The sequence below is a fragment of the Acidovorax sp. GW821-FHT10A04 genome, from assembly GCF_059415825.1.
Genome location: NZ_JBWKNZ010000005.1, coordinates 56,255 through 258,393 on the forward strand (window position 1 = coordinate 56,255; position 202,139 = coordinate 258,393).

General features: G+C 68.3%; 185 protein-coding genes, 1 tRNA gene and 3 pseudogenes (1 of these 189 cut by a window edge). 94 read left to right on the forward strand and 95 right to left on the reverse strand.

The genetic code is table 11. The features are described from left to right. Window positions 1–800 carry the 5' portion of a DMT family transporter gene (locus AC07PF_RS12465; RefSeq protein ID WP_494612069.1) on the reverse strand. Its footprint begins 175 nt before the window's first position, so the window shows 800 of its 975 coding nt (coding positions 1–800); the start codon lies at window positions 798–800; the stop codon falls past the left edge of the window. Between the two features lie 84 nt (window positions 801–884). Here AC07PF_RS12465 and AC07PF_RS12470 point away from each other — a divergent pair, with 84 nt between their 5' ends. Then, entirely contained in the window at window positions 885–1,751 is an 867-nt protein-coding gene (locus AC07PF_RS12470) for a LysR family transcriptional regulator (protein WP_494612070.1), read from the forward strand. 67 nt (window positions 1,752–1,818) lie between these two features. After that, a complete protein-coding gene (locus AC07PF_RS12475) occupies window positions 1,819–2,955 on the forward strand; it encodes a zinc-binding dehydrogenase (RefSeq protein WP_494612071.1) in 1,137 nt (378 codons plus the stop codon). A 19-nt stretch (window positions 2,956–2,974) separates the two neighbouring features. Here AC07PF_RS12475 and AC07PF_RS12480 read toward each other — a convergent pair whose 3' ends face one another. The 3 genes from AC07PF_RS12480 to AC07PF_RS12490 all read right to left on the reverse strand — a co-directional run bounded on the left by AC07PF_RS12480 (window position 2,975) and on the right by AC07PF_RS12490 (window position 4,854). Continuing rightward, complete coding sequence (locus AC07PF_RS12480; RefSeq protein ID WP_494612072.1) at window positions 2,975–3,625, reverse strand: DsbA family protein; 651 nt, start codon at window positions 3,623–3,625, stop codon at window positions 2,975–2,977. A gap of 3 nt (window positions 3,626–3,628) precedes the next feature. Then, entirely contained in the window at window positions 3,629–3,892 is a 264-nt protein-coding gene (locus AC07PF_RS12485) for a hypothetical protein (RefSeq protein WP_494612073.1), read from the reverse strand. Between the two features lie 95 nt (window positions 3,893–3,987). After that, window positions 3,988–4,854 carry an MBL fold metallo-hydrolase gene (locus AC07PF_RS12490; RefSeq protein WP_494612074.1) on the reverse strand — a complete coding sequence of 289 codons (867 nt, stop codon included), beginning with the start codon at window positions 4,852–4,854 and terminating at the stop codon, window positions 3,988–3,990. A gap of 106 nt (window positions 4,855–4,960) precedes the next feature. Here AC07PF_RS12490 and AC07PF_RS12495 point away from each other — a divergent pair, with 106 nt between their 5' ends. Next, window positions 4,961–5,881: a LysR family transcriptional regulator gene (locus tag AC07PF_RS12495; protein ID WP_494612075.1), complete on the forward strand. Its 921-nt coding sequence runs from the start codon at window positions 4,961–4,963 to the stop codon at window positions 5,879–5,881. A gap of 123 nt (window positions 5,882–6,004) precedes the next feature. Here the strand turns inward: AC07PF_RS12495 and AC07PF_RS12500 are convergent, their stop codons facing one another. The 4 genes from AC07PF_RS12500 to AC07PF_RS12515 form a co-directional block, all read right to left on the reverse strand. Further along, a complete protein-coding gene (locus tag AC07PF_RS12500; RefSeq protein WP_494612076.1) occupies window positions 6,005–8,146 on the reverse strand; it encodes an alpha/beta hydrolase domain-containing protein in 2,142 nt (713 codons plus the stop codon). Between the two features lie 189 nt (window positions 8,147–8,335). Beyond that, complete coding sequence (locus AC07PF_RS12505; RefSeq protein ID WP_494612077.1) at window positions 8,336–9,325, reverse strand: Bug family tripartite tricarboxylate transporter substrate binding protein; 990 nt, start codon at window positions 9,323–9,325, stop codon at window positions 8,336–8,338. A gap of 49 nt (window positions 9,326–9,374) precedes the next feature. Further along, window positions 9,375–9,737: an AtuA-related protein gene (locus tag AC07PF_RS12510; protein ID WP_007849325.1), complete on the reverse strand. Its 363-nt coding sequence runs from the start codon at window positions 9,735–9,737 to the stop codon at window positions 9,375–9,377. Further along, the gene (locus tag AC07PF_RS12515) at window positions 9,734–11,113 is read right to left on the reverse strand and encodes an acyclic terpene utilization AtuA family protein (RefSeq protein WP_494612078.1); all 1,380 of its coding nucleotides are present in this window, start codon (window positions 11,111–11,113) and stop codon (window positions 9,734–9,736) included. The genes AC07PF_RS12510 and AC07PF_RS12515 overlap by 4 nt, the downstream gene beginning before the upstream one ends. 91 nt (window positions 11,114–11,204) lie before the next feature. Here AC07PF_RS12515 and AC07PF_RS12520 point away from each other — a divergent pair, with 91 nt between their 5' ends. Both AC07PF_RS12520 and AC07PF_RS12525 read left to right on the forward strand, forming a co-directional pair. Continuing rightward, on the forward strand, window positions 11,205–12,110 hold the full coding sequence (locus AC07PF_RS12520) for a LysR family transcriptional regulator (protein WP_494612079.1): 906 nt from the start codon (window positions 11,205–11,207) through the stop codon (window positions 12,108–12,110). Between the two features lie 155 nt (window positions 12,111–12,265). Continuing rightward, the gene (locus tag AC07PF_RS12525; RefSeq protein WP_494612080.1) at window positions 12,266–14,887 is read left to right on the forward strand and encodes an ATP-binding protein; all 2,622 of its coding nucleotides are present in this window, start codon (window positions 12,266–12,268) and stop codon (window positions 14,885–14,887) included. A gap of 371 nt (window positions 14,888–15,258) precedes the next feature. On the opposite strand, the gene AC07PF_RS12530 is transcribed toward AC07PF_RS12525, so the two are convergent. The 11 genes from AC07PF_RS12530 to AC07PF_RS12580 form a co-directional block, all read right to left on the reverse strand. Continuing rightward, window positions 15,259–19,947 (reverse strand): RHS repeat-associated core domain-containing protein, encoded by a 4,689-nt coding sequence (locus tag AC07PF_RS12530; protein WP_494612081.1) that lies wholly within the window; start codon window positions 19,945–19,947, stop codon window positions 15,259–15,261. Window positions 19,948–20,339: 392 nt separating this feature from the next. Further along, the gene (locus AC07PF_RS12535; protein ID WP_494612082.1) at window positions 20,340–21,509 is read right to left on the reverse strand and encodes an esterase-like activity of phytase family protein; all 1,170 of its coding nucleotides are present in this window, start codon (window positions 21,507–21,509) and stop codon (window positions 20,340–20,342) included. Window positions 21,510–21,631: 122 nt separating this feature from the next. Then, window positions 21,632–22,234: a putative glycolipid-binding domain-containing protein gene (locus AC07PF_RS12540; protein WP_494612083.1), complete on the reverse strand. Its 603-nt coding sequence runs from the start codon at window positions 22,232–22,234 to the stop codon at window positions 21,632–21,634. A gap of 15 nt (window positions 22,235–22,249) precedes the next feature. Continuing rightward, on the reverse strand, window positions 22,250–22,786 hold the full coding sequence (locus tag AC07PF_RS12545; RefSeq protein ID WP_494612084.1) for a GNAT family N-acetyltransferase: 537 nt from the start codon (window positions 22,784–22,786) through the stop codon (window positions 22,250–22,252). Beyond that, entirely contained in the window at window positions 22,783–23,244 is a 462-nt protein-coding gene (locus AC07PF_RS12550; protein WP_494612280.1) for a GNAT family N-acetyltransferase, read from the reverse strand. The genes AC07PF_RS12545 and AC07PF_RS12550 overlap by 4 nt, the downstream gene beginning before the upstream one ends. 20 nt (window positions 23,245–23,264) lie before the next feature. Continuing rightward, window positions 23,265–23,717: a hypothetical protein gene (locus AC07PF_RS12555; RefSeq protein WP_494612085.1), complete on the reverse strand. Its 453-nt coding sequence runs from the start codon at window positions 23,715–23,717 to the stop codon at window positions 23,265–23,267. A 79-nt stretch (window positions 23,718–23,796) separates the two neighbouring features. Then, window positions 23,797–25,245 carry an ankyrin repeat domain-containing protein gene (locus AC07PF_RS12560; protein WP_494612086.1) on the reverse strand — a complete coding sequence of 483 codons (1,449 nt, stop codon included), beginning with the start codon at window positions 25,243–25,245 and terminating at the stop codon, window positions 23,797–23,799. 35 nt (window positions 25,246–25,280) lie between these two features. After that, on the reverse strand, window positions 25,281–27,509 hold the full coding sequence (locus AC07PF_RS12565) for an ATP-binding protein (RefSeq protein WP_494612087.1): 2,229 nt from the start codon (window positions 27,507–27,509) through the stop codon (window positions 25,281–25,283). Continuing rightward, window positions 27,506–28,765, reverse strand: a complete 1,260-nt coding sequence (locus AC07PF_RS12570; RefSeq protein WP_494612088.1) for a hypothetical protein — start codon at window positions 28,763–28,765, stop codon at window positions 27,506–27,508. The genes AC07PF_RS12565 and AC07PF_RS12570 overlap by 4 nt, the downstream gene beginning before the upstream one ends. A 290-nt stretch (window positions 28,766–29,055) precedes the next feature. Continuing rightward, window positions 29,056–29,541 (reverse strand): hypothetical protein, encoded by a 486-nt coding sequence (locus AC07PF_RS12575; protein WP_494612089.1) that lies wholly within the window; start codon window positions 29,539–29,541, stop codon window positions 29,056–29,058. 16 nt (window positions 29,542–29,557) lie between these two features. Beyond that, complete coding sequence (locus AC07PF_RS12580) at window positions 29,558–30,412, reverse strand: hypothetical protein (protein ID WP_494612090.1); 855 nt, start codon at window positions 30,410–30,412, stop codon at window positions 29,558–29,560. A gap of 393 nt (window positions 30,413–30,805) precedes the next feature. Here AC07PF_RS12580 and AC07PF_RS12585 point away from each other — a divergent pair, with 393 nt between their 5' ends. Then, entirely contained in the window at window positions 30,806–31,810 is a 1,005-nt protein-coding gene (locus AC07PF_RS12585) for a PhnD/SsuA/transferrin family substrate-binding protein (protein WP_494612091.1), read from the forward strand. 25 nt (window positions 31,811–31,835) lie between these two features. Here AC07PF_RS12585 and AC07PF_RS12590 read toward each other — a convergent pair whose 3' ends face one another. The 5 genes from AC07PF_RS12590 to AC07PF_RS12610 all read right to left on the reverse strand — a co-directional run bounded on the left by AC07PF_RS12590 (window position 31,836) and on the right by AC07PF_RS12610 (window position 36,531). Further along, window positions 31,836–32,396, reverse strand: coding sequence for a YcxB family protein (locus AC07PF_RS12590; protein ID WP_494612092.1), 561 nt, complete (start codon window positions 32,394–32,396; stop codon window positions 31,836–31,838). Window positions 32,397–32,484: 88 nt separating this feature from the next. Continuing rightward, on the reverse strand, window positions 32,485–33,150 hold the full coding sequence (gene leuD / locus AC07PF_RS12595; RefSeq protein WP_494612093.1) for a 3-isopropylmalate dehydratase small subunit: 666 nt from the start codon (window positions 33,148–33,150) through the stop codon (window positions 32,485–32,487). Further along, window positions 33,147–34,565, reverse strand: coding sequence for a 3-isopropylmalate dehydratase large subunit (gene leuC, locus AC07PF_RS12600; protein ID WP_494612094.1), 1,419 nt, complete (start codon window positions 34,563–34,565; stop codon window positions 33,147–33,149). Before leuC ends, leuD begins: the two co-directional genes overlap by 4 nt. 36 nt (window positions 34,566–34,601) lie before the next feature. Beyond that, window positions 34,602–35,507: an alpha/beta fold hydrolase gene (locus tag AC07PF_RS12605; protein ID WP_494612095.1), complete on the reverse strand. Its 906-nt coding sequence runs from the start codon at window positions 35,505–35,507 to the stop codon at window positions 34,602–34,604. Window positions 35,508–35,532: 25 nt separating this feature from the next. After that, entirely contained in the window at window positions 35,533–36,531 is a 999-nt protein-coding gene (locus AC07PF_RS12610) for a tripartite tricarboxylate transporter substrate binding protein (RefSeq protein ID WP_494612096.1), read from the reverse strand. Between the two features lie 113 nt (window positions 36,532–36,644). On the opposite strand from AC07PF_RS12610, the gene AC07PF_RS12615 reads away from it, so the two are divergent. Next, window positions 36,645–37,544 carry a LysR family transcriptional regulator gene (locus AC07PF_RS12615; protein ID WP_494612097.1) on the forward strand — a complete coding sequence of 300 codons (900 nt, stop codon included), beginning with the start codon at window positions 36,645–36,647 and terminating at the stop codon, window positions 37,542–37,544. 22 nt (window positions 37,545–37,566) lie between these two features. After that, window positions 37,567–38,007 (forward strand): GNAT family N-acetyltransferase, encoded by a 441-nt coding sequence (locus AC07PF_RS12620; protein ID WP_035202609.1) that lies wholly within the window; start codon window positions 37,567–37,569, stop codon window positions 38,005–38,007. An 18-nt stretch (window positions 38,008–38,025) separates the two neighbouring features. Here the strand turns inward: AC07PF_RS12620 and AC07PF_RS12625 are convergent, their stop codons facing one another. Next, window positions 38,026–38,496: a VOC family protein gene (locus AC07PF_RS12625; RefSeq protein WP_494612098.1), complete on the reverse strand. Its 471-nt coding sequence runs from the start codon at window positions 38,494–38,496 to the stop codon at window positions 38,026–38,028. 126 nt (window positions 38,497–38,622) lie between these two features. On the opposite strand from AC07PF_RS12625, the gene AC07PF_RS12630 reads away from it, so the two are divergent. Next, window positions 38,623–40,338, forward strand: coding sequence for a hypothetical protein (locus AC07PF_RS12630; protein ID WP_494612099.1), 1,716 nt, complete (start codon window positions 38,623–38,625; stop codon window positions 40,336–40,338). A gap of 20 nt (window positions 40,339–40,358) precedes the next feature. Here AC07PF_RS12630 and AC07PF_RS12635 read toward each other — a convergent pair whose 3' ends face one another. Continuing rightward, a complete protein-coding gene (locus AC07PF_RS12635; RefSeq protein WP_494612100.1) occupies window positions 40,359–40,859 on the reverse strand; it encodes a GNAT family N-acetyltransferase in 501 nt (166 codons plus the stop codon). A gap of 201 nt (window positions 40,860–41,060) precedes the next feature. On the opposite strand from AC07PF_RS12635, the gene AC07PF_RS12640 reads away from it, so the two are divergent. Next, window positions 41,061–41,954 (forward strand): chromate resistance protein ChrB domain-containing protein, encoded by an 894-nt coding sequence (locus tag AC07PF_RS12640; RefSeq protein ID WP_494612101.1) that lies wholly within the window; start codon window positions 41,061–41,063, stop codon window positions 41,952–41,954. Window positions 41,955–41,977: 23 nt separating this feature from the next. Then, complete coding sequence (gene chrA, locus AC07PF_RS12645; RefSeq protein ID WP_494612102.1) at window positions 41,978–43,360, forward strand: chromate efflux transporter; 1,383 nt, start codon at window positions 41,978–41,980, stop codon at window positions 43,358–43,360. Here chrA and AC07PF_RS12650 read toward each other — a convergent pair. After that, complete coding sequence (locus AC07PF_RS12650) at window positions 43,346–44,230, reverse strand: LysR family transcriptional regulator (protein WP_007851339.1); 885 nt, start codon at window positions 44,228–44,230, stop codon at window positions 43,346–43,348. The genes chrA and AC07PF_RS12650 overlap by 15 nt on opposite strands. A gap of 219 nt (window positions 44,231–44,449) precedes the next feature. Between AC07PF_RS12650 and AC07PF_RS12655 the strand changes: the two genes are divergently transcribed. From AC07PF_RS12655 to AC07PF_RS12665, 3 genes are all read left to right on the forward strand, one after another. Further along, window positions 44,450–45,463: a tripartite tricarboxylate transporter substrate binding protein gene (locus AC07PF_RS12655; protein WP_494612103.1), complete on the forward strand. Its 1,014-nt coding sequence runs from the start codon at window positions 44,450–44,452 to the stop codon at window positions 45,461–45,463. A 5-nt stretch (window positions 45,464–45,468) separates the two neighbouring features. Continuing rightward, window positions 45,469–46,644 (forward strand): M20 aminoacylase family protein, encoded by a 1,176-nt coding sequence (locus tag AC07PF_RS12660; protein ID WP_494612281.1) that lies wholly within the window; start codon window positions 45,469–45,471, stop codon window positions 46,642–46,644. A 63-nt stretch (window positions 46,645–46,707) separates the two neighbouring features. Then, window positions 46,708–47,574, forward strand: coding sequence for an alpha/beta fold hydrolase (locus tag AC07PF_RS12665; protein ID WP_494612104.1), 867 nt, complete (start codon window positions 46,708–46,710; stop codon window positions 47,572–47,574). 7 nt (window positions 47,575–47,581) lie between these two features. Here AC07PF_RS12665 and AC07PF_RS12670 read toward each other — a convergent pair whose 3' ends face one another. Beyond that, on the reverse strand, window positions 47,582–48,472 hold the full coding sequence (locus tag AC07PF_RS12670) for an amino acid ABC transporter substrate-binding protein (RefSeq protein ID WP_494612105.1): 891 nt from the start codon (window positions 48,470–48,472) through the stop codon (window positions 47,582–47,584). A 28-nt stretch (window positions 48,473–48,500) separates the two neighbouring features. Continuing rightward, a complete protein-coding gene (locus AC07PF_RS12675; protein ID WP_494612106.1) occupies window positions 48,501–49,856 on the reverse strand; it encodes an aspartate aminotransferase family protein in 1,356 nt (451 codons plus the stop codon). A 177-nt stretch (window positions 49,857–50,033) separates the two neighbouring features. On the opposite strand from AC07PF_RS12675, the gene AC07PF_RS12680 reads away from it, so the two are divergent. Then, entirely contained in the window at window positions 50,034–50,933 is a 900-nt protein-coding gene (locus AC07PF_RS12680) for a LysR family transcriptional regulator (protein WP_494612107.1), read from the forward strand. Between the two features lie 15 nt (window positions 50,934–50,948). Here AC07PF_RS12680 and AC07PF_RS12685 read toward each other — a convergent pair whose 3' ends face one another. Beyond that, window positions 50,949–51,986, reverse strand: coding sequence for a phenylacetaldoxime dehydratase family protein (locus tag AC07PF_RS12685; protein WP_494612108.1), 1,038 nt, complete (start codon window positions 51,984–51,986; stop codon window positions 50,949–50,951). Between the two features lie 23 nt (window positions 51,987–52,009). Beyond that, window positions 52,010–53,044, reverse strand: coding sequence for a carbon-nitrogen hydrolase family protein (locus AC07PF_RS12690; protein ID WP_494612109.1), 1,035 nt, complete (start codon window positions 53,042–53,044; stop codon window positions 52,010–52,012). 242 nt (window positions 53,045–53,286) lie between these two features. Between AC07PF_RS12690 and AC07PF_RS12695 the strand changes: the two genes are divergently transcribed. Together AC07PF_RS12695 and AC07PF_RS12700 are read left to right on the forward strand one after the other, a co-directional pair. Continuing rightward, window positions 53,287–54,282, forward strand: a complete 996-nt coding sequence (locus AC07PF_RS12695; RefSeq protein WP_494612110.1) for an AraC-like ligand-binding domain-containing protein — start codon at window positions 53,287–53,289, stop codon at window positions 54,280–54,282. After that, complete coding sequence (locus AC07PF_RS12700) at window positions 54,270–55,064, forward strand: GNAT family N-acetyltransferase (RefSeq protein WP_494612111.1); 795 nt, start codon at window positions 54,270–54,272, stop codon at window positions 55,062–55,064. The genes AC07PF_RS12695 and AC07PF_RS12700 overlap by 13 nt, the downstream gene beginning before the upstream one ends. Here AC07PF_RS12700 and AC07PF_RS12705 read toward each other — a convergent pair. Together AC07PF_RS12705 and AC07PF_RS12710 are read right to left on the reverse strand one after the other, a co-directional pair. Next, window positions 55,053–55,655 carry a hypothetical protein gene (locus AC07PF_RS12705; RefSeq protein WP_494612112.1) on the reverse strand — a complete coding sequence of 201 codons (603 nt, stop codon included), beginning with the start codon at window positions 55,653–55,655 and terminating at the stop codon, window positions 55,053–55,055. The genes AC07PF_RS12700 and AC07PF_RS12705 overlap by 12 nt on opposite strands. Window positions 55,656–55,658: 3 nt before the next feature. Next, entirely contained in the window at window positions 55,659–56,276 is a 618-nt protein-coding gene (locus tag AC07PF_RS12710; RefSeq protein WP_494612113.1) for a DUF1003 domain-containing protein, read from the reverse strand. Between the two features lie 391 nt (window positions 56,277–56,667). On the opposite strand from AC07PF_RS12710, the gene AC07PF_RS12715 reads away from it, so the two are divergent. Both AC07PF_RS12715 and AC07PF_RS12720 read left to right on the forward strand, forming a co-directional pair. Then, window positions 56,668–57,360, forward strand: a complete 693-nt coding sequence (locus AC07PF_RS12715) for a lipocalin family protein (RefSeq protein WP_494612114.1) — start codon at window positions 56,668–56,670, stop codon at window positions 57,358–57,360. Window positions 57,361–57,366: 6 nt separating this feature from the next. After that, complete coding sequence (locus AC07PF_RS12720) at window positions 57,367–57,723, forward strand: FlxA-like family protein (protein ID WP_494612115.1); 357 nt, start codon at window positions 57,367–57,369, stop codon at window positions 57,721–57,723. Between the two features lie 65 nt (window positions 57,724–57,788). Here AC07PF_RS12720 and AC07PF_RS12725 read toward each other — a convergent pair whose 3' ends face one another. Genes AC07PF_RS12725 through AC07PF_RS12740 form a run of 4 tightly spaced genes read right to left on the reverse strand, consistent with a single transcriptional unit; the run spans window position 57,789 to window position 63,427 of the window. After that, on the reverse strand, window positions 57,789–59,429 hold the full coding sequence (locus AC07PF_RS12725) for an ABC transporter ATP-binding protein (protein ID WP_494612116.1): 1,641 nt from the start codon (window positions 59,427–59,429) through the stop codon (window positions 57,789–57,791). Next, on the reverse strand, window positions 59,426–60,529 hold the full coding sequence (locus AC07PF_RS12730) for an ABC transporter permease (protein ID WP_007862136.1): 1,104 nt from the start codon (window positions 60,527–60,529) through the stop codon (window positions 59,426–59,428). The genes AC07PF_RS12725 and AC07PF_RS12730 overlap by 4 nt, the downstream gene beginning before the upstream one ends. Window positions 60,530–60,533: 4 nt before the next feature. Continuing rightward, window positions 60,534–61,565: a microcin C ABC transporter permease YejB gene (locus AC07PF_RS12735; RefSeq protein ID WP_007862140.1), complete on the reverse strand. Its 1,032-nt coding sequence runs from the start codon at window positions 61,563–61,565 to the stop codon at window positions 60,534–60,536. 44 nt (window positions 61,566–61,609) lie between these two features. Next, window positions 61,610–63,427, reverse strand: a complete 1,818-nt coding sequence (locus tag AC07PF_RS12740) for an extracellular solute-binding protein (protein WP_494612117.1) — start codon at window positions 63,425–63,427, stop codon at window positions 61,610–61,612. Between the two features lie 150 nt (window positions 63,428–63,577). Here AC07PF_RS12740 and fabI point away from each other — a divergent pair, with 150 nt between their 5' ends. Further along, window positions 63,578–64,369, forward strand: a complete 792-nt coding sequence (gene fabI, locus AC07PF_RS12745; protein WP_494612118.1) for an enoyl-ACP reductase FabI — start codon at window positions 63,578–63,580, stop codon at window positions 64,367–64,369. 750 nt (window positions 64,370–65,119) lie between these two features. Here fabI and AC07PF_RS12750 read toward each other — a convergent pair. From AC07PF_RS12750 to AC07PF_RS12785, 8 genes are all read right to left on the reverse strand, one after another. Beyond that, complete coding sequence (locus AC07PF_RS12750; protein ID WP_007857964.1) at window positions 65,120–65,785, reverse strand: methionine ABC transporter permease; 666 nt, start codon at window positions 65,783–65,785, stop codon at window positions 65,120–65,122. Between the two features lie 14 nt (window positions 65,786–65,799). Next, on the reverse strand, window positions 65,800–66,855 hold the full coding sequence (locus tag AC07PF_RS12755) for a methionine ABC transporter ATP-binding protein (protein ID WP_494612119.1): 1,056 nt from the start codon (window positions 66,853–66,855) through the stop codon (window positions 65,800–65,802). Between the two features lie 215 nt (window positions 66,856–67,070). After that, entirely contained in the window at window positions 67,071–68,534 is a 1,464-nt protein-coding gene (locus tag AC07PF_RS12760) for a GGDEF domain-containing protein (protein WP_494612120.1), read from the reverse strand. A gap of 159 nt (window positions 68,535–68,693) precedes the next feature. Next, on the reverse strand, window positions 68,694–69,899 hold the full coding sequence (locus AC07PF_RS12765) for an MFS transporter (RefSeq protein WP_494612121.1): 1,206 nt from the start codon (window positions 69,897–69,899) through the stop codon (window positions 68,694–68,696). Between the two features lie 75 nt (window positions 69,900–69,974). Beyond that, the gene (locus tag AC07PF_RS12770; RefSeq protein WP_007857968.1) at window positions 69,975–70,928 is read right to left on the reverse strand and encodes an ABC transporter substrate-binding protein; all 954 of its coding nucleotides are present in this window, start codon (window positions 70,926–70,928) and stop codon (window positions 69,975–69,977) included. Window positions 70,929–71,037: 109 nt separating this feature from the next. Beyond that, window positions 71,038–72,018: an NAD(P)-dependent oxidoreductase gene (locus tag AC07PF_RS12775; RefSeq protein ID WP_494612122.1), complete on the reverse strand. Its 981-nt coding sequence runs from the start codon at window positions 72,016–72,018 to the stop codon at window positions 71,038–71,040. Then, on the reverse strand, window positions 72,015–73,172 hold the full coding sequence (locus AC07PF_RS12780) for an acyl-CoA dehydrogenase family protein (protein WP_494612123.1): 1,158 nt from the start codon (window positions 73,170–73,172) through the stop codon (window positions 72,015–72,017). Before AC07PF_RS12780 ends, AC07PF_RS12775 begins: the two co-directional genes overlap by 4 nt. Then, window positions 73,169–73,990: a class II aldolase/adducin family protein gene (locus AC07PF_RS12785; protein WP_494612124.1), complete on the reverse strand. Its 822-nt coding sequence runs from the start codon at window positions 73,988–73,990 to the stop codon at window positions 73,169–73,171. The genes AC07PF_RS12780 and AC07PF_RS12785 overlap by 4 nt, the downstream gene beginning before the upstream one ends. A 223-nt stretch (window positions 73,991–74,213) precedes the next feature. On the opposite strand from AC07PF_RS12785, the gene AC07PF_RS12790 reads away from it, so the two are divergent. After that, window positions 74,214–75,236: an ABC transporter substrate-binding protein gene (locus tag AC07PF_RS12790; RefSeq protein ID WP_494612125.1), complete on the forward strand. Its 1,023-nt coding sequence runs from the start codon at window positions 74,214–74,216 to the stop codon at window positions 75,234–75,236. Between the two features lie 67 nt (window positions 75,237–75,303). Here AC07PF_RS12790 and AC07PF_RS12795 read toward each other — a convergent pair whose 3' ends face one another. Then, window positions 75,304–76,410, reverse strand: coding sequence for an LLM class flavin-dependent oxidoreductase (locus AC07PF_RS12795; RefSeq protein WP_494612126.1), 1,107 nt, complete (start codon window positions 76,408–76,410; stop codon window positions 75,304–75,306). Between the two features lie 141 nt (window positions 76,411–76,551). Between AC07PF_RS12795 and AC07PF_RS12800 the strand changes: the two genes are divergently transcribed. The 4 genes from AC07PF_RS12800 (at window position 76,552) to AC07PF_RS12815 (ending at window position 81,679) form a co-directional block, all read left to right on the forward strand. Further along, window positions 76,552–77,526 (forward strand): LysR family transcriptional regulator, encoded by a 975-nt coding sequence (locus AC07PF_RS12800; RefSeq protein WP_494612127.1) that lies wholly within the window; start codon window positions 76,552–76,554, stop codon window positions 77,524–77,526. Between the two features lie 149 nt (window positions 77,527–77,675). Next, window positions 77,676–79,253, forward strand: a complete 1,578-nt coding sequence (locus AC07PF_RS12805; protein WP_494612128.1) for an AMP-binding protein — start codon at window positions 77,676–77,678, stop codon at window positions 79,251–79,253. Window positions 79,254–79,411: 158 nt separating this feature from the next. Then, the gene (locus AC07PF_RS12810) at window positions 79,412–80,626 is read left to right on the forward strand and encodes an acyl-CoA dehydrogenase family protein (protein ID WP_494612129.1); all 1,215 of its coding nucleotides are present in this window, start codon (window positions 79,412–79,414) and stop codon (window positions 80,624–80,626) included. Window positions 80,627–80,674: 48 nt separating this feature from the next. Continuing rightward, complete coding sequence (locus AC07PF_RS12815) at window positions 80,675–81,679, forward strand: tripartite tricarboxylate transporter substrate binding protein (protein ID WP_494612130.1); 1,005 nt, start codon at window positions 80,675–80,677, stop codon at window positions 81,677–81,679. Window positions 81,680–81,702: 23 nt separating this feature from the next. On the opposite strand, the gene AC07PF_RS12820 is transcribed toward AC07PF_RS12815, so the two are convergent. After that, window positions 81,703–82,668, reverse strand: a complete 966-nt coding sequence (locus AC07PF_RS12820; protein ID WP_494612131.1) for a LysR family transcriptional regulator — start codon at window positions 82,666–82,668, stop codon at window positions 81,703–81,705. Window positions 82,669–82,761: 93 nt separating this feature from the next. Between AC07PF_RS12820 and AC07PF_RS12825 the strand changes: the two genes are divergently transcribed. From AC07PF_RS12825 to AC07PF_RS12840, 4 genes are all read left to right on the forward strand, one after another. Beyond that, the gene (locus tag AC07PF_RS12825) at window positions 82,762–83,751 is read left to right on the forward strand and encodes a Bug family tripartite tricarboxylate transporter substrate binding protein (protein WP_494612132.1); all 990 of its coding nucleotides are present in this window, start codon (window positions 82,762–82,764) and stop codon (window positions 83,749–83,751) included. 8 nt (window positions 83,752–83,759) lie between these two features. Next, on the forward strand, window positions 83,760–84,956 hold the full coding sequence (locus AC07PF_RS12830; protein WP_494608101.1) for an amidohydrolase: 1,197 nt from the start codon (window positions 83,760–83,762) through the stop codon (window positions 84,954–84,956). A gap of 112 nt (window positions 84,957–85,068) precedes the next feature. Next, entirely contained in the window at window positions 85,069–85,233 is a 165-nt protein-coding gene (locus AC07PF_RS12835; protein ID WP_007857987.1) for a hypothetical protein, read from the forward strand. A 6-nt stretch (window positions 85,234–85,239) separates the two neighbouring features. Then, complete coding sequence (locus AC07PF_RS12840) at window positions 85,240–85,584, forward strand: hypothetical protein (protein WP_007857989.1); 345 nt, start codon at window positions 85,240–85,242, stop codon at window positions 85,582–85,584. Window positions 85,585–85,611: 27 nt separating this feature from the next. On the opposite strand, the gene AC07PF_RS12845 is transcribed toward AC07PF_RS12840, so the two are convergent. The 4 genes from AC07PF_RS12845 to AC07PF_RS12860 are packed head-to-tail and all read right to left on the reverse strand — an operon-like array spanning window position 85,612 to window position 89,713. Further along, on the reverse strand, window positions 85,612–86,787 hold the full coding sequence (locus AC07PF_RS12845) for a c-type cytochrome (protein ID WP_494612133.1): 1,176 nt from the start codon (window positions 86,785–86,787) through the stop codon (window positions 85,612–85,614). A 10-nt stretch (window positions 86,788–86,797) separates the two neighbouring features. Then, the gene (locus AC07PF_RS12850; RefSeq protein WP_494612134.1) at window positions 86,798–87,598 is read right to left on the reverse strand and encodes an ABC transporter ATP-binding protein; all 801 of its coding nucleotides are present in this window, start codon (window positions 87,596–87,598) and stop codon (window positions 86,798–86,800) included. Then, complete coding sequence (locus AC07PF_RS12855) at window positions 87,592–88,677, reverse strand: ABC transporter permease (RefSeq protein WP_494612135.1); 1,086 nt, start codon at window positions 88,675–88,677, stop codon at window positions 87,592–87,594. Before AC07PF_RS12855 ends, AC07PF_RS12850 begins: the two co-directional genes overlap by 7 nt. Window positions 88,678–88,684: 7 nt before the next feature. Further along, window positions 88,685–89,713 (reverse strand): ABC transporter substrate-binding protein, encoded by a 1,029-nt coding sequence (locus AC07PF_RS12860; RefSeq protein WP_494612136.1) that lies wholly within the window; start codon window positions 89,711–89,713, stop codon window positions 88,685–88,687. A gap of 155 nt (window positions 89,714–89,868) precedes the next feature. Here AC07PF_RS12860 and AC07PF_RS12865 point away from each other — a divergent pair, with 155 nt between their 5' ends. The 7 genes from AC07PF_RS12865 (at window position 89,869) to AC07PF_RS12895 (ending at window position 96,489) form a co-directional block, all read left to right on the forward strand. Further along, complete coding sequence (locus AC07PF_RS12865; protein WP_494612137.1) at window positions 89,869–90,516, forward strand: cysteine dioxygenase family protein; 648 nt, start codon at window positions 89,869–89,871, stop codon at window positions 90,514–90,516. Window positions 90,517–90,549: 33 nt separating this feature from the next. Further along, window positions 90,550–92,151: a rhodanese homology domain-containing protein gene (locus AC07PF_RS12870; protein ID WP_494612138.1), complete on the forward strand. Its 1,602-nt coding sequence runs from the start codon at window positions 90,550–90,552 to the stop codon at window positions 92,149–92,151. A gap of 266 nt (window positions 92,152–92,417) precedes the next feature. Beyond that, window positions 92,418–92,951 (forward strand): putative pterin-binding protein, encoded by a 534-nt coding sequence (locus tag AC07PF_RS12875; RefSeq protein ID WP_007858004.1) that lies wholly within the window; start codon window positions 92,418–92,420, stop codon window positions 92,949–92,951. Beyond that, window positions 92,932–94,551 (forward strand): sensor domain-containing diguanylate cyclase, encoded by a 1,620-nt coding sequence (locus AC07PF_RS12880; protein WP_494612139.1) that lies wholly within the window; start codon window positions 92,932–92,934, stop codon window positions 94,549–94,551. Before AC07PF_RS12875 ends, AC07PF_RS12880 begins: the two co-directional genes overlap by 20 nt. Before the next feature lie 19 nt (window positions 94,552–94,570). Beyond that, complete coding sequence (locus AC07PF_RS12885; RefSeq protein ID WP_494608118.1) at window positions 94,571–94,939, forward strand: response regulator; 369 nt, start codon at window positions 94,571–94,573, stop codon at window positions 94,937–94,939. Window positions 94,940–95,101: 162 nt separating this feature from the next. Then, a complete protein-coding gene (locus AC07PF_RS12890; protein WP_007858083.1) occupies window positions 95,102–95,716 on the forward strand; it encodes a hypothetical protein in 615 nt (204 codons plus the stop codon). A 107-nt stretch (window positions 95,717–95,823) separates the two neighbouring features. Next, window positions 95,824–96,489 (forward strand): glutathione S-transferase family protein, encoded by a 666-nt coding sequence (locus tag AC07PF_RS12895; RefSeq protein ID WP_035205433.1) that lies wholly within the window; start codon window positions 95,824–95,826, stop codon window positions 96,487–96,489. Between the two features lie 18 nt (window positions 96,490–96,507). On the opposite strand, the gene AC07PF_RS12900 is transcribed toward AC07PF_RS12895, so the two are convergent. Both AC07PF_RS12900 and AC07PF_RS12905 read right to left on the reverse strand, forming a co-directional pair. Continuing rightward, a complete protein-coding gene (locus AC07PF_RS12900; protein WP_035205436.1) occupies window positions 96,508–97,452 on the reverse strand; it encodes an aldose 1-epimerase in 945 nt (314 codons plus the stop codon). A 22-nt stretch (window positions 97,453–97,474) separates the two neighbouring features. Further along, window positions 97,475–98,404, reverse strand: coding sequence for an SMP-30/gluconolactonase/LRE family protein (locus AC07PF_RS12905; protein WP_494612282.1), 930 nt, complete (start codon window positions 98,402–98,404; stop codon window positions 97,475–97,477). Between the two features lie 131 nt (window positions 98,405–98,535). On the opposite strand from AC07PF_RS12905, the gene AC07PF_RS12910 reads away from it, so the two are divergent. After that, window positions 98,536–99,333 (forward strand): SDR family NAD(P)-dependent oxidoreductase, encoded by a 798-nt coding sequence (locus tag AC07PF_RS12910; RefSeq protein ID WP_494612140.1) that lies wholly within the window; start codon window positions 98,536–98,538, stop codon window positions 99,331–99,333. A gap of 12 nt (window positions 99,334–99,345) precedes the next feature. On the opposite strand, the gene AC07PF_RS12915 is transcribed toward AC07PF_RS12910, so the two are convergent. Then, the gene (locus AC07PF_RS12915; RefSeq protein ID WP_007858090.1) at window positions 99,346–100,308 is read right to left on the reverse strand and encodes a LysR family transcriptional regulator; all 963 of its coding nucleotides are present in this window, start codon (window positions 100,306–100,308) and stop codon (window positions 99,346–99,348) included. Window positions 100,309–100,426: 118 nt separating this feature from the next. Here AC07PF_RS12915 and AC07PF_RS12920 point away from each other — a divergent pair, with 118 nt between their 5' ends. The 15 genes from AC07PF_RS12920 to AC07PF_RS12990 all read left to right on the forward strand — a co-directional run bounded on the left by AC07PF_RS12920 (window position 100,427) and on the right by AC07PF_RS12990 (window position 119,404). Then, the gene (locus tag AC07PF_RS12920; RefSeq protein WP_494608123.1) at window positions 100,427–101,881 is read left to right on the forward strand and encodes an aldehyde dehydrogenase family protein; all 1,455 of its coding nucleotides are present in this window, start codon (window positions 100,427–100,429) and stop codon (window positions 101,879–101,881) included. A 78-nt stretch (window positions 101,882–101,959) separates the two neighbouring features. After that, entirely contained in the window at window positions 101,960–102,925 is a 966-nt protein-coding gene (locus AC07PF_RS12925) for an ABC transporter substrate-binding protein (RefSeq protein ID WP_494612141.1), read from the forward strand. A gap of 110 nt (window positions 102,926–103,035) precedes the next feature. After that, on the forward strand, window positions 103,036–104,106 hold the full coding sequence (chvE, locus tag AC07PF_RS12930) for a multiple monosaccharide ABC transporter substrate-binding protein (protein WP_494612142.1): 1,071 nt from the start codon (window positions 103,036–103,038) through the stop codon (window positions 104,104–104,106). Between the two features lie 102 nt (window positions 104,107–104,208). Beyond that, window positions 104,209–105,726 carry a multiple monosaccharide ABC transporter ATP-binding protein gene (gene mmsA, locus AC07PF_RS12935; RefSeq protein WP_494612144.1) on the forward strand — a complete coding sequence of 506 codons (1,518 nt, stop codon included), beginning with the start codon at window positions 104,209–104,211 and terminating at the stop codon, window positions 105,724–105,726. A 1-nt stretch (window position 105,727) separates the two neighbouring features. Next, window positions 105,728–106,957, forward strand: a complete 1,230-nt coding sequence (gene mmsB, locus AC07PF_RS12940) for a multiple monosaccharide ABC transporter permease (protein WP_494612145.1) — start codon at window positions 105,728–105,730, stop codon at window positions 106,955–106,957. Window positions 106,958–106,963: 6 nt separating this feature from the next. Next, window positions 106,964–108,499 carry a sugar ABC transporter ATP-binding protein gene (locus tag AC07PF_RS12945; RefSeq protein WP_494612146.1) on the forward strand — a complete coding sequence of 512 codons (1,536 nt, stop codon included), beginning with the start codon at window positions 106,964–106,966 and terminating at the stop codon, window positions 108,497–108,499. Further along, window positions 108,492–109,544, forward strand: coding sequence for an ABC transporter permease (locus AC07PF_RS12950; protein WP_494612147.1), 1,053 nt, complete (start codon window positions 108,492–108,494; stop codon window positions 109,542–109,544). The genes AC07PF_RS12945 and AC07PF_RS12950 overlap by 8 nt, the downstream gene beginning before the upstream one ends. Then, on the forward strand, window positions 109,541–110,596 hold the full coding sequence (yjfF, locus tag AC07PF_RS12955) for a galactofuranose ABC transporter, permease protein YjfF (protein WP_494612148.1): 1,056 nt from the start codon (window positions 109,541–109,543) through the stop codon (window positions 110,594–110,596). Before AC07PF_RS12950 ends, yjfF begins: the two co-directional genes overlap by 4 nt. Before the next feature lie 35 nt (window positions 110,597–110,631). Further along, a complete protein-coding gene (locus tag AC07PF_RS12960; protein ID WP_494612149.1) occupies window positions 110,632–112,365 on the forward strand; it encodes an IlvD/Edd family dehydratase in 1,734 nt (577 codons plus the stop codon). Window positions 112,366–112,382: 17 nt separating this feature from the next. Beyond that, the gene (locus tag AC07PF_RS12965; protein WP_494612150.1) at window positions 112,383–113,321 is read left to right on the forward strand and encodes a dihydrodipicolinate synthase family protein; all 939 of its coding nucleotides are present in this window, start codon (window positions 112,383–112,385) and stop codon (window positions 113,319–113,321) included. 3 nt (window positions 113,322–113,324) lie between these two features. Then, the gene (locus AC07PF_RS12970) at window positions 113,325–114,353 is read left to right on the forward strand and encodes a 2-dehydro-3-deoxygalactonokinase (protein ID WP_494612151.1); all 1,029 of its coding nucleotides are present in this window, start codon (window positions 113,325–113,327) and stop codon (window positions 114,351–114,353) included. Next, window positions 114,350–115,003 carry a 2-dehydro-3-deoxy-6-phosphogalactonate aldolase gene (locus tag AC07PF_RS12975; RefSeq protein WP_494612152.1) on the forward strand — a complete coding sequence of 218 codons (654 nt, stop codon included), beginning with the start codon at window positions 114,350–114,352 and terminating at the stop codon, window positions 115,001–115,003. Before AC07PF_RS12970 ends, AC07PF_RS12975 begins: the two co-directional genes overlap by 4 nt. 41 nt (window positions 115,004–115,044) lie before the next feature. Next, window positions 115,045–116,193, forward strand: a complete 1,149-nt coding sequence (dgoD, locus tag AC07PF_RS12980; protein WP_494612153.1) for a galactonate dehydratase — start codon at window positions 115,045–115,047, stop codon at window positions 116,191–116,193. 80 nt (window positions 116,194–116,273) lie between these two features. Then, entirely contained in the window at window positions 116,274–117,098 is an 825-nt protein-coding gene (locus tag AC07PF_RS12985) for a hypothetical protein (protein ID WP_494612154.1), read from the forward strand. After that, window positions 117,095–119,404: an ATP-dependent DNA helicase gene (locus AC07PF_RS12990; protein ID WP_494612155.1), complete on the forward strand. Its 2,310-nt coding sequence runs from the start codon at window positions 117,095–117,097 to the stop codon at window positions 119,402–119,404. Before AC07PF_RS12985 ends, AC07PF_RS12990 begins: the two co-directional genes overlap by 4 nt. Here AC07PF_RS12990 and AC07PF_RS12995 read toward each other — a convergent pair. Next, complete coding sequence (locus AC07PF_RS12995; protein ID WP_494612156.1) at window positions 119,393–120,169, reverse strand: alpha/beta fold hydrolase; 777 nt, start codon at window positions 120,167–120,169, stop codon at window positions 119,393–119,395. The two genes, AC07PF_RS12990 and AC07PF_RS12995, sit on opposite strands and share 12 nt — an antisense overlap. Before the next feature lie 4 nt (window positions 120,170–120,173). After that, window positions 120,174–121,187, reverse strand: a complete 1,014-nt coding sequence (locus tag AC07PF_RS13000; RefSeq protein WP_494612157.1) for a M14 family zinc carboxypeptidase — start codon at window positions 121,185–121,187, stop codon at window positions 120,174–120,176. A gap of 188 nt (window positions 121,188–121,375) precedes the next feature. On the opposite strand from AC07PF_RS13000, the gene AC07PF_RS13005 reads away from it, so the two are divergent. The 3 genes from AC07PF_RS13005 to trhA are packed head-to-tail and all read left to right on the forward strand — an operon-like array spanning window position 121,376 to window position 122,302. Beyond that, complete coding sequence (locus tag AC07PF_RS13005) at window positions 121,376–121,507, forward strand: hypothetical protein (RefSeq protein ID WP_007857124.1); 132 nt, start codon at window positions 121,376–121,378, stop codon at window positions 121,505–121,507. Further along, window positions 121,473–121,643 (forward strand): hypothetical protein, encoded by a 171-nt coding sequence (locus AC07PF_RS13010; protein WP_007857123.1) that lies wholly within the window; start codon window positions 121,473–121,475, stop codon window positions 121,641–121,643. The genes AC07PF_RS13005 and AC07PF_RS13010 overlap by 35 nt, the downstream gene beginning before the upstream one ends. Before the next feature lie 23 nt (window positions 121,644–121,666). Beyond that, window positions 121,667–122,302: a PAQR family membrane homeostasis protein TrhA gene (trhA, locus tag AC07PF_RS13015; RefSeq protein WP_494612158.1), complete on the forward strand. Its 636-nt coding sequence runs from the start codon at window positions 121,667–121,669 to the stop codon at window positions 122,300–122,302. A gap of 12 nt (window positions 122,303–122,314) precedes the next feature. On the opposite strand, the gene AC07PF_RS13020 is transcribed toward trhA, so the two are convergent. Together AC07PF_RS13020 and AC07PF_RS13025 are read right to left on the reverse strand one after the other, a co-directional pair. Continuing rightward, on the reverse strand, window positions 122,315–123,694 hold the full coding sequence (locus AC07PF_RS13020; RefSeq protein ID WP_494612159.1) for an LLM class flavin-dependent oxidoreductase: 1,380 nt from the start codon (window positions 123,692–123,694) through the stop codon (window positions 122,315–122,317). Window positions 123,695–123,849: 155 nt separating this feature from the next. Next, the gene (locus AC07PF_RS13025; protein WP_007857120.1) at window positions 123,850–124,065 is read right to left on the reverse strand and encodes a TOBE domain-containing protein; all 216 of its coding nucleotides are present in this window, start codon (window positions 124,063–124,065) and stop codon (window positions 123,850–123,852) included. A 199-nt stretch (window positions 124,066–124,264) separates the two neighbouring features. Here AC07PF_RS13025 and AC07PF_RS13030 point away from each other — a divergent pair. Then, window positions 124,265–124,477, forward strand: a pseudogene (locus AC07PF_RS13030) (hypothetical protein); the annotation flags it as partial. On the opposite strand, the pseudogene AC07PF_RS13035 reads toward AC07PF_RS13030, so the two are convergent. From AC07PF_RS13035 to AC07PF_RS13075, 9 genes and pseudogenes are all read right to left on the reverse strand, one after another. Then, a pseudogene (locus tag AC07PF_RS13035) lies at window positions 124,472–124,957 on the reverse strand (ABC transporter ATP-binding protein); the annotation flags it as partial. The pseudogenes AC07PF_RS13030 and AC07PF_RS13035 sit on opposite strands and share 6 nt — an antisense overlap. 4 nt (window positions 124,958–124,961) lie before the next feature. After that, window positions 124,962–125,939: an aliphatic sulfonate ABC transporter substrate-binding protein gene (locus tag AC07PF_RS13040; RefSeq protein WP_494612160.1), complete on the reverse strand. Its 978-nt coding sequence runs from the start codon at window positions 125,937–125,939 to the stop codon at window positions 124,962–124,964. Between the two features lie 48 nt (window positions 125,940–125,987). Continuing rightward, window positions 125,988–126,854: an aliphatic sulfonate ABC transporter permease SsuC gene (ssuC, locus tag AC07PF_RS13045; RefSeq protein ID WP_007857117.1), complete on the reverse strand. Its 867-nt coding sequence runs from the start codon at window positions 126,852–126,854 to the stop codon at window positions 125,988–125,990. After that, entirely contained in the window at window positions 126,851–127,225 is a 375-nt protein-coding gene (locus AC07PF_RS13050) for a VOC family protein (RefSeq protein ID WP_007857116.1), read from the reverse strand. Before AC07PF_RS13050 ends, ssuC begins: the two co-directional genes overlap by 4 nt. Window positions 127,226–127,254: 29 nt before the next feature. Then, entirely contained in the window at window positions 127,255–128,418 is a 1,164-nt protein-coding gene (ssuD, locus tag AC07PF_RS13055) for an FMNH2-dependent alkanesulfonate monooxygenase (protein WP_145698610.1), read from the reverse strand. 22 nt (window positions 128,419–128,440) lie between these two features. Continuing rightward, on the reverse strand, window positions 128,441–128,581 hold the full coding sequence (locus AC07PF_RS13060) for a hypothetical protein (RefSeq protein WP_007857114.1): 141 nt from the start codon (window positions 128,579–128,581) through the stop codon (window positions 128,441–128,443). Window positions 128,582–128,601: 20 nt separating this feature from the next. Then, window positions 128,602–129,576 (reverse strand): sulfonate ABC transporter substrate-binding protein, encoded by a 975-nt coding sequence (locus tag AC07PF_RS13065; protein WP_494612161.1) that lies wholly within the window; start codon window positions 129,574–129,576, stop codon window positions 128,602–128,604. A 192-nt stretch (window positions 129,577–129,768) separates the two neighbouring features. Next, window positions 129,769–130,359: an NADPH-dependent FMN reductase gene (gene ssuE / locus AC07PF_RS13070; protein ID WP_007857112.1), complete on the reverse strand. Its 591-nt coding sequence runs from the start codon at window positions 130,357–130,359 to the stop codon at window positions 129,769–129,771. Between the two features lie 119 nt (window positions 130,360–130,478). Continuing rightward, on the reverse strand, window positions 130,479–131,501 hold the full coding sequence (locus tag AC07PF_RS13075; RefSeq protein WP_007857111.1) for a sulfate ABC transporter substrate-binding protein: 1,023 nt from the start codon (window positions 131,499–131,501) through the stop codon (window positions 130,479–130,481). Between the two features lie 158 nt (window positions 131,502–131,659). On the opposite strand from AC07PF_RS13075, the gene AC07PF_RS13080 reads away from it, so the two are divergent. The 16 genes from AC07PF_RS13080 (at window position 131,660) to AC07PF_RS13155 (ending at window position 146,738) form a co-directional block, all read left to right on the forward strand. Further along, window positions 131,660–131,932, forward strand: a complete 273-nt coding sequence (locus tag AC07PF_RS13080) for an oxidative damage protection protein (protein WP_007857110.1) — start codon at window positions 131,660–131,662, stop codon at window positions 131,930–131,932. A 20-nt stretch (window positions 131,933–131,952) separates the two neighbouring features. Beyond that, complete coding sequence (mnmC, locus tag AC07PF_RS13085) at window positions 131,953–133,860, forward strand: bifunctional tRNA (5-methylaminomethyl-2-thiouridine)(34)-methyltransferase MnmC2/FAD-dependent 5-carboxymethylaminomethyl-2-thiouridine(34) oxidoreductase MnmC1 (protein WP_494612162.1); 1,908 nt, start codon at window positions 131,953–131,955, stop codon at window positions 133,858–133,860. 136 nt (window positions 133,861–133,996) lie between these two features. Next, window positions 133,997–134,800: a sulfite exporter TauE/SafE family protein gene (locus tag AC07PF_RS13090; RefSeq protein ID WP_007857108.1), complete on the forward strand. Its 804-nt coding sequence runs from the start codon at window positions 133,997–133,999 to the stop codon at window positions 134,798–134,800. Between the two features lie 10 nt (window positions 134,801–134,810). Next, the gene (locus AC07PF_RS13095; protein WP_007857107.1) at window positions 134,811–136,595 is read left to right on the forward strand and encodes a nitrite/sulfite reductase; all 1,785 of its coding nucleotides are present in this window, start codon (window positions 134,811–134,813) and stop codon (window positions 136,593–136,595) included. A 29-nt stretch (window positions 136,596–136,624) separates the two neighbouring features. After that, window positions 136,625–137,017, forward strand: coding sequence for a DUF934 domain-containing protein (locus tag AC07PF_RS13100; RefSeq protein ID WP_494612163.1), 393 nt, complete (start codon window positions 136,625–136,627; stop codon window positions 137,015–137,017). A 4-nt stretch (window positions 137,018–137,021) separates the two neighbouring features. Next, entirely contained in the window at window positions 137,022–137,645 is a 624-nt protein-coding gene (locus AC07PF_RS13105; RefSeq protein WP_145698602.1) for a phosphoadenosine phosphosulfate reductase domain-containing protein, read from the forward strand. Between the two features lie 20 nt (window positions 137,646–137,665). Next, complete coding sequence (gene cysD / locus AC07PF_RS13110) at window positions 137,666–138,616, forward strand: sulfate adenylyltransferase subunit CysD (protein ID WP_145698600.1); 951 nt, start codon at window positions 137,666–137,668, stop codon at window positions 138,614–138,616. Then, the gene (locus tag AC07PF_RS13115) at window positions 138,616–139,974 is read left to right on the forward strand and encodes a GTP-binding protein (RefSeq protein ID WP_145698598.1); all 1,359 of its coding nucleotides are present in this window, start codon (window positions 138,616–138,618) and stop codon (window positions 139,972–139,974) included. Before cysD ends, AC07PF_RS13115 begins: the two co-directional genes overlap by 1 nt. A gap of 135 nt (window positions 139,975–140,109) precedes the next feature. After that, window positions 140,110–140,439, forward strand: a complete 330-nt coding sequence (gene fdxA / locus AC07PF_RS13120; RefSeq protein ID WP_007857102.1) for a ferredoxin FdxA — start codon at window positions 140,110–140,112, stop codon at window positions 140,437–140,439. Between the two features lie 23 nt (window positions 140,440–140,462). Beyond that, a complete protein-coding gene (locus tag AC07PF_RS13125; protein ID WP_494612164.1) occupies window positions 140,463–141,539 on the forward strand; it encodes an NAD(P)/FAD-dependent oxidoreductase in 1,077 nt (358 codons plus the stop codon). Window positions 141,540–141,595: 56 nt separating this feature from the next. Continuing rightward, window positions 141,596–142,297, forward strand: coding sequence for a response regulator (locus AC07PF_RS13130; RefSeq protein WP_007857100.1), 702 nt, complete (start codon window positions 141,596–141,598; stop codon window positions 142,295–142,297). Continuing rightward, window positions 142,294–143,274: a HAMP domain-containing protein gene (locus tag AC07PF_RS13135; RefSeq protein ID WP_494612165.1), complete on the forward strand. Its 981-nt coding sequence runs from the start codon at window positions 142,294–142,296 to the stop codon at window positions 143,272–143,274. Before AC07PF_RS13130 ends, AC07PF_RS13135 begins: the two co-directional genes overlap by 4 nt. Then, window positions 143,172–143,612: a sensor histidine kinase gene (locus tag AC07PF_RS13140; protein WP_494612166.1), complete on the forward strand. Its 441-nt coding sequence runs from the start codon at window positions 143,172–143,174 to the stop codon at window positions 143,610–143,612. The genes AC07PF_RS13135 and AC07PF_RS13140 overlap by 103 nt, the downstream gene beginning before the upstream one ends. A gap of 944 nt (window positions 143,613–144,556) precedes the next feature. Next, on the forward strand, window positions 144,557–145,627 hold the full coding sequence (locus AC07PF_RS13145; protein WP_494612167.1) for a peptidase associated/transthyretin-like domain-containing protein: 1,071 nt from the start codon (window positions 144,557–144,559) through the stop codon (window positions 145,625–145,627). A 181-nt stretch (window positions 145,628–145,808) separates the two neighbouring features. After that, window positions 145,809–145,985: a hypothetical protein gene (locus AC07PF_RS13150; RefSeq protein WP_007855676.1), complete on the forward strand. Its 177-nt coding sequence runs from the start codon at window positions 145,809–145,811 to the stop codon at window positions 145,983–145,985. A gap of 285 nt (window positions 145,986–146,270) precedes the next feature. Next, a complete protein-coding gene (locus AC07PF_RS13155) occupies window positions 146,271–146,738 on the forward strand; it encodes an ABC transporter substrate-binding protein (RefSeq protein WP_494612168.1) in 468 nt (155 codons plus the stop codon). A gap of 35 nt (window positions 146,739–146,773) precedes the next feature. Here the strand turns inward: AC07PF_RS13155 and AC07PF_RS13160 are convergent, their stop codons facing one another. From AC07PF_RS13160 to AC07PF_RS13175, 4 genes are all read right to left on the reverse strand, one after another. Further along, a complete protein-coding gene (locus tag AC07PF_RS13160) occupies window positions 146,774–147,307 on the reverse strand; it encodes an Rrf2 family transcriptional regulator (protein WP_494612169.1) in 534 nt (177 codons plus the stop codon). Window positions 147,308–147,382: 75 nt separating this feature from the next. Next, entirely contained in the window at window positions 147,383–147,853 is a 471-nt protein-coding gene (locus AC07PF_RS13165; RefSeq protein ID WP_238541845.1) for a hypothetical protein, read from the reverse strand. Between the two features lie 250 nt (window positions 147,854–148,103). After that, on the reverse strand, window positions 148,104–148,451 hold the full coding sequence (locus AC07PF_RS13170; RefSeq protein ID WP_494608168.1) for a hypothetical protein: 348 nt from the start codon (window positions 148,449–148,451) through the stop codon (window positions 148,104–148,106). A gap of 76 nt (window positions 148,452–148,527) precedes the next feature. Then, the gene (locus AC07PF_RS13175) at window positions 148,528–149,715 is read right to left on the reverse strand and encodes an esterase-like activity of phytase family protein (RefSeq protein ID WP_494612170.1); all 1,188 of its coding nucleotides are present in this window, start codon (window positions 149,713–149,715) and stop codon (window positions 148,528–148,530) included. A gap of 149 nt (window positions 149,716–149,864) precedes the next feature. Between AC07PF_RS13175 and AC07PF_RS13180 the strand changes: the two genes are divergently transcribed. Beyond that, window positions 149,865–150,428, forward strand: a complete 564-nt coding sequence (locus AC07PF_RS13180) for a TFIIB-type zinc ribbon-containing protein (RefSeq protein ID WP_494612171.1) — start codon at window positions 149,865–149,867, stop codon at window positions 150,426–150,428. Window positions 150,429–150,585: 157 nt separating this feature from the next. Next, window positions 150,586–150,999, forward strand: a pseudogene (locus tag AC07PF_RS13185) (allantoin permease); the annotation flags it as partial. A gap of 12 nt (window positions 151,000–151,011) precedes the next feature. Here AC07PF_RS13185 and thiD read toward each other — a convergent pair. Next, entirely contained in the window at window positions 151,012–151,875 is an 864-nt protein-coding gene (thiD, locus tag AC07PF_RS13190) for a bifunctional hydroxymethylpyrimidine kinase/phosphomethylpyrimidine kinase (protein WP_494612172.1), read from the reverse strand. A gap of 235 nt (window positions 151,876–152,110) precedes the next feature. Between thiD and AC07PF_RS13195 the strand changes: the two genes are divergently transcribed. The 4 genes from AC07PF_RS13195 to AC07PF_RS13210 are packed head-to-tail and all read left to right on the forward strand — an operon-like array spanning window position 152,111 to window position 155,155. Further along, complete coding sequence (locus tag AC07PF_RS13195; protein ID WP_494612173.1) at window positions 152,111–153,238, forward strand: FAD-dependent oxidoreductase; 1,128 nt, start codon at window positions 152,111–152,113, stop codon at window positions 153,236–153,238. Beyond that, window positions 153,235–153,432 (forward strand): sulfur carrier protein ThiS, encoded by a 198-nt coding sequence (gene thiS / locus AC07PF_RS13200; protein ID WP_007857516.1) that lies wholly within the window; start codon window positions 153,235–153,237, stop codon window positions 153,430–153,432. Before AC07PF_RS13195 ends, thiS begins: the two co-directional genes overlap by 4 nt. A gap of 15 nt (window positions 153,433–153,447) precedes the next feature. Continuing rightward, a complete protein-coding gene (locus AC07PF_RS13205; protein ID WP_494608176.1) occupies window positions 153,448–154,254 on the forward strand; it encodes a thiazole synthase in 807 nt (268 codons plus the stop codon). Then, window positions 154,247–155,155: a thiamine phosphate synthase gene (locus tag AC07PF_RS13210; protein WP_494612174.1), complete on the forward strand. Its 909-nt coding sequence runs from the start codon at window positions 154,247–154,249 to the stop codon at window positions 155,153–155,155. The genes AC07PF_RS13205 and AC07PF_RS13210 overlap by 8 nt, the downstream gene beginning before the upstream one ends. An 87-nt stretch (window positions 155,156–155,242) precedes the next feature. Here the strand turns inward: AC07PF_RS13210 and AC07PF_RS13215 are convergent, their stop codons facing one another. After that, complete coding sequence (locus tag AC07PF_RS13215) at window positions 155,243–157,504, reverse strand: type IV pilus assembly protein FimV (RefSeq protein ID WP_494612175.1); 2,262 nt, start codon at window positions 157,502–157,504, stop codon at window positions 155,243–155,245. 94 nt (window positions 157,505–157,598) lie between these two features. On the opposite strand from AC07PF_RS13215, the gene AC07PF_RS13220 reads away from it, so the two are divergent. From AC07PF_RS13220 to AC07PF_RS13240, 5 genes are all read left to right on the forward strand, one after another. Beyond that, window positions 157,599–159,122: a 3-hydroxyacyl-CoA dehydrogenase gene (locus tag AC07PF_RS13220; RefSeq protein ID WP_494612176.1), complete on the forward strand. Its 1,524-nt coding sequence runs from the start codon at window positions 157,599–157,601 to the stop codon at window positions 159,120–159,122. Window positions 159,123–159,159: 37 nt separating this feature from the next. Continuing rightward, window positions 159,160–159,939, forward strand: coding sequence for an oxepin-CoA hydrolase, alternative type (locus tag AC07PF_RS13225; protein WP_007857511.1), 780 nt, complete (start codon window positions 159,160–159,162; stop codon window positions 159,937–159,939). Window positions 159,940–160,093: 154 nt separating this feature from the next. Further along, complete coding sequence (locus AC07PF_RS13230) at window positions 160,094–160,813, forward strand: Crp/Fnr family transcriptional regulator (protein WP_007857510.1); 720 nt, start codon at window positions 160,094–160,096, stop codon at window positions 160,811–160,813. Window positions 160,814–160,927: 114 nt separating this feature from the next. Continuing rightward, window positions 160,928–162,013: a phosphotransferase gene (locus AC07PF_RS13235; protein WP_494612177.1), complete on the forward strand. Its 1,086-nt coding sequence runs from the start codon at window positions 160,928–160,930 to the stop codon at window positions 162,011–162,013. A gap of 30 nt (window positions 162,014–162,043) precedes the next feature. Continuing rightward, window positions 162,044–163,318: an acyl-CoA dehydrogenase family protein gene (locus AC07PF_RS13240; protein ID WP_007857508.1), complete on the forward strand. Its 1,275-nt coding sequence runs from the start codon at window positions 162,044–162,046 to the stop codon at window positions 163,316–163,318. Between the two features lie 55 nt (window positions 163,319–163,373). Here the strand turns inward: AC07PF_RS13240 and AC07PF_RS13245 are convergent, their stop codons facing one another. The 3 genes from AC07PF_RS13245 to AC07PF_RS13255 all read right to left on the reverse strand — a co-directional run bounded on the left by AC07PF_RS13245 (window position 163,374) and on the right by AC07PF_RS13255 (window position 164,991). Continuing rightward, a complete protein-coding gene (locus tag AC07PF_RS13245; protein WP_494612178.1) occupies window positions 163,374–163,775 on the reverse strand; it encodes an OsmC family protein in 402 nt (133 codons plus the stop codon). Further along, window positions 163,772–164,197: an OsmC family protein gene (locus AC07PF_RS13250; protein WP_494608188.1), complete on the reverse strand. Its 426-nt coding sequence runs from the start codon at window positions 164,195–164,197 to the stop codon at window positions 163,772–163,774. Before AC07PF_RS13250 ends, AC07PF_RS13245 begins: the two co-directional genes overlap by 4 nt. A gap of 77 nt (window positions 164,198–164,274) precedes the next feature. Beyond that, a complete protein-coding gene (locus AC07PF_RS13255; protein ID WP_494612179.1) occupies window positions 164,275–164,991 on the reverse strand; it encodes a hypothetical protein in 717 nt (238 codons plus the stop codon). An 80-nt stretch (window positions 164,992–165,071) separates the two neighbouring features. Here AC07PF_RS13255 and AC07PF_RS13260 point away from each other — a divergent pair, with 80 nt between their 5' ends. Beyond that, window positions 165,072–165,812, forward strand: coding sequence for a hypothetical protein (locus AC07PF_RS13260; protein WP_494612180.1), 741 nt, complete (start codon window positions 165,072–165,074; stop codon window positions 165,810–165,812). Here the strand turns inward: AC07PF_RS13260 and AC07PF_RS13265 are convergent. The 3 genes from AC07PF_RS13265 to AC07PF_RS13275 form a co-directional block, all read right to left on the reverse strand. Then, complete coding sequence (locus AC07PF_RS13265; protein ID WP_494612181.1) at window positions 165,801–166,811, reverse strand: asparaginase; 1,011 nt, start codon at window positions 166,809–166,811, stop codon at window positions 165,801–165,803. The genes AC07PF_RS13260 and AC07PF_RS13265 overlap by 12 nt on opposite strands. 17 nt (window positions 166,812–166,828) lie before the next feature. Then, a complete protein-coding gene (locus AC07PF_RS13270; RefSeq protein WP_494612182.1) occupies window positions 166,829–169,387 on the reverse strand; it encodes a penicillin acylase family protein in 2,559 nt (852 codons plus the stop codon). A 204-nt stretch (window positions 169,388–169,591) separates the two neighbouring features. Then, window positions 169,592–170,521 carry an adenylate/guanylate cyclase domain-containing protein gene (locus AC07PF_RS13275; protein ID WP_007857501.1) on the reverse strand — a complete coding sequence of 310 codons (930 nt, stop codon included), beginning with the start codon at window positions 170,519–170,521 and terminating at the stop codon, window positions 169,592–169,594. Between the two features lie 429 nt (window positions 170,522–170,950). Here AC07PF_RS13275 and AC07PF_RS13280 point away from each other — a divergent pair, with 429 nt between their 5' ends. After that, the gene (locus AC07PF_RS13280; RefSeq protein WP_494612183.1) at window positions 170,951–171,301 is read left to right on the forward strand and encodes a hypothetical protein; all 351 of its coding nucleotides are present in this window, start codon (window positions 170,951–170,953) and stop codon (window positions 171,299–171,301) included. Between the two features lie 151 nt (window positions 171,302–171,452). Here the strand turns inward: AC07PF_RS13280 and AC07PF_RS13285 are convergent, their stop codons facing one another. The 4 genes from AC07PF_RS13285 to AC07PF_RS13300 are packed head-to-tail and all read right to left on the reverse strand — an operon-like array spanning window position 171,453 to window position 174,923. After that, complete coding sequence (locus AC07PF_RS13285) at window positions 171,453–172,586, reverse strand: LD-carboxypeptidase (protein WP_494612184.1); 1,134 nt, start codon at window positions 172,584–172,586, stop codon at window positions 171,453–171,455. Continuing rightward, window positions 172,540–173,937, reverse strand: a complete 1,398-nt coding sequence (gene tadA, locus AC07PF_RS13290; RefSeq protein WP_494612185.1) for a tRNA adenosine(34) deaminase TadA — start codon at window positions 173,935–173,937, stop codon at window positions 172,540–172,542. The genes AC07PF_RS13285 and tadA overlap by 47 nt, the downstream gene beginning before the upstream one ends. Window positions 173,938–173,976: 39 nt before the next feature. Beyond that, window positions 173,977–174,243 (reverse strand): hypothetical protein, encoded by a 267-nt coding sequence (locus AC07PF_RS13295; RefSeq protein WP_494612186.1) that lies wholly within the window; start codon window positions 174,241–174,243, stop codon window positions 173,977–173,979. A gap of 59 nt (window positions 174,244–174,302) precedes the next feature. Further along, window positions 174,303–174,923: a LysE family translocator gene (locus tag AC07PF_RS13300; RefSeq protein ID WP_494612187.1), complete on the reverse strand. Its 621-nt coding sequence runs from the start codon at window positions 174,921–174,923 to the stop codon at window positions 174,303–174,305. Window positions 174,924–175,023: 100 nt separating this feature from the next. Here AC07PF_RS13300 and AC07PF_RS13305 point away from each other — a divergent pair, with 100 nt between their 5' ends. Next, a complete protein-coding gene (locus AC07PF_RS13305; protein ID WP_494612188.1) occupies window positions 175,024–176,022 on the forward strand; it encodes a GlxA family transcriptional regulator in 999 nt (332 codons plus the stop codon). Between the two features lie 4 nt (window positions 176,023–176,026). Here AC07PF_RS13305 and AC07PF_RS13310 read toward each other — a convergent pair whose 3' ends face one another. Continuing rightward, a complete protein-coding gene (locus AC07PF_RS13310) occupies window positions 176,027–177,100 on the reverse strand; it encodes a branched-chain amino acid ABC transporter substrate-binding protein (RefSeq protein WP_052024458.1) in 1,074 nt (357 codons plus the stop codon). Between the two features lie 261 nt (window positions 177,101–177,361). Here AC07PF_RS13310 and AC07PF_RS13315 point away from each other — a divergent pair, with 261 nt between their 5' ends. After that, window positions 177,362–179,368, forward strand: a complete 2,007-nt coding sequence (locus tag AC07PF_RS13315; protein ID WP_494612189.1) for a peptidase U32 family protein — start codon at window positions 177,362–177,364, stop codon at window positions 179,366–179,368. Window positions 179,369–179,528: 160 nt separating this feature from the next. Continuing rightward, window positions 179,529–180,812 carry an O-acetylhomoserine aminocarboxypropyltransferase/cysteine synthase family protein gene (locus tag AC07PF_RS13320; protein WP_494612190.1) on the forward strand — a complete coding sequence of 428 codons (1,284 nt, stop codon included), beginning with the start codon at window positions 179,529–179,531 and terminating at the stop codon, window positions 180,810–180,812. Window positions 180,813–180,831: 19 nt separating this feature from the next. Here AC07PF_RS13320 and egtB read toward each other — a convergent pair whose 3' ends face one another. After that, complete coding sequence (gene egtB, locus AC07PF_RS13325) at window positions 180,832–182,115, reverse strand: ergothioneine biosynthesis protein EgtB (RefSeq protein ID WP_494612191.1); 1,284 nt, start codon at window positions 182,113–182,115, stop codon at window positions 180,832–180,834. Window positions 182,116–182,200: 85 nt separating this feature from the next. Beyond that, window positions 182,201–183,322 (reverse strand): L-histidine N(alpha)-methyltransferase, encoded by a 1,122-nt coding sequence (gene egtD, locus AC07PF_RS13330; RefSeq protein WP_494612192.1) that lies wholly within the window; start codon window positions 183,320–183,322, stop codon window positions 182,201–182,203. 267 nt (window positions 183,323–183,589) lie between these two features. Here egtD and AC07PF_RS13335 point away from each other — a divergent pair, with 267 nt between their 5' ends. The 3 genes from AC07PF_RS13335 to AC07PF_RS13345 all read left to right on the forward strand — a co-directional run bounded on the left by AC07PF_RS13335 (window position 183,590) and on the right by AC07PF_RS13345 (window position 185,639). After that, window positions 183,590–184,648 carry a metal-dependent hydrolase gene (locus AC07PF_RS13335; protein WP_494612193.1) on the forward strand — a complete coding sequence of 353 codons (1,059 nt, stop codon included), beginning with the start codon at window positions 183,590–183,592 and terminating at the stop codon, window positions 184,646–184,648. 116 nt (window positions 184,649–184,764) lie between these two features. Then, a complete protein-coding gene (locus tag AC07PF_RS13340) occupies window positions 184,765–185,016 on the forward strand; it encodes a DUF1272 domain-containing protein (protein WP_494612194.1) in 252 nt (83 codons plus the stop codon). Beyond that, on the forward strand, window positions 185,013–185,639 hold the full coding sequence (locus tag AC07PF_RS13345; RefSeq protein ID WP_494608216.1) for a LysE family translocator: 627 nt from the start codon (window positions 185,013–185,015) through the stop codon (window positions 185,637–185,639). The genes AC07PF_RS13340 and AC07PF_RS13345 overlap by 4 nt, the downstream gene beginning before the upstream one ends. Here the strand turns inward: AC07PF_RS13345 and AC07PF_RS13350 are convergent. Together AC07PF_RS13350 and AC07PF_RS13355 are read right to left on the reverse strand one after the other, a co-directional pair. Then, the gene (locus tag AC07PF_RS13350) at window positions 185,636–186,241 is read right to left on the reverse strand and encodes an OmpW/AlkL family protein (RefSeq protein WP_494612195.1); all 606 of its coding nucleotides are present in this window, start codon (window positions 186,239–186,241) and stop codon (window positions 185,636–185,638) included. The two genes, AC07PF_RS13345 and AC07PF_RS13350, sit on opposite strands and share 4 nt — an antisense overlap. A 176-nt stretch (window positions 186,242–186,417) precedes the next feature. Further along, window positions 186,418–187,410 carry a DUF808 domain-containing protein gene (locus AC07PF_RS13355; protein ID WP_494612196.1) on the reverse strand — a complete coding sequence of 331 codons (993 nt, stop codon included), beginning with the start codon at window positions 187,408–187,410 and terminating at the stop codon, window positions 186,418–186,420. A 200-nt stretch (window positions 187,411–187,610) separates the two neighbouring features. Here AC07PF_RS13355 and AC07PF_RS13360 point away from each other — a divergent pair, with 200 nt between their 5' ends. Continuing rightward, window positions 187,611–188,315, forward strand: a complete 705-nt coding sequence (locus AC07PF_RS13360; protein ID WP_494612197.1) for a class I SAM-dependent methyltransferase — start codon at window positions 187,611–187,613, stop codon at window positions 188,313–188,315. Between the two features lie 226 nt (window positions 188,316–188,541). Here the strand turns inward: AC07PF_RS13360 and purL are convergent, their stop codons facing one another. Then, on the reverse strand, window positions 188,542–192,537 hold the full coding sequence (gene purL, locus AC07PF_RS13365) for a phosphoribosylformylglycinamidine synthase (protein ID WP_145698921.1): 3,996 nt from the start codon (window positions 192,535–192,537) through the stop codon (window positions 188,542–188,544). 143 nt (window positions 192,538–192,680) lie between these two features. On the opposite strand from purL, the gene map reads away from it, so the two are divergent. Then, window positions 192,681–193,496, forward strand: coding sequence for a type I methionyl aminopeptidase (map, locus tag AC07PF_RS13370; protein ID WP_007859993.1), 816 nt, complete (start codon window positions 192,681–192,683; stop codon window positions 193,494–193,496). 81 nt (window positions 193,497–193,577) lie between these two features. After that, window positions 193,578–196,169 carry a [protein-PII] uridylyltransferase gene (locus AC07PF_RS13375; protein ID WP_494612198.1) on the forward strand — a complete coding sequence of 864 codons (2,592 nt, stop codon included), beginning with the start codon at window positions 193,578–193,580 and terminating at the stop codon, window positions 196,167–196,169. A 3-nt stretch (window positions 196,170–196,172) separates the two neighbouring features. Here the strand turns inward: AC07PF_RS13375 and paoC are convergent, their stop codons facing one another. The 6 genes from paoC to AC07PF_RS13405 form a co-directional block, all read right to left on the reverse strand. Continuing rightward, the gene (paoC, locus tag AC07PF_RS13380) at window positions 196,173–198,380 is read right to left on the reverse strand and encodes an aldehyde oxidoreductase molybdenum-binding subunit PaoC (protein WP_494612199.1); all 2,208 of its coding nucleotides are present in this window, start codon (window positions 198,378–198,380) and stop codon (window positions 196,173–196,175) included. 3 nt (window positions 198,381–198,383) lie between these two features. Beyond that, on the reverse strand, window positions 198,384–199,334 hold the full coding sequence (locus AC07PF_RS13385) for an FAD binding domain-containing protein (protein ID WP_007851715.1): 951 nt from the start codon (window positions 199,332–199,334) through the stop codon (window positions 198,384–198,386). Further along, complete coding sequence (paoA, locus tag AC07PF_RS13390; RefSeq protein WP_007851713.1) at window positions 199,331–199,993, reverse strand: aldehyde dehydrogenase iron-sulfur subunit PaoA; 663 nt, start codon at window positions 199,991–199,993, stop codon at window positions 199,331–199,333. The genes AC07PF_RS13385 and paoA overlap by 4 nt, the downstream gene beginning before the upstream one ends. A gap of 141 nt (window positions 199,994–200,134) precedes the next feature. After that, window positions 200,135–200,989 (reverse strand): helix-turn-helix transcriptional regulator, encoded by an 855-nt coding sequence (locus AC07PF_RS13395; RefSeq protein ID WP_494612200.1) that lies wholly within the window; start codon window positions 200,987–200,989, stop codon window positions 200,135–200,137. Window positions 200,990–201,018: 29 nt separating this feature from the next. Further along, on the reverse strand, window positions 201,019–201,654 hold the full coding sequence (locus AC07PF_RS13400) for a YbhB/YbcL family Raf kinase inhibitor-like protein (protein WP_494612201.1): 636 nt from the start codon (window positions 201,652–201,654) through the stop codon (window positions 201,019–201,021). 404 nt (window positions 201,655–202,058) lie between these two features. Continuing rightward, window positions 202,059–202,135 (reverse strand) — tRNA-Asp (locus AC07PF_RS13405). Between the last annotated feature and the right edge of the window lie 4 nt (window positions 202,136–202,139).

Here is a 202,139-nt window from a genome sequence, read left to right on the forward strand (position 1 = left end):
AGCGCCAGCCGGGCCATGCCGGCGAACAGGATCACATAGGCCAGACCCGTGTGCAGCACGCCCAAACCCGTGAGCCAGGCCCAGGCGGCCGCCGTGTGCGGCCAGCCAAAGGCCAGCGGCGCCCAGGCCAGCAGCACGGCCCCCACCAGGCATTGCCACAGCGACAGGGCGAACGGGCTGATGGGCGTAGGCGCACGGCTGGCCAGCAGCGTGACGGCGGCATAGCAGAACGAGCCGCCCAGGCACATCAGCACCCCGGCCACATAGGCCCCGCCATCGGCTGTGCCGGCGGGGATGCCGTCGAGCAGGCCCGTGGTGAGCACCAGCCCGGCCAGGGCCGCCAGCGTGGCCGCCCACTGGGCAGGCGAAATGCGCTCGCGCAGGAACAGTGCGCCGAAGACGATGACCCAGATGGGCTGCACGTGGAAGATCACCGTGGCGACCGCAATGGAGGTGCGCGGGATGGCCGCGAAGAACAGCGCCCAGTTGAGCACCATGAACACGCCCGTGGCGCAGGCCACCCAGCGGCTCCTGGCCTGGTCGCGCAGCAGCAGCTCGCGCCCCCGCCCCGTGGCCAGGCACCAGGCCACCAAAGCCAGCGCACCGAACACACAGCGGAACCACACCGTCACCAGCGGGTGCTGGCCGGCCTCTTCGACAAAGACACCGATGGTGCCCAGCAGAATGCCGCCGGCGATCATGAGCCACTGGCCGGTGCGTTCGCGGGCCAGGGTGGCCGGGTCGGCACTACCGGTGAGGAGAGAGGAAGAGGCGGTCAGTACGGAGGCCTTGTGGTTCATGGCGCCAATGGTCGGATCTTTAACGGCGCAGGTAAAGCGCATAGTTCGCCTCACAGCCATTCGATAATCGAATACATTGCACGCATGAACTACCCCGACCTGCAGATCGACTGGCTGCGCGCATTCGTCGCTGTGGTGGATGCCGGCTCGCTCTCCGGCGCGGCGCCGCTGGTGCACCGCTCGCAGTCGGCCGTGAGCATGCAGATCAAGAAGCTCGAAGCGGCGCTGGGCCGCCCGGTGCTGCTGCGCGGCCCGCGCCATCTGGAGCTGACGCCCTTGGGACAAGAGCTGCTCGCCTACGCGCGCCGCATGCTGGAGCTGCAGGCCGAGACGCAGACCGCCCTGTTCGGCCCGCGGCTGGCGGGCCGGGTGCGCCTGGGCGTGCCGGACGACTATGCATCGACCTACCTCACGCCGGTGCTGCGCAGCTTTTCGCACCGCTACCAGGGGGTGGAGATCGAGCTGACCTGCGAGCAGTCGACCTCGCTGATCCCGCGTGTGGTGCGCGGCGAACTCGACCTGGCCCTGGTCTCGCGCGACAAGCCGCAGCGCGGGCGCTTTCTGTTCCAGGAGCCGCTGGTCTGGGTGGGCGCCGCACAGTTCGAGGCCTGGCGGCGCGACCCGCTGCCGATCGCGGTGTACGAGTCGGCCAGCCTGGCGCGCATCGCCACCATGAAGGCCCTGGCCGCACGGCGCCGCGCCTACCGCATCGTGTACCACAGCTCCAGCCTGGCCGGCCAGTTGGCCGCCGTGGAAAGCGGCCTGGCCGTGGCCGTGCTCACGCGCTGCAGCGTGCCGCCCAACCTGCAGATCCTGCAGAACCTGCCTGTCGAGTTCGACCTGCCCACGCTCGATTCGATGGATGTGTCGGTGCTGCGCAGCAAGGCGTCGCAGCGCTCACCGGCCGTGGATGCGATGTACGAGCAGATGGTGCGCACGCTGGCCCAGTGAGCCAAGTGGGTGACAGCGGAGATCGCTCGCAGGGGAGAGAATGCAGCACATTTCCCCGGAGACACCCATGACCATCCCCTCCACCGCCCTGCAACTGCGCTCGCTCGTGCAGCCCGACGGCACGCTGCAGATCAGCCTCGAACCGACGCCCGTGCCCACACCGGGGCCCGATGAGGTGCTGGTGCAGATCCAGGCCACGCCCATCAACCCGTCGGACATCGGCCTGCTGTTCGGGCCGGCCGATCTGTCTACCGTGCAGGTGGCCGGCAGCGCCGAGCGGCCCGTGGTGACCGCCCGCATTCCCGAGCGCGCCATGCCCGGCATGGCCGCGCGCCTGGGGCAGAGCATGCCCGTGGGCAACGAAGGCGCGGGCCTGGTGGTCGCAGCCGGCTCGTCTCCAGCAGCCCAGGCGCTGCTCGGGCGCACGGTGGCGCTGATCGGCGGGGCCATGTACGCGCAGTACCGCGCCATGCCTGCCGCGCAGTGCCTGCCGCTGCCGGCCGGCACCACGGCGGCCGAGGGGGCGTCGTGCTTCGTCAACCCCCTGACCGCGCTGGGCATGGTGGAGACCATGAAGCGCGAGGGCCACACCGCCCTGGTGCACACGGCAGCGGCCAGCAACCTGGGCCAGATGCTCAACAAGGTCTGCCAGAAGGACGGAATCGGCCTGGTCAACATCGTGCGCAAGCCCGAGCAGGCGGTGCTGCTGCGCGAGATCGGCGCCCAGTACGTCTGCGACAGCAGTTCGCCGGGCTTCATGGCCGAGCTGACCGATGCGCTGGCCGCCACGGGCGCCACAATCGCCTTCGACGCCACAGGCGGCGGCACCCTGGCCGGGCAGATTTTGCAGTGCATGGAAGCCGCCATCAACCGCAAGGCCACCGAGTACAGCCGCTACGGCTCCGCCGTGCACAAGCAGGTCTACCTGTACGGCCACCTGGACACCCGCCCCACCGAGATCCAGCGCAGCTTCGGCATGGCCTGGGGCGTGGGCGGCTGGCTGCTGTTCCCGTTCCTGCAGAAGATCGGCAACGACGCCGCGCAGGCCCTGCGCCAGCGCGTGGCGGCCGAGCTCAAGACCACCTTTGCCAGCCACTATGCGCGCACGGTGTCGCTGGCCGGGGCGCTGGGCGCCGAAGCCATTGCCTTCTATGGGCCGCGCAACACCGGCGCCAAGGTGCTGATCGATCCGTCGATGGAGTGATCTGCTGCCGGGTGGTGGATCAGGCTGCGGCGGCCCTCACCAACTCCACCAGCCGCTCATGCGGCCCCAGCAGCGCATCGCCGCCAATCAACCGCAGCGCCCCGCCCTGCCCCGTGACCACCAACTGCGGCACGCCACGCGCACCCACCGCGCGCAGCAGCGCCTGGGCGTGGGCCACGCGCTCGGCCGTGGCGCGGTGCAGCGCGGTGTCGGGCTCCCGGGCCAGTGCGGACGCATCCGCCAGGCCCAAGGTCGCCAGCACATCGGCCAGCACCGCGGCATCGGCCGTGTCGCGGCCATCGACATAGCGCGCGCGCTGCAGGGCGTGCAGGGCTTCGAGTTCGCGGCCCGGTGCGGTCTGGGCCACGGCGGTCAGCGCCAAGGTGGCCGGGCCGGAGTCGAAGCGGCCGGCCACGGCACCCAGGATGTTGTCGCGGTAGGCCTGGGTGAAGGGCTGGCCCGTGAGCTTTTCAATGCGCTGGTCGTTGGACCAGGCATAGGCGGCGAACTGCGCATCCATGGGCCGGGCGCCCTGCCCGGCAAACAGGCCTGATGGGGTCAATGAAACATCCAGGCCATCCACACCCTGCAGGTGCTTCAGTGCGGGCGCGGCGGCGTAGCACCAGCCGCACAGGGGGTCGAACAGATAGGTCACCGAGATGAGGGCCATGGGTCAAGGTCTTTCAGATTCGGAATCAAAAGGCGGCAAGGATTGGGCGAGCGCGGCTTCGAACAGCGCCAGCTCTTCCGACAGCGTGCCACGGCTGCGAAAGCGCCGGTTGGCCCGGTCGTACCAGTTCTCGGCGTCCTCCAGATCGCCCTCCTGCACATGCAGGATGCCGTGCAGCCAGGCTGCCAGCTGGGAGCCATCGTGTTGGACCAGGTCGTGCGCGGCCTCCCAGCGCCCGGCGCGCAGGTGCTGCAGCACTTGCTGCATGGGATGTGTTGGCACGATCTGGGTCCTTTCGATGGTCGGATGGTTGGTTGACAAGGCGCCAGGTCACACAGGAGCCTGCCCGCCCCGCCCTCCAATTACCACTTCATGTCGCCTTTGTTGACCTTGGCACCGATGTCCAGAGACAGGCCCATAGGGGCGGCCGGGTAGGCCTTCTTCATCGCTTCGATCAGCTCGGCGCTGGTCTTGGTGGCGGCAGCATTCCTCTCGAAGGCCTGCAGGTAGCCCTTGGTGTACGTCACATTGGCAGGGGTCAGCGCGGTGCCGGCCCCCATGTGGCCGGGCACGACGACGGTGGGCTGCAGCGCGGCCATCTCGTCGAGCTGGGCCACCCAGGCGCTGCGCTCGGCCACGGTCTGGGTGTCGGCGGTCCACACGTGGGTGTTGGTGCCGAACACACCGATGTTGCCGACCACGGCCTTGGCCGAGGGGATCCAGGCATACGGGCGGTGCGCCAGCAGGCCCGTGGTGCCGCGGATCTCCACCACCTGGCCGTCCAGCGTGAGGGTGTTGCCGGCGATGGCCTTGGGCAGCACGGGGGTGCGCGGTGCGTTGGCGCCCATCTTGGGGCCCCAGAAGGCCAGCTTGCCCTGCAGCTTGGCGTTGATCTTCTCCAGCACGGCGGGGGTGGTCACCACCTCGGCCTGGGGGAAGATCTCCTTGAGCGTTTCCACGCCGAAGTAGTAGTCGGGGTCGGCCTGGCTCACGTAGATGGTCTTCAAGGCCTTGCCGCTGTCGAGCACGTTGGCGGCGATGCGCAGCGCGTCGGCGCGGGTGAAGCCGGCGTCGATGACCATGGCTTCCTTCTCGCCATAGACCAGGGTGGAGTTGACGTTGAAGCTGTTGCCATCGGCGTTGTAGACCTTGAGCTGCAGAGGCTCGGCGGCGTGGGCGCCGGCAAAGGCGACGGACAGGGTGGCAGCGAGGACAGCGGTGCGGAACATGCGGATTCTCCGGGTGGTTTCAGTTGGAATGGCTGCAGTTTATTTGCACCAATCGATCCAATAAACCCCATAAAATGCGCATATTTGTTGCGCAAATAGATCAAATATGGACCGCCTGACCGCCATGCGCGTGTTTGTGGAAGTGGCCACCGGCGGCAGCTTCAGCGCCACGGCCGACAAACTGGAGATGTCGCGCGCCATGGTCACGCGCTATGTGGGCGAGATGGAGCAGTGGCTGCAGGCCCGCCTGCTGCAGCGCACCACCCGCAGCGTGACGCTGACCGATGCCGGCGAGCAGGCACTGCGCCGCTGCCAGCAGATGCTGGCGCTGGCAGAAGACATCGAGGAAGAGACCAGCGCCACGGCCGAGGGCGCCGAGGGTGGCCTTCGCGGCCAGCTGCGGCTGACCTGCAGCGTCTCGTTCGCCTACGCCCAGCTGGGCGCGGCGATCACCGACTTCCTGGCGCTGCACCCCCTGCTCAAGATCGACCTCGATGCCAGCGAAGGCGCGCTCAACCTGGTGGAGCGGCGCATCGACCTGGCCATCCGCATCAGCAGCGGGCCCGACCCGATGCTGATCGCCCGGCCGCTGGCGCGCTGCGACTCGGTGCTGGTGGCCTCGCCCGCCTACCTGGCGCGCCATGGCGTGCCGCTGCAGCCGGTCGACCTGGAACACCACCGCTGCCTGAGCTACGCCAACTTCGGCAAGAGCGTGTGGGAGCTCTCGCGGGACGGCCGCACCGAGCGCGTGGCCGTGTCCAGCCACTTCAGCGCCAACGAGGCCACCACCCTGCTGCGCGCCGCGCTGGCCGGCGGCGGGGTTGCGCTGCAGCCCACCTACCTGGCCAACCCGCACATTGCCAGTGGTGAGTTGCAGGCGCTGCTGCCCGGCTGGGAACTGCCGGTGATGGCGATCAACGCGCTGTACACCTCGCGCCGGCACCAGTCGCCAGCGGTGCGGGCCTTGCTCGATTTTCTCGTTGAGCGGTTCGAGGGAGCCCCCTGGTCATTGGCAGACACCCCCTGAGTCGCTTCGCGCCTTCCCCCTCTCTCGACTCGCTGCGCGAGTCGGGATGGGGACGCTCCCAGCGCGGCGGGGCGGCCCTTGCGCGGGAGCACTGGCCTCAGCGGCGCCAGTTTCAACGCATGTTCAAGGCAAGATGATCGTGGCCTTGGCCCGGTCGATCTGGGCCTGCGCATCGCGCGGCAGCAGCAGGCGCTGGGCCACCAAGGCGTTGGCCGCCTCGGTCACCGCGGCCACATAGCCGGCCTGGTTGCCGTACAGCTCTTCCAGCGACACCCGGCCATCACCAGCGGCCAGGCGCGCGGCCCGCGTGGTGTGGAAGGGGATGTAACCGCCCGTGAGGTTGGCCAGGTCGGTGATGCCGGGCGTGGCCACGTAGTTGAACTCGAAGCTGGTGCCCAGCGGTACACGGGCCTCCACACTCTGGATGCCGGCGCGGGTCAGGCCGGTGCGCGCATCCACCTGGGGCACCAGGATGGCGTAGTCGCGGTTCAGGTTGCGCGGGGGCAGGATGGTGGCGATGCCGGCCTCGTCCTGCGGCAGGTACTGCGGGCCAAAGTCGAACAGCGGGAAGTTGTTGTGCCAGCCCAGGTAGTTGAAGTCGGGGATGGCGGTCTGCACACCGTTCACCGCCCAGGTCAGCCCCTTCATGGCCGGGAAGGCCACCTGCGCGGGGCGCACCAGCGTGCCGTCGGCCACCTTGGGCACCTGGCTGGCGGGCGGCGTGGTGCCGCGCACCACCCAGTCCTCCAGCCCCAGGAACAGCGCGCGGAAGGTGTCGTTGAAGTGCACCACCGTGCCCGTGGGGTATGGCGCGCGGCTGGGTGCATAGCCGATGCTGGCCGTGCCGCCGGCACCGCCGTGCTGGGTGCTGGCGTAGTAGTAGATGCGCGCGTTGTCGGGCTGGGTCAGGTCCCTCAGGCCATTGGCGTCGGTCAGCACGGGCGAGCCCTGCAACTGCCAGAACTCGGTGCCCGACAGGCCCAGGAAGAACCGGGGGCAGGTATTGGTGGCAGCGCAGCGCTTCATCACCCCGCCCTGGCGGCCGCTCACGTCGTCCATGTAGTCCTTGTCGAGCCCGCGCGGTGCCGTCTGGCCGAAGGCCGTGTGGTCGGTGCGCAGGCCCCCGCCGCCGCCGGGCACGGCAAAGCGGGTGTTGATGTGGGTCTGGCGCGCGGCCACGTGGGCGTACATGCCGTCGAACACCTTGCTGCCGTCGAGCGCCTGGTTGAAGCCCAGGTGCAGGAAGGTCTTCATGGCATTGCCCGACTGCGAAGTGCCCTGCCCCAGCGTGTGCGTGATGCGCCCGGCCACCGGGTTGGCGGTGCCGCTGGCGTCGGCCGCCTTGCTGCGGAAGAAGTGCACCGTGTCGCGCAGCGCGGCCAGGCCCACGCCCATGACTTTGGGGTCCTTGGCCACGTAGACCAGCTCGTACAGGTAGGCCGGGTCGAACCCGCCCTTGAGGCAGACGCTGGCACCATTGGGCGTGCCGGGGAAGGCATTGGCGCCCGTGGCGTCGCAGGTGGCGAACTTCCAGTCCGCAGTGGGCACGGGGATGCGCGCGTCGGTCTCGTTGGCGCGGCGCGTGAGCGAATAGCCGGGCTGGGTGTTGTCCAGGCTGGCGGGCTCGTAAGGAATCATGCTGCCGTTGAACACGCCGCCCGGCAGGGTCATCGCGGGGCTGGCGGCCGTGGGCACCAGTTCGGCGCGGTACGGGCCGGTGATGCTGGTGCCGTCCTTGTTCTTCGCCACGGGCACCGTGGCCGTGAGGCGGGCAGCCGTGCTCTTGGGCACGTCGCCCTGCCAGGCAGAGTACAGCACCACGTAGCCGCGCTCCAGGTACACGGCATCGCTGGGCGTGGCCGTGGGGTTGAGCATGGTGAGGATGTTGCCGCGGTTGGGCGCGTCGTAGCGCAGCACCCCGCTGGCCTTGGCCATGTCCTTGGGCTTGAGCATCACGAACTCGGTCCTGTACTCGGCCATGCCACGCGCATTGACCGGCGCCAGCGCCAGGTCCTGGATGATGGCGTTCTTGGGATCGGCCGGGTCCACCTCGCCCGACAGCGTGCCCGTGAGGCGCTCGTAAGCGCCCACCGTGCCGTAGCTGCCCGGGAAGTCCTCGCGCGCAGTGATCTCGAGCTTCATGGCCGGGGCCTTGCCGGTCAGGCCGTCGTCGCTGCTGCTGCCGCCGCAGGCCGTGAGGGCCCCCGCAGCGGCTGCCGTGAGGGCCAGGGCACCGGCAGTTCTGTACAGATGGTGTTTTCTCATGTCGCTTGTCTCCTTGGGTAATGGCTCTGGTGGCCGGGTTCGCGTGCTCTGCGGAAAAATCGGGCGTGGGCCAGCCTGCACGGGGGCAAGTGCTCAGGCAGGCATGGCTGCGCCCACACCGGCTGCCCAGGGGCGCAGCCGGCGGTTTGCGGGTTCAGGACCCGGGTGCGCGGGTCGTGCGGCGGCGGCTTACTCGGCTTCGATGCCGGCGGCCTTGATGACCTTGCCCCACTTCACCGTTTCCGCGGCCTGGAACCTGGCCAGCTCGTCGGGGGTGGTGGTCCAGGCTTCGGAGCCTGCGGTGTCGTAGAACGACTTGGCGGCGGCGCTCCTGGTGGCGGCGGCCACCAGTTCATTGAGGCGCGCGACCACGGCCGGCGGCGTGTTGGCAGGGGCGTAGGCGGCGAACCAGTAGCCCATGTCGTAGCCCTTGACGCCGGCCTCGTCGATGGTGGGCCCCTCGGGCAGCTGCGAGCTGCGCTTTTGCGTCGAATAGCCCAGGGCGCGCAGCTTGCCGGCCTTGACCTGGGGCACGCCGGTGGAGGTGTCGGTGATCATCAGGTCGATCTGCCCACCCAGCAGGTCGGTGATGGCCAGGGGGTTGCTCTTGTAGGGCACGTGCAGGATGTCCACGCCCGCCAGCTGCTTGAGCATTTCGCCGGCCATGCGGCTCGACGAGCTGCCGCTGCCGAAGCTCAGCTTGCCCGGCGTCTTTTTGGCCGCGGCCACGACGTCGCCCACGCTCTTGTAGGGCGATGCGGCATTGACCACCATCACCTGCCCGCCCTTGCCCAGGCCGCTGATGGGCGCGAAGTCCTTCACCGGGTCGTACGAGAGCTTCTTGTACAGGTGCTCGTTGGCCGCGTGCGTGGTGTTGGTGGTGATGAGAATGGTGTAGCCGTCGGCAGGCGCCTTGGCCACCGCCTGCGCGGCGATCATGCCGCTGGCACCGGCCTTGTTGTCGATGACCACGGGCTGCTTGGTGTCGGTGGTGATGGACTGGCCGATGGCACGCGCCAGCTGGTCGGTGGCGCTGCCGGCCGCAAACGGCACCACGAAGGTGATGGCCTTGGCCGGGTAGGCCTGGGCCATGGCCGTGCCGGCAAAGCCCAGCGATGCAGCCAGGGCCACGGCGGTGGACAAGGCCCGTCGGCGGGAAGGAAGGTGGAATGCGGTCATGGCGTATGTCTCCTGGTGTTGTTGATGGTGGATGGAATCGAAAAATGGATCAGCCGGGCCCGGCCAGGTGCTCTGCCAGCGCCGCAGGCACCTGCACCGGCAGGTCCAGCAGCAGGTAGCTCAGCGCCTTGCCGTGGCTGTCGAGGTTGAGGGCGTCGTTGACCCCGCCGTCGAGCACGTCGTCGAGCACGAAGTTCATGGCCTGCAGCTGCGGCAGCACGTAGCGCACCACGTTGCCCGGCTGGCGGTGCGCAAAATGTCGCGCCACGGCGGCTTCGGTGACCTCGCTCATGAGCACGTCCCACAGCGCGGGGTGCCAGGCGATGACGCTGATGTTGGAGCGGTTGCCCTTGTCGCCCGTGCGGCTGTGCGCCAGGCGGTAGAGCGGAACGGTGATGGTGGTGTCGGTCATGCGGCCGCCCTTTCCTCTTGTCCTGTGGAATCGAACATGCGGTAGCCCGTGGGCACGGCCTCGCGCGGCACCAGGCACGACACGGTGCCTAGGCGTGGCCGCATCGCCGTGCGCACCCCGCCCCCGCCTGCGGGGCCGCAGGTGTACAGGGCGGTCACCTCGCGCAGCAGGCGCTGGGCGCTGGCATGGTCGCGGTGCTGCAGGGCCACGCGCAGGCGCACGTCGCGGCCATCCCCACTGCTGCCATCGAGCCAGCGGCCGGCGTCGTCGCCCAGCACGCTGGTCACGCCGATCAGGTCGATGCGCAGCGGGCCCAGGCCAGCCAGGCGCTCGCGCAGCACCTCGCCGGCCAGGCGGGCGCGGGCCTCGGCCCGGGCGCCGGCGTACGAGATCTCGCCCTCGGCGAACCAGCCCGACTCGAAGCACACATTGACCTTGAGCGTGGCCGGGCGCGCATGGCCGCGCACACCGTCCAGGCGCACGGCGTCGGGCCCCACGGCGGTCACGCGGGCCTCGGTGATGTCGGCCACCACATCGGGCGTCAGGTAGGCGGCAGGGTCGTGCAGCTCGTACAGCAACTGCTCCTTGACCGTGCGCTCGTCGATGCGCCCGCCCGTGCCCGGGGGCTTGGTGATGGTGCAGTGGCCGTCGGCGTCGATCTCGGCGATGGGGTAGCCCAGGCGGGCCATGCCGGGCACGTCCTTGTAGCCGGGGTCGGCGAAGTAGCCGCCCGTGACCTGGGCGCCGCATTCGAGCAAGTGGCCGCACATGGTGGCGCGGGCCAGGCGGTCCCAGTCGTCGTGCGCCCAGCCGTAGTGCGCCAGGGCCGGGCCCAGCACCAGCGAGGGATCGGCCACGCGGCCGCAGACCACCACGTCCGCGCCCTCGCGCAATGCACCGGCAATGGCCTGGGCCCCGATGTAGGCGTTGGCACTGGCGATGGGCTCAATGGGCATGGCATCGCCCAGGGAGCCCTGCAGCAGCGCGCGGTGCGCGGGGCCGCTCAGGTCGTCGCCATGGACCACGGCCACGCGCGGGCGGCGCAGGCCCAGTTCGGCCGCAAGTTGCACGATGCGCCGGGCCGCGCCCTCGGGGTTGGCGGCGCCAAAGTTGCTCACGATGCGCACGCCGTGCGCCAGGCAGTCACCCAGCACGGGGCGCAGCATGTCGACCAGCAGGGGTTCGTAGCCCGCGTCGGGGTCGGTGCGGCGGGCCAGTTGGGCCAGGGCCAGGGTGCGCTCGGCCAGGGTCTCGAAGATCAGCACGGCCGGCTTGCCGCTGGCGATCAGGGCCTGCGCCACGGGCGCGGCGGCGTCCGTGCGGTCGCCCGAGAAGCCGGCGGCGCAGCCGACCAGCAATGTTGCGTTGTTCGCCATAAGGTGTCTTTGTCTCCTGGGCCGAATGTAGGCACCCGGTGTTATTCTGTAAAATAGATTGTTGGTATCAATCCATCTGCTTTTCAAATCAATGAGCGCGCAGCACCATTTGTCCACCCGCCAGCTCGACGCCTTCCTGGCGCTGGCCGAGCAGCGCAACTTCACGCGCGCCGCGGCCCAGTGCCATCTGTCGCAACCGGCGTTCAGCGCATTGATCCGCGCGCTGGAGGACGACCTGGGCCTGCGCCTGTTCGACCGCAGCACGCGGCATGTGGATCTCACGGGCGAGGGCCAGAACTTCCTGGAGTCGGCGCGGCGCATCCGCGGCGAGATCACGGCCGCACTGGCCGCCGTGCGCGACGCCGCCACGCTGCAGCGCGGGCGCGTGGCGGTGGCGCTGCTGCCGTCGCTGGCCGCGGGCTGGCTGCCGGGCGTGCTGGCGGCCTACCGCATCAGCTACCCGGGCATCGAGATCGACATCGCCGACGTGCTCTCGGAGCCCTGCATCGAGCGTGTGGCCAGCGGCAAGGCCGACTTCGCGCTGGCCGCCATCCGCGCCGACACGCCCGAGCTGCAGGCGGAGCCCTTTTGCAGCGACGACTTCCACCTGGTGTGCCCGGCCGACCACCCGCTGGCCCGGCGCAAGAAGGCCATTGCCCCGGCGGACCTGGCCGCGTACCCCTTCATCCACCTGGCGCGCACCAGCAGCGTGCGCCAGTACCTGGAGGCCGCCTTCCACCCGCAGGCCATGCACACGCTGATGGAGGTGGAACAACTGGCCACGGTGATGGGCATGGTGCGCGCGGGCCTGGGCGTCAGCGTGGTGCCGGCGCTCACGCTGTTCCATTTCGACCAGCCCGGCCTGGTCACCCGGCCGCTGGCCCTGCCCGGGCTGCTGCGCCAGATCTACCTGGTGCGCCGGCGCGACCGCAGCCTGTCGGTGGCGGCGCAGGCGCTGTACACGCTGGTGATGGCGCGCAGACCGGGCCAGGGGTAGCGGTTATCGGCGGTCACCACCCAGTCATGCAGGTTTTGGTGACGGCATCGGCGAATGCCTACAAAATCTCTGGACAGCTGTCTTTATCATCGTGCGAAAAATGCGGTGCCGCACCGCCATCCCCGGGCACGGCCCGATCACAGAACCTGGCCCCCATGTCCTCCGGCATACCCACCAACCAAGCTTCCCTCCTGTCCGCCGGCGGCGAAATGGCCGGACTGATCGCCGGCTTCGACTGGTCCCGCACCGAACTGGGTCCGCTCGACCAGTGGCCTGCCCACCTCACGCTGGCGCTGGCCAACATGCTGCGCTGCCCCATGCCCATCGCCACGCTGTGGGGCAAGGTGGGCGTGCTGATCTACAACGACCCCTATGCCAAATTTGCCGGCGGGCGCCACCCGGGCCTGCTGGGCATGGAAATCCGCGAGGCGTGGCCCGAGGCGGCCGACCTGAACGACCGGGTGCTCAAGGTGTGCCTTGCCGGAGGCACCCTCAACTACGAGGACCAGGAACTGAGCCTGAACCGCGACGGAGTGCACAAGCCGCTGTGGGTGGACCTGAATTATTCGCCCCTGGTGGACGAGGCGGGCACCCCGGTGGGGGCCATGGCCCTGGTGGTGGAGACCACCGACAAGGTGCTGGCCGACCGGCGCCTGCTGCTGGAGCGCGAGCGCTTTGCCACCCTGTTCGAGCAGTCGCCCAGCTTCATGGTGCTGCTGCAGGGGCCCACGCATCGCATCGAACTGTCCAACCCCAGGTACCACGAACTCGTGGGTGACCGCCCCCTGCTGGGCCGCAATGTGGCCGATGCGCTGCCCGAGGCCGCCGAGCAGGGCTACGTGGCCATGCTCGATGGTGTGTACTCCAGCGGCAAGGCGGCCACCGCCTTCGGCGCCCGTTTCGACATCCGGCAGCACGCGGGTGAGCCGGTGAGCGAGCGCTACCTGGATTTCGTGTACCAGCCGATCCGCGACACCTCCGGCGCGGTGACCGGCATCTTCGTGGATGGCCTGGACGTGACCGAGCGGGTGGCAGCTGAGGCCAAGCGCGACGCCTTGACCGAGTTCACCAGCCAGTTGCGCGGGCTGGACAACGTGGACGACATCAGCCTGGCCGCAGCCCGCATCCTGGGACAGACACTCAAAGTGAGCCGCGCGGGCTATGGCCGCGTGGACCACGATACCGACATCCTGCAGGTGCAGTGCGACTGGACGGCTCCGGGGGTGCTCACGCTGCAGGGAGAGCTTTGCCTGCGGGACTTCGGCACCTTCATCGACGCGCTCAAGAACGATGAGTTCGTCAGGGTGACCGATGCACGCAACGACCCCCGCACCGCGATGGCCGCCGGTGCACTGGAGTCGCGCAGCGCCCGTGCCTTCATGAACATCCCCGTGGTGGAGCACGAACGCCTGGTGGCCGTGCTCTTCGTGAACCAGGACGAAGTGCGCCAGTGGACCCAGGAAGAGTGCGAGTTCATGCGCGAGATTGCCGGCCGCACCCGCACCGCCACCGAACGCGTGCGCTCCGAAAGAGCGCTGCGCGGCAACGAAGCCCAACTGCGGGAGATGAACGAGTCGCTGGAGCGCAAGGTGACCGAGCGCACGAACGAGCTGATGGAGGTGGAAGCGAAATTTCGCCAGTCGCAGAAGATGGAGGCCATCGGCCAGCTCACGGGCGGCATCGCGCACGACTTCAACAACCTGCTGGCCGGCATGAGCGCCAGCCTGCAGGTGCTGGAAAAGCGCCTGAATGCCAGGAACTTCGACAACACCGAGCGCTACATCGGCATGGCGCAAAGCTCGGTGCGGCGCGCGGCTTCGCTGACCCAGCGCCTGCTGGCGTTTTCGCGCCGCCAGACGCTGGACCCGCGCCCCACCGACGTGAACCGCCTGGTGGGCGGCATCGAGGAGATGGTGCGGCGCACCGTGGGGCCATCCGTCGAGGTGGAGGTGGTCGGTGCGGGCGGCCTGTGGCTCACGCAGGTGGACCCTTCGCAGCTCGAAAACGCCGTGCTCAACCTGTGCATCAACGCGCGCGACGCCATGGCCCCCAACGGCGGGCGCCTGACCATCGAAACCGCCAACAAATGGCTGGACGACCGCGCCGCGGCCGAGCGCGAACTGCCGCCGGGGCAGTACATCTCGCTGTGCGTGACCGACACCGGCGTGGGCATGGCACCCGAGGTGATCGCACGCGCGTTCGACCCTTTCTTCACCACCAAGCCCATGGGCCAGGGCACGGGGCTGGGTTTGTCGATGGTGTACGGCTTCGTGCGCCAGTCGGGCGGGCAAGTGCGCATCTACTCGGTACCCGGCGAAGGCACGACCATGTGCCTGTACCTGCCGCGCTACGTGGGCGATGCGGAACAGGCCGGTCAGGACACCCTGCCCAGCTTCGACCACCGGGGCGACGGCGAAGTGGTGCTGTTGATCGAAGACGAGGCCACCATCCGCGGCCTGATCGCCGAAGAGCTGGAAGACCTGGGCTACAACGTGATCTCGGTGGGCGACGGCCCGGCCGGCCTGCACGTGCTGCAGTCCGACCGCCGCATCGACCTGCTGCTGACCGACGTGGGCCTGCCCGGCGGCCTGAACGGCCGCCAGGTGGCCGACGCAGGGCGCGTGACGCGGCCGGACCTGAAGGTGCTTTTCATCACCGGCTACGCCGAGAACGCGGCCGTGGGCAATGGGTTGCTAGCGTTTGGGATGGAGGTGATTACCAAGCCGTTTGATGTGGCTGCGTTGGCGGCGAAGGTGCAGGAGATGATTGAGAGGTGAGGTAGCGCCGGGCTGTCAAGCTATAGCGGAGGAGATATCAAGTCGTCCCTTATCCACACTCGTCCTGACCATTGGTTTCCACCGAGCGCTACCGTGTAAAACCCGCTATTTATTTTTTCGAATCTGATGGTAAATGATAGCGTGACCGATACCGGGCAAACTACCCCAATCACACACAAATGCCAACCAAGCCAACTCACTGAAGGGATTTCCCGGGAGGAAAAAGAACCCAAGGAACACGAGAATCCCACCCATCAGCGGTATCCAAGACGGAGACGGCTGCTTTTTTACGAATGCCACATAAAAACAGCGCCAATTCAGAAATATCAGCCAAAACCCTACCAAAAGCAAAAAAACACAAAAAATATTCATCATGGCAAATAAATCCGCTGACCAAATAATCCTTTCCAAGCGCCATCAATGCCAACACCCGTTGGCCACCTAATTGCGCTTGCTGGGATTTGATAGCTTGCGCCTGTCCCATACGGGGCAAACTGATTGCCCATACCCGGCTGCCATTTGAAGGATCGAGTGTAGTTCCACCAGTTTTGGCCGCCTTTCATAACCCAATCCCCAGCCTCAAGCCCTTCGCGGCCCCAACGAGAAACAGTGATGGTTTCAGGCGCTGCACAAAACAAAGGCGCTGATGCTGATCCAATCAATCCAATGGCAGACGGTGTAAGACCAACAGTAATGGCAGGCATCGTCACAGCCCGTGTCCAGGCACCTGCCCTCACCGCATCATCAAGCGTTGTATTACGCCTTACCCCAGCAATAGTTGTCAGATCAAGGAACTGCAGTCCTTCTGGATCAACGAATGAAAGCGGATTGCCATCTACATACCCAAACCGATTGAACCCACCATCCAACCCAATCGGATCCGCCTGCGTATACCGCCCCCGCTCCGCACTGTAGCTGCGGAAGTAGTTGTAGTGCAGGTTGCTCTCTTTGTCGTAGTACTGCCCCGGATAGCGCAGGTTGAAAGTCACTTCGGGGATGGTGGTGCTGCCCGTCGTGGGGTTGGTCGTCGCGTCGGTAAAGCGCTTGGCGCCCAGAGTGGGCTGTTCATCCCCAAACGCGCTGTACGCCCATTGCCAAGCCACCTGGCCGTCGGGCTGGGTGAGCTTGCGCGGGGTGTTCAGGTGGTCGCTGTGCACGGCATATGCCACTCCATTGACGATGGCGGCAATGGGCATGGGGCCGTTGGCCGTGGGCAGGTAGATGTACTGGGTGGTGCCAGTGCTGTTGCTGCCGCCCATGCCGTATTCGCCCAGCAGGGAGTCGTCCTGGCCGTAGACATAGGCATAACCCAGTTTCTGCGCGTCGCTGCTGCCGGGGCTCCACAGGCGGGTGAAGAATTCATACGCGGTCTGGATCAGGCCCTTGTCCTGCTCCTTCTCCGCTTCTTCCTGGTCTTCGGGGTCGGCCAGGAGGTTGTTGAGGTTCTTGCTGCTGGTGGTCGATCCTGATCCGCCGCTGGCGAACAGTGGTTCGGTCTTGAACACGCGCTGGCCCAGGGCGTTGTGGGCGTACTGGGTGCTGGGGGCGTCTGCTCCCGTGCCGGTGGTGACTTTTTCCAGGCGTTCCTGGCTGTCGTATTGGAAGCTGCGCAGCCCATCGTTCAGCAGGTCGCCTGCGGCGTTGTACTCATAAGTGACGCTGGTGCTCGCGGTGCTGGCACCTGTTTGTGTCTGGCTGAAGCCGGTCTGGCGGTTGGCCGTGAGCGTGTAGGTGCGGTTGGTGGTGGTGCCTGCGCGCTGTTGGCTGCTGCTGGTGCGGTTGCCGTTGGGGTCGTAGGTGTAGGTGACGGTGTCGGTTGGTGTACCGCTGGCGGCGGACTTGGTGAAGCTGGTGATGCGGCCTGTGGGGATGTAGGTCACCGTCCAGGTGGCGGGGGCCTGGGTCACCGTGTTGGCTTGCACGTCCGTGCTGGCGGGTTGCATCAGGCTCTGGGTGAGGCTGGTGATGCGGCCTGCTCCGTCATACACATAGCTGCTGAACTCGGTGTTGGTCAGCTGACCTGCGGTGTTGTAGCTGCGGGTGGCCGGGATGGCGGCAGTGCTGCCGGGGAGGTTCCAGTTCCAGGCGGTGGGCTGGCCCAAGGGGCTCCATGCGATCCCGCTGACGATGGGCTGGCCGGCCCAGGTGAGGCCGGTGAGTTGGCCGGTGGCGTCATACACGTTCTGCAGGACCTGGCCGCCGGGGTAAGTGGTGCTGGCGAGCAAACCCGTGGTGGCGTTGTAGCTGTAGGCCAGGGTGCGGGTGTCGTTGTTGATGAGCTTCTGGGTCTGGCTCACAACACGGCCGTGCAGGTCGCGCTGGTAGGTGGTCAGGCCGCTGGAATCTTCAATCTCGCTGAGGTAGCCCTTGCTGACAGGGGTCTGGTCGTAGCGCAGGGTGGTGGTGCCGCCGGCGTGCACGATGGATGTGGGGCGGCCCAGCGAGTCACGCGTGATGGTCGTTGCCTGACCCAGGGCGTTGGTGATGCTGGTGGGCAGGCCCAGGGCGTCGTATTGGACGCTTTCGCTGCCGCTGTCGGGGCTGGCTTCGCTGGTGGCGTTGCCCAGGGCGTCGCGGGTGTAGGTGGTGGTGACGCTCTTGGGGTCCGTCAGGGACGTGACGCCATCCAGGGCGTTGTATGTCAGCGAAGTCGCAGCGTTGTATGCGTCGTAAGCGGTCTTGACGCGGCGCAGGCCGTCCAGCGTAATCTGGCTGTTCTCGCTGTTGCCATTGCGGGTTTGGACCAACTCACCGTTGTTGTCGTAGCTGTTGGTCGTGGGCGACTGCGGGCCCAAGGTGGTGCTGGCAACCAAATTCATTATGTTGATGGTGCGTGCCAGTTTCCAGGCCAGTTGACCCTGGCTGTCGCGCACCTCCTCATTGGTCCGGTTGCCCATGGCGTCCAGCACATAGGTGCCGGTGTTGCCACGGTTGTCGCTCCAGCCTGTCATGCGCTGAGCTGCGTCATAGGAATACGTGATGCTGTGGCCATGCGCGAACGTGGCCGTTGCAATGTGCCCGCTAGGGCGATAGGTCAAGGTGGTGACTTGCCCGCCGCGGTTGCTGGTAAGCATGCGGCCACGCGCATCGTAGGTATAGCTGCTCACCAAGCCGTTGGGTGCGGTGTGGCTGAGCACGCGGCCTGTGCTGTCATGGGTGTAGGTGTCCACATGGCCAAGGGCATTCGTGCTCTGGGTGAGGTTGCCCAGGCTGTCGTAGGTGTAGCTGGTGGCTGCCCCGTTTGGGGCGGTCTCAGTGGCAACCAAGCCGGCCGAGTTGTAGGTCCAGGTGGTGGTGCGCGCCACGCCCCCCGGACCCGTGTCCGTAAGAGTGCTTGTCAGCACGTTGCCTTGGCCGTCGTAGGTGTAGCCAGTCGTGCGGCCAGGCTCTGTGACTGCCACAGGCAAGCGCCATTGGCTGTGCCAGGATGTTGAGGTCGTCCGGCTTTCCGGCTGGTTGACAGCTTCGGTCTTAGTCAGGCGAAGGCGACGAGCGGTATCCCAGGTAAAGGAAGTCGAGAAACCCTGGAAATCTTTTTCGGAATCAATGAGGCCGGAAGAATTTTGCACGCGGCTCGCAGCAATATTGGAATACCCGCCCGAGGCGTAATCGCTCGATACGATAGCCAAGCTTCCGCTATTTCTTTTATAGGAGTAGTTGCGAGTAACCCCCAGCGGATCCTTAACGGTTGTAGAGCCATGGGGAGTCCCTGGATAACTCACTTCATAGACAGACACATTTCCGGCGCGCTCCGTTTTGACCGCATCACCATTGGCATTGTAAGCAAAGGTTGCCAGGCGCACACCATTCTCATCCACAATGCCGGTGATCGCTTGAGGGAATGCCGCATCCTCGTAAAGATAGGACTTGGATGCGCCGCCTGCAAACGTTACTGTTTGCAGCCGCCCAGAACCGTCATAACCATACGTAGCCTTTACTGCCGTACCCAAACTGACACTGGATAGCCGATTCGAGCCGCTGTACGCGAAATGCAGCGTGCGACCGAACTGGTTGGTGACAGTCTGCAGTTCGCCGGCCGCATTGTAGCTGTATTGGTAGGTCCAGCCATTTCGTTGCTGGTGGCTAATCAATTTCCCATAAGCATCGAATTTTCGAACGACATCATCAGATGCAGACTTGTGAATCCAACCCGGAGGGGTGGATTCCAAAGTGTCGGCGCTGCCCAGTGGAATCCAGCTACTACCGGAAGGCAAGAACCACCTCTCTGACCCGTCGCCCAGGAAAATAGTGAGTTTTTCAGGAGATGGCTTTACTCGCGCTGAGGCTGCCACCGCAGGCTCGTGTTGAAGACGCTCTGCGTAGCTGTGAGACCAACCTGCACCTACAGTGCTTTGACTCAAGCTTCTCCGATGGAGATAGTTGCGGGAGAACCCCAGTGGATGGGCTGACAAGTCGAAGAAGTCATCCTCGTCGAGATGCTTCTCCCCAGTGCTTAAGAGAATGGGGTGCTTAGTACTACCAGTTGGTTCGCGGTAGTCTGAGAGCGGGCATGAAGATCCGCTCGGGCCGTCAGGAACATTATTATTCCGTTCGCACTTACCGCCTCTTTCGGTATATCCAAAATCGCAGCCACAGTCATTGGCTACATAATTTTTCGAATTGGCTGGACACGGGTGACTGGCAGTAACTGGAACGTACGTGTAAGCCTTATAAGCTCCTTCTTTTCCCCGCAACCATCCTCCGCATGAAATATTTGTCCCATCCGCATCGAAGACCTCCACGACTGTGAATGTGTATTGATCATTCGGATTCGCCGCACGCCAAGCAGAATAGGCGTCACAATAGCCACGCTTCGTATAGAACGGCTTTCCCAGCTCTTCGGTGTACGGGTACCCAAGATAGAATGGCTCGCGCGGAACAGCCGCATTGATGCACTGTGACGAGACAAGCAATAATCCAAAAACCGAGGCAATTCCTGCATGCCTTAGCGTTAAAACTTGCAACCGGGTGATTTTTAAAAACCCGAGGATAAGTTTTTTAAGCAGATTTACAGAAGCGCGAGCAAACAACTCACCAACCCGCTTTGCAGCAGAGAACATGAACTCCCTCCCAAAATTTTCTTGACTTTTTATGGCGTCTCGTTAAAGCAGATCTCAACAAGAACGCAACATAGACATTGCCTTTAATGCCGGTAATGTACCTACGCTCACTGCCAAGGCTTTCGTTTTTGACGAGCGCATTTGTAAGCATGTGTTGCGAGACCAAATGAACGCTTTGTCGGCGCGTTCACGCACCAGCGGAGTGCGGAGTGCATGGCACCTTCAGACGAAGGGTAGGCAGAACCAAGCAGCTGTGCGAAGCATGGGGAGGTCGCCATCTTGGCGGCCCTACACATCCCGCGCCAACCGCCCCCCGCAAACTGCTACCGCGCAGTCGCCGGGAAAAAATTGCAGCAGGTCGCCCGCACATGCCCTGCGGGCGCAGCGCCCATTTACTCCGGCAACACCTCCAACACCATGAGCTGAGTCGCCTGCGTATCCGCCGTGAAGTTGTTGTCCGCCGCCAGCACGATGGTGCGGTGGCCGTTGGGCAGGGTCTTGCCCCAGGTGATGGCCTCGATGTTGTCGAGCTTGACACCCTGGTAGGTAATGGGCATCTCGAGCAGCAGCTTGCGGGTCATGGGCGTGTAGGCGGCAGGGCCTGCCAGGCTGGCCATGCTGCCCACGTTGGTGGTGGCGTCGGTGATCTCGGTCAGCACCAGGCGGATGGTGTTGCCGATGCCCGAGGCAAAAGCGCGCTCGATGGCGATGAATTTCTTGTTGCCGATGGCCAGAAAGTCCGACAGGCCGTTGTCCGGGCCGAACGGTGCGCCAGCGGGCGCATCCACCGGGATCTTGGGCAACTGGTAGGCGTACTGCGCCTTGGCCGCGCCCGTGGCCGAGTCCAGGGCCGTCACGCGCACCACGCTGCCGGCCTGCACGGTGGTCAGCGGGCCGTCCTGGATCAGCGCATCCTCGTTGGCCACGAACACCGTGCCATCGGGCGCCACGGTCAGCGCCTCGAAGAGCTTGTTGCTGCGTGCGCCCGTGGTGGTGTTGTCCACATAGTTGTAGATGGCCGGCATCTTGAACTCGCGCACGAACTTGCCGGCGGTGGTCATCTCGCGCACGAAGGGCTGGAACAGGGTCGCAGCCGTGGTGCCCCAGTTGCCCTCGGACGACCAGTACAGGTTGCCATTGGGCGCCAGGCGGATCGCCTCGGGGTCCACCGTGCGGGCGTTGGCCGGGAAGCTGGAGCCATCCTCGCGCTGCATGTACGTCTGGCGGTTGACCTTGACCGTCACCGGGCCGGTGGCGGCGTAGTCGATGCTGAGGTTGTAGAAGCGCGGCGTGCCACGCTCGCCACCCCGGTCGTCCGAGATCGCCCAGTAGCTGCCATCGGTGGCCAGGTCCAGCCCCGAGATGCCACCGAACTCCACGCCCTCGAACATCGTGCCGGTGGGCAGGGACGCGGTGCCGATCAGCCTAAGGGATGCAACGCGGGATTCGCCGTTGTCGTCGTCGCTGCCGCCGCAGGCGGCCAGGGTGGCTGCCGTCAGCGCGGCCAGCGCGAACGCGGCAGCCGTGCGGTGCCAGGCGGAGGTGGTGTGTGCGAAGCCCATGTGGTGCATCTTTCTGCGGGGGTGAGAAAGCACGGGAGCTTGGGGGGCGAGTGCGTCACGTGCATGACACCGTCGGTAACTGTTGTGCCCGAGAAACACGTCGCCCTGGCGCGTCTGCGCGCTCAGGAGGTGGTCCGCGCGAACAGCTCCGGGTAGTCGACCACGGCGCCGTCTGCGCACACTTCGAGCACCCCGCTGTAGCCTACCGTAGGCGCGTCGTACTGGTAGCGCAGGGCATCCAACCGCCGGTAGACCTGGGGCAATTCCTGAAGCCGCAACTCCGGAAACGACAGCCAGGCCGCAGGCGCCTGCGCCTCCTGCCCCACCTCCAGCGCCATGCGGCGGATCGCGATCATGTTGGTGGCAGGGCTGAAATTGAGGTCCATGTCCGGGCATGCGCTGGCGCTGACGCCGGTATCCGCATCGGCCCCACTGCCCTGCCCTACACGCCACTGCCCATCGGCGCCGGGGTGAAAGCGCAGGTCCACCGCGCGTTCGCCGCAGTGACCGAACACATGGGCGGCCTGGGTCACCCAACGGGCGTCGACGCTGATGGCATAGCCCAGGTCGCAGGCCAGACCTTCGTCATGGAACACGGCCGTGCCGCGCAGGTCCCAGCCGCCATCGGTGCGCTGGTGGACGCGGCAGACATCGCTGCCGGGGCTGTAGAGGCGGCGCCAGAAGAAGGTGTGGTGCGCGGTCGGGGCGATGAGGGTCTGCGGCATGCGGCGGGCCTTTGCTCAAACGCTTCCATCTTCTCCCAGCAGCAGGGCCATCTGCAAGCCATCGTGGTAAACGCCATCGATGCACACGGCCTCCGGCTCGGTGCCCCAGGCCGCAAAGCCCAGGGATTCATACAAGGCCCGGGCAGCCGGATTGGGCAGGTACATGGTGAGGTGGATGCGGCGCGCCCCTAGCTGGCGTGCATGCCCGATGGCCTGCTCCACCACGGTGCGGCCCAGGCCCTGGCGGCGATGGGACAGTGCCACGAAGGTGCCCCACAGGATGAATTTGTGGTGCGAAGACGAGAACGGCCCGCTGGGCGTGGCGGCAGCCGTGGCCGCCAGCTCGCCCTGGACGAAGGCGCCGAACACCGCATTCGATGGAGCACCCAACTGGTCGCGAAAGCCTTGCAGCGGTCGGGCCAGCTCTTCCTGCAGCCCCAGGCCCAAGGGCACAGGGTTGTCTGCAGCCACCCGGCGGCGCAGCGCGCTGAAGGCCTCGGCGTCTTCGGTCGTGAGCCGGCGCACAGTGGTGCCATCGGCCGGCGCCGTCATACAGCCACCTGCACCTCTTTGCGCATGAACACGCTGTGCACGTCCGGCGCATAGCCGCCGAACGGTCCGCACTCTGCATAGCCCATGCGGGCGTACAGGCCCAGCGCCTCGGGTTGCAGGGGCCCGGTCTCCAGTGCAAAGCGGGTGCAGCCGCGCGCGATGGCCTCGGCTTCGACAAAGGCCAGCAGCGCCCGCGCCAGGCCCTGGCCGCGGGCCTCGGGGCGCACGTACATGCGCTTGACCTCGCTGACATCGGCCCCCAGCACCATGGCGCCGCAGCCCAGGGCCACGCCGTCCGCATTGCGCGCCACGGCGAACAGCACGTTGGGCTGCGACAGCGCGTTCAGGTCGATGCCGTGGTGGCTTTCGGGCGGGTACAGCGGTTTCTGAAAGGCGTCGAGGTCGTCGATGAGCTGCACCACGTCGGCCTGGCGCGGGGATTCGAGCTGGATGCGCATGGCAGACTGGTTTCCCGGGCTCACTTGGCGAGGTCCTTGAGCAACTGGTCCTTGGCCTCCTGCCCCGTCTTCTTCTCGCCCAGCTGGTACTGGCCGAACACCACGCCGTGCACCAGGGGCTCCTTGCCCTTGGCATCGAAGACGGCCAGGAACACTTCGTCGCCGAACTGGTCCACCTTCACGGCCAGCTGCTCGGTGCCCTTAGTGTAGCCGTGGACATTGCCTTCAAAGGCCTCGCCCACCTTGGTGTAGCCCGCCCCCGCCATGGACGCGGCCATCCGCTGGAACATCTCCGCACGCGAGACGCCGCTGTACACCGCATACAGGCCATGGTCGTTGGTGGTGTCCTCCACCTTCACGAGCTGGTCCTTCACCACGGGGATGCCACGCCACTCGGTGGGCACAGCGGGTGAGCAGGCGGCCAGCGCAGCGGCGAGGCCCAGGGTGGCGATGATCGACCAAGGCAATGGCATGTGTTTTTCTCCCTCTTCAGAACCAGCTTGTTTGTAGGTGTGCCAACGGGTGGGATCGTAAAGGGTTTGGCGGGGCTCATCACCCCACGGTCTTGAGGTACCTGGCGCACAGCTGCCCGACGGCTTCGCACAGGGCTTCGGTGCTGGGCGGTGTGCCTGGGGGCACCATGGGCAGTTCGATGGCTTCGCGCAGCACCCAGTTGTCGTTGTCCACCTGCGAGAAGCTGACGGACATCTTTGCCCAATCGACCACCTGGGCCTCCAGTTCCACTGCGCCGCTGCGGCTGACATAGGACTTGGTGCGGGACCAGCGCAGACTGCGAAAGTGGCCATGGTATTCAAGGTACAGCACATCGGGCGGGACCCGGGGGTCCGCACCCGATGCCAGGCGCGCGATCACCTCTTTCAGGCAGGTGCGCAGCCATTCGGGGTATTGGCTGGGCTGCCAGTCGGTGGGGCCGTCGATCAGTGCAAGGGCGCGATCCCAGGTGGCGCGCTGGACTACATCCTCGGACGCCTTGGGCTGGATTGGCTTCTTGGGCTTGGCCGGCTTCTTGGGCTGCACGCTGGTGGTGAGCGCAGCCACGCGGGCTTGGTACTCGGTGCCCTTGAACAGGCGCACCTCGGCCGCCCCCAGCTTGCCCTGGGCGGCCAGCGCCTCCGCCAGCACCGCGGCCACGTCGAGGTTGCCGGCGTTCACGGCCAGGCGCAGGGGGGTGCGCCCGCGGGCGTTGGCGGCGGCGGGGTCCAGGCCCCAGTCGATCAACTGGCGGGTGGTGGCCACGGGGTCGCCCCTGCGGTGCCAGGTGGTGGAGAAGCCGGCGCGGCTGTTGGCAAGGCCATCCACGTCGCCTGCGGTGTACATCAAGGCATTGGAGCCATCGGGGTTGGTGGCGTGCACGTTGGCTCCACGCTCCTTCAGGAACTGCAGCAGAGGCACGCTGCCCATGAAGGCGGCCATGAGCAGCGGGGTGTACATCTGGCGGTGGTCCATGGCCTCGATGTCGGCACCCGCCTTGAGCAGCAGGTCTATGGCCTGGAAAACGGCGTCGGCGTGCCCTGCTGGCGCATCGGCACGGAACGCCATGTCGAAAATCTCCCCCCGCATCTCGCCCAGGCCCAGGGCCATGCAGATGGCGGGGTCCTTGGTCTGGCGCGGGTCGCCGCCCGCCGCCAGTACCAGGGCCAGCCGCTCCACCGCACGCTCCTGGAAGTACGAGATGAACTGCCGGCAACACACGGCCAAAGGGGTGGAGTTGCGGTTCTTGCGCTTGTTGGGGTTTGCGCCGTGCTCCAGCATCAGTCGCAGCAACGCGAACTGCGCGTCGACGCGCCGGGCGGCAGATGCCTCGTCGGGGCCGTCGTAGTAGACCCATTGGGCCTGGCATGCCCATTGCACTGCAGACGCATCGTGGTACAGGCTGATGCGGTCCGGGTGCACGCCAGAGCGGACCAGGCGTTCCATTTCCTCAATGCAGGCATCGATGCCGAGATCGTCGTCCAGAGCGGCGGAAAGAGAAGTGGCCATGGAAAAGAAAGGTCAGAAAAAAAGAGAAGGCTTGGTCAGGATCTGGCCATCACCGCCAGTTCCTGGTGCAGCAAAAGCTCCACCTCGCTGGGCTCGAACTGCGCCGTCATGAGCGGGATGGCAAAGCTGTAGGTGCCCCCGTCGCGGCGCAGCACCCAGGCCAGTTGCAGGCGCGCGAGCGACTGGCGCAGGGCCTGGGCGTCGGCCTGCACGCCATGGCCCTGCAGCAGGCCGGCCAGCGCGACCAGGCTGGTCTCGCCCTGCTGGGCGACGTGGTACACCACCACGCGGTCGAGCCGGCAGGCCGCGTCGTCGGGCGACAGGCGGCCCCAGCCGGCCAGGGCGTCCTGCACGGGCTGGGAGGCCAGGGCCTGGTCCAGGTGGCGCTTTTCGATCACGCGCTCGCCGGGCTGCAAAGCTTCCAGGCATTCCTGGCACAGGATGGCGACCAGGTTGGCGCGCAGGCCGCTGGCATCCACCAGGCGCTCCACCAGCGCATCGCCCCCAAAACCCAGGCGCAGGCGGCGCAGCGGCTCGGTGGCCAGGGCCTTGCAAGCCGGGCGCTCCAGCCCGCCGATGGCCAGCACCTCGCCAAAGTTGCGCAAGGGGCTCTGGTAGTCGAGCACGGCCGTGGCATACAGATCCCAGAAGCCGGCCAGCATGAACCAGCAGCGGCCCTCTTCGCTGAGCGAGCGCAGGGTGGACAGCTGGTGGTAGCCGTTGGCCGACTCGTCGCGAAAGAACAGGTCGGCCTCGTCGATCAGCAGGTACAGGCGCTTGCCGGTGTACTGGGCCTGCAGGTGGTCCACGATGGCCTCGAGCGGCGTGTCGGCCGGCAGGCCGAACTGCAGCGCCATGCGCGGCGACAGCCGGTGGTCGCGCAGTGAGACGTAGTGGCAGACGATCTGCGGGTGCCCCTGCAGGCGGCGCTGCACGGCCTTGAGCAGACTGCTCTTGCCCAGCTGGCGCCCGCCCACCACCAGGTAGTTGGCCGGCTCGCGGTTGACCACGCGGGCCAGCAGCTGCTCGCGCCCGAAGAAGGCGCCCTCGCGCGTCACCCCTCCGCGGGTCTGGTAGGGGGAGATGCGCGTCACGCGCAGCTGGGCTGCCAGCAGGCGGAGCAGCACCTGCAGCGGTTCGCGTGCGAGCAGCCATTCGGTCTGGCTGGCGCTGTCCACCATCACGTGCAGGTTGGCGCCGTCGTCGGTGTGGGCGCGCAGCAGCGGCCAGGGGGTCTCGGTACCGTGGTCGCACAGGATCAGCAGCACATCGGTGCCGGTCTGCGCAGCGCGCAGCTGGCGCAGCACGGTGGCTTCGTCGATCCCGGGCTGCGGTACATAGAGCAGGCAGCGGTCCAGCGAGACCGGCAGGTCGGGCGGAAACTGCCACTCGAACACCAGGCCGGGCAACGCCCAGTCGCGGCTGACCTGGCTGCTGGCGGACACGCGCTCGGCCAACACCATGGACTGGTCGGCCGCGTCGTCGTGCGCGAACTGCACGGCGCTCTGCCAGTCCTTGGTGCGGACTTCGGCCGCCTCCAGCGTGGCGCGCAGCCGGCCCACGGTGCGCAGCAACTGGTCGATGCGTGGCAGGCGCGAGACAGGGGTGCGCAGCAGTTTCTCGGGGCGCAGTTGCGCGGGGCCGATCAGCGGGTGGCGCAGCACCCACACCACGGCACCCAAGATGAAGATCAGCGCGCACCACTTGATGAGGCTGCGCAGCCAGCCGAAGGGGTCGGCCGCCTCCACCGCGGCGATGCGGCTCTGGCGCACCGCCTCGGGGTCCATGTCGTCGCCCTTGCCATCCTGGCTTTCGGGGCCGGCGGCGCAGCTGATGGGCAGCGCGCCGGCAGGCATGGGCGGCTTGCCGGGGCGGCAGGTCCAGTGGTACATGTCGGGCGTCATGTGCAGCAGCACCTGGGTGCCGGCCAGGTGGCCGAGCGCCGGGTCGTTGATCACGTCGGCCTGCAGGCGCAGCGGCCCCGGCGAGGTGACGCGCAGCTTGGGAAAGGGCACCTGCGGCGCGTACTTCTGGATGTCCGGCGGCCAGTGGCCCAGCTCCTGGCTGGCCTGCACCAGGGCCACGCGCCACTGCACCAGCTCGCCCCACACGGGGCCGATGCTCTCGTAGGTGCGCACCGATCCGCGGGTGGCAGGGTTCAGGTGGGGCGTGAGCAGCGCGCTGCCGATGAACAGCGTGACGCCGGCGATCAGCAGCGCGCGCGCCACCGGCCAGGTCATCCAGGACCTCAGCTGCTCGATCATGAGGATGCCGCCTCCAGCACCATCAGGCCCGCATGGCGCACGGTGTCGCAGCGCCAGTGCAGGCGTGCCGCATCGCCCGTGCCGCGCACGTGGATGAGGTTGCCCCAGAACAGGCGGCGCAGGTCGTCGTCCTGCAGGTAGGGGCGCGCACGGCCCAGGTCGTCGGCCTGCAGCAGGCTGCGCAGGCGCTCGCGCGGGGCGCCCTCCTGCGCCAGCGGCAGAAAGGTCTGCCACAGGCGCGGGCTGCCGGCCAGCTGCGTGCGCAGCGCAGCCGACGCCGCCTGGGTGGCATTCACGCCCTGCTCCACCAGCCACTGCAGCCCTTCCTCGAACAGCGCGGGGTGGCCACCGCTGGCGTCCAGCAGCTGCGCCAGCACGGGCTGCGGCCAGTCGTGGCCGGGCCAGCGCTGGCGCGCCAGGATGGCCAGGTCGTCCAGCGTGGGCTCGGGCCAGTGGTTGACCTGGGCGATGTTGAGCAGCGACATGTCGCCGCTGCGGTACTTGAGGTCGGCCAGCGCCTCGCCACCGCACAGCAGCAGGTGCAGGCGGCCGCTGTGCATCTCGCTCAGGCTGCGCAGGATGCCGGCCAGGGTTTCGCGCAGCGCGGGCGTGCCCTGCTCGAAGCGGCTGACCAGGCAGAACAGGCGCTCGCCGGCCACAAGGCGCCGCTCCAGCGCCGATTCGAACTCGTAGTCCGACTGCAGCTCGCCCAGCCCGCACTGGCGGCCGATGGCGGCGAAGTACTCGGTAGGCGCAGTGCTGACGCTGTAGGGCGGCTGGATATGCAGCACCGATGCGGCGCCGTACTGCTGGCGCGCGCGCTGCAGCAGTTCGAGCCGGAAGGGCGGCTGCCCCCAGTGCGCGGGCGACAGCAGCATGGAGATGGGGTACGGCATGGCCTGGGCAAGCTGTGCGAAGAGCCGGGCCTGGAAAGCACTGAAGGGCTGTTCGCCCTGTGCCCCCTGGGCAGCGGTGCCCACGGGCGTGGCCGGGGCCTCCACCTCGGCCTGCAGCGGAAACTCGGGTGCGAAGCCGGCAGCGCTGAGCAGGCGGTTGGCCTCGGCCTCGGTCAGGCGCAGGTAGCGGGTGCAGGCCACCACCTTCTCGCGCGAGCGGGCGTTGGGTGCCGACATGCCGTTGCGCCAGTTGTTCACGGCCTCGCGGCTCAGGCCGATCTCGGTGGCCACCCCCGAGGCACTTGCGCGGATGCGGCGCATGTAGAGGGACAGGAGCTCCGGGAACGAATCGTGGGCCATGGATGGAGGGCGGCAAGCCGGCAAGGGGGTTTGGACAGGACAGCAAAAAGAGGCCGAGGCCTCCGGCAGGCATTGTCTCCTGTGCCAGGGCTGCCGGCCGTCAAAAAGCTGGTGCATGCCAGCCATCCGTGGCACATCGCGCCGCCCGTCACCCCCAGCCCTTGGAACTGGCGCGCCCCACGCCAGTGCTCCCGCGCAAGGGCCGCACCGCCGCGCTGGGAGCGTCCCCCTCCCGCCTCGCGAAGCGAGACGAGAGAGGGGTGAAGGCGCGAAGCGACTCAGGGGGTGCTTCATCCCAGCTTTTGCACCATGGGCCATGCCTTGTGGCAGGCCAGAGCGCAGGCGGTCAGCACCGGGCTGTACAGCACGGCAACGCCCACGGTGGTCATCAGCCAGCCAGGCTCCCCGTCTTCACCGTCCTCCTCCTCGGCCTGGCCTTTCTCTCCCTGCTTTCTTGCTTCTTCTCCCTCCCTCTTGGCCTTTGCGGCCTTGTCCTTGTCCGATTCGGCATCGCCCGTGACCTCCTGCACCAGCACGCCCGCCAGCACCAGCAGCGCCAGAGCCAGCAGCCCCAGGTAGGCGTACTGCAGTTCCAGGCGCTCCAGCGGGTAGAAGTACCCCGCCAGCAGCACACCCGGCAGCACGAAGAACAGGCGCATCAGCCAGCGGTACCAGTCGTAGCCCTCGCTCTTTTCGAGCGCGCCCATCACCAGCCGGTACGTCAGTGCGCCCAGCACGAAGATCACCCCGCCCCACCATTCGATCTGTGTCAGCATGTGATTGTCCCTCCCTTCAGCGGCTGGCGGTGGCCGGCTCGCCCGCCCCGTTGTCGTTGTTGCTGTCGTCGTCGCCATCGTCGTCATCGCCCTTGATCTCCCGGTGCGTGCGCGCCGCGTAATACATAGGCAACACCACGGCCAGCACCAGGCCCAGGCCCAGCCACAACCACAGGCCCTTGAACAGCAGCACCGTGACCACGGTGAAGACCGCGGCGTGCAGCAGCCCCTTGAGGGCCGAGCCCAGCACCAGCACGCCGATGACGCCATCCACGGTGTTCTTGACGCCGTTCTTGCCCATGCTCTTGGCGATTTCCACGAAGGCCTCGGCGGCTTCCTGCGCCTCCTTGCGCTTCTTGGCCTCGTCCTTGAGCAGGCGGGCGACGGACATGGGCTTGGCCGGGTCGTGCGCGTCGGCGGCTGCGCGTTCGCCGGGTTCGTCGCCATCGTCCGGGTCGTGCGCGGGCTCGACGATGGCCTGCAGGTGCGGGTACAGCGCCAGGAAGTACTGGCGCGGCACCCATTGGCCCTTGTCGAAGTACATGCGCTGGGTTTCGCCCACCTGGTCGTAGAACACGTCGAGCACCGCGGCCTGCAGGCCGTGGCCGAACAGAGCCGCCAGCGGTGACAGGGGCAACGGGTCGCTGGTGCCGGTGTCGAAGTTCAGCTGCAGGTAGCCGGGCGCAGCCGTGACCTGCTGGTTGAACCACTCGGCATCCCACAGGTCCGCCAGGTCCACACCCAGCTTGCCGGCCCAGCGCGTGGCTTCCGCGGTGTTGCCCTCGGCGATGTACTGGTACACCAGCTGGGCGTACTTGAGCCGGATCGGGTCCTCGAAGAACAGGTGCAGGGTGTGGGCGTTTTGGGACATGGTGGAATGGTGGAGTCGGGTGGCGATCGGGATGGGCTGCGAAGTGGCTGGATTGTTGCCGCGCCGCGCGTGCTGCGCCCTCTCCACCTTGTCCATGGCCGCCGTTTCGGCGCTTGACAGCGCGTCAACCGGGCCGTGGCCGGTGGACTTGGGCACGCGCGCCACACCGCGGCCTCGCGAGTCGCCAAGGTTACAAACACCCCGGTCGTCTCATGCATACTGGCCACCCGTTCAGCGCCCGCGCCGCACCACCGTGCCGCCGCAGGCCGCCCGCAGGGCATCCATTCCCAACGCACAACAGCCTCCTTCAGCGCCCGGCCATCCCGGCCGGCCTGCGCTGCCCGGTGGCCTTGCGTTGCCGCCTACAGAACGAACCGAGGGAGATAGAACACCATGTTTGCCAAGCCACTGGATGCGCGCCTGTGCGCGCTGCTGTCGGGTGCCACCTTGCTGCTGGGCCCCGTGGCCGCACAGACCACGGCCACCCCGCCCGCCAAGGCGCCTGCTGCGCGGCCGGCCACCGCACCCGCCGCCCCGCTGTTCGGCGGCACGCGCGAGAAGCTGGTCGTGGCCATGCCCAAGACCTACGCCAAGAGCGAGACCATGCTCATCTGGGGTGACTACTTCAACCACCTGGCACGCTGCGGCAACATGGACCTGCAAAACCTGCAGGGGGAGTCGCTGGAACGCAGCGTGAACATCGACACGCTGGGCGAGAAGGAGCTGATCGACGGCATCATCGCCGGCAAGGTGCAGCTCGCCCAGGTCAACCCCGGCCTGGTGCCGCAGTTGGTGGCCGCAGGCCAGCCCGCCCCCTTCGGCGTGCCGGGCAACAAGGCCAGCGGGCAGCGCAATTCGTACAAGCTGATCCTGATCTCGCGGGTGGACAGCCCCTTCACCAAGCCGCAGGACCTGGTGGGCAAGAAGATCGCGCACACCACGCCCACCTCCAACTCGGGCAACCTGGCGCCGCGCGCCCTGTTCCCCGCACTGGGCCTGGTGCCCGACCAAAACTACGAGGTGGTGTTCTCCAACGGCCATGAGCGCTCCGTGACCGGGGTGATGCACGGTTTCTACCCGGCCGCCGCAGTGGCCAGCGACCTGTACCAGCGCATGGTGGTCAAGGGCGACGTGAAGGGGTCGAGCATCCGCACGCTGTGGGAGAGCCCGCCCTTCATGACCGAGACCTGGACCCTGGGCAAGGACGTCTCGCCCGAAGTGCAGGCCCGCGTGACCAAGTGCTCCTACAGCTACAGCTTCTCGCCCAAGCTGCGCCAGCTGCTGCCGGGCAACGACAGCTTCCTGGCGATCAATTTCGAGCGCGACTTCGCCACCGTGATGGAGGTCTACAACAAGACCCAGAAGGCGCAGGCTGCAGCCAAGGCGGCCAAGCCCTGAGGACAGACGGCCCCGGGGCCACTGGTCAGGTGGCCGCCAGGGGCAGGTGGTGCGCAATGAGCGCCTGCGCCTCGGGCGACAGCACGGCCTTGGGAACCATCATGCACATGCCGGGCTCGACGAACAGGTAGAACATGGCCTCGTCCTCCTGCCGGGCGATGAAGAACGCCCAGTCCAGGCGCGAGAAGGCGCCCTTGGCATGCTGCTCGATACCCGATTCGCTGACCACCACGGATTGTGGGGACAGCGTGCTGCCATCGTCCGACAGTTGCTCCTGCAACTGCCGCCGGGTCATCGCCACGCCAGCAACGTAGGCCAGAACCAGGGTCACCGCTGCCGTGATGGCGGCGCACACCACATAGCCCATGGCACGCGAGCCGGGGTCACGGGTCTGCAAAAAGACCCAGGTGACTGCAAACACCAGCAGCCATGCTGCCACCTTCGCCAACGGGACCAGGGCCTTGCGCACCGTCCCCTGCCCTGCCGCCGAGGCGGCTCTCCTGCGACTGGCAAGGGCCCGGAGATGGGCCGTGGTGCGTGCATGGGCCAGGACGTAGTCACTGCGGGTCAGGGTGAAGGTCTGCATGGACATGGGATGGCGAAGGGCGATCCACCACTATAGGAGACCTGTCGCCCCCCGCCCCCCAGGCGCTGACACCCGGGTGCGCAGAATGTCACGCTTGGGGCCCCTGCGAGCCAAGCCGCTCGCGCGTGCGCCGCGCCACGTCCTTCACCCAGGGCTGCGCGGCCCAGTGGCGCTGGGCAAAGGCGTCGATCTGCGCCTGGTAGGTCAGCGAGGCACCGATCACGTCCAGCCCATCGAGGAACATGCGCCGGTGCCGCTCGGAGATGGTGAACGGGGCGCTGTGCCCTGCCGTGCGCACCTGGCGCTGCTCCACGTCGATCTCCATGGCCAAGGGACCGGTACTGGCACGGGCCTCGCGCATGAAGGCCTGGGCATCGGCCTCGCCCACCATGGCCAGCAGCAGGCGGTTGTTCATGGCATTGGAGTAGAAGATCTCGCCAAAGCTCGACGCCACCACGGCCTTGAAGCCGTACTGCTGCATGCCCCACACGGCATGCTCGCGGCTGGAGCCACAGCCGTAGTTGCTGCCGGCCAGCAGCACGTCGGTGCCGGCAAAGGCCGGCTGGTTGAGCACGAAATCCGGCCGCGGCTGGCCCGCACCGTCGAAGCGCAGGTCGTACAGCAGGCCGGGCGCCAGGCCCGACTTGTCGATGCCGCGCAGGAACTGCTTGGGCATGATCTGGTCGGTGTCGAGGTTGGCGATGTCGAGCAGGGCCGCCCGGCCGCGCACGGTGCTGTTGTTGTCGGCGGTCATGCAGTCACCTCCAAAGTCCTTACGTCCGTGATGCAGCCGGTGATGGCGGCGGCGGCGGCCATGGCCGGGCTCATCAGGTGGGTGATGGCGCCGCGGCCCTGGCGGCCCTCGAAATTGCGGTTGGTGGTGGAGGCGCAGCGCTGGCCGGGGGCCAGCACGTCGTCGTTCATGGCCAGGCACATGGAGCAGCCGGGCTGGCGCCACTCGAAGCCCGCGGCCACCAGGCGCGCGGCAATGCCTTCGGCCTCGGCCTGGGCCTTCACGGCGCCCGAGCCGGGCACGACCATGGCGCGCACGCCGCTGGCCACGTGGCGGCTGCCGACGATGCGGTCCACCTCGCGCAGGTCCTCGATGCGCGCATTGGTGCACGAGCCGATGAACACATGCTGCACCGGCACGCCCGCCAGCGGCTGCCCTGCCGCCAAGGCCGTGTAGCGCAGGGCCTGCTCGGCGCTGCTGCGCTGCACGGCGTCGGTGATGTCCTCGGGCCGGGGCACGGTGGCGTTGATGGCCATGGCCTGGTCGGGGCTGGTGCCCCAGGTGACGAAGGGGGCCACGCCGCTGGCGTCGAACACATGCTCCACGTCGAACACGGCGCCCGCGTCGCTGCCCAGCGTGGCCCAGTGGGCCAGGGCCTGCGTGCGCACGTCGCCGGTGATGTCGGGGGCCTTGGCCAGCACATAGTCGATGGCCGTAGCGTCGGGGGCGATCAGCGCGCCGCGGGCGCCCGCCTCCACCGCCATGTTGCACAGGGTGAAGCGCGCCTCCACCGACAGGGCACTGATGGCGCTGCCGCAGAACTCCACCACATAGCCGCGCGCGCCCTGGGCGCCGATGCGGCTGATGACCATGAGGATCAGGTCCTTGGCGGTGGTGCCCGTGGGCAGCGTGCCGTCCACGCGGATGCGCATGTCCTTGGCCAGGCGGTAGACCAGGGTCTGGGTGGCCAGCACATGCTCCACCTCGGACGTGCCGATGCCGAAACCCAAGGCGCCCAGCGCCCCGTAGGTGGTGGTGTGGCTGTCGCCGCAGATGATGACCATGCCCGGGCGCACCATGCCATGCTCGGGCGCAATCACGTGCTCGATGCCCTGCAGCGGGTCGTTGGTGTCGAACAGCGGGATGTGGTGGCGGTCGCAGTTGGCCTTGAGGTTGCTGGCCTGCAGGGCCGAGGGCGGGTCCTGGATGGTGCGCAAGCGCACCGGGTGCGTGGGGATGATGTGGCTCACCACCGCCACGTTCTGCCCCGGCACGGGCACGCCGCGCCCGGCCTCGTGCAGGCCGGCGAAGGCCTGGGGGCTGGTGTATTCGTTCATCAGGTGCAGGTCGCAAAAGAGCAGCACGTTCTGTTCGTCCAGAACGGCCACGGTGTGCGATGCGACCAGCTTCTGGTACAGCGTCGTGGGGGTGGTCATGGTCATCGGGGGGAGTTGTCGTTGTGGTGTGCTGTCTTACCGGCCGGAGAGCAGGAAGGGCAGCGCCGCGTCGAGCAGTGCATCGGGCGCTTCCTCGGCGATGTAGTGACCGCAGGGCAGCGCATGGCCGCGCACGTCGGCTGCCACACGCTGCCATTCGGCCAGGGGCTTGAAGCACTGGTGCACCACGCCCTGCTCGCCCCACAAGGCCAGCACCGGCATGGCCAGCTGGCGGCCCGCCTCGCGGTCGGCGCGGTCGTGCACCAGGTCGATGCCGGCGGCGGCGCGGTAGTCCTCGCAGATGCCATGGGCCGTGCCGGGGAGGCCCAGGCAGCGCACGTACTCGGCCAGGGCCCGCTGGTCGAACGGGGCCAGGCCCGCACTGCGCCGGCCCATCACGTCGCGCACGTAGGCAGCGGGGTCGGCCTGGATCAGGCGCTCGGGCAACGGCGCGGGCTGGATCAAAAAGAACCAGTGCCAGTACGCACGCGCAAAGGCATTGCTGGTCTGTTCGTACATGGCCAGCGTGGGCGCGATGTCGAGCAGCACCATGCGCTGCACCGCGGCCGGGTGGTCCGCCGCCAGGCGGTGCGCCACGCGGGCGCCGCGGTCGTGGGCCAGCACGGTGAAGCGCGGGTGGCCCAGGTGCTGCATCACGGCCAGCATGTCGGCGGCCATGGTGCGCTTGCTGTACAGGGCATGCTCCGCGTCACCGGCGGGCTTTGCCGAATCGCCATAGCCCCGCAGGTCCGCCAGCACCAGCGTGAAGTGCTGGGCCAGCACCGGCGCCACCTTGTGCCAGATGGCCGAGGTCTGCGGGTGCCCGTGCAGCAGCAGCAGGGCCGGGCCCGTGCCGCCCACCAGCGCGTGGATGTGCTGGCCGTCTGGCGTGGGCACGCGGTACGGGGTAAAGCCTGGGAAGAGCGGGGTCGTCGTGGTCATGGTGTCGTTGGAATTGCGGCGGGGCCTATTCGGCGGTGATGCCCCGTTCCTTGATCAGCTTGGCCCACTGCGGCATCTCCTTCTCGAGCCGCGCACGGGCCTGCTCGGGGGTCGATGGAATGGGATCGAATCCGTCCTTGGCCATGCGCTCCTTGAGCGCGGGGGTGTTGAGTGCCTGGTTCAAGGTGGTGTTGAGTTTGTCGACGACCGGCTTGGGCGTGCCGGCTGGCGCGAACACGATGAACCAGGTTTCGAAAGCGTAGCCCGGCAGGCCGGCTTCGGCAATGGTCGGCACGTCGGGCATCAGGGGGGAACGCCTGGTGCCCGTGACGCCCAGGGCCCGCAGCTTGCCCGCCTGCACATGCGGCTGCGCGGCTGACAGCACCGGAAAGCTCAGCGCCACCTGGCCCGACATGGTGTCGATCATGGCCGGGCCGCCGCCGCGGTAGGGGATGTGCACGATGGGCGTGCCGGCCACGGCCTTGAACAGCTCGGCCGACATGTGGAAGGTGCTGCCCGCCCCGGCCGAGCCATAGGAATACTGCCCCGGCTTGGCCTTAAGCAGCGCGATCAGTTCCTTGAGGTTTTTGGCCGGCAGTGCGTTGTTGACCACCAGCACGTGCTGCGAACTGGCCACCATGCCGATGGGGGCCAAGTCCTTCAGGGTGTCGTAGGGCATCCTGGCCGTGAGGCCGGGGTTGATGGCCAGCGACACGGTCTGCAGGCCGATGGTGTAGCCATCCGGTGCGGCCTTGGCCACCATGTCCACACCGATGTTGCCGCCGGCGCCGCCCTTGTTCTCGATGAACAGCGAGCCGCCCAGGGCCTTGCCCCACTCGTCCGTGATGAGGCGCGCCGCGATGTCGGCGCTGCCGCCAGGTGCATAGGGCACCACGAGCTTGATGGCCTTGTTGGGATAGGCAGCGCCCTGGGCCATGGCAGCGGGGGATGCCAGCACGGCCAGCGTGGCGGCGGCCACGGCGGCGGTGGCCAGGCGGCGGCGAGGAAGGGAAAGCTTCGTCATGGGTCTGTCTCCTGCGGTACTTGTTGTGGGTTGGATCTTATGAGTGATGTCAAAAGCCATAAATACCGTCAAAATTACTTCATTCATAAATCCAAAGCACGAATAAGACACCCATGGACGGCTTTTCGGACCTGCGCTTCTTTGCCCTGCTCATGAAGGAAGGCAGCCTGGCCGCTGCCGCACAGCAGATGGGCATCACCCCGCCTGCGGTCAGCCGGCGCCTGGCGCAGCTGGAGCACCGCCTCGGCGTGCGCCTGCTGCACCGGACCACGCGGCGCATCCACCTCACGCCCGAGGGCGAGACCTACCTGCTGGACGGCGCCCGCATCCTCGGTGACCTGGAGGCGCTGGAGCGCACGGTGGCCGGCGCGCGCAGCTCGCCGCGCGGCCTGATCAAGCTGGCCGCCACGCTGGGCTTTGGCCGCGTGCACATCGCACCCGCCCTCTCGGCCTTCGCACGCGCCTACCCCGAAGTGGAGGTGCAACTGCACCTGACGGACCGGCCTGTGAACCTGGTGGAACAAGGCTTCGACGCCGCCGTGCGCTTCGGCGACCTGCCCGACTCGCGCCTCACGGCCCGCCGCCTCATGGCCAACCAGCGCGTGCTGTGCGCATCGCCGGCCTACCTGGCCCAGGCGGGCGACCCTGTGCAGCCCGCCGACCTGCTGGCCCACCAGTGCATCGTGATCCGCGAGAGCGACGAGACCTATGGCACCTGGCACCTGCGCCAGGGCGAGCGGCAGGAGACCGTGAAGGTGCGCGGCATGCTCAGCACCAACGACGGCGCAGCGGCCACCACCTGGGCGCTGGACGGGCATGGCTTGCTCATGCGCTCGCACTGGGATGTGGCGGCTTATCTGGAGTCAGGCCGCCTCTCCCCCGTGCTGCCTGGCTGGGCCCTGCCCGCGGCCGACGTGACGCTGGTCTACCCGACCAAGAGCGACCTGTCGGCCAAGACACGGGCGCTGGCGGACTTCCTGGGCAAGTGGTTCGGCGCGCGGCGGGTGGGGTGAACGGCCCATGCAGAATGCAGGCATGGAGATTCGCCCCATCGCACGGTCCGAGCTGCCGCAGTTGCTGGCGCTCTATGGCCACCTGCATGCCGACGACGAGCCGCCGCCCGATGGCGACGCACTGGAGCAGATCTGGAACGAGCTGCTGGGCAGCCCCCGCTACCGGTATGCGGGGGCCTATGTGGACGGCCAACTGGTCTCCAGCTGCACCATCACCATCGTGCCCAACCTCACGCGCGGTGGCCGACCCTATGGCTTGATCGAGAACGTGGTGACCCATGCCGATCACCGAGGACACGGCCACGCCAAGGCCGTGCTGCACGATGCCTTGTCGTTCGCCTGGAGCCAGGGCTGCTACAAAGTGATGCTGATGACCGGACGCAAGGACGAAGCCACGCTGCAGTTCTATGAAACGGCGGGCTTCGACCGGCAGGGCAAGCAGGCCTTCATTGCCCGGCCCTGAGCGCCATGCAGAGATACGCTACGCGGCGCTGCTGTCCGCAAACAGCTCCGCGATAAAGCGCTCAAGCTCCCGCGCCTCCAGCAGCTCGATCGAGAAGTGTCCAAACCGCTTGGGCAGCCACAGGATGCGGGTACCGCTGGGTGTGCGCAGCCCATCACGGTCCAGGCGATTGCCATTTTCATCCTCCGGCTGCACACCGGCGGCCACCAGTTCGTCATAGGCAGCCTCGATGTCGGGGGTGGAGTAGCAATGGCGGTAGATCGTGCCCTCGCCCTGCCTGTCCAACAGCTCCCTGAGATTGCCAGCGATGGGCTGCACGAGCATGAAGCGCTCGGTACCGAACATCACCACGGCATAGCGCACATGCAGGCCACCACGGTCCCATACCAGGGTCCTGGACACGCGCGCGCTGAAGATTCGCGCGTAGTAGGAACAGGCCGCTTCGAGGTTGCCCACCAGAACATCGACGTGGCTGAATTTCAGGTCCATGGCTTGCCATCACTCCTCATTTTTTGTCGGGGGTGCAGAGCTTCGCACAGGTCGGCACGGGCCTTCAGTTTTCTCAAGCCCTGCCGATAACAACCGGAACCGCATCAACAAACCAAGAACCAGAAAATGAGTGCCGTCAGTCTTTCCTCTCCGGCAGCAGCCCTGGGCACACAGAGCGCCACCATCAAGGCCGCCGCCGCACCGAGCACAGCCCTTGCAATCCCCTCCAGTGGAGACACGGCGGCCGTCACAACGACGGCCTTCACCGCCTCCGCCCCCCTCGCGCCTGCAGCTGCGGCCTCGGGCGATACCCGATTTCTCCATGTCACCCAGTACCCCTCGTCGCTGCAGACCGTGGACGTGACCTACGAGGCATTGGCGAACCTGCAGACCCGCAACGGGCGGATGCAGGTCTGGGAGCAGGCCCCCACCACGGCCGTGGACCAGATCATCGGCCGCAACGCCAGTGCCACCAGCCAGAGCGCCCGCTTTGCCGGCCTGGGCTCGGCCCTGCTGGAGCAGGTGGCCAGCACGGGCAGCAGCTACCGGCAGACCATCGTGAACGTGGCGGCGGCCTACTCGCCCGACAAGATCCAGGGCAAGGCCGCCGATGCGCAATGGGCCATCCGGTCCAGCCCCAGCGCCAGCGCCGCGCTGACGATCAAGACCCAGTCGGGCGCTTCGGTGCGCATTTCCATTGCCGACCAGCGCCTGCCGGTCAGCACGGGGTCGGGCATCACGGTGCAGATCGACGTCGAGGGCGACCTCACGCCGCAGGAGCAGCAGGCGCTGCAGTCCCTGGCCAAGGGCTTCGATGAAGCCATGGAGGGCCTGACGCGGGAACCGCCGCTGGTGAACCTCGACGGCCTGATGAAGTTCGACAGCAAGGTGTTGACCCGGGTGGAGCTCAAGAGCGAGATCTATGGCTTGAACGAGAAGGGCGAGCGTGCCATGGTGCTGGGCACGCGCTTCACGGCCAGCGCCGACAGCCGCGAGATCGAGCTCAAGACGCTGAAGGGCACGGCCACCGTGAAGACCGACCTGCGCCAGAGTGCCATTTGGGGCAGCGCCGAGCAAAAGGCCCGGGCCGTGCAGCAGTACCTCAGCCGCGTCGACAAGGCGGCCGAGCGCGGCAACGGCAACCAGGAGCTGGTGGACCTGTTCAAGTCCTCCTTCGCGGCCCTGCACGGCGGCTACGGGGCCGGCGACAAGGCCAGCGGCCTCACCAGGGTGCGGCCAGCAGACATCACCAGCGATGCCGACGCCTTCAGCGAAGAGGACCACAGCCTGCTCACGGGCATGGCGGACTTCAAGGCCAGCCTCCTGACCAACCGCCGCGCCATCAACCCGCGCCACACCAACGAGATCGACATCTTCGACTACAAGCTCGAACAGTCGACCCAGATCTCGGGCGGCTCAGCCGCCAACCGCGCCATCACGCAGACGCAGACCTCCGACCTGAGCGCGGCCTTCCACCGCTCGCTGCGCTCCCGGCGCGAGCCCGAACTCAGCTCGGACTCGGCCACCCAGAACTACTACTACACCCAGGTCGAGGACCACAGCAGCACCCGCATGGAGCTGGCCTACGATAAGGACAAGCCCGTGCGCGCCTTGCTCACGCAGACCGCATCGCAATTCCTGCGCACGACCAAGGTGGAGTTCAACAAGGTCGTGGACACCGTGGAGGAACCTCTGCAGCAGCAATCGCAGCGCAAGGACCTGCTGCCCATGCTGGAGCAATTGCTGCGGCGCGAAGAGGCCGACGAACTGTCGTCCGAGGAAAAAGACAGGACGCTGCGGGAATGGAATGCGATGGTGCTGGGGGGACCGGGCGCGGCATGAACGCCTCGGGCACCCTGCCCCTACCCCGTAACCGCCATTTCGTACCGCGCCAGTGCCCAGGTCCCCCTGGGTACCTCGCTGTGCAGCACGAAACCGAAGCCTTCGTAGAGCGACCGCAGCCCCTGGCGGTCCGCAACGCAATCCAGGCGCAGCCAGGGCCGCTGCAAGACCAGTGTTCGCTCGCGCGCAAAACGCAGCAAAGCCGTTGAAACCCCCTGCCCCGCCCAGGCACGGCGCACCGCTAGCTTGTGCAGGTACAGGGAACTGCCAGGTGCGATCTCGGGCCAATAGTGCGGGTCTTCCGGGTCCAGGCGCATGACGCCGGCCACCGCTGCGCCTGGACCTGGCCCGCTACGCGCAATCCAGTAGGCGCTGGCGCCAATGTCACGCCCTATGCGCTCGGCGCTGTAGTCTGCAGGGGACCACAGGGGCCGGCCATTGCCTTGCAGCCACTGGGCCGCCTCCTGCAGGGTGGAGACGACGGCATCCAGGTCGTGGGCGGTGGCTTGGTCGATGTACATGGGGCGCAGGGCGGCGGTGCAAAGGGCAGCCATCTTAGCCACTTGGCACCATGGGCCAGAGCAGACGTGTGCCAGGCAATGGCATCGCCGTGCCAAAAACTCCTGCTAAGATTTGCACATCGGGAAACCAGCCTCCCGAATCCTCACGGATAGATGGTGTCCCATCCAAGTGCTGATCACTCTTTGCCGGAGTCATCATCCGTGGACACCCTTATGGGCAACGCCCCTTTCTCCTTCTCCGTTCTTCCCCAGGATCTCGCTGCGCGCATCGGCACGCCCGGGGCTCCGCTTGTCCTGGATGTGCGCCGGCGGCCTCGCTTTGACGAGAGCGCGCACCTGCTGGCCAGCGCGCGGCACTGCACACCCGAAGACATCGCCGCCCTGGCAGCCAGCGCCCCGCCCCGCGAGGCCGTCGTGTACTGCGTGTACGGCCACGCCGTGAGCCGGGAGGCGGCGGCGGTGCTGCGGCAGGCGGGCTGGAACGCCAGCTTCCTGGCGGGCGGATTCGAGGGGGGCGAGCCCGGCGTCGACACGCCCGAGGACCTGGCCCGCTGGCGCGCCATGCGGCCCCTGGCGGTGCGCAAGCGGCCCGACCTGGGGGTGGACGGCACGGCTGCGTCGCGCTGGATCACCCGCGCGCGGCCCAAGATCGACCGCATTGCCTGCCCCTGGCTGGTACGCCGCTTCATCGACCCGCGCGCAGAGTTTCTCTACGTGGACGCGGCCCAGGTGCTGCCCGATGCGCAGCGGCTCCGTGCCGTGGCCTACGACATTCCCGGCGCGCCCATCACGCACGCGGGCGCGCTGTGCAGCTTCGACGCGCTGCTCTCGGCCTTCGGCCTGCAGGCCGACCCGGCCCTCGCCGCACTGGCGCGCATCGTGCGCGCCGCCGATACCGACGAGCTCCAGCTGGCTCCCCAGGCCGCAGGGCTGCTGGCCGTGTCGCTCGGTCTCTCGCAGTTGCACGCAGGCGACGACATGGCCATGCTCGCAGCCGCCATGCCGCTGTACGACGCGCTGTATGCCTGGTGCCGCCAAGGGGTCAGCGGACCGCAGGAAACCCACCACTGGGCACCGCAGGCGGTGCAGGCATGACCGATTTGAACGGAACCCCGACGATGACAGACACCCACAGCGCGGCAGCCGTGGTCAGCGGGGCCGATGCCCCCGACGGCGATGCACGCCCCACCGATGTACCGTTCACCCAGGCCCTGTGGTTCTGGCTCAAGCTCGGCTGCATCAGCTTTGGCGGGCCGGCCGGGCAGATCGCGATCATGCACACCGAACTGGTGGAGCGGCGCCGCTGGATCAGCGAGAAGCGCTTTCTGCATGCGCTCAACTTCTGCATGGTGCTGCCCGGCCCCGAAGCGCAGCAACTGGCCACCTACATCGGCTGGCTGATGCACCGCACGCGCGGCGGGCTGGTGGCGGGCGCGCTGTTCGTGCTGCCCTCGTTGCTGCTACTGGTGCTGCTGTCCTGGGTGTACATCGCCTGGGGGCACCTGCCCGTGGTGGAGGGCATCTTCTACGGCATCAAGCCGGCGGTGACGGCGCTGGTGCTGCATGCGGCGCACCGCATCGGCACGCGCGCACTGCACAACCGCTGGCTGTGGGGCCTGGCAGCGGCGGCCTTCGTGGCCATCATGGCGTTCAGCGTGCCCTTCCCGGCCATCGTGCTGGCGGCGGCGCTCATCGGCCACCTGGCCGGGCGGCGCTGGCCCCAGCTGTTCACGGCCGGCGGGCATGGCGGCGCCCAGCGCGGCTATGGGCCGGCGCTGATCGACGATGACACGCCCACGCCGGCCCATGCGCTGTTCAGCCGCCGGCGCCTGGCGCAGGTCTTGGCCGTGGGGGGCGGCCTGTGGCTGGCGGCCATGGGAGTGCTGCTGGCGCTTTATGGTTGGCAGGGCACCCTCACTCAGATGGGCTGGTTCTTCACCAAGGCGGCGCTCTTGACCTTTGGCGGCGCCTATGCGGTGCTGCCCTATGTGTTCCAGGGCGCGGTGGAGCACTACCACTGGCTCGACGCCCGGCAGATGATCGACGGACTGGCCCTGGGCGAGACCACGCCGGGCCCGCTGATCATGGTGGTGGCCTTCGTGGGCTTTGTAGGCGGCTGGCTGCACAACCTGTTCGGGCCCGACGCGGCCTTCTGGTCCGGCGCGCTGGCGGCTTCGGTGGTGACCTTCTTCACCTTCCTGCCCTCGTTCATCTTCATCCTCGCGGGTGGGCCACTGATCGAGACCACGCACAACCAGCTGCGCTTCACCGCACCGCTCACCGCCATCACGGCGGCTGTGGTCGGCGTGATCCTGAACCTGGCCCTGTTCTTCGCCTGGCACGTGTGGTGGCCCCAGGGCTTTGCGGGCGGGGTGGACATGGCCTCCGTCGCGATCACGCTGCTGGCCGCGCTGGCGCTGTTCCGCTTCAAGCTCGGGGTGCTGCCCCTGCTGGGGGGCTGCGCGCTGGCAGGCCTGGCGTTGCGGCTAGTCCTTCAATAGCTCCTGCACGAGCGTGCGCACGATGGGCATGGCCGGAGCCTCGCTGCGGCCGGCCAGCGTGACCAGGCCGAACAGCGCGGTGGTGATCTCCCCGGGCACCATGGGCAGTTCCACCAGGTCGGGCGCCGCGGCACGCACGGCCAGCAGGATGGCGTCGCTCTTGCGCACCACCTCGACCAGGCTCGGTATCTCCTCGCAGCGCAGGGTCACGCAGGCGGCGGGGTGCGCCTCGGGGCCATAGGTTTCCATGAGCCGGCGTGCCACCTCGTCGCTGAGCGGGGTGGAGGCGATGGGGTAGTCCTTGAGCATCTCGAAGCGCACGCCGCCGCGCTTGCGCAGCAGCGGGTGGCCGCGCCGCACCATGAAGGAGCCGCGGATCTCGCAGACCAGCTCGGTGCGCAGGTCGGTGGCAGGCTGCAGCGAGCGCGCGTCGATCACCAGGGCATCGAGCTGGCGGTCGCGCAGCGCCTGCACCAGCCGGTCGGTGCTGCCGCGCGAGATCTCCAGCGTGAGCTGGGGGTGGCGTGTGGCCACCTGCATGAGCAGCGGCGTCATCAAGAGCGCGCCGGGCCCCGAGCCCAGGCCGATGCGGATGGCGCCGCCCTCCCCCTCGCGCATGCGCTGGCCCAGCGCGTGCAGCTCGGCCGCGTCGTCCACCAGGCGCTGGGCGCGCTGCAGCACCTGGCGGCCAAACGGCGTGAGTTCACTGCGCCGGCCAATGCGGTCGAACAGGGGCAGGCCCAACTCGTCCTCGATGGAGCGGATGCTGCGGCTGAGCGCCGGCTGCGTGAGGTGCATGGCCTCGGCCGACTTGCTGAACGAGCCGGTCTGCGCCAGCGAAATGAAGTGCCGAAGCTGCACCAAAGTCATGCCGATTGCCCCCTTCTGGTGCAAGAAAATTGAATAACTTCAACTCATGCTAACCCACTTTGCAATGCATTGGACGCGCAGATAGGCCAATCCTAAGATGGCCCGGCTGACCTGCAAAACGCGCCCCCAAAGAGCCGCGTGGCAGGCCAGAGGGTGTCGAAGAAACGCAAGCCATGGATGCCATGGCCGCCTACCAATTTTTCCGCAAGGGATCGATCCATGAACACAACGACTGCGATGAAGCGCCTGCTTGCCACACTGGCCGGGCTCACGGGCCTGGTGCTGGGCGCCAGCCCCCTGGCCGCCTGGGCCCAGGCGCCCAATGCCTACCCCACCAAGCCGGTGAGCCTGATGGTGCCCTACCCCGCGGGCGGCCCGTCCGACGCGATGGCCCGCATCCTCAACACCCCCATGACCCGCGAGCTGGGCCAGCAGGTGATCGTGGAGAACCTGGGCGGAGCAGCCGGCGCCATGGCCGCGCAGAAGGTGCTGGCAGCGCCGGCCGATGGCTACTACATCTTCCAGGGCTCGCCCAACGAGGCCATCCTGGCGCCGCTGGCCAATGCCGCGGTGAAGCTGCGCACCGAGGACTTCCGTCTGGTGCATCCGGTGTCCGATGCGGCCATGGTGTTCGTGACGCGCAAGGACCTGGGCGTGAACAGCGTGGACGAACTCATCGCGCTGGCGCGCACGCCGGGCAAGGACCCGCTGTCCTACGGCAGCGTCGGCATCGGCTCGCTCTACCACCTGATCCTGGAGAAGGTGCAGCAGACCACGCACACCACCATGCAGCACATCCCCTACAAGGGCAACGCACCACTGCTGCAGGACCTGGGCGGCGGGCAGCTCGACTTTGCGGTGCTGGTCTACAGCTCGGCCATGGGCGCCATGGCCGACCAGGGGCGCCTGAAGATCATCGGCCAGCTGGGCGCACAGCGCTCCGAGATGCTCAAGACCATTCCCACCGTGAGCGAGGGCAAGACCCTGCCCAACTTCTCGTACAAGATCTGGACCGGCTTCATGGTGCCCAAAAAGACGCCCGAGCCCGTGGTGCAGCGCCTGCACCAGGCCATCGGCCGCGCGCTCAAGGACCCGACGGTGCATACCCAGCTGGCGGCCCAGTCCATGGTGGCATCGCCGGCGATGACGCTGGCGGAATCCACCGCCTTCTTCGAGAGCGAGACCGCGCGCTACCGCGAGATCGCGCGCTCCATCAACCTGCAGCCGCAATGACGACGATGAAGCACACCCCCTTGTTCGAGACCCTGGAGGCACGCGCCAGCGAGTTCATCGCCCTGCGCCGCGACATCCACCGCCACCCGGAGCTGGCCTTCGAGGAACAGCGCACGGCCGAGCTGGTGGCCGAACGGCTGGAGCGCTGGGGCTATGCGGTGGAGCGCGGTATCGGCGGCACGGGCGTGGTGGGCCGCCTGGTGCGCGGCCCGGGCCCGCGCCTGGGCCTGCGCGCCGACATGGACGCCCTGCCCATCACCGAGGCCACGGGCGCCGCCTGGAGCAGCGCCCACCCGGGCGTGATGCACGCCTGCGGGCACGACGGCCACACCGCCATGCTGATGGCGGCGGCCTGGTACCTGGCGGAGCACGGGCGGTTCAGCGGCGAGCTGAACCTGATCTTCCAGCCCGCCGAGGAAGGCGGTGGTGGCGCGCTACGCATGATGGCCGACGGCCTGTTCACGCGCTATCCCTGCGATGCCGTGTTCGCCATGCACAACATGCCTGGCGTGGCCCAGGGCCACCTGCTGCTGCGCGAGGGGCCGGCCATGGCCTCAAGCGATTACGCCACCATCACGCTCGAAGGCGTGGGTGGCCATGGGGCCATGCCGCACGTGGCAATCGACCCCGTGGTGGCCGCAGCCAGCCTGGTGATGGGGCTGCAGACCATCGTCTCGCGCAGCGTGGACCCACAGCAGATGGCTGTGGTCACCGTGGGCGCGCTGCACGCCGGCCAGGCCAACAACGTGATCCCCGCCAGCGCGGTGCTGGAGATCAGTGTGCGCGCCATGGACAGCGGCGTGCGCCGGTTGCTGGAGCAGCGCATCCGCGCGCTGGTGGAGGCCACCGCCACGGGCCATGGCGTGCGCGCCCAGCTCGACTGGCGGCCCGGCTACGCCGTGCTCGTCAACACCCCGGCAGAGACGGCCCTGGCGCGCCAGGTGGCGCTGGACCTGGTGGGCCCCGAGCGCGTGACCCTGCAGGCCGCGGCCCTGCCGGCCAGCGAGGACTTCGCCTTCATGCTGGAGCAGGTGCCGGGCTCCTACCTGCAGATCGGCAACGGCAACGCCCCTGGCGGCTGCATGGTGCACCACCCGGGGTACGATTTTCACGATGGCAATATCGTGGTGGGCGGCGCGTACTGGGTACGGCTGGCCGAGACCTTTTTGCCACCGCAGTGAGTGGAGCGCGGCCTGGCGCCGCCTCTTCTCGTCCGTTGACCCCACCCTAGGGAACCCGACCACATGTCCGCTGACCCGACCTTCAACGCCCCATCCTCCCCGAGCCGTGTGCTGTCCATCGGCTCCGAGCGCATCTCGGTGCACGACAGCGGGGGCAGCGGCCCGGCCGTGGTGCTGGTGCACGGCAACTCGTCCTCGTCGCGCGTGTGGGAGCCCCTGCTCACCGGCGAGCTGGGCAGGAAGTACCGCCTGATCGCACTGGACCTGCCGGGCCACGGCCAGTCCACCGATGCCGAGCAGATGGTGCGCAGCACGGTCTACAGCATCCCCGGCTATGCCAGCCTCATCCGGGCCGTGGCGGGCCAGATGGGCGTGGAGCACGGCGCCGTGTTCGTGGGCTGGAGCCTGGGCGGGCATGCCGTGCTCGAAGCGGCGGCATCCCTGCCGCAGGCGGCGGGCTTCATGGTCTTCGGCACGCCGCCCCTGCCCTACCCGCCCGCGGCGGACTTCGGCGGCGCCTTCCTCAAGATCGGCCAGGGCTTCGTGAAGGACTGGACCGAGGACGACGCCCGCGCCTGGGCCGCCGACTACATGGCCGCCGGCGTGGCGCCAGCGGATTTCATGGTGCAGGATGCGCGCCGCACCGACGGCCACGCCCGCGGCTCGCTGGCGGCCGGCATGGGCACCATCGGCTATGCCGACGAACTCAGGATCATCGCCACCATCGGCCGGCCGTTGGCCATCGTTCAGGGCGCGCTCGAGCAGATCGTGAACCCGGCCTACCTCGACGGCCTGGCCCCCACCATCCCCACGCTGTGGCGCGGCAAGGTGCAGGTGGTGGAGGGTGCCGGCCATGCCGTGCAATGGGAAAACCCGGCGCAGTTCGGCACCCTGCTCGACGCCTTCGTGGCGGACTGCCAGCAGGGCTGAACCTCCGTCATTTCGCTTCGTAGGCTTCCGCCGGGTCGTCGTTGGGCCGCGCCAACGCCTCCTTGAGGGATTTGGCCATGGGGATGTTGATGACCGCCCCGGTGGGCGCAATGGGCTGCATGAACCAGCGGTCGTAGGCCTTGGCGAGTTCGCCGGAGGCGATCATCCGGCGCAGTTCGCCGTCCACGGCGGCCTTGAAGCGGGCGTCGTCCTTGCGCAGCATGATGGAGATGGGCTCGACCCCCAGCGGCTCACCCACGATGCTGAAGTCCCGCGGGTTCCTGGCGCTGGCGATGTTGCCGGCCAGGGTGTTGTCGTCCATGGCGAAGGCATCGGCGCGCCCGCTCTCCAGCATGAGAAAGCTCTCCGCATGGTCCTTGGCATACAGCACGTTGAAGGTGATGCCCATGCGGTCGAGCTTGCGCAGGCGCTGCACCAGGGTGGTCCCGGTGGTAGTGACCACATTCCTGCCCTGCAGCTGCTCGGCCCGCTGGATGCCCGAGGCGGTCTTCACCGCCAGCCGAGCTTCGGTGACGTAGGTGGTCAGGGCGAAGTCCACCTGCTGCTTGCGCGCCGCATTGTTGGTGGTGGAGCCGCATTCGATGTCGATGGTGCCGTTCTGCAGCAGCGGAATGCGGTTCTGCGACGTGACCGGCATGTAGCGCAGGGCCGCCTTGGGCGTGATCGCCGCCAGGATCTGCTCGCACAGCTGCACGTGGTAGCCCACGTACTTGCCGGCACCGAGCAGGTAGGACAGGGGCGGCGAGGACTCGCGCACGCCCACCACGGCCGTGCCGGAGGACTGGATCTTGGCCAGGGTATCCGTGGCCTGCGCCATGGCGCCGCCCGAAGCGAGCACGGCAGCGGCGGCCAGGGCGAAGTGCATGGGGTTCTTCATGGTGTGCTTCTTTGGCAGGGGCCAGGGCTCAGGCCGCCACGGCCTGGCGCGGGATACTGCGGTGGCTCGATTGCGTGCGCGCGATCTCGTCGAGGCTTTCGCGCAGGGCCTGGTCCAGGATGGCGATACCCCGGTCTATCTCGGCGTGCGACACGGTCAACGGCGGGGCAATGCGCCAGACCGAGCCACGCTCGGGCCGGCGCCGGATGTTCATGCTCAGGCCCAGCTCGAAGCACTTGCGCGTGGTGGCGGCGCCCAGTTCGTGGTGCGGCTGGCGGGACTCGCGGTCGCGCACCAGCTCCACGCCCAGCAGCATGCCCTCGCCGCGCACGTCGCCGATGGCTTCATAGCGCTGCTGCAGCGCCTGCAACTGACTGCGCAGGTAGGCTCCGGTGGTGCGTGCGCGCTCGATGAGCTGGTCCTTGCGGATGGTCTCCAGCACCGCCAGGCCCACGGTGGCTGGCAGCGGGTCGGAGACGTGGCTGGTGTAGAAAGTGAAGCCTTTCTCGTGCACATCCTGCTCGATGGCGGGCGTGGTGATGGTGGCCGCCAGGGGCAGGCCGCCGCCCATGGTCTTGGAGACACTCATGATGTCCGGCACCACGCCGAAGAAGTCGGCCGCGTGCCGGTGGCCGATGCGGCCGAACGCGGTCTGCGCCTCGTCGAAGATCAACAGCATGCCGCGCTCGTCGGCTGCCCTGCGCAGGGCCTGCATGTACGAACGGGGCGGAACCAGCACGCCGCCGGCGCTGATGATGGGTTCGATGATGATGGCCGCGCGCCGCCCGCTGCTGGCCATGTCGTACATCTTGAGGCCCATCTCCAGGCAGGCCAGCGCGGATTCCTCGCCCAACAGGCCCTGGATGTAGGGCCGGTAGTCGTTGGGCTCGGGCATCACGAACACGCCAGGTACCGGCACGCCATAGCCCTTGCGGTCGCTGGCGAACGACACAGCGCTGGTGCCGCCGGTGACTCCGTGCCAGGAGCCCCCCACCGCCAGGATCTCGTAGCCGCCAGTGTGCATCTTGGCCATGCGCAGGGCCACTTCGTTGCTTTCGGAGCCGGTGTTCACGAAGATCGACTTGGTCAGCCCCGAGGGCATCCAGTCGCGCGCCATGGTGGCAGCCAGCTGGGCCACCACCTCGGGAATCATGCCGCTGAACAGGTGGAAGGCCTGCTCACCGGCCTGGTGCACGGCCTGCACGATGGCGGGGTGGTTGTGCCCGATGGTGGCGCACATCTGGCCCGAGGTGAAGTCCAGGATCTCGCGCCCCGTGTCGTCCGTGACGACGGTACCGCGTGCACTGCGAAACAGGTTGGGGAAGGTGTCGCCGCCGTAGCGGACCATGAACTCTTTGGCGGCTTCTCTCAGTTGGGTATCCATGTCGATTCCTGGTGGATGTTGTTGAATGGGGTGCAGGCCGATGGTGCGAGATGGGCTGCCGCGCGTCCAATGTGAAGTTCGCATCGGCCATGCATGCGCGGCACGCATCGCGCTTGCAAACTTCACATGCGGGAATGCGCGGGCTGTGGACAATGGGTGGCTGCAAGGAGAGGCCGCATGTACACACGCTGGATCCAGGATTTCGTGACGCTTGCCGAGGTGCGCAACTTCACGCGCGCGGCCGAGATCCGCAACGTCTCGCAGGCGGCCTTCAGCCGCCGCATCCAGGCGCTGGAGCAGTGGCTGGGTGCGCACCTCATCGACCGCTCGGCCTTCCCGCTGCGCATGACGCCCGCGGGCGAGAAGTTCCGCGCAGTGGCCGTGGGACTGCTCAACCAGATCGCCGATGCCAAGGCCGAGATCGGAGAAAAGCCCTCGCGCGACCACCTGCGCATCGCCATGCCGTATGCGCTGGCCACCACGCGCCTGGCGCAGTGGTGGAAAACCTGGGCCTCCGAGACCGGGCTGAGCTGCAGCGTGGAGGTGGGCAACGTGCACGACACGGTGTCGGCCTTCATCGCCGGGTCGCTGGACCTGCTGGTGTGCTTTCAGCAGGCATCGCACCCGGTGCAGCTGGACGCTGCGCGCTTCGATGCCCACGAGATCGGCACCGAGGTGGTGCGGCCCTATGCGTCGCGCACCTTCCTGGACGAGCGCGGCCCGTTGTTCCCAGGCACCGCGCTGCAGCCCGTGCCGCTGCTGATGTACTCCCCCACGGTGTACTTTGCCCGCGTGGTGGACACCGCCATCGAAAGCGCGCCCCGCAGGCTGGTCGGCACGCGCGTGCTGGAGGTGGCCATGTCCGACGCGCTGGGCGAGCTGGCCGGACAGGACCTGGGCGTGGCCTGGCTGCCCACCAGCTCGTTCGAGGGCGGGCGCTTCCCGAACCTGGTTCCGGTGGGCGACGGGGAGTGGGATATCGAAGTCTCCGTCGTCGCCTACCGTGCCAAGGGCAATGCGCGCCGCGCGGTGGCGCAGGTCTGGGACCGCATCGTTTCCGCCGGAACGACGGCCTGAATCAGCCCCCTCGCCCTACCCCGCGGCCCCGAGCATGCCGGTGCGAGGGTGGCAATTGAAGTACTCGAAATACTGCTCCTCGGCCCGGGCCACCGTCACCTCGTGGTAGAGCTTGAGTTGTGCCGCCGGGCCCATGGTGCCCAGGTACTTCATGGCCGCACCGAAGATGGCCACATGCGTGGGGTGCGACTCGGCCCAGCGCTCCAGCGCGGCCAGGCTGCGCCACCAGCCCATGCCGAAGCTCTTGTCCATGGGCTTGCCGGCAGTGTCCACCACGGCCATGTAGCGGTTGGCATAGCAGTCCACCTGGCAGCCCTGGTCCTGCAGGAAATCCATGCCGGCGCGCAGCACGGGCTCGACCTCCTCGGTGTACATGCGGCGCTCATCTCCTTTTGTACCGGTCCAGTCCTGGCCGGAGCGGATGAGGCACAGGTTCCCGTGTGGCAGCACGCGCTGGTGCAGGCCGTCGGTGACGATGTGCGGCGCGCCCTCGGGCGCCATGCCGTCGGTCTGTGACAAGGCCAGGCGGTCGCGCATGCCGCCCCAGTAGGCATGCTCCTGGATGGGCTGGCCCAGGCCGCTGGATACAGCGGCCACGCCCTCCAGCACATCGGCCGAGAACAATGTTTCGAAGCGGTCGGCCGCCGGCTGCAGCACCTCGGTGAACAGGCCCAGCGCCGGGTCGGAGAACGCGCCGCTGGCCCAGCGTGCGCCGTGCTCTGAAAACCAGGCGGCATACGCGGCCGGATCGTCCCAGTAGCCGATGCTCACCGTGGTGAGGTAGCCGGCAGAGTCCACGCACTGCGCGCGGTCCCGGTGGCCCGGGCCGTTGACGCCAGCAAAGGCCTCGGCGATGCAGTGCAGGGCCCGCGCGGCCAGGGCGGGCGCGGGCGCATCCGCCCGGTGCTGGATGCCGAAGTAGGCCATGACCACGCGCGTGACCTCGGGGCGGTAGCGCGCCACGGTCGCGGGGTACGGCGGCACATAGTCGTCGGGCACCCTGCGGTGGCGCAGGCGCGGGCATTGCAGGTGGCTGGGGATGGCAGAATCCATGGCGTGGCTCCCGTGCGCAATGCTCAGGACTCGGCCACGAGCACAGGTGCGGGCTCGGCGCTGGCTTCGTTGGCCGCCGCGGACGCCATGCCGGCGGGCACCTGCGACACCACGCGGTCGCCCGGGGTCTGGTTGAGCAACAGGCGCGTGACATCGGGCCGCGCATAGTGGCCGGCCGGGTCGGCGGCGGTCTTGGCCAGGGAGATCGTGCCCAGATCGATGTCGGCCAGTACCAGGCCTTCTTCCTTCTCGCCCAGCGGCGTGCCCAGCGATGCGCCGTCGGGCCCGTAGATGCGCGCAAAACCGCCGCCTTCGAGCAGCAACTGGCGCTGCAGGTCGTCGGTGCAGAGCATGGCCACCATCTCCTTGGACACCGTGGCGCAGGGCGCAACCACGAAGCAGCCGCCCTCCACCGCATAGATCTGGCTCGCTGCGTTGTTGACCTCGGCCCCCAGGGCGTGGGCTGCACCACGGTACAGCGAGAAGCTGGGCCAGGCGCCCACGTGGATCTGCTCGTTCTGCGCGTACATGGCGTACTTGCTCAGGGGCTGCAGGTGTTCCCAGCAGGCCAGCATGCCGACCCGGCCGATGGCGGTGTCCATCACGGCCAGGTCGCTGCCGTCGCCTTCGCCGAACACGGTGCGCTCCACGTGCGTGGGCTTGAGCTTGCGCCGCGTCTTGACCACACGGCCCTGATCGTCGAACAGGGCCTGGGCGATGTAGAGGCTGCCGCCGGCGCGCTCGCTGTAGCCGGTGGACATCCAGATGCCGATGTCGCGCGCGGCCTGTGCCAGGCGCTGGAACTCGGCCGAGCCCACGACCAGCGAGTTGTCGTTGTAGCGCTGCACGTACTGCATGCCCAGGGCGGGCGCGCTGAGCCAGATCCACCAGGGGTAGCCGGGGATCCAGGTCTCGGGGAAGGTGACGAGTTGCGCGCCCTGCTTCGCCGCCTCCTTCATCAGCGCAATGGTCTTGTCGATGGTGGCATCGAGGTCGAGGAAGACGGGTGCGGCCTGGACGGCGGCGACGCGCAGCTTGGGGTGCAGGGTGGCGGGCATGGGGATCTCCTTCAAAGGCAGGGTTGGCGATGGAAGGATTTCACTGCGGACAGGCCGGTACCGTCTTGCCCCAGGCTCTCCTGGTCCTTGATTCCAGGCCACTTGACTGGGAGTCACCTGCCCTTTGCCCCCAACTCGCCACCCCGGGTTTACCGGCATGGGCCTTGCTTGAAGAACGGGCCCGGTCGGAGGATGATGGGCCTGTTGCCTTTCTTCCCCCCGCCCCGCTTGAGATCCCGCCCATGAGCCACCTCTTGAGTACCGATGCCATCGCGCCCCGCGACCGGCTGGCCTACTGGACCGACATGATCTGCACCACCTACGTGCAGCTCGAGTGCGATGCGCCCGATGGCGAGCATTTCGGCGGCTCCATCCAGAGCCACCACCTGCCGGGGCTGGACCTGTCGGTGGTGCGCTCCTGCGCCCAGCGGGTGGTGCGCACGCCGCGCTTCATCTCGCGCGCCACGGACGACTGCTTCATCGTGAGCCTGCAGACCAGGGGGCATGGCGTGATCTCGCAGGACGGGCGCGACGCTGCCGTGGCCCCTGGCGACTTTGCGCTGTACGACAGCACGCGGCCCTACACCCTGCAGTTCAGCGAGGACTTCGAGGAGATCGTGCTCAAGCTGCGCGGCGAGCAACTGCGCGCGCTGGTGGCACGCACCGAGCAGCTCACGGCCACCACCGTCTCGGGCCGCAGCGGCGCCGGGCACCTGATGGCCGCCATGGTCACCACCCTGCGGGGCGAGGTGGACAGCCTGCCCACCGCCTCGGCCGCCGCCGTGGCCAGCGGCGTCATCAGCGTGCTGGTGGCGGGCCTGCAATCGCTGCCCGCCTGCAGCCGGGCCGAGCCCTCGGCCATGGGCGCCTACCACGTGGCACGCATCAAACGGCACATCGACGGCCGGCTGCGCGACCCGGCGCTGACCATCGCATCCGTGGCGGCCGACCTGGGCATGTCCAGCGGCCACCTGCACCGCCTGTTCAGCAAGGCCGAACCGCAGTCCCCCTCGCACTACCTCTGGGGCCAGCGGCTCGACGGCGCCAGCCGCGAGCTGCTGGACGCACGCCGCGCCAAGGCCTCGGTGGCGGAGATCGCGTTCGGCTGGGGCTTCAACGACGCGGCGCACTTCAGCCGGGCCTTCAAAGAGCGCTTCGGGCAGGCGCCACGGGAGTGGCGGGCGCAGGCAGCGACGACCGCGGCGCCGCCGGCACAATCGGTGCCATGCACGAACTGAATGCGAAGAATTTCCCCGCGCTGACCGCGCTGCTCGATGGCCTCCACGCGGGCGCCGAGATCATGGGTGCCGTGCTGTCGGGCCACACCCAGGGCCGCATCTTTGTCCCCCAAGCCGGGGACGTGCATGCCGCCTTTGTCTACGACAACGGTTTTTGTGTGCTGGCGGGCGATGGGCCCGACGCGCAGTGGGCTGCGACCTGCCTCGACTGGCTCCAGGCGCCTGCCCAGCAGGACTTCTTCATCCTGTACCCGGGCCACGCCGGCTGGGAGCCGGTCCTCGACCAGCGCCAGGCGCCCCGCGTGAAAAAAATGCAGCGCGTGGCCTTCTCGTTCGACCACTGCCGTTTTGCGGCACAGCGCACCGAGCCGTCCTTGCCGCCAGGCCACCGCCTGGTGCCCCTGGATGCCGCGCTGCTGCGGCGCCTGGCCGATGGCGGCCAGTACCCCTTTGCAGCAGGCATGTGGGCCTGCGATGCGCAGTTCGAACGCGACGGCGTCGGATACTGCGTGCTGCATGAAGAACAAGTGGCCAGTCTGTGCTACTCGGTGTTCGTGAAAGGGCTGCGGCACGATGCAGACATCTGCACCTTCGAGGGCCACCGGCGGCAGGGCCTGGCCAGGGCGACGGCCACGGCGTTCATCGATGGGTGCCTGCGGCGCGGGCTGGAACCTGGGTGGGACTGCTTTCGGGACAACCGGGCATCGTACGAACTGGCCCAGGCCCTGGGTTTCGGGCCAGTCCACGAATTCGCGGTCTATGCCCGAGGGCTAGACGGTTGACTGCTGCGCCACCAGGTGCAGCTGCCCGAACGGCATGTGGTGCATCAGTTCGCGCAGCAGCAGCAAGGTGGTGGCGAACTCCACACTCTCGGGCAGGCCCTCGCTCGCGGCGGGCCGGCCCTCGGAGACGGCGGCCAGGCGCTGGAACAGGCGCTCCATGGCCTCCAGCGTGAGCCGCATGGCCGGGCCGCGCGGCACGCCCGCCAGTTCGGCCAGGGCCACCAGGTGCGGGTCGGTGGACCACCAGGCCAGGTCCGGGGCATGGCCCTGCACAGCGTACTGCCGGTGGGCCAGGTAGACCTCGTCCTCCACGCTGGCGATGGCGTTCTCCAGTTCCAGCGGGGTCGGCACATCGCGGCGGAAGAATGCACGGGCGGTCCTGTGCGTGCCCAAAGCCAGGGTGAACACCGGGCCGGGTGCGGCGCCCTCGCCCACCACGGCGATGCGCGTGTGCTCGGTGCCCAGGTGCAGCAGCAGGAGGGGCTCGCCTGGCACGGCATGGCCATGCAATGCCTGCAGGGCGGTGGCCGCGTCGAAGGGCGGCACGGTGGCCGCCGTGCCCGCCGGTGGCAGGGGATGGGTGGCGAACATGGCTCACCCCCCCTGGCGCGGGTTGGCGTCCGCACCGGTGCCGCCGGACTGCTGCGGGCCCGGCTGGTCGGCCTGCTGCTGGGTGCGTGCCACGGCGGGCACGTAGTGCATGCGGTGGTGCATTTCCACCGTCAGGGCCTCGATGCGCTCGCTGAGCTTGCGGGTCATCTCGGTCAGGCGGGTGTTCTGCTCCAGCAGGTCGAGCAGTTGCGCGCTGTTCTGCGCGGCCAGGGCCTGGCGCTCCTGCGTGGCCAGGGCCAGGGCCTCGCGGTGCCGGGCATCGGCGTCGGCATGCATGCGGTCGCGCTCGGCCTGGCGGGTCTGGGCCAGCAGGATCAGCGGGGCCGCATAGGCGGCCTGCAGGCTGAACGCGAGGTTCAGCAGGATGAAGGGGTACAGGTCGAACTTCACCACGCCCGACAGGTTCAGGCCGATCCATACCGCCACGAAGCAGGTCTGCAAGAGCAGGAACCGGGGCGAGCCGAACATGCGGGCAAAGGCCTCGGCCCGGCGCGCAAAGCCATCGTTGCCGAAGGGCGGCGACAGGTGCTCGTGCTGGCGGTGAAAGCGCAAGTGGTCGGCCCCAGGGGCCGCCGTGGTGGTGGTGGATGGCGTGGTCATGCGAAGAACCTCATGCAAGCGGTGGCAACAGGGCCGGGCAGGTGCGCCGGGCGGCACCTGCATGCTTGCCACTCTACCCGCTGGGCGCGTTCAAGTTCCGTGCCAGCGGACACCAGGGCCGCGCAGGGCCCCCACTCTTCCTGCCGATCCGTGACTTTTGTGGCAACAAGGCGGGCGGATGGAGGGCCCACCCGCCCCACGTGGCCCCGACCCATGGTGTGATGCGCGGCACGGCGGCCCCCATGCCGCCGACAGGCGATGCCAGCGCGCGCCTACACGCGCGCACCAGCGCGCTCACTACATTGACCACACCGCCGCAAGACAGGCAGCGCCCGCCCCGAAGGCCGGCCCATGCCAGGGACTGCGCCGAACCATTCCCAGGGACACCACCATGCCTGACACCCTTGTTGAACTGCGAGACACGCCAGTACCCACCCCAGGGCACGCGGCCACCGGTGCCGCGCCTTCGGTGGGCCGCCGCATCCTGCCCAACACCATTGGCGTGTTGGCGCTGGGCGCGGTGCTGTTCTTCACGGCCTGCTCCACGCATCCGCCCGCCGGCATTGAGCCGGTAGCGGGCTTCGACGCGCAGCGCTACGCGGGCCAGTGGTACGAGGTGGCCCGGCTGGACCATTCGTTCGAGCGTGGGTTGCAGCAGACCACGGCAAACTACATCCCCAGCCCGGATGGAACCATCAAGGTGATCAACCGCGGCTTCGACCCCGGCCGCGACCGCTGGAAACAGGCCGAGGGCAAGGCCCGCTTCACTGGCGAACCCGACCAGGGTGCGCTCAAGGTCTCGTTCTTCGGCCCCTTCTACGGCGGCTACAACGTGGTGGCGCTGGACCCCAACTACCAGTGGTCCATGGTGGTCGGCTCCAACCGCGGTTATTTCTGGATCCTGTCGCGCACCAAGACCCTGCCACCCGGCGTGCGCGAGCAGCTGCTGGCCCAGGCGAAGGCGCTCGGCGTGGAGGTGGACAAGGTGCTGTGGGTGGCGCAGGAGGGTGCGGTGCCTGCGGCACAGCCAAGGGCTGAAAAAGCCCCTACGCCACACTCAAGTTGTACCCCCACCTGCCGATAAGGGGGCATGCAAGTCTCCTCCTCTTCATCGGCCGGCAAAGTGTCTTCTTCCAGCAGCGGGGGCGGTGGCAGCGAGATCGCCAAGTTGCAAAAGCAGCTGCAGTCGCTGACCGAGGAGCTCAAGAACGTGGCCACGTCCGACCTGGACGCCAAGGCCAAGAAGGAGAAGGTCAAGCTGCTGCAGACCCAGATCCAGATGGTGCAGGCGCAGATCGCCGCCATCCAGCGTGCACGCCAGCAGGAGCAGCAGGCCGCACAGGCCCAGAAGGCCGAGGCGGCGGCCCAGGCCGCACGCGAGCAGCGCGCCAAAACCGAAGGCCAGGCCGCCACCAGCCTGGGCAGCCAGCTCGATACCTACGCCTGACAGGGGCCTAGCGCCTCAGCCGCCGGCTCGGCCCCCAAGGCACGGCGCCCGACCAGAGGTGTGGCTCAGTCCAGCCCGGCGGACTCCACGAGGCGCTGCGTATAGGGGTGCTGCGGCGCGTCGAGCACCTGGCCCACGGGGCCGCTTTCGAGCACGTTGCCGTCCTTCATCACCAGCACCTCGTGCGCCATGGCACGGATCACCTGCACGTCGTGGGTGATGAGCAGGTAGCTCAGGCCCTTTTCCTTCTGCAGGCGCTGCAGCAGCTTGAGCACTTGCTGCTGGATGGTGACGTCCAGGGCGCTGGTGGGCTCGTCGAGCACCAGCAGCTCGGGCTGCACGATGAGGGCGCGCGCAATGGCCAGGCGCTGGCGCTGGCCGCCCGAGAATTCATGCGGGTAGCGCGCCAGCAGGCCGGGGAACTGCGCCTCGGTCAGGCCGACCTCGGCCAGCGCGACCTCCACGCGCGTGCGCCGCTCGGCCACGCTGAGCGTGGGCTCGTGCACGCGCATGCCCTCGCCCACGATCTCTTCCACCGTGAGGCGTGGGGACAGCGAAGAGAACGGATCCTGGAACACCACCTGCACCTTGCGGCGCAGTTGCTGGTTGGCCGGTGAATTGCGCATGGCCGGCGCCTGCCAGCCCTGCCCCGCCACCTGCAGCGACCCGCCAAAGGGCAGCAGCCCCAGGATGGCCTGGGCCAGCGTGGACTTGCCCGAACCCGACTCCCCCACCACGCCGAGCGTGCGGCCCGGCGGCAGCGCCAGGCTGGCGCCCTGCACGGCCACGAACTCGCCCTTCTTGAACCAGCCGCGCAGGCCGGGCAGCGGTGTGGGGTAGACCACGCGCAGGTCGCTGGCCTGCAGCACGGGTGGCGTGCCCGGCGCCGGTGCGGCCTCGGTCACGTCGCGCTGGGGCTGGCTTTGCATCAGCTTGCGGGTGTAGGCATGCTGGGGTGCGCCAAACACTTCGGCCACGGTGCCCTGCTCCACCAGCACGCCCTGCTCCATCACGGCCACGCGGTCGGCAAAGCGGCGCACCAGGTTCAGGTCGTGCGTGATGAGCAGCACGGCCATGCCGGTCTGGCGCTGCAGGTCACTGAGCAGGTCCAGGATCTGGCCGCGCAGGGTCACGTCGAGTGCGGTCGTGGGCTCGTCGGCCAGCAGCAGCTGCGGCTCGCTGGCCAGGGCCATAGCAATCATGGCGCGCTGACGCTGCCCGCCCGAGAGCTGGTGCGGAAAGCTGTTGGCCCGGCGCGCGGGCTCGGGGATGCCGGTCTTGGCCAGCAGCTCGATGGCGGCTTGGGCACACTGCGCGCCCGTGAGGCCCTTCTTGAGCTGCAGGATTTCGGCGATCTGCTGGCCGATGGTCATCAGCGGGTTCAGCGCCGTCATGGGCTCCTGGAAGACCATGGCGATCTCGCCACCGCGCACGCCGCGCATCTCGCGCTCGCTCAGGGCCAGCAGGTCGCGCCCGCGCAGCAGGGCCTGGCCCGTCACCCGCGCATCGCCCGCCAGGCGCAGCAGGCTGAGCGCCGTGATGGTTTTGCCCGAGCCCGATTCGCCCACCAGGGCGAGCTTTTCGCCGGGGGCGATGGTGAAGCTGGCGCCGCTCACCACCTCCTTCCTGCCGAAGTGCACATGGAGATCCCGCACGTCGAGCAAAGGGCCTGACGGTGCCGTACCTGGACTGGATGCGGTACTCACTTGTCGGCCTTTCGCGGATCGAGGGCGTCGCGCAGGGCGTCGCCCATGAAGGTCAGCAGCAGCAGGGTGACCACCAGCACGGCGAAGGTGCTCAGCGAGATCCACCAGGCGTCGATGTTGTTCTTGCCCTGGCTCAGTAGCTCGCCCAGGCTGGGGGTGCCCGGCGGCACGCCCAGGCCCAGGAAGTCGAGGGCCGTGAGCGAGAGGATGGCGGCGCTCATGCGGAACGGCAGGAAGGTGACCACCGGGGTCAGGCTATTGGGCAGGATGTGGCGCCAGATGATCTGGGCATTGCTGACACCCAGGGCACGCGCCGCTTTCACGTAGTCGAGTTGGCGGTTGCGCAGGAACTCGGCCCGCACGTAGTCCGACAGGCCCATCCAGCCGAACAGGGAGAGCAGGATGAGCAGCAGCGAGATGCTGGGCGCGAACAGCGCGCTGAAGATGATGAGCAGGTACAGTTCGGGCATGGACTCCCAGATCTCGATGAAGCGCTGGAAGGCCAGATCGGTCTTGCCACCGAAGAAGCCCTGGATCGCCCCGGTGAGGATGCCCAGCACCGTGCCGATGAAGGTCAGCGCCAGGCCGAACAGCACGCTCACGCGGAAACCATAGATCAGCTGGGCCAGCATGTCCCGGCCCCGGTCATCGGTGCCCAGCCAGTTGTCGCGCGTGGGCGCCGAGGGATTGGGCTCCTTGGCGAAATAGTTGAGGGTGGTGGGCCCGTAGGTGTTGAGGGTGTAGAGGGCCCAGTTGTCGCCCGCGCTCAGCCGCTGCTGGATGAAGGGGTCCAGGTAGTCCGTGGGGGTCTCGAAATCACCGCCGAAGGTTTTTTCGGGGTAGGTCTGGAGCATGGGGAAGTAGGTCTGGCCCTCGTAGCGCACGATCAGGGGCCGGTCGTTGCTAACCACCTCGGCGGCCAGGCTGATGAGCACCAGCACGCAAAAGATGACCAGGCTCCACAAGCCCAGGCGGTTGCGCTTGAAGCGCAGCCAGGCCCGGCGCGAGGGAGAAAGGGAAACAGGGGCCGTGGGGGCCGTTGGCGTTGCTGTGGCCGGCGTACCGGTAGCGGTGGTGGGGCTTGCGGAGGGCGCGTTCATGCGGTCAGTCAAACTTCACGCGGGGATCTACCCACACATAGCAGAGGTCGCTGATGAGCTTGGTGACCATGCCAATCAGGGTGAACAGGTACAGCGTGCCCAGCACCACGGGGTAGTCGCGGCGGATCACGCTCTCGTAGCCGAGCAGGCCCAGTCCATCGAGCGAGAAGAGGGTTTCGATGAGCAGCGAGCCGGCGAAGAAGGCACCGATGAAGGCCGCTGGAAAGCCCGTGATGATGGGGATCAGCGCATTGCGGAACACATGCTTCCAGAGCACCTGCCGCTCCGACAGACCCTTGGCCCGGGCCGTCAGCACGTACTGCTTGCGGATCTCTTCGAGGAAGGCGTTCTTGGTGAGCATTGCCGTCACCGCAAAGCTGCCCGCCACCATGGCCGTCACAGGCAGCGTGATGTGCCACAGGTAGTCCACGATGCGCGCCCCCCAGGTCATCTGGTCCCAGTTGGACGACACCAGCCCGCGCAGCGGGAACCATTGCAGCTGGCCGCCAAAGATCACCAGCAGCGCCACGCCGAGCACGAAGCCCGGAATCGCATAGCCCACCAGGATCAACAGCGTGGTGACCAGGTCGAAGCGAGAGCCCGCACGCACCGCCTTGGCCACGCCCAACGGAACGGCCACCAGGTAGCTGATGAAGAAGGTCCACAGCCCCAGGCTGATGGAGACAGGGAGTTTTTCCTTCACGAGCTCCCACACATTCTTGTTCTGGAAGAAGCTCTTGCCCAGATCGAAGCGCGCGAACTGGCCCAGCATGATGAAAAAGCGCTCGTGCGCCGGCTTGTCGAAGCCGTAGAGCGCCTTGATCTGCTCCACGCGCTTGGGGTCCACCCCCTGGTCGCCACGGTAGGACATGCCGCCTTCCGCACCCTGCCCCTTGCCGGCCGCGGCACGGGCCTCGGCCATGTACTGCTCCACCGGGCCGCCGGGCACGAACTGGATCACCGCAAAGGTCAGAAGCAACACACCCAGCAAGGTGGGCAGCATGAGCAGCAGGCGTTTGGCGATGTAGGCAAGCATGGCGTAGGGCTGGGCTCCGGCGGTTCAGGGTTGGGCCATCGTCATCATGGCTTCTTGATGCTCCACCAGGAGAACATCAGCCACTCCTCGGCCTTGGCGTAGGGCGGCATGGGCTCCTTGTAGGCCAGGCGCTGCTGGTTGTAGACCACGCGGTGCGAGGACAGCGTCCATTGCGGAATCAGGTAGTGGCTGTGCATGATCACGCGGTCCAGCGCACGGCAGGCGGGCAGCAGTTCGGCCTTGGTGTCGGCGCGGGTCAGCTTGGTGACGATGGCGTCGATGGCCGCACTCTTCACCCCGGTGTAGTTGGCGGCCCCCTCGACATCGGCGCGCTTGCTGCCGAAGTACTCCTGCATCTCCTGGCCCGGGTTGTAGGTGCCCTGGAACGCCAGGCTGATCATGTCGAAGTCGAACTTGTCCATGCGTTGCTGGTACAGGGCAAAGTCCACCGTGGCGAAGCGCAGGGTGATGCCCAGCTTTTCCAGGTTGCGGATCCAGGGGGTCACGGTGCGGGCCCCGCCCTCCTTGCTGTCCAGGAACTCGATCACCATGGCATCGCCCTTGGCGTTGCGCAGGGCGCCGTCGCGGTAGGTCCAGCCGGCGTCGGCCAGCAACTGGCGGGCACGGCGCAGGTTTTCGCGCAGCGAATGGCCTTCGCCCTCGGTCACTGGCGGCTGGTACATGGGGCCGAACACGGCATCGGGCACCTTGCCGCGCCAGGGTTCCAGCAGCTTGAGCTCCTCGGGGCCGGGCGTGCCGGTGGCCTGGCAATCGGTGTTGCCGAACAGGTCGGTCACGCGTGGGTAGCCGCCGTAGAACATCTGCCGGTTCATCCACTCGTAGTCGATGGCCAGGCCCAGCGCCTCGCGCACGCGCGGGTCGCTCAGCATGGGCCGGCGGGTGTTCAGCACATAGCTCTGGAAGCCCGCAGGCAGGCGGTGCTTCATGTCCTTCTTGACCAGCACCCCTTGCTTGAACAGTTTGCCATTGATGCGGCGCGCCCAGTCGCCCGCCGAGTACACGGTCATGAAGTCGAACTCGCCGGCCTTCACGGCCTCCAGCCGGGCGGTGTTGTCCTTGTAGATCTTGACGGTGATGTTGTCGAAGTTGAACGCACCCTTGTTCACGTTCAGGTTGCGGCCCCAGTAGTTGGGATCGCGGGTGTAGGTGATGTCGCGCCCGAACGCCACCGGGCCGATGCGGTAGGGGCCGCTGCCGATAGGCGTATCGGTCACGATCTGGTCGAAGGGCTTGGCCTTGCCGTCGGCCTGCCGGCCCCAGGCACGGCTGAAGATGGACAGGCTGCCCACCGTGAGCGGCAGTTCGCGGTTGGGCAGCTTGAAGCGAAAGCGCACCGTGCGCTTGTCGATCACGTCCACGCCCGCCACTTCCTGCAGCAGGGTGGCATAGCCGGGCGAGGCCTGGGGGCTGATCAGCGTCTCGTAGCTGTACTTGACGTCTGCGGCCTCCACGGGGCTGCCATCGTGAAAGCGTGCTTCGGCCCGCAGGCGGAAGGTGGCGCTCAACCGGTCGGGCGCCACGTCCACGTCCTCTGCCAGCAGGCCGTAGCCCGAAGCCGTCTCGTCCATGGAGCCGGTGAGCAGGCTCTCGAACAGCAGATCCGAGAGGTAGGCCGGTGGCGAGCCCTTCATGGTGAAGGGGTTGTACTTGTCGAAGGTGGAGTAGCGCAGGTTGCTCACCATGCGCAGCTCGCCCCCCTTTGGTGCATCGGGGTTCACATAGTCGAAATGCGCAAACCCGGCCGGGTACTTGAGGTCGCCCCACAGCGCATAGCCATGCGCCGCCCAGGCAGCAGGCACTGCGCAACAACCCATCAGCAAAAAAGTGAGCCAAGACCGCATGCGACAATTCTGCACTACGTTCGGCCGGCTCTGCAGCGAATGGCGCATATCCATACGCGGTGGTTACCCGGCCCTTCATCGCCCTTTCTTACGCATTCATTCACTCATTGATTGATTGCATTACCCCAAAATTCCACAGGAGAACGAACCATGGGTTTTCTGACCGGCAAGAAACTGCTCATCACCGGCGTGCTGTCCAACCGCTCCATCGCCTACGGCATCGCCAAGGCCTGCCACGCACAGGGCGCAGAACTTGCCTTCAGCTACGTGGGCGACCGCTTCAAGGACCGCATCACCGACTTTGCGGCCGAGTTCAATTCCAAGCTCATTTTTGACTGCGACGTGGGCAGCGACGAGCAGATCGACCGCATGTTCGCCGACCTGGCCCAGGTGTGGCTGAAGTTCGACGGCTTCGTGCACAGCATCGGCTTCGCGCCGCGCGAGGCCATCGCCGGCGACTTCCTGGAAGGCCTGTCGCGCGAGTCGTTCCGCATCGCCCACGACATCAGCGCCTACAGCTTCCCGGCCATGGCCAAGTCGGCCCTGCCCTACCTCAACGAGAAGTCGTCGCTGATCACGCTGAGCTACCTGGGCGCGCTGCGCACCATTCCCAACTACAATACCATGGGCCTGGCCAAGGCCAGCCTGGAAGCCAGCGTGCGCTACCTGGCCGAAGCCCTGGGCCCCAAGGGCATGCGCGTGAACGGCATCAGCGCCGGGCCGATCAAGACCCTGGCTGCGAGCGGGATCAAGGATTTCGGCAAGCTGCTGTCGATGGTGGCGGACTCTTCTCCATTGCGCCGCAATGTGACCATTGAAGACGTGGGCAATGTGGCGGCGTTCTTGCTGTCGGACCTGGCCAGCGGGATGACGGCTGAGATCACCTACGTGGATGGTGGGTTCAGCCAGACGGCTGGGGTTAGCCGGGATACCGTGGGCTGATTTTCTTGGTTGTCTTGAAGCTTCGCGGCTCTTTGGCTGTGGGTGCTTCTGTTTTTCTTTGAGGGCGGAGGCCGGGTCTCGGCCCGGCGGCCGAGGTACCTTTCTTTGCGTCGCCAAAGAAACGTACCCCAAAGAAAGGCGACCCCGCTGCCCGTGTCCCTTCGCTTCGCTACGGGCAGCCTGCGATGCTCGGTCCTGGGGTGCACCGCGGAACTCGCTGCGTTCCCCCTTCGGGCGAACTCCGCTCAAACAACCGCGGTGAGTCAGACAACGAGGCGCGTGTCCTTCGGCACGCGCTCACCCCAGGCCCTGCGCTTCTCGGCACGGTCAGAAGGGGGTGGGAGCGGGCTCCACTCGGGCCATTGCTTCGCTCGGCCTGTGGTCCTTCGCTGCGCTCGGCTCGCCGGGGCGATCGCGCCCCGCATGTCGGCAGCGCGCAGCGCGAACCGACCCCAGGCGTAGCTGCGAAGCAGCAGCCGTCTTTGACCCACGCTTCGTGAACTGACTTGCCGCTGCTGTTTGAGCGGAGCTCACCCGCAGGGGGAACGCAGCGAGTTCAGCGGCACCACCCCAGAGCCGAGCATCGCAGGCTGCCCCCGTTCGCCCGACAGGGCGTACGGGGGACGCAGACTGGGGGTCGCCTTCTCTTTGGTGACTTTCTCTTGACGACGCAAGAGAAAGTTACTGCGCCGCCGGGCGCACATCCCGGCCCCCGCCCTCAATCAAGGCATGCAGCAACCATCACAGAGACTAGCGATGGCTCAGCCGACGCACAGCCCAATCCCCAAGGCTCTGCACCGCCTGCACAAAGAAAATCAACACCAGCACCACAGCCAGCATGATCTCCGGCAGGAACCGCTGGTATCCATAACGAATCCCCAGATCCCCCAACCCACCACCACCAATCGCCCCAGCCATCGCCGAGTAACCAGTCAGGCTCACGAAGGTGATGGTCAGCCCAGCGACGATGCCAGGCAAAGCCTCCGGCAGCAACACCTTCCAGACGATCTGGCTGGTCGTCGCCCCCATGGCCTGGGCCGCCTCGACCAGCCCATGGTCCACCTCGCGCAGCGCCGCTTCCACCAGGCGCGCGACGAAGGGCGCGGCGGCAATGGTCAACGGCACCACGGCCGCCGCCGTGCCGATGGACGAGCCCGTGATGAAGCGCGTGAACGGGATGATGGCCACCAGCAGGATGATGAAGGGTGTGGAGCGCACGGCATTCACCAGCCAGCCCACGAGCTTGTTGACGGGCCCGTTCTGCAGCACGCCACCGTGGTCCGTGAGGCGCAAAAACACGCCCAGCGGCACGCCGATGAGGCCGCCGACGAGACCCGAGATGCCCACCATGATGAGCGTCTCCCACAAGGACGAGGCAAAGAGTTCCAGCATGGCCGGAGTGAAATGGTCGAACATTGCTTTCTTGCCCCTCAGGTTTCAATCGTGACTTCTTCGACGGCCACGCCGCTGGCGCGCAAGTGCTCCACGGCACAGCGCAGGCGTTCGGGCTCGCCGCTGGCGTACACGGCCAGCGAGCCGAAGGTCTCGTCCTGGATCTCGTCGACCTGGCCGTGCAGGATGCTCATGTCCACGCCGAACTCGCGGATCAGCTGCGACAGGATGGGCTGGTAGGCGCTGTCACCCGAGTACGACAGGCGCAGCAGCCGGCCCGCGTGGCCCGGCGCCGTGGTGGCCAGCTGGCCGGTGAGCTTGCGCACATGGTCGAGCACGCTGGCAGGCAGCTCCTGCGGCAGGATCTCGTCGATCAGGCTCTTGGTGATGGCCTGCTCGGGGCGGGTGAACACCTCCAGCACGCGGCCCTGCTCCACGATGCGGCCGGCCTCGATCACGGCCACACGGTCGGCCACCTGCTTGATGACCTGCATCTGGTGGGTGATGAGCACCACCGTGAGGCCCAGCTCGCGGTTCACCTGGCGCAGCAGGTCGAGGATGGAGCGCGTGGTCTCGGGGTCCAGCGCCGAGGTGGCTTCGTCCGACAGCAGCACCTTGGGCCGGCTGGCGAGTGCGCGCGCAATGCCAACGCGCTGTTTTTGCCCGCCGCTGATCTGCGCCGGGTAGCGGTTGGCCAGGGCCGACAGGCCCACCAGCTCCAGCAAGGGGTTCACCCGCTCGCGGATGGCGGCCTTGTCCATGCCCGCCAGTTCCAGCGGCAGCGCGGCGTTGTCGAACACGGTGCGCGAGGACAGCAGGTTGAAGTGCTGGAACACCATGCCGATGTCGCGGCGCGCCTCGCGCAGTTGCGCGTCATTGAGCTTGGTGAGGTCGCGGCCATTGACGATGACCTCGCCCTGTGTGGGGCGGTTGAGCAGGTTGATGACGCGCACCAGCGAGCTCTTGCCCGCACCGCTCTTGCCGATGATGCCGAAGACCTCGCCCGGATGGATGTGCAGGTCGATGCCCCTGAGGGCTTCCACCGGGCCTTGTGGGCCCGGGTAAATCTGGGTGATACCCCGTAAGTCGATCATGAAAAGTCAAAAGGCCGCCCTGCGCCTGTGGCACAGGTCCGGCCCTGGTTGGAAAGGATAAGGGAATGTACTATTGCGCCATAAGAAATCCAACTATAGAAAAATAAAGTAATAAGACATCAAAGTTATTTGGAAATTTCCCACGGGGTACCAGCACCGCCCAGGCCATGCCGCCACCCGGCGCAGAACAGGCGGGATGCGGGGCCCCGCATCAATCAAGGCACAGCGCACGAGGGCTCGTCACCAAACACCACCCTGTTGCGCCCCGATTGCTTGGCGCGGTACAGTGCCGCGTCAGCCGCCGAAAGAAGGGCATCCAGGCTCGCTGGCAGGCGCGGCACATGCGCCACCCCGATGCTGACAGTGGAGACCAGTGGCGTGCCGTCTTCCAGCGTGGTGGCATGCGCCGCGCACGCATCGCAGATGCGCTGGGCGACCGTCTGTGCCACCTGCGCAGAGCCATCGGGAAGCAGTACCGCGAACTCTTCGCCTCCCAGACGGCCCAGCACGTCGGTTTCACGCAGGCAGCGGCTGACCAGTTGCGCAAAATCCGCCAGCACCAGGTCGCCTGCCGCATGCCCATGCACGTCGTTGACCCTCTTGAAGTGGTCGATGTCGAGCATCAGGGCAGCAAACTCCCGCTGACGCCCCACCGTATCGCGAAACAGTGCCTCAGCACGGTCCATGAAACCGGCCCGGTTGAGCACCCCTGTGAGGTGGTCATGCGTGGCAGCGTGCTGCAACTGCCGCAGCGCTTCGTTGCGGGCAGCCATGACGCTGGCCACCGACAACGGAGCCAGCACCATCAGCGCCACACCGATGCGAAACGACTGCAGTTCGTATTGACCGCCGAAGTCCGACCCAAGGTGCAGGTAGCCGACCGATACCGCCATCAGAGTCCATACGCTGCACAGCAGCGTGAGCACCGCCGTCACGAACAGGCTGTAGGTCAGGGCACACCACAGCAGGCCGGGCACCAGGTAGGAGACGGCACCCGGCCCGCTGATGACCATGCCCAGCGCACCGCCCAGAAACAAGGTCAACGCCGGCGCCATTTTCAGGAGATCCAGGCGCAGCACAACTTCGCGGCGCCGCTGGCCGCGCAGCGGGCGCCGCCAGGTCGGCATGGTCAGTATCACGGGCAGGATCACCAGATAATCAACCAACTCTGCCGTGAACCAGATCAGCATGCCGTCAGCGCGCGACCCATGGAAGAGCAGCGGGTTGATCACCATGCCCACCAGGCCGGCAGTCAGCGAGGCCATGGCCACGATGACGATCAGGTAGACCACCGACAGGGGTTGCAGCAGGCGCCGGTGGCCCAGCGGTATGCGGGAGAAAAGCAGGTAGCCCACGATGACACCGGCCATGTTGGCCAGTGTGAGCCAAGCCACCTTGGGCCAGGTGCCGCCCATGGCCACATCGGCCAGGACAAAACCGGCAGCCGCGCCGCACCATGCCAGCACGGAAGTCGGCCGCAGCCGGCGCACCAGCACACCGAGCAAGACGGCATTGGCAGGCCAGAACGCCGCCAGCGCCCCGGTGGGCCGGGTCAGGATGCCCAACAGGGCAAAACCGAACACCAGGCAGCAGAGCAGCAGCGCATCCAGAGCGGACTCTCTGGCAATGGCAGGCCACGCCGGGGCTGCACCGGGGGGAGGTACGGATTCCTCTGTCATGGGCACCTCGGGGCCGCCAGATCCAGCACCACGCGGGACCGAGCCTGACCGCTTCCTTTATATCGGTGAACCGGCAGACCGCGTGCCCGCGCATACCCTCTTGCTTCCAGACCAGGGGCCGGGCATGCACCCCGGTACCGCGGGCCAGAACAACGGCCGTCAGGCAGTGACAGCCACCACCCGACCCTGGACCCTGCGCGATACCAGCACCCCCAGAACCACCACGCCCGCGGCGGCAATCGAGAACACCTGAGCGATCCAGCCGCGGTCCACGCTGGCTGCGACGGCCAGCACGCCCAGCGACTGGCCCAGGAACAGCAGGCAGGCGAACAGCGTGACGGCCGCACCGCGCGCCTCGGGCGCCATCTGCGTGGCCTGTACCTGCAGCGTGTTGTGCAGCATGTAGAAACCCAGGCCGGCAAGAAAGCAGCCCAGCACCGCCAGGGGTACCAAAGGCGCCCAGGCCAGCAACAGCAGGCCCATGCCGATCATCAAGGCGCCCAGCAAGGCCAGGCCCTTCTCACCCAGCAAGGCCAGCCAGCGGCGCGCCATCAGGCTGTAGACCAGCCCGCCCACGCCATACAGCACCATCACGCCACCGGCAGCCGACGCCGACAGGCCGAAGCCATCGACCATGCGCGCCGGCACGAAGGCCATGGTGCCGAAGCCCAGGGCGCCTTCGACCGCAACGATGGCCAGCACCCAGCGCACGCGCGGCATGCGCAGCAGCCGGCCCGTGGTCGCCAGGTAGGCCCGCAGCGAAAACGGCGCCGGCGCACCGGCACCCTCCCCCGACATGGCCGCACTGGCCTGTGCAGCGCGCACCTGGCGCAGCAGCATGGTGGCGGCCGTGAGGAACAGCACGGACAGCACGGCGAACGCCCAGCGCCAGCCCAGGGCTTCCACCGCAAAGCCGCCGAACCATTGGCCCGCCATCATCCCCGATACCGTGGCCACCATGAGCCGGGCCAGCGTCTCCTGGCGCTGCTCGTAGGCCACGCTGTCCCCGATCCAGGCCATGGACAGCGGGATGATGCCGGCCGCCGCCGCGCCCATGAAGGCGCGCGAGGCCACCAGCACCGGCAGCGTGGGCGCCAGCGCGGTCACGGCGCTGAACAGCGCGCAGGCAAACGTGGCGCTCACGATCACGCGCAGCTTGCCCAGCCGGTCACCCAGCGGGCCGTAGAAAAGCTGCAGCACCCCGTAGGCCACGGCAAAGGCAGCGATCACGGCCGAGGCATCGCCCGTGGTGACCTGGAATTCGCTGGACAGCGCGACCAGCATGGGGTCGCAAATGCGCATGGACGCCATGCTGGCAAAGGCCGCCACGCCGATCAGGCGCAGCATCGTCGAGGAAGAAGTCATATGCGCCGATTGTGCGGTGCAGCGCGCAAGGCTGCTGGCAGCGCATCCAATGCCCCGGCACCAGGGGCCCGGCGATCAAGCCTTGGCCGTATTGAAGCGCGTATCGAAGGTACCGCGTACATCCAGCCGCTGCTTGATCAGGCCGGCCGCCAGGTAGAAATCGGCCGTGCGCTGCTGGTCGGCCAGCACCTGGGCGTCGATGTCCTGCCAGCGCGTGGCGCGGCGCTCGAACTGCAGTTGGGCAGCGTCGGCCGGGATGCCGATGATGCGCGCCAGCGACTGGCCGAAGGGCTTGGCGTTCTGGTAGGACCAGACCTGGGCGCGCACCACGCGCTCCTTGAAGTCCTGCAGCACCGCTGTCTTCTCGGCCAGGGCCACCTCGGTGGCGGCCAGGTAGCTCAGGCCGGTCCACAGCCCGCGCCCGTTGACCAGCACGCGCGCGTGGCCGCTGGTTTCGGCCAGCGCGGTGTAGGGCTCCCAGGTGGCCCAGGCATCGACCGAGCCCTGGGTGAGCGCGAGCTTGGCGTCCGGCGGCGGGATGAAGCGCAGCTGCACGTCGTCGGCCTTGAGGCCCGCTGACTCCAGCACCTTGAGTGTGACGAAGTGGCCGATGGAGCCGCGGTTGGTCGCAATGCTCTTGCCCTTGAGATCGGCTGCGGTCTTGAGCGGCGAGTTGGGCGCCACCAGCACCGCCGTGCCATAGGCATCCGACCGGCTCGCTGCAAAGGCCTTCACGCGGCTGCCCGCGGCCAGGGTGAACAGCAGCGGCGCATCACCGATGGGCCCGAAGTCCACGGCATTGGCGTTGAGCGCCTCGGCCAGCGGCGCCGCGGCCGGGAACTCGCTCCATTTGATGTCGTAGGGCAGGTTCTTGAGCTCGCCTGCGGCGTCCAGCAGGGCCTGCAGCCCGCCCTTCTGGTCACCCGCGCGCAGCAGCACGCGCGACTGCGCATGCGTGAGCACCGGCGAGAGGAAGGAACTGGCGGCGACGGAGGCGGTGAGCAGGTGGTTGAATTGGCGGCGCAGCATGGTGGTGGTTGGTGAACGGAGGATCGTCAATCGGTGGGAACTGCCGCCATTGCAGCACCCATGGCGCGCCCGGCCAACGAAGGCTTGCGGCCATGCATATGCGGTTTTCTCAGTAGCCGCGCGCCCGGTCCACAACGTCCTCCAGCGGCTGCCCGGCAAGAAAGCGCGACAGGTTGGCCACGAACTTGCGCGCCGTGACCTCGCCTGCATCCTGCGCCGCCCACGAGACATGGGGCGTGAGCCGCACGCGCGGGTGGCGGTAGAGCCGGTGGCCTTCGGGCAGTGGCTCGGGGTCGGTCACGTCGAGCGTGGCGCCCGACAGGCGCTCCTCGTCCAGGGCCTGCAGCAGCGCCTGCTGGTCCACCAGCGCGCCGCGCGCGATGTTCACCAGGTGCAGGCCGGGCCGGGCATGGGCCAGGGTGGCGGCGTTGAGCAGGTGGTGCGTCTCGGGCGTGATGGGCAGCGCCAGCACCAGGTGGTCCGATGCGGCCAGCAGCTCTTCGATGGAAGCGGCCGACTGCACGCCATCAACCGGCGCCCCCCCACGCCGCAGTGCCGTGACCTGCATGCCGAAGGCCTGGGCCAGCCGCGCCACCTCGCGCCCGATGGCGCCGTAGCCGGCAATGCCCAGCGAACGCCCGCGCAAGGACCCGGAGGGTTGCCGGTCCACGCGCTGGAAGGTATCGCGCCAGCGGCTGGCGCCATCCACCTGCAGGGTGTCCCAGGCCTTCTCTTGGGCCAGCAAGGCGGTCAGCACGTACTCGGCGATCGGTACGGCGGCCACGCCGCGCGAGCAGGTGACCAGCGGCACGTCGAGCAGCCAGGGCGGAAAGAAATCGATGCCGGCCGAGGCCAGGTGCGCCCACCGCAGCCGGCCAGGCCAACCCGCGGGCGCCTCCAACGGCGCATCGCGCCAGCCGTTGCGCGGGCCGGTGAACAGCACGTCGACCTCGCCAGCACGCGCCCAGGGCGGCGCTGCGGGGTCGTCAGCCAATTCGACCGGCAACTTCGCCGAGGCCAGCAGCAGGTCTGCCGCGTCGCCGGTCTGGTTCAGGACCACCGTGGGCCGGGGGGCGAGCACGGCGCTCATGCGGCAGCCCCCTGCCCCAGGGCGGCCTTGCCGGCCGCCACGTGCACGCTGTCGTCCTGCGGCGTATGGATGCGACCGCACAGCACGTCGCGCAGATGGCGCTCCAGCGGGTTGCGCCGGGCCAGGCCGTGGTTGCTGGTGAGCGACAGCGCCACTTCCACCGCCTGCACGGCGTTGTGGGTCACCGTGGATTTGATCAAGCCGCTGTCCGCCGATGGCACCGGGACACCGGCATCCACATCGGCCGCCAGGCCGCGCAGCAGGCGCTCGTTGGTGAGCAGCAGCCCTTCGAGCGTGCCCACGGCCTCCTGCACCCGCGGCAGGCTGGCCAGCGGCGCACCCAGGCTGGCAGGGGTGCGCGTGCGCAGAAAGTCGAGCAGCCACTCGCGCGCGGCCCGCGCCACGCCGGTGTACAGGCTGCCCAGCAGCAGCACCATCTCGGCCTGGGCTGCCGGGTCGCCACGCGCCCAGTCCTGCGGTGGCCGCAGCTCCAGTGCCTGGCTGGCGGGCACGGGCACACCGTCGAAATGCACGTCGTGGCTGCCGCTGGCGCGCAGGCCCAGGTGGTCCCAGGTGGGCTCGATGCGGATGCCGGGTGCGCCCGCGCGGACCAGGAAGGCACCGGTGCGCGGCGCCTCCTCGTCGGTGCGGGCCCACACCACGTACCAGCGCAGGATGGGTGCGCCGGTCGAATAGATCTTGTGGCCGCTGATGCGCCAGCCATCCCCCGCGCGCCGTGCCACGGTGGCAGGCAGGCCACCACGTGCGGGCGTGCCCAGCTCGGGCTCCACGCGCAGTGCATTGGCCAGCGAGACCTCGCGCACCGACTCCAGCACCAGTTGGCGCGCCAGCGCCTCAGGCCAGGGCGATCCGACCCGGCCCATGGCGCGCTGCTGCATGTACTGCATGGTCAGCACCAGCGCGGTGGCCGGGCAGCCCTGGGCCACGGCGCCGACCACCTCGCCCAGTTGGGTCAGCGAGGCGCCCTGCCCGCCCAGGTGGCGCGCCCCGGCCAGCGACAGCAGGCCGGCCTGCTGCAGTTCGGTGAAGTTGCGGTGCGGAAAGCTGCCCTCGCGGTCGTGCGCCGCGGCGCGCGCGCCGAACTCCACGGCCAGCGTGCGGGCCAGTTGCCCGGCGGTGAGCGGCGCGTTCACTGCAGCACCTCGGGGTGCTCGCGCACCACGATGTCGAACAGGCTCTTGAAGGTGAAATGCGCCCCGCCCGGCCCGCCGATCTGCGAATGCGTGTGGCGCGCCACCTCGGGGCGGATGGGCCGGGGCACGCCCGCGGCCTCGGCCAGCAACTGGGTGTGGCAGGCGTTCTCGAGCGCGATGTACCACCAGGCAGCGGCCTCCACCGAAGGGCCGGCCGTCAGGATGCCGTGGTTCTGCAGGATCACGGCCTTCTGGTTGCCCAGGGCCTGACCGATGCGGAAACCCTCGTCGGTATCCAGTACCACGCCGGTGAAGTCGTCGAACAGCGCATGGTCCTCGTAGAAGATGCACGAGTCCTGCGTCAGCGGGTCGAGCCGGCGGCCCAGCGCCGACCAGGCCTTGCCGTAGGTCGAATGGGTGTGCGCGGCGGCCACGATGTCGGGCCGCGTTTCGTGCAGCGCCGCGTGGATGGCGAAGGCTGCACGGTTCAGCGGGCCGTTGCCGACCACGATCTCGCCCTGGGAATTGACGAGCAGCAGGTCCGACACCTTGATCTGCGAGAAGTGCAGGCCCAGGGGGTTGACCCAGAAGTGGTCCGCCCACTCCGGGTCGCGCGCCGTGATGTGGCCCGCCAGGCCATGGTCGAAGCCATGCTGGGCGAACAGGCGAAAGGCCACGGCCAGGTTCTCCTGCCGGTGGCGGCGCTCGGCCTCCAGCGTGGGGCGTGCGGCCGGCGGGTCGAACCAGTCCTTGCGCTGGGGCGCAGGATTGCGGGCGGGAAGGTTCGGTGCATGCAGCAGCGTGGCGGAGGAGGACATCGGGAGGCCTTGTGTCTGGGGGAATGTGCCGCCCACCTTAAGGGCCGCCCCCGGTACCACCAACGAAGAAAAGCGCGTGTGCACATTCGGTTTTGGCATGAGGCCGGGTACACGCGGCAAGGCGCTGATTTTTCGCATATCGATGCTACGCAATGGTCGTTGGGGCCCGGGGCGCGTTGTCGGACCCTTGGCATTCCCGCAGAACGACGAAAGGACTTTCTCCATGCCATTGCCAACCACCTCCGGCACCCGCCGCCGCACCCTGCTGGGCGCCGGCCTGGGCGCTGCCACCCTGGCCACGCTGGGCGCGCCCGCGCTGGCGGCCGGCGCCACCGACCTGTCCAAGGTCACCCTGCGCATCGCCACCTACAAGGGGCTGTGGCGCCCCCTGATCGCGGCCAGCGGCCAGGGGCAGACCCCCTACCGCATCGAGTGGCGCGAGCTCAACAACGGCGTGCTGCACATCGAGGCCATCAACGGCGACGCGCTCGACCTGGGCTCGGGCAGCGAGATCCCTGCCCTGTTCGCCGCACGCCAGAAGGCACAGGTGCGCTTTGTCGCCGTGGTGCGCGAGGACCTGAACAACCAGGTCACGCTGGCGCGCAAGGACGCGCCCATCCAGCGCATCGCGGACCTCAAGGGCAAGCGCGTGGGCTATGTGCGCGCGACCACCTCGCACTACTACCTGAGCCGGCAACTGGCCGAGGCCGGCCTGTCGTTTGCCGACATCAACGCGGTGAACCTCACGCCGGCCGACGGCCTCTCGGCCTTCGACCGCGGCGACCTCGATGCCTGGGCCATCTACGGCTACAACGGCCAGCTGGCGCGCCTGCGCTATGGCGCACGCGTGCTCAAGACGGGCGATGGCCACCTTTCGGGCAATTTCCCGGTCTATGCAAACCCGAAGTCGGTGGCCGATCCACTCAAGCACGCCGCCATCAGCGACTACCTGCAGCGCCTGCGCCGCGCCTACCTCTGGGCCAACGGCAACTACCTGGCCTATGCGCGCGCGCAGTCGGAAGAGACGCGCGTGCCCGTGGGCGACCTGATAGAGCTGTGGAACAACCGCAGCACCGACTACGACCTGCGCGCCGTGGACGACGGCGTGGTCAAGGGCCACCAGGCCGTGGCCGACACCTTCCTGCAGCTGGGCGTGCTCGACGGGCCGGCCCAGGTGGCACCGCTGTGGGACCGCAGCTTCGGCAGCGCCATCGGCGCCCGGAGCGCCGCGCCCTCCCCCGCCTGATCGCCATGCACTGCGGCGCCCACTCCTTGCGGAGGGGCGCCGCAGTGCCATGGATTCAAAAAAAGGCTCAGGCGACCTTCAACGCCACCTGGCCCGCTGCCTGCCGGTCGCGCTCGGCCACCTTGGCGCGCACCAGGGGCAGCAGCTCGCGGCCATAGTCGATCACATCGACCAGCGGGTCGAAACCACGGATCAGGAAGGTGGTGATGCCCAGGTCGTAGTACTTGAGCAGCGCATCTGCCACCTGCTCGGGCGTACCGACCAGCGAGGTGGAGTTGGAGCGCCCACCGATCTCGCGCGCGATGGCCGTCCACAGGCGCTCGTCCACGCGGTCGCCCTTGGCGGCATCGGCCAGCAGGCGCTGGGCCCCTTCGCTCTGCTGAGGGCCGACGCCGCGCGAGTAGCCCTGCTGCACGCGCAGGCGGCGTGTGTCTTCGAGGATCTGGTCGGCACGCGCCCAGGCCTCTTCCTCGGTCTTGCCCAGGATGGGGCGGAACGAGATGCTGAACTCCACCTCGCGCCCATGCAGCGTGGCCTCGGCGCGCACGCGGCGCACCAGCTCGCCGGCCTGGGCCAGCGACTCGCCCCACAGGGCATACACGTCGGCATGCTTGCCAGCCACCTGCAGCGCCGGTGCCGAGGCGCCGCCGAAGTAGATCGGCACATAGGGCTGCTGCAGCGGCTTGACCTCGGACCAGACGCCCTTGGCACGGTAGTGGGCGCCCTCGTGGTCGAAGGGCTTGTCGGCCGTCCACACGCGGCGCAGCAGCTCCAGGTACTCGTCGGTGCGGGCGTAGCGCTGGTCGTGGTCCAGGAAGTCGCCGTCACGCTGCTGGTCCTCGTCAGAGCCGCCGCTGATGTAGTGCACCGCCAGGCGCCCGCCCGTGTAGTGGTCCAGCGTGGCCAGCTGGCGCGCGGCCAGAGTGGGCGCGACAAAGCCCGGGCGGTGGGCCAGCAGAAACCCGATTGTCTCGGTGACCGAGGCCGCATAGGCCACGGTGAGCAGGGTGTCCGGGCTCGACGAGCTGGCCGGCACCAGGATGCGGTCGAAGCCCGCATGCTCGTGCGCCTGGGCAAACACGCGCACATAGGCTGAATCCACGGCCGGGCCCTTGCGGGCAATGGTTTCAGAGACTTCGTGCGGCTGGATCATACCGATGAACTGGACGGGCATAGCGGGCTCCTGGTGGTCGAATGGGGGACTGCGCCCATCATCCGGAGCCCACTGCGCCCTGCCAACGAAGAAAACCGCGTTTGCAAACTCGGTGGACGCATACCCGGCCTGCCCCGCCCGGCCACCGGGTAGAGTCATGGCATGGACCTGCGCACCCTTCGTTACTTCATCGCCGTGCTCGAAGCCGGCAGCCTCTCGCGTGCCGCGGGGTCGCTGTACGTGGCCCAGCCAGCACTCACCGCGCAGATCAAGAAGCTCGAGGCCGAGCTGGGCACGCAGCTGTTCGACCGCTCGCACGCGGGCGTGACGCCCACGCCGGCCGGCATGCAGCTGTACGAGGACGCGCGCCGCTTGCTCTCGGACGCCGAGGCCGTGCGCGAGCGCATCCAGCGCCTGCCGCAGGGGCCCGAGGGATCGGTGACGGTGGCGGCGCCCTTCCTGCTGGCCTCGCTGCTGCTCGGGCCGGTGCTGGCCCGCCTCAAGCACAGCCACCCGCGCATCCGCGTGTTCGTGCTCGACGACCTGAGCCTGATGGTGCGCAAGGCCATGCTTGACCGGCGGGCCGACGTGGGCATCCTGGTGGACACGCCGCAGCTCGACAACCTGCGCTGCACGCCGCTGGCGCGCGAGGCCATCTTCGTCTGCGGCCACGATGCTGATGGCACGGTGGCCCCGCTGCTGCGGCCTGCTCCGCGCGGGCGCGCGGCGGGCGGCCACCCCGAGATCGACTTTGCCCAGGCCGCGCAGTTGCCGCTGGTGCTGCAGTCACGCCGCTTCTCGATCCGCCAGAACGTGGAAGAGGCCGCCAGTGCCCTGGGCGTGGCCCTGAACGTGGTGCACGAGCACGACTCGGCGCGCGTGATCCGCTCGCTCTACCAATGCGGAGCGGGTTTCACCTTCACGCCCGCCTGCTCGCTGGCCGACAGCCCGCACCCAGACCGGCAGGGATGGATCGTGGCCCGCGTCGTGCGCCCGCTGCTGCCGCGCGCCTACACCCTGGCGACCGCGGCGGACCGGGTGATCGATGCCCCGACCCAGGTGGTCATCGACGCACTGGTGCAGGAAACCACGCGGCTGGTGCGTTCCGGCGCCTGGCAGGCCGAGTTGCCGGTCTGACGTTCAGTCCCCGCAGACCCTACAGGTCGATTCCATCATTTTTATTGATGGGTCGGCATCAGTAAATGGTATTTCCTGTAGCAGGCGGTCTTCTGCAACAGTGCCTGGCATGCCGTTCCGACCGGGACATGGCGCATTCCAGGAGACCTATGCCACAGCCCGCCCTCCCCACCACCGCCGCCATCGCCAACGTCGGCGAACTCGTCTCGCGCAGCGCGCGGGCTCACGCGCGCCAGCTTGCCGTCACCAGCGCCACGCGCAGCCTCACCTATGCCGAGCTGGAGCAACGCTCCAACCGCCTGGCCAATGCCCTGCGCGGCCTGGGCCTGGCGCGCGGCGATCGCGTGGGCATCTACCTGCCCAACTGCACCGAGATCGTCGAGATCGAGCTGGCCTGCTACAAGGGCGCCTTCGTCAAGGCCCCGTTCAACGCCCGCCTGTCGCCCGCCGAGGTAGGCGCGATCACGGCCAACAGCGATGCCGCGGTGATCGTGACCACGGCCGAGCGCGCCGAATCCTTCCGCGCCCACGTGGAGGGCGCCATGCCGCGCCTGCTGTTGCTCGACGGTCCGGCCGACACCTCGTACGAGGCAGCGCTGGCCGCCGCCAGCGATGCCTTCACGGCCGAGCGCGTCACGGCCGACGAGGTTGCGGTGCTGCACTACACCTCGGGCTCGTCGGGCGTGCTCAAGGCGGCCATGCAGACCTTCGGCAACCGGCTGGCGCAGCTGCGCAAGTTTCTCATGCGCTCTGATGGCATGCGCAGCGGCCACCTGCTGGGGCTGGTGGGGCCGGTCACCCATGCCTCGGGCATGCAGCTCGTGCCGGCGTTGTGCAGCGGCGTCACGATCCGGCTGTTTTCGGGCTTCGAGCCGGGCCGCTTCATCGCCGAGATGCGCGCCGAGCGCGTGACCCACACCTTCATGGTGCCCACCATGATCAACATGCTGCTGGCCGAGCTGGAGGGCCAGTACCGCCCCCTGCCCGACCTGCTGCGCCTGGGCTACGGGGCGGCGCCCATGGCGCCCGCGCGCATCCTGCGTGCCATGGACGTGTTCGGCCCGGTGCTGTCGCAGGGCTATGGCGCGGGCGAGACCACCTCGGGCGTGTGCGGCCTGCCGGTGGAGGACCACCTGTTCGCCCGCGCCGCCCTGCCCGAGCGCCTGGCCTCGTGCGGCCGGCCCTTCCTGGAATCGCTGGTGGAGATCGTGGACGACGAGGGCCAGCCCGTGGCCCAGGGCGAGATCGGCGAGATCGTGGTCAGCGGGCCCGATGTCTTCGCCGGCTACTGGCGCGCGCCCGATCTCACGGCCGAGGTGCTCAAGGACGGCCGCTACCACACGGGCGACCTGGCGCGGGCCGACGACGAGGGCTATGTCTACATCGTTGACCGCAAGAAGGACATGGTGATCAGCGGCGGCTTCAATGTCTATCCCTCCGAGGTCGAGGCCGTGCTCTACCAGCACGATGCGGTTGCCGATGCCTGCGTTTTCGCCATCCCCGACGACAAATGGGGCGAGGCCGTGGCCGCGCACGTGGTGCTCAAGCCCGGGCGCAACGCGGACGCCGAGGCCATCGCGCGCTTCTGCGCCCCGCTGCTGGGCGGCTTCAAGCGCCCGCGGCACATCGAGTTCGTGCCCTCGCTGCCCAAGAACCCCAACGGCAAGGTCATGCGCAAGGCCATCCAGGCGCGTTACTGGACCGGCCACAGCCGCATGGTGAATTGACAACCCCCTGAGTCGCTTCGCGCCTTCCCCCTGGAAGGGGACGCCGCCCCTGCGGCGGGGCGGCCCTTGCACGGCGGCACTGGCCCAGGCTGCGCCAGTTTCGCACGCAGCAGGCGATGCACAAGGCAACTCTGTCCAACGACAGAAGAAAGACAAACATGAAAACCGATTCCATCAACCCCATCCCCGCCCCGCTGTTCAATGTGCCTTTCGAAGGCTCGGAGCGCGCAGCCGAGCTCATCGGCCGCATCAACGAGTTCCTGCATGGCGAGCTGGCCGCACTGGCGCGCGCCCATGGCACCGACCACGAGCACGGCGCCGACCGCGCCCTGCTGCAGCAGGTGTGGAAGCGCTCGCACGCGCTGGGCTTCTACGGCATGACCCTGCCCACGGCCATGGGCGGCCTGGGCCTGTCGGTGCTGGACCATGTGCTCATCAAGGAGGCCATCTACGCCAGCGGCTCGCCCTTTGCGCCCCATGTGTTCGGCGAACTCAGCGGCCCGCCGCGTGTCGGCGCGCTGGCCCGCCAGGCCACGCTCTACCAGCTGCAGCAGTTCATCGCGCCCGTGGCCCGGGCCGACAAGGCCATCTGCTTTGCCCTGACCGAGGCCGAGGCCGGATCGGATGCGGGCGCGGTGCAGACCCGCGCGGTGCGGGACGGCGACGACTATGTGATCGATGGGCGCAAGCGCTTCATCTCGGGCTCGCCGTTCGCCGACTACGCGGTGCTGATGGCCTCCACGGCCAGCGATCCGGCCGAGCGCGAGGTCACGGCCTTCTTCGTGGACCTCAAGGCGCCCGGCGTGCAGGTGGAAACGGGCTACAAGACCATGGCCGGCCAGTCGTCCACCGGGGACATCGTGCTCGAAGGCTGCCGCGTGCCCGCTGCCAACCTGATCGGCGAGCCGGGCCGGGGCTTGGCGCTGGCGCTGGGGCGCATCACCGTGAACCGCCTGCTGCACTGCCCGGCCATGCTGGGCCTGGCGCAGCTGGCCCTGCGCGATGCGCGTGACTACGCGCTGCAGCGCCGCCAGTTCGGCCGCGCCATCGGCGACTTCCAGGCCATCCAGCACATGCTGGCCGACATGGCGACCGAGCTGTGCGCGGCCCGCGCGCTGATGCTGGGCACGGCGCGCCAGATCGACGCCGGCAGCGAGGCCCGGGCCGAGGCCTCGATGGCCAAGCTGTTCTGCTCCGAGACGGCGTTTCGCATCGCCGACCGGGCCGTACAGATCCATGGCGGCGAGGGCATCGTGCAGGGCCGGCGCGTGGAGTTCCTGTTCCGCATGCTGCGCATGTACCGCGTGCTCACTGGCACCAGCGAGATCCAGCGCAACACCATCGCCAAGGAGTTGCTTGCGCCGCCCGCCTGACCTCGCCGGCAAGCGACCGATTCCACTATAAAGACAGGAGACAAAGACATGAACACACGCACCTTGCAACGCCGACAGTTCCTTGGCCAGGCCCTGGCCGCCAGTCTGCTGCCCGCACCCGCCCTGCTCCCGCTGGGCGCGGCGCGGGCGGCCGAGCCCTGGCCTGCGCGCCCCATCAAGTGGGTCGTACCGTTCCTCGCGGGCACGGCGCCTGACACCACCGCACGCATCATCCACGAGGCCGTGGGCCGCGAACTGGGCCAGCCCGTGGTGATCGAGAACCGCGGCGGCGTAGGCGGCAACCTGGGCGCGCGCCAGGTGGCCAAGGCCGCTCCTGATGGCTACACCTGGATCTACTCCAGCGCGCCCATGGCCGCCAGCATGCACATGTACAAGGCGCCGGGCTACGACGCGCTCAAGGATTTCCAGCACGTGATGGGCCTGACCAGCGCGGACATCGTGCTCATCGTCAACGCGGCCTCAGACATCCGCACGCTGGACGACCTGCTCACCAAGGCACGCTCGGCGCCCGGCAAGCTCGACTACGCCTCGGGCGGCGTGGGAACGCCCTCGCACCTGGGGGTGGAGCTGCTCCTGAGTGCGGTGGACGCGCAGGTCACCCACGTGCCCTACAAGGGCGCCTCGGAAATCGTCAACGCCGTCATGGGCCGGCAGGTCGCCTTCGGCGCACCGATCTTCTCGGTGGCGTACTCCAACATCCAGGCCGGCAAGCTGCGCGCCCTGGCGATCGCCGGCGCGCGCCGCAACCCCAAGCTGCCCCAGGTACCCACCCTGGCCGAGCTGGGCGTGCGCGGGGTGGAGCTGACCTCCTGGGGCGGCGTGTCGGTGCCTGCCGGCACGCCCGATCCCATCGTGGCGCGCATGCGTGCCGCCTTCGACAAGGCGCTCAAGCAGCCGTCCATCGTCGCCGCGCTGGAGGAGCAAGGCGGCACGGTCACTCCCATGGACGCCGAGGCCTACCGGCGCAACTTCACCAAGGAGATGCTGCTGACCGAGGCCATGATGAAGAAGGCGCAGATCGAGCCCATGTAGGGCGCTGCGCCGGCCAACGGGGGTCAGGGGCCCGATGCCGCGCGCAGCCGCGTGCGCAGCGCCGCCAGGGCCGGCCCGTCGGCCAAGCCCGTGGTCAGCAGGCCCAGCCCCTGCAGCGAGGATTCCAGCGCCTGGGGCAGCTTCACGGCCAGCACCACGGCCACGCCCGTGTCCACCAGCGCCTGGGCAATGCTTTGCGGCATGAGGCTCACAGCGCCGGTGCTGCGCAGGGCCTCCAGCACCACGGGCAGGGCCGTGGTGGCCATGGGGTAGAGCACGGGCTGCTGCGCATGGCCGGCCCACAGCCGGTCGTAGTAGTCGCGCACGCCCATGCCCCGCGGCGGCAGCACCCAGGGCAGGCCCACCAGCCGGCCCAGCGCCACGCTGCGCAGGCCCGCCAGGGGGTGTCCGGGCGCGGCCACCACTGCGGGTGCATCGCTCTGCAGCAACTCGAACTGCCAGGGTGCCGGCACATCCTGCGGGCGGCGGCAGACCACGGCGTCGAGCCGGCCGGCGGCCATCTCGGGCAGCAGGTGCACCATGTTCTCCTCGATCAGCTCCACCTGCAGCCCCGGCTGCGCCTGCAGCAGTGCCGGCAGCGCCCTGGCGAGCAGGCCCGATGCCGCCGCCGGGATGCAGCCCAGGCGCAAAAAGGCCTGGGCCCCCGCCTGCAGGGCCGACAGCGTTTCGGTGGAGGCGCGCAGCGCCTGCAGCACATTGCGCGCCACGGGCACCACGGCCTGTCCAAAGCGCGTGGTCCGCACGCCGCGGTTGTGCCGCTCGAACAAAGGCGCCTCCAGCAGCTCCTCCAGGTCCGCCAGGGCCTGGGTGGCGGCCGGCTGGCTCATGCCCACGGCGGCGGCCGCGCGCTGCACGCTGCCGGCGTCGGCCAGGGCGGCAATCAGTTGCAGGTGCCGCAGGCGCCCGCGCGCCAGCAGGCGGTTGAACAATACGCCGGGATCGGTTGCAGGCTGCGCCGTGTTTGCCATAAGCAGTTCCAATAGATGACCGCCAAATTCTATTGGTCATACCAATATCCAGCCAGCACAATTGGCCCATACCCCTGGCAAGCCCTTGTGACCATGACCTACCTGATCTCCACCCGCCGCGCCGTGCTGCTGGCCAGCCTGTGCGCCACCGCCCTGCCGCTTTCCGCCTGGGCCCAGGCCTACCCCGACAAGCCGGTGAAGCTGATCGTGCCCTTTGCCCCTGGCGGCTCCACCGACATCGTGGCGCGCCTGGTGGCCGACCGCATGCAGAAGTCGCTGGGCCAGCCGGTAGTGGTGGACAACCGCGCTGGGGCAGGCGGCGCCATCGGTGCCGAGGCCGTGGCGCGCTCGGCCCCCGACGGCTACACCATCGGCGTGGGCACGGTGAGCACCCTGGCGGTGAACCCGGTGCTGCTCAAGGCCTCGCGCACCGACCCGCTCAAGGACTTTGCGCCGATCACAGCGCTGGCCTCCATCCCTTCGGTGTTCTCGGTGCACCCCAGCCTCAAGGTGGACACGCTGCCCGCCGTGGTGGCCCTGGCGCGCAGCAAGCCCGACCAGCTCAACGCGGGCTCGCCCGGCACGGGCTCCATCGGCCACCTGATCATCGAGGCCATGAACGACGAGCTCAAGATCCAGGTACGCCACGTGCCCTACAAGGGCATGGGCCCGGTGATCACGGGCGCGCTGGGCGGCGAGACCCAGCTGCTGAGCGACCAGTACCCCTCGTCCGCGCCCTACATCAAGGCCGGCAAGCTGGTGCCGTTCGTGGTGGCAGCCGACAAGCGCCTGGCGGCCCTGCCCCATGTGCCCACCTTCAAGGAGCTGGGCCATGCGGACCTCAACGAGATCGCAATCACCTGGTTCGGCCTGGTGGCGCCCGCCAAGACGCCCCCTGCCATCGTGGCCAGGCTGAACGCCGCCGCGGCCAACGCGCTCAAGGACCCGGCCCTGCAGGCGCGCCTCAAGGAACTGGGCGCCGAATCCATCGCGGGCACGCCCGAGCAATTCGGCGCCCTCATCGGCACCAGCCTGGAGCGCGTGCGCAAGGTGGTGCAGGCCCGCAAGATCGAGATGGAGTGAACCGCACCATGTCCACCCCGCAACTGATAGCCACCATCACCGGGCAGGCCCGCGCCCAGCACCCCCAGGTCGTGGCCTGGCGCCGCCACATGCACCGCCACGCCGAGCTGTCGTTCCAGGAGATCGACACGGCCGACTTTTTGGAACGCGAGCTGCGCCAGATCGACGGCCTGGCCATCCACCGCCCCACCCCGACCAGCCTGGTCGCCACGCTGCGCGGCGCCCTGCCCGGCAAGGTGCTGGCGATCCGCGCCGACATCGACGCCCTGCCCATCCACGACCAGAAGACCTGCGACTACGCCTCGGCCCGGCCCGGCGCCATGCACGCCTGCGGGCACGATGGCCATGCCTCGATGCTGCTGGGCGCGGCGCGCCTGCTGGCCGGGCTGCGCCAGCAGCTTCCGGGCGAGGTGCGCTTCTTCTTCCAGCACGCCGAGGAGCAGCACCCCGGCGGCGCGCAGCAGATGGTGGACGCCGGCGTGATGCAGGGCGTGGACCGCATCATCTCGGCCCACGTGATGTCCACCGTGGACACGGGCCGCATCGTGGTGCTCGACGGTCCCACGCTCGCCAGCTCCGATCGCTTCGTGCTGCGCGTGCAGGGCAAGGGCGGCCATGCGGCCAACCCGGACAAGTGCATCGACCCGATCTGGATCGGCGCGCAGATCGTCGCCAACCTGCAGGCCGTGGTGGCGCGCAACACCGATGCGCACGAGGCGCTGATCCTCTCGGTCACCAAGTTCCAGGCGGGCTCCGCCTTCAACGTGATCCCGGACAGCGCGGAGCTGTCGGGCTCGGTGCGCTGCTATTCGCCCGAGGTGCGCGCGCGCGTTCCCCAGGCCATCGAACGCATCGCCCGCGGCGTGGCCCAGGCGCATGGCGCCACGGTGGAGCTGGAGTACGTGCATGGCTACCGCCCGGTGGTCAACGACCCGGCCACCGCCGCCGCCCTGCGCGCCGCGGTGCGCGAGGCCCTGCCCGACGTGCCCCTGCACACCATGAACCCGCTGCCCAACAGCGAGGACTTCAGCGCCTTCACCGAGCATGCGCCGGGCGCCTACGCGCTGATCGGCGCACGCAGCGCGGCCAAGCACATCTGCCACCCGCACCACCACCCGCTGTTCGACTTCGACGAGGACGCGCTGGAGCATGGCGTGCGCATGTTCGCGGCGGCGCCCTTCACGCTGAACGCACTGGAGTCTTGAGCACGGCCCCGGCACAATGCATGGAAAGACCACCAAGAGAGGGAAATTCCATGCACTGCACCACAGGGGAAGCTGCCAGCCGCCGACACGGCCCAAGCCCAAGGGGGACGCCATGAACCGCAAGACCCAGGCCGGAATCGCCGGCATGGCCGTCGGCGGGCTCTGGCTGCTGGCCAATCTGCGCCACGTCCAGGCGCAGGGCTTCGTGGCCATCGGCATGCCGCTCATCATCCTGGTGCTGGGCGGCATCTACTTCGCGCTGGGACGCAAGGAGTAAGCGGCCATGGGCATTCGACACACTTTGGCGGGCATCGCCCTGCTGGCACTCGCTGGCAGCGCCCTGGCGCAGGAGGGCACCGGCTGGCTGGCCGGCACCTGGCAACTGGCCGAAGACCGCAAGAAGCCTGGCTTCACCGATGACTTCATGGACTTTGACGCTCAGGGCACGGTGGTGCTGCGCGACAGCCAGAAGACCTATGCCAACTGCCGCTACCAGCCGGGTGCCGGCGTGCTGCTGCTCACCTGCATCGCGGGTGGCAAGGAGCGGCCGATGACCATGCGCGTGGCGCCCGACAAGGCGTCGCTGACCAACTCGGTGGGCGACGTGTACCGCAAGAACCGCAAGTAGGGGCGCGCCAGCCCGCCCCCATCCGATTCAGTGCGGAAAGCCGCCGCGCGTGAGCCGCACCGGCTCTGCGTCCATGCGGCGGATCAGCGCCTCCAGCCCGTCGCCCTGTGCGGCGGCAGTGGTCTCCACCGGTCCATCGGGGGGCACCCTGGGCACCGTGGTGGAGCGGCAGACCAGGTCATCCTCGGACCAGGCCGCCTTGCCCGGCTGGCCGCGGGCACGCAGCCAGCCGGCGCGGTCCACGATCAGCTGGTAGCCCGGCAGTTCGGCGGCCGGTATGCCAAGGACCAGCGCCAGCGCCTGCTCCACGTCATGCATGTCTGCCTGCGGCCGGCATTCGGGATCGGAGCCTGCTGGCAGCGTTCCTGCCACCAGGGTCACCAGGCGCGGGTCGTCGGCCACGGGTTGCACGCCGGGCCCGGCAACGACCACGCGCACGCGCTGCCCCACCAGCCCGCTGCTCTGCCGCGCGCGCCCCTGGCGGCATTGCACGGCCATGGCCGGCAGGCGCACGGGGCGCTCCCAGGTGCCCGATTCGCGCAGCATCTGCCCGGCCGCATGGGCCTGCAGGTAGTCCAGCACCTCCCAGATCTGCGCGTCGCTCAGCGCGCTGCCCGCGCCGGGCATGGTGGGCACACCGGCGCGGTTGTGCATGCCCTCGCGCACGCGCCAGAACAGCTCGCCCTCGAGCCGCTTCCAGAGCAAGGCCCCGTTCAGGTTGGGTGGCCATTGCACCAGCCGCGGCGCGTCGGGTCCCTCTCCGCGGCCGTCGGTGCCATGGCAGCGCACGCAGTGCTGCTGGTAGGCGGCCTGGCCACGCACGATACCTGCGGCAGCAAAGTCGGTGGGCGACTGGTGCAGGCTGGTCGCCACGGCCGGCGCCAGCAGCAGATGGACCTGGGGCCAGGGGGTCAGGACCAGCACGGTGATGGCCAGGGCCGACAGCGGCCACCGGGCACGGCGCCAGGCCAGCGCCACAGCCAGCAGCATCAGGGCCCCGCCTGCGCAGGCCAGCGACCCGAGAACGCGCCGCGCATGGCCGGCATCCACCACCAGCATCTCGGCCGCAATGCGATGCGCGAGGGGCCAGCCGGGCTGGCCATGGACCTCGGGCGCCAGGCCCAGGGCATGCAGCAGGGCCCGCAGCCCCTGCTGCGCGGCATGCAGGCCTTCGAGCAAGCCGTTCAGCAACTCAGGGGACAAGGCGCTCCCGCTACCAGCTGGCATCCAGGCCCAGCAGCGCCAGGGCCTCGCGGCGCAGCTCGGCCAGGCGCGGGTCGCCGCGGTGGCGTGGGTAAGGCAAATCGTTCACCAGCACCTGCTGGATGCGCGCCGGCCGGTCAGAGAACACCACCACGCGCTGCGCCATGAACAGCGCCTCTTCCACGTCGTGGGTGACCAACAGGGCCGAGAAGCCCGTGCGCTGCCACAGGTCCACGAGCTCGGTCTGCATGGACAGGCGCGTGAGCGAGTCGAGCTTGCCCAGCGGTTCGTCCAGCACCAGGAGGCTCGGATCGTTGACCAGGGCCCGCGCCAGCGCCACGCGCTGCGCCATGCCGCCCGACAGTTGGTGCGGGAAGGCCTTGGCAAAGTCCTGCAGACCGACCAGGCGCAGCGCCTGGTCCACCCGGTGGCGCTGGGCGCGCAAAATGCCGCGCGCCTGCAGGCCCAGGGCCACGTTGTCCCACACCGTGCGCCAGGGGAACAGCGTCGGGTCCTGGAAGACCACGATGCGCGAGGGATCGGGTTCGGTGATGGGCGCGCCGTCCTGCAGCAGCTCGCCCGTGGTCGCGGGCTCCAGCCCCGCCACCAGGCGCAGCAAGGTGCTCTTGCCGCAGCCGCTGGGTCCGAGCAGGGCCACGAATTCACCAGGAGCGATCGACAGGTCGAGCTCGTCGATCACGTGCAGCGGGCCGGCGGGCAGGTCGAACCAGTGGCTTACATTGCGCACGTCGATGCGTGCGCCGGTGACCTTGGCGGCAGCGGTCGACTCCGAAGCAACGGCACTCACCATTTCACCACCCCCTTCTGCCAGGACAGCACCCGGTCGCGCAGCACGAACAGCAAAGTGATGACGCCGGAGAACAGCAGCGCCATGACGATCAGCGCGGCATACATATTGGGGTACGCCGCCCAGCCCTGGGCCCAGGTCAGGTACCAGCCCAGGCCCGCCTTCACGCCCAGCATCTCGGCCACCACCAGGGTGGAGAACGCCGCCCCCAGGCCCATGAACAGGCCCACGAAGACCTGCGGCAGCGCGGCCGGTATGGCTACGCGCAGCACCAGGAACCAGGGCGACGCGCCCATGGTGCGCGCCACGTCGTAGTAATTCTTGTGCACGCCCGCCACGCCCGACCAGGTGAGGATGGCCACCGGGAAGGCCGTGCCCAGCGCGATCAAGAAGATCGCCGTGGACCAGCTCGACGGGAAGAAATAGAAGCTCACCGGCAGCAGCGCCGTGGTCGGCACGGGCCCCAGGATGCGCAGCACCGGGTGGATCCAGTAGCTGGCCTGGCGCGACCAGCCAATCAGCACGCCGGTGGTGAAGCCCGCTGCCGCGCCGATGGCGATGCCCAGGGCGAGCAGGCGGATCGATGCGCCGGCGCTCTCGAGCAGGCGCGCCCAGTCGGTCACAACCACCTCCACCAGGCTTTGCGGCGGGGCAAAGAACGGCGGCGGCAAAGTGCCGAGCTTGGCGGTGAACACCTCCCAGACCGCGAGGCCGACGGCGATGGCCACCAGCCAGGGGCCCGCGCGGCGCGCACGCCGGCCCACGGCCCCGAAGGCCGCAGGTGCGAAGGCCAGCGCCACCAGTGCCAGGGCCACGGCACCAGCCCCCAGGGCAAATTCCTGGGTGAACTCCCATTCGCTGAAACCGGCGGGCTTGTTGGGCCACAGGTAGGTGAGCAGGCCCAGGGCCGCCCAGGCGGCTGCAGCCACCAGACCTGTCCACCAGATGGCAGGGACGGGCTGGGCCGCGCCGAAGCTGGCGGGCGCTGCCGCAGCGGCTATGGGCGCTGCTGCACGGGGTGCCCGGGGCTGCTCGGCCACGGATGCGGGCGCTGGCAGGATGTGGTCGGCTACGGTGCTCATGGCGGAATCAGGCCAACACGTCGGCGTGCACATGCGCGGCAAAGCGCGCGGGGTCGGTGGAGGGCTTGAGCACCCCCACCAGCTTGAAGTCGCGCGCGTAGAACTCGATCTCCTGGCGCAGGGCCGTTCCCACGGGGTGGCTGCGGTGCGTGAGCGTGCCCAGCACGGCACGCAGGTCCTCCTGCGGCACCTTGGAATAGGGGCTGAAGATGCGTGCCGTCTCGTTGGGGTTGTCGGCCACGAAGTCCGAGGCCTCGATGATGGCGCGCGTGAGCGCCGCCGCCGTGCCCTTGTCATTGCGCACCATGGCGCCGCTCACGCCCAGCACGCAGCAGGTCTTGGCCGCGTACTCGCCCGAGAGGTTGGAGGCCAGGTCCACCAGGCCCTTGGTGCGGCGCTGGATCAACAGCAGGTTGGGGTCGCCGTCGGCAATGGCCTGGGCCTCGCCCTTTTCCACCGCCAGGCCCAGCATGTCGCCGGGGAACTGGCGCCAGGTGATGTCTTTTTCGGGGTTCAGGCCGGCCTTGGTCAGCAGCACCGAGAAGAAGTTCTTGCCCGGGCTGTTGAGGTCCGACACCGCGATGGTCTTGCCCTTGAGCTTTTGCACGCTGGTCACGCCCGCTGCCTCGTAGCCCACCAGGCGCGAGCAGCCGCCGTGCGAGCTGCCCACCAGCTTCACGTCGAAGCCCGACTCCAGCGGCTTGATCCAGCGGTGCACCATGCCCAGGCCGGCATCGGCCTTGGAGGTGGCGATGGTCTCCAGCAACTGGTCGGTGGAGCCTGCGAAGTTGACCAGCTCGACCTTGAGGCCGTGCTTTTCAAAAATGCCGCGCTCGATCGCCACCGGCGCGGCCGACAGGCAGATGGCATTGGCGTTCCACGCCAGCTTCACCTCGCGCAGCTTGCCGGCGGCCAGCACCTGGCTGCCGACCACGCCCGAAGCACCCACCACCGTGGCCGCACCCGTTGCACGCAGCAACTGCCGGCGCGACCAACGCGCTTCTCCCCCACCCAGAATCTGGCCCTTGTTGTTCATGCCCTGCTCCCCATGTGTAATGAAGACAACGGTGGCAAGCACCGCACCTGCCGCATTGCAAAGGCTGGGCAGCAAAATGAGAACGAAGAAAAACGGAGATGCATATGCAAAAGATTCCGCACACCCCGACGCCCAACACTGGTGCAATGCAGGGCATGCATGCCCTCGCCCCCACCGCCATGGAAAAAGCCGCCCCGACCTCCCCCGATGTCGCCCGCCTGCGCCACTTCGTGCAGCAGCTGGCCGCTTTGGTGGAAAGCGCCCCGCCCGAGCCCGCACTGCTCGAACGCGGTGGCGCGCTGCTCGGCGCCCTGGTGGCCCATGACGACTGGCTGCCCACAGCCTACGCACAGCCCAACCCCGAGCGCTACCAGCAGTTCCTGCTGCATGCCGATGCGCTGGGCCGCTTCTCGGTGGTGAGCTTTGTCTGGGGCCCGGGCCAGGCCACGCCCATCCACGACCACACGGTGTGGGGCCTGATCGGCATGCTGCGCGGCGCCGAGGATTCGCAGGCCTATGCCCGTACGGCGGACGGCCGCTGGGCGCCCGATGGCGCGCCGCACCGGCTGCAGCCGGGCCAGGTGGAGGCCGTGTCGCCCACCATCGGCGACGTGCACCGCGTGAGCAACGCGGTGGATGGCCAGACCTCCATCAGCATCCACGTCTACGGTGCCAACATCGGCGCCGTGCAGCGCAGCGTGTACCTCGAAGACGGCACGCGCAAACCTTTCATCTCCGGCTACAGCAACAGCACCCTGCCCAACATCTGGGACCTCTCGAAGAACCCGGCTCCCTCGGCCTGACACATTTTTCCCAAGACCCGTACGATTCCCACAATGACCGCTCCCGCCATTCCCCTGACTTCCGTTCTCCAGGTCCGCGAGGCCCTGCTGGCCCGTGAGGAAATCGCCCTGCTCGACGTGCGCGAGGAAGACCCCTATGCCCAGGGCCACCCGCTGTTCGCCGCCAACCTGCCCGCCGGCAAGATCGAATTGGACGCCTTCACGCGCATCCCACGGCGCGACACCTTCATCGTGGTCTACGACGATGGCGAGGGCCTGGCCGAGCCTGCGGCACGCACGCTGCAGCAGCTGGGCTACACCCGCGTGACCCTGCTGGCGCGCGGCCTGCAGGGCTGGCGCGATGCCGGGGGCGAGCTGTTCATCGACGTGAACGTGCCCAGCAAGTCCTTCGGCGAGCTGGTGGAGGCCGAGCGCCATACGCCCTCGCTGGCGGCCGAGGAAGTGCAGGCCCTGATCGACGCCAAGGCCGACGTGGTGGTGCTCGACGCACGCCGCTACGACGAGTACCACACCATGAACATCCCGACGGGCGTGAGCGTGCCCGGTGCCGAGCTGGTGCTGCGCGCGCAGGCGCTGGCGCCCAACCCGGCCACGCAGATCATCGTCAACTGCGCCGGGCGCACGCGCAGCATCATCGGCACGCAGTCGCTGGTCAACGCGGGCATTCCCAACCCCGTGGCCGCGCTGCGCAACGGCACCATCGGCTGGCTGCTGGCCGGCCAGACGCTGGAGCGCGGTGCCAGCCGCCGCTTCGACCCCGCCGTGCACATCGACCGCAGCCAGGCCCCCGGGCAGGCGCGCAACGTGGCCGACCGCGCCCGCGTGCAGCGCGCCCAGGCCGGCGACCTGGCCCGCTTTGCGGCCGAGGCCGGGCGCACCACCTACCTGCTGGACGTGCGCACGCCCGAGGAGTTCGCGGCCGGCCACCTGCCCGGCTTTCGCAACACGCCCGGCGGGCAGCTGGTGCAGGAGACCGACCACACGGCCGCCGTGCGCGGTGCGCGCCTGGTGCTGGTGGACGACGACGGCGTGCGCGCCAACATGAGCGCCTCGTGGCTGGCCCAGATGGGCTGGGAGGCGTGGGTGCTCGATGGCGTGCAGGCCTCCGCCTTCACCGAGACCGGTACCGTGGCCAACACCGTGCCCGAGCCGAAGGGCCCCATCGCCTGGACCACGCCCGCGCAACTGGCCGCCTGGCTCCAGGACGAAGCCCCCGGCCACACCGCCGTGCTGGACCTGACCAGCAGCGCCAACTACACGCAGCGCCACATCCCCAGCGCCTGGTTCGTGATCCGCGCGCAGCTGGCGCAGGCCGTGGCCGCCATCCCGCGCGCCGAGCGCTATGTGCTCACCTGCGGCAGCAGCCTGCTGGCCCGCTATGCCGCGCAGGACCTGGCCCGCCTCACAGGCGCCGAGGCGCTGGTGCTCGAAGGCGGCACCCAGGCCTGGATCGCGGCCAACCTGCCGCTGGAGCATGGCGAGACGCGCCTGGCCTCGCCCCGCACCGACCGCTACCGCCGCCCCTACGAGGGCACGGAGAGCCCGCGCGCGGCCATGCAGGCCTACCTGGACTGGGAGTTCGGGCTGGTGGAGCAGCTCGGGCGCGACGGCACGCACGGCTTTCGGGTCATCTGAAGCGCCACTGCGCGGGCGGCCTGCAAGGCCGTGCCCGCAGGCGCATGGAAGAGCGCGCCCCAGCCTGAGGCAATCCGCAGCCCCGCCCCCCGGCGCTGCGGCCTTCCAGGCCGCGCCACGGCGCTCCGAGCCGTCAACAATTGTCAAAACGGGGCCATTGCCCCCACAACGGCGCGTAAACGGTCCCATTTGGCGAGGCATCCCGGCATAGTCGCGGCGTCTGCTCCTGCAACCGCATTGCAGAAGCGAGCCAGCGAGACCCCTTCATGATGCCCAGATCCCCGGCGGGGCTGCCCGGCGCAGCCCTCGCACTGTTTGTTGCCCTGCCCAGTCTGTGGCTGCCCCTGCCCTCCCATGCCAACCCGGTGTGCCCAGCATCGGGCGAGCGGACGGTGCTGCATGTGCACATCACAACCCAGCCTGCGCAGGCCTGTGACATGCAGGCGCTGGAGCGGCTTTCGCCACGCGAAATCGCTACCACCCTGCCGCAAGCGCTGGGCATGCCGGGCAAGTCCCGGTGGCGCGGCGTGTCCTTGCGCCAGCTGGTGGAACAGCTGGGAGGCAACGAACAGCACCAGATCGAACTGACGGCCCTGAACGACTACTCCGTTCGCATCCCCTGGAGCGATCTGGTCGAGTACGACCCCATCCTGGCCTACCGGCGCGACCAGCAGCCGATCGGCATCCGCGACAAGGGGCCGCTGATCCTGATCTACCCCTTTGACCGGCACCCCCGCTTGCAAAAGCAGGACTACGTCAACCGCACCATCTGGCAGGTCAATGTCCTCTCCGTCCGATAAGCTGCGGCCGCCTGCGCCCCAGGCCTGCCGCCTGCCACCCCACCGCAATGGAACCTACTGGCTGTTGGCCCTGGTGGCGGCCATGGTGCTGGCCACGTCCGTCGCCCTGTGGTGGACGCTCCACCAGGTGCGCTCACTGGCGCAACCCTTTCAGCAAAGCGACCTGTGGCATGTGTCCAGCGTCCACAGCGAACTGGCGCGGGTGGCCCTGCTGGCCCGTAAGGTCAAGGCCCAGGAAGCGCCCGAGGCGGAGCTGCAGGAGCGCCTGGAGGTCCTCTTCAGCACGCTCGACCTGTCCGACACCAGCCCGCGCCTGGGCACCCGCCTGCGGCAGGAGCTCCCCCAGACCGTGCTCGACCTGGAAGACCTGGGCAGGCATGTCGACCGGTGGTCGGCCCGCTTCGCATCAGCGCCGCCCGTGCGTGGCGACGTGGCCGGCGACATCACCCTGCATGCCGACGAACTGCTGCAGCGCATCCGCAAGGCGGTCGTGGCGGTGCACCTGTTTTCCACGCAGGAGTCCGACCGCATTCGCCAGGACCTGCACAGCCAGTTCATGCTGCTCAGCGCCGTGCTCGGCGGCCTGCTGGTCGGCACGGCCCTTTTGATCCGCAAGCTGCTGCACGAAGCCCGATCGGCCCAGGCCCTGTCCCAGCAGTTGGCACAGGCCAACCGCCAGCTGGAGGTGCGCGTGGCCAGCCGCACGCGCGAGATCGAGGAGAACCGCGCGCTGCTGAGCTTCATCCTCGATTCCAGCCCGAGCGATGTGGTGCTGGTGGACGTCGAAAGCGGCTTCGTGCACTTCATCAACAGCCAGATGGTGGAACGCCTGGGCCTGCAATTTCCGCCCATCAAGCTGTTCCTGCCGCAGCTGCTGCACGAACCGGGCGCCAGCCAGCAATTGATGGCGGCGCTGGACCGGTACGGCCAGGTGGATGGCATGGAAGCGCTGATCGGCGCGAAGAATCCCCGCTGGAGCTCCCTGTCCGCACGCCTCATCGAGGTCGATGGCAAGCTGGCCCACCTGCTGTGGTGCTTCGACATCAGCACGCACAAGCAACTGGAGTCGCAGCTGCGCGAGCTGGCCACGCGCGACTCGCTGACCGGCATGCTCAACCGGCGGGCCTTCCTGGAGCGCGGCACCGCCTTGCTCGACCACTGCCGCCGCCATGCCAAGCCCTGCACCGTGCTGATGATCGACATCGATCACTTCAAGCGCATCAACGACCGGTATGGGCACCAGACCGGTGACGACTCGCTACGCGCCTGCGCCACCTCGATTGCGAACGTGCTGCGCGAGGCCGACATCCTCGGGCGGCTGGGCGGCGAGGAGTTTGCCGCGCTGCTGCCCCATTCGTCCACCGAGAGCGCCTGGTCCGTGGCCGAACGCATCCGCGACGCCATCGCCAAGCTGCAGATCCTGTCCATCGCCAGCGAGCCACTGAAGATCACCGTGTCCATCGGCATGGCCGAGATGGCGCACCGGGACGCCGGGATCGACACCATCCTCGCCTGGGCAGACCAGGCGCTGTACCGCGCCAAGGCCTCCGGCCGCAACAAGGTGCTCGCCTATGAAAGCGCTGCCGCGCACTCCCAATGACCCACGTACCACCAACACCATGAGCCTGCAACTCCTGATCGTCGACGACAGCCGCATGTCCCGGCTCATCCTGCAGGGTCTCGTCCTGCAGGCCTACCCCCAATGGACCATCCTGCACGCCGGCAGTGGCGAAGAAGCCCTGGCCATGGTGGAGCAGCATGCCGTGGACATCGTGTCCATGGACTTCAACATGCACGGGATGAATGGCCTGGAGGCGGCCCTGCTGCTGCGCAAGACCCGGCCCCAGCTGCCCATCGCGATCGTCACGGCCAACGTCCAGGGGGCCGTGCAGGAACGCATCGAGGAAGCCGGCCTGGCCTTCATCGCCAAGCCCATCACGGCCGATGCAGCGAGGAAGCTCGCCGCACTGGCAGGAGAAAAGGAATGAAGCACCCCCTGAGTCGCTTTGCGCCGTCCCCCTCTCCTATTGCTTCGCAATCTGGGAGGGGGACGCCCCCAGCGCGGCGGGGCGGCCCTTGCGTGGGGGCACTGGCCTTGGGCGCGCCAGTTTCATGCGTCGCAGGTGACGCGCAGCGCTGTGGAGAGTGATATGACTGCCAAGCTTGATGCGGAGCAAATCGACGCGCTCAGCGAGATCTTCAACATTGGCGTCGGCAAGGCCGCTGCGGCCATGGGCCAGCTCATGCGCGACGAGGTGCTGCTGTCGGTGCCGCACGTGAGCATCTTCACGGTGAGCGAGGCGGCCCAGCAACTGGGCGCGGCCGGCAGCCCCATGTACGGGGTTCGCCAGCCTTTCAGGGGGGTGTTCAACGGCGATGCGCTGCTGATCTTCCCGGGCGACAAGAGCCTCGACATCGTGCGCATCGTCGCCGGCCAGAGCCTGAGCGGCGAGGACTTGAGCAGCATCGAGCAGGACGCGATGACAGAGCTGGGCAATGTGATGCTCAGCGCCTGCCTGGCCACGCTGGCCGACCTGCTGGGCAACGAGTTCGAGCTGAGCCCGCCCCGCGTCGATGTGGGCGACAGCCGCACCATCCTGGGCACGCGCATCCAGAACCACCTGGTGGTGTTCCTGCACATCCGCTTCGAACTGCTCAGCAGCCAGATCGAGGGCTTCGTGGTGTTCGTGCTCAACACCACCTCCTTGCTGGCCCTGCGCTCTGCGGTGGACCGGCTGCTGGGCCGCCCGGCAGAGGCGGACTGACCGGCCAGCCGAAAGCCTGCGCCGACCTGTCGGCGCGTGCAGGGCTGCCACAAAATGGGCCTATAAAGGCGGCTGCGCATTGCACGCGCACAGGAGACCAGCCCATGATGCCTTCCAACCGCCACCTGACCTTCTTCCACGCCCCGCAAAGCCGCTCCGTCGGGGCCCGCATCCTCATCGAGGAACTGGGGGCCGAGCACGAGATGCATGTGCTCAACCTCAAGGCCAAGCAGCAGCGCGAGGCCGACTACCTGGCCATCAACCCCATGGGCAAGGTACCGGCACTGCTCCACGGCGAGACGCTGGTCACCGAGCAGGCGGCGGTCTACATGTACCTGGCCGAGCTGTACCCCGAGCGCGGCCTCTCCCCCGCCGTGGGCGATCCGCTGCGCGGCGCCTACCTGCGCTGGATGGTGTTCTATGGCTCGTGCTTCGAGCCTGCCGTGGTGGACAAGGCCATGCAGCGCGACAGCGGCTCGCAGTCCACCTCACCGTATGGCGACTACGAGAGCGTGCTGCGCACGCTCAATGCGCAGATCGAGCAGGCCAACCCCTGGTGGCTCGGAGACCGGTTCACGGCGGCCGATGTGCTGTGGGGCAGCGCGCTGGGCTGGATATCGTCGTTCAAGCTGTTTCCGATCACGCCTGCGCTGTCCGCCTACCTGGCAAGGTTCCAGGCGCGCGAGGCGGTCCAGCGCGCCCAGGCACTCGACGCCGAATTGGCGGCACAGCAGCAGCAATCCGCCGCTGCAGAGCCCGCCAGCAAGGCCTGAACGGCCAGGCCTCTCCTCTCAGGGCGTGCCGCTGGCAGGCAGCGCGCCATGGCGCCATTGCACGTTCAGCGCAAAGGACTCCCCCTGCTCCAGCACGCGCAGGCCGGGCTGCCCCGGCAGGTGGAAGGCATCGATGGGCTGGGTGATGGGCTCGAAGCAGAAGGCCGGGCCCTGCGGGGGGCGGTAGACCAGGCAGAAGTGCTGCGTGACGCCGCCGTCCTGCGCAAAGTCCGGCATGTGGGCGGTCAGCCGGAGGCCGCGCTCGGGCCAGTCGATGCGTGCCGCGCCGCCCCAGCCGGTGTAGCCGTTGTCGATCAGGTCGCCCTGCGCGGAGATGCCGGCATTCAGGTTCCAGCCTTCGGGAAACTGCGGGGAGTGCTGCGTGGGCAACGGGTCATCGCCGCACAGCCACACGGCCTGCACCGGCGCGCTGATGCGCGTGCCCGGCGTGCGCGGAAACCAGGGGTGCACGCCGATGCCATAGGGCAGCGGCTCGGCGCCGCGGTGGCGCACCAGCACATGCTGGTCCAGCCCGCCCTCCACCAGGCGAAAGGTCTGCACCGATTCGTAGTCGTAGGGGTTGCCCTGGAAGCATTCGGAGCGCAGGTGCATCTGCAGCGTGTCCGGCGCGGGCTGCGACAGGGTCCAGGGCTGCAGCCAGCCATCACCGTGGATGGGATAGGGCTCCCCTGCCCGGTTGGGCTGCATGGGATGGAACTTTCCGGCGTGGGTGAAGCCCCCGCCGCTGATGCGGTTGGACCAGGGCACCATGGCAAACGACGCAAGCTGGTACAGGTCGGGCGTGGCCCCGTCCCAGGGGCGCCAGAGGTCGATCCGGCCGCCAGGCTGCCCGGGGGCGTCGATCTGCCAGGCAGCCACGCTGCCGCCCAGGGAGGGGACCAGCCCCAGGTGCTGGCCCGCATGGCTCAGCCAGGTAATGGGGTGGGTGGTGGAATCGCTCATGCGCATGCTTTCGTGAGGGAGGTCAGCCGGCGAACAGATGGGCCGGCACGCCGGGGCTGTCGATCTCGATGGCAAACACGCTGCCGGCCAGCGGCTGTGCAGCGAGCTGCTCGGGCGTGAGGCCGACCCGCGCGGTGGTGATGAACAGCGTGCGCAGGTCCGCGCCGCCAAAGGCGCAGGTGGTGACCTGGCTTGCGGGCAGCACCACGCGGCCCAGTTCCTCGGCCGTCTCGGGGTCGTGGCAGGTCACGCAGTGGCCGCCCCAGTGGGCGATCCAGAGGCGGCCCAGGGCGTCGGTGGTCATGCCGTCGGGCAGGCCGTCCTCGGCACTGAAGCGTTTCCACATCTGCTTGTGGGAAACGGTGCCTGCGGCCGCATCGAAGTCGTAGCGCCAGGTGATAGAACTGAGCGTATCGTTGAAGTACAGGCACTGGCGGCCCTCCGCCAGGGCCCAGGTGGGCCCGTTGGTCACCACGAAGCCCTCGTCGTGGCGCGTGCAGCGGCCATCGGGGTCGTAGCGGTAGAGCGCGCCGGTGGGCAGCTGGCAGTCGAAGTCCATGCTGCCGCCCCAGAAGCGGCCCTCGGCATCGCACTTGCCATCGTTGAAGCGGTTGCCCGGCAACTCGGCCACGGGCTGGTGCAGGTAGCGCGGGGCGTTGTCGGTGGCGGGGTCGAACAGCGCGAAGCCGCGCCGCAGGGTGATGATCAGGCCGGGCGCGTCCCGGCGCTCGGCCAGGGCCGAGATCTCTTCGTCGAAGCTCCACTGCGTCTGCACGCCCGTGGCCGGGTCCAGCCGGTACAGGCGGCAGCCCAGGATGTCCAGCCAATACACCACCTGCTCACGCACGGACCATACAAGCCCCTCCCCCAGCTGCGCATCGGCTTCGACCACGCAGCGCAGGGGCCCCGTGGGGCTGGGGACGGGAAATCGCGACGCAGCGGACGCTGCCATGGGACTCTGGTTGCTCAAAGCTTGTCTCCTGATTGTTGTTTAGCTGCCTGCCACTTGACGCCGGGCATCTTATCAACGTCAATTGATGCATGGAATGATTATTTTTGGAATTTTTCGATATACAAATTGCAATGACAACTGATATCCATACCCCCTCCCAGCCCGCCACGCTCGCCCAATTTCCCAGCCTGCAAGGCCGATCGGTCTTCGTCACGGGCGGGGGCAGCGGCATCGGCGCGGCCATCGTCGCGGCGTTCGCCGAACAGGGTGCGCGCGTGGCCTTCGTGGACGTGGCGCGCGAAGCCAGCGAAGCCCTGGCGCAGCAGATCGCCGACGCAGGCCACCCGCGCCCCTGGTGGCAGGCGTGCGACGTGCGCGACATCGCCGCGCTGCAAGACTCCATTGCCCGTGCAGCGGCAGCGTTGGGCGATTTCTCGGTACTGGTGAACAACGTGGCCAGCGACGACCGCCATACGCTGGAATCCGTGACGCCCGACTACTACGACGAGCGCATGGCCATCAACGAGCGCCCGGCCTTCTTCGCCATCCAGGCCGTGGTGCCCGGCATGCGCCGCCTGGGCGCGGGCTCGGTGGTCAACCTGGGCTCCACGGGCTGGCAGGGCAAGGGCGCAGGCTACCCCTGCTATGCCATTGCCAAGTCGTCGGTGAACGGGCTCACGCGGGGACTGGCGCGCACGCTTGGTCAAGACCGCATCCGCATCAACACCGTGTCGCCCGGCTGGGTGATGACCGAGCGCCAGATCAAGCTCTGGCTCGACGCTGAGGGAGAGAAGGAGCTGGCGCGCAACCAGTGCCTGCCCGACAAGCTGCGCCCGCACGACATCGCGCGCATGGTGCTGTTCCTGGCGTCGGACGATGCCGCCATGTGCACAGCGCAAGAGTTCAAAGTGGACGCCGGCTGGGTGTAGCCCTCCCCCGGCTCAGTCTCCCGCTTCCAGCCGGCGCCCGTACTGCACCAGGCTGGTCTGCTTGAGGGCCTTCATCATCACCTTGGCGGCGGGCGAGAGCAGGCGGTCGGTGCGGGTGATGATGCCGAAGGCGTCCATGTGGCAGGGCATGGCCAGCGGCAGCACCGACACCATGCCGTGCGATGCGTAGTAGTGCGCCACATCGGCGCCGACCACGGCGATCATGTCGCTCTGCTGCAGCATGCGCGTCATGAACAGCAGGGCCGCGGTCTCCACCACGTTGACCGGCGGCGCCAGGCCCTCCTGCTGGAACATCAGGTCGAAGCGGTGCCGCAGCACGCTGCCCGCGGGCGGCACGATCCAGCCGGCAGCCAGCACATCGCGCAGGGCCAAGCCCGCCATGCCCGACAGCGGGTGGCCCGGTCGGGTCACCGCGCAGACCAGCTCCTCGCTCAGCGGCTCGTAGCGCAGGTTGGCCTTGTCGTGCTCCTCGAACAGCCGGCCCACCAGGATGTCGAGCTTGCCCTGCTCAAGCCGGTCCATCAGCACCGGGCTGGTCTCGATATCGAGCGAGATGCGCAGGCTCGGGTGCTCCTGCTTGACCAGGGCCACGGCGGCCGGCAGCAGGCTCAGGCCCGGCGAGGTGATGGCGCCGATGCCCACCTGGCCGAAATGCCCGGTCTTGAGGGCCGCCAGCTCCACATGTGCCTGGTTCAGGCTGGCCAGCGCCATGCGCGCGTGGCGGATCATGGTCTCGCCGTACCAGGTGGGGCGCATGCCGCGCGGCAGGCGCTCGAACAGCGAGACCTCCAGCACGTCCTCCAGGTCCTTGAGCAGCTTGGAGGCCGCCGGCTGGGTCATGCTGAGCACCTGGGCCGCACGGTGGATGTTGCCCTCCTCGGCCAGGGCCACCAGCAGCAGCAGCTGGCGCGTCTTCAGGCGTGCGCGGATGAACCAGTGGTTGTAGGTGCTCATGGGGTTTTCCAGAATGCGTGGACGTATATGTATTTTGTCAAAAAAACTATTAGATTGATATCTAAATCGATCTTAGACTTTGGCGCACATCTGCACCAAGGTTCTTTCCCAGGTCCCCATGAAACTCGGCGACACACAGCAGCTCACCCCCCGGCACCTCATCAATGGGCGCTGGGAGATCGGCACCACCACCGGCGTGAGCACCAATCCCTCCGACACCCGTGAAGTGGTGGCCGAGTACGCCCGGGCCGACCGCAACCAGACCGAGCGCGCCATCCGCGCCGCCGCCGACGCCCTGCCCCACTGGAGCCAGAGCAGCCCCCAGCGCCGCGCCGACGTGCTCGACCTGATCGGCAGCGAACTGCTGGCGCGCAAGGATGCCCTGGGCACCCTGCTGGCCCGCGAGGAAGGCAAGACCCTGCCCGAGGCCGTGGCCGAGGTGGCCCGTGCCGGCCAGATCTTCAAGTTCTTTGCCGGCGAGGCGCTGCGCATCCCGGGCGAGCTCATGGCCTCGGTGCGCCAGGGCGTGCAGGTGGACGTGACCCGCGAGCCCGTGGGCGTGGTCGGCATCGTCGCCCCCTGGAACTTCCCGTTCGCGATCCCGGCCTGGAAGATCGCCCCCGCCCTGGCCTACGGCAACACGGTGGTGTTCAAGCCGGCCGAACTGGTCGCCGCCTGCGGCTGGGCCCTGGCCGAGATCATCAGCCGCTGCGGCCTGCCGGCCGGCGTGTTCAACCTGCTCATGGGCAGTGGCCGCGAGGTCGGGCAGACCCTGGTGGACCACCCGCTGGTGAATGCGATCAGCTTTACGGGATCGGTCGATACCGGAGAGCGCATCCTCAAGTCGGCCACCGCGCGCCGCGCCAAGGTGCAGCTGGAGATGGGCGGCAAGAACCCGCTGGTGGTGCTGGCCGACGCCGACATGGACCAGGCCATCGACTGCGCGCTGCAGGGCTCGTACTTCTCCACCGGCCAGCGCTGCACGGCTTCGAGCCGGTTGATCGTGGAATCGGGCGTGCACGACGCTTTCGTGGACCGGCTGCGCCAGCGGCTCGTGGCCCTGAAGGTGGGCCACGCGCTCGAACGCGGCACCGAGATGGGCCCGGTGGCCGATGCCGGCCAGCTGGAACAAAACCTGTCTTATGTGGAGATCGCCCGGAGCGAGGGTGCCCAGCATGTCTGGGGCGGCGAGCGCCTGGAACGCGCCACGCCCGGCCACTACATGGCCCCCGCCCTGCTCCTGGCCCGGCCCGAGCACCGCATCGCCCGCGAGGAGATCTTCGGCCCCGTGGCCTGCGTGCTGCGCGCCGACGACTACGAGCATGCGCTGGCCCTGGCCAACGACACGCCCTATGGCCTGTGCGCAGGCATCTGCACCACCTCGCTCAAGCACGCCATGCATTTCAAGCGCAATGCCGTGGTCGGCATGACCATGGTCAACCTGCCCACGGCGGGGGTGGACTTCCACGTGCCCTTCGGCGGGCGCAAGGATTCGAGCCACGGCCCGCGCGAGCAGGGCCGCTACGCCGCCGAGTTCTACACCACGGTCAAGACCGGCTACATGCTGGCCTGAAACGCCCGCTTCCCTTTCCCCGCAGTGCATTTCTTTCTTCCACAACAGCGTCAACAACAGACAGACAGGAGACAAATGATGAAACTGAACCGCCGGACCCTCGTATCCGCCCTTGCCTGCGCCCCCGTGGCCGGGCTGCTCCCGGGCGCCGCCTGGGCCCAGAAACCCATCGTGCTGGGCTTCAGCCAGGTGGGTGCCGAAAGCGAGTGGCGCACCGCCAACACCGAGTCGATCAAGTCCGCCGCCAAGGAGGCGGGGATCGAGCTCAAGTTCTCCGACGCCCAGCAAAAGCAGGAGAACCAGATCAAGGCCATCCGCTCTTTCATCGCGCAGAAGGTGGACGTGATCGCCTTCTCGCCCGTGGTCGAGTCGGGCTGGGAGAACGTGCTGCGCGAAGCCAAGGCCGCCAAGATCCCCGTGGTGCTGACCGACCGCTCGGTCAACGTCAAGGACCAGTCGCTGTACGTGACCTTCATGGGCTCGGACTTCGTGGAAGAAGGCCGCAAGGCCGGCCGCTGGCTGGTCGACAAGATGAAGGACCAGAAGGGCGACGTCAACATCGTCGAGCTGCAGGGCACCGTGGGCTCGGCCCCGGCCATCGACCGCAAGAAGGGCTTCGAGGAAATCGTCAAGGCCGACCCCAAGTTCAAGATCCTGCGCTCGCAGACCGGTGACTTCACCCGCGCCAAGGGCAAGGAGGTGATGGAAGCCTTCCTCAAGGCCGAGGGCAAGAAGATCAACGTGCTCTACGCGCACAACGACGACATGGCCATCGGCGCGATCCAGGCCATCGAGGAGGCCGGCCTCAAGCCCGCCAAGGACATCACCATCATCTCCATCGACGCGGTCAAGGGCGCCTTCGAGGCCATGATCGCCGGCAAGCTCAACGTGAGCGTGGAATGCAGCCCCCTGCTGGGCCCGCAGCTGATGAGCGCCGTGAAGGACATCAAGGCCGGCAAGGCGGTGCAAAAGCGCATCGTGACCGAGGAAGGCATCTTCCCGATGGAAGTGGCTGCCGCCGAGTTCCCGAAACGCAAGTACTGATGATGCCGCTGCTGCCGGCGCCAAGCCGGCAGCATGGCGGGAGGCCGGCCCGGGCCATCGCAGGCTTTGCTGGGGCCGGGAACAAAACCATAAAACCAGGAGACAAATCCATGAAACGCACCATCTTCAAGGCCGCACTGGCCACCGTGGCACTTGCCGCCATGGGCACCGCGCCGCTGGCGCTGGCCCAGGACAAGGGCAGCATCGGCATCTCCATGCCCACCAAGTCCTCGTCGCGCTGGATCGCCGATGGCGACAACATGGTCAAGGTGCTCAAGGAGCGCGGCTACAAGACCGATCTGCAGTACGCGGACGATGACATCCCCAACCAGCTCGCGCAGATCGAGAACATGATCACCAAGGGCGCCAAGGTGCTGGTGATCGCCTCCATCGACGGCACCACCCTCTCGCGCGTGCTGCAGAACGCGGCCGACAAGGGCGTCAAGGTCATCGCCTACGACCGCCTGATCAAGGGCTCGAAGAACGTGGACTACTACGCCACCTTCGACAACTTCCAGGTCGGCGTGCTGCAGGCCAGCTCCATCGTCGACAAGCTGGGCCTGAAGCAGGGCAAGGGCCCGTTCAACATCGAACTCTTCGGCGGCTCGCCCGACGACAACAACGCCTTCTTCTTCTACGACGGCGCCATGAGCGTGCTCAAGCCCTACATCGACAGCGGCAAGCTGGTGGTGCGCAGCAAGCAGATGGGCATGAACAAGGTGGGCACGCTGCGCTGGGACGGCTCGGTGGCGCAGGCGCGCATGGACAACCTGCTCTCGGCCTACTACGGCAAGGACAAGGTGCATGCCGTGCTCTCGCCCTACGACGGCCTGTCCATCGGCATCCTGTCCTCGCTCAAGGGCGTGGGCTACTGCACGGCCCAGCAGCCCTGCCCGGTGGTGAGCGGCCAGGACGCCGAGATCCCCTCGGTCAAGTCCATCCTCAAGGGCGAGCAGTTCTCCACCGTGTTCAAGGACACGCGCGAACTGGCCAAGGTCGCCGCCAACATGGTGGACGCCACGCTCTCGGGCAAGCAGCCCGAGATCAACGACACCAAGACCTACAACAACGGCGAGAAGGTCGTGCCCTCCTACCTGCTCAAGCCGGTGTCGGTCGATGCCGCCAACTGGAATGCGGTGCTGGTGGGCAGCGGCTACTACAAGGAATCGCAGGTGAAATAAGCCAGGCCTGGCACCCGGAGGGCGGCAGCGCATCGCCCCCGGCGCCAGAGCACCGTGAGACAACAGAGGCCGTGACCCCAGCCTCCTGCACGAACTCAGTCCATGATTCTTGAAATGCGGAACATCCGCAAAACCTTCCCCGGCGTGGTCGCACTCAACCAGGTGAACCTGAACGTGCGTGCCGGCGAGATCCACGCCATCGTCGGCGAGAACGGCGCGGGCAAGTCCACGCTGATGAAGGTGCTCTCGGGCGTCTACCCCCATGGCAGCTACAGCGGCGAGATCGTCTTCGAGGGCCAGGAGCGCCGCTTCGACGGCATCCGCGACAGCGAGCACCTGGGCGTGATCATCATCCACCAGGAACTGGCCCTGGTGCCCCTGCTCTCCATCGCCGAGAACATCTTCCTGGGCAACGAGACGGCGCGCCACGGGGTGATCGACTGGATGGCGGCCCACAGCAAGGCCCAGGCCCTGCTGAAAAAGGTGGGCCTCAAGGAATCGCCCGAGACCCTGGTCACCCACCTGGGCGTGGGCAAGCAGCAGTTGGTGGAGATTGCCAAGGCGCTGTCGCGCCAGGTGCGCCTCCTGATCCTGGACGAACCCACGGCCAGCCTCAACGAGAACGACAGCCAGGCCCTGCTGGACCTGCTGCTGGAGCTCAAGAAGCAGGGCATCACCTGCATCCTGATCTCGCACAAGCTCAACGAAATTTCGCGCGTGGCCGATGCCATCACCGTGCTGCGCGATGGCAGCACGGTCGAGTCACTCGACTGCCGCACCGGCCTGGTCAGCGAAGACCGCGTGATCAAGGCCATGGTGGGCCGCGAAATGGCCGACCGCTACCCGCCGCGCCAGCCCGACATCGGCGCCACCGTGTTCGAGGTGCGCAACTGGCGTGCCCACCACCCGCAACACGCCGAGCGCGAGGTCATCAAGGGCGTGGACCTGCATGTTCGGCGCGGCGAGATCGTGGGCATCGCCGGCCTCATGGGCGCGGGCCGCACCGAGCTGGCGATGAGCATCTTCGGCAAGTCCTGGGGCCAGCGCATCAGCGGCCAGGTGCTGCTGAAGGGCCAGGAGATCGACGTGGGCACGGTGGAGAAGGCCGTGCGCCACGGCCTGGCCTATGTGACCGAGGACCGCAAGGGCAACGGCCTGGTGCTCAGTGAAGACATCCAGTTCAACGTCTCGCTGGCCAACCTCTCCGGCATCTCCACCGCCACGGTGATGGACCCCGGGCGCGAGCACCAGGTCGCGCAGGACTACCGGCGCCGGCTGCGCATCCGCTGCTCGGGCGTGGACCAGAAGACCGTGAACCTCTCGGGCGGCAACCAGCAGAAGGTGGTGCTGGGCAAGTGGCTGTTCACCAACCCCGAGGTGCTCATCCTCGACGAGCCCACGCGCGGCATCGACGTGGGCGCCAAGTACGAGATCTACACCCTGATCGCCCAGATGGCGGCCGAGGGCAAGTGCGTGATCGTGATCTCGTCGGAGATGCCCGAACTGCTGGGCATCACGGACCGCATCTACGTGATGAACGAAGGGCGCTTCGTCGCCGAGATGCCCACTTCTGACGCAAGCCAGGAAAAGATCATGCGCGCGATAGTGAAAGCCAGTTGACATGACCCCAATGACCCCCTCCTCCACCGCCACGCTCGCCAACTCCTCCGCGGAGGCGCCGGCCGGCAACGACAAGCCGATGCTCGAACACCTCAAGCACAACTTCCGTGAATACGGCATGTTGATCACGCTGGTGGCCATCATGGGCTTCTTCCAGTACATGACCGACGGCACGCTGATGCAGCCGCTCAACCTCACCAACTTGCTGCTGCAGAACAGCTACATCGTCATCATGGCGCTGGGCATGCTGCTGGTGATCGTGGCAGGGCACATCGACCTCTCCGTGGGCTCGGTCTGCGGCTTCATCGGCGCGCTGGCCGCCGTGCTGATGGTGGAGTACCACTGGCATTTCCTGCCCGCATCGCTGGTGTGCCTGCTGTGCGGCGGCCTCATCGGTGCGCTGCAGGGCTGGTTCGTGGCCTTCTCGCGCATCCCGTCCTTCATCGTCACGCTGGCGGGCATGCTGGTGTTCAAGGGCCTGGCACTGGCGCTGCTGGCCGGGCAATCGGTGGGGCCTTTCCCCGCGGGCTTCCAGATGCTCAGCTCGGGCTTTCTGCCCGACCTGTTCAGTGTGGAGGGCTTGAAGCTCACCTCGCTGCTGCTGGGCGTGGCCGTGGCCGTCACACTGGCCGTGGCCGGGGTGCGGGCGCGCGCCAACCGCCTCAGGCACGGCGTGCAGGCCGAGCCGCTGGCCTTCTTCGTGGCGCGAACGGCGGTGTTCGCGGCGCTGCTGGTCTACTTCTCGTACCTGCTGGCCTCGTACAAGGGCCTGCCCAACGTGCTGGTGGTCATGGCGCTGTTGATCGTGCTGTTCGACTTCGTCACCAGCCGCACCACCATTGGCCGCCGTATCTACGCCATGGGCGGCAACGAGAAGGCGGCCAAGCTTTCGGGCATCAAGACCGAGCGCCTGTCGTTCTATGCCTTCATCAACATGGGCGTGCTCGCCGCCCTGGCCGGCCTGGTCTTCGCCGCGCGGCTGAACACCGCCACGCCCAAGGCCGGCCTGGGGTTCGAGCTCGACGTGATCGCCGCCTGCTTCATCGGCGGGGCCTCGGCCTCGGGTGGGGTGGGCAAGGTCATGGGCGCGGTGATCGGCGCCTTCGTGATGGGGGTGATGAACAACGGCATGTCCATCCTGGGTATCGGCATCGATTACCAGCAGGTCATCAAGGGCGTGGTGCTGCTCGCCGCTGTGCTGGTCGACGTCTACAACAAGAACAAGGCCTGAAAGCCCATGGACGTGACCACCGATCACACCCTTGCTCCCGTGCTGCAGCTCACGGGCATCCACAAGCAGTTTGCGGGCATCCCTGTGCTGCGCGACGTGCAGCTGAACCTGTACCCGGGCGAGATCCACGCCCTCATGGGGCAGAACGGCGCGGGCAAGTCCACGCTGATCAAGGTGCTCACCGGCGTGCTCGAAGCCAGCGGCGGCCAGATGCGCCTGGCCGGTCAGGCCGTGTGGCCCGATTCGCCGTTGGCCGCCCAGCGCCTGGGCATCAGCACGGTGTACCAGGAGGTCAACCTCTGCCCCAACCTGTCGGTGGCCGAGAACATCTTTGCCGGCCGCTACCCACGCTGCGGCATCGCCCAGGGCTTTCGCATCGACTGGGCCACGCTGCACCAGCGTGCGCGCGAACTGGTGGCGCGCATCGGCCTGTCCATCGACGTCACGCGCCTGCTCTCGGACTACCCGGTGGCCGTGCAGCAGCTGGTGGCCATTGCCCGGGCGTTGAGCATCGAGGCCAAGGTGCTGATCCTGGACGAGCCCACCTCCAGCCTCGACGACGACGAGGTGCAAAAACTCTTCGAGGTGCTGCGCCGCCTGCGCGGCGAGGGCCTGGCCATCGTCTTCGTGACGCACTTCCTGAACCAGGTGTATGCCGTGTCGGACCGCATCACGGTGCTGCGCAACGGCGCCTGGATGGGCGAATGGGCGGCGGCCGACCTGCCGGCGCAGGCGCTGATCAATGCCATGCTGGGACGCGAGCTGGCCGCGCAGTCCACCGAGCCGCCTGTTTCGCCGCAGTTCGATGGCGCGAGCACCGCCCTGCTGCAGGCCGAGGGCCTGGGCCAGAGCGGCCAGTTGCAGCCCCTGGACCTGAAGGTGCGGGCCGGCGAGGTGGTGGGCCTGGCTGGCCTGCTGGGCTCGGGCCGCACCGAGCTGGCGCGCCTGCTGTTCGGCCTGCAGGCGCCCGACCGCGGCGTGCTGCGCATCGATGGCAAGGCAGTGGCCTTCGCCAACCCCATGGATGCGATCCGCGAGGGCCTGGCCCTGTGCCCCGAGGAGCGCAAGACCGATGGCATCGTGGCCGAGCTCTCGGTGCGCGAGAACATCGCCCTGGCACTGCAGGCGCGCATGGGCATGGGGCGCTTTCTGTCGCGTGCCGAGCAAACAGCGATTGCCGAGCGCTACGTGAAGCTCCTGGGCATCAAGACCAGCAGCGTGGACACGCCCATCGCGCTGCTTTCGGGCGGCAACCAGCAAAAGGCGATCCTGGCGCGCTGGATGGCCATCGAGCCGCGCCTGCTGATCCTGGACGAGCCCACGCGCGGCATCGATGTGGCTGCCAAGCAGGAAATCATGGAACAGATCCTGCGCCTGGCCCAGGCCGGCATGGCCGTGGTCTTCATCTCCTCCGAAATGAGCGAGGTGGTGCGCGTGGCGCACCGCATCGTGGTGCTGCGCGACCGCCGCAAGGTTGGCGAGCTGCCCGCCGGCAGCAGCGAAGAAGCCGTGTACGAACTGATTGCCGCCGAAAATGCCTGACGCACCTACCCCCTCCTTGTTTGCCGCTGCGCTGCGCCACCGGCTCACCTGGCCGCTGGTCACGCTGGCCCTGCTGCTGGCCGTGAACACGGCGTTCAACGCCAGCTTCCTGCACATCGAGTGGCGCGACGGCCACCTCTACGGCAGCCTGGTCGACATCCTCAACCGCGCGGCACCGCTGGCGCTGGTGTCGCTGGGCATGACCATGGTGATCGCCACGCGCGGCATCGACATCTCGGTGGGTGCGGTGGTGGCCATCGCCGCCGCCGTGGGCGCCTGGATGATCGGCGGCTCGGTCTCGGGCACCGAGAGCCGCTTTCCCCTGCCGCTGGCGATGGCCGGCGCCATTGGCGCGGCACTGCTGTGCGGGCTGTGGAACGGCCTGCTGGTGGCCAGGGTGGGCATGCAGCCCATCATCGCCACGCTGATCCTCATGGTGGCCGGGCGCGGCATCGCCCAGTTGATCACCGATGGGCAGATCATCACCATCTACTACGGGCCCTTCTTCTTTCTGGGCGGGGGCTACCTGCTGGGCCTGCCGTTTTCGCTGTTCGTGCTGGCCGCGGTGTTCTTCGGCCTGTACCTGGCGGTCACACGCACGGCGCTGGGCCTGTTCATCCAGGCGGTGGGCATCAACCCGACCGCGGCACGCGTGGCCGGCGTGCAGTCGCGCCGCCTGGTCATCGCGGCCTACACATTCTGCGGCGTGTGCGCAGGCATCGCGGGCCTGCTGATCAGTTCCAACGTGAAGAGCGCGGACGCCAACAACGCCGGCCAGATGCTGGAGCTCGACGCCATCCTGGCCGTCACGCTGGGCGGCACGGCACTGACCGGCGGGCGCTTCAGCCTGGTGGGCAGCGTCATCGGCGCGCTCATCATCCAGACGCTGACCTACGCCATCTATTCGCTGGGCGTGCCTCCCGAGATCAACCTGGTGGTCAAGGCCGTGGTGGTGTTCATCGTGATGCTGCTGCAGTCGCCCGACTTCCGCGCCCAGGTGGGTGCCCTGGTGCGCCGCCCCGCGGCCGGGGGAGCGCTGTCATGAGCGGCGGACACAGCCCCGCCCTGGATGCGGCACCCACCAGCGCCACGCCCGCCACAGCGCCAGCGCGCCCAACGACTCCGACCCGCATGCGCCTGAACCCCAAGTACCTGCCGCTGGCAGCCACCATCGCGCTGTTCTTGGCCATGGCCACGGCGGGCTCGGTGCTCTACACGGGCTTCTTCTCGGCCCAGGTGTTCCTCAACCTGCTGATCGACAACGCCTTTCTGATCATCGTCGCGGTGGGCATGACCTTCGTGATCCTCTCGGGCGGCATCGACCTGTCGGTGGGCTCGGTGGTGGCGCTGACCACCATGGTGCTGGCCAGCCTGGTGGAGCACCACCACTGGAGCCCGCTCACCGCCATCCCGCTGGTGCTGGTCATGGGCACGGTGTTCGGGGCCTTCATGGGCTTTCTGATCGAGCGCTTTCGGCTGCAGCCCTTCATCGTGACGCTGGCGGGTATGTTCCTCGCGCGCGGCCTGTGCTACCTGATCAGCATCGACTCGATCAGCATGGCGGACGAGGCGTATTCCGAGTTGGCGCAGTGGCGCCTGGAGTTGTGGGAGGGTGCCTCGCTCTCGCTGGGCGCACTGATCGCCATGGCGGTGCTGCTGGCCGCCATCTTCGTCGCGCACTGCACGCCCTTCGGGCGCAACGTGTATGCCGTCGGCGGCAACGAGCACTCGGCCGTGCTCATGGGCCTGCCGGTGCGCGCCACGGTGATCGGGGTTTACACGCTCTCGGGCTTCTGCTCGGCACTGGCCGGCGTGGTGTTCACCTTCTACATGCTCTCGGGCTACGGCCTGCACGCCACGGGCATGGAACTCGACGCCATCGCCGCCGTGGTGATCGGCGGCACCCTGCTCACGGGCGGCGTGGGCTATGTGGCCGGCACGCTGTTCGGCGTGCTGATGCTCGGAATCATCCAGACCCTGATTTCCTTCGACGGCACGCTCAGCTCCTGGTGGACGCGCATCGTCGTCGGCGTGCTGCTCTTCGTCTTCTGCCTGCTGCAGCGCCTGCTCACGCACCGCAGCGGCAAGCCTTCCTGAATTCCACGAATCACCTCTCCCAAAACCACAACAGCATGACCTCCTCCCCGCGCAAGCTCCGCTCCGCCGAATGGTTCGGCACCGCCGACAAGAACGGCTTCATGTACCGCAGCTGGATGAAGAACCAGGGCATCCCGGACCACGAGTTCGATGGCCGCCCCATCATCGGCATCTGCAACACCTGGTCCGAGCTCACTCCCTGCAACGCCCATTTCCGCAAGATCGCCGAGCACGTCAAGCGCGGCATCTACGAGGCGGGGGGCTTTCCGGTCGAGTTCCCGGTGTTCTCCAACGGCGAATCCAACCTGCGCCCCACGGCCATGCTCACGCGCAACCTGGCCAGCATGGACGTGGAGGAAGCCATCCGCGGCAACCCCATCGACGCGGTGGTGCTGCTCGTCGGCTGCGACAAGACCACCCCGGCCCTGCTGATGGGCGCGGCCAGTTGCGACGTGCCGGCCATCGTGGTCACGGGCGGGCCCATGCTCAACGGCAAGCTCGACGGCAAGGACATCGGCTCGGGAACGGCCGTGTGGCGGCTGCATGAGTCGCTGAAGGCGGGCGAGATCAACGAGCACCAGTTCTTCGCGGCCGAAGCCGGCATGTCGCGCTCGGCCGGCACCTGCAACACCATGGGCACGGCCAGCACCATGGCCTGCATGGCCGAGTCGCTGGGCACCTCGCTGCCGCACAACGCGGCCATCCCGGCCGTGGACTCGCGCCGCTATGTGCTGGCCCACATGTCGGGCCGGCGCATCGTGGAGATGGCGCACGAAGGGCTCACGCTCTCCAAGATCCTCACGCGCGAGGCCTTCGAGAACGCCATCCGCACCAACGCCGCCATCGGCGGCTCGACCAACGCGGTGATCCACCTGAAGGCGATTGCCGGCCGCATCGGCGTGCAGCTGGACCTGGAGGACTGGACACGCATCGGCCGCGGCACGCCCACCCTGGTGGACCTGCAGCCCTCGGGCCGCTTCCTGATGGAAGAGTTCTACTACGCCGGTGGCCTGCCCGCCGTGCTGCGCCGCCTGGGCGAGAACGGGCTGCTGCCGCACCCCGACGCCCTCACCGTCAACGGCAAGAGCCTGTGGGACAACGTGCGCGAGGCGCCGCAGTACAACGACGAGGTGATACGCCCGATCGACAAGCCACTGATCGCCGATGGCGGCATCTGCATCCTGCGCGGCAACCTGTCGCCGCGCGGCGCGGTACTCAAGCCCTCGGCCGCCTCGCCCGAGCTGCTCAAGCACCGCGGCCGCGCCGTGGTGTTCGAGAACCTGGAGCACTACAAGGAGCGCATCGTCGACGAAGACCTGGACATCGACGCCAGCTGCGTGATGGTGATGAAGAACTGCGGCCCCAAGGGCTACCCCGGCATGGCCGAGGTGGGCAACATGGGCCTGCCGCCCAAGCTGCTGCGCCAGGGCGTGAAGGACATGGTGCGCATTTCGGACGCGCGCATGAGCGGCACGGCCTACGGCACGGTGGTGCTGCACGTGGCGCCCGAAGCCGCCGCGGGCGGCCCGCTGGCCGCCGTGCGCGATGGCGACTTCATCGAGCTCGACTGCGAGCAGGGCCGCCTGCACCTCGACATCAGCGACGAGGAACTGGCCGCGCGCCTGGCCGCGCTCTCCAACACCGACATGGGCGGGCGTGGTGGCTACCAGCGGCTGTATGTGGACCATGTTTTGCAGGCCGACGACGGTTGCGACTTCGACTTCCTCGTCGGCTGCCGGGGTTCCGCCGTACCACGCCACTCGCACTGAACCTTGACCCGTAGACCATGCCAACAACGACATCCCCCCAGTCCCCACGCTACCGCGGCATCTTCCCCGTGGTACCGACCACCTTCCACGAAGACGGCACGCTGGACCTCGCGAGCCAGAAGCGCTGTCTCGACTTCATGATCGATGCCGGCGTGGACGGCCTGTGCATCCTGGCCAATTTTTCCGAGCAGTTCTCGCTGTCCGACGCCGAGCGCGAGACCCTGACCCGCGTGTCGCTCGAACATGTGGCCGGCCGCGTGCCCGTGATCGTGACCACCACCCACTACGGCACGCGCGTCTGCGCTGAGCGCAGCCGCGCCGCGCAGGACATGGGCGCCGCCATGGTGATGGTGATGCCGCCCTACCACGGCGCCACCTTCCGCGTGCCCGAGGCGCAGATTTACGAGTTCTATGCGCGGGTGTCGGATGCCATATCCATTCCCATCATGGTGCAGGACGCGCCGGCCAGCGGCACCGTGCTGTCGGCGCCGTTCCTCGCGCGCATGGCGCGGGAGATCGAGCACCTGGCCTACTTCAAGATCGAGGTGCCGGGCGCCGCCAGCAAGCTGCGCGAGCTGATCCGCCTGGGCGGCGCAGCCATCGAGGGGCCTTGGGATGGCGAGGAAGCCATCACCCTGCTGGCCGACCTCGATGCCGGCGCCACGGGCGCGATGACGGGCGGCGGCTTCCCCGATGGCATACGCCCCATCCTCGAAGCGCACCGCCAGGGCGATGCCGACCAGGCCTTCGCGCTGTACCAGCGCTGGCTGCCGCTCATCAACCACGAGAACCGCCAGGGCGGCATCCTCACCGCCAAGGCGCTCATGAAGGAAGGCGGCGTGATCGCCTGCGAGGGCGGCCGCCACCCCTTCCCGGGCATGCACCCCGAAGTGCGCCGGGGCCTGATCGACATTGCACGCCGGCTGGACCCGCTGGTGCTGCGCTGGGCACGTTGAGCCATGGCACAGCACCCACCAAGCACCGGCGATACCGCCGCCCTGATCGGGCTGGACTGGGGCACCAGTTCGCTGCGCGCCTTCCGCTTCGATGCCACGGGCCAGGTGCAGCAGATGCGCCACCGGCCCTGGGGCATCATGAACCTGCCGGCCGCAGCCGATGGCCGGGCCCATGCCACGCCGGCCGCTGCCTTCGAGCACGCCTTCGACGATGTCTGCGGTGACTGGCTGCAGGCCCAGCCCGGCATCCCCGTGTTGGCCTGCGGCATGGTGGGCAGCGCCCAGGGCTGGCGCGAGGCCACCTACCTCGAAGCGCCCACCTCGCTGGACCACCTGGCGCGCGGGCTCACGGTGGTGGCGCACAGCGCCGGCCCGCGCGTGCACATCGTGCCCGGCCTGCTCCAGCGCGGCGAGCTGCCCAATGTGATGCGTGGCGAAGAGACGCAGGTGCTGGGCGTGATGGCGGCTTCGGCCCTGCCCCACCAGTCCCCGGTGCTGATCGGCCTGCCGGGCACGCACAGCAAGTGGGTGCTGGCGCGCCGGCGCTCCATCGCGCAGTTCCACACCTTCATGACCGGCGAGGTGTTTGCCGCACTGCGCGGCCACACCATCCTGGGCCGCACCATGCAGCCGGCCGAGGCGCCCGATGACGCGGCCTTCGCACGCGGCCTGCAGGTGGCGCGCTCGGCCGAGGCCTCGCTGGGCCTGCTCTCGCACATCTTCAGCACGCGCACGCTGGGCCTCACGGGCGCCTTGCCCGGCACGGCCCAGGCCGACTACCTGTCGGGCCTGCTGATCGGCCACGAGGTGGCGGCGCTGGCGGCCCAACAGGCGCCGGGTGCCACGCCCGCGCACGTGGTGCTCTGCGGCGAGCCCGACCTGTGCCGGCGCTATGCCCTGGCGCTCGCGGCATACGGCCTGCCTGCCCCCGAAATGGCCGACAACGCCACCGCGCGCGGGCTGTGGCAGATCGCCACGGCCGCTGCACTGGTGGCCCCTACCGACCCACGCAGCACGGAGGCTGCACGATGACTCTTTCCTCTTCTTCAGAACTCTTGGCCAACGCCATGCGCCACTGCGGCCTGGTCGCCATCCTGCGCGGTGTGCAACCCGGGGAGGTGGTGGCCATCGGCCAGTCGCTGTACGCGGCTGGCTTTCGCACCATCGAGGTGCCGCTCAACTCGCCCGAGCCGCTGGCCAGCATCCGCGCGCTGCGCGACGCCCTGCCGGCCGATGCGCTGATCGGCGCCGGCACGGTGATCCGCCCCGAGGACTGCGCCGCCGTGGCCGCGGCCGGCGGGCAGATCGTCGTCATGCCGCACAGCGATGCGGCAGTGATCCGTGCCGCCAAGGCGGCCGGCATGGGCTGCGCACCGGGCGTGGCCACGCTGACCGAGGCCTATGCCGCGCTGGCGGCCGGGGCCGATGCGCTCAAGCTCTTTCCGGCCGAGGCGCTGGCGCCCGCCGTGCTCAAGGCCTGGCGCGCGGTGCTGCGCCCGCCGGTGGCGCTGCTGCCCGTGGGCGGCATCACGCCCGATGGCATCGCGGCCTATGCGCAGGCCGGTGCCAGCGGCTTTGGCCTGGGATCGGCGCTGTACAAGCCCGGTGACAGCGCCGCCGACGTGGCGCGCCATGCGGCGGCCTTCATGCAGGCCTGGCGCGCGTCCTACCCCGCCCCCTGACCGATCCGACTGCCCACCCCTTTTCCGACGAGCCGCTCCCCATGAAGATCACCCGACTGACCACATTCATCGTGCCACCGCGCTGGTGCTTTCTGAAAATCGAGACCGACGAGGGCATCGTCGGCTGGGGCGAGCCCGTGCTCGAAGGCCGGGCCCACACCGTGGCCGCCGCCATCGAGGAGCTGGGCGACTACCTCATCGGCAAGGACCCGCGCCACATCGAGGACCACTGGACGGTTCTGTACCGCGGCGGCTTCTACCGCGGCGGCGGCATCCACATGAGCGCACTGGCCGGCATCGACCAGGCGCTGTGGGACATCAAGGGCAAGGCGCTGGGCGTGCCGGTCTCCGAGCTTCTGGGCGGCTGCGTGCGCGACCGCATCAAGGTCTACAGCTGGATTGGCGGCGACCGGCCGAGCGAGACCGCCGCGGCGGCCAAGGCCGCCGTGGACCGCGGCTTCACCGCCGTGAAGATGAACGGCACTGAGGAGATGCAGTACGTGGACAGCTTCGACAAGGTCGAGAAATGCCTGAAGAACGTGGCTGCCGTGCGCGAGGCGGTGGGGCCCAACGTGGGCATCGGCGTGGATTTCCACGGCCGGGTGCACAAGCCCATGGCCAAGGTGCTGTTCAAGGAGCTCGACCCCTACCGGCTGATGTTCATCGAGGAGCCGGTGCTCAGCGAGCACTACGAGGCGCTCAAGGAGCTGGCCCACCTGTCCTCCACCCCCATCGCACTGGGCGAGCGGCTGTACTCGCGCTGGGATTTCAAGCGCGTGCTGTCCGAGGGTTATGTGGACATCATCCAGCCCGACCCCTCGCACTCGGGTGGCATCACCGAGACGCGCAAGATCGCCTCCATGGCCGAGGCCTACGACGTGGCCCTGGCCCTGCACTGCCCGCTGGGGCCGATTGCGCTGGCGGCCAACCTGCAGCTCGACGGCGTCTGCTACAACGCCTTCATCCAGGAGCAGAGCCTGGGCATCCACTACAACGCCAGCAACGACCTGCTCGACTACGTGTCCAACGGCGAGGTGTTCGCGTACCAGGACGGCATGGTGGCCATCCCCCAGGGCCCTGGCCTGGGCATCGAGGTCAACGAGGCCTATGTGCGCGAGCGCGCCTCCGAAGGCCACCGCTGGCGCAACCCGGTCTGGCGCCACAAGGACGGGAGTTTCGCGGAGTGGTAGAACCCCGGGGATGACCGCGCCGTGAGCGTGGTGGAAAATACTGTATTTACAATCAGTATTTTGACCACCCTACGGCCCCCATGACGGCGCTGACCATCACCCGCTTCCACCGCACCCGCCTGATGCAGATCTGGCGCTCGGCCGGCTGGCCCTGCAAGGACGCGCTGGAGATCGACCTGCTGGCCGCGCAGCTCGTGGCCCTGCACACCTCGCCCGAAGGCTTCGAGACCCTGAAGCTCACCGAGAACGGCATCCGCACCCTGGCCGAGGCGCGCCAGCGTGGCGTGCGGGCGCTCAGTGCCCATGACCGGCTGGGCCAGAAGTTTGCCGCGCACCTGCTGGCCTCGGGCCGCATCGTCTGGCGCGAGCTGTCGCTGCGCGCCGTGATCGAGGCCGCAAGGTCTGAAACGCCGCCACCCCCCCCGGCGACCAGCAACCCGCTGTGGAGCGAAGACACGCCCGCCAGCCGCAAGGCGGCCAATGTCTGGCGCATGGCGCGGCCAGACCTGTTCTCGGTGCGCAACACCACCGTGCCGGCCTACCTGCAGCCCATGGTGCACGAGATCAAGTACAGCCGATCCGATCTGCTGTCGGACCTGCGCCACGACGCCAAGCGCCAGGCCTACCAGTGGCTCTGCGAGGAGTGCTACTACGTGTTCCCGGCCGGCGTGGCCGAGCCCGAGGAGATCCCCGAGCACTTCGGCATCTGGGTGCTGCACGGCGGGCTCGACGATGGCCGCTTCGAGCTGTTGCGCCCCGCACGCCATGCGAGCTGCGCCCTGCCCTTTGCCGTGTGGATGGCCCTGTGCAAGGCCACGCCGCTGCGCAGCGAGGAAGAGCTGGCGCAGGCGCACCTGGGCGAACCCGCTGCAGACGACCTGCCTCCCTGTACCGAGGCCCCATGACCTACACCGTGGCGGTACGCGAGCTGTGCGAGTTCACCGCCAAGCAGGGTGACCTGGACCTGCGCTTCACGCCCGCCCCCACGGCCCTGGAAGGCATGGCCGGCCATGCCGTGGCCGCCGCGCGCCGGGGAGAGAACTACCGTGCCGAAGTCGCGCTGGCAGGCAGCTACAGGAGCCTGCGCGTGCGCGGCCGGGCCGATGGCTTCGACCCGGAGCATGCGCGGCTCGACGAGGTCAAGACCTTCAAGGGCCGGCTCGACCGCCAGCCCGCATCGCACCGCGCGCTGCACTGGGCGCAGGCGCGCATCTACGGCTGGCTGCTGTGCGCGCAGGAGGGCCTGGACCAGATCGAGCTGGCGCTGGTCTACTTCGATATCGGCAGCCAGAAGGAGACGGTGTTCACCGAGCGCCGCACGGCCGACGAGCTGCAGCAGCACTTCGAGGCGCAGTGCGAGCGCTTTCTCGCCTGGGCCGAGGCGCAGGTGGAGCACCGCGCGGCGCGCGATGCGGCGCTCGGTACGCTGGCCTTTCCCTTCGGCGGCTTTCGCACCGGCCAGCGCCCGCTGGCCGAGGCCGTCTACAAGGCCGCCAGCGCCGGCCGCTGCCTCATGGCGCAGGCGCCCACAGGCATCGGCAAGACCATGGGCACGCTGTTCCCGCTGCTCAAGGCGGCACCCACGCAGCGGCTGGACAAGGTGTTCTTCCTGGCCGCCAAGACCTCGGGCCGGCAGACCGCCCTCGACACCCTTGCGCGCCTGTGCGACAGCGCCCCCGCCCTGCCGCTGCGCGTGCTGGAGCTGGTGGCGCGCGACAAGTCCTGCGAGCACCCCGACAAGGCCTGCCACGGCGAATCCTGCCCGCTGGCCCAGGGCTTCTACGACCGGTTGCCGGCTGCGCGTGCGGCCGCGTTGCAGCCCGGCACGAGTGGTGAACGCATCACCCTGCACCAGGCCGAGGTGCGCAGCACGGCGCTGGCGCACCAGGTCTGCCCCTACTACCTGAGCCAGGAGCTGGCGCGCTGGGCCGACGTGGTGGTGGGCGACTACAACTACTACTTCGACATGGGTGGCCTGCTGCACGGCCTGGCCCAGGCCAATGGCTGGCGCACGGCGCTGCTGGTGGACGAGGCGCACAACCTCGTGGACCGGGGCCGCAAGATGTACACCGCCGAGCTGCGCCCCGATGGCCTGGCCCTGGCACGCAAGTCCACCAGCGCCAGCCGCTACCCCGCGGTCAAGAAGGCGCTGGACAAGGTGCGCCGCGCCTGGGTGGCGCTGGACAAGCAGCAAACGAGCGCCTACGCCGTGCACGAGGCCTTCCCCGAAGACCTGCTCACAGCCCTGCAGCAGTGCGGCAACACCCTCACCGACCACTTGGCCGAGCACCCGGCAGAGCCCGACACCGCGCTGCAGGCCTTCTACTTCGACGCCCTGCACCTGGTGCGCATGGCCGGACTGCTCGACGCGCATTCGCTGGTGGACGTGACCCAGCCCAAGGCGCCAAGCCTGCCCAAGGCGGCGCGCGCGCCCGGCAGCTCCACCCTGTGCATCCGCAACCTGGTGCCCGCGCCCTTCCTGGCACCGCGCTGGGAGGCCGCGCACACCAGCACGCTGTTCTCGGCCACGCTGCAGCCACAGCGCTACTACACCGACCTGCTGGGCCTGCCCGAGGACCACCTGGCCATCGACGTGGAATCGCCGTTCCAGGCAGCGCAGCTGTCGGTGCAGGTGGCGCGCCACATCTCCACCCGCTACCCGGACCGCAAGGCCTCGCTCGCGCCCATCGTGGCACTGATGGCCCGGCAGTTCGGGGACCGGCCGGGCAACTACCTGGCCTTCTTCAGCAGCTACGCGTATTTGCAGCAGGCCGCCGCGCTGCTGGCCGAGCGCCACCCCGCGCTGCCGCACTGGAGCCAGTCGCGGCGCATGCTCGAATCGGAGCAAAAGCAGTTCCTCGCGCGCTTCACCGAAAGCAGCGAGGGCATCGGCTTCGCGGTGCTGGGCGGCGCCTTCGCCGAGGGCATCGACCTGCCGGGCCGGCGCCTGATCGGGGCCTTCCTGGCCACGCTGGGCCTGCCCCAGGTCAACCCCGTGAACGAGCAGGTCAAGGAGCGCATGCAGGCGCTGTTCGGCGAGGGCTACGACTACACCTACCTCTACCCCGGCCTGCAGAAGGTGGTGCAGGCCGCCGGCCGCGTGATCCGCACGCCCAGCGACGAAGGCGTGGTGCACCTCATGGACGACCGCTTCGGCCGACCCGAGGTGCGTGCGCTGCTGCCCACCTGGTGGGCGCAGTCAGGCCGCTGACCGGCGGGCCGCCGCCCAATCGGCCACCTGCCCAGCCACCCAGGCCGGGTCGTCCAGCGGCAGGTCGTGCCCGGCCCAGGGGTGCAGCACCAGTGGGCAACCCCAGGCGCTGGCAATGGCCTGCGAGCACCTGCTGCTGACCAGGCCGTCCTGTGCACTGCCCAGCAGCAGCATGCGCTCCAGCGGGCAGGTGCGCGGTGCCCGGTAGCGCGCCGCCGCCGCCAGCTGGCGCACGGCATTGGCGCCCGACACCGGCCGTGCCTGGCGCGCCGCCACCCACGCGTCCACCACGGCCATGCGCTCGTCCGCCCGGTTGCTGGTGAGGCGCAGCACGGTGGCCTCGGCCTCGCGCGGGCTGCTGGCCAGCAGCACCCCGCGCACCAGGGCGCCCCAGTTGCGCGGCCGCAGCCGCCGGTAGAAGGGGCTGAAATTGCCAAAGCTGGTGTTGATGAGCACGCAGCCCTGCACCTCGGCCGGTGCCGTGCACGCCCATTCGGTGGCGACCATCGCCCCCAGCGACATGGCAAGCAGGTGGTACGGCCCGGTGATGCCGCGCTGCGCCAGTTCCGCCCGGCACTGCGCCACCATGGCCGCCACCGACAGCGGACTCTGGCGCGCATGCCACTGGCCATTGCCGGGCAGGTCCAGCATCAGCACCTCGGCGCCTGGCATGGCCGCCTGGAAGGCCTCCTTGAACCCGCCCCAGTGCACCGCCTCGCGCGTCAGGCCGCGCAGAAAGATCCAGCGGATCGACTCCCGTGCCATGGGGTCAGTACCATGCAGCCAGCGCATCGGCCCTGCGCTGTACGCGCGCCTCGGGCGCGGGCACCCAGCGCTCGTTGCTGCCGGCCGCGCGCGAGAGGAAGTCGAGCAGCGGCATGTGCCGGCGCAGCACGCGCTGCAGGCGGTGGTTGATCAGCGGGTTGAAGATGCCCTTGCGCGAGAACAGCTGGCGCGGGTTCTTCTTGATCCAGCGCCAGGAACCCATCTCCAGCGTCAGCGGCAAGAAGGTGCGCGTCGGGTCGTTGCAGGCCTGCATGTACAGGTGGTCCCACAGGTCGCCGTGCGTGAGGTACTGCGCGCTCTGCGGCTCGATGATGTAGGGGTGGTAGGCATGGGCCTGCAGAAAGATCTCGTGCAGCGCATGCAGCTCCGGCAGATGTGCAATCGGCTTGCGCGTATGCGCGAACGGAAACCACAGCCGGTCGCTGATGCCGAAGCCCGAGTGGCAGTCCAGCGCGATGCTGAAGGGGCGCGAGAGCAATTCCTCCTGCACCACCTGGCACAGGGCCCGGCTCTCGGCCTCCATGGTCGCCCCGGGCTTGCCGCGGTACCAGGGCAGGCCCGCGCTCAACCGCTGGCCGCCGATCAGAAAGGGCACGCGGTCCAGCGCATCCACCGGGGCATTGCGCATCAGGTCCACGCCATTGGGGTTGGCGCGCGTTGCAGCCCACATGCCGCCCGGGTTCACGATGGGCATGAACACCAGGCGCACCTGTTCGAGCTGCTGGTTCAGCGCCATGTCCCAGGGCAGGCGCGTCACTACGTTCTGCAGGTAGGCGATCACCACCTCGGCGCCGATGCCCTCGAGCCCGTGGATGCCGCCGAAGAAGCCCATGGCCGGCACGCTGCGGTCCGGGTTGCCCAGGCTGATGGCATGCACCGGGAAGCGTTCGCCGGAGGCCAACTCCACGGTGTGCACCACACGCGCCTCCAGGCGGCTGCCACCCTGGTCGATGATCCTCTCCAGTGCCGCGAGCTCGGGCAGAACGATGTCGGGCACGGTAGGTTGGGGCGTGTGAGATGACAGGGGAAACAGGTGTAACAGTGCTCGCGCAGCGCAAGCATAGCGCTGCGCCCCAGGTGCAAGAAGCCCTTGTTGCAGGCACGTTGCGATTTGCACCACTGACGCGAAACCGTCACATGGCGGGGCTATCTTGGAGCCGCACCACACAACCAAGGGGAGGTCCCATGCTCTGGAAACTACTCGGATTGCAGCGCTTGTTCGACGAGCTCTTCGACGAACGCTGGTTCTCGTTCGACCTTCCTGACAACGACCATTTCTTCCATGACGAACCGCTCCCGCTCTCCGCGCAGGATTAAGCCGCTGCGCGCGGCGGCCCTCTTCGGGCTCATGGGTTGCGCCATGGCCTGGGGCCTGGTGGAGCTGTTCGCGCTGCAGCGCTCGCGCTACCACGCCTGGCGCGGGCGCCACCACCACCCTGCCCTGCCGCGCTGAGGCGCCACCACCCACGCCTGGCCATGCAATGCCGCGACCAGAGCCCCGGCGAGGAGCTGGCCAACAGTGCCAGCCATGCCCTGGCACTGCTGGCCGCCGTGGTGGCCACCCCCTTCATCGTGGCCTCGGCCCGGCCGCAAGGCACGGCCAGCGTGGCCGGTGCCATCGTCTTTGCGAGCACCATGGTGCTGCTGTACCTGGCCTCCACGGTGTACCACGCGCTGCCTGAAGGGCGCTTCAAGCAGGCGGCACTGAAGCTCGACCACGGCGCCATCTACCTCTTCATCGCAGGCAGCTACACGCCGTTTGCGCTGCTGCGGCCCGATGGCGACTGGAACCTGGCCCTGCTGGCCCTGGTCTGGGCCGTGGCCACGCTCGGCCTGGTGCTCAAGGCGCTCAACCGCTTGCGCACGGCCTGGCTGTCCACGGGCATGTACCTGCTCATGGGCTGGCTGGCGCTGGTGGCCGCCCTGCCCCTCATCGGCCACCTCACGCAGTGGAGCGCGCACTGGCTCATTGCTGGCGGCGTGGCCTATACCGTGGGCGTGGCCTTCTTCGTGCTCGATTCGCGGCTGCGCTATGCGCATGCCGTGTGGCACGGCTTCGTGGCCGCGGGCACGGGCTGCCATGCCGTGGCCATCATGGGCTACGGCGGCTGAGCGCCGGGGCCTTCAGGCAACCACCGCGGCCTCTTCCCGCAGCACCGCACCGCTGGCCGCCTTTGCCGTGTGGCGGTTTACCGGCACGGGCAGCTGGAAGTGGCTGCGCAAGGTGTCGCCTGCATATTCGGTGCGCAGCAGGCCGCGCGCCTGCAGCACCGGCACGGCCAGTTCGACGAAGGCCTTGAGCGAGGTGTTGGGCAGGGCCTCGAAGAAGTTGAAGCCATCGGCCGCACCGCCTTCGAACCAGCGCTGTATTTCATCGGCCACCTGCTCGGCCGTGCCCACAAAGGTGCGCCGCGGCCGGGCATGCCACAGGGCCACCTCGCGCAGGGTCAGGCCCTGCGCGCGCGCATGCTGCTTGATGCGGTCGCTGGTGCTCTGCTGGCTGTTGCGGCCCAGTTCGCCCAGGTCCGGAAAGGGTTCGTCCAGCGGGTACTGCGAAAAGTCGTGGTCGTTGAACGGCCGGGCCAGCGCGGCAATCGCATTCTCGATGGGCACCAGGGCGGCCAGTTCCTCGTAGCGGCGCTCGGCCTCCTCCTCGGTGCGGCCCACGATGGGGCGAAAGCCCGGCAGCAGGAACACCTCGTCAGGGTCGCGGCCTTCGGCGCGCACGCGCGCCTTCACGTCACGGTAGTAGGCCTGCGCCTCCTCGAAGGTATCGGCATGGAAAAAGATGGCATCGGCGCGCTGGGCGGCAAACGCCTTGCCGTCGGGCGATGCCCCCGCCTGGAAGATCACCGGCTGGCCCTGGCGCGAGCGCGCGATGTTGAGCGGCCCCTCGACGGCGAAGAACTCGCCCTGGTGGTCCAGCCGGTGCAGCTTGGCGGGGTCGAAGAACCGGCCCGTGGCCTTGTCGCGCAGCAGCGCATCGTCCTCCCACGAATCCCACAGGCCCTGCACCACGTCCAGGTGCTCGCCCGCCAGGCGGTAGCGCACGTCGTGCGCATAGTGTTCCTGGCGCCCGTAGTTGCGCGCGCTGCCGTCGAGCCAGGAGGTGACCACGTTCCAGCCCGCACGCCCGCCACTGATGTGGTCGAGCGAGGCGAACTGCCGGGCCACGGTGAAGGGCTCGCTGTAGCTGGCAGTGACAGTGGCCACCAGGCCGATGTGCGTGGTGACCGCCGCCAGCGCCGAGAGGATGGTCAGCGGCTCGAAGCGATTGAGGTAATGCGGGCTGGAGCGCGGCGTGATGTGCACGCTGTCGGCCACGAAGAGGAAGGTGAAGCGCGCCTGCTCGGCCAGCTGCGCCTGCTGTGCGTAGAAGCGGAAATTCACGCTGGCATCGGTCACGGCGTTCTCGTGCCGCCAGTCGCCCCAGCCGGCGCCCACGCCGTGCAGCACCAGGCCGAATTGAAGGGTGCGTTGCTTCGGTGCGCTGCCTGCGGTCATGCCATGGGTCCTTGGATCGAAACCCTCAGCGTAGGCCGGCGTTGCGCAGCAGCCAACGAAGAAAAACAGATATCGCTACTTGTCGTCGCCACCAACGGAAAAAGCCCTGCAGTGCAGGGCCTCGAACCGGCTGGGCCGTGGGCGGCCCCGCTGGATCACAGCTTGGCGATGGACACCTCGGTCGACTTGACCAGCGCGACCACGTCGGAGCCGACGACCAGCGCCAGCTCGTCGACCGAGCGGGTGGTGATCACCGAGGTGACGATGCCCCAGGGGGTTTCGACATCGACTTCGGACACGACGTCGCCGCGAACGATCTCGCGCACTTTGCCCTTGAACTGGTTGCGTACGTTGATGGCTTGGATGGACATGAATTTCTCCTTGAAAAGTCCGAAAAATGGGGTAAACGGGTGAAAAAGGTGGAATGCGGGCTGTCAGTCACACGGCCCAGCGCAGGCCGTGCGCAGGCACGCCGGGCCAGCGTGCATCGGCGGCGCTGGGCTCGGCATCGGGCTTTTGCAGCACGCGGTCGAGGATGCGCTTTTCGATCGCGGCAAACGCGGCGTCGCCATGCGAACGCGGGCGCGGCAGGTCGATCAACTGGTCGAGCGCGATCTGCCCGTCCTCGATCAGGATCACGCGGTCGGCCAGGGCCACGGCCTCCTGCACGTCGTGGGTCACCAGCAGCGCGGTGAAGCCGCTGGCCTGCCACAGGCCTTCGATGAGGCGGTGCATCTCGATGCGGGTCAGCGCGTCGAGCGCGCCCAGGGGTTCGTCGAGCAGCAAGAGGCGCGGGTTGTGCACCAGGGCGCGCGCCAGGGCCACGCGCTGGCGCTGGCCGCCCGACAGGCGTGCCGGCCATTCGCCGAGCCGGTCGCCCAGGCCCACGCGGGCCAGCACGTCGGCCGCTGCGCCGCGGCGCTCGGGCGGCAGGCCCAGGGCCACGTTGTCGGCCACGCGCTTCCACGGCAGCAGGCGCGAGTCCTGGAACATGATGCGCGTGTCCTGGCTCAGGCCGTCCACGGCCTGGCCATCGAGGCGGATGGCGCCGCCCGAGACGGATTCCAGCCCCGCCACAAGGCGCAGCAGCGTGCTCTTGCCGCAGCCACTGCGGCCCACGATGGCCACGAACTGGCCCGGCTCGATCACGAGCTCGGTCTTCTTTAGCACCTCACGGGCGCCGTAGCGCTTGTCCACGCCGCGCACCTCCAGGCGCACGCCGTTGTTGCTGCTGTCTCGCGATGGAACATTGGTTTGTGCCATGGTGTCAGGCTCCTGGCTTGAAGAGGGCCACTTCCAGCGTGTTCACACGCCGGGGCAGCAGTTTCTCGGACAGGAAGGCATCGGCGATGCGCTGCTGCTCGGACAGGCCCGCAGGCAGCACGGCACGCACCTCGTAGCTGCGCCGGCTGTTGGCCTGCTCCACCGTGGCGGCATCGAGCCCCCACACCGGCGCCAGCAGCGCCGCCGCGTCCTTGGGATTGCCCTTGACCCAGGTGCCGGCCTTCTGCAGCTCGGCGAACAGCACGCGCAGCACGTCGGCGCGCGCCTGGGCATAAGGGGTGGAAGCCAGGTAGTAGCGCTGGTAGGAGGCCACGCCCTGGCCATCGGCCAGCACGCGCACGCTCGACTGGCGCTGCACGGCGGCGAGGAACGGGTCCCACACCACCCAGGCATCGATGGCACCGCGCTCGAAGGCGGCACGGCCGTCGGCCGGCGTGAGGTAGGCGGGGTCGATGTCCTTGAACGACAGGCCGGCCTTCTCCAGGGCGGCGATCAGCAGGTAGTGGGCCCCGGCGGCCTTGGCAAAGCCGATCTTTTTGCCCTTGAGGTCGGCCACGGTCTTGAGCGGCGAATCGGCGCGCACCACGACGGCCTGGGCCGAGGGCGATGGAGCCTCCTGCGCCACGAAGGTCAGGGCCGCGCCGGCCGCCTGGGCGAACACGGGCACGGTGTCGGCCACGTCGGCACTGACATCGATGTTGCCCAGGTTCAGGGCTTCGAGCAGCGGCAGGCCGCTGGTGAATTCGTGCCAGGTGACCTTGGCGCCCAGCGGGGCCAGCAGTTTTTCGAGCGTGCCCTGGGTCTTGAGCACCACGATCAGGGTGGACGACTTCTGGTAGCCGATGCGCACGGTATCGGGCTTGGCGCCGCTTTGCGCGCTGGCCAGGCCGCTGGCCGTGGCGGCCAGGGCTGCCAGTGCACCGAGCGTGGTGCGCCGGGAGGTGGGGGAGGAGAAAGACATGGAAATCCTTGGAGCCCCTCTGGCGGGGCATGCATGCATTGGGGGTGTTCAGGTGCTCTGGTAGCCGGGGTGCCAGCGCAGCCAATAGCGCTCCAGCGTCTTGGCGAAGACGTCGGCCAGCTTGCCCAGCAGCGCGTACAGCAAAATGCCCACGAGCACGATGTCGGTCTGCAGGAACTCGCGGGCGTTCATGGTCAGGTAGCCGATGCCCGACTGCGCCGAGATGGTCTCGGCCACGATCAGGATCACCCACATCAGGCCCAGCGAGAAGCGCAGGCCCACCAGGATGCTGGACAGCGCGCCCGGCAGGATGATCTGGCGGTACAGCTGCCAGCGCGACAGGCCGTAGGTGCGGCCCATCTCGATCAGGCCCGGGTCCACGTTGCGGATGCCGTGGAAGGTGTTCAGGTAGATCGGGAAGAAGACCGACACGCTGATCAGGAACAGCTTGGCCGACTCGTCGATGCCGAACCACAGGATCACCAGCGGGATCAGCGCCAGCGCGGGGATGTTGCGCACCATCTGGATGGTGGAGTCGAGCAGGGTCTCGAACAGGCGCACCGAGCCCGTGAGCAGCCCCAGCGCCAGGCCCAGACCGCCGCCGATGGCCAGGCCCGCGAGGGCCCGGCCGGCGCTGACCTTGACGTGGGTCCACAGCTCGCCCGATGCGGTCAGCGTCCAGGCGGCCTTGACGACCTCCAGCGGCGCGGGCAGCACCCGGGTGGAGAGCCAGCCCAGCGACGAGGCGATCTGCCACACGACGATCAGCGTGACGGGCACGGCCCAGGGCAGCAGGCGCAGCAGCACGCCCTTGGCAAAGCGCAGCGCGGGCGATGCAGCCAGCGGCGCCAGGCTGGCGGCGTCGATGGAATCGGCCACGGGCGATGCCTGCAGCTCACGGGTGGTGGTGGTCATGCGAACTCCTGTCGTTCGGTGTCGGGTTCCAGAAATTCCAGCTGGTTGCCCGCCGGGTCTTTCACGTAAAAACGCAGGTAGCCGGGCAGCGCCCGGTTCTCCACCAGCGGCAGCTGGGCCTGCAGCAGGCGCCCGCGCAGCGCCGGCAGGTCCTGCACCTCCAGCGCCAGGTGCGACACCGAGGGCGCGCCCTGCCAGTGGTCGGTGGGCACCAGGTCGATGCGCTGGGTGCCGGCGGCAAAATGCAGCGCATTGCCCGCCGCTATGCGCACCTCGGGCAGGCCGAGCAGGCTGCTGTAGAAATTGCGGATGGGTTCCTCGGCCCCGGCCGGAAAGGCCAGTTGCACGTGGTTGATGGAATGGATGGCCATGGGCGATCTCCTTGGGTGCGGTGCGGCGCTCAGCTTTGCGAGGCGCGCGGGGGCAGTTCGTTGGCGACGGATTCGCCGAACGGGCCCAGCGGGTTGCCGCCGGTGAGCTTCTCGCGCACGGCCAGCGGCAGCAGCGGGAACACCAGCTCGGCAAAGCGGTAGGCCTCCTCCAGGTGCGGGTAGCCCGAGAGCACGAAGGTATCCAGGCCCAGGGCCGCGTACTCCTCGATGCGCGCGGCCACGGTCTGCGGATCGCCCACCAGGGCCGTGCCCGCGCCACCGCGCACCAGGCCCACGCCGGCCCACAGGTTGGGGCTGATCTCCAGGTCGGCGCGCGCACGCTTGGCACCGCCGGCATGCAGGCGCGCCATGCGCCGCTGGCCTTCGGAGTCCATGCGCGAGAACACCGCCTGGGCGCGCACCACCGTCGCGTCGTCCACATGGCTGATGAGCTCCTCGGCAGCGGCCCAGGCCTGCTCGTCGGTCTCGCGCACGATCACGTGCAGGCGGATGCCGAACGTCACCGTGCGGCCCTTTGCCGCCGCGCGTGCCCGCACGTCGGCCACCTTCTTGGCCACCTCGGCCGGGGGTTCGCCCCAGGTCAGGTAGGTCTCGACCTGCTCGGCCGCCAGGTCGTGCGCCGCCTCGGACGACCCGCCGAAGTACACCGGTGGATGTGGGTGCTGCAGCGGCGGGAAGAGCAGCTTGGCGCCCTTCACCGTGAGGTGCTGGCCTTCGAAATCATAGGTCTCGCCGGTGTGGCTGCGCGCCATGATCTCGCGCCAGATGCGGATGAACTCGGCCGACTGCTCGTAGCGCGTGGCATGGTCCAGGAACACGCCGTCGCCCTCGAGCTCGGTCTGGTCGCCACCCGTCACCAGGTTGATCAGCAGGCGCCCGCCCGAGATCCTATCGAACGAGGCCGCCATGCGTGCCGCCAGCGCGGGCTGGTGCAGGCCCGGGCGCACGGCGACGAGGAACTTGAGCTTCTTGGTGACGGCGATCAGGCTCGAGGCGATCACCCAGGGGTCTTCGCACGAACGGCCGGTGGGGATGAGCACGCCCTCGTAGCCCAGGCTGTCCGCCGCCACGGCCACCTGCTGCAGGTAGTCGTGGCTGAGCTGGCGCGCGCCCTTGGAGGTGCCCAGGTAGCGGCTGTCGCCGTGGGTGGGTATGAACCAGAAGATCTGCATGGAAAACCTCTTTGTTGTGGCGTCAGTAGGAGATGGCGAAACCGAACCGGGGAGCACCCACACCCGCGCAGCGCGGCCGGGTGGGCAGCCCCCAGGAGCTGGCGGTCACGCACAGCACGCGGCGCAATTGCTCGTGCAGCGGAAAGGGCATGGGGGTGTGCATGGACGGCTCCCGGGGAACGGTCAGGCGCCCAGGTCTACGGGCGCGGCATGCAGCAGGTTCAACCTCTTGGGGATGAGCTTGAGCTCGAAGAAGGTGTCGGCAATCGACTGCTGCTCGGCGATGATTTCGCGCGTCACGGGGGCCGTGCCGAACTTGGCGCGGCTCAGGTACAGGTCGGTGATGCTGCGGTCCAGGCCCAGCACCGTGGTCAGCTCTGCGGCCGCTGCGGCCTTGTTCTTGGAGGCCCAGGTATCGATGGCATTGACCTCCTCGATGGCGATGCGCAGCACATCGATGTTGCGCGTGGCGTAGTCGCGCGAGGTGAAGTAGTAGGCACGGTTGTTGACCACGCCGGTGGCGTCCACCAGCAGGCGCGCGTCCAGCGTCTTCTGGGCGGCGGCCAGGAACGGGTCCCAGATGATCCAGGCGTCCACGGCACCCTTCTCGAAGGCGGCGCGGGCGTCTGCCGGGGCCAGGAAGATCGACTGCACGTCGCCGTACTTGAGGCCGTTCTTCTCCAGCAGCTTGACCAGGAAGTACTGCACGTTGGAGCCCTTGTTGTAGGCCACGCGCTTGCCCTTGAGGTCGGCCACGCTGCGGATGGGCGAATCCTTGGGCACGATCACCGCCTCCAGCGCCGGGCGCGGCACGGTGGCACCGGCATACACCAAGGGAGCACCGGCGGCCTGGGCAAAGATCGGCGGGGCCTCGCCCACATCGCCGAAGTCGATGGCGCCCACGTTGAGTGCCTCCAGCTGCACCGGGCCGGCGTTGAATTCGGTCCAGGTGACCTTCACACCCAGCGGTGCCAGGCGCTTTTCGAGCGTGCCGCGGCCCTTGAGGATGGACAGCCAGCCCTTCTGGTGGCCGACGCGCAGCACGCGCCCCGACGAGGCCTGGCCGAAGGCCGTGCCGCTGGCGGCACCCAAGGCGGCAGCAGCCAGGCTGGACAGGACCACCTGGCGGCGGCGGGAAGAGATCAGGGCTTGTGTCATGGTGATGTGTCTTTCAGCAATGTCTGGTTGTGCGGTGGCCGGCCAACAGCGAGCGCCGGGGCTTGCCTGCGGGCATGCAGCGGCCTGGCCTGCCCGCATCGGCGGGTACCGGCTCGAAGAAAACGAAATGGGGAGAAAAAGGGAGAGGGGTCCCGCCAGGCGCCTGGAAAGGCGCCGGCAACACCCACGGCGTCAGACGCTACATCGCACCTGCGAGAAATGCACCGGCGCAAACCGGCCCGTTTGCGCTGCGGGTGGGCGCAGGGTTTCGGTGATCAGCACGTTGACCGCTTCGTCCAGGCGGGCAGCGATGTCGGCGTGCAGGTCGTAGGCGCCCTCGGGCGTCAGGGCCACCTGGGAGTCGGTGGCATAGATGCCGGGCAGGATGCTCTTGGCGCCCAGCGACTGCAACACGGGCCGCAGGGCATAGTCCAGCGCCAGCATGTGGTGCGGGCTGCCGCCCGTGGCCAGGGGCAGCACGACCTTGCCCTTGAGCGCGGTCTGCGGCAGCAGGTCCAGGAAGACCTTGAGCACGCCGCTGTAGGCGGCCTTGTAGACCGGTGTGGCGACCACCAGCACGCGGGCCTGGGCCACCTGGTCGATGGCGCCGACCACCGTGGGGTGGGCGAAATCGGCCAGCAGCAGGGCCTGGGGAGACAGGTCGCGGATGTGGATGCGATCCACCAGCGCCCCGCGCACCGACAGGCGTTGGGCCACGGCGTCCAGCAGGGCGGCTGAGCGCGAGCGTTCCGACGGGCTGCCGGCAATGAGAAGGGCGGACATAGGATGAAGCAATTCGTAAGGGCGTGGCTCTGCAAGCGCCACCGTGGAGCCGGCCATGCCGGGCCACGGGTGGCGCCCTTCGAGGGCAAGCGGCCACAGCAGGCCGCTTCGGGGTGGGCTTATTTCTTCGTGTAGATCTGGTCGAAGCTGGCGTTGTCGGCGAAGTGCTCCTTGGCCGCCTTGTCCCATCCGCCGAAGGCGTCGTTGATGGTGAACAGGTTCAACTTGGGGAACTGCTTGGCGTACTTGGCCTTGGCCTTCTCGGACACGGCGGGGCGGTAGAAGTGCTTGCCGGCGATGTCCTGGCCTTCCTCGGTGTACAGGTACTTGAGGTATTCCTCGGCCACCACGCGGGTGCCCTTCTTGTCCACGTTCTTGTCCACCACGGTCACGGCGGGCTCGGCCAGGATGGACAGCGAGGGCGCGATCACGTCGAACTTGGTGCCGAATTCCTTTTCGAGCAGGTAGGCTTCGTTTTCCCAGGCGATCAGCACGTCACCCTGGTTGCGCTGGGCAAAGGTGATGGTGGAGCCGCGCGCGCCGGTGTCCAGCACGGGCACATTGCCGTAGAGCTTGGCCACGAAATCCTTGGCCTTGGCATCGCCGCCGAGCTTGCGCTTGGCGAATTCCCAGGCAGCCAGGTAGTTCCAGCGGGCGCCGCCCGAGGTCTTGGGGTTGGGCGTGATCACGCTGATGCCGGGCTTGATGAGGTCGTCCCAGTCCTTGATGCCCTTGGGGTTGCCCTGGCGCACCACGAGCACGATGGTCGAGGTGTAGGGCGAGCTGTTGTGTGGCAGGCGCTTTTGCCAGTCCTTGGGGATCCAGCCGCCGTTGGCGTTCAGCGCATCGGTGTCGCCGGCCAGGGCCAGGGTGGCCACGTCGGCGTCCAGCCCGTCGATGATGGAGCGCGCCTGCTTGCCCGAGCCGCCGTGCGACTGCTTGATCGTCACGTCCTGGCCGGTCTTGCCCTTCCAGTATTTGGCGAAGGCCTGGTTGAAGTCCACGTACAGTTCGCGGGTGGGGTCGTACGAGACGTTCAGCAGGGTCACCGACTGCGCAAACGACGGCAATGCCGTCAGGGCCAAGCTGCCCACCAGAGCGGCGGCAAACGGAAACTTGATAAAGTCACGGCGAAAATTCATGGAGAGCCTCTTTAGGATTGAATGCGGACAGGTGCTGAACACCGATGGGCCGCATTCTGGAAGGCCTCCATCAAAACTGAAACAACTAAGATTTCAGTTCTTTATACCGAAAATATCTGAGCACCTCGCTCAGCCAACAATTCACAAGGAAATCCCCCATGGCACGCACCGTTCAATGTATCAAGCTCGGCAAGGAAGCCGAAGGCCTGGATTTCCCCCCCTACCCCGGCGAGCTGGGCAAGCGCATCTGGGAAAGCGTGAGCAAGGAGGCCTGGGCCGGCTGGCTCAAGCACCAGACCATGCTGGTCAATGAAAACCGCCTGAACCTGGCCGACGCGCGCGCCCGCCAGTACCTGGCGCGCCAGATGGAGAACCATTTCTTCGGCGGCGGTGCCGACGCCGCAGCAGGCTACGTTCCACCGAGCCCCTGAGCACACCCTCGCCCATATCCATGTCCGAGCCTGTCGAATGGCTGCCGGACGGCACCCCCTACAGCCCCCGCTTCGGCGACCGCTACCACAGTGAAAACGGCGGCCTCACGCAGGCCCGCCAGGTGTTCCTGCACGGCTGCGGGCTGCCGCAGGCCTGGGCCGGGCAAGCGCAATGGCGCATCCTGGAAACCGGCTTCGGCTTCGGCCTGAACTTCCTGGTGACCTGGGCCGCCTGGCGGGCCGATCCCGAGCGCTGCACGCTGCTGCATTTCGTCTCCACCGAGGCCTGGCCCGTGGGGGCCGAGGACCTGCTGCGCGCCACCACCGTGCACCCCGAGCTGGCGCCTCTCGCGCGCGAACTCCACGCCCATTGGTGGGGCCTGCTGCCGGGTGTGCACCGGCTCAGTTTCGACGAAGGGCGCGTGCTGCTCACCCTGTACGTGGGCGACACCCAGGCCATGCTGCGCCAGCAGATGCCTACGGTGGATGCCGTCTACCTCGATGGCTTCAGCCCCCAGCGCAACCCGGAGATCTGGGACAGCCACACCCTCAAGGCGGTGGCGCGCTGCTGCCGGCGCGGCACGCGCCTGGCCACCTGGACCATTGCCCGCGCCGTGCGCGATGCCCTGGCGCAGTGCGGCTTCGAGGTCACCCGCGCGCCCGGCGTGCCGCCCAAGCGCGACAACCTGCACGCCACCTACAACCCGCACTGGGAGCCGCGCACCGCGCCCCAGGCCCAGGCGGAGCCTCGGCCACCGGGCGACTGCATCGTGATCGGCGGCGGCGTGGCCGGTGCGGCCAGCGCAGCCAGCCTGGCGCGGCGCGGCTGGCGCGTGCAGCTGCTGGACCAGGCGGCGGCGCCGGCGGCCGGCGCCTCGGGCCTGCCCGCCGGCGTGTTCGCCCCCCATGTCTCGCCCGACGACAGCCTGCTCTCGCGCCTGTCGCGCAGCGGCGTGCGCGCCACCCTGGCCCAGGCCCACGTGCTGCTGTGCGAGGGACAGGATTTCGGCCAGAGCGGCGTGCTGGAACGGCATGCGGCCGACAAGGCCCGCAACAAGGTGCTGCCCGCCACCTGGGCCGACGGCCCCGGCAGCGACTGGAGCCAGAGCGCCAGCGAAGGCACGCTGCAGCGCGCCCATCTGCCGGCCGACACCCCCGCCAACTGGCACCCCCATGCCGGCTGGCTGCGGCCGGCGCGCCTGGTGGGCGCCCTGCTGGCCCAGCCGGGCATCACCTGGCACGGCGGCTGCCGCGTGGCGCGCCTGCAGCGCCTGGGCGATGGCCCGGATGCCCCGTGGCAGGCGCTGGACGCCCAAGGCCATGTGCTCGCCCAAGCGGCGCTGGTGGTGATTGCCGCTGGCGCCGACAGCCGCACGCTGCTGGCCAACCACTGGCCCCTGCAGTCCCTGCGCGGCCAGGTGTCCATCGGCACCTATGCGCCGGGAGAGGCGCCGCTGGCCCCGTTTCCACTCAATGGCAACGGCAACCTGGTACCCGACTTTCCGCTGTCGGACGAGCCGGATGCACCCCGCGCCTGGATCATGGGTTCGACCTTCGAGCGCGGCATGACCACCCTGCCCCCGACACCCGCCGAGCAACGCGAGGCGCACGCCGCCAACCACGGCAAGATGCAGGGGCTGCTGCCCAGCGCAGCCGAACGCCTGCAGGCCGGCTTTGCCGGCCCGGCCACCGGCCTGCGCACCTGGGCTGCCGTGCGCTGCACCCTGCACGACCGGCTGCCCGTGGTGGGCCCGGTCGATGCGGCGGCCCTGCCGGGGCTGTGGACCTGCACGGCCATGGGCGCGCGCGGGCTGACCCTGTCCGTGCTGTGCGGCGAACTGCTCGCGGCCCGGCTGCAGGGCGAGCCCCTGCCGCTCGACGCCAAGCTGGCCAAGGCGCTGGGCGCCGAACGGCTGGCCGGTGTGTAACCAACATGCGACAACGGCGGGGGCGCACGGCACCCCCTCGCCAACCCGCACCAATATTGGCGCATAAGCTTATCCGCATAAGGGAAGGACAAAACAATAGTTTGTTTCCATAAGGAGCGCTCTTACATTCGCTGCCATGCATGATTTGGCGTTTGTATTTGCGGGTTTTGCGGTAGGGCTCATCGTCGGCCTGACCGGTGTCGGCGGTGGCTCGCTGATGACGCCTGTGCTGATCTTCTTCTTCGGCGTCAAGCCGCACCTGGCCATCGGCACCGACCTGCTGTTCGCCGCCTTCACCAAGATGGGCGGCACGGTGAGCATGGCGCGCCAGCGCCTGGTGCCCTGGCGCGTGGTGGGCCAGTTGTGCGCGGGCAGCATCCCCGCGGCCATCCTGGCGCTGTGGGCGCTCAAGGAACTGGGCCCCGCAAGCGCCCAGGCGCAGCGCATCATGACCACCACGCTGGGCTTTGCCCTGCTGCTCACGGCCGCCGCCACGCTGTACAAGGTGATCGCCTTTTCGCGCCAGCGCCAGGCAGCCGACCAGGCCCTGCGCCTGGCCAATGCCGAACAGGCCACCCGCCCGCGCCACTGGAGCCTGCCGGTGCTGCTGGGCGCGGTGATCGGCACGCTGGTGACCTTCACCTCGGTGGGCGCGGGCGCCATCGGCGTCACCGTGCTGCTGCTGGTCTACCCCCTGTTGCCACTGCCACGCATCATCGGCGCCGACATCGCCTACGCCGTGCCATTGACCCTGGTGGCAGGGCTGGGCCATGCCTCGCTCGGCTCCGTAGATTGGAGTTTGCTTGCACAATTGCTGGCTGGCTCGCTGCCGGGCATCTGGCTGGGCTCCCGCCTGGTCACCCGCACGCCCGAGCGCCTGATCCGCTCTGCCTTGTCCGTCCTGCTGGCCTGGGCAGGCGCCAAATTGATTCTGATTTAAGCCCACGACGATGTACCAATACACAGAATTCGACAAGACGTTCGTCCACCAGCGCGCGCGCCAGTTCCGCGACCAGCTCAACCGCTGGCAGGCCGGCAAGCTCGCCGAAGACGATTTCCGCCCGCTGCGCCTGCAGAACGGCTGGTACGTGCAGCGCTACGCGCCCATGCTGCGCGTGGCCGTGCCCTACGGCGAGATCGCCAGCCGCCAGCTGCGCGTGCTGGCCACCATCGCCCGCGACTACGACGAACCCGAAGCGGCCGTGTTCAAGGCTGCCATGGAAGGCCAGGGCCTCTTGGGCACCACCTTCCTGCCCAAGAACTGCGCCCACTTCACCACGCGCACCAACGTGCAGTTCAACTGGATCCCGCTGTCCAAGAGCGCCGACGTGATGGACCTCTTGGCCAGCGTGGACATGCACGGCATCCAGACCAGCGGCAACTGCATCCGCAACACCACCACCGACGCGCTGGCCGGCGTGGCCGTGGACGAGCTGATCGACCCGCGTCCCTACGCCGAGATCCTGCGCCAGTGGACCACGCTGCACCCCGAGTTCGCCTTTTTGCCGCGCAAGTTCAAGATCGCCATCAGCGGCGCCGCCGATGACCGCGCTGCCACGGGCTGGCACGACGTGGGCCTGCACATGGCCAAGAATGAAGCCGGCGAGATCGGCTTCAAGGTCTTCGTGGGCGGCGGCATGGGCCGCACCCCGGTGATCGGCACCGTGATCCGCGAGTTCCTGCCCTGGAACCAGATCATGAACTACATCGAGGCTATTGTGCGCGTCTACAACGAGCACGGCCGCCGCGACAACAAGTACAAGGCGCGCATCAAGATCCTGGTCAAGTCCGAGGGCCAGCAGTACATCGACGACGTGGAAGAAGAGTACCGCCAGATCATGGAGATCGACGGTGGCCCGCACACCGTGCCCCAGGCCGAATTCGACCGCGTGGCCGCCTGCTTCGTGCCGCCCGTGCTGGCCGACATCGCCGATGCCGATCCCGCCGCGCTGGAAGCCGCACTCCAGGCGCAGTCCACCGAACACGTGGCCTTCGGCCGCTGGCTCAAGCGCAACGTGCACGCCCACAAGAATGCACAGCTGCGCGCCGTCACGCTGTCCTTCAAGCGCCCCGGCCAGTCGCCCGGCGACGCCACCAGCGAACAGCTCGTGGCCCTGGCCGACTTGGTGGACAAGTACTCCGCCGGCGAAGCCCGCGTGACGCACGACCAGAACGTGCTGCTGCCCTGGGTGCATGCCAGCCGCCTGTTCGAGCTGTGGCAGGAAGCCAAGGCCCTGGGCCTGGCCAGCGCCAACGTGCAGTTGCTCACCGACATGATCGCCTGCCCCGGCGGTGATTTCTGCTCGCTGGCCAATGCGCGCTCGCTGCCGATCGCCGAGGCCATCACGCAGCGCTACCAGGACCTCGACGAGCTCGACGACATCGGCGAGATCGACCTGCACATCAGCGGCTGCATCAACAGCTGCGGCCACCACCACAGCGGCCACATCGGCATCCTGGGCGTGGACAAGGACGGCAAGGAGTGGTACCAGGTCACGCTGGGCGGCTCCGACGGTTCCGACCTGTCCGGCCCGGCCGTGGCCGGCAAGGTCATCGGCCCCTCGTTCTCGGCGGCCGAAGTGCCCGACGTGATCGAGGCCGTGCTCGGCACCTACCGCGACCTGCGCGAAAGCGGCGAAACCTTCCAGTCCACCGTGCGCCGCGCCGGCCTGGACCCGTTCAAGGAAGCCGCCAAGACGGCACGCCACAAGGACGAGGCCGTGGCTGCAGCCTGAGCCCGGCCCAGAAAAGAGATGGACACCCCATGAAGATACTTGCATCCCAAGACCACCAGGCCCCTGCCGAAGGCGACACCCGCACCGTGGCGCTGGCCAACGATGCCGACGCGCTCAAGCTCAGCCTCGACGGCGTGGAACGCGTGGACCTGCATTTCCCCAGCTTCACCGATGGCCGCGCCTTCAGCCAGGCCTTCCTGCTACGCCGCCGCCGCGGCTTTGCGGGCGACATCCGCGCCACGGGCGACGTGCTGATCGACCAGCTGGTGCAGATGCAGCGCACGGGCTTTTCCTCGGCCGTGCTGCGCGAAGGCGTGGACGCTGCCGATGCCCAGCGCCAGTTCGAGATGTTCCCTGGCTTCTACCAGGGCGACGCGGTCCACCACCAGCCGATCTTTGCCGACAAGGCCGCCACCGCCTGACACCATGAGCCAATTCGATCTCGCATCCATCAATGCCGAACTCGGCCGCAACGCCGAGGGCCTCGTCGCCTGGGCCCTGGGCCTGGGCCAAAGCCCCATCGTCACCACCAACTTCCGCCCCTTCGAGGCCGTGATCCTGCACATGGTCAGCCGCGTGCAGCCCGATGTGCCCGTGGTCTGGATGGACAACGGCTACAACACCGAAGCCACCTACCGCTTTGCGGACGAAGTGACGAAACAGCTCGGCCTGAACCTCAGGATCTACCTGCCGCGCCGCTCGCGCGCCCACCGCGAGGCGGTGGAAGGCGCGACGCCCGGGCTGGACGACCCACGCCATGCGGCTTTCACCGAGGAAGTGAAGCTCGAGCCCTTTGCCCGCGCCCTGCGCGAGACCGCGCCCAAGGTCTGGTTCACCGCGCTGCGCGCCACCGACACCGCCGTGCGCGCCCAGATGGACCCGGTGGGCATCAACCCCGACGGGCTGATCAAGGTCGCGCCGCTGCTGCACTGGTCGTCCAAGGAGCTGTACGAGTACTGCCAGAAGCACGGCCTGCCCAACAACTTCGACTACGTGGACCCCACCAAGGGCGAAGAGAACCGCGAGTGCGGCCTGCACATCGCGCATTGACTCTATCGCAGACCCCGACCATGAACGCCCGCACCGATGCCGCGCTGCTGCAGAACGAGAACATGAGCCACCACCTGAACAATTCGCACCTCGACGCCCTGGAAGAGGAAACCATCTTCATCCTGCGCGAGGTCGCCGCCGCCTTCGAGCGCCCCACCCTGCTGTTCTCGGGCGGCAAGGACTCGCTGGTGATGCTCAAGTGCGCGGAGAAGGCCTTCGGCGCGGGCCGCATCCCCTACCCGCTGCTCATGATCGACACGGGCCACAACTTCCCCGAGGTCACGGATTTCCGTGACTCCCGCGCCAAGGAACTGGGCGCTGAGCTCATCGTGCGCAATGTGGAAGATTCCATGGCACGCGGCACCGTGCGCCTGGCCCACCCGGGCGAGAGCCGCAACGTGCACCAGTCGGTCACGCTGCTCGAAGCCATCGAGGAGTTCCGCTTCGACGCGCTGATCGGCGGCGCGCGCCGCGACGAAGAGAAGGCCCGCGCCAAGGAGCGCATCTTCTCGCACCGCGACAGCTTCGGCCAATGGCAGCCCAAGGCCCAGCGCCCCGAGCTGTGGACCCTGTTCAACACCCGGCTGCAGCCCGGCGAGCACTTTCGCGTGTTCCCCATCAGCAACTGGACCGAACTCGATGTGTGGCAGTACATCGACCGCGAGCAGATCGGCCTGCCCAGCATCTATTACACGCACAAGCGCGAAGTGGTGGACCGCAAGGGCCTGCTGATGCCCGTGACCGAGCTCACGCCGCCACGCGAAGGCGAGACGGTGCAGACGCGCGACGTGCGCTTTCGCACCGTGGGCGACATCACCTGCACGGCACCGGTGGAAAGCACGGCGGCCACCCCGGGCGAGATCGTCATCGAGACCCTGGCCGCCGACGTGAGCGAGCGCGGCGCGACCCGCATGGACGACAAGACGAGCGATGCCTCGATGGAAAAGCGCAAGAAGGACGGGTATTTCTGATGACCACCGCACACCAAGCCACCGCACCGGCCGCCAGCGCCGCGGGCAGCAACCACGCCTCGGCCCTGAAGTTCATCACCTGCGGCAGCGTCGACGACGGCAAGAGCACACTGATCGGCCGCCTGCTGGTGGACAGCAAGGCCGTGCTGCAGGACCACCTGGCCGGCGTGCAGCGCCAGGGCGAGACCGACCTGGCCCTGCTGACCGACGGCCTCTCGGCCGAGCGCGAGCAGGGCATCACCATCGACGTGGCCTACCGCTACTTTGCCACCGAAGCGCGCAAGTTCATCATCGGCGACGCGCCCGGCCATGAGCAGTACACGCGCAACATGGTCACCGCCGCGAGCAGCGCCGACGCCGCCGTGGTGCTGGTCGATGCGACCAAGCTCGACTGGCAGAACCCGGCCCTGGCGCTGCTGCCGCAGACCCGCCGCCACTCGCTGCTGGCACACCTGCTGCGCGTGCACTCGCTGGTGTTCGCCGTGAACAAGCTCGATGCCGTGGCCAACCCCGAGCAGGCCTTTGCGCACATCAGCGCCGCCCTGGCGAAGTTTGCCGCGGATGCCGGCATTGCCGTGCGCGCCACGGTGCCGGTCTCGGCCCTGAAGGGCTGGAACGTGGTCGACGCCCATGCAGGCTGGTGCGGCTACAACGGCCCCACGCTGCTCGAAGTGCTCGAGCAGTTGCCCAACACACCTGCCGATACGGGCCTGCCGCTGGCCTTCCCGGTCCAATGGGTGGAGAAGTTCTCCTCCTCGTCCGACACCTCGCAGGGCCGCCGCGTGTTCTGGGGCCGCGTGGCCGCCGGCAACGTGGCGCCCGGCACGGCCGTGCAGATCTTCCCGAGCGGCCAGAGCGCCACCGTGGCCCAGGTGCTCGACCATGCACGCCGCCCCGTGGGCGTGGATGCCGGCCAGAGCGCCGGCATCATCCTCGACCGCGAGGTGGACGTGTCGCGCGGCGACTGGATCCTGGCCGCGCCTGCCGCAGCCGCGGCCCCGGCCGACGATGATTTCGACACGCCCGCCGCCGTGCCCGCCTGGCCTGCCAGCCGCGAGCTACTGACCACCGTGGCCTGGATGGACGACGAGCCTCTGGTCGCCGGCCGCGTGTACTGGGCGCTGCACGGCCACCGCTGGGTCAAGGCCAAGGTCAAGCGCGTGGTGCACCGCCTGGACATCAACACCCTGGCCGAGGACGATGCCACGCAGCTCGACCCCAACGCCATCGGCCATGTGGAACTGCTGCTGCAGGAGCCCCTGCCCGCGGCCTCCTTCGCCCAGGCACGGGTGCTCGGTTCGCTGATCCTGGTGGACACCGCGAGCCACAAAACGGCTGGCGCGGTCCTGGTCAACTGATCCTCATTCGCAATGGGCACCCATTTGTGTGCCCAAAACCCCTGCGTCACCTTCTCAGACCCAGGGGCCCCGCAACCCAAGGCCAGTGAAAGCTCCTAAAATAGAGGGTTTTCACTGACCCACACAACTCTCGTCATGACCCACGTCGTCTCCGAAAACTGCATCAAGTGCAAGTTCACCGATTGTGTGGACGTCTGCCCCGTGGACTGCTTCCGCGAAGGCCCGAACATGCTCGTCATCGATCCCGATGAGTGCATCGACTGCGCCGTCTGCATCCCCGAGTGCCCGGCCAACGCCATCTTTGCCGAAGAAGACCTGCCAGCCGACCAGATCGCTTTCATCAAGATCAACGCCGACCTGGCTTTCGCCGACGGCTGGAAGAGCATCACCAAGCGCAAGCCCGCCCTGCCCGACGCCGACGAGTGGAACGGCAAGCCCGGCAAGGTCAACGACCTGGTCCGCTGAGCGGCACCGCAGCTCCTTCACCGGTGTCCACGCCCGCGCAACCCTCCTCTCCCATCGCCACGGATGCCGTGGTCATCGGCGCAGGCCCCGTGGGCCTGTTCCAGGTCTTCCAGCTCGGCCTGCAGGGCATCACCGCCCATGTGATCGACGCCCTGCCCCATGCCGGCGGCCAGTGCGTGGAGCTGTACGGCGACAAACCCATCTACGACATCCCGGGCGTGCCCGTGTGCAGCGGGCGCGAGCTGGCCGCCCTGTTGCTGCAGCAGATCGCGCCATTCCAGCCGCACTGGCACCTGGCCAGCCTGGTCGCCTCCGTGGCGCTGCAGGACGATGGCCGCATCCTCGTCACCACCAGCCAGGGCCAGGCCCTGCTGGCCCGCTCGGTCTTCATCGCGGCCGGCGTGGGCGCCTTCGTGCCGCGCACGCTCAAGGTCGACGGCATCGAGCCCTGGGTGGGCACCCAGGTGCACTACCAGCACCTGCCCGCCGGCACCTCGGTGGCCGGCCAGCGCGTGGTGGTGCATGGCGGCGATGACGCCGCGGTGGCCCATGCCATCGCCCTGTCGGCCCTGCCCGAAGCCGAGGCCCCGGCCCGCATCCGCCTGCTGTACCGCCGCGATGCCTTCCAGGCCCCGCCCGAGCAGCTGCAGCAACTGCAGGCACTGCGCGACGCGGCCCGCGTGGAGGTCATCGTGGGCCAGATCACCGGCCTGGTCGCCGAGGGTGGTCGCCTGGCAGCGCTGCAGGTGGTGGACACCGAAGGCCAGACGGCGAGCGAGCCGCTTGACTGCCTGATTGCCGCGCTGGGCATCTCCCCGCGCCTGGGGCCCATCGCCGACTGGGGCATCGCCATCGAGCGCAAGCAGCTGGTGGTGGACACGGCGACGTTCCGCACCAGCGTGCCCGGCATCCATGCCGTGGGCGACATCAACACCTACCCGGGCAAGCGCAAGCTCATCCTGTGCGGCTTCCACGAAGCCACGCTGGCCGCCTTCGCGGCGGCCGAGGCCCTCACGGGCGACAAGGTGGCGCTGCAGTACACAACCACCAGCCCGCGCCTGCATGCGCTGCTGGGCGTGGCCACGCCGCAGGCGTCCTAGAAGCGCCGGGCTGTTGTGCTACCTTCGGCCCAATTCCACTGCGACAAGATTCCTGCATGACCCGCTGCCTGCTGGTGGATGACGATCCCGCCATCCGCACCCTGCTGCTCGACTACCTGGGCACCTTCGGCTTCACGACCGAGGCCGTGGGCGATGGCCGCGGCATGCGCGCCGCGCTGGCGCGCCAGGGCTTCGACGTGGTGCTGCTCGACCTGATGCTGCCCGACGAGGACGGCCTGACCCTGTGCCAGTGGGTGCGCCGCGACCATGGGCAGTTGCCGGTGATCGTGCTCACCGCCCAGGGCGACCCGATGTCGCGCGTGCTCGGCCTGGAACTCGGGGCCGATGACTACCTGGCCAAGCCCTTCGAGCCACGCGAACTGGTGGCCCGCATCAAGGCCGTGCTGCGGCGTGGTGCGGCCGCCCCGCCCCAGGCCGATGCACCCCAGGTGCGCTTCGAGGGCTGGACCTTCGACCGCCTGCGGCGCGAGCTGGTCTCGCCCGACGGCACCATGGTGGCCCTGTCGAGCGCCGAGTTCCGGCTGCTGGAGGCCTTCACGGCCCATGCCGGCAAGGTGCTCAGCCGCGACCGGCTGCTCGACCTCTCGCGCGCGCCCGGTGTGGTGGTGAGCGACCGCAGCATCGACCTGGCTGTCTCGCGTCTGCGCGGCAAGCTCGGCGAAGGCCAGCGCGAGCGCCCGCTGATCCGCACCATGCGCGGCGAGGGCTACCTGTTCGACGTCGAGGTGCAGCGGTGAACCAACCCGTGGCCTCGGGCAAGCGCTGGAACTGGCGCCGCCTGGACACGCTGTTCCTGCGCCTGTTCATCCTGATGTGGGTGGCGCTGGCGGGCAGCCACCTGGTGGCCTACCTCACGGTCACCAAGCTGCGCCACCAGCAGGACCTCTCCACCACGCTCTCGCGCCTGCCGCCGCTGGCCTCGCTGCCGCCCGGCAACCCCCTCACCGGTGCGGGCGTGCCTGGCGGCCCACCCAGGCCCGGTGGGCCCGGCGCCAATCCCTGGCCCGGGCCACCACCCATGGGCGGCGAACGCATGCCACCGCCGCCCCTGCAGCCGCCCGGCGGCACGGCAGCGGGCAGCGACGCCCGCCCACCCAATCCCTTCACCGCTGGCAACCCGCCGCGCATGAGCGGGCCCATGCCCCTCAATTCCCTGTGGATGGACTATGGCATCCGCTTCGTGCTGATCGGCCTGGCGGCCTTCCTCGGAGCGCGCTGGCTGTCGCGCCCCATGCTGCGCCTGTCCCACGCTGCCAGCGCCCTCTCGCAGGGCATCGACAAGGGCGGCAAGCCGCCCGTGCTCGACGAAACGCTGGGTACCGTGGAGGTGCGCAATGCCGCCCAGGTGTTCAACCAGATGTCGCAGCGGCTCAAGGAGCAGTTCGACGCACGCGGCCTGCACATGGCCGCCGTGTCGCACGACCTGCGCACGCCCCTGACCCGGCTGCGCATGCGCGTGGCCCAGTGGCCCGAGGGCCCGGCCCAGCAGGCCGCCATCAACGACATCCGCGAGATGGACGAGATGATCGGCGACACCCTGGCCGTGCTGCGCGAGCAGCACGAGGGCAGCGAAGCCCGCTCCATCGACCTGGTGGCCCTGCTGAGGCGCTGGTGGACGACCTGGCCGACCAGGGCCATCCCGTGGAGCTGCAGGCCCCTGCCAGCGCCACCCCCGTGCGGGTGCGGGCGCGCACCGCCGCGCTGCGCCGCGTGATCGGCAACCTGGTGGGCAATGCCGTGCGCCATGGCGGTGGGGCCTCCCTCACCGTGCATGCCTTGCCCGAGGGCGCCGTGCTGCACATCGACGATTCGGGGCCCGGTATTCCCGAGGCGCAGCTGGGGCTGGCCCTGGAGCCCTGGGTGCGCCTGTCGCAGGATGCGGCGCCTGCTCCCCACGCCATGGCGGGCGACCTGCCGGCGCGCACCGCCGGTTACGGGCTGGGCCTCGCCATCGCGCGCGACCTGGCGGAGCGCGATGGCTGCCGGCTGAGCCTGCACAACCGCCCCGAGGGTGGGCTGCGTGCGCAGCTGGTGATACCGCAGGCAGGCTGACTGTCGCGTGTTTGTTGAGTGCGGAGGCCGGGATGTGCGCCCGGCGGCGCACCTACTTGTCTTTTTGCTTCGCCAAAAGAAAGTAGGGCAAAGAAAAGGCGACCCCGCTGCCCGTGTCCCCCTCGCACTGCGTACGAGGGGGCAGCCTGCGATGCTCGGTCCTGGGGTGTGCCGCAGAACTCACTGCGTTTGGCCTTTGGCCAAACTCCGTTCAAACAGCTGCGGCAAGCTAGACAACGATGCGCGTGTCCTTCGGCACGCGCTCACCCCAGGCCCTGCGCTTCTCGGCACGGTCAAAAGGGGGTGCATACCAACACGGGCCATTGCTTCGCTCGGCCTGTGGTCCTTCGCTGCGCTCGGCTCGCCAGGGCGATCGCGTCCCAACCGTCGGCAGCGCGCAGCGCGAACCGACCCCAGGCGCAGCTGCGCAGCAGCAGCCGTATTTGTCCCCGCTCCCCACCCCTGCTGGCTGCGCCGAGAAGCGCAGGAGCTGGGGTGGGTGCGTGTGCCGCAGGACACACGCACTTCGTGATCTAGCTTGCCGCAGCTGTTTGAGCGGAGTTTGAAGAACGCAGCGAGTTCTGCGGCACCACCCCAGATCCGAGCATCGCAGGTTGCCCCCGTTTGCCCGACAGGGCGAACGGGGGACGCAGACTGGGGGTCGCCTTCTCTTTGGTGACTTTCTCTTGGCGACGCAAGAGAAAGTTACTGCGCCGCCGGGCGCACATCCCGGCCTCCGCCCTCAACCACACATCAGAAGCCACCACCCCAACCATTTCAAAAGCAGCCCAACAGCGTCCACATTTCAGCCCAGACACAAACTGCATAAACAGGTGTTACAGGATGGCGAGACACTGTGCACACGGTCACCCAGACAGCCCGCCACTCCAATGCAACGCGGTTCGGGTGAGTGGTTTTCTTTTTCAACCAGAACCTGCAAGCCCATGAACAACACTCTGTACCACGACGACGACACCGCTCACCACCATGGGCTCCAGCACGACCTCAAGACCCTGACGCGCCAGGCCGCCACGCGCCGCAATGCACTGCGCTGGCTGGCCGTGGCCAGCATGGCGCCGCTGTCCCTGCTCTCGGGCAACAGCATGGCCGACACGGCCAGCGACACCAGCACCGTGCTCAACTGGGCCCAGGCCACCTACCCGCAGTGGTTCCCCGCCAGCTCGGCCGTGGCGCAGAGCAACGCCAACTTCATCTTCCGCTTCTACCCCACCACCGACAACTACCTGGGCGTGAGCCTGCAGGACGCGAACCTGTACGCCTATGGCCGCGAGACCGGCTATGCCTTCCTGAACCTCGGCCCGCTCTCGCACTGGGTGAGCCTGGCCGCGGGCGGGGCCACCAGCCAGACCTGCAGCATCATCCCGCAGGAGACGGCCGGCCCCTACCCCGGTGATGGAACCAACAGCAACCAGTCGGGCGTGGCCAATGCGCTCACGCTCTCGGGCATCGTGCGCAGCGACATCCGCGCCAGCATCGGCGGCGCCACCGGCATTGCGGCCGGCATCCCCTTGCGCGTGGAGCTGGAGCTGGTCAACACCGCGTCGAGCTGCGCCAGCCTGTCGGGCTACGCCATCTACCTGTGGCACTGCACGCGCGACGGCCTGTACTCCATGTACTCGAACGGCGTCACCGCCGAAAACTACCTGCGCGGCGTGCAGGAGACCAGCGCCTCGGGCATTGCGACCTTCCAGTCCATCTTCCCGGGCTGCTATTCGGGCCGCATGCCGCACATCCATTTCGAGGTCTACCGCAACCTGGCCAGTGCCACGCGCGGCTCCAACGCCATCCGCACCTCGCAGATGGCCTTCCCCACGGCGGTGTGCCAGCAGGTCTACACCACCGACGGCTACAGCGCGAGCGTGCGCAACCTCTCGCAGATCAGCTTTGCCACGGACAACGTGTTCAGCGACGGCGTCTCGCTGCAGACAGCCACGGTGACGGGTGACAACACCAGCGGCTATGTGGCCAAGCTGCGCGTCGGCGTGAGCGGCTGATCCCCGACCCCTTTTCCTGCATTCCCTCCTTTGGGTGCTTCCGGCTGGCCGGGGCACCTTTTTTTCGTGCCCCGCGAGAGCGCACCGCCACCACGTCCGCACTACAGCCAGGCCACCCCTCGACCTACAGCCGCTCGGCCGGCATGCGCCCAGAATATGCCCACGACACCGGGAGACTTCCATGAGCGCGATTCCACCCAAGGACACCTACCAGTTGGTCTTCGACCGCCTCACCGAGCAGGACTCGACCACCGCGGAGCGCACAGCGCGGCTGCTGGCCCAGGTCATCGACCACCTGGAGCAGCGCCGGGAGCTGGACCGCCAGGAAATCGAGGAAATGGTCCACAAGCTCGGCTGAAGTGAAACACCCCCTGAGTCGCTTCGCGCCTTCACCCCTCTCTCAACTCGCTGCGCGAGTCGGGAGGGGGACGCCCCCAGCGCGGCGGGGCGGCCCTTGCGCGGGGGCACTGGCCTCGAACGTGCCCGTTTCAAGCGTCGCCGGTGGCGCGCAGCGCAATGGACGACTGATACCCCTGTCCCCGTGCAGGCGGGTATCCATGCGCGGCCAATGCCTTTGGTGCAGAAGGGCCAAAGACCGGTTCAGTAGCATGTCCACTCACCTGTACAAGGACTCGACCTACCCATGAATGCTTCGCTTCGCACCACCTCGGCCGTCATCGCCCTGGCCATGGCCGCCCTGACCGTTCCTACGCTCGCGCAGGCCAAGCGCATGGGTGGCAGCAGCAAGCCTGCTGCGGCCCGCCCAGCACCAGCGGCCGCAACCGCCGCGCCGAAGGCTCCGGCAACGCCAGCCACCCCGGCAGCCACACCAGCCGCTGCGGCCCCAGCGGCGGCGGCAGCCCCCGCTGCAGCAGCGGCACCCGCAGCGCGTCCCGGCATCGGCTCCACCCTGGGTGCTGCTGCCATCGGGGGCGTGGCCGGTGCCATGGTCGGCAGTGCCATCGCCAGCCCCAGCGCGGACAAGGACACCAAGGACAAGGAAGCCAAGCTCAAGGAAGCCGAAGCCGCCGACAAGGAAGCCAAGGAACTGCAGCGCAAAGCCGATGAAGCCAAGGCCAAGGCCGAGGCAGCACGTACCGCAGCCAAGTAACTCCATAGGCCCGCTACAGCGGGCCCGCCATGCGGCTACTCCAGCGCCCTTGAGGCGCCCAGCGCAAACACGGAGTTGGGAACCCCTTCCCTGGGCAACTGCGGGCGAGGCTTCACGCGCTTGGCGGGGCTGTTTTTCTCTGCGGCAATGTGCACGCGCTCGATGGGCGTCTGCTGGCTCACCAGCTCGGCCACGGACACCGATGCCAGGTACTCCATCACCGAGTGGTTGAAGGCGGCCCAGAGGTCCGCCGTCATTGCGCCCTGCGAGCTGCTCATGGCATCGCCCAGCCTGCCGGCACCACCCGGCTTGCCGACCTCCGAGGCCAGCACGATGTCGGCCACCGAGATATCGCGCGCGCCCCGGGCCAGGGTGTAGCCGCCGCCCGGGCCCCGCGTGCTGATCACCAGCCCCGCCTGGCGCAACCCACTGAAAAGCACCTCCAGGTAGGACACGGAAATCTCGTACCGCTCGCTCAGGGCAGACAGCGCCACCGGGCTGCCCACGGAGCGGGACGCCAGATCCACGATGGCGACGACGGCAAATTTGCTACGGGTGGTCAGGCGCATGGGCGGCTCCGGAAATGGGGTTGGGGGTGCTCCGCGAGCACCCGGTGGTTGTTCTTGTTCATGGTGGTTCTTCTTTCAGGCATCGGCGCAGCCCTTTTGCACCACCCTCAGCAGCAGTTGCATCCAGCCGGCATGGCCCCAGTCCAGCGCCTCCAGCACGGAGGCAGCGGGCGCCTGTCCGCGGGCCAGGTCCACGTCGAACGTGCCGTCGGCCTTGTCGGCCGCCACCCGAACGGCGGCGCCCAGCAGCGGGATCGCGAGCGGCGGCCGGGGTCCGTCCGGGCCATCGGCATCGATGCGCAGCACACACCCGGGCAGCAGCCCGTAGCTCCAGCGGCGCTCGGGATGGGCCTCGGCCCCCAGCGTGTTCATGTGCGCCAGGCGCTGGGCCTGGGTCATGCCAAAGGGGTCCGACAGCGGCGCATCCTGCTGGGGGTAGCCGTCGATGCAGGCGGCGCCCAAGGCGATGGCCGCCGCCGCAAACGCGAAGCGCCAGCGCTGCCAGACGGCGAGCGGCCTGTATGTCAGCCAGGAGGCTTCGGTCACGAGTGCATCCCAGGTGGATGGACAGACCCCGGAGAGGGAGGATGGTCGATTTCCATGGTGAATCTCAGGGGCCAGGCCAGCGCTCCGATACTGGCAGCGCATGGGGACCGGCGGCGGTTCAATCAATGCAATGGGAGGGTCGCGCAGCGGCCATGTGCGCGCGGCTGAAGGCTGCCAGGGAGGTCGGCAGCCAACGAGGGAGAACCGCTTCGCAAGCGAAGCGAGGGGGAGCCGGCCGCTGGCCGGCTGCTCAGGCGAGGATGCCTGGGGCCTTTGGTGGTTTGTGCGGCGGCGCAAGTGCCACGGAGGGCGTGCGCACCTGGGCGAGCGGGATCAGGCCCCTGGCCGCTGCGGCGCCGGTACCGGCCAGCGCCATGGGCTGCAGCAGGTCCGGAAAGTCCTGCCGGTCATCGAGCAGGGCATGGTCGTCGGCATCGGAGTTGGCGCCGGGGACTTCGTGCCCCGGTGCGGTCTGGCTCAGCACCGCCAGGTCCTGTTGCGGCTCGAACGATGGGAAGGGTTTGCTGGAGCCGACGACGGAAATCCCCACGCACAGCAGAAAGTGCAGAAGGAAGACGGCGACAAGGCTCCGGAACATGGTGGCCAATTATAGGCAGCATGGCGGGCCTCCCGGGCCCGCCATGGATTCACATTGCCATCGGCAATGACCGAGATCAAGGAAGCACTTCGAACACCAGGTACTGGTTGCGGTCGGTGGTCGAGTCGGCTGTCGGGAAGTTGTCGTCGGCCACCACCACCAGCGAGTCGCGGCCGTTGGCCAGTTTGGGGCCGAAGGTGATGCCCTCCAGGTTGGCAATGCCGCCGAGCTGGGCCTTCAAGGTCTCGAAGTCGAGCACCAGGCGCTTGGTGACAGGCGTGTAGCTGGCACCGGCCAGGGCAGACGTGGTCAGCACATTGGTGGCATTGGCGGTGTTGATCTCGTACAGGCGCGCCTGGTTGCCCACCACGCCGACCGAGAAGCTGCGCTCCAGCACCAGGAAACGCGTGGCACTCAGGGCCAGGATTTCGGTGGCGCCGCTGACCGTGAACTGGTCCGCAGGCACCGGCACGGCCTGCACCTTGTCCACGGGGTAGGCGTACTGCGCCACGGCGGCACCGGTGCTGCGGTCGAACATCGTGATGCGCGAGACGCTGCCGGCGGTGGTGGTCGATGCCGGGCCGTCCTGCAGCAGTGCGCCTTCCATCAGCACGGCGGCGCGGCTGTTGTCGGGCGTGAAGGCGATGCCTTCGAAGGCCAGGTTGCCGCGCGGGCCGGTGTTGTCGGCCGACATGCGGAACATCGCGGGGATCTGGTACTCGCGCACATGGGTGCCGTCCGGGCGGATCTCGCGGATGAAGGGGTCGATGATGCGCGCGGCGCTCGTGCCCGAGGCCAGCGTGCGGTCGCCTTCGCTGACCCAGACGTAGTTGCCCGTGGCGCGGTCGATGCGCACCGATTCGGGGTCGGCCACCAGCGGATCGGGCACCTTGGGGTACACCGCGCCATTGGGCTGCTTCATGCTGAAGGTCGACAGGAACTGCACGCCGCTGAAGCTGCTGGTGTCGTAGTTCAGGCGCACGGTGTACATGCGCGGCGCATTGGCCGAGTCGGTCGTGGTGCGGTCGTCCGACAGCAGGATGAACTGGTTGCTCTTCTCGTCGTAGTCGATGCCCGAGATGCCGCCCACCACCGTGCCCTGGTACTCCATGCGGCGTGGCAATACCTGCTGGCCGATGAGGCGCAGCGAGCCGACGCTGCGCTCGCTGCCGTTGTTGTCGTCGCTGCCGCCACAGGCGGCGAGCAGTGCGGTGGCGGCACACACGGCGCCCATGGTCCAGATGCTGCGAAGAATGGCTGTCATTGTGGTTTTCCCCTCGTGAGTAAAGCGGGGGAGTCTAGGGAGCGCATGTGACAGAACGGAGACCGGCCCGTGGCGCGAGATGCAGGCACCCCGATGCCGCAAGGCACGCAAGTGATGGTAAATTTTCTGGCTATTTCCAAGGACACCTTGTGCCGCTGTTGAAACTTTCGTGCGCCAACTGCTCTGCCCCCCTGCAAATCGGAGAGGACCTGGAACGCTTTGCCTGCAGCTACTGTGGGACCGAGCAGATCGTGGGGCGCTCCGGAGGCATCGTCTGGTTGCGAAAGGTGGAGACCGCAATCAAGGCCGTGCAACGGGGCACCGACCGAACAGCGGCAGAGCTCGCCCTGGTGCGGCTGGACCGTGAACTCGGCGAAGCCCAGGCGGGCAGGGCTGCGTTGATCCACACGGCGAACGCGCAGTTTGCAAAAGCCAACGCCCACCGCAGCAGCATTGCTTCGATCGCGTTCCTGGCTGCAGCATTGCTGTTTCCCATGGTCGTTGGCCTTTTCGGCAGGCACATCAGGGAGGGTGAATCCTTGTTCGTCTGGGCCATGGTCAGTCTGGGCACGCCCCTGGCCGTCTATTATTCGATCAAGGCGCCCACCCGCGTCGACATCCAACAGCCCTTGGCGGAAATCGATGCCCGAATCGCCCAGATTGAGGAAGACATCGGTTTGAGCCGTGCCGTTCTGGATGCTCCGCAGACCTGACGGTGGCGCAGCACGGCCGACATGGTTGACCGCCTTCTACCTCGCATCCAGGCCCGCCTCGCGCGGGCCTTTTTACGTCCGGTTGCAACCCGGAGATAGAATCCGCCTTCGCTAGGGGTGTCGGCCTGCGCAAGCAGCTCCGACTGAGAGAGTCCCTTTGAACCTGATCGACGAGGTAGACAACGCCTACGGCGATGCCTATTCGGGCGCCGTGTCGGCCCACAGCCTGCTGCCGCGCTGGGGCGTGCGCCGCTGGGGCATCGTGATGGCGGCAGGCTGCACCGCGCTGGCGCTGGTGCTGCCCATGCACAGCCTGGAGCCCTTCCTGCTACTGCTCAGCTCGGTGTTCGTGCCCCTGTTCGGCGTGATCCTCGGCCGCCTGGCCTTTGGCACCGATGCCCCGGCGTTGCTTAAGCAAGTGCCCCAGGTGAACTGGCTGCCCGTGGCCATCTGGCTCCTGGGCGTCGCGGCCTACCATGTGGCGCCACTGGTGCTGCCGGGCGCGGGATCGGCGCTGCCGGCGCTGGTGTTCAGCTTCGCTCTGGCCTGGGCAACACGACCCAAAGCCTGACGGGTTGATTGATCAGAACACCCGCTGCGCCACCGGCGCATAGCCATGGTTCAGCGGGCCGTGGCCAGCACCCGTGACCACATGGGCACCGGCCGAAATCGCGCCCAGGATGTAGGCGCGGGCGCTTTCCACCGCCTGCTGCAGCGGCTGACCCAGCGCCAGCTGCGAGGCGATGGCGGACGACAGCGTGCAACCCGTGCCATGGCCATTGTGCGTGGCGATGCGGGCCGACTGCAGGCGGTGACCGGCCTGGCCGGGCGCCGTGGCCAGCACATCCACCACCCAGTCGCCGGGCAGGTGACCGCCCTTGAGCAGCGCGGCGCGCGCACCCAGGCCCAGCAGGTCCTGCGAGGCCTGCTCCAGGTCATCCATGCCCGCCAGGGTGCGGCCCAGCAGCCAGCCGGCCTCGTCGAGGTTGGGCGTGATCACCTCGGCCAGCGGGAACAGCTCCCGCACCAGCACACCGACCGTCTCCTGCGCGATCAGGCGGTCGCCGCTGGTGGCCACCATCACCGGGTCGAGCACCACGTGGGGCAGCCGGTATTCGCGGATGGCGTTGGCGACCACGTGCACCACCTCGGGCGAATGCAGCATGCCGATCTTCACCGCATCGACGCCGATGTCCTGTACCACGGCGTCGATCTGGGCCTTGAGCATTTCGGGCGGAATGCCGTGGATGCCCGTCACACCCCGGGTGTTCTGCGCGGTGATGGCGGTGATGGCCGTCATGCCGTAGCAGCCCAGCGCGGCAAAGGTCTTGAGGTCGGCCTGGATGCCTGCGCCGCCCCCGCTGTCGGAGCCGGCGATCGAGAGCACGCGCGCATAGCGCGGGGCCGTGGAGGGCCCTGCGGCCGCGTTGGAAGGGGCTGAAGTCATAGGGCCGAAATTATCCCTTATGACCTGGGTCAGCCAACGGCAGGGGCAATGTGCTGTAATTGCGGTTCACGGACGAAACAGGGGTGTCCCGCCGATACGGCGTGCGACTGAGAAAATACCCTGGGGCTGCGTGCGGCCCCGCTACCCGATCCAGGTCATGCTGGCGTGGGGAGTTTCCACAGCGACGGTAAGCAGCCATCCCGTTTTGTCCACCTGTTGTTGCACAGCTGGACGCATGACCCTTTCTTCCTCCTCGTCGTTTGCCATTCTGGGCGCAGGCCTCATGGGCCGGCTGCTGGCCGTCGAACTGGCGCGCCAGGGCCACGCCGTGGACATCTACGACGCCGCGGGCCCTGCGGCCGAGCAGTCAGCCGCCACGGTGGCCGCCGCCATGCTGGCGCCGCTGGCGGAGTCGGCGGTGACCGAACCGGGCGTGGTGCGCATGGGCCAGCACGCCCTGGTGCGCTGGCCACAACTGCTTTCGCAGTTGGCACAACCGGTGTTCTTCCAGCAGGAAGGCACGCTCATCGTCTGGCACCGGCAGGATGCGGCCGAGGCCCAGCGCCTCACCCTCCAGTTGCAGACCAACCACCGGGCCATCCCCGATCTGCCAGCACTGCAGGTGCTTGACGGCACGGGCCTGGCCACGGTGGAGCCGGCCCTGGCCGGGCGCTTCACCAAGGGCCTTTACCTGCCTGGAGAAGGCCAGCTCGACAACCGCCAGTTGCTGGCCGCCCTGCTGCACGAGATGCAGCGCCTGGGTGTGCGCACGCACTGGCATGCGCCGCGCCACCCCGATGCTTTTGCCCCCGGCGAGCCGGGCCAGCCCGACTGGGTGCTGGACTGCCGCGGCCTGGGTGCGCGCGACCCGTGGCGCGCGCTGCGCGGCGTGCGCGGCGAGGTGGTGCGTGTGCATGCGCCCGAGGTCACGCTGCAGCGCCCCACGCGCCTGGTGCACCCGCGCTACCCGATCTACATCGCGCCCAAGGAAGACCATCTCTTCGTGATCGGCGCGACCGAGATCGAGTCCGACGACCTGTCGCCCGCGAGCGTGCGTTCCATCCTGGAACTGCTGAGCGCCGCCTACGCCGTGCACAGCGGCTTTGCCGAGGCGCGCATCGTGGAGGTGGCCACCCAGTGCCGCCCCACCCTGCCCGACAACCTGCCCGCCATCCGCCAGCAGCGCCCGGGGGTGCTCGAAGTCAACGGCCTGTACCGCCACGGCTTCATGATCGCGCCGGCCATGCTGGACGTGGTGATGGAAGTGCTGGGCACAGGCCGGTCCGCCCTCGCCCCCCGATTCGATTTGAACCTGCAGTTGCTGCAACAGCCCCACGAGGCTGCGGCCGCCCTATCGCCATGAACGTTTCCATCAACCAGATCCCGCACGAGCTGCCCGAAGGCGCCACCGTCGCCGCCGCAGTGGCCGCCATCGCCGCGCGCCCGCCCTTTGCCGTGGCCGTGAACACCATCTTCGTGCCCAACAGCCGCTATGCGGCGCAAGCCTTGAACCCGGGTGACAAGGTCGAAGTCATTTCCCCCGTCACCGGCGGCTGAACCCCTCCCACCACCATGACCACACCCAACGATCCCCTGGTCCTGTACGGCCAGACCTTCGCCAGCCGCCTGCTGCTGGGCACCTCGCGCTACCCGTCGCCAGCAGTGCTGGAGGCTGCGGTAAAGACCTCGCGCCCCGCCATGGTCACGGCCTCGCTGCGCCGCCAGGGCAGCAACCCGGCCGAGTCGGGCAGCAGCTTCTGGGAGCTGCTGCGCCGCCTGGACGTACCCGTGCTGCCCAACACCGCGGGCTGCCACAGCGTCCAGGAGGCCATCACCACCGCGCAGATGGCACGCGAGGTGTTCAACACGCCGTGGATCAAGCTCGAACTGATCGGCGACGACTACACACTGCAGCCCGACACGCTGAATCTGGTGGGTGCGGCCGAGCACCTCATCAAAGAAGGCTTCCAGGTGCTGCCCTACTGCACCGAGGATTTCGTGCTCTGCCAGCGCCTGGTGGACGTGGGCTGCCAGGCCGTGATGCCCTGGGCCGCCCCCATCGGCACCGGCCGCGGCCCGGTGAACCCCTATGCACTGCAGATGCTGCGCGAGCGGCTGAAAGTGCCCATGCTGGTGGACGCCGGCCTGGGCCTGCCCTCGCATGCCTGCCAGGTGATGGAATGGGGCTACGACGGCGTGCTGCTCAACACCGCCGTGGCCCTGGCCCAGGACCCCGTGGCCATGGCCGGCGCCTTTGCCAATGCCGTGCACGCCGGCCGCACGGCACGCCTGGCCGGTGCCATGTCGGCGCAGGACGCCGCCCAGCCCAGCACGCCCGTGCTGGGCACCCCCTTCTGGCACCACGACGACCATGCCTGATACCGCCCCCACCGAACTGGCCAAGGCCATCGTGGCGCACCATGCCGCCACGTTTGCAGGCTTCGCGCCGCAACCCGTGCCCACGCCCACCTCCGGCGAGCCCGCCTACCTGGCGGCGCTGCAGGCGGCGAGCACCCTGGGCTTCATCGCCCACGATGCCGAGTGCATCGCCCGCGCCTGGCAGGCCCGTACCGTGCGCACCGGCGCCGTGAACCCCGAGGCCTGGCCCGACGAGCCCGCCGACTTCGGCCTGCAGGGCCTGCCGCGCGCGCAGGCCTTTGCCACCGGCCCCGATGCGTTGGGCCTGTACGCCGTACTGCCCGATGCCGCCTGGGTCGGCCGCATGGCCCGCGCAGGCGTGCCCACGGTGCAATTGCGCTTCAAGTCGGACGACCCGGCCGCCATCGAGCGCGAGGTCAACGCCGCCGTGCAGGCGGTGCAGGGCACCGGTGCCCTGCTGTTCATCAACGACCACTGGCGCGCTGCGATCAATGCCGGCGCCTACGGCGTGCACCTGGGGCAGGAAGACCTGGACGCACTGAACGCGGCCGACCTGCAGACCTTGCGCACATCGGGCATTCGCCTGGGCGTGAGCACCCATGGCTATGCCGAGATGCTGCGTGCCGATGCCGTGGGCCCGAGCTACATCGCCATGGGCGCCGTATTCCCCACCACGCTCAAGAAGATGGCCACCGCGCCACAGGGTGTGGGCCGGCTGCACGGCTATGCACGGCTGCTGCGCAGCTACCCGCAGGTGGCGATCGGGGGCATCGGCGAGGCGCAGTTCCCCGAGGTGCTGGCCACGGGCGTGGGCTCGATCGCCGTGGTGCGTGCGCTGGTCAATGCGCCCGACCCCGAGGCGGCGGCCGCGGCGCTGATGCAGGCCATGCAGCGCCCCTGAAGGCGCCGGCAACGCAAACAAGCGTCGCAACACACCGGAAGCCGGCAAGCGACCCCACAAGAAAACAGGCCCCGGAGGCCTGTTTTTTTACTTCTTGCGTTGGTTGTCGTCCTGGCGCTGCTCCAGCTCCAGGCGCAGCTCCATGAGGTCGTTCTCCGCACCGAAGCCCACGGCCTGGCCGGCTGGCGGTGGGGGCGTGACCGGCACGGGCGGCAGGTCGCTCAGCGTCAGGTGCAGGGGCTCGGACAGGTCCACGTCCAGGCTCACCGACGACTTGGTATAGGTGGCCGGTGGATTGCGCGGCTGCGCCGAGGTCAGCGGTGCTGGTGCCGAGGAAACCCCGCCGATGGGTGCCATGCCCGAAGCGGGCTCCAGGGTCAGCTCGGCAGGACCGGACTGCCGCGCCATCGGCGCGGGCGCAGACGATGCCGGAGCACCACCGAAGTCGAACTCCAGGCTGGCGGCCAGCGAGTCGAGCGGGAAATCGGGTTCCGTATTCTCCAGCGGCATGAGAAAGTTCAGGCCCTTCTCGGCGGCCGCTTCGAAAGAAACCTCCGTGGGCGTGGTGCGCTTGCGCGGTGGCGGTGCTCCCCGCATGCTCGGCGGCGTGGTCTGCGCGATGCCCAGCAGCAGCAGCAGGTCATCGTAGGCAGCCAGATCGAAGGGCTCGGCCGCCTGGTTGCCTGCACGGTGGAACAGGAACTTGTCCAGCGTGTGCAGCACGGCTGGCGAGCTCCACTCGGCCTCGATCTCGGCCAGTGCCTCGGGGTAACGGTCCAGCGGACGGCCCTGGCGGTTGAAGGCCGAGAACTCGGGCACCTTGGCGTTGAAGTAGCGCATGAACTGCGAGCGCAGCTGCATGAAGTCTTCGGCGCGGCTCAGGGTGTGGAACAGGCGCAGCAGCTCCAGGTAGGCCACGGGCGTGGTTTCCTTGTGGTCCACGATGTGCTTGCGCAGCACCTCCACCGCCTGGTTGTGCTCGCCCACCGAGACAAAGAACTCGGCCTGCTGCTGGATGTCGAACACGTCGTCAGGGTTGACGATCTTCAGGGCCCGTGCCGGCTCGGCGGCGGGGGCTGCCGCCTTGGCCTGCACCGGCAGCCGGACGGCTGCCGCCGCAGCCACCGCCGTGGGCGCGGCATACAGCGGCGCTGGCGCGGACGCTGTCTTGACATCCTTGAACAGCGCGGCACTGCCGGACGGTGCCAGCAAATCGCCCTTCACCGATGGGACGGGCAGGGTTTCGAGCGGTTCCCATCCGGGATCGACCTGCCCTGCCGTGGGGGCGCTGGAATCGACCGCGCTGACCTTGACCGACTCACGCCACGACTTCTCGGACAGCACGGCCTGGCGGCTTGCACGCTGCCAGACCCAGGCCAGCAGGCCCAATGCAAGCGCCAGCAAGGCCCCCAGCACATACACGACCGTGGCCGGAAAGCGCTCCTGCGCCTCGTCGAGCTGCTGCTGCAATTGCTGCGTGGCAGCGAGCTGCTGGGCCGAACCCGCCTTCACGGTCTTGGCCTCGGCCTCCAGCACGCGCAGGCGCTCGGCGTCCTGCGCCAGGCTTTCGGGCGTGGCGTTCAGGGCCTTCCAGGCAGCGGCCGCCTCGGCGCGCAGGGGCGACGAGTCCTCCGCCGGGGCGGACAGCAGCTGGGTCGTGGCCCGCAGGGCCACCGGGCTTTCCAGCCACAGGTCCAGTGGCTCCAGCACCAGGCGCGGGCCAGCAGCTGCAGGCGCCGGTGCCTGCGCACTGGCCATCACGCGCGCATTGGCACGGGGGGCCGCAGATGCCGGGGCGCTGGCCCGCGGCGCAGCGCTGGCAGCCCTGGCAGGGGCCGACCGGGCCGGCGCCTCCGCAGCGCCACGGGCCGGGGCACCGCCCGCAGCGCGGTCAGAAGGGGAAGAGGCATTGGCCAGGCCCGATGCACCGGCACCGATGCCGCCCGCCAGCGCAGGTGACACGACCGGCAGTTGCCCGGCTGCCACAGGGGGAACCCGCCCAGGCGGGTCTGCCAGAAAGGTGTAGCTGCGCGTCACCTTGCCCGCACAGCCAGCGGTGAGCGTGACGGTCAGAACTGGCTCGTCGACGACCGAGGAGGTCTGCACGCGGATGGATGCTGCACGCCCGGCCGACTCGGCCTGGGGTGTCACGCGCACCCGGGCGGGGCTGACAGGGGTATCACCCGCGACAAGAGTGGCTCCGATACATGACGATGCGACGTCAGAACCCTGGTCTGGCTGGATGTCGAAGCTCAGATCGACCGGCGAACCGATCACCACGGCGCCCCGGCCGCTGCCCAGCGAAAGCGCCGAGGCGCCCAGGGCAACCACCCACAAACCAGCTCCCAAAATGGTGTTACGGAGTTTCACAATAAATTCTGTTTTGAGCGCGTCCCATTCTTGCACATAAGTGCGCGGGCATGTCCACAGCCATAATGGCGCTATGAAAATTCAGTTTCTCAACGTCGGCATCGTGGGTTCGGGCGCCATGGGCCGCGGCATCGCGCAGATTGCCGCCCAGGCCGGCAGCCAGGTCTTCCTGTTCGACACCCAGGCCGGCGCAGCCCTTGCCGCCCAGAACAGTATCCACGACCAGTGGCAAAAACTCGTAGGAAAAAATCGCATTTCTGCAGAGCAGGCCGCCGCCTGGTCTGCGCAATTGCACATTGTTGACAATACGGCCGGGCTGGCGCATTGCGATCTGGTGGTCGAAGCCATCGTCGAGCGGCTGGACGTCAAGCGCAGCCTGTTTGCCGACCTCGAGAAGGTCGTGGGCGCCGAGACGGTGCTGGCCACCAACACCTCGTCCCTGTCGGTCACCTCCATCGGTGCCGGCATGCAGCGCCCCGGGCGCCTGGCGGGATTCCACTTCTTCAACCCCGTGCCGCTCATGAAGGTGGTGGAGGTGATTGCCGGGCTCAAGACCGAGCCGGCCGTCTGCACCGCCCTGTCCGACTACGCCAAACAGATGGGCCACACGCCCGTGCTGGCACAGGACACCCCTGGCTTCATCGTCAACCACGCCGGTCGCGGCTACGGCACCGAGGCCCTGCGCATCGTGGGCGAGGGCGTGGCCGACTTCGCCACCATCGACCGCATCCTGCGCGACCAGGTCGGCTTCAAGCTCGGCCCCTTCGAGCTCATGGACCTCACGGCGCTGGATGTCTCGCACCCGGTGATGGAGTCCATCTACCAGCAGTACTACGACGAGCCGCGCTACCGCCCCAGCGTGATCACGGCGCAGCGCCTGGCCGGCGGCGTGGTCGGCAAGAAGGTGGGCGAAGGCTTCTACCGCTACGAGAACGGCGCGGCCCAGGTGCCGGCCGAGCCCCCGGTGCCCGTGGTCGCCGAGATCCCGCCCGTCTGGGTGTCGCCGCGCGCTGCGCGGCGGGCCGAGCTGTACCAGTTGCTCAAGGACCTGGGCGCCACCATCGAGACCGGTACCTCCCCCTCGCCCCAGGCCATCACCCTGGTGGCACCCCTCGGTTTCGACGTGACCACGGTGGCCGTCGTGGAGCGGCTGGACCCGGCACGCACCATCGGCATCGACATGCTGGTGGAAGAAGCCGCCACCAAGCGCCGCGTGCTGGCCACCAACCCTGCCACGCGCGTGGACATCCGCAACGCCGCGCACGCCCTGTTCGCACGCGACGGCAAGCCGGTCAGCGTGATCCGCGACAGCGGCGGCTTCGTCACCCAGCGCGTGGTGGCCACCATCGTCAACATCGCCAGCGACATCTGCCAGCAGGGCATCTGCAGCCCGCGAGATCTGGAAACGGCTGTGACGCTGGGCCTGGGCTACCCCCTAGGCCCACTGGCCATGGGCGACCGCTGGGGCCCGACCAACATCCTGGAAGTGCTGTTCAACATGCAGACCGTGTACGGCGACACGCGCTACCGCCCCAGCCCCTGGCTGCGCCGGCGCGGTGCCATCGGCCTGAGCCTCAGCCACGTGGAAGAAGCCTGAGCCCCCGTCCAGAAAAGAAAAGCGACCCGGAGACACGATGCCCGCAGAACTCAAGAGCACCAGCCAGGGCAAGACCCTGGTGCTGACCATCCACAACCCCGAGCGGCGCAACGCCATCGAGCCCGCCATCTACGCCGCTGGCGTGGAGGCCCTGAGCGTGGCCGAGAACAGCGACGACATCCGCAGCGTGGTCATCACGGGCTCGGACAACATGTTCTGCGCCGGCGGCAACCTGCAGCGCCTGCTGGCCAACCGCCAGGAGGCGCCCGAGGTGCAGGCACAAAGCATCGAGGGCCTGCACAACTGGATCGAGGCGGTGCGCACCTACCCCAAGCCCATCATCGCGGCGGTGGAAGGCGCGGCCGCCGGCGCCGGCTTCTCGCTGGCGCTGGCCTGCGACATGGTGGTGGCCGCGCGCAATGCGGTGTTCGTCATGGCCTACAGCAACGTGGCCCTGTCGCCCGATGGCGGCGCCAGCTGGAGCCTGGCCCAGGCCCTGCCACGCCAGGTCGCCACCGAGATCCTGATGTGCGGCGACCGCATCCCCGCCGAGCGCCTGCATGCCCTGGGCGTGGTCAACCAGCTGGCCGACCCGGGCAGCGCGCTCGAGGTGGCCCTGGCGCTGGCCGAGCGCCTCAATGGCCGCGCACCGAATGCGCTGGCCAGCATCAAGGAACTCCTGAACGACGCGCCCGGCAACAACCTGACCCGGCACCTGGCCAGCGAGCGCGACCACTTCGTGAAGAACCTGCACCATGCCAATGGCGGTGCGGGCATCTCGGCCTTCCTCGAAAAGCGCACGCCGAACTACGAATAGCCCTTTGCCTGCAGCAGCTCATCACCACGGCCCTTTCACAGGGCCGTTTGTTTTGCTGCGCCTGCCTGCAAGACGCTCAGGTGACAACCCTGACGCAGCGTGCCGGTCCCTCACGCGACAATGGGCCTGTTTCTAGTCACGCAAAAGACAGGCCATGGACGACCCGATTCTTACCATCGAAGAACGTGAAGCGATCAACTCAGGTCGCTGGTTTTCATCCCTTTCACCTTCTCTACGCCACGACATCCTGCGATGTGCCTACGTCAAACGCTTCAAGGATGGCGGCCTCATAGCCGCCCGCGGGGACCCGCCCGAGGAGTGGATTGCCTGCGCGCGCGGGGCGGTGCGGGTGAGCTCCACCTCCATCTCGGGCAAGCAGATCACGCTGACCTATGTGGAGCCGGGCATCTGGTTCGGCGACGTGGCGATCTTCGACGGGGACCGGCGCACGCACGATGCCTATGCGCATGGCGACACCACCATCCTGTGCGTGGCCAAGGCCGACTTCAAGAAGATCCTGGCCGCCCACACCGAGCTCTACGAAGCCATGCTGCGCCTGCATGCACGGCGCATACGCCAGCTGTTCGGGCTGGTGGAAGACCTCAACACCCTGCCCCTGCGCTCGCGCCTGGCCAAGCAGCTGGTGCACCTGGTGCGCAGCTACGGCGTGCCCAGCCTGTCGGACGGCAGCGAGATGCGCATCGGCCTGCAACTGGCGCAGGAAGAACTGGCGCAGTTGCTGGGCGCTTCGCGCCAGCGCGTGAACCAGGAACTCAAGTCGATGGAACGCGAGGACGCCATCCGCATCGAGCCGGGCGGCCTCGTCATCCGCGACCGCGAAGCGCTGATGCGCATTGCGGACGCCGATACCTGAATTGGGCCGCAGCGGGGGCCCGCACGGCCCTCGCCCCGCACAAGAACACCACCACCTGCGCCCGCCGGTGGACAGAGACAAGCACGCGGCAACCCGCGTGGGGAACCCCAGTACATGAGCAATTTTGACCACTTCGTCGGCACCCGTGCGGTGTCCGAGCAGCACGCCTTCGACGTCGCCGCCCTCACCGCCTGGCTGACCACCCACATGCAGGGCTTCGAAGGCCCGATGACCGTGGAGATGTTCAAGGGCGGGCAGTCAAACCCCACCTACAAGCTCGTCACGCCCAAGGCCAGCTACGTGATGCGCGCCAAGCCCGGCCCGGTGGCCAAGCTGCTGCCCTCGGCCCACGCGGTGGAGCGCGAATTCGCGGTGATGAGTGGCCTGGCCGGCACCGACGTGCCCGTGCCGCGCATGCACGTGCTGTGCGAGGACGAGTCGGTCATCGGCCGCGCCTTCTACATCATGGAGTGCATGCAGGGCCGCGTGCTCTGGGACCAGTCCCTGCCCGGCATGACGCCCGCCGAGCGCGGCGACATCTACAACGAGATGAACCGCGTGATCGCCGCGCTGCACACGGTGAAGTTCGCCGAGCGTGGCCTGGCCAGCTACGGCAAGCCCGGCAACTACTTCGAGCGCCAGATCGGCCGCTGGAGCAAGCAGTACGTGGCCTCCATCACCCAGCCCATCCCCGAGATGGACCAACTCATGGAATGGCTGCCGGCCCACATGCCGGCCAGCGCGCGCGACGAGAGCCAGGTCTCCATCGTGCATGGCGACTACCGCCTGGACAACCTGATGTTCCACCCCACCGAGCCGCGTGTCATCGCCGTGCTCGACTGGGAGCTGTCCACCCTGGGCCACCCCCTGGCCGACTTCAGCTACCACTGCATGAGCTGGCACATCCCCGCCGGCATGGGCCGCGGCATCGCGGGCCAGGACATCGCGGCACTGGGCATTCCCGACGAGGACAGCTACATCCGCCTGTACTGCGAGCGCACCGGCATCACCACGCCCGAGGCGCTGCGTGCCGACTGGAACTTCTACATGGCCTACAACATGTTCCGCATCGCCGCCATCCTGCAAGGCATTGCCAAGCGCGTGGAGGCCGGCACGGCCTCCAGTGCCCAGGCCAAGGCCTCGGGCGATACCGCACGGCCCATGGCCCAACTGGCCTGGTCGTTCGCCCAGCGCAGCTGAGCCCCCACCGATTACCAACGGAGACCCCCCATGGACTTTGACTACTCCCCCAAGACCAAGGACCTGCAGGCCAAGCTGCTGCAGTTCATGGACGAGCACATCTACCCCAACGAAGCCTCGTACAAGAACGAACTGGCCGCCAACACGGCCGCGGGCAAGCGCTGGTCGGCCCTGTCCACCATCGAGAACCTCAAACCCAAGGCCCAGGCCGCCGGCCTGTGGAACCTGTTCCTGCCGGTGGACAGCGCCGCCGCATCGGGCTATGCAGGCGCCGGCCTGACCAACCAGGAATACGCCCCCCTGGCCGAGATCATGGGCCGGGTGCCATGGGCCAGCGAGGTGTTCAACTGCTCCGCGCCCGACACCGGCAACATGGAGACCATCGCCCGCTACGGCGACGATGCCAACAAGGCACGCTGGCTCAAGCCGCTGCTCGAAGGCAAGATCCGCTCGGCCTTCGCGATGACCGAGCCCGACGTGGCCTCCAGCGATGCCACCAACATCGAGACGCGCATCGAGCGCGATGGCGACGAGTACGTGATCAATGGCCGCAAATGGTGGATCTCGGGCGCAGCCGACCCGCGCTGCGCCGTGTTCATCACCATGGGCAAGAGCGACCCCGACGCCCCCCGCCATTCGCAGCAGAGCATGGTGCTGGTGCCCGCTGATGCCAAGGGCATCACCATCATCCGCCCGCTCAACGTGTTCGGCTACGACGACGCCCCCCACGGCCATGTGGAGATGACCTTCGAGAACGTGCGCGTGCCCGTCTCCAACATCCTGCTGGGCGAAGGCCGCGGCTTCGAAATCGCCCAGGGTCGCCTGGGCCCTGGCCGCATCCACCACTGCATGCGCCTGATCGGCCTGGCCGAACGCGCACTGGAACTGATGTGCAAGCGTGCCTCCTCGCGCGTCGCGTTCGGCAAGAGCGTGGCCCAGCAGACCGTGACGCAGGAGCGCATCGCCGAAGCCCGCTGCAAGATCGACATGGCCCGCCTACTGACCCTGAAGGCCGCCTGGCTGATGGACGTGGCCGGCAACAAGGTCGCCAAGACCGAGATCGCCATGATCAAGGTCGTCGCCCCGAGCATGGCCTGTCAGGTCATCGACTGGGCCATGCAGGTGCATGGCGGCGGCGGCATGTGCGACGACTTCCCGCTGGCCTACGCCTACGCCGGCGCGCGCACCCTGCGCTTTGCCGACGGCCCGGACGAAGTGCACCGCAACGCCATCGCCAAGTGGGAGCTGGGCAAGTACGGCGCCTACGGCCGCGACAGCGGCGTGCCGATCACGCGCGGCAGCTGAAGCAGCCCGCCCTCCCCCGCGCACCACGCGGGGGACAGCACTGGCCGCTCTGCGGTCAGCGCCCCCGTTCGCTGGTGATCTCGGCCCCTTCGCGCAGGGCCTTGGTCACCGGCGTGTTCACAACCACTTCCAGCAGCCGCTCCCACTGGGCGTCGCTCAGTGCCTGGTCCGAATGCAGCACGCGGTGGACGTGCAGCCGGCCCTCCTCATCCCGGCTCAAGGCCAGCTCGGCCCGGAACTCGCCGAGGTTCCAGCCCTTGCGCTCGGCGTACATGCGCAGCGTGATGGCCGTGCAGGCCGACAGGGCCGCCAGGTAGTAGTCGAACGGAGCCGGGCCCTGCCCCTGGCCGCCGAGCGCCTTGGGCTCGTCGGCCACCAGGTCGAAATGCCCTGCGCGCACCTTGTGGACGTAGTTGGCATCGCCCGACACCACCGAAGCCGATCCCATTTTCGTCATGGCAGTCCGCCCTCCGATGCCGCGAGTGCGGAGGCAATGCGCACCTCACCGGTCAGCAGCTTGTGCACCGGGCAGGCATTGGCCACCTGCAGCAGGCGCGCGCGCTGCTCCTCGCTCAGCGCGCCCGACAGGGTGATGGTGCGCGTGATGTCGGTGCCGCTGGCGGGTGCCCCTTCGGGGTTGAGCTGCAAGGCCACCTCCACGCCGGCCAGGGGCCATTGCTTGCGCGCTGCGAACATCTGCAGGGTGATGACGGTGCAGGCCCCCAGGCTCGACAGCAGCAGGTGGAACGGCGACGGGCCGGCGTCGGCCCCGCCCAGGTCGACGGGCTCGTCGCCCAGCCAGGTGTGGCCGGCGTCATCGACCAGGGTCACGGCATAGGGTGTGGTCCCGCCGATGGCGCGGACAGAAGGTGTGCTCATTCAAATGCTCTCAGGCCCGGCGCCCATGCGCCGGTGGCCTGAGATCATAAGAGCCTGTGGTGATTGATCTCAGCCTGTCACAGATCGAGCGGCGGTGCCGGCAGGTTCTGCGCCGCCGCCTGGGCGGCCGTCACCAGCACCGTGCGCGCGTGCGCAATCTCGGCCAGGGTGCGCCGGGTGTGCTCGGTGCGCAGGTAGACGTGGCCGCGCGCGAGCATCAGCACCATGGGGGTTTCCGAGCGCAGCGCGCCCTGCTCGCCCTCCACCGCATTGAGCAGTGCCGACACCAGGTGCGCATGGACCCAGTGCTCGGCATGCTCGATGCGCTCTGCCACCACCGCGAAATGGCGCCGGAACGAGCCCGGCAACTCGGGCCAGGACACCTCGTCGAACATGGACAGCCAGCGCATCTCCTCGGGCATGCGCGCGTCCACGCTGGTCTGCAGGTTGTCGGTGATGGCGTTGTAGGCGTGGCGCTCCAGCGCATCGCGCAGCGGGCGGTTGAGCACCAGCACGGCGGCGTCGGGGTCGGCCTTCACGTCGGCACGGCCGCGCAGTTCCAGGCCCAGGATGTAGTCGCGCGTGGACGCACCGCACTCCAGCCGCCAGGGGTGGCCCAGGATCTCGCCGCCCACGTCGAAATGGCCCGCCCCCGCCTGCGGCACGCTGGACAGCTGCTGGTCGGCAATCCAGCGCGCCAGTTGCGGGCCGGTCACCGGCTGGCTGGACGACAGGCCATCGGATGAATCGTCGGACGGGGCACCGGCAAAGGCCTGGCGGATGCGATCAAACATGGTGTTCACAGGCCCGGGGGCCTTGCGGAAGTCGCGGGTAGCGCCATTATTGGCACAAACCGCTACGATTGGGGGACACCATGACCTCTCTTGCCACGCCCGACCCTGTCCTTCGTGAAATTTTGGCGGTTTCGGCCGCGCAACCGGCCACCCCGGCGGGCCTGCTGCGCCGGCGCCGCCTGCTGGCCAGCGCCGGCATGCTCCTGGGCACGGCCGCCTGGGCGCCATCGGCCCGGGCCGCGACCCCGTGGGAGCGCTCTGGCGCCAGTCTGGACGCGCAGCGCCTGGTGCGCTGGGCGGCAGCCACTGGCAACCACGAGGGCATGCCGTTTGCCGTGATCGACAAGCCCGCGGCGACCATCCATGTGTTCGGCCCTGGCGGCGACCATGCCGGCAGCGCGCCGGTGCTGCTGGGTTCGGCACTGGGCGACCACTCGGCGCCCGGCATCGGCCAGCGGCCACTGTCGCAGATACGCCCGCACGAGCGCACCACACCGGCCGGCCGCTTCGTGAGCGAGCCCGGCAGCAACCTGCAGGGCCACGACATCGTGTGGATCGACTACCCGTCGGCCGTCTCCCTGCACCGCGTGCGCGGGAACCCGGCCGAGCGCCGCGTGCAGCGCCTGGCCAGCCCCGTGCTGGCCGAGCGGCGCATCAGCCACGGCTGCGTGAACGCCCCCACGGACTTCTACAACCGCTGCATCGCCCCCTGGTTCGGCCGCGAGGCGGGTGTGGTCTATGTGCTGCCCGATGCGGAGCCGTTCGCCGCCTTCTTTCCGGCAGCGGACGCGGCCTACCCGCTGGCCCGCCTACCGTCCTGATCCAAGGCGGAACACGGGCCTGCGCCCTCCCACCTCACGCCCCCGGGCGTTGACGATGCGCGACGAGCGCCGGGGCGCCAGCGCCTCGCGCTGCGCTTCGCTGAGCCAGCCCAGTTGGTCCATCACCTCGACCGACGCCGCCACCTGGGCCAGCATGCTGCCGTCCATGACCTTGAGCGCAAAGGCCTCGCCCCGGCTGCGGCTGCCCACCACCTGCACGCCATCGGCCCCGGTCTTGGAGACCCAGTCGCCCGCACCCACGCGCATGAAGTCGAGGTCATGCCGGCCCGTGCCCGAGCCCAGCTCGGGCCGCGCCACCATGGCATCGGCCAGCGCCGTGAAGCTCTCGTCGAATTCGGTGTCCGGCGCGCCGCCGGCCAGTCGCGCATAGCCGCGCGCCAGGTTGGCCAGCGGCAGCGCGTAGTTGGGGGCCGAGCAGCCGTCCGTGCCAGCTGCCAGGTCATCCGGCGCGAGGCCCACGGCCTGGGCCACGCGGCTGCGTACCGCCACCTGCAGCGGGTGCCCCGGGTGCAGGTGATCATCCAGCGGCAGGCCCTGCTGCACGCAATAGGCCACAAAGCCCGCATGCTTGCCGCTGCAGTTGTTGTGGCGCTCATCGGGCACGAAGCCAGCCGGCAGCGACCCAAGCCCCAGCTCGGCGAACAGCGGCCGGTGGCAGCCGCAGCGCAGCGCGTGGTAGTCCTGGTCGACGCTGGCGAGCATCCGCTCGACCTGCGCCACGTGCATGGGCTCGCCGTTGTGGCTGGCGCACAGCAGCGCCAGGTCGGCCGGGCCCCAGCCCAGGGCCCGGGCGCCGCCCGACTGCATGAACGGCAGCGCCTGGAAGGCCTTGATGGTGGAGCGCGTGAACACCACCGCCTCTGGGTCGCCCACCCGGGCCAGCACCTGGCCCGCGCGGTTGGCCACGGCCACGGCACCCCAGTGCTGGCACTCGACCAGTCCACCCCGGGTGACTTCGATCAACGGTACGAAACCCATGTGTATCCTTTGCGTGCTCAGGGCTGCAGCGTCAGGCTGTGAACAAAGCGCGCCGGCTCGCGCTGCAGCAGCCGGTTGCCCGCCCCTGCCCAGGCCACCGCCATGTCACGGTAGCGCGGCGAGAACACCAGGCCGCTCTGCCCCGTCTGGTAGATGAAGGTCGATTGCTCCAGGTCCGCCAGGTCGTAGATGGCGCGCAGCGATGCGGCATGCCGGTTCGCGAAGGGGGTCTTGGCATCGCCCGGGTTGTACTGGCCCACGTTCACCGTGTACGAGTCGCCGTTGGAGGGCACGCTCACATCGAACCAGCGCGCCAGCGCCGCCACGTTGCCGAACGGCCGGTGGCCGCTGACCGCAGGGTGCGCATCGCCCCAGCGCCAGGCGGCAGGATCGGCGCCGTACGCGGCCTGCAGCCGGTCGAGCGCACGGCCCAGGGCCGCGGCCGACTGCTTGGCGCAGGTGGAGGGCTGGCACCACCAGGTGTCGTTGCGCGCGAGCATGCCTTCCAGCCCGGCACGGTAGTCGCGCTTGCCGTAGGTGGCCGCAAAGCGTGCCTCGCCGATGCGCGGCACGACCAGGCCGCGCACCAGCTCGTCGGTCCAGGCGGCCATGATCAGCGGCGCCGCGCGGCCGGCATCCATCACGCCATCGAAGTCCTTGAGCAGGGCCTGCGCCTTCGCGGCCAGCGGGTGGCTGGACTGCGCCTGCTGCAGGTGGGGCAGCAGGTGCCGCGCAGCCAGCGACGCCGTGTCGAGCTGGATGGCCTGCAGGCTCGCCGCCGTGTGCTTGGGGCGGGCCTCGATCAGCTGGGCAATGCGCTCGTAGCGGTAGGGCAGCGCCCAGTCCTGCGTCAGGTAGTGCGGGTAGGCGGGCGGCGTCACGCGCTGGTTGGCCGTGGCGATCCAGCCCTTGGCGCCCTCGTCCTGCGGGGTCTGGTCCAGCGGCAGCCAGCCCTTCCAGTCGTAGCGCGCGTCCCAGCCGGGCGATGGGGCCACGCCGCGGATGTCGTTGTCGGGCGCGCGCACAGGCACGCGGCCCATGGCCTGGAAGCGGATGCGCCCGTTCACGTCGGCCGCCACCACGCTCTGCATGGGCGCCTGGTGGTGTTCGAAGGCGGCGAACAGGTCCTCCACCGTGGTGGCCTGGTTGACCATCAGCCCGGCCAGCACGGTCTGGTTGTCGGCGTCCAGCGCCGTCCAGCGCAGGGCCAGCACGTACTTCTTCAGGTCCAGCACGTCGGCGTGCGACTTCTGCGCATCGCTGAGCACCGGGCCGTGGCGCGTGCTGCGCAGCGCGATCTCCACGTCGGGCTTGCCCTTGACGCGGATGGTCTCCTTGCGCACCGCGAACGGCGCCCAGCCCTCGGGCGTGCGGTACTGCGTGGTGTCAGCCGGGTTGATCTGCTCCAGGTACAGGTCCTGCACGTCGGGGCTGGTGTTGGTGAAGCCCCAGGCCACGCTGGCCGTGCGGCCCAGCACCACGAAGGGCAGGCCCGGCAGGGTGGCGCCCAGGGCGTCGATGGCGGCGATGGGCGAGCCGTCCGATGCCTTGCCGGCCGGCGCCTGCAGGCGGGCGTAGTACCAGATGGCCGGCGCGCTCAGGGAGAGGTGGGGATCGTTGGCCAGCAGCGGCTTGCCGCTTTCGGTGCGCGAGCCGGCCAGCACCCAGTTGTTGCTGCCCTTGCCGTCGTTGGTGCCGGCATTGCGGGTGAGCTCCTCGGCCCAGGCCAGCATGCCCGCGCTGACCTGGCGCGCCACGGGGCCACCACCCTGCCCTGGCGCAGCAGCCGCCTCGGGCTTCCTGGCGGCCTGCAGTGCAGCGCCACGGTCCAGGCCGGCACTGGGCGCAGCCCCTGCGGCAGCGTCGCCACGGTACACCCCGAGCTGCCGGTACAGCGCGGCCAGGTCGGCCGATGCCGCAGGCGGCTCACCCGGATAGGGGGGCATCAGCTGCCACAGCCGCTCGGTATCGAGCGTGCGCGCCACGGACAGGCGCGCGAATTCATTGCCCCAGTTGCCGCCCAGGTCCAGCGCCATCATCAGCGCCCAACCCACGCTGTCCTCGGGCTCCCACACGGCACCGGCCTCGCCGCCGGGCTTGGCGCCCAGCACCAGGAACTCGGGCGGCAGGGCCTGCGGGCGGTTCTGGTGGAAGGCATGGATGCCCTTGCTGTAGGCCTGCAGCGCCTCACGTGCGTACAGGGGCAGGCCCGCGTACTGCTTGCGCGCGTTGCCCACGATATCCAGCGAGCGCATGAGCTTGTCGGTCTCCAGCGTGGCCTCGCCAAACACCTCCGAGAGCTGGCCGTGCATCACGCGGCGGTTGAACTCCAGCTGCCAGGTGCGCTCCTGCGCATGCACGTAGCCCATGGCAAACCAGGCGTCCTGCGGGCTCTGCGCGCTGATGTGCGTCACGTCCGCGCCATCGCGTTGCACGCCCACGGGCCGGGCCAGGCCGGCGACCGTGATCTTTCCATCCACCACGGCAAAGGTCCGCTGCACATAGATGGCGGCCCCCGCCCCCACCAGCAAGGCCCCGGCCACCAGTGCCACGGCCGTTTTCTTGATCCACGCCATATCGTTCTGTCCTGTTTTGTCTCGGTCTAGTCGCCGGGCATTGTGTCAGAACGTGTCAGCGCAGCACCAGTGCAGATTGGTCTCGTGCCGGTTTTCGACAACGCTGCGCGCCAGCGCAGCCCTCGACAACTGGCGCCCCACGCCAGTGCCCCCCGCGCTGGGGGCCTCCCCCTTTAGGAGAAAGGCGCGAAGCGACTCAGGGGGTCAACCCAAGTGCACGCTGCCACCGACGACCTGGAAGTGCATCTTGGGCGCGGTGGGCTCGCTGAACGAGACGCCCAGCGCGATCTCCCCCGTACCGTGAAGGATGCAGGCATCGCGGCGCAGGCGCACGGGCGAATCGCTGCCCTCGAAGCGCACCCAGGTGCCGAAGCTGCTCATGTCGGTCAGCACGAAGCCGCTGTTGCGCCAGTCGATGCGGGCATGCAGGCGCGAGACCCGGGGGTCGTTGATGCGCAGCTGCATCTCGGTGGCCCGGCCCACGTGCACCGGGGCATCGGCCGAGCTGAACGACAGGTCCACCCCGTGCCAGGAAAACTGGATCTGCCCCAGGATGGAATCCACCGGCGAGAAATTGCTGATCAGCGCCGACTGCATGGTGAGCGAGTCGGGCTCCTCGTCCTGGCGCCACTCCACCTGGTAGAGCATCAGTGTTTCGGCCTTGCCGCGGATTTCCATCACCCCGAGCTTGCGGTACCAGACCGAGGCGGCCGCACCGGCCAGCAGCACAGCCGTCTCGGTGGCCCAGATCTCGGACGGGCCGGCCCGCTCGCACAGGCGGGAGGCCACGTTCACGGCGTCGCCGTAGCAATCGCCATCCACATCCACCACCTCACCTGTGGCCACGCCCACGCGGATGTCCATGCGCAGGGGGTGGGGCCAGCGGTCCAGCCGGGCCAGGTGCTTGCGCTGCATCTCGGCCATGGCCGAAACAGCGCCGGCGGCATCGCCAAAGATGCCCAGCACGCCGTCGCCCAGCTTCTTGACGACGCGACCCGCATTGCCCTCGATGGTGTCGGCGATCCACTGGGTCAGCTGCGTCACCGCTTCGGTGGCGCGCTCGTTCCCCAGCGTCTCGTAAAGCGACGTACTCCCGGAAATGTCGGCAAAGACCACCGTCGATAGAACCGTCATGGACACGCAGGCACAGGTAACATCATGTGACCCAGTTTAGTTCAAGCGCCTGCAATGTGCATGGCGCCCATGCCAGTGGGCGGACCTGAATGCCGCGTGGGGCCATCCCCCTCGGGATGCGCCCTGCCCTAACGTCCCGCGCGGGCACCAAGCTCGCCCGTTGTGCGCCCGTTGTGCGCCCGTTCGCAAGGCCTGCAATGCCTTGCAGGCGGTTGTCGGTGGATGGTGCCAACCGCCCGGCGCACTGGGCATGACTCCTGCTTAATCCTTTCATACTAGATTCAAATAAGCATCGAAAACTTGCAATTGTTTGCAAAAAGCTATGAAGGCCTGTTGGCTTTCTGCAAAAAACGGGAGCGGCCCCCTTGCATTTGCACAGTCGGCCACGTACCTTGAGCCTTGTACCCATTTATGGTGGAAAACCATTCCATGCGCTGGAACAAACCCTATGTACGCGGCAGCAGCCTGCACGGCCTCATTGGCCGTGACGCGCCTGCGTCGACCGCCTGGGTGCGCGACCAGCAACTGGAAGAGGTACGCCGCGCCATGATCGGCAGCCTGTCGGGCTTTTCGGGCTGCGAGGTGGCCCGCATGAACATCCGCCTGCGCTATGCGGGCGACATCGAAGCGCTGTGGTACCTGCGCAGCGACCTGCAGAGCACCCTCACCCCCCTGCAGGGCGAGCCATCTGCCAAAAACGTCATCGCCCAGGTGACACTCCTGTTCCAGGGCCTGCTGCCACGCACCCTGGGAACCCCGGTACGCGCCTCGCTGTCCTGACTCAATTCATCCCCGCCCACAACGTTTGAGCCCGCGCCGGGCAAGGCCAGCACCCCCGTGCAAGGGCCGTCCCGCCTCACCGGGGGTGTCCCCCTCCCGCCTCGCGCAGCGAGACGAGAGAGGGGGAAGACGCGAAGCGTCTCAGGGGGTGTCAGCCAATATGCCCCCAATAGACGAGGGCATCGCGTTCTTCCACCGACAAGGAGACTGTGGCGCCCACGGGCAGCAGCACCTTGGTCTCCACATGCCCGAACGGCAGGTTGGTGAGCACCGGGGCCTTGATCTGGGTGCGCAGCCAGTCCACCACCGACTGCAGCTTGTAGCCCTTGTCGTGGGGCACCAGCTTGAACTGGTTGAACTGGCCCAGCACCACCGCCTTTTGCTGCGCCAGCACGCCGGCATGCAGCAACTGGGTCAGCAGGCGCTCGATGCGGTAGGGGTGCTCGTTCACGTCTTCGAGGAACAGGATGCCACCCTTCACACTGGGCAGGTAGGGCGTGCCCACCAGCGATGCCAGCACCGCCAGATTGCCACCCCAGAGCTGGGCGCTTTTCACGTAGATGTCCGGCACGGCCGGCTTGCCGGTGGTGGCATCGGGCTTCTCGCGGTGCATGCGCCAGCCCGTGCCTTCGCCGTGGCCGGTCAGCAGGTCGTCGAAGCACGCTTCCATGATGTCGTCGGGCTCGCCCGCCACGCCGAAGTCCGCACCCAGCGCCGGGCCGGCCCAGCTCACGGCGCCGGTCTGCGCCAGGAGCGCGTTCTGGAAGGCCGTGAAGTCGCTCAGGCCGACGAACTTCATGCCCTTGTCGATGGCCTTGGCCACCGCCTTGTAGCGGATGCCCGGCAGGATGCGCGAGAGCCCGTAGCCCCCGCGGGAGATCAGTGCCACATGCGCGCCGCTGGCGGCCGCGCGGTGGATGGCGGCCAGGCGAGTGGCGTCGTCACCGGCAAAGCGCGTGTGGCTGGCCAGGGCGTCCACGTCCACCTCGACCTCGTGGCCCAGGGCCTTGAGGCGGGCAATGCCACGCTTGAAGGCGGCCTTGTCGCGCACGGCGCTCGACGGCGAGTAGATGTAGATGTGCTTGGGACCATGGTCATGGCCGCAGTCGCCGTGGTGGTCGTGATGGTGGTGGTCGTGATCGTTGTGCAAAGCATTCAGGCGCCAGTGGTGGGCCTGCTCCGAGGTAGTGTGCGGTGACCGCTGGCGTGCGCGCAGGAAGGCAGGCGCTGGCGTGCGGTCAGGGGCTGAAGTATTCCACAGCCCGTTCGGCAATGTCCCGACCATGCTCCTGCACAAAGTGCCCGGCCTGCGGCAGCACCACCGGTTCGGGGCACCCACGGATGTCTTTTTGCAGCGCCTGCATGGTGGTCGCCAGGCCCAGCACCGGGTCCTGCGCGCCCACCACCATCAGGCTCTGGCCGGGCCACTGCTGGCGCCAGAAATCACGGGCCTGGCGCGAGAGCGCGGCGCCGGGGTCGTCGGGCCCGGCGGGCACGCGCTCGGGAAAGGCGCGCAGCGCCGCGCGGTAGCCCTTGTCCGGAAACGGCGCGTCGTAGGCCGCGCATTCGGCCGGCGAGAGCTGCGGGTTGCCGCGCGCGAAGAGCCGGCCCACGCCATACAGCGGCTTGTCGCGGCACATGGCGCGCCAGTCGACGAAGCCCTGCGGCAGCGGCGCATCGCCCGTGGCCAGCAGCGTGTTCATCACCAGCAGGCCGCCAAAGCGCTCGGGGCAATCCATGGGCAAGGTCAGCCCCAGGATGCCGCCCCAGTCCTGCACCACCAGCACGGTGCGCTGCAGGTCCAGGCGCTCCACCAGCTCCAGCAGCACCTGGCGGTGCCATTCGAAGCGGTGCGCGGCCTCCTTCTTGGGCTTGTCGCTCCTGCCAAAGCCGATCAGGTCGGGCGCCACCACCCGGTCACCGGCCGCCAGCCACACGGGCAGCATGTGGCGGTACAGGTAGCTCCAGGCCGGGTTGCCATGCAGGCACAGCCAGGTGCGCGGCGCGTCCTGCGGGCCTTCGTCCAGGTAGTGCAGGCGCAGGCCTGCCAGGCTGGGCAGGTCGCTCACATAGTGCGGTGCCCAGGGGTAGCCGGGCAGGTCGGCAAACGCCGCATCGGGCGTGCGCAGGGCATCGTCGCGCAGCGGGTGGCGGGCCAGCGCGTCGGCACGCTGCTGGCTGCGCCGTGCGCCGAAGAAGCCGGTGAGCAGCGCGCTGCATTCGGCCGCCAGCACCCCGGCCTGCACCTGGGTCTGGTGGTTGATGGCGGTGTGGGCGAACAGGTCGAGCACCGAGCCCGCGGCGCCCGTCTTCGGCTCCGTGGCACCGAACACCACGCGCGCCAGGCGCGAATGCAGCATGGCACCGCTGCACATGGCGCAGGGCTCCAGCGTGACGTAGAGCGTGCAGCCATCGAGCCGGTAGTTGCCCAGGCGCTGCGCGGCCGCGCGCAAGGCCACGATCTCGGCATGTGCCGTGGGGTCGTTGGCCTGCACCGGGGCGTTGCGGCCGGTGGCGATCACCTGCCCGTCCTTGACGACCACGGCGCCCACGGGCACCTCACCCGCCTCGGCCGCGGCGCGGGCCTCGGCCAGCGCCAGGCGCATGCCGTCTTCGTCGGTAAAAACAGTCGCCATGGGATCACCAGCCGCATCCAGGCCGCGGGCAGGCCCCGGTCACTTCTCCGCCTCGCTCATGGACTGCTGCGCCCGCTGCCTGGCAATCTCCTGCAGTTGCTGCTGCACCTGCTGCTGCACCTGCTGGCTCTGCTCGCGCACATTGCCCGTGGGGTTGATGACCGGCGCCGACGCACCGGTGCCCGGGATGGGCACTTGCTGCAGCGCCGCAGCAGGCGCGCGCGTGGTCGACAGCTGCTTCTTGGCAATGATGCCCACAATGGCCAGCACCACGACCAGCCCCACCAACCCGAACAATCCACGCATGCCTGTGCTCCCGATACCGTGCAAGCTCGCACTGTAAACCGGGACGGAGGTTAAAAAGATCAATGCGTCATCGGCAGCGCCGCGCCCATCAACCCGAACAGCGCACCGCAGGAGCGGTTGAACTTGCGCCCCGTGTGCTGCAGCCAGGGGCGGATGCGGTGCGCCAGTCTCGCCAGACCAAACTCCACCAGGCATTCCACCGCCGCAAACGTGCCCGCCATGACCACGAACTGCAGCCACAGGTCACGCCCCGGCACGATGAACTGCGGCAAGAAGGCGCCATAGAACAGCAGCACCTTGGGGTTGGAGATGGCCGCCAGCAGCCCCTGGCGGAACAAGCGACCGCCGCTGACTGCCCGCTCGCCCTGGGCACTGGGCAGCGCCTCCAGCTGCATGGCCGGCGCGCACCACAGCTGGATGCCCAGCCACACCAGGTAGGCGCCGCCCACCCACTTCATCACCGTCAGCGCATGGGCCGACGACTGCAGCAGCGCGCCAATGCCCAGCATCGACAGCCCGATCAAGGCCACAAAGCCCACCGCGCCCCCGCCAATGGTCCACAAGGTGCGCGCCCGCCCGTGCATCGCCCCATGGGCCAACACCAGCAGGCTGTTGGGCCCCGGGGTCAGCGACAGGCCGATGACCGCGAGCAGGTAGACCAGCCAGATTTTCAGTTCCATTGCTGCACCATCGTTCGAAACATGGCCTGCAGTCTAGGGGCGCACGGCAGCATGCACCGCATCGAAACTGGCTAACATCCATACCAAATTGGACACCCGCATGAGCACCGCCCTGCCCCGCCCCGACGTTCGCCTGTTGCTGCTGCCGCTGCCCGACTTCGCCCTGCTGCCCTTTGGCGCCTTTCTGGACAAGTTGCGCTTTTCGGCCGACGACGAGGACCACAGCCGCCAGCGCTACTGCGCATGGACGCTGCTGGGCATCGACGCCGCGCCCGTGGTCTCCAGCAGTGCGGTGCAGGTGAACATGGACACCACGGCCGACGCCGTGGACCTGGCGGCGTTCGACTACCTGGTGGTCTTTGGCAGCCGCACGGTGCAGGCCTCGCGCGGGTACGTGCAGGCCTATGGCCCGGTGCTGCGCAAGGCAGCGGCGCGGGGCCTGCCGCTGGTGGCCATCGACAACGCCAGCTTTCTGCTGGCCGAGGCGGGCCTGCTCAAGGGCCACCGCGTGGCCCTGCACTGGCGCCATGTGGCCGAGTTCCGCCACGCCTTTCCGCGCATCGCGGTGGCCAGCGAGCAGATCTATTGCTTCGACAGCGACCGCATCACCTGCGCGGGCGGCACGGCCGCCATCGACATGGCGGTGCAGCTGCTGTCGCGCCACTGCGGCCGGGTGCGGGCCTTCAAGGGCCTGGCCGACATGCTGGTGGACGCGCCCCGGCACCAGGGGCACCACCTGCAGTCAATGGAGGGCGGCGGGCCCGACCTGGGCCGCCACCTGGCGCGCGCGGTGGCGCTGATGCGCAGCTCCCTGGCCGAGGGGCTGACCGTGGCCGGCCTGGCCGAGCGCATCGGCATCGGCCGCCGGCAGCTGGACCGGCTGTTCACCGAGCAGATGGGCATGAGCGCCCACGACCACTGGACGAAGATGCGCATGGAGCAGGCGCACTGGCGCTTGACCAATTCGCACCACAGCCTGGCGGCCATTGCCGACGAAGTCGGCCTGGGCAATGCCAGCAGTCTGGCGCGGCTGTTCCGCCAACACTACGGCACCAGCCCAGGCGCATTGCGCGCCGGGCGGGCCGGAACCGAGCCCTGAGGGATCAGTTCAATGCAACGCGGCTGCCGTCCTTGTAGGTGTACAGCGTCACGGCGGGGGTCGTCAGCTCACCCTTGCTGGTGAAGGCGATGTTGGCCGTCACGCCCTTGTATTCGGTCTTGCCGATGAAGGGGATGTAGACCTTGGGGTCCACCGAGTTGGCGCGCTTCATCGAATCGACCAGCACCATGGCCGCATCGTAGGCGTAGGGGCTGTAGATCTGGAACTGGCCGGGGAACTTGGCGTCGTAGCGCTTCTTCCAGTCGGCACCGCCCTGCATCTTGGCGACCGATGCGCCGCCCGTGGCGCAGGTCACGTTCTTGAGGGCCGGCGTCTTGCCGGCCAGCTCGGGCAGCTTTTCGGTGCACAGCGCATCGCCGCCAAAGAACTTCACGTTGCCCAGGCCCAGCTGCTCCATCTGGCGCAGCATGGGGCCGGCCTGGGCATCGAGGCCACCGTAGAAGATGGCGTCGGGCTTCTTGTTCTTGATGGCGGTCAGGATGGCCATGAAGTCCGTGGCCTTGTCGGTGGTGAACTCCTCGCCCACCACCGTGAGGCCCTTCTGCTGCGCCGTGGCCTTGAAGACCGAGGCCACGCCCTGGCCGTAGGCCGTGCGGTCATCGATGATGGCCACGGACTTGAGCTTCAGGTGGTCGGCCGAGAAGATGGCCAGCGCCGCGCCCAGGGCGCTGTCGTTGGCGATCAGGCGGTAGGTGGTCTTGTAGCCGGGCTTGGTCAGGTCGGGGTTGGTGGCGGCCGCCGTGATGTGCGGCACGCCGCACTTGTCGTACACCGCCGCGGCGGGGATGGAAGTGCCCGACTGCAGGTGGCCCACCACGCCGGCCACCTTCTGGTCGCACAGCTTTTGCGCCACGGCGGTGGCCTGGCGCGGGTCGCCGGCGTCGTCTTCGGCGGCGAGCTCGAACTTGATCTTCTTGCCGCCGATCACCAGGTTCTGCGCGTTCAAATCGTCCAGCGCCAGGCGCACGCCATTTTCGGTGTCCTTGCCGATGTGGGCAATGCCGCCCGACAGCGGGCCCGCATGGGCGATCTTGACGACCTGCACGTCCTGCGCCATGGCGGCGGTGCAGGCAACGGTGGCGGCTGCAGCAGCAACCAGGGAGAAGTGAAAGCGCGAACGGGAAGCAAAGGACACGGGCAAGACTCCGGATGAACAGGAACAAGGGAGAACCGCTGGCCAGGGGGTCCGGCCAGGCGCCGCCATCCTATCCCGTCTTCAGTACACCAGGCTTGCACAACAGAATTGCATACAGTATTAGTCCGACTAATTGAAACCAGAATTCCCCGGCAGCGTGCCAGGCTGGGATAATCGGATCCCATGTCTCTCCTGCCCCACCAGCTCGAACTGCTCGCGCCTGCGCGCGACGCAGACATCGGCATCGAAGCCATCAACCACGGTGCCGACGCCGTCTACATCGGCGGCCCGGCCTTCGGCGCGCGCGTGGGCGCGGGCAACGACATCCGCGACCTGGAACGCCTGGTGCAGCATGCGCACCGCTTCAACAGCCGCATCTTCATCACGCTCAACACCATCCTGCGCGACGACGAGCTCGAAGACGCGCGCAAGATGGCCTGGCAGGTCTACGAGGCCGGGGCCGACGCGCTGATCATCCAGGACATGGCCCTGCTCGAAATCGACATGCCGCCCATCCAGCTGCATGCGAGCACGCAGACCGACATCCGCACGCCCGAGAAGGCGCGCTTTCTGCAGGACGCGGGCCTGTCGCAGATCGTGCTGGCGCGCGAGCTCACGGTGCAGCAGATCGCCGCGGTGCACAAGGCCCTGGGCCCGGTGGACGCGCCCGGGCGCGCCAACATCGAGTTCTTCATCCACGGCGCGCTGTGCGTGGCCTACAGCGGCCAGTGCAACATCAGCCATGCGCAGACCGGGCGCAGCGCCAACCGCGGCGACTGCAGCCAGGCCTGCCGCCTGCCCTACCAGGTGACCGACGCGCAGGGCCGCTTCATCGCGCACGACAAGCACGTGCTCAGCATGAAGGACAACAACCAGAGCGACAACATGCGCGCGCTGATCGATGCCGGCGTGCGCAGCTTCAAGATCGAAGGCCGCTACAAGGACATGGGCTACGTGAAGAACATCACGGCCCACTACCGCACCATCATCGACGGCATCATGGAAGAGCGCGAGTCCTCGGGCCACCCGCTGTCGCGCTCGTCGAGCGGGCGCACCACGTTCACCTTCACGCCCGACCCGCTGCAGAACTTCAACCGCGAGTTCACCGACTACTTCGTCACCGGCCGCAAGCAGGACATCGGCGCCTTCGACACGCCCAAGAACCCCGGCCAGGCCATCGGCTGGGTGACCAAGGTGGGCGCCGATTTCGTGGAGCTGGAAGTGAGCAGCCCCGAGACCGTGCTGCACAACGGCGACGGCCTGTGCTACTACGACCTGCACAAGGACCTGGTGGGCATGGCCATCAACCGGGCCGAGCCCGTGTCGCCGCGCAGCACCACGCAGTGGCGCGTGTTCCCCAAGGACCCGATGGAGGGCTTCAAGGACCTGCGCAAGGGCACCGAGATCAACCGCAACCGCGACATGGACTGGGTGCGCACGCTCGACAAGAAGTCGAGCGACCGCCGCATCGGCCTGTGGGTCTACCTGTCGGAAACGCCCACCGGCTTTGCCCTTACGCTGACCGACGAAGACGGCTATGCCGGCGGCGCGCAACTGGACCACGCCCACCAGCCGGCCACCGACGCCGCCAAGGCCGAGGCCAGCCTGCGCGAGCACCTGGCCCGCTTCGGCGCCACCATCTTCGCGGTGAACGACGTGGGCCTGCAGCTCTCGCAGCCCTGGTTCATCCCCGCATCGGCCGTCAACGCGTTGCGCCGTGACGCGCTGGCCGACTTGGAGGCCAACCGCGCCAAGGGTTTCATGCGCCTGCAGCGCGCCACCCCGGTGGAGCCGCCGGCCCCGTACCCCGAAGACACGCTGAGCTTTCTGGGCAATGTGTTCAACCACAAGGCCCACGATTTCTACGTGCGCCACGGCGTGAAGGTGATCGATGCAACGTACGAGGCGCACGAGGAAGAAGGCGAAGTCAGCCTCATGATCACCAAGCACTGCGTGCGCTTCTCGATGAGCCTGTGCCCCAAGCAGGCCAAGGGCGTCACCGGCGTGCAGGGCACCATCAAGGCCGAGCCGCTGATGCTCATCAACGGCAAGGAAAAACTGACCCTGCGCTTTGACTGCAAGCCCTGCGAGATGCATGTGGTGGGCACGATCAAGCGCCAGGTGCTCAACAACCAGGCGCGCGAGACGCCGCTGAACTTCTACCGCACGCGGCCCCAGCAGGCCAGTTGAGCGGGTGCGGGATTGGCAGGCGCCGACCTGCCATCGCTGGCCGCATAAGCACATACGAAACGATTCGATCTGGCCCTGGAGGGGCGATGGAAGAATGGTTCGGGCACTCCATCGGGGTGCCAGGCCCTTCGTACCAACCCCTTCCAGAGACAAGCCAACCATGCAGATCGAAACCCTGGCCGTGCACGCCGGCTACAGCCCCGACCCCACCACCAAGGCGGTGGCGGTGCCCATCTACCAGACGGTGGCCTACGCCTTCGACAGTGCGCAGCACGGCGCCGACCTGTTCGACCTCAAGGTGCCGGGCAATATCTACAGCCGCATCATGAACCCGACCAACGATGTGCTTGAAAAGCGCATCGCGGCACTCGAAGGCGGCATTGCGGCGCTGGCCGTCGCATCGGGCATGGCGGCCATCACCTACGCCATCCAGACCATTGCCGAGGCGGGCGACAACATCGTCTCGGCCAGCACGCTCTACGGCGGCACCTACAACCTGTTCGCCCACACCCTGCCCCAGCAGGGCATCACCACGCGCTTTGCCGACCCGCGCGACCCGGCCAGCTTTGCCCAGCACATCGACGCGCGCACCAAGGCCATCTTCATCGAGAGCATCGGCAACCCGCTGGGCAACGTGACCGACATCGCCGCCCTGGCCAAGGTGGCGCACGACCATGGCGTGCCACTCATCGTGGACAACACCGTGCCCACGCCCTACCTGCTGCGCCCCATCGAGCACGGTGCCGACATCGTCGTGCACTCGCTCACCAAGTACCTGGGCGGCCACGGCAACAGCGTGGGCGGCGCCATTGTGGACAGCGGCAAGTTCCCCTGGGCAGAGCACAAGCAGCGCTTCCCGCGCCTGAACGAGCCCGACGTGAGCTACCACGGCGTGGTCTACACCGAGGCCCTGGGCCCCGCCGCCTTCATCGGCCGCGCCCGCGTCGTGCCCTTGCGCAACACGGGTGCCGCGCTGGCACCGCAGAACGCGTTCTTGATCCTGCAAGGCATCGAAACCCTGGCCCTGCGCCTGGACCGCATCTGCGACAACACCCAGGCCATCGCCGAGTACCTGCAGGCCCACCCCAAGGTCGAATGGGTGCGCTACGCCGGCCTGCCTGACCACCCGGACCACGCGCTGGTCAAGCGCCAGCTGGGCGGGCGGGCATCGGGCATTTTGAGCTTTGGCGTCAAGAACAGCGATGCCGATCCGCGCGCGGCGGGGGCACGTTTTCTTGACGCGCTGCAGCTGTTCACCCGGCTGGTGAACATCGGCGATGCGAAGTCACTGGCCACGCACCCGGCATCGACCACGCACCGCCAACTCAACCCCGAGGAACTGGCCAAGGCGGGGGTGAGCGAGGGGATGGTGCGCTTGTCGGTGGGGATCGAGCACATTGACGACCTGAAGGCGGATCTGGAGCAGGCGCTGGGCAAGGTGTGACCGCGCAGCGGCCTACCGCTCAGACATCCCGCGCCAACCGCACCCCCGCAAACTGCCACCGCGCAGTTGCCGGGAAAAAATTGCGGTAGGTCGCCCGCACATGCCCCGCGGGCGTGGCGCACGACCCCCCGCGCAAAACATACTGGTTGACCATGAACTTGCCGTTGTACTCGCCCACGGCGCCCTCGGCCGTGCGAAAGCCGGGGTACGGGGCGTAGCTCGACTGGGTCCACTGCCAGGCGTCGCCGAACATCTGCGCCATGCCCGGGCCCTCGGCGGTGCCGGGGTGCAGCGGGGCATCGGGGCCATCGGCAAAGTGGCCCTGCAGGGGCTGGCGTGCGGCGGCGCATTCCCATTCGGCCTCGGTGGGCAGGCGGGCGCCGGCCCAGCGGGCATAAGCATCGGCTTCGTAGTACGACAGGTGCACGGCGGGCAGTGCGCTGGCCAGGGGGACCAGGCCGGCCAGGGTGAACTCGTGCCAGGCATCACCCTCGTCATCACCACCGCCCAGCCCCGCGCGGTGCCAATAGATGGGCTGCGTAAGGCCCTGCGCGGTGCGCCAGTCCCAGCCTTCGGCCAGCCAGTGCACGGGGTTGCGGTAGCCGCCGTCTTCGATGAAGGCAGCGTACTCGCCATTGCTCACCAGGCGCGATGCCAGGGCGTGGGGCTGCACGTAGACGCGGTGGCGCGGCAGTTCGTTGTCGAAGGCAAAGGTGCCGCTGCCGGCATGGTGGCCGATTTCGACCACGCCGCCGTCGCTGCGGTGCCAGGTGAGGGGCTGGGCCGGGTTGCCATCGGCGCTCGGCTGCAAGCCATGGTAGGCCGGAAACAGCGGGTTGCACGAGAGCAGGTGCTTGATGTCGGTGACCAGCAGCTCCTGGTGCTGCTGCTCGTGGTGCAGGCCCAGTTCTACCAGGGCCTGCAGCCTGGCGTTGTCTGCTTGGCGCGCCAGCAGGGCCTGCACGCGCTCGTCCACCTGGGCGCGGTAGGCCAGTACCCCGGCCAGCGACGGGCGCGTGAGCAGGCCGCGCTGCGGGCGCGGGTGCTTGGCGCCCACGCCGTTGTAGTACGAATTGAACAGCACGCGAAACGCCGGGTGGAACGGCGCAAACGCCAGTTCGTGCGGCTCCAGCACAAAGGTCTCGAAGAACCAGGTGGTGTGTGCCAGGTGCCACTTGGCGGGGCTGGCGTCGGGCATGGACTGGGCGCAGGCGTCCTCGGGCGACAGCGGCGCCACCAGCTCCACCGAGCGCTGGCGCACGGTGGCGTAGTCGGCGGGCCGGGGGGGAGGGTTCGTCGTCATCCTGCCAGTGTGCCCCACCGGGGTGGCATGCGGCTGTACCAGCCGCAGAGGCAGGCCAGTGCCGGGCAGCGGCGGAAAGCGCGCGTCAGGGTTGCGCATGCACCACCGCAAACCAGCCGCGCGGGTCGGTCCAGGCCTGGGCGCGCGAGAAGCCCGCGCGCGCCAACAGGTCAGTGAAGGCGGGCAGCGTGTACTTGTAGCTGTTCTCGGTGTGGATGCATTCACCGGCCGCAAAGTCGCGCACACCGCCGCCGGGCCAGCGCACCTGCAGCGGCGACATGGCCTGCAGGTGCATCTCGATGCGCGAATGCAGGGTATTGAAGAAGGCCAGGTGGCGCCACTGCGCCAGGTCGAAGTTACTGCCGATGAGGCGGTTCACGTGCGTGAGCACGTTGAGGTTGAAGGCGGCGGTGACCCCGGCCGCATCGTCGTACGCGGCTTCGAGCACATCGACCTCCTTGGGCAGGTCGATGCCGATGAGCAGGCCGCCGTCGGCATCGGGCTCACCCTCGGGACCTTCTCCATCGACCAGCTCGCGCATCTGTTCGAGCAGCATCAGCGCGTGCGGCGGATCGAAGTTGCCGATGGACGAGCCGGGGTAGAACACCAGGCGCCCAGTGCGCGGGATGTCGGCCGGCAGGGTCACGCCGCGCGTCATGTCGGCGCCCACGGCGCGTGCGTCCATGTGCGGAAACTCCTCGCGCATGCGGGCCACGGCGCCCTGCAGAAAATCGGCCGAAATGTCCACGCCCACAAAGCAGTCTGGCGCCAGCGTGCGGCACAGCGTGCGCGCCTTCTCGCAGTTACCCGCGCCCAGCTCGATCAGCGTGCGGCCCTGGCCTACGGCGGCGGCAATGGCGGCGGCGTGCTGCTGCATCACCGCGTGCTCTGTGCGTGTTGGGTAGTACTCGGGCAGGCGGGTGATGGACTCGAACAGCTCCGAACCGAGCTGGTCGTAGAAGTACTTGGGCGAGATCGTGGCGGGCTGCAACAGCAGGCCCTCGGTGATCTCGTCGTAGACCGATTGCTCCGCCAGCGCCCGGGGTGACTGAGAGGTGTTGGAGGCATCGGCACTGTCCGGCTCCGGGGCCAGCCCTTCGAAGGCTTCGAAAGCCAGATGGGGTGGCTTGGCATTCCAGGCTGCCTGGCGCTGGGCGCCCCGGGTTGGAAGCAAGGGCGACGGATTCTGGAGGAGTGCGTGGGCCATGGTTCGCAAGGTTAGCGGGGGGTGTACAGCCCCCAAGTAGGACGACCGCCCGTGTGCCTTGCCCGGTGGATGCACCAAGCAACCACGCACCGTGGGCAAGCATGCATGGCCCGGGTACCGGCTGGGCGCGCACCCGGCCTGTCATCGAGCCAAGCCACAATCATGGGCCCCTGGCGCGGGCACGGCAAGCCCTGTTTCGGCTGGCCCGCATTTCGCTTGCTGTCACACCTTTGCCGCAATCATCGCCACACAAGGACACACCGACCCATGGATTCATTGACCCAGATCGCACTGGGCTCCGCCGTCGCCCTCGCCACCATGGGCCGCCGCACCGCCGCATGGAAAGCCGTCTTCTGGGGCGCCGTGGCCGGCACCCTGCCCGACCTGGATGCCTTCATCGACCATGGCGATGCCATGCTCAACATGGTGCTGCACCGCAGCAGCAGCCATGCCCTGCTGACCCTCACACTTTTGTCAGGCCCGCTGGCTTGGCTGGTGGCGCGCCTGCATGGCGAAACGCCGCACCTGCTGCGCTGGTGGCTGGCCCTGTGGCTGGCGCTGGTCACCCACCCGCTGCTGGATGCGATGACGATCTACGGCACGCAGCTGCTCTACCCCTTCACCAACCACCCGTACGGTGTGGGCAGCGTGTTCATCATCGATCCGCTGTACACGGTGCCGCTCGTCATCGGGGTGATCGCGGCCCTGGCCCTGCGCGGCGGCCGCGGCCTGCGCTGGAATGCCTGGGCGCTGGTGTTCAGCACCGCCTACCTGGGCCTGGGCGTGCTGGCGCAGCAGCATGTGGAGGGCATTGCGCGTGCATCGCTGCAGTCCGAGGGCATCACCGCCGAGCGCGTGCTGGTGACGCCTGCGCCGTTTTCTGCCGTGCTGTGGCGCGTGGTGGCGATGACACCCACGCACTACCTGGAAGGCTTTCGCTCGCTGGCCGATGGCGGCCAGCAGCCCATGCGCTGGACGCGCCATGAGCGTGGCACCGACCTGTACGCCACCTACCAGGGCAATGCGCATGTGCAGCGCCTGTCGCGCTTCACCCATGGCTTCTACCGCATGAACGAGGCGGGTGGGCACATCTACATCACCGACCTGCGCATGGGCATGGAGCCCGCGTACTCGTTCCACTTCGACATCGGCACGCCGCAGCAGGTGCTGGCGGGCACCGCCAAGGCCCGGCAGGAGTGGCAGCGCCCCGACCTGGAAACCGCCCTGCCCTGGCTGTGGCGCCGCATGCTGGCGCTGGACGATGCGCCCCTGCGCCCGGCGGGTACCGCGCCCAAAACACCTGCCCCGACCACCCCGGCAGGCTGAGCCAGCAGACAGACGGGCAGTACAGACGGCAGCGCTGGCAACCGCCGTCTGTGTCTTGCCGCGCAGGGCCGCTGCGCATAGAGTGGCCGGTTCACCGACCACCCCGAGGCCCCGCCATGCTCCAGATGCGCCCCAGCTGCGAATGCTGCGACAAAGACCTGCCACCCGATGCGACCGACGCACGCATCTGCACCTTCGAGTGCACCTTCTGCAGCACCTGCGCGGGCGGCCCGCTGGGCGGCATCTGCCCCAACTGCGGGGGTGAGCTGCTGCAGCGCCCGCGCCGGCCCGCATCCAAGCTGGCCAAGTACCCCGCGTCGACCGAGCGCGTGCACAAGCCGCAAGGCTGCGGCCCGTTGCTGGCATGAACGCGACCACGCTGCTGGTCTTTGCGCTCGTGGCCCTGGTGGCCATTGCCACGCCCGGGCCCACGGTGCTGCTGGCACTGGCCAACGGCTCGCGCTATGGCGTACGCCGCTCCGTGCCGGGCATGCTCGGCGCCGTGGCCTCCGACTTCGTGCTGGTGGGCGCCGTGGCGCTGGGCCTGGGCGCTCTGCTCGCGGCCTCGGAGTTCTGGTTCTCCGTCGTCAAATGGGTGGGCGCCGCCTACCTGGCATGGCTCGGGCTGCGCCTGCTGCGCTCGCAGGGCGGGCTGGACCTGTCGCAGGCTGGCAGCGCCGAGGGTGTGACGGCCCGCGGCGTCTTTGCCAAGTCGTTCCTGGTCGCAGTGACCAACCCCAAGGGCTACCTGTTCTGCTCGGCCCTGCTGCCACAGTTCATCGACGCGAATGCACCGCAGTGGCCGCAGTACGCAGCCATTGCAGTGGTGTTCGCGGGCCTGGATTTTGCGGTGATGCTGGCCTATGCCATCGTGGGCGCCAAGGCCGTGCAGTTGCTGCGCCGCCGCGCGGTGCTGTGGCTCGACCGCTGCTGCGGCGGGGCGCTGCTGGCCTTGGCGGGGTCGTTGGCCTTCTATCGCCGCAGCGCCTAGAACCTGTAGCCCAGGCCGATGCCGAACAGCACCGGATCGACCTTGAAGGTGCCGGCCTTGGCACTGCCCGCGAACACGTCGGTCTGGATGTAGACCTTCTTCACGTCCACGTTCAGGTACAGGTTCTTCGACAGCGGAATGTCCACGCCCACCTGCAGGGCTGCGCCCCAGCTGTTCTTGTCGATGCCCACGCCGGCGGGCAGGTGCACGCTGGAAAAGCGCGTGTAGTTCAGGCCCGCGCCCACATAGGGCTTGAAGCCAGGGGCATCGAAATGGTACTGCAGCAGCAGCGAGGGCGGCAGGTGCTTGAGCGTGCCGATCTTGCCGCCGAGCGTGCTGGCGCGCACGTCGTGCTTTTGCGGCACGGTCAGGACCAGCTCGGCGGCGATGTTCCTGGTGAAGAAGTAGGTGACGTCGACCTCGGGAATGGCCTTGTCATTGACCGACAGGCCCAGGCCGGTGGTGTCCTTGTTGGCGCTGTCCAGGTGCACGGCGCGGGCGCGCACCAGCCAGGGGCCTTCGGATTCTTGTGCCATGGTGGCGCCGGATGCCAGCGCGCAGGCGGCCACCAGGGCCAGTTTCAGCAGCTTGTTGTTGTTCATGGGAGCGATCGATTCGATGCGGTTGAACGGGGACGACCCCCGTGCATGCATTGGGCCCCCGCACGCCCGCGCGTACCTTGCCGCAGATCAACCGATGGGCCGGCCGACGCGGCGCATCAGGCCCCGGATGACGGGGCTTCGATCTGGATCAACAACGGTGCGTGGTGCGTGGCGCGTCAGTGCGCGGCCGCGCCCTTGCCACGCATTTTTTGTACGACAGTCACCACGGCCACTACGAGGCCACCCGCGACGATGCCCACCACGGCATTGAGCAGGTTGGAGATCAGCCCCCCCCACAGCGCTCCCGCGGGCCAGGTGCCGGCTGCAGCGCCCGCCCCTTCCACGGCGTGGTGCAGGGCCGGAATGCCGTGCACCAGGATGCCACCGCCCACCAGGAACATGGCGGCCGTGCCGGCGATGGACAGGAATTTCATGAGCCAGGGCGCCGCATTGACGATGCCCGTGCCCAGGGCCTTGGCCACCGCGCTGCGCTTGCTGTTGAGCCACAGGCCCAGGTCGTCGAGCTTGACGATGCCCGCCACCAGGCCGTACACCCCCACCGTCATGATGACGGCGATGCCCGTCAGCACGGCCACCTGCTGCGCAAACGAGGCCGTCGCCACCGTGCCCAGCGTGATGGCGATGATTTCTGCCGACAGGATGAAGTCGGTGCGCACGGCGCCCTTGATCTTGTCCTTTTCCATGGCCACCAGGTCCACGGCCGGGTTGGCATTGGCCTGGGCACGGCTTTCGTGCTCGGCCTCGTCCTTGCTCTCGCTGTGCAGGAACTTGTGGGCGATCTTCTCGAAGCCCTCGAAGCACAGGAAGGCGCCGCCGATCATCAGCAGCGGCGTGACGGCCCAGGGCGCGAAGGCGCTGATCAACAGCGCTGCGGGCACCAGGATGGCCTTGTTGACCATGGAGCCCTTGGCGACGGCCCAGACCACGGGGATCTCGCGCTCGGCGCGCACACCGGTGACCTGCTGGGCGTTGAGCGCCAGGTCGTCGCCCAGCACGCCAGCCGTCTTCTGCGCGGCCACCTTGGTCATGACCGAAACGTCATCGGCCATGGCGGCGCTCTTCTTGGCCGCCACCTTGGTCATGAGGGCGACGTCGTCGAGGATGGTGGCGATATCGTCCAACAGGGCTAGAAGGCTGCCAGCGGCCATGGAAGGTCCTTGGGGATTGCGTAAAACCGCCGACTATAGCAACGATGCACGGCATTCCCCCACAGGGCCAGGGGCCACCACGCCCCCCGACGCACGCCGCCGGCACCGCGGCAACAGCACCTCCTGCGCAAAAGGCGCATACTCGGCAGCCACACCACCAACCCTTGGGGTCCCCTGACAACGGGCTTCTCGCCCGAGCCATGCCAGGCTACCTTACCAAGCAAGACAGCGTCGCCATTGCGGGCGTCGCCAATCTCACCATCCGTTCGCTGCTGGACAAGCAGCAGTTCTCCGACCCGCTGGGCGAGGCCGAGCGGCTGGGCATCTCCTCCGCCCTGTGGCCGCTGTTCGGCCTGCTGTGGCCCTCGGGCACGCAACTGGCCGAGCGCATGGCCACCCGGCCGCTGCAGGCGGGCGAGCGCGTGCTGGAGATCGGCTGCGGCCTGGGCCTGGCCAGCCTGGTGTGCCACCGGCGCGGCGTGGACATCACCGCCAGCGACGGACATCCGCTGGCCGACAGCTTTCTGCTCGAAAACCTGCGGCTGAACGCCCTGCCCCCCATGAAGTACCGTGCCGGGCACTGGAACCCACCGCAAGGCGCCGAGGGCGACGGCCCCGCTGCCAGCACCGTGAGCGGCCGCTTCGACCTGATCATGGGCAGCGACGTGCTCTACGAGCGCGACGCGCGCGCCACCCTGGCCGGCTTCATCGACCGCCATGCCGAGGTGGACGCACAGATCTGGATCGTGGACCCCGACCGCGGCAACCGCAGCGCCTTCCACAAGCAGATGGCGGTGCACCGCTTCGAGGTGGTGGAAGAGCGCCTGGACCACCCAGCCCTGGACGACCGCCCCGCCTACAAGGGTCGCCTGCTGGTGTACCAGCGGCCTGACCTCGCCAACTAGTGTCCTGTCCCGCAAATAAATGCCCATAAAACCGCGTCTTTCACGCCAGGGCAGCGTTGCAAATCCTCGCGATAGCTACGGCTATCGCTGCGGTTTGCGCCTTGCCCTGGCGCGAAATCCATCGGCTTTATTCTTGGCATCTATTTACGGGACAGAACACTAGCCGAGCATGAAAAACGGGGCCGAAGCCCCGTTTTCTTTCAACGCCGCCGCAGCGGCAATTCCATCAGCCCACCCACTTGCGGGCATTGCGCCAGATGCGCATCCACGGGCTCAACTGGCTGCGGTCTTCGCTGGTCCAGCTCATCTGCACGTTGCGGAACACGCGCTCGGCGTGCGGCATCATGGCCGTGAAGCGGCCGTCGGCCGTGGTCACGGCGGTGAGGCCGCCCGCGCTGCCGTTGGGGTTGAAGGGGTACTGCTCAGTGGCTGCGCCGTGGTTGTCCACATAGCGCATGGCCGCAATCGCCTTGTCGGCATTGCCGCGGTAGCGGAAGTTGGCGTAGCCCTCGCCGTGCGCCACGGCGATCGGCAGGCGGCTGCCGCTCATGCCCTGGAAGAACAGGCTCGGGGATTCGAGCACCTCCACCATCGACAGGCGGGCCTCGAAGCGCTCGCTCTGGTTGGTGGTGAAGCGCGGCCAGTCCTGCGCGCCGGGGATGATGTCGGCCAGCTCGGCAAACATCTGGCAGCCGTTGCACACGCCCAGGCCGAAGGTGTCCGTGCGGCCGAAGAAGCCCTGGAACTGCTCGGCCAGCACCGGGTTGAAGGTGATGCTGCGCGCCCAGCCGATGCCGGCACCCAGGGTGTCGCCATAGCTGAAGCCGCCGCAGGCGACCACGCCCTTGAAGTCCGCCAGTTGGGCACGCCCGGTCTGCAGGTCGGTCATGTGCACGTCGTAGGCCTCGAAGCCCGCCTCGGTGAAGGCATAGGCCATCTCGATGTGCGAGTTGACGCCCTGCTCGCGCAGGATGGCGACCTTGGGGCGCGCCAGGTTGAGGTAAGGCGCGGCCACGTTCTCGGCGGGGTCGAACGCCAGGTGCACGTGCATGCCGGGGTCGGCCGGTGCGCCAGCGGCGGCGTGTTCGGCATCGGCATTGGCGGGGTTGTCGCGCTGCTGGCAGATCTTCCAGCTCACAGCGTCCCACACCTGGTGCAGGTCGGCCAGCGGCGCGCTGAACACGGCCTTGGCATCGCGCCAGACCTGCAGCTCGCCCTTGCCGGCGTCGATGGGTGAGGACACGGGACGCGTCTTGCCCACGAAGTGGCTGAAGCGCGAGAGATTGTGCTCGCGCAGCAGCTGCATCACCTCGTTGCGCTCGGCGGTGCGCACCTGCAGCAGCACGCCCAGTTCTTCGTTGAAGAGCGCCTTGAGCGTCAGTTCTTCGCGGCGCGCGCTGACCTGGGAGGCCCAGTTCTTGGCGTCGCCGGTTTCCATGCGGCTGTCGCTGATGCCGTCGCCCTCGGTGACCAGCAGGTCCACGTTGAGCGACACGCCCACATGGCCGGCAAAGGCCATTTCGGCAGCGGCGGCCAGCAGGCCGCCGTCGCTGCGGTCGTGGTAGGCCAGGATCTGGCCCTTGGCGCGCAGTGCGTTCACGGCGTTGACCAGGTTCACCAGGTCTTGCGGATCGTCCAGGTCGGGCACCACGTCCCCGCTCTGCTCCAGCGTCTGGCCCAGGATGCTGCCGCCCATGCGGCTCTGGCCTTTGCCCAGGTCCACCAGCACCAGGGTGGTGTCGGCTTCGGTGGCATCGAGCTGCGGCGTCAGCGTGCCGCGCACGTCGGCCAGGGAGGCGAAGGCGCTCACGATCAGGCTCACTGGCGAGGTGACCTTCTTCTTGTCGCCACCCTCCTGCCACTGCGTGCGCATGGACAGCGAATCCTTGCCCACGGGGATGGAGACGCCCAGGGCCGGGCACAGTTCCATGCCCACGGCCTTCACCGTGGCGTAGAGCGCGGCGTCTTCACCGGGTTCGCCGCAGGCGGCCATCCAGTTGGCGCTGAGCTTGACGCGCGGCAGCTCGATGGGCGCGGCCAGCAGGTTGGTGATGGCTTCGGCCACGGCCATGCGGCCCGAGGCGGGGGCGTTGATGGCCGCCAGCGGCGTGCGCTCGCCCATGCTCATGGCCTCGCCGGCAAAGCCCTTGTAGTCGGCCAAGGTCACGGCGCAATCGGCCACCGGCACCTGCCAGGGGCCGACCATCTGGTCGCGGTGCGACAGGCCGCCCACCGTGCGGTCGCCGATGGTGATGAGAAAGCGCTTGGACGCCACCGTGGGGTGGGCCAGCACGTCGATCACGGCCTTTTGCAGCGGCACGCCCGTGAGGTCCATGGGCGCGAACTGGCGCTCCACCGTGGCCACGTCGCGGTGCATCTTGGGCGGCTTGCCCAATAGCACGTTCATGGGCATGTCCACCGGGTTCTTCTGGTCGCCGCCGGCCACGGCCGTGTCGTCGAGCACCAGTTGGCGCTCTTCGGTGGCGGTGCCGATCACGGCAAACGGGCAGCGCTCGCGCTCGCAGAAGGCCTGGAACTGCGCCAGCGAGCCCGGGGCGATGGCCAGCACGTAGCGCTCCTGGCTCTCGTTGCTCCAGATTTCCTTGGGCGCCATGCCCGATTCTTCGAGCGGCACGGCGCGCAGGTCGAAGCGCGCACCGCGGCCGGCGTCGTTGGTCAGCTCGGGGAAGGCGTTGGACAGGCCGCCCGCACCCACGTCGTGGATGGCCAGGATGGGGTTGGCATCGCCCTGCGCCCAGCAGTGGTTGATGACTTCCTGTGCGCGGCGCTCGATCTCGGGGTTGCCGCGCTGCACGGAGTCGAAGTCCAATTCGGCCGCATTGGTGCCCGTGGCCATGGAGCTGGCGGCGCTGCCGCCCATGCCGATGCGCATGCCGGGGCCGCCCAGCTGGATCAGCAGCGAGCCGGCCGGGAATTCGATCTTTTGGGTGAGGCCGGCGTCGATCACGCCCACGCCGCCCGCGATCATGATGGGCTTGTGGTAGCCGCGCTGCACACCGCCTACGTTCTGCTCGTATTCACGGAAGTAGCCCGCCAGGTTGGGCCGGCCGAATTCGTTGTTGAACGCGGCGCCGCCCAGGGGACCTTCGACCATGATCTGCAGCGGGCTGGCGATGTGCTCGGGCTTGCCGACCTCGCTGCCCCAGAGCTTGGAGACGGTGAAGCCGGTCAGGCCGGCCTTGGGCTTGGAGCCCCGGCCGGTGGCGCCTTCGTCGCGGATTTCACCGCCCGCGCCGGTGGAGGCGCCGGGGAAGGGCGAGATCGCCGTGGGGTGGTTGTGCGTTTCCACCTTCATCAGCACGTGCTGGGTGGCTTCGCTCTTGGCATAGCCGACCGTGCCGGCATCGCCCATGCGCGCCAGGAAGCGCTCGACCGTGTGGCCTTCCATGACGGAGGCGTTGTCGGAGTAGGCGATCACCGTGTGCTGGGGTGCCAGCTGGTGGGTGTTGCGGATCATGCCGAACAGGCTCTTGTCCTGCGCCACGCCGTCGATGGTGAACTCGGCGTTGAAGATCTTGTGGCGGCAGTGCTCGCTGTTGGCCTGGGCGAACATCATCAGCTCGACGTCGCTCGGGTTGCGCGCCAGGCCCGTGAAGGCGTTGACCAGGTATTCGATCTCGTCCTCGGCCAGGGCCAGGCCGAAGCGGGTGTTGGCGGCTTCCAGCGCGGCGCGGCCGCCACCCAGCAGGTCCACATGCTCCATGGGCGCGGGCTGCAGCTCGGTGAACAGGGCGGCGGCGCCGCTGCGGTCGGCCACCACCGATTCGGTCATGCGGTCGTGCAGCAGGGCGGCGACCTGGGCCACCTGGTCGGCAGTCAGCTCGGGCGTGCCGCCCAGCAGGCCGGGCTTCAGGGCCACGCGGTATTCGGTGATGCGCTCCACGCGGCGGATGGCGATGCCGCAGTTGCGCGCGATGTCGGTGGCCTTGGAGGCCCATGGCGAGAGCGTGCCCAGGCGCGGGGTGACGACGATGACGACACCGGTTTCGGGGCCGGCATAGGGGTCGCCGTAGGTCAACAGGGCCGCCAGGCGCTCCTGATCGCCCGCCGAGGGGGCCGTATCGGTGGCCACCAGGTGCACGAAGCGCGCAGCGATGCCAGTGATCTTGGGATGGATGGCCTCGAGGGCAGGCTGGAGTTGCTGGGCGCGAAAGGTGCTGAGGGCGTTGCCGCCCGCCAGCGTGGTCATGTGCAAGGTCACGGTAGCGGCCTGTTGGGGTGTGAGGGGTACGGTGGGCGCCGCCGCCATCCGGAAAACGCAGGCTTGGTGGCGGTTAGCCTCCCATTTTAACCGGCGGCGCTCAACACCATGCAGCATCTCAAGCGCAATGGGATAATCCCCCCATGAGCATCACCATCAAAAGTGCACAGGACATCGAGGGCATGCGCGTCGCCTGCCGCCTGGCGTCTGAAGTGCTGGACTACATCGCCCCCCACATCAAGCCCGGCATCACCACCAACGAGATCGACCGGCTGGCCGCCGAATGCATGGTCCAGCAGGGCACGATATCGGCCACGGTGGGCTACCAGCCTCCGGGCTACCCGCCCTACCCCGCGTCGTTGTGCACCTCGGTCAACCACGTGGTGTGCCATGGCATCCCCAACGACAAGCCCCTCAAGAAGGGCGACATCGTGAACGTGGACGTCACCGTGATCACCAAGGAAGGCTGGTACGGCGACAACAGCCGCATGTACCTGATCGGCGAGACCTCCATCGCTGCCAAGCGCCTGTGCGCCATGACCTTCGACGCCATGTGGCATGGCATTGTGCAGGTCAAGCCGGGTGCCCACCTGGGCGACATCGGCCATGCGATCCAGAAATTTGCCGAAGGCCTGGGTTTTTCCATCGTGCGCGAGTTCTGCGGCCATGGCATCGGCCAGCGCTTCCACGAAGAGCCCCAGGTACTGCACTACGGCAAGCCCGGTACGCTCGAAGAGCTCAAGCCCGGCATGGTGTTCACCATCGAACCCATGATCAACGCCGGCCGCCGCGAGGTGAAGGAACACGGCAACGACGGCTGGACCATCGTGACCAAGGACCACAGCCTCTCGGCCCAGTGGGAGCACACGGTGCTGGTCACCGAGACGGGCTACGAGGTGATGACGATCTCGGCCGGTTCGCCGCCTCTGCCGTCCTTTGTGACCGCCACAAAGACATAAAAAGTCAGCGGGAACCCCGCTGCGCACGACTCTTGCGTGGAACACTGCATGGCCATATCGACTGCAACGCCCCTATCGTCCATGACTGAAGTCCACGCCCTGCGGGACGCCTACCGCCGCGACAAGGCGGCGCTGATGGCCTCCATCCAGGCCACGGGTGCCTCCACGCGCGGTATCCGCGTGCTGCTGCGCAAGCTTTCCACCCTGGCGGGCAGCCTGCTGCAGGAGCTGTGGCGCCGTGCCGAGCTGCCGGCTGACCTGGCCCTGGTGGCGGTGGGCGGCTTCGGTCGCGACCAGCTGTTTCCCTACTCTGACGTGGACGTGCTGCTGCTGCTGCCAGACGACCGCGCGGCCGATGGCTGCAGCGTGCTGCGCGCGCAGCTCGAAGACTTCATCGGCAGCTGCTGGGACGCGGGGCTGGAGATAGGCTCCAGCGTGCGCACCATTGCCGAGTGCCTGGCCGAATCGGCGGCCGACGTGACGGTGCAGACCTCACTGCTCGAAGCACGCCAGGTCTGCGGCAGCACCGGGCTGTTTGCGCAGTTCCAGGAACAGTACCGGGCGCAGATGGATCCGCAGGCCTTTCTGGTGGCCAAGACGCTGGAGATGCGCCAGCGCCACAACAAGTACGAGAACACGCCCTATTCGTTGGAGCCCAACTGCAAGGAGTCGCCCGGCGGCCTGCGCGACCTGCAGATGATCCTGTGGGTGGCGCGTGCCGCCGGCCTGGGCAGCACCTGGAAGGAACTGGCCGCCAACGGCATGGCCACGGCCTTCGAGGTGCGCCAGATCGAGCGCAACGAGGCCGTGCTGTGCCTGATCCGCGCGCGCCTGCACGCGGCGGCCGGCCGGCACGAGGACCGGCTGGTGTTCGACCTGCAGACCTCCGTGGCCGAGTCCTTCGGCTACCGCTCGCAGGCACCCGACGGCTCGCGCCTGCCCATGCGCGCCAGCGAGGCCATGATGCGCCGCTACTACTGGGCGGCCAAGGCGGTCTCGCAGCTCAGCCAGATCCTGCTGCTCAACATCGAGGAGGCGCTCAACCCCTCGGCGCACGAGCTGCGCCCCATCAACGAGCGCTTCTTCGAGAAGTCGGGCCTGATCGAGGTGGCCAGCGACGACCTGTACCTCAAGGACCCGCACGCCATCCTGGAGACCTTTCTGCTCTACCAGACCACGGTGGGGCTCAAGGACCTGTCGGCGCGCACCCTGCGCGCGCTGTACAACGCGCGCGGCGTGATGGACGGGGCCTTTCGCAGCGACCCGGTGAACCGCACCGCCTTCATGCGCATCCTGCAGCAGCCGGCCGGCATCACGCATGCCATGCGGCTCATGAACCAGACCTCGGTGCTGGGGCGCTACCTGTGGGCGTTTCGCGGCATCGTGGGGCAGATGCAGCACGACCTGTTCCACGTCTACACGGTGGACCAGCACATCCTGATGGTGCTGCGCAACGTGCGCCGCTTCTTCATGGCCGAGCATGCGCACGAATACCCCTTCTGCTCGCAACTGGCCGGCGGCTGGGACAAGCCCTGGCTGCTGTACCTGGCCGCGCTGTTCCACGACATCGGCAAGGGCCGCGGTGGCGACCATTCGCAGATCGGCGCCATGGAAGTGCGGCGCTTTTGCCGCCAGCACAAGGTGGACCGCGAAGACGGCCAGCTGGTCGAGTTCCTGGTCAGCGAACACCTGGCCATGAGCCGCATCGCGCAAAAGGAAGACCTGAGCGACCCGGACGTGATCGCCGCCTTCGCCAAGCGCGTGGGCAACGAGCGCTACCTCACGGCGCTGTATCTGCTCACGGTGGCCGACATCCGCGGCACCAGCCCCAAGGTGTGGAACGCCTGGAAGGGCAAGCTGCTCGAGGACCTTTACCGCGCCACGCTGCGCGCCCTGGGCGGGCGCGCGCCCGATGCCGCGGCCGAGGTCGAGGCACGCAAGCGCGAGGCCCTGGTGCTGCTGGCGCTGAGCGCCCTGCCCTTCGAGGCGCACAAGGCCCTGTGGGCCACGCTGGACGTGAGCTATTTCATGCGCCACGAGGCCGCCGACATCGCCTGGCACACGCGCCACCTGTCGCGCCACGTTGGCGCGCCGCGCGCCGTGGTGCGTGCACGCCAATCGCTGGCCGGCGATGGCCTGCAGGTGATGGTCTACGCGCCCGACCAGGAAGACCTGTTCGCTCGCATCTGCGGCTACTTCGACCGCGCGGGCTTCAGCATCCTCGATGCGCGCGTGCACACGGCCAACAACCAGCATGCGCTCGACACCTTCCAGATCGTGGCCGACGACCAGGCCGGCCACTACCGCGAGCTGACGCACATGGTCGAGAGCGATCTGGTGCATGTGATCGAGGAAGGCGGCCCCTTGCCCGAGCCCACGCGCAAGCGCGTCTCGCGCCGGGTCAAGAGCTTCCCCATCGCCCCGCGCGTCACGCTGCGCCCCGACGAAAAGGCCCAGCGCTGGTTGCTGGCGATTTCGGCCAGCGACCGCGCCGGCCTGCTCTACCTGGTGGCCCGGGTGCTGGCCCAGCACCACCTGAGCGTGCAGCTGGCCAAGGTCAGCACGTTGGGCGAGCGGGTGGAAGACACCTTTTTGGTGCAGGGCCCCGAGCTGCAGAACAACGCGCGGCAGATCCAGATCGAAACCGAGCTGCTGCGCGAATTGAGCGCCTGACGCTCAGACCACCGCAGGCAACTTGTCGAGCAGCTTGTCCAACGTGATCGGGTAATCGCGCACCCGCGCCCCCGTGGCATTGAAGACGGCGTTGGCAATGGCGGCGCCCACGCCGCACAGGCCAAGTTCGCCCACGCCCTTGGCCTTCATGGGCGACGAGGTGGGGTCGGTCTCGTCCAGGAAGATCACCTCCTGGTGCGGAATGTCGGCATGCACCGGCACCTCGTAGCTGGCCAGGTCGTGGTTGACGAAGAAGCCCTGGCGCTTGTCCACGGCCAGGTCTTCCATCAGTGCCGCGCCCACGCCCATGGTCATGGCGCCGATCACCTGGCTCCGTGCGGACTTGGGGTTGAGGATGCGGCCCGCGGCGCACACCGCCAGCATGCGGCGTACGCGGATCTCGCCGGTGGCCACGTCCACGCCCACCTCCACGAAGTGCGCGCCGAAGGTCGATTGCTGGAACTTCTTCTGCAGGTCGCCGTATTCCATGCTGTCCTCGGCCACGAGTTCGCCGTCGGCCGCCGCATCGGCCAGCGGCACGGAGCGCTCGCCCGCGCGCACCATGCCATCGGCGAACTGGGCCGCCTCGGGTGGCATGCCCAACTTCTGCGCAATCGCTTCGCGCAGCTTGACACAGGCCGCATACACCCCCGCAGTGGACGAGTTGCCGCCCCACTGCCCGCCCGAGCCGGCAGACACCGGGAACGCCGAGTCGCCCAGGCGCACCATCACCTTGCCGATCGGCACGCCCAGCATTTCGGCAGCCGTCTGCGCGATGATGGTGTAGGAGCCGGTGCCGATGTCGGTCATGTCGGTCTCCACCGTGACCACGCCGCGCGGGTTCAGGCGCACGCGCGCGCCCGACTTCATCACCAGGTTATTGCGAAAGGCCGCCGCCACGCCCATGCCCACGAGCCAGCGGCCATCGCGCACCTGGGCGGGCTCGGTACGGCGCTGGCCCCAGCCGAAGCGCTCGGCACCGGTGCGCAGGCATTCGACGAGCCGGCGCTGCGAAAACGGGCGCTCGGGCTTTTCGGGGTCCACCTGGGTGTCGTTGATCACGCGCAGCTCCACCGGGTCGATGCCCAGCTTGTGGGCCATCTCGTCCATGGCGATCTCCAGCGCCATCATGCCGGGCGCTTCGCCGGGCGCGCGCATGGCATTGCCCTCGGGCAGGTCGAGCACGGCAAGGCGTGTGGCCGTGAGCCGGTGGGCCCCGGCATAGAGCAGGCGCGTCTGGTTCACGGCCGTCTCGGGCTTGCCCTCGGGCAGGTCACCCGACCAGCTTTCATGGGCAATGGCGCTGATCCTGCCGTTCTTCGCTGCGCCGATGCGGATGCGCTGGATGGTCGCGGGCCGGTGCGTGGTGTTGTTGGCGATCAGCGGCCGCTGTAGCGCCACCTTCACGGGCTGGCGCGCCGCCTTGGCGCCCAGGGCGGCCAGCAGCACGTCGGCGCGGATGAACAGCTTGCCGCCGAAGCCCCCGCCCACGAAGGGCGAGACCAGGCGCACGTTGTCCTTGGGGATGCCCAGGGTCTTGGCCAGGTCGCCCACGCTCCAGTCGACCATCTGGTTGGAGCTCCACACGGTGAGCTTGTCGCCGGTCCACGCCGCCGTGGTGGCATGCGGCTCCATCATGGCGTGCGACTGGTCGGGCGTGGTGTAGGTGGCATCGTGCTGCACGGGCGCGGCATCGAAGGCCTTCTCGAAGCCGCCCTTGCGGGTGTCGGCAGGCGAGCCATCCTGCTCGGGCGGCTGGTGCGCCGATGGGCGCGCGGCGGCAAGATCGAACTGGCCAGGCATGGGTGTGTACTGCACCTTGACCAATTGCGCCGCCGCGCGCGCCTGCTCGAAGGTATGGGCCACGACCAGGGCGATGGCCTGGTGGTAGTGCTGCACCTCGGGTCCGGCGAGCAGTTTCGCGGTGTTGAATTTGCCCTGGCCCAGGGTGCCCGCCGTCTTGGCGGTCACGATGGTGATCACACCGGGCGAGCCCTGCGCGGCACGCAGGTCCATGGATTCGATGCGGCCCTTGGCAATCGCGGCACCCACCACCACGCCATAGGCGGGGCGGGCAACGGCGTCGTGGCGTTCGTAGGCATAGGGCGCCGTGCCGCTGGTCTTCATCGGCCCGTCGATGCGGTCGGTGGCCTTGCCGATGAAGCGCAGCTGGTCGATGGGGTTGGTAGTGGCGGGGGTGTCGAATTTCATGCGTCAGCTCCTCGCCTGCGCCAGCACAGCAGCCAGGGTGCGCTCGGCCAGTGCGAGCTTGAAGGCGTTGTCGTGCCCCGGCTGGGCGCCGGCCAGCAACCTGGCCATGGTGGCCCTGGCCCCGCTGGGCAGCTCGGCCTCGGCCGCCTCCATCCGCCAGGGCTTGGGGGCCACACCACCCAGGGCGATGCGGCCCGTGCCATTGCGCTGCACGATGGCCGCCACCGAGACCAGCGCAAACGCGTACGAGGCACGGTCGCGCACCTTGCGGTAGATATGCGTGCCGCCCACCGGCCGGGGCAACGTCACGGAAGTGATGAGCTCTCCCGGGGCCAGCACGGTCTCCACCTGCGGCGTGGTGCCGGGCAGGCGGTGGAAGTCGGCGATCGGGATCACCCGCGTGCGGCCATCGCCGCGCACGGTCTCCACCCTGGCGTCGAGCACTCGCAGGGCCACCGCCATGTCGCTCGGGTGCGTGGCGATGCAGGCCGGGCTGGTGCCCACCACCGCATGCTGGCGCGTGACCCCGCCGATGGCGCTGCAGCCGCTGCCCGGCTGGCGCTTGTTGCAGGGCATGTGGGTGTCGTAGAAATACGGGCAGCGCGTGCGCTGCAGCAGGTTGCCGGCCGTGGTGGCCTTGTTGCGCAGCTGGCCCGAGGCGCCCGCCAGCAGGGCGCGCGACAGCACGGCATAGTCGCGGCGCACACGCTCGTGCGCCGCCAGGTCGGTGTTGCGCACCAGGGCACCGATGCGCAGGCCGCCGTCCAGCGCGGGCTCCACGCGGTCGAGCTGCAATGCGTTTACGTCCACCAGGTGCACGGGGTTCTCGATCTGCAGCTTCATCAGGTCCAGCAGGTTGGTGCCACCCGCGATGAACTTGGCGCCGGGCACCCGCTCCACGGCGGCGGCGGCCTCGGCGGGCGATTGCGCCCGTTCGTAGGTAAAGGGCTTCATGCCTTGCCTCCCGCCATGCCAGCCACTTCCGTGATGGCATCCACGATGTTCGAGTAGGCGCCGCAACGGCAGATGTTACCGCTCATGCGCTCGCGCAGTTCGTCGGCCGACAGCAGCGGCCGTGCCGTGAGGTCGGCGCTCACATGGCTGGGAATGCCGCGGCGGATCTCGTCGAGCACGCCCACGGCCGAGCAGATCTGCCCTGGCGTGCAGTAGCCGCACTGGTAGCCGTCGTGCTTCACGAAGGCCGCCTGCAGGGGGTGCAGGTTGCGTGGCGTGCCAAGGCCCTCCACGGTGGTGACCTGTGCGCCCTCGTGCATCACGGCCAGCGTGAGGCAGGCATTGATGCGCCGGCCGTCCACCATCACCGTGCAGGCGCCGCACTGGCCATGGTCGCAGCCCTTCTTGGTGCCGGTGAGCTGCAGGTGCTCACGCAGCGCGTCGAGCAGCGTGGTGCGGGTGTCCACCTCCAGCTCGCGCGGCTGGCTGTTCACGATGAACGCGACCTTGGCCATGGGAATCGGGAAGACGACGCCGGGCGGCTGGGGGGCCGCCGTGGTCTGGGCGTCGGCGGGCAGGGTCGCCGTGGCCGCGCCGGTGGCAGCGCTGGCGATCAACAGGTCGCGCCGGGATATCGGCAGCGCAGTCGCTTGTTGCATTTTTGGGTCCTGTGGGGGCGGGTCGGCCCATGGTGGGCGCTTGCGCACGCGCTGCCATGGCGGCTGCGTCCTGAATCGGTGTAGGACGACTGCCCGCCGCCCGGCGGCCAGGGCACAGGAAATACAGGACCGGAGACGCGCCTAGCGGACGGCCGAGGGCAGGTAGCCGAAGCGCGCACGAAAGCGCTCGGCAAAGCGCGCGCGGGACTGGTAGCCACAGGCCTGCGCGATGCGCGGGATGCTCCAGGAGGTGGTCTGCACCAGCATCAGGGCATGGTGCATGCGGATGTCGACCAGCAGCGCGTCGAAGCGCACCTGCTCGCGGGCGAGACGCCGCCGCAGGGTGGCTTCGCTCATCGCCAACGCGCGCCCGGCCTCCTGCGCCGTCCAGTGGCGTTCGGGCGCTTCGCCGATCAGTGTGCGCAAACGCCAAGCGGTGCCCTGCTGCGGGGCCGCCCTGAAAAGATGGCCCCGCTCCGCGAAGGCAGCCAGCAGGTCCATCAGGCGGTAACGCAGGCGCTCGTCGCTCAGGCCCGCCGCGCCAGCGCTGTCCAGCACCTGCCGCAGGGTCTCGGCGAGGTCATCGTCCAACGGCATCTGCCGCCAAGGTGCGGCAACAGCAGCGACCTCCGCCACGCCCGGTGGCCGGGCGCGGTGGAAAGCCTCCAGCAGGTCGGCCGACAGCGTGAGCAGCACGGAGCGAAAACGCTGCGCGTCACCGCCCGGTGTCTTCACCAGTTCTGCGCAGGTGTTGGGCCCGACGAGCAGCAACGAGGCCGGCGAATCCGCCACCACCGGCGGGCCACCCCTGCCATCGTCCAGTTGCAGCCGGCCTGACGCCACCAGCACCAGGGTCGCCTCGTGGAACAGGAAACGCGGCGTGCACTGCGGCTGCTTCAGGCAGGGCTGGGCCAGACTGCACAGCCCACGCCGCAGCACGGGTGCGCCAGCCGGCAACCACCAGCCCGGGTCCCTGCCGGCGCCCTCCCCTGGCATGGCGGCCGGCAGCCGTGACCCCGCGGCACTCAAACGGCAGGTACCGCAGGATTGAGGCTGTAGAGACCGGTCAGGCGGGCCTGGGCCAGCACCGGGGCCGCAGCCAGGGCCGCCTGCACGTTCGCACCGGTCAGCGGCCCGGTGACGGCCAGGGTCGGCGTGGCCAGGGCATACACCGTGAAGACGTAGTGGTGCACCAGCGTGTCGTTCCATGGGGGGCAGGGGCCGTCGTAGCCGTAGTAGTCGCCCTTCATCTGCTCGTCGCCCGCGAACCAGCCGGTGTAGTCGTTGATGCCATGGCGCAGGCCGCCGGGTGCTGCCGGGCCGCTCTTGCCGCGGGCCGTGACGGCATCCGACTGCGCGCCCGCCTCGATCTGCGTGGTGCCGGCCGGAATGTCGAGCAGCAGCCAGTGGAAGAAGTCCACGCGCGGCAGCGTGGCGGGCACTTCGCGGCCCTCCTGGTTCACATCATCGCCCCGGCTGGGCACGTCGGGGTCGTGGCAGACCACAACGAACGATTGCGTGCCCTGCGGCGCGCCGCTCCACGCGAGGTGCGGATTGCGGTTGGCCGACAGCGCGACATGCGATGCGGCATCGGGGACGGCAAAGGCAAATTCGCCGGGAATGGCCTGGCCGTCTTTGAAGCTGTGGCTGGTGAGTTGCATGGGAGGTCTCATCCTTGGATGGGCAGTGAAGAATCCGGTGGCCGACAGGTACCGGGACGCACCGAAATTCTAGGGACACATGGCGCAGCGCATGCACCTCATCCGCTCAAACTCTCGACCAATCCAGTCAACATGATGGCATCAGGTGCTTCTTCGCAGGGTTCCCCTTGCCCTTGGCACAGCCAAGTCGCGGTCGAGGAGCCCGTCCGCGGGCAAGGTCAATGCAGGCACGGAGCGATGCGGATGATGCACCGCGCTGCAAGACCAAGGTAGTGCAAAAGCAGCCGCGCCATCACCACCTTCCGAGACATTTGCCCGGTGCATTTGCACCCGAGAACGCCCATAAATCAAAATCGCCAATGAAAAAGCCGATGCAAATCAGAAATTTGCATCGGCTTTCATAATGGCGGAGTGGACGGGACTCGAACCCGCGACCCCCGGCGTGACAGGCCGGTATTCTAACCAACTGAACTACCACTCCTGGA

Excerpts from the sequence above, each read along its gene's own strand:
- AC07PF_RS12525 (WP_494612080.1), top strand. The coding sequence starts at position 12,266 with ATGTCCTCCGGCATACCCACCAACCAAGCTTCCCTCCTGTCCGCCGGC.
- AC07PF_RS12485 (WP_494612073.1), bottom strand. The coding sequence starts at position 3,892 with ATGCAGCAAGTGCTGCAGCACCTGCGCGCCGGGCGCTGGGAGGCCGCG.
- AC07PF_RS12735 (WP_007862140.1), bottom strand. The coding sequence starts at position 61,565 with ATGCTTGCCTACATCGCCAAACGCCTGCTGCTCATGCTGCCCACCTTG.
- leuC (WP_494612094.1), bottom strand. The coding sequence starts at position 34,565 with ATGACCACCCCCACGACGCTGTACCAGAAGCTGGTCGCATCGCACACC.
- map (WP_007859993.1), top strand. The coding sequence starts at position 192,681 with ATGAGCATCACCATCAAAAGTGCACAGGACATCGAGGGCATGCGCGTC.
- paoA (WP_007851713.1), bottom strand. The coding sequence starts at position 199,993 with ATGCAACAAGCGACTGCGCTGCCGATATCCCGGCGCGACCTGTTGATC.
- AC07PF_RS12995 (WP_494612156.1), bottom strand. The coding sequence starts at position 120,169 with ATGGCACGGGAGTCGATCCGCTGGATCTTTCTGCGCGGCCTGACGCGC.
- cysD (WP_145698600.1), top strand. The coding sequence starts at position 137,666 with ATGAACGCCCGCACCGATGCCGCGCTGCTGCAGAACGAGAACATGAGC.
- AC07PF_RS12900 (WP_035205436.1), bottom strand. The coding sequence starts at position 97,452 with ATGAGCGATTCCACCACCCACCCCATTACCTGGCTGAGCCATGCGGGC.
- AC07PF_RS13230 (WP_007857510.1), top strand. The coding sequence starts at position 160,094 with ATGGACGACCCGATTCTTACCATCGAAGAACGTGAAGCGATCAACTCA.
- AC07PF_RS13265 (WP_494612181.1), bottom strand. The coding sequence starts at position 166,811 with ATGGGTTTCGTACCGTTGATCGAAGTCACCCGGGGTGGACTGGTCGAG.
- AC07PF_RS13225 (WP_007857511.1), top strand. The coding sequence starts at position 159,160 with ATGCCCGCAGAACTCAAGAGCACCAGCCAGGGCAAGACCCTGGTGCTG.
- AC07PF_RS13310 (WP_052024458.1), bottom strand. The coding sequence starts at position 177,100 with ATGGCGCAGGACGTGCAGGTCGTCAAGATCGCCCATGCGGGCCCGCTG.
- AC07PF_RS12700 (WP_494612111.1), top strand. The coding sequence starts at position 54,270 with ATGCACGAACTGAATGCGAAGAATTTCCCCGCGCTGACCGCGCTGCTC.
- chrA (WP_494612102.1), top strand. The coding sequence starts at position 41,978 with ATGACAGACACCCACAGCGCGGCAGCCGTGGTCAGCGGGGCCGATGCC.
- AC07PF_RS13320 (WP_494612190.1), top strand. The coding sequence starts at position 179,529 with ATGCAGATCGAAACCCTGGCCGTGCACGCCGGCTACAGCCCCGACCCC.
- AC07PF_RS12545 (WP_494612084.1), bottom strand. The coding sequence starts at position 22,786 with ATGACGGCGCCGGCCGATGGCACCACTGTGCGCCGGCTCACGACCGAA.
- AC07PF_RS12840 (WP_007857989.1), top strand. The coding sequence starts at position 85,240 with ATGGGCATTCGACACACTTTGGCGGGCATCGCCCTGCTGGCACTCGCT.
- thiS (WP_007857516.1), top strand. The coding sequence starts at position 153,235 with ATGAACGTTTCCATCAACCAGATCCCGCACGAGCTGCCCGAAGGCGCC.
- AC07PF_RS12895 (WP_035205433.1), top strand. The coding sequence starts at position 95,824 with ATGCCTTCCAACCGCCACCTGACCTTCTTCCACGCCCCGCAAAGCCGC.
- AC07PF_RS13060 (WP_007857114.1), bottom strand. The coding sequence starts at position 128,581 with ATGCACACCCCCATGCCCTTTCCGCTGCACGAGCAATTGCGCCGCGTG.
- fdxA (WP_007857102.1), top strand. The coding sequence starts at position 140,110 with ATGACCCACGTCGTCTCCGAAAACTGCATCAAGTGCAAGTTCACCGAT.
- AC07PF_RS13240 (WP_007857508.1), top strand. The coding sequence starts at position 162,044 with ATGGACTTTGACTACTCCCCCAAGACCAAGGACCTGCAGGCCAAGCTG.
- AC07PF_RS12490 (WP_494612074.1), bottom strand. The coding sequence starts at position 4,854 with ATGTTCCGCACCGCTGTCCTCGCTGCCACCCTGTCCGTCGCCTTTGCC.
- yjfF (WP_494612148.1), top strand. The coding sequence starts at position 109,541 with ATGAGCGGCGGACACAGCCCCGCCCTGGATGCGGCACCCACCAGCGCC.
- AC07PF_RS12915 (WP_007858090.1), bottom strand. The coding sequence starts at position 100,308 with ATGAGCACCTACAACCACTGGTTCATCCGCGCACGCCTGAAGACGCGC.
- AC07PF_RS12610 (WP_494612096.1), bottom strand. The coding sequence starts at position 36,531 with ATGACGAAGCTTTCCCTTCCTCGCCGCCGCCTGGCCACCGCCGCCGTG.
- AC07PF_RS13395 (WP_494612200.1), bottom strand. The coding sequence starts at position 200,989 with ATGCCAGGGGAGGGCGCCGGCAGGGACCCGGGCTGGTGGTTGCCGGCT.
- AC07PF_RS13280 (WP_494612183.1), top strand. The coding sequence starts at position 170,951 with ATGCGCTGGAACAAACCCTATGTACGCGGCAGCAGCCTGCACGGCCTC.
- AC07PF_RS12950 (WP_494612147.1), top strand. The coding sequence starts at position 108,492 with ATGCCTGACGCACCTACCCCCTCCTTGTTTGCCGCTGCGCTGCGCCAC.
- ssuC (WP_007857117.1), bottom strand. The coding sequence starts at position 126,854 with ATGACCACCACCACCCGTGAGCTGCAGGCATCGCCCGTGGCCGATTCC.
- AC07PF_RS12860 (WP_494612136.1), bottom strand. The coding sequence starts at position 89,713 with ATGAACAACAAGGGCCAGATTCTGGGTGGGGGAGAAGCGCGTTGGTCG.
- AC07PF_RS12945 (WP_494612146.1), top strand. The coding sequence starts at position 106,964 with ATGGACGTGACCACCGATCACACCCTTGCTCCCGTGCTGCAGCTCACG.
- AC07PF_RS12885 (WP_494608118.1), top strand. The coding sequence starts at position 94,571 with ATGAGCCTGCAACTCCTGATCGTCGACGACAGCCGCATGTCCCGGCTC.
- AC07PF_RS13260 (WP_494612180.1), top strand. The coding sequence starts at position 165,072 with ATGACCTCTCTTGCCACGCCCGACCCTGTCCTTCGTGAAATTTTGGCG.
- AC07PF_RS12580 (WP_494612090.1), bottom strand. The coding sequence starts at position 30,412 with ATGTCCCAAAACGCCCACACCCTGCACCTGTTCTTCGAGGACCCGATC.
- dgoD (WP_494612153.1), top strand. The coding sequence starts at position 115,045 with ATGAAGATCACCCGACTGACCACATTCATCGTGCCACCGCGCTGGTGC.
- AC07PF_RS12670 (WP_494612105.1), bottom strand. The coding sequence starts at position 48,472 with ATGAAGAACCCCATGCACTTCGCCCTGGCCGCCGCTGCCGTGCTCGCT.
- AC07PF_RS12800 (WP_494612127.1), top strand. The coding sequence starts at position 76,552 with ATGGACCTGCGCACCCTTCGTTACTTCATCGCCGTGCTCGAAGCCGGC.
- AC07PF_RS12530 (WP_494612081.1), bottom strand. The coding sequence starts at position 19,947 with ATGTTCTCTGCTGCAAAGCGGGTTGGTGAGTTGTTTGCTCGCGCTTCT.
- egtD (WP_494612192.1), bottom strand. The coding sequence starts at position 183,322 with ATGGCCCACGCACTCCTCCAGAATCCGTCGCCCTTGCTTCCAACCCGG.
- AC07PF_RS12890 (WP_007858083.1), top strand. The coding sequence starts at position 95,102 with ATGACTGCCAAGCTTGATGCGGAGCAAATCGACGCGCTCAGCGAGATC.
- mmsB (WP_494612145.1), top strand. The coding sequence starts at position 105,728 with ATGACCCCAATGACCCCCTCCTCCACCGCCACGCTCGCCAACTCCTCC.
- AC07PF_RS12970 (WP_494612151.1), top strand. The coding sequence starts at position 113,325 with ATGGCACAGCACCCACCAAGCACCGGCGATACCGCCGCCCTGATCGGG.
- AC07PF_RS12475 (WP_494612071.1), top strand. The coding sequence starts at position 1,819 with ATGACCATCCCCTCCACCGCCCTGCAACTGCGCTCGCTCGTGCAGCCC.
- AC07PF_RS13340 (WP_494612194.1), top strand. The coding sequence starts at position 184,765 with ATGCTCCAGATGCGCCCCAGCTGCGAATGCTGCGACAAAGACCTGCCA.
- AC07PF_RS13090 (WP_007857108.1), top strand. The coding sequence starts at position 133,997 with ATGCATGATTTGGCGTTTGTATTTGCGGGTTTTGCGGTAGGGCTCATC.
- AC07PF_RS12835 (WP_007857987.1), top strand. The coding sequence starts at position 85,069 with ATGAACCGCAAGACCCAGGCCGGAATCGCCGGCATGGCCGTCGGCGGG.
- AC07PF_RS12590 (WP_494612092.1), bottom strand. The coding sequence starts at position 32,396 with ATGCAGACCTTCACCCTGACCCGCAGTGACTACGTCCTGGCCCATGCA.
- chvE (WP_494612142.1), top strand. The coding sequence starts at position 103,036 with ATGAAACGCACCATCTTCAAGGCCGCACTGGCCACCGTGGCACTTGCC.
- trhA (WP_494612158.1), top strand. The coding sequence starts at position 121,667 with ATGCAATGCCGCGACCAGAGCCCCGGCGAGGAGCTGGCCAACAGTGCC.
- mnmC (WP_494612162.1), top strand. The coding sequence starts at position 131,953 with ATGTCCGAGCCTGTCGAATGGCTGCCGGACGGCACCCCCTACAGCCCC.
- AC07PF_RS13130 (WP_007857100.1), top strand. The coding sequence starts at position 141,596 with ATGACCCGCTGCCTGCTGGTGGATGACGATCCCGCCATCCGCACCCTG.
- AC07PF_RS13375 (WP_494612198.1), top strand. The coding sequence starts at position 193,578 with ATGACTGAAGTCCACGCCCTGCGGGACGCCTACCGCCGCGACAAGGCG.
- AC07PF_RS12825 (WP_494612132.1), top strand. The coding sequence starts at position 82,762 with ATGACCTACCTGATCTCCACCCGCCGCGCCGTGCTGCTGGCCAGCCTG.
- AC07PF_RS12855 (WP_494612135.1), bottom strand. The coding sequence starts at position 88,677 with ATGAGCACCGTAGCCGACCACATCCTGCCAGCGCCCGCATCCGTGGCC.
- AC07PF_RS12710 (WP_494612113.1), bottom strand. The coding sequence starts at position 56,276 with ATGACCACGCCATCCACCACCACCACGGCGGCCCCTGGGGCCGACCAC.
- AC07PF_RS12650 (WP_007851339.1), bottom strand. The coding sequence starts at position 44,230 with ATGACTTTGGTGCAGCTTCGGCACTTCATTTCGCTGGCGCAGACCGGC.
- AC07PF_RS12685 (WP_494612108.1), bottom strand. The coding sequence starts at position 51,986 with ATGGATTCTGCCATCCCCAGCCACCTGCAATGCCCGCGCCTGCGCCAC.
- AC07PF_RS12585 (WP_494612091.1), top strand. The coding sequence starts at position 30,806 with ATGTTTGCCAAGCCACTGGATGCGCGCCTGTGCGCGCTGCTGTCGGGT.
- AC07PF_RS12760 (WP_494612120.1), bottom strand. The coding sequence starts at position 68,534 with ATGACAGAGGAATCCGTACCTCCCCCCGGTGCAGCCCCGGCGTGGCCT.
- AC07PF_RS12910 (WP_494612140.1), top strand. The coding sequence starts at position 98,536 with ATGACAACTGATATCCATACCCCCTCCCAGCCCGCCACGCTCGCCCAA.
- AC07PF_RS12805 (WP_494612128.1), top strand. The coding sequence starts at position 77,676 with ATGCCACAGCCCGCCCTCCCCACCACCGCCGCCATCGCCAACGTCGGC.
- AC07PF_RS12770 (WP_007857968.1), bottom strand. The coding sequence starts at position 70,928 with ATGCTGCGCCGCCAATTCAACCACCTGCTCACCGCCTCCGTCGCCGCC.
- AC07PF_RS12630 (WP_494612099.1), top strand. The coding sequence starts at position 38,623 with ATGAGTGCCGTCAGTCTTTCCTCTCCGGCAGCAGCCCTGGGCACACAG.
- AC07PF_RS13160 (WP_494612169.1), bottom strand. The coding sequence starts at position 147,307 with ATGCGCCTGACCACCCGTAGCAAATTTGCCGTCGTCGCCATCGTGGAT.
- AC07PF_RS13255 (WP_494612179.1), bottom strand. The coding sequence starts at position 164,991 with ATGTTTGATCGCATCCGCCAGGCCTTTGCCGGTGCCCCGTCCGACGAT.
- AC07PF_RS12870 (WP_494612138.1), top strand. The coding sequence starts at position 90,550 with ATGACCGCTCCCGCCATTCCCCTGACTTCCGTTCTCCAGGTCCGCGAG.
- AC07PF_RS12795 (WP_494612126.1), bottom strand. The coding sequence starts at position 76,410 with ATGCCCGTCCAGTTCATCGGTATGATCCAGCCGCACGAAGTCTCTGAA.
- AC07PF_RS13210 (WP_494612174.1), top strand. The coding sequence starts at position 154,247 with ATGCCTGATACCGCCCCCACCGAACTGGCCAAGGCCATCGTGGCGCAC.
- AC07PF_RS12790 (WP_494612125.1), top strand. The coding sequence starts at position 74,214 with ATGCCATTGCCAACCACCTCCGGCACCCGCCGCCGCACCCTGCTGGGC.
- AC07PF_RS12615 (WP_494612097.1), top strand. The coding sequence starts at position 36,645 with ATGGACGGCTTTTCGGACCTGCGCTTCTTTGCCCTGCTCATGAAGGAA.
- AC07PF_RS13100 (WP_494612163.1), top strand. The coding sequence starts at position 136,625 with ATGAAGATACTTGCATCCCAAGACCACCAGGCCCCTGCCGAAGGCGAC.
- AC07PF_RS13285 (WP_494612184.1), bottom strand. The coding sequence starts at position 172,586 with ATGGTCGGGACATTGCCGAACGGGCTGTGGAATACTTCAGCCCCTGAC.
- leuD (WP_494612093.1), bottom strand. The coding sequence starts at position 33,150 with ATGACCGCCGACAACAACAGCACCGTGCGCGGCCGGGCGGCCCTGCTC.
- AC07PF_RS12985 (WP_494612154.1), top strand. The coding sequence starts at position 116,274 with ATGACGGCGCTGACCATCACCCGCTTCCACCGCACCCGCCTGATGCAG.
- AC07PF_RS13115 (WP_145698598.1), top strand. The coding sequence starts at position 138,616 with ATGACCACCGCACACCAAGCCACCGCACCGGCCGCCAGCGCCGCGGGC.
- AC07PF_RS13010 (WP_007857123.1), top strand. The coding sequence starts at position 121,473 with ATGACGAACCGCTCCCGCTCTCCGCGCAGGATTAAGCCGCTGCGCGCG.
- AC07PF_RS12565 (WP_494612087.1), bottom strand. The coding sequence starts at position 27,509 with ATGATCGAGCAGCTGAGGTCCTGGATGACCTGGCCGGTGGCGCGCGCG.
- AC07PF_RS13360 (WP_494612197.1), top strand. The coding sequence starts at position 187,611 with ATGCCAGGCTACCTTACCAAGCAAGACAGCGTCGCCATTGCGGGCGTC.
- AC07PF_RS12535 (WP_494612082.1), bottom strand. The coding sequence starts at position 21,509 with ATGGGCTTCGCACACACCACCTCCGCCTGGCACCGCACGGCTGCCGCG.
- ssuD (WP_145698610.1), bottom strand. The coding sequence starts at position 128,418 with ATGCAGATCTTCTGGTTCATACCCACCCACGGCGACAGCCGCTACCTG.
- AC07PF_RS13315 (WP_494612189.1), top strand. The coding sequence starts at position 177,362 with ATGTCTCTCCTGCCCCACCAGCTCGAACTGCTCGCGCCTGCGCGCGAC.
- AC07PF_RS13270 (WP_494612182.1), bottom strand. The coding sequence starts at position 169,387 with ATGGCGTGGATCAAGAAAACGGCCGTGGCACTGGTGGCCGGGGCCTTG.
- AC07PF_RS12865 (WP_494612137.1), top strand. The coding sequence starts at position 89,869 with ATGCATGCCCTCGCCCCCACCGCCATGGAAAAAGCCGCCCCGACCTCC.
- AC07PF_RS12905 (WP_494612282.1), bottom strand. The coding sequence starts at position 98,404 with ATGGCAGCGTCCGCTGCGTCGCGATTTCCCGTCCCCAGCCCCACGGGG.
- AC07PF_RS12570 (WP_494612088.1), bottom strand. The coding sequence starts at position 28,765 with ATGGCCCACGATTCGTTCCCGGAGCTCCTGTCCCTCTACATGCGCCGC.
- AC07PF_RS12815 (WP_494612130.1), top strand. The coding sequence starts at position 80,675 with ATGAACACACGCACCTTGCAACGCCGACAGTTCCTTGGCCAGGCCCTG.
- AC07PF_RS12690 (WP_494612109.1), bottom strand. The coding sequence starts at position 53,044 with ATGCCCGCCACCCTGCACCCCAAGCTGCGCGTCGCCGCCGTCCAGGCC.
- AC07PF_RS12965 (WP_494612150.1), top strand. The coding sequence starts at position 112,383 with ATGCCAACAACGACATCCCCCCAGTCCCCACGCTACCGCGGCATCTTC.
- AC07PF_RS13150 (WP_007855676.1), top strand. The coding sequence starts at position 145,809 with ATGAGCGCGATTCCACCCAAGGACACCTACCAGTTGGTCTTCGACCGC.
- AC07PF_RS12480 (WP_494612072.1), bottom strand. The coding sequence starts at position 3,625 with ATGGCCCTCATCTCGGTGACCTATCTGTTCGACCCCCTGTGCGGCTGG.
- AC07PF_RS12695 (WP_494612110.1), top strand. The coding sequence starts at position 53,287 with ATGAGCCACCTCTTGAGTACCGATGCCATCGCGCCCCGCGACCGGCTG.
- AC07PF_RS13105 (WP_145698602.1), top strand. The coding sequence starts at position 137,022 with ATGAGCCAATTCGATCTCGCATCCATCAATGCCGAACTCGGCCGCAAC.
- AC07PF_RS13155 (WP_494612168.1), top strand. The coding sequence starts at position 146,271 with ATGAATGCTTCGCTTCGCACCACCTCGGCCGTCATCGCCCTGGCCATG.
- AC07PF_RS12505 (WP_494612077.1), bottom strand. The coding sequence starts at position 9,325 with ATGACCGCATTCCACCTTCCTTCCCGCCGACGGGCCTTGTCCACCGCC.
- tadA (WP_494612185.1), bottom strand. The coding sequence starts at position 173,937 with ATGGCGACTGTTTTTACCGACGAAGACGGCATGCGCCTGGCGCTGGCC.
- AC07PF_RS12880 (WP_494612139.1), top strand. The coding sequence starts at position 92,932 with ATGTCCTCTCCGTCCGATAAGCTGCGGCCGCCTGCGCCCCAGGCCTGC.
- AC07PF_RS13300 (WP_494612187.1), bottom strand. The coding sequence starts at position 174,923 with ATGGAACTGAAAATCTGGCTGGTCTACCTGCTCGCGGTCATCGGCCTG.
- fabI (WP_494612118.1), top strand. The coding sequence starts at position 63,578 with ATGGGTTTTCTGACCGGCAAGAAACTGCTCATCACCGGCGTGCTGTCC.
- AC07PF_RS12810 (WP_494612129.1), top strand. The coding sequence starts at position 79,412 with ATGAAAACCGATTCCATCAACCCCATCCCCGCCCCGCTGTTCAATGTG.
- AC07PF_RS13355 (WP_494612196.1), bottom strand. The coding sequence starts at position 187,410 with ATGGCCGCTGGCAGCCTTCTAGCCCTGTTGGACGATATCGCCACCATC.
- AC07PF_RS12635 (WP_494612100.1), bottom strand. The coding sequence starts at position 40,859 with ATGTACATCGACCAAGCCACCGCCCACGACCTGGATGCCGTCGTCTCC.
- AC07PF_RS12495 (WP_494612075.1), top strand. The coding sequence starts at position 4,961 with ATGGACCGCCTGACCGCCATGCGCGTGTTTGTGGAAGTGGCCACCGGC.
- AC07PF_RS12555 (WP_494612085.1), bottom strand. The coding sequence starts at position 23,717 with ATGCCATTGCCTTGGTCGATCATCGCCACCCTGGGCCTCGCCGCTGCG.
- AC07PF_RS13170 (WP_494608168.1), bottom strand. The coding sequence starts at position 148,451 with ATGTTCCGGAGCCTTGTCGCCGTCTTCCTTCTGCACTTTCTGCTGTGC.
- mmsA (WP_494612144.1), top strand. The coding sequence starts at position 104,209 with ATGATTCTTGAAATGCGGAACATCCGCAAAACCTTCCCCGGCGTGGTC.
- AC07PF_RS13175 (WP_494612170.1), bottom strand. The coding sequence starts at position 149,715 with ATGACAGCCATTCTTCGCAGCATCTGGACCATGGGCGCCGTGTGTGCC.
- AC07PF_RS12720 (WP_494612115.1), top strand. The coding sequence starts at position 57,367 with ATGCAAGTCTCCTCCTCTTCATCGGCCGGCAAAGTGTCTTCTTCCAGC.
- AC07PF_RS13345 (WP_494608216.1), top strand. The coding sequence starts at position 185,013 with ATGAACGCGACCACGCTGCTGGTCTTTGCGCTCGTGGCCCTGGTGGCC.
- AC07PF_RS12560 (WP_494612086.1), bottom strand. The coding sequence starts at position 25,245 with ATGGCCACTTCTCTTTCCGCCGCTCTGGACGACGATCTCGGCATCGAT.
- AC07PF_RS13385 (WP_007851715.1), bottom strand. The coding sequence starts at position 199,334 with ATGAAGCCCTTTACCTACGAACGGGCGCAATCGCCCGCCGAGGCCGCC.
- AC07PF_RS12775 (WP_494612122.1), bottom strand. The coding sequence starts at position 72,018 with ATGAGCGCCGTGCTCGCCCCCCGGCCCACGGTGGTCCTGAACCAGACC.
- paoC (WP_494612199.1), bottom strand. The coding sequence starts at position 198,380 with ATGAAATTCGACACCCCCGCCACTACCAACCCCATCGACCAGCTGCGC.
- AC07PF_RS13220 (WP_494612176.1), top strand. The coding sequence starts at position 157,599 with ATGAAAATTCAGTTTCTCAACGTCGGCATCGTGGGTTCGGGCGCCATG.
- AC07PF_RS12730 (WP_007862136.1), bottom strand. The coding sequence starts at position 60,529 with ATGAACGCGCCCTCCGCAAGCCCCACCACCGCTACCGGTACGCCGGCC.
- AC07PF_RS13065 (WP_494612161.1), bottom strand. The coding sequence starts at position 129,576 with ATGACACAAGCCCTGATCTCTTCCCGCCGCCGCCAGGTGGTCCTGTCC.
- AC07PF_RS13250 (WP_494608188.1), bottom strand. The coding sequence starts at position 164,197 with ATGAGCACACCTTCTGTCCGCGCCATCGGCGGGACCACACCCTATGCC.
- AC07PF_RS13075 (WP_007857111.1), bottom strand. The coding sequence starts at position 131,501 with ATGAATTTTCGCCGTGACTTTATCAAGTTTCCGTTTGCCGCCGCTCTG.
- AC07PF_RS13205 (WP_494608176.1), top strand. The coding sequence starts at position 153,448 with ATGACCACACCCAACGATCCCCTGGTCCTGTACGGCCAGACCTTCGCC.
- AC07PF_RS13025 (WP_007857120.1), bottom strand. The coding sequence starts at position 124,065 with ATGTCCATCCAAGCCATCAACGTACGCAACCAGTTCAAGGGCAAAGTG.
- AC07PF_RS12575 (WP_494612089.1), bottom strand. The coding sequence starts at position 29,541 with ATGCTGACACAGATCGAATGGTGGGGCGGGGTGATCTTCGTGCTGGGC.
- AC07PF_RS12920 (WP_494608123.1), top strand. The coding sequence starts at position 100,427 with ATGAAACTCGGCGACACACAGCAGCTCACCCCCCGGCACCTCATCAAT.
- AC07PF_RS12550 (WP_494612280.1), bottom strand. The coding sequence starts at position 23,244 with ATGCGCATCCAGCTCGAATCCCCGCGCCAGGCCGACGTGGTGCAGCTC.
- AC07PF_RS12665 (WP_494612104.1), top strand. The coding sequence starts at position 46,708 with ATGTCCGCTGACCCGACCTTCAACGCCCCATCCTCCCCGAGCCGTGTG.
- AC07PF_RS12715 (WP_494612114.1), top strand. The coding sequence starts at position 56,668 with ATGCCTGACACCCTTGTTGAACTGCGAGACACGCCAGTACCCACCCCA.
- AC07PF_RS13195 (WP_494612173.1), top strand. The coding sequence starts at position 152,111 with ATGACCCTTTCTTCCTCCTCGTCGTTTGCCATTCTGGGCGCAGGCCTC.
- AC07PF_RS12850 (WP_494612134.1), bottom strand. The coding sequence starts at position 87,598 with ATGGTGAGTGCCGTTGCTTCGGAGTCGACCGCTGCCGCCAAGGTCACC.
- AC07PF_RS12625 (WP_494612098.1), bottom strand. The coding sequence starts at position 38,496 with ATGGACCTGAAATTCAGCCACGTCGATGTTCTGGTGGGCAACCTCGAA.
- AC07PF_RS13095 (WP_007857107.1), top strand. The coding sequence starts at position 134,811 with ATGTACCAATACACAGAATTCGACAAGACGTTCGTCCACCAGCGCGCG.
- AC07PF_RS12680 (WP_494612107.1), top strand. The coding sequence starts at position 50,034 with ATGTACACACGCTGGATCCAGGATTTCGTGACGCTTGCCGAGGTGCGC.
- AC07PF_RS13235 (WP_494612177.1), top strand. The coding sequence starts at position 160,928 with ATGAGCAATTTTGACCACTTCGTCGGCACCCGTGCGGTGTCCGAGCAG.
- AC07PF_RS12925 (WP_494612141.1), top strand. The coding sequence starts at position 101,960 with ATGAAACTGAACCGCCGGACCCTCGTATCCGCCCTTGCCTGCGCCCCC.
- AC07PF_RS12500 (WP_494612076.1), bottom strand. The coding sequence starts at position 8,146 with ATGAGAAAACACCATCTGTACAGAACTGCCGGTGCCCTGGCCCTCACG.
- AC07PF_RS12830 (WP_494608101.1), top strand. The coding sequence starts at position 83,760 with ATGTCCACCCCGCAACTGATAGCCACCATCACCGGGCAGGCCCGCGCC.
- AC07PF_RS12765 (WP_494612121.1), bottom strand. The coding sequence starts at position 69,899 with ATGACTTCTTCCTCGACGATGCTGCGCCTGATCGGCGTGGCGGCCTTT.
- egtB (WP_494612191.1), bottom strand. The coding sequence starts at position 182,115 with ATGACGACGAACCCTCCCCCCCGGCCCGCCGACTACGCCACCGTGCGC.
- AC07PF_RS13020 (WP_494612159.1), bottom strand. The coding sequence starts at position 123,694 with ATGACCGCAGGCAGCGCACCGAAGCAACGCACCCTTCAATTCGGCCTG.
- AC07PF_RS12740 (WP_494612117.1), bottom strand. The coding sequence starts at position 63,427 with ATGCGGTCTTGGCTCACTTTTTTGCTGATGGGTTGTTGCGCAGTGCCT.
- AC07PF_RS12960 (WP_494612149.1), top strand. The coding sequence starts at position 110,632 with ATGACCTCCTCCCCGCGCAAGCTCCGCTCCGCCGAATGGTTCGGCACC.
- AC07PF_RS12705 (WP_494612112.1), bottom strand. The coding sequence starts at position 55,655 with ATGTTCGCCACCCATCCCCTGCCACCGGCGGGCACGGCGGCCACCGTG.
- AC07PF_RS13040 (WP_494612160.1), bottom strand. The coding sequence starts at position 125,939 with ATGTCTTTCTCCTCCCCCACCTCCCGGCGCACCACGCTCGGTGCACTG.
- AC07PF_RS12750 (WP_007857964.1), bottom strand. The coding sequence starts at position 65,785 with ATGTTCGACCATTTCACTCCGGCCATGCTGGAACTCTTTGCCTCGTCC.
- AC07PF_RS12785 (WP_494612124.1), bottom strand. The coding sequence starts at position 73,990 with ATGTCCTCCTCCGCCACGCTGCTGCATGCACCGAACCTTCCCGCCCGC.
- AC07PF_RS12620 (WP_035202609.1), top strand. The coding sequence starts at position 37,567 with ATGGAGATTCGCCCCATCGCACGGTCCGAGCTGCCGCAGTTGCTGGCG.
- thiD (WP_494612172.1), bottom strand. The coding sequence starts at position 151,875 with ATGACTTCAGCCCCTTCCAACGCGGCCGCAGGGCCCTCCACGGCCCCG.
- AC07PF_RS12820 (WP_494612131.1), bottom strand. The coding sequence starts at position 82,668 with ATGGCAAACACGGCGCAGCCTGCAACCGATCCCGGCGTATTGTTCAAC.
- AC07PF_RS12755 (WP_494612119.1), bottom strand. The coding sequence starts at position 66,855 with ATGATCGACTTACGGGGTATCACCCAGATTTACCCGGGCCCACAAGGC.
- AC07PF_RS12510 (WP_007849325.1), bottom strand. The coding sequence starts at position 9,737 with ATGACCGACACCACCATCACCGTTCCGCTCTACCGCCTGGCGCACAGC.
- AC07PF_RS12675 (WP_494612106.1), bottom strand. The coding sequence starts at position 49,856 with ATGGATACCCAACTGAGAGAAGCCGCCAAAGAGTTCATGGTCCGCTAC.
- AC07PF_RS12515 (WP_494612078.1), bottom strand. The coding sequence starts at position 11,113 with ATGGCGAACAACGCAACATTGCTGGTCGGCTGCGCCGCCGGCTTCTCG.
- AC07PF_RS12520 (WP_494612079.1), top strand. The coding sequence starts at position 11,205 with ATGAGCGCGCAGCACCATTTGTCCACCCGCCAGCTCGACGCCTTCCTG.
- AC07PF_RS12990 (WP_494612155.1), top strand. The coding sequence starts at position 117,095 with ATGACCTACACCGTGGCGGTACGCGAGCTGTGCGAGTTCACCGCCAAG.
- AC07PF_RS13005 (WP_007857124.1), top strand. The coding sequence starts at position 121,376 with ATGCTCTGGAAACTACTCGGATTGCAGCGCTTGTTCGACGAGCTCTTC.
- AC07PF_RS12470 (WP_494612070.1), top strand. The coding sequence starts at position 885 with ATGAACTACCCCGACCTGCAGATCGACTGGCTGCGCGCATTCGTCGCT.
- AC07PF_RS12875 (WP_007858004.1), top strand. The coding sequence starts at position 92,418 with ATGATGCCCAGATCCCCGGCGGGGCTGCCCGGCGCAGCCCTCGCACTG.
- AC07PF_RS13145 (WP_494612167.1), top strand. The coding sequence starts at position 144,557 with ATGAACAACACTCTGTACCACGACGACGACACCGCTCACCACCATGGG.
- AC07PF_RS12655 (WP_494612103.1), top strand. The coding sequence starts at position 44,450 with ATGAACACAACGACTGCGATGAAGCGCCTGCTTGCCACACTGGCCGGG.
- AC07PF_RS13305 (WP_494612188.1), top strand. The coding sequence starts at position 175,024 with ATGAGCACCGCCCTGCCCCGCCCCGACGTTCGCCTGTTGCTGCTGCCG.
- AC07PF_RS12975 (WP_494612152.1), top strand. The coding sequence starts at position 114,350 with ATGACTCTTTCCTCTTCTTCAGAACTCTTGGCCAACGCCATGCGCCAC.
- AC07PF_RS13050 (WP_007857116.1), bottom strand. The coding sequence starts at position 127,225 with ATGGCCATCCATTCCATCAACCACGTGCAACTGGCCTTTCCGGCCGGG.
- AC07PF_RS12540 (WP_494612083.1), bottom strand. The coding sequence starts at position 22,234 with ATGCCGCAGACCCTCATCGCCCCGACCGCGCACCACACCTTCTTCTGG.
- AC07PF_RS13295 (WP_494612186.1), bottom strand. The coding sequence starts at position 174,243 with ATGCGTGGATTGTTCGGGTTGGTGGGGCTGGTCGTGGTGCTGGCCATT.
- AC07PF_RS13275 (WP_007857501.1), bottom strand. The coding sequence starts at position 170,521 with ATGACGGTTCTATCGACGGTGGTCTTTGCCGACATTTCCGGGAGTACG.
- AC07PF_RS13080 (WP_007857110.1), top strand. The coding sequence starts at position 131,660 with ATGGCACGCACCGTTCAATGTATCAAGCTCGGCAAGGAAGCCGAAGGC.
- ssuE (WP_007857112.1), bottom strand. The coding sequence starts at position 130,359 with ATGTCCGCCCTTCTCATTGCCGGCAGCCCGTCGGAACGCTCGCGCTCA.
- AC07PF_RS13400 (WP_494612201.1), bottom strand. The coding sequence starts at position 201,654 with ATGCAACTCACCAGCCACAGCTTCAAAGACGGCCAGGCCATTCCCGGC.
- AC07PF_RS13335 (WP_494612193.1), top strand. The coding sequence starts at position 183,590 with ATGGATTCATTGACCCAGATCGCACTGGGCTCCGCCGTCGCCCTCGCC.
- AC07PF_RS13245 (WP_494612178.1), bottom strand. The coding sequence starts at position 163,775 with ATGACGAAAATGGGATCGGCTTCGGTGGTGTCGGGCGATGCCAACTAC.
- AC07PF_RS12605 (WP_494612095.1), bottom strand. The coding sequence starts at position 35,507 with ATGACCACGACGACCCCGCTCTTCCCAGGCTTTACCCCGTACCGCGTG.
- AC07PF_RS12660 (WP_494612281.1), top strand. The coding sequence starts at position 45,469 with ATGAAGCACACCCCCTTGTTCGAGACCCTGGAGGCACGCGCCAGCGAG.
- AC07PF_RS13350 (WP_494612195.1), bottom strand. The coding sequence starts at position 186,241 with ATGAACAACAACAAGCTGCTGAAACTGGCCCTGGTGGCCGCCTGCGCG.